Annotated in this window: 216 protein-coding genes, 2 tRNA genes and 1 pseudogene (1 of these 219 running past the window's edge); 79 read left to right on the forward strand and 140 right to left on the reverse strand. The window is 70.9% G+C overall.

Translation table 11 applies throughout. The features are described 5' to 3' along the window. Window positions 1-322: 322 nt before the first annotated feature. The 3 genes from rlmN to EDF19_RS00270 form a co-directional block, all read right to left on the reverse strand. Window positions 323-1555, reverse strand: a complete 1233-nt coding sequence (rlmN, locus tag EDF19_RS00260) for a 23S rRNA (adenine(2503)-C(2))-methyltransferase RlmN (protein WP_123678973.1) — start codon at window positions 1553-1555, stop codon at window positions 323-325. A 41-nt stretch (window positions 1556-1596) separates the two neighbouring features. Beyond that, window positions 1597-2559 carry a C40 family peptidase gene (locus EDF19_RS00265; RefSeq protein WP_123678974.1) on the reverse strand — a complete coding sequence of 321 codons (963 nt, stop codon included), beginning with the start codon at window positions 2557-2559 and terminating at the stop codon, window positions 1597-1599. Between the two features lie 173 nt (window positions 2560-2732). After that, window positions 2733-3467, reverse strand: coding sequence for a pyridoxamine 5'-phosphate oxidase family protein (locus EDF19_RS00270; protein WP_123678975.1), 735 nt, complete (start codon window positions 3465-3467; stop codon window positions 2733-2735). Between the two features lie 33 nt (window positions 3468-3500). Here EDF19_RS00270 and EDF19_RS00275 point away from each other — a divergent pair, with 33 nt between their 5' ends. Continuing rightward, a complete protein-coding gene (locus EDF19_RS00275) occupies window positions 3501-4955 on the forward strand; it encodes a PLP-dependent aminotransferase family protein (RefSeq protein ID WP_148070987.1) in 1455 nt (484 codons plus the stop codon). Between the two features lie 7 nt (window positions 4956-4962). Here the strand turns inward: EDF19_RS00275 and EDF19_RS18900 are convergent, their stop codons facing one another. Then, a complete protein-coding gene (locus EDF19_RS18900) occupies window positions 4963-5112 on the reverse strand; it encodes a hypothetical protein (RefSeq protein ID WP_185022597.1) in 150 nt (49 codons plus the stop codon). A 140-nt stretch (window positions 5113-5252) separates the two neighbouring features. Here EDF19_RS18900 and EDF19_RS00280 point away from each other — a divergent pair, with 140 nt between their 5' ends. Next, entirely contained in the window at window positions 5253-5603 is a 351-nt protein-coding gene (locus EDF19_RS00280; RefSeq protein ID WP_123678977.1) for a GntR family transcriptional regulator, read from the forward strand. Next, a complete protein-coding gene (locus EDF19_RS00285) occupies window positions 5600-6556 on the forward strand; it encodes a DUF1648 domain-containing protein (RefSeq protein ID WP_123678978.1) in 957 nt (318 codons plus the stop codon). Before EDF19_RS00280 ends, EDF19_RS00285 begins: the two co-directional genes overlap by 4 nt. 142 nt (window positions 6557-6698) lie before the next feature. Here the strand turns inward: EDF19_RS00285 and EDF19_RS00290 are convergent, their stop codons facing one another. Then, on the reverse strand, window positions 6699-7571 hold the full coding sequence (locus EDF19_RS00290; RefSeq protein WP_123678979.1) for an SDR family NAD(P)-dependent oxidoreductase: 873 nt from the start codon (window positions 7569-7571) through the stop codon (window positions 6699-6701). 81 nt (window positions 7572-7652) lie between these two features. Between EDF19_RS00290 and EDF19_RS00295 the strand changes: the two genes are divergently transcribed. After that, window positions 7653-9212 carry a hypothetical protein gene (locus EDF19_RS00295; protein WP_123678980.1) on the forward strand — a complete coding sequence of 520 codons (1560 nt, stop codon included), beginning with the start codon at window positions 7653-7655 and terminating at the stop codon, window positions 9210-9212. A 19-nt stretch (window positions 9213-9231) separates the two neighbouring features. Here the strand turns inward: EDF19_RS00295 and EDF19_RS00300 are convergent, their stop codons facing one another. Genes EDF19_RS00300 through EDF19_RS00325 form a run of 6 tightly spaced genes read right to left on the reverse strand, consistent with a single transcriptional unit; the run spans window position 9232 to window position 15396 of the window. Continuing rightward, a complete protein-coding gene (locus EDF19_RS00300; protein ID WP_123678981.1) occupies window positions 9232-10149 on the reverse strand; it encodes a phosphogluconate dehydrogenase C-terminal domain-containing protein in 918 nt (305 codons plus the stop codon). Then, window positions 10146-10991, reverse strand: coding sequence for a sugar phosphate isomerase/epimerase (locus EDF19_RS00305; RefSeq protein WP_123678982.1), 846 nt, complete (start codon window positions 10989-10991; stop codon window positions 10146-10148). Before EDF19_RS00305 ends, EDF19_RS00300 begins: the two co-directional genes overlap by 4 nt. Continuing rightward, window positions 10988-11797, reverse strand: a complete 810-nt coding sequence (locus tag EDF19_RS00310; protein ID WP_123678983.1) for a triose-phosphate isomerase family protein — start codon at window positions 11795-11797, stop codon at window positions 10988-10990. The genes EDF19_RS00305 and EDF19_RS00310 overlap by 4 nt, the downstream gene beginning before the upstream one ends. Then, window positions 11797-12282: a ribose-5-phosphate isomerase gene (locus EDF19_RS00315; RefSeq protein WP_123678984.1), complete on the reverse strand. Its 486-nt coding sequence runs from the start codon at window positions 12280-12282 to the stop codon at window positions 11797-11799. The genes EDF19_RS00310 and EDF19_RS00315 overlap by 1 nt, the downstream gene beginning before the upstream one ends. A gap of 13 nt (window positions 12283-12295) precedes the next feature. Then, complete coding sequence (locus tag EDF19_RS00320; protein ID WP_123678985.1) at window positions 12296-14017, reverse strand: dihydroxyacetone kinase family protein; 1722 nt, start codon at window positions 14015-14017, stop codon at window positions 12296-12298. Continuing rightward, complete coding sequence (locus EDF19_RS00325) at window positions 14014-15396, reverse strand: MFS transporter (RefSeq protein WP_123679849.1); 1383 nt, start codon at window positions 15394-15396, stop codon at window positions 14014-14016. Before EDF19_RS00325 ends, EDF19_RS00320 begins: the two co-directional genes overlap by 4 nt. A gap of 192 nt (window positions 15397-15588) precedes the next feature. On the opposite strand from EDF19_RS00325, the gene EDF19_RS00330 reads away from it, so the two are divergent. After that, window positions 15589-16341, forward strand: coding sequence for a FadR/GntR family transcriptional regulator (locus EDF19_RS00330; RefSeq protein ID WP_123678986.1), 753 nt, complete (start codon window positions 15589-15591; stop codon window positions 16339-16341). A gap of 134 nt (window positions 16342-16475) precedes the next feature. On the opposite strand, the gene EDF19_RS00335 is transcribed toward EDF19_RS00330, so the two are convergent. From EDF19_RS00335 to EDF19_RS00355, 5 genes are all read right to left on the reverse strand, one after another. Next, on the reverse strand, window positions 16476-20522 hold the full coding sequence (locus tag EDF19_RS00335; protein ID WP_123678987.1) for an SGNH hydrolase domain-containing protein: 4047 nt from the start codon (window positions 20520-20522) through the stop codon (window positions 16476-16478). A 940-nt stretch (window positions 20523-21462) separates the two neighbouring features. After that, a complete protein-coding gene (locus tag EDF19_RS00340; RefSeq protein WP_123678988.1) occupies window positions 21463-22368 on the reverse strand; it encodes a sugar phosphate isomerase/epimerase in 906 nt (301 codons plus the stop codon). Continuing rightward, window positions 22365-23660, reverse strand: coding sequence for a DUF993 family protein (locus EDF19_RS00345; protein WP_123678989.1), 1296 nt, complete (start codon window positions 23658-23660; stop codon window positions 22365-22367). Before EDF19_RS00345 ends, EDF19_RS00340 begins: the two co-directional genes overlap by 4 nt. After that, complete coding sequence (locus EDF19_RS00350; RefSeq protein ID WP_260216946.1) at window positions 23657-24946, reverse strand: Gfo/Idh/MocA family protein; 1290 nt, start codon at window positions 24944-24946, stop codon at window positions 23657-23659. The genes EDF19_RS00345 and EDF19_RS00350 overlap by 4 nt, the downstream gene beginning before the upstream one ends. 731 nt (window positions 24947-25677) lie before the next feature. After that, window positions 25678-26706: a LacI family DNA-binding transcriptional regulator gene (locus tag EDF19_RS00355; RefSeq protein ID WP_123678990.1), complete on the reverse strand. Its 1029-nt coding sequence runs from the start codon at window positions 26704-26706 to the stop codon at window positions 25678-25680. A 244-nt stretch (window positions 26707-26950) separates the two neighbouring features. On the opposite strand from EDF19_RS00355, the gene EDF19_RS00360 reads away from it, so the two are divergent. From EDF19_RS00360 to EDF19_RS00385, 6 genes are all read left to right on the forward strand, one after another. Next, on the forward strand, window positions 26951-28231 hold the full coding sequence (locus tag EDF19_RS00360; RefSeq protein WP_260216810.1) for an ABC transporter substrate-binding protein: 1281 nt from the start codon (window positions 26951-26953) through the stop codon (window positions 28229-28231). Between the two features lie 87 nt (window positions 28232-28318). Further along, window positions 28319-29293 carry a carbohydrate ABC transporter permease gene (locus EDF19_RS00365; RefSeq protein WP_221180591.1) on the forward strand — a complete coding sequence of 325 codons (975 nt, stop codon included), beginning with the start codon at window positions 28319-28321 and terminating at the stop codon, window positions 29291-29293. Beyond that, window positions 29290-30207: a carbohydrate ABC transporter permease gene (locus tag EDF19_RS00370; RefSeq protein WP_260216811.1), complete on the forward strand. Its 918-nt coding sequence runs from the start codon at window positions 29290-29292 to the stop codon at window positions 30205-30207. The genes EDF19_RS00365 and EDF19_RS00370 overlap by 4 nt, the downstream gene beginning before the upstream one ends. After that, window positions 30207-31994: a hypothetical protein gene (locus EDF19_RS00375; protein WP_123678992.1), complete on the forward strand. Its 1788-nt coding sequence runs from the start codon at window positions 30207-30209 to the stop codon at window positions 31992-31994. The genes EDF19_RS00370 and EDF19_RS00375 overlap by 1 nt, the downstream gene beginning before the upstream one ends. Beyond that, window positions 31991-33889 carry a DUF6807 family protein gene (locus EDF19_RS00380; RefSeq protein WP_123678993.1) on the forward strand — a complete coding sequence of 633 codons (1899 nt, stop codon included), beginning with the start codon at window positions 31991-31993 and terminating at the stop codon, window positions 33887-33889. Before EDF19_RS00375 ends, EDF19_RS00380 begins: the two co-directional genes overlap by 4 nt. 9 nt (window positions 33890-33898) lie before the next feature. Then, window positions 33899-34393: a tetratricopeptide repeat protein gene (locus EDF19_RS00385; RefSeq protein WP_123678994.1), complete on the forward strand. Its 495-nt coding sequence runs from the start codon at window positions 33899-33901 to the stop codon at window positions 34391-34393. 48 nt (window positions 34394-34441) lie between these two features. Here EDF19_RS00385 and EDF19_RS00390 read toward each other — a convergent pair whose 3' ends face one another. The 3 genes from EDF19_RS00390 to EDF19_RS00400 all read right to left on the reverse strand — a co-directional run bounded on the left by EDF19_RS00390 (window position 34442) and on the right by EDF19_RS00400 (window position 38148). Beyond that, a complete protein-coding gene (locus EDF19_RS00390) occupies window positions 34442-34666 on the reverse strand; it encodes a PLDc N-terminal domain-containing protein (protein WP_123678995.1) in 225 nt (74 codons plus the stop codon). Window positions 34667-34816: 150 nt separating this feature from the next. Further along, a complete protein-coding gene (locus EDF19_RS00395; protein WP_123678996.1) occupies window positions 34817-36655 on the reverse strand; it encodes a family 43 glycosylhydrolase in 1839 nt (612 codons plus the stop codon). Window positions 36656-36759: 104 nt separating this feature from the next. Then, window positions 36760-38148, reverse strand: a complete 1389-nt coding sequence (locus EDF19_RS00400; protein WP_123678997.1) for an aminotransferase class V-fold PLP-dependent enzyme — start codon at window positions 38146-38148, stop codon at window positions 36760-36762. Window positions 38149-38294: 146 nt separating this feature from the next. Between EDF19_RS00400 and EDF19_RS00405 the strand changes: the two genes are divergently transcribed. Then, window positions 38295-38894, forward strand: coding sequence for a dihydrofolate reductase family protein (locus EDF19_RS00405; protein ID WP_123678998.1), 600 nt, complete (start codon window positions 38295-38297; stop codon window positions 38892-38894). Here EDF19_RS00405 and EDF19_RS00410 read toward each other — a convergent pair whose 3' ends face one another. From EDF19_RS00410 to EDF19_RS00420, 3 genes are all read right to left on the reverse strand, one after another. Beyond that, window positions 38895-39380, reverse strand: a complete 486-nt coding sequence (locus EDF19_RS00410) for a hypothetical protein (protein WP_123678999.1) — start codon at window positions 39378-39380, stop codon at window positions 38895-38897. 97 nt (window positions 39381-39477) lie between these two features. Then, window positions 39478-40311 (reverse strand): ABC transporter permease, encoded by an 834-nt coding sequence (locus tag EDF19_RS00415; RefSeq protein WP_123679000.1) that lies wholly within the window; start codon window positions 40309-40311, stop codon window positions 39478-39480. Then, window positions 40308-41252, reverse strand: a complete 945-nt coding sequence (locus EDF19_RS00420) for an ABC transporter ATP-binding protein (protein WP_123679001.1) — start codon at window positions 41250-41252, stop codon at window positions 40308-40310. The genes EDF19_RS00415 and EDF19_RS00420 overlap by 4 nt, the downstream gene beginning before the upstream one ends. A 108-nt stretch (window positions 41253-41360) precedes the next feature. Here EDF19_RS00420 and arr point away from each other — a divergent pair, with 108 nt between their 5' ends. After that, on the forward strand, window positions 41361-41771 hold the full coding sequence (arr, locus tag EDF19_RS00425; RefSeq protein ID WP_123679002.1) for an NAD(+)--rifampin ADP-ribosyltransferase: 411 nt from the start codon (window positions 41361-41363) through the stop codon (window positions 41769-41771). Here arr and EDF19_RS00430 read toward each other — a convergent pair. From EDF19_RS00430 to EDF19_RS18905, 5 genes are all read right to left on the reverse strand, one after another. Then, the gene (locus EDF19_RS00430) at window positions 41764-42774 is read right to left on the reverse strand and encodes a hypothetical protein (protein WP_123679003.1); all 1011 of its coding nucleotides are present in this window, start codon (window positions 42772-42774) and stop codon (window positions 41764-41766) included. The genes arr and EDF19_RS00430 overlap by 8 nt on opposite strands. After that, window positions 42771-43118, reverse strand: coding sequence for a PadR family transcriptional regulator (locus EDF19_RS00435; protein ID WP_123679004.1), 348 nt, complete (start codon window positions 43116-43118; stop codon window positions 42771-42773). The genes EDF19_RS00430 and EDF19_RS00435 overlap by 4 nt, the downstream gene beginning before the upstream one ends. 32 nt (window positions 43119-43150) lie before the next feature. Then, window positions 43151-44011 carry a hypothetical protein gene (locus tag EDF19_RS00440; protein WP_123679005.1) on the reverse strand — a complete coding sequence of 287 codons (861 nt, stop codon included), beginning with the start codon at window positions 44009-44011 and terminating at the stop codon, window positions 43151-43153. Then, complete coding sequence (locus EDF19_RS00445) at window positions 44002-44580, reverse strand: GNAT family N-acetyltransferase (protein WP_123679006.1); 579 nt, start codon at window positions 44578-44580, stop codon at window positions 44002-44004. Before EDF19_RS00445 ends, EDF19_RS00440 begins: the two co-directional genes overlap by 10 nt. Before the next feature lie 87 nt (window positions 44581-44667). Continuing rightward, window positions 44668-44838 carry a hypothetical protein gene (locus EDF19_RS18905; RefSeq protein ID WP_185022598.1) on the reverse strand — a complete coding sequence of 57 codons (171 nt, stop codon included), beginning with the start codon at window positions 44836-44838 and terminating at the stop codon, window positions 44668-44670. Between the two features lie 308 nt (window positions 44839-45146). On the opposite strand from EDF19_RS18905, the gene EDF19_RS00450 reads away from it, so the two are divergent. Together EDF19_RS00450 and EDF19_RS00455 are read left to right on the forward strand one after the other, a co-directional pair. After that, window positions 45147-45746 carry a TetR/AcrR family transcriptional regulator gene (locus EDF19_RS00450; RefSeq protein ID WP_148070988.1) on the forward strand — a complete coding sequence of 200 codons (600 nt, stop codon included), beginning with the start codon at window positions 45147-45149 and terminating at the stop codon, window positions 45744-45746. Between the two features lie 76 nt (window positions 45747-45822). Then, a complete protein-coding gene (locus EDF19_RS00455) occupies window positions 45823-46764 on the forward strand; it encodes an AraC family transcriptional regulator (protein ID WP_148070989.1) in 942 nt (313 codons plus the stop codon). A 54-nt stretch (window positions 46765-46818) separates the two neighbouring features. On the opposite strand, the gene EDF19_RS00460 is transcribed toward EDF19_RS00455, so the two are convergent. Beyond that, window positions 46819-47577: a glycoside hydrolase family 16 protein gene (locus EDF19_RS00460; RefSeq protein ID WP_123679009.1), complete on the reverse strand. Its 759-nt coding sequence runs from the start codon at window positions 47575-47577 to the stop codon at window positions 46819-46821. Between the two features lie 470 nt (window positions 47578-48047). On the opposite strand from EDF19_RS00460, the gene EDF19_RS00465 reads away from it, so the two are divergent. From EDF19_RS00465 to EDF19_RS00475, 3 genes are read left to right on the forward strand one after another with little or no spacing between them, the layout of a single operon-like run. Continuing rightward, the gene (locus EDF19_RS00465; protein ID WP_123679010.1) at window positions 48048-48281 is read left to right on the forward strand and encodes a hypothetical protein; all 234 of its coding nucleotides are present in this window, start codon (window positions 48048-48050) and stop codon (window positions 48279-48281) included. Then, window positions 48278-48778, forward strand: a complete 501-nt coding sequence (locus tag EDF19_RS00470) for a hypothetical protein (RefSeq protein ID WP_123679011.1) — start codon at window positions 48278-48280, stop codon at window positions 48776-48778. The genes EDF19_RS00465 and EDF19_RS00470 overlap by 4 nt, the downstream gene beginning before the upstream one ends. A gap of 35 nt (window positions 48779-48813) precedes the next feature. Beyond that, complete coding sequence (locus EDF19_RS00475) at window positions 48814-49002, forward strand: hypothetical protein (protein ID WP_148070990.1); 189 nt, start codon at window positions 48814-48816, stop codon at window positions 49000-49002. Between the two features lie 108 nt (window positions 49003-49110). Here EDF19_RS00475 and EDF19_RS00480 read toward each other — a convergent pair whose 3' ends face one another. The 4 genes from EDF19_RS00480 to EDF19_RS00495 form a co-directional block, all read right to left on the reverse strand. Continuing rightward, on the reverse strand, window positions 49111-49320 hold the full coding sequence (locus tag EDF19_RS00480; RefSeq protein WP_123679852.1) for a cold-shock protein: 210 nt from the start codon (window positions 49318-49320) through the stop codon (window positions 49111-49113). Between the two features lie 16 nt (window positions 49321-49336). Further along, complete coding sequence (locus EDF19_RS00485) at window positions 49337-50446, reverse strand: acyl-CoA desaturase (protein ID WP_123679013.1); 1110 nt, start codon at window positions 50444-50446, stop codon at window positions 49337-49339. Window positions 50447-50591: 145 nt separating this feature from the next. Beyond that, a complete protein-coding gene (locus EDF19_RS00490; RefSeq protein WP_148070991.1) occupies window positions 50592-51608 on the reverse strand; it encodes a helix-turn-helix transcriptional regulator in 1017 nt (338 codons plus the stop codon). Then, the gene (locus tag EDF19_RS00495; RefSeq protein WP_123679015.1) at window positions 51602-51934 is read right to left on the reverse strand and encodes a hypothetical protein; all 333 of its coding nucleotides are present in this window, start codon (window positions 51932-51934) and stop codon (window positions 51602-51604) included. Before EDF19_RS00495 ends, EDF19_RS00490 begins: the two co-directional genes overlap by 7 nt. A gap of 212 nt (window positions 51935-52146) precedes the next feature. Between EDF19_RS00495 and EDF19_RS00500 the strand changes: the two genes are divergently transcribed. The 4 genes from EDF19_RS00500 to EDF19_RS00515 are packed head-to-tail and all read left to right on the forward strand — an operon-like array spanning window position 52147 to window position 54913. After that, window positions 52147-52422: a hypothetical protein gene (locus EDF19_RS00500; RefSeq protein ID WP_123679016.1), complete on the forward strand. Its 276-nt coding sequence runs from the start codon at window positions 52147-52149 to the stop codon at window positions 52420-52422. Continuing rightward, complete coding sequence (locus EDF19_RS00505) at window positions 52415-53125, forward strand: GAF and ANTAR domain-containing protein (protein WP_123679017.1); 711 nt, start codon at window positions 52415-52417, stop codon at window positions 53123-53125. The genes EDF19_RS00500 and EDF19_RS00505 overlap by 8 nt, the downstream gene beginning before the upstream one ends. Continuing rightward, window positions 53122-53835: a GAF and ANTAR domain-containing protein gene (locus EDF19_RS00510; RefSeq protein WP_123679018.1), complete on the forward strand. Its 714-nt coding sequence runs from the start codon at window positions 53122-53124 to the stop codon at window positions 53833-53835. The genes EDF19_RS00505 and EDF19_RS00510 overlap by 4 nt, the downstream gene beginning before the upstream one ends. A 31-nt stretch (window positions 53836-53866) precedes the next feature. Next, a complete protein-coding gene (locus EDF19_RS00515) occupies window positions 53867-54913 on the forward strand; it encodes a LacI family DNA-binding transcriptional regulator (RefSeq protein ID WP_123679019.1) in 1047 nt (348 codons plus the stop codon). Between the two features lie 77 nt (window positions 54914-54990). Here EDF19_RS00515 and EDF19_RS00520 read toward each other — a convergent pair whose 3' ends face one another. From EDF19_RS00520 to EDF19_RS00545, 6 genes are all read right to left on the reverse strand, one after another. Continuing rightward, complete coding sequence (locus EDF19_RS00520) at window positions 54991-57342, reverse strand: TIM-barrel domain-containing protein (RefSeq protein ID WP_123679020.1); 2352 nt, start codon at window positions 57340-57342, stop codon at window positions 54991-54993. A 16-nt stretch (window positions 57343-57358) separates the two neighbouring features. Then, entirely contained in the window at window positions 57359-58270 is a 912-nt protein-coding gene (locus EDF19_RS00525) for a carbohydrate ABC transporter permease (protein WP_123679021.1), read from the reverse strand. Beyond that, window positions 58267-59256, reverse strand: coding sequence for a carbohydrate ABC transporter permease (locus tag EDF19_RS00530; protein ID WP_123679022.1), 990 nt, complete (start codon window positions 59254-59256; stop codon window positions 58267-58269). The genes EDF19_RS00525 and EDF19_RS00530 overlap by 4 nt, the downstream gene beginning before the upstream one ends. 26 nt (window positions 59257-59282) lie before the next feature. Beyond that, complete coding sequence (locus EDF19_RS00535) at window positions 59283-60554, reverse strand: ABC transporter substrate-binding protein (protein WP_123679023.1); 1272 nt, start codon at window positions 60552-60554, stop codon at window positions 59283-59285. 358 nt (window positions 60555-60912) lie between these two features. Beyond that, complete coding sequence (locus EDF19_RS00540) at window positions 60913-61776, reverse strand: SMP-30/gluconolactonase/LRE family protein (protein ID WP_185022599.1); 864 nt, start codon at window positions 61774-61776, stop codon at window positions 60913-60915. A 132-nt stretch (window positions 61777-61908) separates the two neighbouring features. Beyond that, entirely contained in the window at window positions 61909-64644 is a 2736-nt protein-coding gene (locus tag EDF19_RS00545; protein WP_123679025.1) for an AAA family ATPase, read from the reverse strand. 68 nt (window positions 64645-64712) lie between these two features. Between EDF19_RS00545 and EDF19_RS00550 the strand changes: the two genes are divergently transcribed. From EDF19_RS00550 to EDF19_RS00585, 8 genes are all read left to right on the forward strand, one after another. Further along, window positions 64713-65375 (forward strand): GntR family transcriptional regulator, encoded by a 663-nt coding sequence (locus EDF19_RS00550; RefSeq protein WP_123679026.1) that lies wholly within the window; start codon window positions 64713-64715, stop codon window positions 65373-65375. Between the two features lie 125 nt (window positions 65376-65500). Continuing rightward, entirely contained in the window at window positions 65501-66460 is a 960-nt protein-coding gene (locus tag EDF19_RS00555; protein WP_123679853.1) for an alpha/beta hydrolase, read from the forward strand. Next, window positions 66460-67365 carry an NADP-dependent oxidoreductase gene (locus EDF19_RS00560; RefSeq protein WP_221180592.1) on the forward strand — a complete coding sequence of 302 codons (906 nt, stop codon included), beginning with the start codon at window positions 66460-66462 and terminating at the stop codon, window positions 67363-67365. The genes EDF19_RS00555 and EDF19_RS00560 overlap by 1 nt, the downstream gene beginning before the upstream one ends. Before the next feature lie 36 nt (window positions 67366-67401). Next, on the forward strand, window positions 67402-68151 hold the full coding sequence (locus tag EDF19_RS00565) for an SDR family oxidoreductase (protein ID WP_123679027.1): 750 nt from the start codon (window positions 67402-67404) through the stop codon (window positions 68149-68151). A gap of 136 nt (window positions 68152-68287) precedes the next feature. After that, window positions 68288-69310 (forward strand): LLM class flavin-dependent oxidoreductase, encoded by a 1023-nt coding sequence (locus tag EDF19_RS00570; RefSeq protein WP_123679028.1) that lies wholly within the window; start codon window positions 68288-68290, stop codon window positions 69308-69310. A gap of 46 nt (window positions 69311-69356) precedes the next feature. After that, complete coding sequence (locus EDF19_RS00575; RefSeq protein WP_123679029.1) at window positions 69357-70292, forward strand: hypothetical protein; 936 nt, start codon at window positions 69357-69359, stop codon at window positions 70290-70292. Beyond that, window positions 70289-70588, forward strand: coding sequence for a Dabb family protein (locus EDF19_RS00580; protein ID WP_123679030.1), 300 nt, complete (start codon window positions 70289-70291; stop codon window positions 70586-70588). Before EDF19_RS00575 ends, EDF19_RS00580 begins: the two co-directional genes overlap by 4 nt. A gap of 171 nt (window positions 70589-70759) precedes the next feature. Beyond that, window positions 70760-71260: a GyrI-like domain-containing protein gene (locus EDF19_RS00585; RefSeq protein ID WP_123679031.1), complete on the forward strand. Its 501-nt coding sequence runs from the start codon at window positions 70760-70762 to the stop codon at window positions 71258-71260. Between the two features lie 18 nt (window positions 71261-71278). Here the strand turns inward: EDF19_RS00585 and EDF19_RS00590 are convergent, their stop codons facing one another. Both EDF19_RS00590 and EDF19_RS00595 read right to left on the reverse strand, forming a co-directional pair. Next, window positions 71279-73048: a glycoside hydrolase family 3 protein gene (locus EDF19_RS00590; protein ID WP_123679032.1), complete on the reverse strand. Its 1770-nt coding sequence runs from the start codon at window positions 73046-73048 to the stop codon at window positions 71279-71281. After that, complete coding sequence (locus EDF19_RS00595) at window positions 73045-74349, reverse strand: MFS transporter (protein ID WP_185022600.1); 1305 nt, start codon at window positions 74347-74349, stop codon at window positions 73045-73047. Before EDF19_RS00595 ends, EDF19_RS00590 begins: the two co-directional genes overlap by 4 nt. Window positions 74350-74459: 110 nt before the next feature. Here EDF19_RS00595 and EDF19_RS00600 point away from each other — a divergent pair, with 110 nt between their 5' ends. Then, window positions 74460-75068, forward strand: coding sequence for a TetR/AcrR family transcriptional regulator (locus EDF19_RS00600; RefSeq protein ID WP_123679034.1), 609 nt, complete (start codon window positions 74460-74462; stop codon window positions 75066-75068). Between the two features lie 657 nt (window positions 75069-75725). On the opposite strand, the gene EDF19_RS00605 is transcribed toward EDF19_RS00600, so the two are convergent. The 4 genes from EDF19_RS00605 to EDF19_RS00620 all read right to left on the reverse strand — a co-directional run bounded on the left by EDF19_RS00605 (window position 75726) and on the right by EDF19_RS00620 (window position 78503). Then, a complete protein-coding gene (locus EDF19_RS00605; RefSeq protein WP_123679035.1) occupies window positions 75726-76193 on the reverse strand; it encodes a hypothetical protein in 468 nt (155 codons plus the stop codon). A gap of 74 nt (window positions 76194-76267) precedes the next feature. Further along, window positions 76268-77683, reverse strand: a complete 1416-nt coding sequence (locus tag EDF19_RS00610) for a hypothetical protein (RefSeq protein WP_123679036.1) — start codon at window positions 77681-77683, stop codon at window positions 76268-76270. Further along, window positions 77683-77985, reverse strand: coding sequence for a hypothetical protein (locus EDF19_RS00615; RefSeq protein ID WP_123679037.1), 303 nt, complete (start codon window positions 77983-77985; stop codon window positions 77683-77685). The genes EDF19_RS00610 and EDF19_RS00615 overlap by 1 nt, the downstream gene beginning before the upstream one ends. Window positions 77986-78245: 260 nt before the next feature. Continuing rightward, window positions 78246-78503, reverse strand: a complete 258-nt coding sequence (locus tag EDF19_RS00620) for a hypothetical protein (RefSeq protein WP_148070993.1) — start codon at window positions 78501-78503, stop codon at window positions 78246-78248. Window positions 78504-78699: 196 nt separating this feature from the next. Here EDF19_RS00620 and EDF19_RS00625 point away from each other — a divergent pair, with 196 nt between their 5' ends. After that, window positions 78700-79329, forward strand: coding sequence for a hypothetical protein (locus EDF19_RS00625; protein ID WP_123679039.1), 630 nt, complete (start codon window positions 78700-78702; stop codon window positions 79327-79329). A gap of 128 nt (window positions 79330-79457) precedes the next feature. After that, on the forward strand, window positions 79458-79970 hold the full coding sequence (locus EDF19_RS00630) for an ATP-binding protein (protein WP_123679040.1): 513 nt from the start codon (window positions 79458-79460) through the stop codon (window positions 79968-79970). 36 nt (window positions 79971-80006) lie between these two features. Here EDF19_RS00630 and EDF19_RS00635 read toward each other — a convergent pair whose 3' ends face one another. Both EDF19_RS00635 and EDF19_RS00640 read right to left on the reverse strand, forming a co-directional pair. Beyond that, window positions 80007-81353 carry a DUF1254 domain-containing protein gene (locus EDF19_RS00635; RefSeq protein WP_123679041.1) on the reverse strand — a complete coding sequence of 449 codons (1347 nt, stop codon included), beginning with the start codon at window positions 81351-81353 and terminating at the stop codon, window positions 80007-80009. Window positions 81354-81511: 158 nt separating this feature from the next. Beyond that, window positions 81512-82888: a DUF1254 domain-containing protein gene (locus EDF19_RS00640; protein ID WP_123679042.1), complete on the reverse strand. Its 1377-nt coding sequence runs from the start codon at window positions 82886-82888 to the stop codon at window positions 81512-81514. Between the two features lie 303 nt (window positions 82889-83191). On the opposite strand from EDF19_RS00640, the gene EDF19_RS19520 reads away from it, so the two are divergent. Continuing rightward, complete coding sequence (locus EDF19_RS19520; RefSeq protein ID WP_123679043.1) at window positions 83192-83722, forward strand: helicase associated domain-containing protein; 531 nt, start codon at window positions 83192-83194, stop codon at window positions 83720-83722. A 6-nt stretch (window positions 83723-83728) separates the two neighbouring features. Here the strand turns inward: EDF19_RS19520 and EDF19_RS00650 are convergent, their stop codons facing one another. The 3 genes from EDF19_RS00650 to EDF19_RS00660 all read right to left on the reverse strand — a co-directional run bounded on the left by EDF19_RS00650 (window position 83729) and on the right by EDF19_RS00660 (window position 88419). Beyond that, on the reverse strand, window positions 83729-86770 hold the full coding sequence (locus tag EDF19_RS00650) for an S-layer family protein (protein WP_123679044.1): 3042 nt from the start codon (window positions 86768-86770) through the stop codon (window positions 83729-83731). Window positions 86771-87319: 549 nt separating this feature from the next. Next, window positions 87320-87721: an NUDIX domain-containing protein gene (locus tag EDF19_RS00655; protein WP_123679045.1), complete on the reverse strand. Its 402-nt coding sequence runs from the start codon at window positions 87719-87721 to the stop codon at window positions 87320-87322. An 86-nt stretch (window positions 87722-87807) separates the two neighbouring features. Then, window positions 87808-88419, reverse strand: a complete 612-nt coding sequence (locus tag EDF19_RS00660; RefSeq protein ID WP_123679046.1) for a class I SAM-dependent methyltransferase — start codon at window positions 88417-88419, stop codon at window positions 87808-87810. Between the two features lie 309 nt (window positions 88420-88728). Between EDF19_RS00660 and EDF19_RS00665 the strand changes: the two genes are divergently transcribed. Both EDF19_RS00665 and EDF19_RS00670 read left to right on the forward strand, forming a co-directional pair. Then, window positions 88729-89517, forward strand: coding sequence for a CPBP family intramembrane glutamic endopeptidase (locus tag EDF19_RS00665; protein ID WP_123679047.1), 789 nt, complete (start codon window positions 88729-88731; stop codon window positions 89515-89517). Continuing rightward, window positions 89514-90371 carry a CPBP family intramembrane glutamic endopeptidase gene (locus EDF19_RS00670; protein ID WP_123679048.1) on the forward strand — a complete coding sequence of 286 codons (858 nt, stop codon included), beginning with the start codon at window positions 89514-89516 and terminating at the stop codon, window positions 90369-90371. Before EDF19_RS00665 ends, EDF19_RS00670 begins: the two co-directional genes overlap by 4 nt. Window positions 90372-90589: 218 nt before the next feature. On the opposite strand, the gene EDF19_RS00675 is transcribed toward EDF19_RS00670, so the two are convergent. The 5 genes from EDF19_RS00675 to EDF19_RS19270 all read right to left on the reverse strand — a co-directional run bounded on the left by EDF19_RS00675 (window position 90590) and on the right by EDF19_RS19270 (window position 94749). Beyond that, window positions 90590-91345, reverse strand: coding sequence for an MBL fold metallo-hydrolase (locus tag EDF19_RS00675; RefSeq protein WP_123679049.1), 756 nt, complete (start codon window positions 91343-91345; stop codon window positions 90590-90592). 118 nt (window positions 91346-91463) lie between these two features. Further along, window positions 91464-92216 (reverse strand): CPBP family intramembrane glutamic endopeptidase, encoded by a 753-nt coding sequence (locus EDF19_RS00680; RefSeq protein WP_123679050.1) that lies wholly within the window; start codon window positions 92214-92216, stop codon window positions 91464-91466. Window positions 92217-92251: 35 nt separating this feature from the next. Continuing rightward, complete coding sequence (locus EDF19_RS00685; RefSeq protein ID WP_123679051.1) at window positions 92252-93169, reverse strand: CPBP family intramembrane glutamic endopeptidase; 918 nt, start codon at window positions 93167-93169, stop codon at window positions 92252-92254. 221 nt (window positions 93170-93390) lie between these two features. Continuing rightward, window positions 93391-93888, reverse strand: a complete 498-nt coding sequence (locus EDF19_RS00690; protein WP_148070994.1) for a hypothetical protein — start codon at window positions 93886-93888, stop codon at window positions 93391-93393. Window positions 93889-94200: 312 nt separating this feature from the next. Beyond that, window positions 94201-94749, reverse strand: a complete 549-nt coding sequence (locus EDF19_RS19270) for an NAD(P)/FAD-dependent oxidoreductase (RefSeq protein WP_221180593.1) — start codon at window positions 94747-94749, stop codon at window positions 94201-94203. A gap of 135 nt (window positions 94750-94884) precedes the next feature. Between EDF19_RS19270 and EDF19_RS19275 the strand changes: the two genes are divergently transcribed. Then, entirely contained in the window at window positions 94885-95109 is a 225-nt protein-coding gene (locus EDF19_RS19275) for a hypothetical protein (protein WP_221180594.1), read from the forward strand. A gap of 27 nt (window positions 95110-95136) precedes the next feature. Here EDF19_RS19275 and EDF19_RS19525 read toward each other — a convergent pair. After that, window positions 95137-95355: pseudogene (locus tag EDF19_RS19525) on the reverse strand (hypothetical protein); the annotation flags it as partial. 1143 nt (window positions 95356-96498) lie between these two features. On the opposite strand from EDF19_RS19525, the gene EDF19_RS18755 reads away from it, so the two are divergent. From EDF19_RS18755 to EDF19_RS00725, 3 genes are read left to right on the forward strand one after another with little or no spacing between them, the layout of a single operon-like run. After that, entirely contained in the window at window positions 96499-97359 is an 861-nt protein-coding gene (locus EDF19_RS18755; protein WP_148070995.1) for a hypothetical protein, read from the forward strand. Window positions 97360-97399: 40 nt separating this feature from the next. Continuing rightward, window positions 97400-98467, forward strand: coding sequence for a hypothetical protein (locus EDF19_RS00720; RefSeq protein WP_148070996.1), 1068 nt, complete (start codon window positions 97400-97402; stop codon window positions 98465-98467). Next, entirely contained in the window at window positions 98464-100551 is a 2088-nt protein-coding gene (locus tag EDF19_RS00725; RefSeq protein ID WP_123679059.1) for a hypothetical protein, read from the forward strand. Before EDF19_RS00720 ends, EDF19_RS00725 begins: the two co-directional genes overlap by 4 nt. A 590-nt stretch (window positions 100552-101141) precedes the next feature. On the opposite strand, the gene EDF19_RS00730 is transcribed toward EDF19_RS00725, so the two are convergent. Continuing rightward, window positions 101142-102308 (reverse strand): site-specific integrase, encoded by a 1167-nt coding sequence (locus tag EDF19_RS00730; protein WP_123679060.1) that lies wholly within the window; start codon window positions 102306-102308, stop codon window positions 101142-101144. Window positions 102309-102432: 124 nt separating this feature from the next. Between EDF19_RS00730 and EDF19_RS00735 the strand changes: the two genes are divergently transcribed. The 5 genes from EDF19_RS00735 (at window position 102433) to EDF19_RS00750 (ending at window position 104519) form a co-directional block, all read left to right on the forward strand. After that, a complete protein-coding gene (locus tag EDF19_RS00735; RefSeq protein WP_123679061.1) occupies window positions 102433-102609 on the forward strand; it encodes a helix-turn-helix domain-containing protein in 177 nt (58 codons plus the stop codon). A gap of 215 nt (window positions 102610-102824) precedes the next feature. Continuing rightward, the gene (locus EDF19_RS18910) at window positions 102825-103004 is read left to right on the forward strand and encodes a hypothetical protein (protein ID WP_185022601.1); all 180 of its coding nucleotides are present in this window, start codon (window positions 102825-102827) and stop codon (window positions 103002-103004) included. Between the two features lie 390 nt (window positions 103005-103394). Further along, window positions 103395-103655 carry a hypothetical protein gene (locus tag EDF19_RS00740; protein ID WP_123679062.1) on the forward strand — a complete coding sequence of 87 codons (261 nt, stop codon included), beginning with the start codon at window positions 103395-103397 and terminating at the stop codon, window positions 103653-103655. Between the two features lie 46 nt (window positions 103656-103701). Next, window positions 103702-104283 carry a hypothetical protein gene (locus EDF19_RS00745; RefSeq protein ID WP_123679063.1) on the forward strand — a complete coding sequence of 194 codons (582 nt, stop codon included), beginning with the start codon at window positions 103702-103704 and terminating at the stop codon, window positions 104281-104283. Then, a complete protein-coding gene (locus tag EDF19_RS00750) occupies window positions 104280-104519 on the forward strand; it encodes a hypothetical protein (RefSeq protein WP_123679064.1) in 240 nt (79 codons plus the stop codon). Before EDF19_RS00745 ends, EDF19_RS00750 begins: the two co-directional genes overlap by 4 nt. A 47-nt stretch (window positions 104520-104566) precedes the next feature. Here the strand turns inward: EDF19_RS00750 and EDF19_RS00755 are convergent, their stop codons facing one another. Next, window positions 104567-105073 (reverse strand): hypothetical protein, encoded by a 507-nt coding sequence (locus EDF19_RS00755; protein ID WP_148070997.1) that lies wholly within the window; start codon window positions 105071-105073, stop codon window positions 104567-104569. An 826-nt stretch (window positions 105074-105899) separates the two neighbouring features. Here EDF19_RS00755 and EDF19_RS18760 point away from each other — a divergent pair. Next, on the forward strand, window positions 105900-106385 hold the full coding sequence (locus tag EDF19_RS18760; protein ID WP_148070998.1) for a hypothetical protein: 486 nt from the start codon (window positions 105900-105902) through the stop codon (window positions 106383-106385). On the opposite strand, the gene EDF19_RS00775 is transcribed toward EDF19_RS18760, so the two are convergent. After that, a complete protein-coding gene (locus EDF19_RS00775; RefSeq protein WP_123679068.1) occupies window positions 106382-107194 on the reverse strand; it encodes a hypothetical protein in 813 nt (270 codons plus the stop codon). The genes EDF19_RS18760 and EDF19_RS00775 overlap by 4 nt on opposite strands. Before the next feature lie 24 nt (window positions 107195-107218). Between EDF19_RS00775 and EDF19_RS00780 the strand changes: the two genes are divergently transcribed. After that, window positions 107219-109564, forward strand: coding sequence for a hypothetical protein (locus EDF19_RS00780; RefSeq protein WP_123679069.1), 2346 nt, complete (start codon window positions 107219-107221; stop codon window positions 109562-109564). A gap of 76 nt (window positions 109565-109640) precedes the next feature. Here the strand turns inward: EDF19_RS00780 and EDF19_RS18765 are convergent, their stop codons facing one another. Continuing rightward, window positions 109641-109829 carry a hypothetical protein gene (locus EDF19_RS18765; protein WP_148070999.1) on the reverse strand — a complete coding sequence of 63 codons (189 nt, stop codon included), beginning with the start codon at window positions 109827-109829 and terminating at the stop codon, window positions 109641-109643. Window positions 109830-109900: 71 nt separating this feature from the next. Here EDF19_RS18765 and EDF19_RS18915 point away from each other — a divergent pair, with 71 nt between their 5' ends. After that, window positions 109901-110044, forward strand: a complete 144-nt coding sequence (locus EDF19_RS18915) for a hypothetical protein (protein ID WP_185022602.1) — start codon at window positions 109901-109903, stop codon at window positions 110042-110044. A gap of 174 nt (window positions 110045-110218) precedes the next feature. Here the strand turns inward: EDF19_RS18915 and EDF19_RS00785 are convergent, their stop codons facing one another. Next, window positions 110219-110923 carry a hypothetical protein gene (locus EDF19_RS00785; protein WP_221180595.1) on the reverse strand — a complete coding sequence of 235 codons (705 nt, stop codon included), beginning with the start codon at window positions 110921-110923 and terminating at the stop codon, window positions 110219-110221. Window positions 110924-111194: 271 nt separating this feature from the next. On the opposite strand from EDF19_RS00785, the gene EDF19_RS00790 reads away from it, so the two are divergent. Then, entirely contained in the window at window positions 111195-111815 is a 621-nt protein-coding gene (locus EDF19_RS00790) for a hypothetical protein (protein WP_148071000.1), read from the forward strand. Window positions 111816-111886: 71 nt separating this feature from the next. Here the strand turns inward: EDF19_RS00790 and EDF19_RS00795 are convergent. The 3 genes from EDF19_RS00795 to EDF19_RS00805 form a co-directional block, all read right to left on the reverse strand. Continuing rightward, window positions 111887-111960, reverse strand: a tRNA-Pro gene (locus EDF19_RS00795). Between the two features lie 212 nt (window positions 111961-112172). Next, window positions 112173-112754 (reverse strand): hypothetical protein, encoded by a 582-nt coding sequence (locus tag EDF19_RS00800; RefSeq protein WP_221180596.1) that lies wholly within the window; start codon window positions 112752-112754, stop codon window positions 112173-112175. Further along, complete coding sequence (locus tag EDF19_RS00805) at window positions 112751-113581, reverse strand: endonuclease/exonuclease/phosphatase family protein (protein ID WP_123679072.1); 831 nt, start codon at window positions 113579-113581, stop codon at window positions 112751-112753. Before EDF19_RS00805 ends, EDF19_RS00800 begins: the two co-directional genes overlap by 4 nt. A 70-nt stretch (window positions 113582-113651) precedes the next feature. Between EDF19_RS00805 and EDF19_RS00810 the strand changes: the two genes are divergently transcribed. Then, the gene (locus EDF19_RS00810) at window positions 113652-115133 is read left to right on the forward strand and encodes a hypothetical protein (protein WP_123679073.1); all 1482 of its coding nucleotides are present in this window, start codon (window positions 113652-113654) and stop codon (window positions 115131-115133) included. Between the two features lie 133 nt (window positions 115134-115266). Next, window positions 115267-117423, forward strand: coding sequence for an ATP-dependent DNA helicase RecQ (locus EDF19_RS00815; protein WP_123679074.1), 2157 nt, complete (start codon window positions 115267-115269; stop codon window positions 117421-117423). Window positions 117424-117566: 143 nt separating this feature from the next. On the opposite strand, the gene EDF19_RS00820 is transcribed toward EDF19_RS00815, so the two are convergent. The 15 genes from EDF19_RS00820 to EDF19_RS00890 form a co-directional block, all read right to left on the reverse strand. Continuing rightward, on the reverse strand, window positions 117567-118088 hold the full coding sequence (locus EDF19_RS00820) for a hypothetical protein (protein ID WP_123679855.1): 522 nt from the start codon (window positions 118086-118088) through the stop codon (window positions 117567-117569). A gap of 69 nt (window positions 118089-118157) precedes the next feature. After that, the gene (locus EDF19_RS00825; RefSeq protein ID WP_148071001.1) at window positions 118158-118784 is read right to left on the reverse strand and encodes a hypothetical protein; all 627 of its coding nucleotides are present in this window, start codon (window positions 118782-118784) and stop codon (window positions 118158-118160) included. A gap of 165 nt (window positions 118785-118949) precedes the next feature. Then, window positions 118950-120470: a ribosome biogenesis GTPase Der gene (gene der / locus EDF19_RS00830; RefSeq protein ID WP_123679076.1), complete on the reverse strand. Its 1521-nt coding sequence runs from the start codon at window positions 120468-120470 to the stop codon at window positions 118950-118952. A gap of 119 nt (window positions 120471-120589) precedes the next feature. Next, entirely contained in the window at window positions 120590-121285 is a 696-nt protein-coding gene (cmk, locus tag EDF19_RS00835; protein WP_123679856.1) for a (d)CMP kinase, read from the reverse strand. A 191-nt stretch (window positions 121286-121476) separates the two neighbouring features. Then, a complete protein-coding gene (locus EDF19_RS00840) occupies window positions 121477-122589 on the reverse strand; it encodes a prephenate dehydrogenase (RefSeq protein ID WP_123679077.1) in 1113 nt (370 codons plus the stop codon). Between the two features lie 58 nt (window positions 122590-122647). Further along, complete coding sequence (locus EDF19_RS19335; protein ID WP_260216949.1) at window positions 122648-123436, reverse strand: pseudouridine synthase; 789 nt, start codon at window positions 123434-123436, stop codon at window positions 122648-122650. 1339 nt (window positions 123437-124775) lie between these two features. After that, entirely contained in the window at window positions 124776-125495 is a 720-nt protein-coding gene (gene scpB / locus EDF19_RS00850; protein WP_260216819.1) for an SMC-Scp complex subunit ScpB, read from the reverse strand. Beyond that, a complete protein-coding gene (locus EDF19_RS00855; protein WP_123679079.1) occupies window positions 125485-126288 on the reverse strand; it encodes a ScpA family protein in 804 nt (267 codons plus the stop codon). Before EDF19_RS00855 ends, scpB begins: the two co-directional genes overlap by 11 nt. Next, window positions 126272-127147 carry a ParA family protein gene (locus EDF19_RS00860; RefSeq protein WP_123679080.1) on the reverse strand — a complete coding sequence of 292 codons (876 nt, stop codon included), beginning with the start codon at window positions 127145-127147 and terminating at the stop codon, window positions 126272-126274. Before EDF19_RS00860 ends, EDF19_RS00855 begins: the two co-directional genes overlap by 17 nt. A 102-nt stretch (window positions 127148-127249) precedes the next feature. After that, window positions 127250-128065: an SseB family protein gene (locus EDF19_RS00865; RefSeq protein ID WP_185022604.1), complete on the reverse strand. Its 816-nt coding sequence runs from the start codon at window positions 128063-128065 to the stop codon at window positions 127250-127252. A 4-nt stretch (window positions 128066-128069) separates the two neighbouring features. Continuing rightward, entirely contained in the window at window positions 128070-128816 is a 747-nt protein-coding gene (priA, locus tag EDF19_RS00870; RefSeq protein ID WP_123679081.1) for a bifunctional 1-(5-phosphoribosyl)-5-((5-phosphoribosylamino)methylideneamino)imidazole-4-carboxamide isomerase/phosphoribosylanthranilate isomerase PriA, read from the reverse strand. A gap of 165 nt (window positions 128817-128981) precedes the next feature. After that, window positions 128982-129617 (reverse strand): imidazole glycerol phosphate synthase subunit HisH, encoded by a 636-nt coding sequence (gene hisH, locus EDF19_RS00875; RefSeq protein ID WP_123679082.1) that lies wholly within the window; start codon window positions 129615-129617, stop codon window positions 128982-128984. Beyond that, a complete protein-coding gene (hisB, locus tag EDF19_RS00880) occupies window positions 129614-130216 on the reverse strand; it encodes an imidazoleglycerol-phosphate dehydratase HisB (protein ID WP_123679083.1) in 603 nt (200 codons plus the stop codon). Before hisB ends, hisH begins: the two co-directional genes overlap by 4 nt. Beyond that, entirely contained in the window at window positions 130213-131319 is a 1107-nt protein-coding gene (locus EDF19_RS00885) for a histidinol-phosphate transaminase (RefSeq protein WP_123679084.1), read from the reverse strand. The genes hisB and EDF19_RS00885 overlap by 4 nt, the downstream gene beginning before the upstream one ends. A gap of 64 nt (window positions 131320-131383) precedes the next feature. Next, window positions 131384-131761, reverse strand: coding sequence for a LysM peptidoglycan-binding domain-containing protein (locus tag EDF19_RS00890; protein ID WP_123679859.1), 378 nt, complete (start codon window positions 131759-131761; stop codon window positions 131384-131386). Between the two features lie 234 nt (window positions 131762-131995). Between EDF19_RS00890 and lexA the strand changes: the two genes are divergently transcribed. Then, the gene (gene lexA / locus EDF19_RS00895; protein WP_123679085.1) at window positions 131996-132640 is read left to right on the forward strand and encodes a transcriptional repressor LexA; all 645 of its coding nucleotides are present in this window, start codon (window positions 131996-131998) and stop codon (window positions 132638-132640) included. Between the two features lie 169 nt (window positions 132641-132809). Here the strand turns inward: lexA and hflX are convergent, their stop codons facing one another. Continuing rightward, the gene (gene hflX, locus EDF19_RS00900) at window positions 132810-134348 is read right to left on the reverse strand and encodes a GTPase HflX (protein ID WP_123679086.1); all 1539 of its coding nucleotides are present in this window, start codon (window positions 134346-134348) and stop codon (window positions 132810-132812) included. Between the two features lie 61 nt (window positions 134349-134409). Between hflX and EDF19_RS00905 the strand changes: the two genes are divergently transcribed. Then, a complete protein-coding gene (locus EDF19_RS00905; protein ID WP_123679087.1) occupies window positions 134410-135021 on the forward strand; it encodes a class I SAM-dependent methyltransferase in 612 nt (203 codons plus the stop codon). Between the two features lie 162 nt (window positions 135022-135183). Here the strand turns inward: EDF19_RS00905 and dapF are convergent, their stop codons facing one another. The 14 genes from dapF to EDF19_RS00975 all read right to left on the reverse strand — a co-directional run bounded on the left by dapF (window position 135184) and on the right by EDF19_RS00975 (window position 150279). Beyond that, on the reverse strand, window positions 135184-136074 hold the full coding sequence (gene dapF / locus EDF19_RS00910) for a diaminopimelate epimerase (RefSeq protein WP_123679088.1): 891 nt from the start codon (window positions 136072-136074) through the stop codon (window positions 135184-135186). Then, on the reverse strand, window positions 136071-136982 hold the full coding sequence (miaA, locus tag EDF19_RS00915; RefSeq protein ID WP_123679860.1) for a tRNA (adenosine(37)-N6)-dimethylallyltransferase MiaA: 912 nt from the start codon (window positions 136980-136982) through the stop codon (window positions 136071-136073). Before miaA ends, dapF begins: the two co-directional genes overlap by 4 nt. A 70-nt stretch (window positions 136983-137052) precedes the next feature. Then, window positions 137053-138546 (reverse strand): tRNA (N6-isopentenyl adenosine(37)-C2)-methylthiotransferase MiaB, encoded by a 1494-nt coding sequence (gene miaB, locus EDF19_RS00920; RefSeq protein WP_123679089.1) that lies wholly within the window; start codon window positions 138544-138546, stop codon window positions 137053-137055. A gap of 26 nt (window positions 138547-138572) precedes the next feature. Continuing rightward, window positions 138573-139454 (reverse strand): regulatory protein RecX, encoded by an 882-nt coding sequence (locus EDF19_RS00925; RefSeq protein ID WP_123679090.1) that lies wholly within the window; start codon window positions 139452-139454, stop codon window positions 138573-138575. Continuing rightward, a complete protein-coding gene (gene recA / locus EDF19_RS00930; protein ID WP_123679091.1) occupies window positions 139451-140512 on the reverse strand; it encodes a recombinase RecA in 1062 nt (353 codons plus the stop codon). Before recA ends, EDF19_RS00925 begins: the two co-directional genes overlap by 4 nt. A 252-nt stretch (window positions 140513-140764) precedes the next feature. After that, window positions 140765-140989 carry a DUF3046 domain-containing protein gene (locus EDF19_RS00935; protein WP_123679092.1) on the reverse strand — a complete coding sequence of 75 codons (225 nt, stop codon included), beginning with the start codon at window positions 140987-140989 and terminating at the stop codon, window positions 140765-140767. Between the two features lie 120 nt (window positions 140990-141109). After that, entirely contained in the window at window positions 141110-141418 is a 309-nt protein-coding gene (locus EDF19_RS00940; RefSeq protein ID WP_027464765.1) for a helix-turn-helix domain-containing protein, read from the reverse strand. 154 nt (window positions 141419-141572) lie between these two features. Next, window positions 141573-142082 carry a CinA family protein gene (locus EDF19_RS00945; protein ID WP_123679093.1) on the reverse strand — a complete coding sequence of 170 codons (510 nt, stop codon included), beginning with the start codon at window positions 142080-142082 and terminating at the stop codon, window positions 141573-141575. Then, window positions 142055-142699, reverse strand: coding sequence for a CDP-diacylglycerol--glycerol-3-phosphate 3-phosphatidyltransferase (gene pgsA, locus EDF19_RS00950; RefSeq protein WP_185022605.1), 645 nt, complete (start codon window positions 142697-142699; stop codon window positions 142055-142057). Before pgsA ends, EDF19_RS00945 begins: the two co-directional genes overlap by 28 nt. Before the next feature lie 5 nt (window positions 142700-142704). Beyond that, a complete protein-coding gene (locus EDF19_RS00955) occupies window positions 142705-145620 on the reverse strand; it encodes a DNA translocase FtsK (RefSeq protein ID WP_123679095.1) in 2916 nt (971 codons plus the stop codon). 159 nt (window positions 145621-145779) lie between these two features. After that, entirely contained in the window at window positions 145780-147456 is a 1677-nt protein-coding gene (locus EDF19_RS00960; protein WP_123679096.1) for a ribonuclease J, read from the reverse strand. Window positions 147457-147505: 49 nt separating this feature from the next. Further along, a complete protein-coding gene (dapA, locus tag EDF19_RS00965; protein WP_111084638.1) occupies window positions 147506-148483 on the reverse strand; it encodes a 4-hydroxy-tetrahydrodipicolinate synthase in 978 nt (325 codons plus the stop codon). A 477-nt stretch (window positions 148484-148960) separates the two neighbouring features. Next, complete coding sequence (locus EDF19_RS00970; RefSeq protein WP_123679097.1) at window positions 148961-149449, reverse strand: dihydrofolate reductase; 489 nt, start codon at window positions 149447-149449, stop codon at window positions 148961-148963. Further along, window positions 149449-150279 carry a thymidylate synthase gene (locus EDF19_RS00975; protein ID WP_123679098.1) on the reverse strand — a complete coding sequence of 277 codons (831 nt, stop codon included), beginning with the start codon at window positions 150277-150279 and terminating at the stop codon, window positions 149449-149451. Before EDF19_RS00975 ends, EDF19_RS00970 begins: the two co-directional genes overlap by 1 nt. Before the next feature lie 38 nt (window positions 150280-150317). Between EDF19_RS00975 and EDF19_RS00980 the strand changes: the two genes are divergently transcribed. Next, window positions 150318-151238 (forward strand): TIGR01777 family oxidoreductase, encoded by a 921-nt coding sequence (locus EDF19_RS00980; protein WP_123679099.1) that lies wholly within the window; start codon window positions 150318-150320, stop codon window positions 151236-151238. A 13-nt stretch (window positions 151239-151251) separates the two neighbouring features. Here EDF19_RS00980 and EDF19_RS00985 read toward each other — a convergent pair whose 3' ends face one another. Together EDF19_RS00985 and EDF19_RS00990 are read right to left on the reverse strand one after the other, a co-directional pair. Continuing rightward, window positions 151252-151710 carry a tetratricopeptide repeat protein gene (locus tag EDF19_RS00985; protein WP_123679100.1) on the reverse strand — a complete coding sequence of 153 codons (459 nt, stop codon included), beginning with the start codon at window positions 151708-151710 and terminating at the stop codon, window positions 151252-151254. Between the two features lie 13 nt (window positions 151711-151723). Continuing rightward, window positions 151724-152470: a 4-hydroxy-tetrahydrodipicolinate reductase gene (locus tag EDF19_RS00990; RefSeq protein ID WP_123679101.1), complete on the reverse strand. Its 747-nt coding sequence runs from the start codon at window positions 152468-152470 to the stop codon at window positions 151724-151726. Between the two features lie 22 nt (window positions 152471-152492). On the opposite strand from EDF19_RS00990, the gene EDF19_RS00995 reads away from it, so the two are divergent. Beyond that, on the forward strand, window positions 152493-152972 hold the full coding sequence (locus tag EDF19_RS00995; RefSeq protein ID WP_123679102.1) for a GNAT family N-acetyltransferase: 480 nt from the start codon (window positions 152493-152495) through the stop codon (window positions 152970-152972). A 62-nt stretch (window positions 152973-153034) separates the two neighbouring features. Here the strand turns inward: EDF19_RS00995 and EDF19_RS01000 are convergent, their stop codons facing one another. Both EDF19_RS01000 and EDF19_RS01005 read right to left on the reverse strand, forming a co-directional pair. After that, complete coding sequence (locus tag EDF19_RS01000; protein ID WP_123679103.1) at window positions 153035-153637, reverse strand: histidine phosphatase family protein; 603 nt, start codon at window positions 153635-153637, stop codon at window positions 153035-153037. An 8-nt stretch (window positions 153638-153645) separates the two neighbouring features. After that, window positions 153646-154980 carry a pitrilysin family protein gene (locus EDF19_RS01005; RefSeq protein WP_123679104.1) on the reverse strand — a complete coding sequence of 445 codons (1335 nt, stop codon included), beginning with the start codon at window positions 154978-154980 and terminating at the stop codon, window positions 153646-153648. A 260-nt stretch (window positions 154981-155240) separates the two neighbouring features. On the opposite strand from EDF19_RS01005, the gene EDF19_RS01010 reads away from it, so the two are divergent. Both EDF19_RS01010 and EDF19_RS01015 read left to right on the forward strand, forming a co-directional pair. Beyond that, window positions 155241-155888: a TetR/AcrR family transcriptional regulator gene (locus EDF19_RS01010; RefSeq protein ID WP_185022606.1), complete on the forward strand. Its 648-nt coding sequence runs from the start codon at window positions 155241-155243 to the stop codon at window positions 155886-155888. A 228-nt stretch (window positions 155889-156116) separates the two neighbouring features. After that, complete coding sequence (locus EDF19_RS01015; protein WP_123679106.1) at window positions 156117-156644, forward strand: YbhB/YbcL family Raf kinase inhibitor-like protein; 528 nt, start codon at window positions 156117-156119, stop codon at window positions 156642-156644. A 240-nt stretch (window positions 156645-156884) separates the two neighbouring features. Here EDF19_RS01015 and EDF19_RS01020 read toward each other — a convergent pair whose 3' ends face one another. Then, complete coding sequence (locus tag EDF19_RS01020) at window positions 156885-159173, reverse strand: polyribonucleotide nucleotidyltransferase (protein ID WP_123679107.1); 2289 nt, start codon at window positions 159171-159173, stop codon at window positions 156885-156887. Window positions 159174-159455: 282 nt separating this feature from the next. Between EDF19_RS01020 and EDF19_RS01025 the strand changes: the two genes are divergently transcribed. Continuing rightward, entirely contained in the window at window positions 159456-160667 is a 1212-nt protein-coding gene (locus EDF19_RS01025; protein WP_123679108.1) for a hypothetical protein, read from the forward strand. A gap of 68 nt (window positions 160668-160735) precedes the next feature. On the opposite strand, the gene EDF19_RS01030 is transcribed toward EDF19_RS01025, so the two are convergent. The 4 genes from EDF19_RS01030 to EDF19_RS01045 are packed head-to-tail and all read right to left on the reverse strand — an operon-like array spanning window position 160736 to window position 163816. Then, window positions 160736-160963, reverse strand: coding sequence for a ferredoxin (locus EDF19_RS01030; protein WP_123679109.1), 228 nt, complete (start codon window positions 160961-160963; stop codon window positions 160736-160738). After that, window positions 160960-162279, reverse strand: coding sequence for an NADH-ubiquinone oxidoreductase-F iron-sulfur binding region domain-containing protein (locus EDF19_RS01035; RefSeq protein WP_123679110.1), 1320 nt, complete (start codon window positions 162277-162279; stop codon window positions 160960-160962). The genes EDF19_RS01030 and EDF19_RS01035 overlap by 4 nt, the downstream gene beginning before the upstream one ends. Then, window positions 162276-162836, reverse strand: a complete 561-nt coding sequence (locus EDF19_RS01040) for a ferric reductase-like transmembrane domain-containing protein (RefSeq protein WP_123679111.1) — start codon at window positions 162834-162836, stop codon at window positions 162276-162278. Before EDF19_RS01040 ends, EDF19_RS01035 begins: the two co-directional genes overlap by 4 nt. Next, window positions 162836-163816 (reverse strand): FAD:protein FMN transferase, encoded by a 981-nt coding sequence (locus tag EDF19_RS01045; protein ID WP_185022607.1) that lies wholly within the window; start codon window positions 163814-163816, stop codon window positions 162836-162838. The genes EDF19_RS01040 and EDF19_RS01045 overlap by 1 nt, the downstream gene beginning before the upstream one ends. A gap of 15 nt (window positions 163817-163831) precedes the next feature. On the opposite strand from EDF19_RS01045, the gene EDF19_RS18920 reads away from it, so the two are divergent. Then, complete coding sequence (locus EDF19_RS18920) at window positions 163832-164308, forward strand: hypothetical protein (protein WP_185022608.1); 477 nt, start codon at window positions 163832-163834, stop codon at window positions 164306-164308. Here EDF19_RS18920 and EDF19_RS01050 read toward each other — a convergent pair. The 3 genes from EDF19_RS01050 to EDF19_RS01065 all read right to left on the reverse strand — a co-directional run bounded on the left by EDF19_RS01050 (window position 164305) and on the right by EDF19_RS01065 (window position 166405). Further along, on the reverse strand, window positions 164305-164940 hold the full coding sequence (locus tag EDF19_RS01050) for a CE1759 family FMN reductase (RefSeq protein ID WP_123679113.1): 636 nt from the start codon (window positions 164938-164940) through the stop codon (window positions 164305-164307). The genes EDF19_RS18920 and EDF19_RS01050 overlap by 4 nt on opposite strands. A 646-nt stretch (window positions 164941-165586) precedes the next feature. Continuing rightward, window positions 165587-165856, reverse strand: coding sequence for a 30S ribosomal protein S15 (gene rpsO / locus EDF19_RS01060; protein WP_070416523.1), 270 nt, complete (start codon window positions 165854-165856; stop codon window positions 165587-165589). Between the two features lie 102 nt (window positions 165857-165958). Next, window positions 165959-166405 (reverse strand): VanZ family protein, encoded by a 447-nt coding sequence (locus tag EDF19_RS01065; protein WP_185022609.1) that lies wholly within the window; start codon window positions 166403-166405, stop codon window positions 165959-165961. 185 nt (window positions 166406-166590) lie between these two features. On the opposite strand from EDF19_RS01065, the gene EDF19_RS01070 reads away from it, so the two are divergent. Genes EDF19_RS01070 through EDF19_RS01080 form a run of 3 tightly spaced genes read left to right on the forward strand, consistent with a single transcriptional unit; the run spans window position 166591 to window position 169078 of the window. Beyond that, window positions 166591-167670 (forward strand): glycoside hydrolase family 6 protein, encoded by a 1080-nt coding sequence (locus EDF19_RS01070; RefSeq protein WP_185022610.1) that lies wholly within the window; start codon window positions 166591-166593, stop codon window positions 167668-167670. A gap of 40 nt (window positions 167671-167710) precedes the next feature. Further along, on the forward strand, window positions 167711-168760 hold the full coding sequence (locus EDF19_RS01075; RefSeq protein ID WP_123679117.1) for a M4 family metallopeptidase: 1050 nt from the start codon (window positions 167711-167713) through the stop codon (window positions 168758-168760). Between the two features lie 27 nt (window positions 168761-168787). Beyond that, window positions 168788-169078 carry a protealysin inhibitor emfourin gene (locus EDF19_RS01080; protein ID WP_123679118.1) on the forward strand — a complete coding sequence of 97 codons (291 nt, stop codon included), beginning with the start codon at window positions 168788-168790 and terminating at the stop codon, window positions 169076-169078. Between the two features lie 222 nt (window positions 169079-169300). Here EDF19_RS01080 and EDF19_RS01085 read toward each other — a convergent pair whose 3' ends face one another. From EDF19_RS01085 to EDF19_RS01095, 3 genes are read right to left on the reverse strand one after another with little or no spacing between them, the layout of a single operon-like run. Continuing rightward, the gene (locus EDF19_RS01085; protein WP_185022611.1) at window positions 169301-171544 is read right to left on the reverse strand and encodes an ATP-binding domain-containing protein; all 2244 of its coding nucleotides are present in this window, start codon (window positions 171542-171544) and stop codon (window positions 169301-169303) included. Window positions 171545-171603: 59 nt separating this feature from the next. Further along, window positions 171604-172440, reverse strand: coding sequence for an aldo/keto reductase (locus tag EDF19_RS01090; protein ID WP_123679120.1), 837 nt, complete (start codon window positions 172438-172440; stop codon window positions 171604-171606). Beyond that, complete coding sequence (locus EDF19_RS01095) at window positions 172440-172811, reverse strand: FKBP-type peptidyl-prolyl cis-trans isomerase (RefSeq protein WP_123679121.1); 372 nt, start codon at window positions 172809-172811, stop codon at window positions 172440-172442. Before EDF19_RS01095 ends, EDF19_RS01090 begins: the two co-directional genes overlap by 1 nt. 104 nt (window positions 172812-172915) lie before the next feature. Here EDF19_RS01095 and EDF19_RS01100 point away from each other — a divergent pair, with 104 nt between their 5' ends. Together EDF19_RS01100 and EDF19_RS01105 are read left to right on the forward strand one after the other, a co-directional pair. Next, a complete protein-coding gene (locus tag EDF19_RS01100; protein WP_123679122.1) occupies window positions 172916-174235 on the forward strand; it encodes an MFS transporter in 1320 nt (439 codons plus the stop codon). A 274-nt stretch (window positions 174236-174509) separates the two neighbouring features. Continuing rightward, window positions 174510-175595: a YihY/virulence factor BrkB family protein gene (locus tag EDF19_RS01105; protein WP_123679123.1), complete on the forward strand. Its 1086-nt coding sequence runs from the start codon at window positions 174510-174512 to the stop codon at window positions 175593-175595. A 60-nt stretch (window positions 175596-175655) separates the two neighbouring features. Here EDF19_RS01105 and EDF19_RS01110 read toward each other — a convergent pair whose 3' ends face one another. The 3 genes from EDF19_RS01110 to EDF19_RS01120 form a co-directional block, all read right to left on the reverse strand. Then, window positions 175656-177146 (reverse strand): aspartate ammonia-lyase, encoded by a 1491-nt coding sequence (locus tag EDF19_RS01110; RefSeq protein ID WP_123679124.1) that lies wholly within the window; start codon window positions 177144-177146, stop codon window positions 175656-175658. A 286-nt stretch (window positions 177147-177432) separates the two neighbouring features. Continuing rightward, the gene (locus EDF19_RS01115) at window positions 177433-177729 is read right to left on the reverse strand and encodes a hypothetical protein (protein ID WP_123679125.1); all 297 of its coding nucleotides are present in this window, start codon (window positions 177727-177729) and stop codon (window positions 177433-177435) included. A gap of 111 nt (window positions 177730-177840) precedes the next feature. Then, window positions 177841-179097: an inorganic phosphate transporter gene (locus tag EDF19_RS01120; RefSeq protein WP_123679126.1), complete on the reverse strand. Its 1257-nt coding sequence runs from the start codon at window positions 179095-179097 to the stop codon at window positions 177841-177843. Between the two features lie 117 nt (window positions 179098-179214). Here EDF19_RS01120 and EDF19_RS01125 point away from each other — a divergent pair, with 117 nt between their 5' ends. The 3 genes from EDF19_RS01125 to EDF19_RS01135 all read left to right on the forward strand — a co-directional run bounded on the left by EDF19_RS01125 (window position 179215) and on the right by EDF19_RS01135 (window position 183166). Then, the gene (locus EDF19_RS01125; protein WP_123679127.1) at window positions 179215-180903 is read left to right on the forward strand and encodes a sodium:proton antiporter; all 1689 of its coding nucleotides are present in this window, start codon (window positions 179215-179217) and stop codon (window positions 180901-180903) included. A gap of 52 nt (window positions 180904-180955) precedes the next feature. After that, window positions 180956-182581, forward strand: a complete 1626-nt coding sequence (locus EDF19_RS01130) for an ABC transporter permease (protein ID WP_123679128.1) — start codon at window positions 180956-180958, stop codon at window positions 182579-182581. 297 nt (window positions 182582-182878) lie between these two features. After that, the gene (locus EDF19_RS01135; RefSeq protein ID WP_123679129.1) at window positions 182879-183166 is read left to right on the forward strand and encodes a hypothetical protein; all 288 of its coding nucleotides are present in this window, start codon (window positions 182879-182881) and stop codon (window positions 183164-183166) included. Here the strand turns inward: EDF19_RS01135 and EDF19_RS01140 are convergent. After that, window positions 183163-183681: an 8-oxo-dGTP diphosphatase gene (locus EDF19_RS01140; protein ID WP_185022612.1), complete on the reverse strand. Its 519-nt coding sequence runs from the start codon at window positions 183679-183681 to the stop codon at window positions 183163-183165. The genes EDF19_RS01135 and EDF19_RS01140 overlap by 4 nt on opposite strands. A gap of 64 nt (window positions 183682-183745) precedes the next feature. Between EDF19_RS01140 and EDF19_RS01145 the strand changes: the two genes are divergently transcribed. Together EDF19_RS01145 and EDF19_RS01150 are read left to right on the forward strand one after the other, a co-directional pair. Further along, a complete protein-coding gene (locus EDF19_RS01145; RefSeq protein ID WP_123679131.1) occupies window positions 183746-184096 on the forward strand; it encodes a tryptophan synthase subunit alpha in 351 nt (116 codons plus the stop codon). A gap of 63 nt (window positions 184097-184159) precedes the next feature. Beyond that, window positions 184160-185050: an aminodeoxychorismate lyase gene (locus tag EDF19_RS01150; RefSeq protein WP_123679132.1), complete on the forward strand. Its 891-nt coding sequence runs from the start codon at window positions 184160-184162 to the stop codon at window positions 185048-185050. A 91-nt stretch (window positions 185051-185141) separates the two neighbouring features. On the opposite strand, the gene EDF19_RS01155 is transcribed toward EDF19_RS01150, so the two are convergent. Next, the gene (locus tag EDF19_RS01155) at window positions 185142-186341 is read right to left on the reverse strand and encodes an amidohydrolase (RefSeq protein WP_123679133.1); all 1200 of its coding nucleotides are present in this window, start codon (window positions 186339-186341) and stop codon (window positions 185142-185144) included. 74 nt (window positions 186342-186415) lie between these two features. Between EDF19_RS01155 and EDF19_RS01160 the strand changes: the two genes are divergently transcribed. The 3 genes from EDF19_RS01160 to EDF19_RS01170 are packed head-to-tail and all read left to right on the forward strand — an operon-like array spanning window position 186416 to window position 190434. Continuing rightward, window positions 186416-187711 carry a Fic family protein gene (locus tag EDF19_RS01160; RefSeq protein WP_221180597.1) on the forward strand — a complete coding sequence of 432 codons (1296 nt, stop codon included), beginning with the start codon at window positions 186416-186418 and terminating at the stop codon, window positions 187709-187711. 21 nt (window positions 187712-187732) lie between these two features. Continuing rightward, window positions 187733-189904, forward strand: coding sequence for a S9 family peptidase (locus tag EDF19_RS01165; protein ID WP_123679135.1), 2172 nt, complete (start codon window positions 187733-187735; stop codon window positions 189902-189904). Beyond that, window positions 189901-190434: a cysteine hydrolase family protein gene (locus EDF19_RS01170; RefSeq protein WP_123679136.1), complete on the forward strand. Its 534-nt coding sequence runs from the start codon at window positions 189901-189903 to the stop codon at window positions 190432-190434. Before EDF19_RS01165 ends, EDF19_RS01170 begins: the two co-directional genes overlap by 4 nt. Window positions 190435-190552: 118 nt before the next feature. On the opposite strand, the gene EDF19_RS01175 is transcribed toward EDF19_RS01170, so the two are convergent. Genes EDF19_RS01175 through EDF19_RS01180 form a run of 3 tightly spaced genes read right to left on the reverse strand, consistent with a single transcriptional unit; the run spans window position 190553 to window position 193214 of the window. Next, on the reverse strand, window positions 190553-192082 hold the full coding sequence (locus EDF19_RS01175) for a CYTH domain-containing protein (protein WP_185022615.1): 1530 nt from the start codon (window positions 192080-192082) through the stop codon (window positions 190553-190555). Further along, complete coding sequence (locus EDF19_RS18930) at window positions 192079-192891, reverse strand: hypothetical protein (protein ID WP_185022616.1); 813 nt, start codon at window positions 192889-192891, stop codon at window positions 192079-192081. The genes EDF19_RS01175 and EDF19_RS18930 overlap by 4 nt, the downstream gene beginning before the upstream one ends. Then, entirely contained in the window at window positions 192888-193214 is a 327-nt protein-coding gene (locus EDF19_RS01180) for a PadR family transcriptional regulator (RefSeq protein ID WP_123679138.1), read from the reverse strand. The genes EDF19_RS18930 and EDF19_RS01180 overlap by 4 nt, the downstream gene beginning before the upstream one ends. A 68-nt stretch (window positions 193215-193282) precedes the next feature. Between EDF19_RS01180 and EDF19_RS01185 the strand changes: the two genes are divergently transcribed. Beyond that, window positions 193283-193555 carry a mycoredoxin gene (locus EDF19_RS01185; RefSeq protein WP_123679139.1) on the forward strand — a complete coding sequence of 91 codons (273 nt, stop codon included), beginning with the start codon at window positions 193283-193285 and terminating at the stop codon, window positions 193553-193555. Window positions 193556-193684: 129 nt separating this feature from the next. On the opposite strand, the gene EDF19_RS01190 is transcribed toward EDF19_RS01185, so the two are convergent. Continuing rightward, window positions 193685-195811, reverse strand: coding sequence for a DEAD/DEAH box helicase (locus tag EDF19_RS01190; RefSeq protein WP_185022617.1), 2127 nt, complete (start codon window positions 195809-195811; stop codon window positions 193685-193687). 544 nt (window positions 195812-196355) lie between these two features. Continuing rightward, window positions 196356-197600 (reverse strand): phosphotransferase enzyme family protein, encoded by a 1245-nt coding sequence (locus tag EDF19_RS01195; RefSeq protein ID WP_123679141.1) that lies wholly within the window; start codon window positions 197598-197600, stop codon window positions 196356-196358. Between the two features lie 80 nt (window positions 197601-197680). Between EDF19_RS01195 and EDF19_RS01200 the strand changes: the two genes are divergently transcribed. Then, on the forward strand, window positions 197681-198775 hold the full coding sequence (locus tag EDF19_RS01200; protein ID WP_260216826.1) for an aromatic acid exporter family protein: 1095 nt from the start codon (window positions 197681-197683) through the stop codon (window positions 198773-198775). Window positions 198776-198788: 13 nt separating this feature from the next. On the opposite strand, the gene EDF19_RS01205 is transcribed toward EDF19_RS01200, so the two are convergent. Next, window positions 198789-199067 carry a hypothetical protein gene (locus EDF19_RS01205; RefSeq protein WP_148071002.1) on the reverse strand — a complete coding sequence of 93 codons (279 nt, stop codon included), beginning with the start codon at window positions 199065-199067 and terminating at the stop codon, window positions 198789-198791. 232 nt (window positions 199068-199299) lie between these two features. On the opposite strand from EDF19_RS01205, the gene EDF19_RS01210 reads away from it, so the two are divergent. Both EDF19_RS01210 and EDF19_RS01215 read left to right on the forward strand, forming a co-directional pair. After that, window positions 199300-199977: a response regulator transcription factor gene (locus EDF19_RS01210; RefSeq protein ID WP_123679144.1), complete on the forward strand. Its 678-nt coding sequence runs from the start codon at window positions 199300-199302 to the stop codon at window positions 199975-199977. Beyond that, window positions 199974-201485, forward strand: coding sequence for a cell wall metabolism sensor histidine kinase WalK (locus EDF19_RS01215; RefSeq protein ID WP_123679145.1), 1512 nt, complete (start codon window positions 199974-199976; stop codon window positions 201483-201485). Before EDF19_RS01210 ends, EDF19_RS01215 begins: the two co-directional genes overlap by 4 nt. A 103-nt stretch (window positions 201486-201588) precedes the next feature. On the opposite strand, the gene EDF19_RS01220 is transcribed toward EDF19_RS01215, so the two are convergent. The 15 genes from EDF19_RS01220 to rplU form a co-directional block, all read right to left on the reverse strand. Then, on the reverse strand, window positions 201589-205011 hold the full coding sequence (locus EDF19_RS01220) for an error-prone DNA polymerase (RefSeq protein WP_123679146.1): 3423 nt from the start codon (window positions 205009-205011) through the stop codon (window positions 201589-201591). Between the two features lie 49 nt (window positions 205012-205060). Continuing rightward, window positions 205061-206722 (reverse strand): DNA polymerase Y family protein, encoded by a 1662-nt coding sequence (locus tag EDF19_RS01225; RefSeq protein ID WP_260216828.1) that lies wholly within the window; start codon window positions 206720-206722, stop codon window positions 205061-205063. Window positions 206723-206763: 41 nt separating this feature from the next. Then, window positions 206764-207561: a hypothetical protein gene (locus EDF19_RS01230; RefSeq protein ID WP_185022618.1), complete on the reverse strand. Its 798-nt coding sequence runs from the start codon at window positions 207559-207561 to the stop codon at window positions 206764-206766. A 67-nt stretch (window positions 207562-207628) separates the two neighbouring features. Further along, the gene (locus EDF19_RS01235; protein ID WP_123679148.1) at window positions 207629-209200 is read right to left on the reverse strand and encodes an anthranilate synthase component I family protein; all 1572 of its coding nucleotides are present in this window, start codon (window positions 209198-209200) and stop codon (window positions 207629-207631) included. Further along, window positions 209179-210102 carry an aldose 1-epimerase family protein gene (locus EDF19_RS01240; protein WP_123679149.1) on the reverse strand — a complete coding sequence of 308 codons (924 nt, stop codon included), beginning with the start codon at window positions 210100-210102 and terminating at the stop codon, window positions 209179-209181. The genes EDF19_RS01235 and EDF19_RS01240 overlap by 22 nt, the downstream gene beginning before the upstream one ends. Window positions 210103-210181: 79 nt before the next feature. After that, a tRNA-Ala gene (locus EDF19_RS01245) sits at window positions 210182-210257 on the reverse strand. A gap of 107 nt (window positions 210258-210364) precedes the next feature. After that, window positions 210365-210739, reverse strand: coding sequence for a ribosome silencing factor (rsfS, locus tag EDF19_RS01250; RefSeq protein ID WP_123679150.1), 375 nt, complete (start codon window positions 210737-210739; stop codon window positions 210365-210367). Window positions 210740-210870: 131 nt separating this feature from the next. Further along, window positions 210871-212409 (reverse strand): hypothetical protein, encoded by a 1539-nt coding sequence (locus tag EDF19_RS01255; protein WP_123679151.1) that lies wholly within the window; start codon window positions 212407-212409, stop codon window positions 210871-210873. Next, window positions 212406-213005, reverse strand: a complete 600-nt coding sequence (gene nadD, locus EDF19_RS01260) for a nicotinate-nucleotide adenylyltransferase (RefSeq protein ID WP_123679152.1) — start codon at window positions 213003-213005, stop codon at window positions 212406-212408. Before nadD ends, EDF19_RS01255 begins: the two co-directional genes overlap by 4 nt. 10 nt (window positions 213006-213015) lie before the next feature. Further along, window positions 213016-213216 (reverse strand): hypothetical protein, encoded by a 201-nt coding sequence (locus EDF19_RS01265; protein ID WP_123679153.1) that lies wholly within the window; start codon window positions 213214-213216, stop codon window positions 213016-213018. A gap of 41 nt (window positions 213217-213257) precedes the next feature. Then, window positions 213258-214523: a glutamate-5-semialdehyde dehydrogenase gene (locus tag EDF19_RS01270; protein ID WP_123679154.1), complete on the reverse strand. Its 1266-nt coding sequence runs from the start codon at window positions 214521-214523 to the stop codon at window positions 213258-213260. Window positions 214524-215054: 531 nt separating this feature from the next. Further along, on the reverse strand, window positions 215055-215873 hold the full coding sequence (gene proB, locus EDF19_RS01275; protein ID WP_395859312.1) for a glutamate 5-kinase: 819 nt from the start codon (window positions 215871-215873) through the stop codon (window positions 215055-215057). Between the two features lie 7 nt (window positions 215874-215880). Then, a complete protein-coding gene (gene obgE / locus EDF19_RS01280) occupies window positions 215881-217446 on the reverse strand; it encodes a GTPase ObgE (RefSeq protein ID WP_123679155.1) in 1566 nt (521 codons plus the stop codon). A gap of 163 nt (window positions 217447-217609) precedes the next feature. Continuing rightward, window positions 217610-217861 carry a 50S ribosomal protein L27 gene (rpmA, locus tag EDF19_RS01285; protein WP_017885976.1) on the reverse strand — a complete coding sequence of 84 codons (252 nt, stop codon included), beginning with the start codon at window positions 217859-217861 and terminating at the stop codon, window positions 217610-217612. Between the two features lie 12 nt (window positions 217862-217873). After that, window positions 217874-218182 carry a 50S ribosomal protein L21 gene (gene rplU / locus EDF19_RS01290; RefSeq protein ID WP_123313479.1) on the reverse strand — a complete coding sequence of 103 codons (309 nt, stop codon included), beginning with the start codon at window positions 218180-218182 and terminating at the stop codon, window positions 217874-217876. Between the two features lie 178 nt (window positions 218183-218360). On the opposite strand from rplU, the gene EDF19_RS01295 reads away from it, so the two are divergent. Further along, window positions 218361-218633 carry a DUF4031 domain-containing protein gene (locus EDF19_RS01295; RefSeq protein WP_123679156.1) on the forward strand — a complete coding sequence of 91 codons (273 nt, stop codon included), beginning with the start codon at window positions 218361-218363 and terminating at the stop codon, window positions 218631-218633. 674 nt (window positions 218634-219307) lie between these two features. Here EDF19_RS01295 and EDF19_RS01300 read toward each other — a convergent pair. Continuing rightward, a complete protein-coding gene (locus EDF19_RS01300; protein ID WP_123679157.1) occupies window positions 219308-220147 on the reverse strand; it encodes a hypothetical protein in 840 nt (279 codons plus the stop codon). Between the two features lie 2 nt (window positions 220148-220149). Next, on the reverse strand, window positions 220150-223119 hold the full coding sequence (locus EDF19_RS01305) for an Rne/Rng family ribonuclease (RefSeq protein ID WP_123679158.1): 2970 nt from the start codon (window positions 223117-223119) through the stop codon (window positions 220150-220152). A gap of 259 nt (window positions 223120-223378) precedes the next feature. On the opposite strand from EDF19_RS01305, the gene EDF19_RS01310 reads away from it, so the two are divergent. Beyond that, on the forward strand, window positions 223379-223981 hold the full coding sequence (locus EDF19_RS01310; RefSeq protein ID WP_260216830.1) for a vitamin K epoxide reductase family protein: 603 nt from the start codon (window positions 223379-223381) through the stop codon (window positions 223979-223981). A 111-nt stretch (window positions 223982-224092) separates the two neighbouring features. Further along, window positions 224093-224944 (forward strand): thioredoxin domain-containing protein, encoded by an 852-nt coding sequence (locus EDF19_RS01315; RefSeq protein WP_123679160.1) that lies wholly within the window; start codon window positions 224093-224095, stop codon window positions 224942-224944. Between the two features lie 74 nt (window positions 224945-225018). On the opposite strand, the gene EDF19_RS01320 is transcribed toward EDF19_RS01315, so the two are convergent. The 4 genes in view from EDF19_RS01320 to EDF19_RS01335 are tightly spaced (at most 41 nt apart) and all read right to left on the reverse strand, a layout consistent with a single transcriptional unit that may run on beyond the window. Beyond that, on the reverse strand, window positions 225019-225867 hold the full coding sequence (locus tag EDF19_RS01320) for a thioredoxin domain-containing protein (RefSeq protein WP_123679161.1): 849 nt from the start codon (window positions 225865-225867) through the stop codon (window positions 225019-225021). A 14-nt stretch (window positions 225868-225881) separates the two neighbouring features. Continuing rightward, complete coding sequence (gene ndk, locus EDF19_RS01325; protein ID WP_079238588.1) at window positions 225882-226301, reverse strand: nucleoside-diphosphate kinase; 420 nt, start codon at window positions 226299-226301, stop codon at window positions 225882-225884. A gap of 41 nt (window positions 226302-226342) precedes the next feature. Further along, the gene (locus EDF19_RS01330) at window positions 226343-226759 is read right to left on the reverse strand and encodes a DUF4233 domain-containing protein (protein ID WP_123679162.1); all 417 of its coding nucleotides are present in this window, start codon (window positions 226757-226759) and stop codon (window positions 226343-226345) included. Beyond that, window positions 226756-227570, reverse strand: the 3' portion of a protein-coding gene (locus EDF19_RS01335; protein WP_185022619.1) for a folylpolyglutamate synthase/dihydrofolate synthase family protein. It continues 661 nt past the right edge of the window; the window shows 815 of its 1476 coding nt (coding positions 662-1476); its start codon lies off the right edge, out of view; its stop codon occupies window positions 226756-226758. Before EDF19_RS01335 ends, EDF19_RS01330 begins: the two co-directional genes overlap by 4 nt.

The raw sequence follows: 227570 nt of genomic DNA on the forward strand, positions 1-227570 counted from the left end.
TGACCCGGTCAGCAAGCCGACCAGGCACGAGGTCAATCAATAAATTGGCATTGACAATGTGCACGCTGTTGAGTTCTCAAGGACCAGACGCACTCCCCCACTCGGCACCTGAAGATGCTCCATCAGAGAGGCTTTGGAATCCGCTGCCCGGGGAAGAACCGTGGCGGACAAGATCCCCAGGTGTTCAACCCAGTGACCGTCTCGGCCGTTCCGTTCTCCGCCGCCGTGGCAACGAGAGGTAACACTACACAGGCTCTGGGGGCCTCGCCAACCGTGGTGCCTCCCGGGCGTGTCGGCCCGGGGATGCCGGTCGGCGGCAGGGCTACTCGGCCGCGGCGAGCTGCCCGCAGGCTCCGTCGATCTCCTTGCCGCGGGTGTCGCGGAGGGTTGTCGGGATGCCTGCGGCGTTGAGCCGGCGGACGAACTCGTCCTGCACGTGCACCTCGGACGAGGTCCACACGGAGCCCGGCGTCGGGTTGAGCGGGATCGGGTTGACGTGCACCCAGCCCTTGCCGCGCTTGTTGAGCTTCTCGGCGAGCAGGTCGGCACGCCAGGCGTGGTCGTTCATGTCCTTGATGAGCGCGTACTCGATCGAGACACGGCGGCCCGTCTTGACGTAGTAGTTGTGCGCGGCGTCGATCGCCTCGTCGGCCTTCCAGCGCGAGTTCACCGGGATGAGCTCGTCACGGAGTTCGTCGTCGGGGGCGTGCAGGGAGAGCGCGAAGGTGAGCGGGATCCCTTCGTCCGCGAGCTTGATCATCGCCGGCACGAGTCCGACGGTCGACACGGTGATGCCGCGGGCGCTCATGCCCAGGCCGTTCGGCTGTGGCGCGACCATCAGGCGGACGGCGTCCATCACCCGCTTGTAGTTCGCGAGCGGCTCCCCCATGCCCATGAACACGATGTTCGTCACACGCTCGGCGTCGACGCGGTCCAGTCCGCCCTTGCGGGGATCGCCCCCGAGCTCCCCGGCGGCGATCGCTGCGTTGGCGCGGACGATCTGCTCGATGATCTCGGCGGTGGACATGTTGCGGGTCAGCCCCGCCTGGCCGGTGGCGCAGAACGGGCAGTTCATGCCACAGCCGGCCTGCGACGAGACGCAGAGGGTGATGCGGCCCGGGTAGCGCATGAGCACCGACTCGACCAGGGCGCCGTCGTGCAGCTTCCAGAGGAACTTGATCGTGTCTCCGTTGTCCGTCGCCAGGCGCCGGGTCTCGGTGAGGAGCGGTGGCAGCATCCCGGCGACGAGCTGCTCACGCTGGGCAGCGGGCAGGTCCGTCATCTTGGCCGGGTCGGACGTGTAGTGCGTGAAGTAGTGGGTCGCGAGCTGCTTCGCGCGGAAGCCCGGCAGGCCGAGTTCCTTGACGCGGGCCTCGCGTTCCTCGGTCGTCAGGTCCGCGAGGTGGACCGGCGGCTTGCCCCGCTTCGGGGACGCGAACTGCAGCAGCGGACGACCGTCGGTGTCGGTGGCCTGCTTCCAGCCCTCGGTGCGCGGGCGCACCTGCGGACGAGCAGACTGCTGCTGTTCGAACGGGGTGCGGGTCTCGGAGGCCATCACTCCAGGATACGGGATGCGCCCAGGGACGCGGGGTGCGGTCAGCTGCCGGCGGGCAGGACGCGCGCGAAGTGGTGCGCAGCCGAGTACATCGGCACGATGTCGACGACCTCGCCCGGGTGCGGTGCCTGCAGCACGAGCCCCTGGCCGAGGTACAGCCCGACGTGGTCCTCGTCGTCGTACACGACCAGGTCGCCCGGGAGCGCCTCGGACTCCGGGATCGTCGTCGCTGCGGCGTCCTGCGTCGGCACGTAGTGCACGAGCTGGATCCCCACCGCCTGGTACGCGACCATCGTCAGTCCGGAGCAGTCGATGCCCTCGTGGCTCGCGCCGCCCTCGACGTACGGGTCCCCCATGTACTGCAGGGCGGTCTGCACGATCGTCGCGCGGTCGCCGCCCGCCGAGAGCGCCGCGGACAGTGCCGATTGCGCCTGTGCGGTCGTCACGCCGAAGCGGAGGTCGAGCGTCGGGTAGGAGACGACCGTCGTCGTGGTGGTCATGCCGTCGTTCGAGATGACGGGGACCTTGACGTCGTGCGCCACCGTGAAGGTCTGGGCCGCCTGCGCGGTCGTCGTGCCGTGCCGGGTCTCGGCCGGGGTGGCGGCGTTCGCGGGGACCGCGAGGGTCAGGCTCGAGGTGACGGCGATGACCGGGGCGAGCAGGATCGCGGCGCGCTTGGCGTTCGCGCTCCGTCGGACGTGCCTCGGGTCGGCCAGGCGCTCGGCACGGAGCACGGCGGAACGGCTGAGGACCGCGGACCCGGCGAACGAGGCCACCGGGGTCGGACGCGGGCGCACCGTGACGGTCCGTGTCGGCTTCGGGTGCTCCACGAAGGTCGACCGCGCGGCGGCGGGACCGAGGGCGGAACGGCGTCCACGGGGACGGAGCTGCTGCGGCTGCGCCTGCTGCTCGAGTGGAGCGGGAGCGGGTGCGGCGACCGGTCGTTGCTCAGCTCGCGAGGGCTGGCGGTCATCGGCTGCTGCAGGCAGGGCGTGGCGTCCCATGGTTCCTTCCGGGTCGGGACCGCGCGGCGATCCGGAAAGTAACGTATTGGTCACGAACCTGATCGCGGCTGAGCAGTTCCGGAGTGTCCCTGCGGCTCGGTACAGGAACGGGCGATCCTCGCAGCTTGCTCAGATGCGCTCGAACGGGCTGCCACGGGGTGGTGGAGGTGCCCTCAGACGGACGCGATCCGCATGGCGGCGGTGATCCGGGCCTCCCGGTCGGACGACAGGCGGTCGAGGCGAGCCGCCAGCGCCACGATCGACGCGTCGACCGGTGCGTCCCCCGAGATGTCCCCCGCGACCGGGGTACCGGCGCGCACGGCGAGCGGCAGCACGCCGGCCCAGACGGTGTGGTCCTCGCCGTCGTCCGGAGCCTCGCCGTTGCCCTGGAACCGGACCTTCACGCTCGCGCGGTCGAGGGGCAGCTGCAGGACCTGGGTGGCGCGGACCTCCTTCGGGGTCATCTCGCGGACCTCCGCGCGGCGGCCGGGCATCAGGTGGTCGGACACCTGCCAGAGCGCCTCGGTACGGAGCTCCGCGGGCACAACGGTCGCGGCCCCGGCGATCATCGCGCTGCGGTAGTTCGCGGAGCTGTCGAAGGTCGAGCGGGCGAAGACGAGACCGTCCAGGTGGGTGATCGTCGCGGCCACCTGCACCCCGGTCGTGCCGGCGTCGAGGAAGAGACCGCCGCCGGTGGAGCCGTGCAGCAGGAGCACGGGGCCGTTCCCGAGGTCGCCGAGGCCGCACAGGAAGGGCAGGACGATCGGGTGACCACCGCGGACGAAGCCGACGTGGGCGATGTGTGCCTCGGCGATGACCGAGCGGAGGACGGCGGGGTCGTCGGACTGGCGCTCACGGATCCGGCGGACGCGCAGGTTCGGGCCATCGCTGGTGTTCGGAGTGCTCATGCGGCCACGCTAGGTTCGGGAGTGGTCCGGTGCGTGGACCAGATCGAGGTGATCGCGGTGGACCAGTCGGGGAAGACCGCCGGGGTCGTGTCTCGGGTGCGGAACATGGTGCAGGACGGGACGCTCCGTGAGGGCGATGCGTTGCCGTCGACACGGGCGCTCGCGGCCGAACTCGGGGTCGCGCGGGGCACGGTGGTCGCGGCCTACGAGCAACTCGACGGCGAGGGGTGGATCCGGACGCGGCACGGTGCGGTGGCGCGCGTGACGGCACCGGTGGTGCGAGCGGTACCGGGGGCGGAACACGGACGAGCAGCCGCAGACGTGCCGGCGGCAGCACACCCGCCCCCGACTCCCGCAGCTCCCGCCGACGCCCCTCCCGTCGACTGCCGTCCGGGCATCCCCGCCGTGACGGCCATCTCACCGCGCGACTGGCGGGCCGCGTGGCGAGCAGCCGCCGCCGCACCGCTCCGGAACGCGACGTCGGACCCGCTCGGGCTGCCCGACCTCCGCGCACAGGTCGTGGCCCAGCTCGGCCTGAGCCGCGGCTTCGAGACGAGCACCGACCGGGTGCTGCTGACCGCAGGCACCTCGGAAGCGCTGTCGCTGGTCACCGAAGCGCTCCGCGTCCACCTCGGCCGCTCCCCCGTCGTCGCCGTCGAGGACCCCGGCTACCGGACCGGTCAGCGCGCGGTGGTCAGCGCCGGCGGCACCGTCGTCGGCGTCCCGGTCGGCGAGGACGGCCTCGACCTCGACGCGCTCGAGGCCATCGGACCGGTCGACGTCGTCCTGGTCGCACCGACGCACCAGTACCCGCTCGGCTCGGTGATGCCCGTCGCACGTCGGCGCCGACTGCTGGCATGGGCCGCGGCGACGGGGACGCTCGTGGTCGAGGACGACTACGACTCCGAGTTCCGGCACCGCGGCGCACCCGTCCCCGCGCTGGCCGCGCTCGACGTCGAAGGGGTCGTCCTGCACGTCGGCGGCTTCTCGAAGACACTCGACCCGCGACTGCGCTGCTCGTACGTGGTGCTGCCCGGAGTCGCCTCAGGGAGCCTCGTCGCGCCGGTGGTGGCAGCAGTCGTCTCGGCGCGTCGGGCGCGCGGCCCGGTCGTCGCGGAGCCCGTGCAGCTCGCGCTCGCGCACCTGCTCCGGACCGGCGCGATGCGTCGTCACCTCGGCCGGGTGCGGCGCGACTACGCGCACCGTCGCGCCCGGATCGCGACTCGCCTGGGCGACGTCGCCGGACTGGAGGCCCGTGCCCTGACCGGCGGACTGCACGCGGTGGTCGTGTGGTCGGGTCCGGCGACGGGCGCCGAGGTCGCTCGGACGATGGCGGACGCCGGGTTCCTGGTGTCGACGTTGGAGGAGTACGGGCTCACGCAGGGCAGCACGCGTGCCGGCGTCGTCCTCGGTTACGGCGCCCTGACGCTGCCCGAGCTCGACCGCGCGCTGGACGCCTTGATCACTGCGGTCCGCGTCGACGCCTGAGCAGACGTCAGTGACCGTCGGTGTCGATCAGGTCGGTGAGGGACGGCTCGGCGTCGTCGCTCGGCACGTCCCATCCGCGTCGTGCTGCCTTGCGGACGAGCCGGTACGTGGTGACCTGGACGGGCTCCACCCCGTCGGCAGATTCGTAGTTCGACATCTCGTGCTCCCTGTTCGCGAGTTCATCGCTGCACGTGACGGTACGCGGGGGTATCGCTGCGGTCCGGCGACTGCGTTCGCTGGCCACGAGTTCACATTCACGGCCTCGCGTTCGCGTGATTGTTCGCATACAATGCAAACATGTTGATCACCGTCGACCCGAGCGCGCGGGCCACGCTCGCCGAGCAGGTCGCGACGCAGATCCGGTTCGCGATCGCCCGGGGTGAGCTCGGCAGCGGTGATCGCCTGCCGTCGGCGCGGGACCTCGCCGCCTCGGTCGACGTCAACATGCACACGGTGCTGCGTGCGTACGCGCAGCTCCAGGACGACGGACTGATCGAACTGCGGCGGGGCCGCGGCGCGACGGTCCTGCGATCGGGGAACGCCTCGTTCGACCGGCTCCGCACGCTCGTCGACGAGCTGCGCGAGCAGGCCGACACGCTCGGGGTCCCGCTCGACGAACTGTTCACGATGATCAAGGGGGCACGATGACGACACGCACGATGGGTACCGGAGCACGGGTGGCGGTGGTGGCACCCGGGCTGGTGGTCACTGCCGCACTGGTCGTGGCCGCGGTGTCCGGGGCGCCGACACTGCCGGACCGGATGGCGATCCACTTCGGCGCGGACGGCACCGCGGACGGATGGAGCTCACCCTGGCCGGCGTTCTGGGTCACCCTCGCGGTGACGGTCGCCGCGGTGGCGCTGGCCGTCGCAGCTCTGCGGTTCCGTGACCGCCGGACCGCGGCCGTCGTGCTGCTCGTCGCGAACCTGCTGGCCGCGATCCTCGCCACCGCCTGGATCGCACTGGCCTGGACGAGTGCCGACGGGTCCGACACCTTCCCGGTCTGGTGGACCGTGGTGTTCCTGGCGGTCGGAGCCGTCGCGGCCGCGATCCCGGTGACCGCACTGTTCCGTGCGGCTCCCCCGGTGCCTGCGCACGACGTGGCCCCGCTGCAGGTCGCGCCGGACGCCCGGATCGCCTGGCGCGCGCACACCGGGAGCCGGACGTTCGGGGTGCTCGGCGTCCTCGTCGCGGCGCTCGGGATCGGGATCGGCCTCGGGACGGCGCCGAGCGGCATCGCGACGGCGGTCGTCTCCGGCGGCGTGATGGTCCTGGCCGGCATCGCGACCCTGACCCTCGCGCAGGTCGAGCTGACCGTGGACCGCCGGGGGCTGCGACTCACCTCGACGTGGACCCGCATCCCGCTCATGCGCGTGCCGCTCGAGCGGATCGAGTCCTGCGGCTGGGAGGACGTCTCGCCCGGACAGTGGGGCGGATGGGGCTACCGGTTCTCGGGGCGGGGCGTCGCCTACGTCGTCCGGTCCGGGCCGGGCCTGGTGGCACGGCTGCGCGGCGGTTCGGCACGCACCGTGACGGTGCCCGACGCGGCGGACGGGGCCGCGGCCCTGGGCGCACTGCTGGCGGCCCGCCGGCCGGCCTGACGGAGCCGCGCCGCGCCTCCCGGCCGGGGTGGTGGTGCTGCGAAGGCGACAGATCTCGTCGGCTCCGCGCCGTCACATCCGCGAAAGCGACAGTGTGGCTCGAACCGTTCGCGGCGCACTGTCGCGTTCGCGGAACGGCGCGTCAGAGGCTCGTCATGCCGCCGTCGACGCGGAACTCCGCGCCGGTCGCGTAGGACGACTCGGCGCTCGCCAGGTAGACCATGATCCCGGTGACGTCGTCGGGGGTGCCCGGCCGGCCGAGGGGCGTGCGGGAGACGATCGCGGCGCGGGCCGCGGGGTCGCCGGAGATCGTCGACACGAGTCCGGTCTCGGTGTAGCCGGGGACGACGGTGTTCACCCGGATGCCGTCCCGCGCGTACGCCATCGCGGTCGCACGGACCAGTGCGTGGATGCCACCCTTGGTCGAGGAGTACGCGGCGAAGTCGGCGCCCTCGCCGTTCAGCCCCGTGGGCGATCCAGTCGCGATGATCGACCCGCCACCGCCGCTCGCGAGCATCGCCCGGACGGCGTGCTTCACGGTGAGGAACGTGCCCGTCAGGTTGACGGCGAGGGTGCGGTTCCAGGTCTCCAGCGACACGTCGGCGACCTTCGCGTCGTGGCCGAAGAGCTGCACGCCGGCGTTCGCCACGACGACGTCCGGCGTCCAGCCCCGTGCGGCGAGGGACGCGAAGCCGGCTTCGACGCTGGCCTCGTCGGCGATGTCCACCGTGAGCGGGAGCGCCTCCCCCGATGCGGGCAGGCCAGCGGCGGCTGCGGCCGCTGCGGTGTTGGCTGCGGCCGCTGCTGCTGCGGTGCTGGCTGCGGCTGCGGCTGCGGCTGCTGCGGCGCTGGCTGCGGCTGCGGCTGCGGCTGCTGCGGCGCCAGCGGCGGTGGCGTCGCGATCCGCGTAGACCACGCGCGCTCCCTCGGCGACGAACCGGTCGGCGATCGCACGGCCGATGCCGGATCCCGCCCCCGTGACGAGTGCGGTCCTGTGGTCGAGTCGTGCGGTCATGCGGGAACTCCGTCCTCGGAGCGCCGTCGCTCCGTCAGACCCATCATTGCCCAACCGGTTGACCGGTGGTAGTCATGAGCCATGACGGTGGTGTCGATCGGTGCGTGGCGGTTCACCCTGCGCGGCGCCGAGCTCGCCGACATCGTGTACGACGACGGTGTCGCATCCACCCGCGCTCCGGTGCTGCGCGCGATCCGGTTCGTGACGCGCGACCAGGACTGGCGCACCGCGGACGACACCGAGGTCGGACGGACGCTGTCGTCCGTCACGGCCACCGGCGGGACCCTCCGACTCGAGGCCAGCAGCCGGTACGACGGCGTCGAGGTCCTGCGGTACGTCCTCGTCGTCACCGTCGACGGCCCCACCATCCACGTGGACGCGGTCGGCACCACGACGACGCCGTTCCGACGCAGCCGCATCGGCTTGGTGGTGCTGCACCCACCCACCCTGGCCGGCGTGCCGTTCACCGCCCGGCACCCGTCCGGTGACACCACCGAGACCGTGTTCCCCACGTGGATCGCCCCGCACCAGCCCGCCGCCGACCTCGCCGGCCTGCGCTGGACGACGGGCCGGACCGCGCTGTCGCTCGACCTGGCCGGTGACGTGTTCGAGATGGAGGACCAGCGCAACTGGACCGACGCCTCGTACAAGACGTACTCGACGCCGCTGTCGGAACCGTTCCCGGTCGCGCTCGACGCCGGCTCCGTCGTCCGCCAGTCGCTCACGCTGCGCGCGACGACGGACACCCGGCCGGGAGGCACGGCCTCCCCCGCCCCGGACCGCACGTTCCTGGACCGGCCGGCTCCCACCGCCGTGGTCACCCCGCCGCCGACGCTCCAGCTCCTCGCCGCCTCGGCCCCGGCCGCTGCGCGCCCGCCGGACGACGACGACGGCCCGCTCGGGGCCGTGCCGATCCTGGTCGAGCCGGTCCTGGGCGACCCGAACGTCCGGGCGGTGCTCGCCTCCGCTCGGCTGGACGCCGGCGGGGCGCCGCTCGACGTCCGGTTCGTCACCGACGACCCCGACCTGCTGCGTGCCGCGATCGACGACGTGCTCGAGCACGGACCGATCGTCCGTGTCGGCGCGGTCGACCCCGCGACCCACGTGACGACCCCGGCGCTGCAGCGAGTGCTGCGCGAGGCCGCTGACGCTGCGGGCGCCCTGGAGGTCGTCGGGGGCACGCGCGCGCACTTCACCGAACTGAACCGGACCGTCGACCTGTTCCGCGACTGGGACGGGCCCCTGACGTTCAGCGTGACGCCGCAGATGCACGACCGGTCGCCCGAACAGGTGACCGAGTCGATCCGGATGCAGCGCTGGGTGGTGAGCAGTGCCTCCCGGCTGGCCGCCGGCAGGGCGCTGCACGTCGGACCGGTGACGCTGCGGCCACGGTTCAACGCCGTGGCGACGTCTGCGCGACCGGTCGTGACCGACGCGACGACGGATGCCGGGTACGGCCCGCAGTTCGTGCCGGACGCGACGGACCCGGAGCAGCACTCGTCGGCCGCGGCGGCCTGGTTCGCCGCGTCGGTCGAGGCGCTCAGCGTGCCGGGCGTCGCCTCGATCACGCTCGCCGAGGCGTGGGGCGCACGAGGAACGCCCCGCCGGAAGGGGGTCGGCGGGGCGTTCCGGTCTGGGTGACGTCAGTCGCTGGTACCGATCAGCGGCGGACGGCGTCGATCTTCAGCATCTTGGCGATGACGCTGTCGAGCTCGCTGTCGTCGAAGACCTGCTTCCAGTCCTCCTTGATGAGCTTCTCGCGGCCGTAGCCCATCGCGATGTGGCAAGCGTCCGAGAACGGGTTCGAGCCGCGGAGGCCGTTCGTCAGCGCGATCCACGTGTGGCCGTAGAGCATGGCGCGGGCGGCCTCGCGGGGCACGCCGACACCGGTGACGGTCTCCTCGAGGGCGTCGTTGAGGAAGTCGCCGATCATGCAGGCGATGGTCTCGACCAGGGTCGGCTCGAGGACGGCGAGCTGCTTGACGGTGACCCAGTGCACCTGGATGACGGGTGCGTACATGGTGGTGATGACGGCCTCGGCGATCGCCTTGGCACGGTCCCCCTCGTCGCCGAGCGACTCGGATGCGTCGAAGGCTGCGATGACCTCCTGCGGGGCGGCGATGCCACCGAAGGTGTCGTCCCACTCGGCCTTGGTGGTGCGCTCGAGGAACACCGACGGGTGGCACGGGTGCGCCACGGCGTAGTGGATGTCCTCGCGCTTGGCGAGCAGGCCCGCGTAGGCGGCGGCCGGGTCGAGCGTCAGGATGCTGGCACCCGACTTCATGACCGGGACGAGCTGCTCCGAGATGCTGCCGAGCAGGACGTCCGGCACGGCCAGGATGACCACGTCGGCGACCTTCGCGGCGTCGAGGCTGTCGGTGAGTGACCGGCCGAGGGCCTGGATGCGCTCCTGGCCGGCGGGCGAGGCCTCGCTGTAGAGCGTCGTGTACTCGCTCTTCGCGAAGTTGTTCGAGACGCGGGTGCCCATCTTGCCGCCGGCACCGATCACGGCGACGGTGACGTCGGCCGTGCCGGATCCGGCAGCGACGGTGTGGGTGGTGGTGACGGTGTCGGTCATGATTCCTTGCTCCTGGTGTACTCGATGGTGTGTTCGGTCCACGCCGCCTCGATGCGGGTGGTGGTCTGTGCGGGTGTCTCGCCGGGCAGCGGTTCGGCACCGGCGTGCTCGTCCTGCCAGGGCAGCCAGAACTCGATCACGCGGTTGATCCCGCGGGGGTCGGGCTCGATCGCGGCGCGGATGCTGTCGTGGTCGACGACCCCGGTGCCGATCGGGACGCCGGTGTACTGGAACCCGACCCACCCCGGCGACCGGGTGAACCCGGAGTCCTTCACGTGCCAGTTGACGACGTGCGGGCCGGTCATCGCGACGACGTCGGCCGGGTGCTCGAGCCGCGCGACGGTGTTCGCCGGGTCGAGGCAGATGCCGAGGTGGTCGGAGCCGATCGCCTGCACCACGGCGACGAGGTCCGCCGTGGCGACGACCTCGTACGTCTCCAGTGCGAGGGTCACGCCGGCTGCTTCGTACGCGGGCAGCGCCTGCCGGAGACGCCGTTCGGTCTCGGCGGCGTCGGGCTGGTCGTCGCCGCTCGTCCACATGGACCGGACGAGCGTCGCGCCGAGCGCCTCGGCGATGTGCAGGTACCGAGCGAGGTGCTCCGGTGCCGTGCCACGGGTGCCGACCTCGAGGGTGAGCCCGAGGTCGTCGGCGAGGGCACGGATCGCTGCGAGCCGTTCATCCGATGCGCTGTCGAGCGGCAGGTGGTCGCAGATCTGGAACAGGTCGACGCCGTCGTGGGCCGCGGCGTCGCGCAGCGCGTCGTCGAGGGACAGCGGCGACGGGACCCGGTCGGACATCCGCCAGAAGTAGGCGTAGGTGGAGAGGCCGAGCAGGGAGGTCATGCTGCCTCCCCCTGCCCGGCCAGTTCGTGGGCTTCGTCGAGGATCGCGCGGACTGCTTCCGGGTCGTGGGCGAAGCGTCCGAGGAACAGGCCGCCGATGCGACCCTTCCCCCGGGTCAGCAGCCCCGGTCCGGCACTGCCGCCGTAGATCACGACGGATCCGGCGAGCTCCGGACGGGTCGCCAGGTGCTGCTCGATGCCGGCCAGGACCGCGACGATGTGGTCGTCGGGTGCGGGTTGCGGCGCGCCGATCGCCCACACCGGCTCGTAGGCGGCGATCACGGGGCCGGCGAGGCCGTCGGCGACTGCCGTCGCGACGAAGCGGTCGAGCTGCGCGGTGACCTCGGCGACGGCCGCGGTCGTGTCGCCGTCCGCTGCACGGTCGGTCTCACCGATGCAGATGAGGGGACGCAGGCCGTTGCGGAAGGCTGCGTGCACCTTGCCGGCGATGTCCTGGTCGGACTCGTGGAACAGGGAGCGACGCTCGGCGTGCGCGATCTCGACCAGGTCGACCCCGACCTCGCGGAGTTCGCGGCCGGACACCTCACCGGTGAAGGCACCCTCGTCGGCCCACGCCAGGTCCTGCGCACCGAGGAGCACCGGGGTGCGCTCGAGCACGGCGTGCACCGGCACGAGCGACGGGAACGTCGGGACGACGAAGAGCTCGACCTCGCCGGACTGCACCGCCGGGTGGGTCCTGGCGATGTCGGCCACGGCGGCCGCCCACTCGAGCGTCCGGGCGTGCCCGAAGTACATCTTGAGCGACACCCCGATCGTGATCGGGGCTGCCGCCGTGGTCTCCGGCATCAGGCGTCGGTCCCGACCGGGGCCGAGCCGTCGTACTCACAGATGGCCTGGACCTTCTCGGCGCTGGCGCTGGAGGTGTCGAAGGTGTACCCGAGCCACTCCTTCGCCATCCGGCGGGCGACCTCAATACCGACGACCCGCTGGCCCATGCAGAGCACCTGGGCGTCGTTCGACAGGATCGACCGCTCGACACTGAACGAGTCGTGCGCCGTGACCGCCCGGATGCCGGGGACCTTGTTCGCCGCGATCGCGACACCGAGCCCGGTGCCGCAGATCAGGATCGCCCGGTCTGCCTCTCCGTTCGCGACCAGGCGCGCGGCGTCGACGGCCACGTGCGGGTACGCGGTGTGCCCGTCCGCGTCGACACCCACGTCGGTGACGCTGACGACCCGGGGGTCGGCCTCGAGGTCGCGCTTGATGATCTCCTTGTAGTCGAACCCGGCGTCGTCCGAGCCGACGACGATGCGGAACTGCTGCTCGGTCATGGTGGTGGTCCTCTCAGGAGATCGTGCGGAGCACGGCGGTGGTGATCAGTGCGAACGAGATCGCCCCGGCGTCGGGGGTGCCGACCGCGTCCTCGCCGTGGGTGCGGGCGCGACCCATCCGGGGCAGCAGGTCGGCGGTGGCGTCCGCGGCGCTCGTGGACGCGGCGGCCGCGGCGGACCAGGCGGTGGCGAGGTCGTCGCCGGCGGCGATGCGCGCGGTCAGGACGTCGTCGAAGGGCACGAGGGCGTCGACCATCGTCTTGTCCCCGGGCACGGCGCCGAACGCGAGGATCGCGTCGGTCGCGGCGTGCACGGCCTGCGCGACGGTGGTGGCCGACGGACGCTGGTCGTCCCCGAGGACGCGACCCAGTGCCTCCAGGGCGGCTCCCCAGATCGCACCGGACGTACCGCCGGCCTTGTCGGACCAGGCGTCACCAGCGATGGCGAGGACCGACCCGGCGCCGGCGCCGCGGGAGGCGGCGTCCTGGGCGGCGCGGTCGGCGGCGGTCGAACCGCGCTGCATCCCGATGCCGTGGTCACCGTCACCGGCGACCGCGTCGATGCGGCCGAGCTCGTCGACGTGGTCGTCGATCGTGCCGCGGACGGCCGTGATCGCCTTCGCGATGCGGACGGCTGACTCCTGCGACTCGGCGCTGCCCGGGGCCACCGGGACCTCGGCGCCCGCTGCGAGCTCCTGCTCGGAGACGCGCTGCTGCGGGACGGCGCCGCCCTTGCGGTACGCGGGGGCGTCGGCGGGTGCGGCCCAGAGCTCCTCGAGCTCGTCGTCGAGCCAGAACAGCGTGAGCGAGACGCCGGCCATGTCGAAGCTCGTGACGAGCTCCCCGACCTCGGGCTGGACGACGACGACACCGGCTGCGTCGAGCTTCCGCTGGACGGCACCGAAGACGACGAAGAGCTCCTCGTACTTCACCGAGCCGAGGCCGTTGAGGACCGGGACGACGCGCTGGCCGTCCGTTCCGGCGTCCGCGACGTCGGACGGCAGCTCGGACAGGAGCTTGTCGACCAGCAGGTCCGCCAGGCCGTCGGCGGTGGGGACGTCGGCCTCGCCGATCCCCCGCTCGCCGTGGATGCCCATCCCGATCGCCATCCGGCCCTCGGGGACGGTGAAGAGCGGTTCGTCCGCACCGGGCAGGGAGCAGCCGGAGAACGCGACGCCGAAGGAGCGTGTCCGGTCGTTGGCGCGGGCGGCGATCGCGGTGACGGCGTCGAGGTCGTCCCCGCGTTCGGCGGCGGCACCGGCGACCTTGAAGACGCAGAGGTCACCGGCGATGCCGCGACGCTTGTGGGCTTCGGTGCTCGGGGCGCTCGCGACGTCGTCGGTCACGCGGACCGTCCGGACGTCGATGCCGGCTTCGGTCAGCGCGCGTGCGGCGGCGTCGAAGTTCAGGACGTCGCCGGCGTAGTTGCCGTAGCTGAGCAGGACGCCGCCACCGTGCTCCGAGGCCTTCGCGACCGCGGTGACCTGCTGGGCGCTGGGGCTGGCGAACAGGTTGCCCATCGCGGCACCGGCGGCGAGGCCGTGCCCGACGAGTCCGCCGAAGGCCGGGTAGTGGCCGGAGCCACCACCGACGACCAGAGCGACGGTCCCAGCGGGGCTGGTGGTCGAGCGAGCGACCCCACCGTGCACCCGGCGGACCCGGTCCCCGTTGGCGGCGACGAAACCGTCGACCATCTCGTCCGCGAAGTCCGCGGGGTCGTTGAACAGGCGGGTCATGCGGTGGTCTCCTGCGGGGTCGTCGGGGCGTCGGTCACCGCAGCGTCACGCTGCTCGTTTCGCTTGGTGTTCCGGGCGAGCACGAACATGAGCACGCTCGACAGGACCATGAAGAAGCCGACGATGAACATCGGGACCTGGTACCCGCCGGTCCACTCGCTGACGGCACCCGTGATGTACGGGGCGGCGAACCCGCCGAGGTTGCCGATCGTGTTGATGAGCGCGACGCCCGCGGCCGCGGCGGCACCGGTCAGGAACTGCGTCGGCACCGTCCAGAAGTTCGGCAGGGCCGCGAAGATCGAGCAGGCCGTGACCGCGATGACGGCGATCGTGGCGGCCGGGCTGTTCATGTAGAGCGCGACCGGGATGCTGAGGCCACCGACGAGCGCCGGGACCGCGATGTGCCAGACCTTCACGCCACGACGGAAGGCGTCACGCGACCAGAAGTACAGGACGACGGCGGCGGGGACGTACGGGATCGCCGTGATCAGCCCCTTCTGGAACAGGTCGAACGTGGTGCCGAACTGCTCCTGGAAGCCGTCGATGATCGTGGGGAGGAAGAAGCTCAGTGCGTAGAGGCCGTAGATGAAGCCGAAGTACACCGCGGCGAGCATCCAGACCCGGCCGGACCCGAAGGCCGCGCGCAGACCGCCCTTGCCGTGCCCGGCCTTCTCCTTGTCCTCCTTCGCCAGGGCACCCTCGAGCCAGGTCTTCTCGTCCTCGTCGAGCCACTTCGCCTGCGACGGCTTGTCCTTCAGCACGAAGAGGCACAGGACGCCGACGATGATCGCCGGGATCGAGACGCACAGGAACATGAAGCGCCAGCCGGCGAGCCCGCCGAGCAGTCCCTCGTGGGTCATCAGCCACCCGGCGAGCGGGGAGCCGATGACGCTGGTCAGGGGCTGCGCCAGGTAGAACAGCGCGAGCATCTTGCCGCGGTGGCGGGCCGGCACCCAGGTCGACAGGAACAGGATCGCGCCGGGGAAGAAGCCGGCCTCGGCGATGCCGAGCAGGAAGCGCAGGCCGACGAGCTGCGGGTAGTTCTGCACCCACGTGAAGAGCAGCGAGACGATGCCCCACGTGATCATGATGCGGGCGAGCCAGATGCGCGCGCCGAACTTGTGGAGCGCCAGGTTCGAGGGCACCTCGAGCACGAGGTAGCCGATGAAGAACACCCCGGAGGCGAAGCCGAACTGGGCGGCGGTCAGGCCGAGGTCGGCCTCCATGCCGTTCGGCGCCGCGAACGAGATCGCCGTGCGGTCGAGGAAGTTGATGAAGAACATCAGTGCCACGAACGGCACGATGCGGATCGCGATCTTGCGGATGGCCGTCTTCTCGACGACCGAGGTGGGAATGCCTCGCGTGGCGGGGATGTCCACGATGACTCCTGCTCGGTGGGGGTGGTACGTCTCCGTCCCGGGCTGCTGCGCCTGGAGGCCGGGCCGCTGCGCCCGGGTGTGGAGCGGGCGCATCGATGCGCCTGGTCCAGTGTGCGCCGCGGTCGCCAACTTGTCAACCGGTTGACCAACAGGGTCCGGCGCAACCGGTTGACCGAACGGTACGCTCACTGCATGCCCGCGTTCAGCCCGGACGATCCGCTCAACATCCGCCTCGAGCTCGAGTCGGTGCCCGCCGGCTCCCCCGCATCGGAGGTCGCACGGCAGCTCGTCTCCCTGCTCACCGCCGGGGACCTCGCGCCCGGGTCACGGCTGCCGGCGGAGCGAGTGCTGGCCGAGCGCCTCGGGGTCGGACGGTCCGCGGTCCGCGAAGCCCTCGCCGCGCTCGAGATCCTCGGCATCGTGCAGATCCGACCGGGCTCCGGCACCTACCTGCGCGGTGGCACGTCCGACCTGCTCCCCACCACGCTGTCGTGGGGACTCATGCTCGCGTCGAACCGCACCCGAGAGCTCCTGGAGATCCGGTCGTCGCTCGAGCGGACGGTCGCGATCCTCGCCGCGCAGCGCGCCACGCCCGAGCAGGTCGCCGAGCTCGGCGAGTACCTCGACCGCCAGGAGGCCACACTCGACGACCCTCCGGCCTTCATCGACGCCGACGTGCGGTTCCACGTCCTGCTCGCCCGGGCGTCGGGGAACGACGTGCTCGCCGACCTGCTGCAGAGCCTCCGGTCGATGCTGAGCGTCTGGGTCGGCCGCCGTGTCCGCACCCGCCAGGCCACCGAGGCCGCGTACGACGAGCACCGGGCGATCTACGACGCGCTCCGGGCCGGGGACGTGCTCGCCGTGCAGCGTGCGATGGACGAGCACATGGCCACGGCGAGCGCCCGGATCGAGAACGCCGAGCCGGTGCCCGTCGACGAGGGCTAGCCGAGTCTTCGGGCTGAGCGACAGTTCTCGCGCCCGGAAGCCCGCGAACTGTCGCTGAGCCCGAAAACTCGGGCCGGCGCCGGGCCCCACCGAGCCGCCGGGGCGCCGGGGCGCCGGGGCGCCGGGCCGCCCGCCTACGACGACCGCAGCAGCGGCGCCACCAGCGGCTCGAGCCAGCGGCTGTACGCCGTCGACATGTGCGTCTGGTCGCGGTACACGAGCTTGTCCTGCACCACCACCGGGCACCCGTCCGCGGTGCAGAACCAGTCCCGCGGCTCCACGGTCGGCACCCCGGCGGCGCGGACCGTCTCGGCGACGTCCTGGTGCCGGCCGGACACCGCGTAGGCGTGGTCCTCGGCCTGGTTGCACTCCCCCACGGAGTCGAGGTGCTCGGCCACGCACGACACCGCATCCCCCTCGGGCACGGGGGTGTCGAGCATGTACACGGTGCGGATCCCGGCAGCCTGCACCGTCGCGGCGGTCTCGGCGGTGCCGTCCGCCCAAGTGGTGTTCGACACTTGCTTGCCGGGGACGTTGTCCGACTGGGCCATCAGCACCAGGTCCGGGTCGAGCCGCTCGATGCGCTTCATGGAGGCGTCGCGCCAGGTCGGGCACTCGGTGTAGACCCGCTTGAGCGACGAGTTGAACAGTTCGACGTCCTGCGCGACCGGGCACGCCGACTTCGTCCACGCGACGACCTTCCAGCCCTCGGTCTTCCCGGCGGCGTCCAGTGCGGGGAGCCACTGCTGCGCGTGCGAGTCACCCCAGAGCACCACGGTCCTGGTCCCCTCCGGGTCGCCGTACACGCAGGCCTTCTGCTGGATCTGCAGGTACCCGGCGTGGCAGCCGTTGTCGGTGGAGTCGGGTTGGTCCTCGGCGGCCTCGGTGATCCCCGGGGTCAGGTTCGCGGGCACTGCCTGCTTCGCGAGCGCGGCCTGGATCGTCGCCTGGACCTCCTTCGAGTCGCCCTGGTCGAGCGTCGCGGCCTGCACGGTGCCGCCGCTGCCGACGAGGGCCGGCACCGAGAACACCACGACGACCGCGGTGGCCGTGGTGGCCGCTGCTGCGGTGGCGCCGATCGCGGCCCAACGGATCCGCTTCCAGCGCGCGCGGGCCGACGGCGACTCGATCAGGTGGTACGTGATCGTGGCGACCCACAGCGCGACGGCCATGACCTCGAGCTTCTCGACCCAGTTCAGGTCCCGGTTCACCATCACCGGCACGAGCACCACCATCGGCCAGTGCCACAGGTACCAGCCGTAGGACACCTTGCCGATGGCCTGGAACGGCTTCGCCCCGAGCACGGACTCGACCGATCCGCGGCGGTAGACCCCGCCGCCGGCGATCACGGCGCACGCCCCGAGGACCGGCAGGAGCGCCGCGGTGCCGGGGAACGGCGTCTCGTCGGAGAACAGCACGGCGCTGGCCAGGATCGCACCGAGGCCGAGCCAGGTCAGCCCGACCTGCAGGACCCCGGGCACGCGGGCCACGTACCGGGCGCCGATGGCCAGGAACGCCCCGGCCGCCAGCTCCCACGCGCGGGTCTGCATCGAGAAGTACGCGAGCGGGGAGTCCGTCGACGTGATGGTCACCGACGCCCACATCGACGCGCCGAACACGAGCGTCACGACAGCGGTCATCGCGAGCCGGCGGTGTCGCTTCCACAGCACGATCGCCAAGGTGAGCACGAGCGGCCAGGCGAGGTAGAACTGCTCCTCGACGCCGAGCGACCAGAAGTGCTCGAGCGGCGACGCGGGCCCGTCGGCGGCCTGGTAGTCGACGCCCTGCGCGGCGAGCCGGTAGTTCAGCGCGAAGAACGTCGCCGCGACCCCGTCCCACGCGACGCTCGAAGCCCGGAGGATCGAGTCGAACACCCGCGTCGCGATCACCGTGACCGCGATCACGAGGAGCGCGGTCGGCAGCAGACGCCGGATGCGACCGGCGTAGAAGGAGCCGAAGTCGATGCGGCCCTTCCGCTCGACCTCGCGGAGGAGCTGCCCGGTGATGAGGAACCCGGAGATCGCGAAGAACACGTCCACCCCGACGTACCCGCCCGTGATCACGGGCGCGCCGGTGTGGTAGATCACCACGAGCAGCACCGCGACCGCGCGGAGCCCCTGGATGTCCGGCCGGAACACGCGTGGCCCTGCGGCCTGCGGGCGCTCGGCCTGCACCGGCGCCTCGACGGGAGCTGCGGACGCCGGCAAGGTCACCGGGTCGAGTCGCTCGCCGAACGCAGGTGGTGCGGCTTCGGCACGCGCCGGCTCCGGCGCGACGACGGGTGACGTCGGCGTGGTCACGACCGGCGAGCGCGGGGGCGCAGGGAGCGCCGGGTTGGCTGCGTCGGACGCGCGCACGTCCGCCTGCACGACGTCGACCTGGAGGCCCGGATCACCTGCCGTCCGCAGGGTCGCGCCCGGCACGGGGCCGGTTCCCGACACCGGCGGGGCGGACGCGAGCAGTGCGGTACGGGCCGCCACGCGCACGGGGCGGGCCGGCCTGCGCGCGGCGAGTCGTGCCTCCCGGCGGTCTGCTCGTGCCGCCTTGCGGGCCGCACGCTTCGGCGACGGCACCGACAGGAACAGCATCGGGACCTGCACGTAGGCGTGCAGCGCCGCGAGGATCCACATCGCCCAGAGCACGTCGAAGCCGAAGCGGACCGTGGCCCACGCGAGGCCGGCCCACGTGACGAGCAACGACGTGGTGACGGTGATGCGCATCACCCGGGCGATCTGCGTGCCGAGCGGGGTCGTGACCTTCTTCGCCGCGCCGGTGGGCACCCACTCCCTCGTCTTGCCGGTGAGGACGTGCACGATCGCGACCGCGTGCGCAAACGAGTAGAGCGACTGGATCCGCAGCACGTCGATCCGCCAGCGGGACTTGTACATGATCGGGACGACCACGAGCCACATGACCATCGCGCCGAGGAGCCACACCGAGTTCTGCGGCTGGATCCACTGCGGCAGCCCGAACAGCATCACCAGGCCAGGCAGCGGCGAGAGGAACACGTTGACCGCGGTGGAGATGTAGTAGAGGAACCCGGACCAGAAGCACATCCGCTGACGCAGGGTGATGTGCGGGTTCTCGTGGAAGGTGGTGTCCGCGAGCAGCGACATCGACCCCGTGCACCAGCGGTACTGCTGGTTGAGGAACGAGGCCAGGTCGTCGGGGCACATGCCCTTCGAGACCAGGATCGGCACGTACCGGACGAGGAACCCGACGCGCATCAGGTTCACGCCGGTGTGGACGTCCTCGGAGTGGCCGATCTGGGCGAAGCCGCCGGCCTGCTCGAGCGCGGAGCGACGGTAGATCGCGCAGGTACCGACGCAGATGGCGGCGTTCGAGCGGTCGCGAGCGGGCTGGATCCAGCGGTAGAAGAGCTCCTGCGTGGCGCCGGCGGTGCGCTGCAGCCAGTGCATGCCCTTCCGGGCGTCGAAGAACTGCGGCGACTGCACGATCCCGAGGCTCTGGTCGTCGAAGTACGGCACCAGCTCGAACAGGTAGTCGGAGCGCGGCACGAAGTCGGCGTCGAACACCGCGATGAGGTCCCCGTCGGACTGCTCGTAGCCGTGGCGCAGGTTGCCGGCCTTCTTGAGGTGGCCGCGGTTCGGCCGGACCTCGTAGGTGAAGCCGTAGCGTCGGGCGAGGTCCGCGACCTCTTCGCGGTCGCCGTCGTCGAGGACGTACACCGTCAGCGCGGCCGGCCAGCTGAGCTTCGACACCCAGTGGTAGGTGTTCCGGAGGATCTCGATCGGCTCCCCCGCCGTCGGCAGGAACACGTCCACCGTCGGGTACCGGCCGGGCTGCCAGCTCGCGACCCGGGCGATGTGGTCCCGCTTGTGGAACCGCTTCTTCCGCGAACTCGTCGAGAGCGAGATGCACAGCGTCAGGCAGTACAACGTCGTCGGGATGAGGAAGAGCAGCAGGCCTGGTGCCGAGGTGGAGAACCGCCAGATGCTCGAGGCGATGAGCGCGAAGGCCGCTGCCTGCGCGAACAGCATCCAGCGGTGCTGCGGGCCCATGTACCAGTACTTCTCGCGGTCCGTCGGCGGGGTGGGGAGGTACTGGTCCTCCGTCTGGGCCGCCTGGGCCTGCTCGGTCCTGGCTCTGCGCTCTTGGTCCGTGGTGCTGTCGTTCGGTGTCTCGGCGGGCGCGCCGAGCACCGTGTCCGTTGCCGTCATGTCGGACCTTCCCTGATCAGGCGTGACGAGGCTGTGCGGGTGGTGCGCTGTCCCGGGGTCCGTCGTGCGGGGGTCCTGGGTTCCGAGGTGCGGTGGTGCAGTCGTGCGGTGGTGCCGGGTTCCGGGGTGCGGTCATGCAGCCGTCAGTCGTCAGTCGTCAGTCGTCAGTCGTGAGTCGTGAGTCGTGAGTCGTGCAGTCGTGCAGTCGTGCCGGAGTGCGGTGGTGCAGTCGTGCGGTGGTGCGCCGTTCGGTGGTGCGCGGTGCGGCCGGGTCCCTTGCCCGGTGGAGCAGCCCGGTGAGTGCTGCTGTGCCCGACGCTACGGTCGCTCGGGCCGTGGTGAGTGACCGGACGGTTACGTCGACCTGGGACTCCGCCCCTCGTTCGGGGGACAGGCGTCCCCCTTCGGTGCGGGGTGGGCGGGGTGGCGGGTCGGGCGGGCGCTCGGTGCGAGGTTGCGCGCATGGTGCGAGGCTCGCGAGCTCCCACGGTGCGCGAAACCTCGCACCGTAGGGACCGCGAGGGCGCACGGTGCGACGTCGGCGTGGAGGCGGGGTCGCACCGTGCGAGGGCGGCGGCGCGTGGGTTGCACGGTGCGAGGGCGGCGGCGCGTGGGTCGCACGGTGCGAGGGCGGCGGCGCGTGGGTCGCACGGTGCGAGGCGCCGCGCATGGTGCGAGGCCCGCGAGGTCCCACACTGCACGGAACCTCGCACCGTAGGTATCGCGGGGTCGCACGGTGCGAGGTCGGTTGCCGCGGGTCGCACGATGCGAGGGCGGCGTTGCCGCGGGTCGCACGGTGCGAGGTGGGTGCGGCGGCGGGCGCTCGGTGCGAAGTACCGCGCACGGTGCGAGGCCCGCGGGCTCCCACACTGCGCGGAACCTCGCACCGTAGGGACCGCGAGGGCGCACGGTGCGAGGGCGCGGGCGCGGCGCGCGCGGCTCAGCGCGGGAGGGGCACCGCGTCCGCGAAGGACCGGACGACGCGGGCGACGACCTCGGCGGCCGGGGTGTCCCAGATCGCCTGGTTGAAGAGCTCGACCTCGACGTCCCCGGAGTAGCCGGTCGCCGTCACCGCAGCGGTCACCGGCCCGAAGTCGACATGCCCGTCGCCCGGGTAGCCTCGCGACAGCAACGGATCGGCGGCGATGGGCGTCAGCCAGTCGCACACCTGGAACGAGGCGATCCGGCCGGCGGCCCCGGCCCGGGCGACCGACCCCGCGAGCGCCGGGTCCCACCACACGTGGAAGGTGTCGACGACGACGCCCACGGCCTCGGCGGGGAACGGTGCCGCGAGGTCGAGCGCCTGCGCCAAGGTCGACACAACGGCCCGGTCGGCGGCGTACATCGGGTGCAACGGTTCGACAGCGAGCTGCACGCCGGCGTCGAGGGCGTGCGGTACGAGGTCGGCGAGCGCGTCGGCGACCCGGTCCCGTGCGCCGACGAGGTCCCGCGACCCCTCGGGCAGGCCGCCCGCGACGAGCACGAGCACCGGCGCCGATCCGGGTGCTCCGGCTGCGGCGAGTGCTGCGGTCTCGTCGATCGCGCGACGGTTGTCGTCGAGGGCCCGTCGCCTGGCGGTACCGGGTGGCAGGGTGAAGAAGCCTCCGCGGCAGTGCGACGACACCCGGAGCCCCGAGTCGGCGACCATCCGGACAGCCTCGGACAGCCCGACCTCGGCGACGGGCTCGCGCCAGGTGCCGATCGCGCCGACCCCGGCCGCGTCGACGGTGTCGAGCGCCTCGCGCAAGGACGCGTACTTGATCGTGGCCTGGTTCACCGAGAGCCGCGGGTGCGGCGCGCGCCCACCGGACGCGACCGGCGTGACGGCGTCCGCCGCGGTCGTCACGCGACCACCTCGGCGACCGGGCGGTCGACGTGGGACGAGCCGCGCCTCCCGGCCGGGGTCGTCAGCCCGGCCAGCGCGAGCAGACCGTGCCAGCGTGCTGCGGCGAGGTCCGGGTCCTCGAGGGCGCCGCAGGCGTTCGCGAGCCGGACCGTCTCGGACAGGTGCGGGAGAGAGCGGCCGGCGTGCAGACCGCCCACCATCTGGAAGGCGGGCTGGTGACCGTTCAGCCACGCGAGGAACGCGATGCCGGTCTTGTAGTGCCAGGTCGGGGCGCTGAAGACGTGGCGGGACAGGGCCTCGGTGGGGGCGAGGAGTGCGCGGTAGGCGGCCTCGTCGGGCAGGGCTCGGACGGCGGCTGAGGCGATGGGGCCGACGGCGGCGAAGGCTCCGAGGAGGGCGTCGGAGTGGCGGTGGCGGCCGTCGGCGGACCGGCTACCGGGCCGGTCTCCGGACCGGTCTCCGGGCCGGTCGCCGGCGATGAGGTCGACGTAGTGGAAGTCGTCGCCTGTGAACATCCGGGCAGTCGCGGGCAGCTGCGAGCGGAGCGACACCTCGGCCCGGGCGTTCAGCAGGCTCATCTTGATGCCGGAGACCTGCTCGCCGGCATCGCGCATGATGTCGAGCACCGTGTCGGAGGCCTGCTGCCCGCCGAAGTACCCGGCGAGGGCGGGGTCGAACGCCTCGCCGAGCCAGTGCAGCACGACGGGGGCACTCGCCCGCTCGATGACCCGGGCGTACACGCGACGGTAGACGGCGGGCGCGTCGGGTGCGGTGCTTGCGAGCCTCGCGAGGTGACGGCTCGCCATGAGCACGACGCCGGCGCCGGCGTCCTCGGCGTGGTGGAGCTGCGCGACGTAGGCGTCGACGATCTGCTGCTCGGAGGGCTCACTGGCTGGCGCGTCGGCGGTGGCGTCCGGCGCCAGGTCGTCCGTGTTGACGCCGACGACGATGCGGCCGCCGACGGACTGGGCCTCGCGGGCGCTGCGGGTGATCAGCTCGCGGGTCGCCGCGGGGTCGAGCCCCATGTTCCGCTGCGCGGTGTCCATCGCGTCCGCCACGCCGAGGCCCCAGGACCAGAGGTGGTGGCGGAACGCCAGGGTGGCGTCCCAGTCGAGGTCGGCCGGGGCTCCCGGGGTGTTGTCCGCGGCGGCACGCGGGACGACGTGGGCTGCGGCGTAGACGACGCGCTCGGTGAGGGGCGCGGCCGGCTTGTCGGCGTCGGTGACGGCCGGGGCGCGTAGCCCGGTGGTGCTCGTGGTGCCGTCGGGGGTGAGGAGGGTGAGGTGCGTCATGCGCGTGCGCCGACGGTCTCGGTGTGCTGGACGACTTCGGGGACGTCTGGGCTGGCGCTGGCGCTGTCGCTGGCGGCGCTGGCGCTGTCGGCGTTGTCGGCGCTGGCCGCGCTGTCGCTGTCGCTGCCGCTGTCGGCCTGGAGGCGCGGTGTGGGCTGAGTGGGCAGCTGCAGCTCCGGCAGGTCGACGCGTCGACCCTCCGCGTCGGATCGCAGACCGGCCTCCGCGAGCGCCACGCCGCGGGCACCGGACAGCAGGTCGTACGGGTGCGGGCGACCGGCGACGAGGTCCTGCAGGAAGTCCTCCCACTGAGCGCGGAAGCCGTTGCCGAACACCTCGTTGTCGGGGACCTCGAGCCACTGCCCGCGGTAGTCCCGCTCGTCCTTGAGGTCCGGGTTCCACACTGGCTTCGGCGTCGCCGTCCTGGGCTGGATCCGGCACCCGAACAGCCCGACGACCGCGCTGCCGTCCGTGCCGTCGACCTGGAACTCGACGAGCTCGTCACGGTCGACGCGCACCGCCCAGCTCGAGTTGATCTGCGCCGTGATGCCCCCGGCGAGGTCGAACACGCCGTAGGCCGCGTCGTCCGCGGTCGCCGGGTACTCGGTGCCCTGCTCGTCGGTGCGGTGCTCGATGTGCGTCGCGGTCCTGGCGTACACCGACTCGACTCGGCCGAACAGCTGCTCGAGCACGTAGTTCCAGTGCGGGAACATGTCGACGACGATGCCGCCGCCGTCCTGCTTGCGGTAGTTCCAGCTCGGGCGCTGGGCACTCTGCCAGTCCCCCTCGAACACCCAGTAGCCGAACTCACCCCGCACCGACAGGATCCGGCCGAAGAACCCGGAGTCGACCAGGCGGCGGAGCTTCCGGAGGCCGGGCAGGTAGAGCTTGTCGTGCACGACGCCGTTCGGGACGCCGGCCTCGGCCGCGAGCTGGGCGAGTTCGAGGGCCTCGGCGGAGGTCTCGGCCGTCGGCTTCTCGGTGTAGATCGCCTTGCCGGCGGCGATGGCCTTGCGCAGGGCGTCGGCGCGGGCGCTCGTCACGGCGAAGTCGGCGAAGACGTCCCAGCGCGGGTCGGCCAGGGCGGCGTCGAGGTCGGTGGTCCAGTGCTCGACGCCGTGGCGTGTGGCGATCTCCTCGAGCTTCGCGGCGTTGCGGCCAACCAAGAGCGGCTCGAGCTGGACACGGGAGCCGTCCGGCAACAGGAGTCCGCCGTCGTCCCGGATCGCGAGGATCGACCGGACGAGGTGCTGCCGGTAGCCCATGCGCCCGGTGACGCCGTTCATGATGATGCCGATGGTGCGCGTGGTGGTCAACGCGTGCTCCCTTGCTCGCTGTGGCCCGCTCTCCGCCGTGTTGGAAAGCGCTTGCCGGAACCGTACACCACGAGTCGGGCGCTCCGACAGCACGCGGTCGCCACTCGAACACGTTCCGCACACGGGAGGTCGGCCCGGGCAGTCGGAGCCGTGCCGAGCGGTCACGACACCCCGCTCACGTTCGCCGAGGTGTCACGAACGGTCGCACCCGGCGACGCCGAACGACAGTTCGAGCGACCTCGACGCATCGCCGGCGGCGTGTCGCGCGACCTCACGACCTCGGGACCTCGGGGTCGAGCGACGGCGGTCGCCGGTTCGACCGCAGCCGTGCCGAGCGGTCACGACACCCCGCTCACGTTCGCCGAGGTGTCACGAACGGTCGCACCCGGCGCCGCCGAACGACAGCTCGAGCGACCTCGACGCATCGCCGGCGGCGTGTCGCGCGACCTCGGGACCTCGCAACCCCGGGACGTCACGATCGCGGGACCTCGGGGTCGAGCGACGACTACGACCACGCCTGGCCGACCGCAGCCGTGCCGAGCGGTCACGACACCCCGCTCACGTTCGCCGAGGTGTCACAAACGGTCGCACCCGGCGACGCCGAACGACAGTTCGAGCGACCTCGACGCATCGCCGCCAGCGTGTCGCGCGACCCCACCGCAGCACCCCGCCGCGCGACCCCACCGCAGCACCCCGCCGCGCTACCGCGCCGTACTCGCGCGCAGCACGACCTCACCGTCGACGACGCCCGTCACGTCCTCGCCCAGGGCCCGCCGCACCGCGAGGGCCCCGATCTCCTCGAGCGGCAACCGCACCGTGCTGAGCGCCGGCACGACGTCGGCGAGCATCTGCACGTCGTCGAACCCCGCGACCCCGACGTCCACCCCGGGCACCAGGCCACGGTCCCGGATCGCGGCGACGGCCCCGACGGCCATCAGGTCGGTGACCGCGAACACGCACCGCGGCACCGATCCGGCGTCGAGCAGGCGGGACATCGCCGCGTACCCGCCGTCCCGCGAGAACGCCGAGGGGACGATCGCCGCGTCGGGCAACCGGATGCCGTGGGCGGCGAGCCCGGCGACGAAGCCCTCCACCCGGGCGTGCGCCGTGACGAGGTCGGGGTCGCCGGCGAGCACCGCGAACGAGTCGTGGCCCTGCTCGACGAGCGCTCCCGCGAGGGCCGCCGCTCCGCCGAGGTTCCGGATCACGAGTCCGTGCACCCCCGGGGTCCCGGCAGCGATCCCGTCGACGTCGGACATGAGTGCGGCGACCCCGGCGCCCCCGGCCACGAGCGCGGCGACCCCGTTCCGCGAGGCCTCGGACGACCCGCCGAGGTGCCGGCTGACCGCGAGCACCACGGCGCGGGGACGGAGGCCGGCGATGACCGCGAGCACCGATTCCTCGCGGGCGGCGTCCCCGCCGGTGGAGGTGATCGTGACGACCAGCCCCGCGTCGTCCGCTGCCCGGATCGCTCCGGCCGCGATGGCCGCGAAGTACGGGTCGGCGATGTCCCCGACGACGAGCGCCAGGGTGGTGGTGGTCCCGCGGGCGACGGCCTGCGCCTGCACGTTGGCGGTGTACCGGAGCTCCTGGGCGGCAGAGTGCACCCGCTCGAGCGATTCCGGTCGGACCTTTCGTGCGCTGCCGTTCAACGCACGCGACGCGGTCGCGAGCGACACGCCCGCGAGCTCGGCCACGTCTGCCAAGGTGACGGTGCCCCGTTCCGGCATGTCGTGCCTCCAGTCCGATCCGCGCAGCGCGCGGTCGCCGTCAGGATAGCGATTTCCCTGGAGGCTCGGTGCCGCCCCGTCACGGATCCCACGTTCCGCAACGGTGCAGGTCGCGATGTCTTCACACTCGTCGGGAAAGCGCTTGCCAAGCACGCGCCGTTCGTGTAGACCTGGGGTCCTCGGCCGAGACACCCCGAACGCTCGCCCACGGCACCGACCGTGGTCCCGAACGAAAGCAGTGACGATGAAGTCATCCAAGAGAATGCTCGCGCTCGCCGGCGGCATCGCCGCACTGGCCCTGTTGAGTGGCTGTGCCTCCGGCAGCTCCGGCGACGGCGGCAAGGTCGATCAGCTGACCTTCTGGCTCTCCACCTCCACCGCGCAGGAGAAGGGCTACCAGGACCTCGCCACCGCGTACGAGAAGAAGACCGGCGTCACGGTCAAGATCGTGAACCTGCCGTACGACGGCCTGCAGACGAAGCTCCGCGAGTCCGCGCAGGCGAACTCGCTGCCCGACGTGGTGCGCGCCGCCGGCATCGACCCGATCTGGACGGGCAAGACCATCGACCTCGCATCGATCGTCGACGACGACGCGAACAAGATCGATCAGGACATCATCGCGAAGGACGACGACGGCAAGGTCACCTCGATCCCGTCCGACGTCACCGCTGCCGGCCTGTTCGTGAACAAGTCGCTGTTCGAGAAGGCCGGCGTGGACTACCCGACCGACCCCGCGAAGGCGTGGACCTGGGACGAGTTCCTCACGGCCGCCGACAAGGTGAAGGCGAAGACCGGCGCGAAGTACGACCTGACGTTCGACTCGTCGCCGTCGCGCCTGCGTGCCTACATGTTCACCAAGGGCACCGACTTCATGCAGCAGGAGAAGGACGGCTCCTTCCCGACCGACGCGAAGACCGTCGACGCGCTGCAGGACTTCGCGGACATGAACGACGACTCGGTCATGCCGAAGTCGGTGTGGACGAGCGGGCAGGACCCGAACGCCCTGTTCAAGAGCGGGCAGGTCGTCGCCTACTTCTCCGGCGTCTGGCAGTCCTCGGACTTCGCGTCGAACATCACCGACTTCGACTGGGCGAGCGCCGCCACCCCGGCCGACCCGACCCACGCGACCGAGATCAACTACGGCGGCAACATCGTCGGGTTCGAGAACTCGGACGCCCGCGGAGCCGCCGCGAAGAAGTTCATCGACTACATGTACGACCCGACGAACTACGCGAAGCTCGTGACCACCAACGGGTTCCTGCCGGTCGAAACCGGGCTGGACATCAAGTACCCCTTCGAGTCGCAGGCGGCGAAGGACTCCTTCGCGCTGTACCAGAAGGAGATCGACGCGGCCGACCCGATCTCGAGCTCCTACGCCAAGGAGAGCGCGAAGTGGGCGGTCGAGGGCAAGGAGCTCGGCACCGACCCGACCACCGCCGAGGTCGGCAAGCTCATCAACGGGCAGCAGACCGCCAAGAAGACCCTCGAGACGATCACGAAGTACTACGAGGACCACGTCGGCTGACGGACCGGGCCGGGTGCGGAGGCGCCCGGCCCACCCGCCTTCCCTTCCGAAGCAGCAGCAGCAGCACGACGAACGAAGAGGATCATCGTGAGCATCCCCACCGCAGCCGGTGACGTGCAGACCGCCGTCCCCACACCGGTGCCGCCCCGCCGGCCCGGAGCCGCGAGGACGACGAAGCGCCGACGCTCCGGCGTCAGCAAGCCCGTCCTCGCCCCGATCCTGTTCGTGAGCGTCAACGCCGTCCTGTTCGTCGTCTTCTTCGTCTGGCCGGCCGTCATCGGTCTCGGCTACTCGTTCACCGACTACAACGGCGTCGTCGACCCGAAGTTCATCGGGTTGCAGAACTACTTCGAGCTCTTCGCCGACAACACCTTCTACGCGGCCCTCGCGCGCACCTTCCTCTACGCGGTCGTCGCGGTGCCGCTCGGCTTCGTGCTGGCGCTGTCGATGGCCCTGATGCTCACGAGCCCCGCCGCGAAGGGCCGGAGCGTCGCCCGCATCGTGTTCTTCGTGCCGTGGCTGATCTCCCCCATCGTCACCGGTGTGATCTGGCGGTGGATGTTCGGCGAGAACTTCGGTCTGGCGAACTTCGTCATCGAGTCCCTCGGTGGCAAGGCCGTGCCGTGGCAGTCGAACGCCGACCTGTCGCTGCTCGTCGTGGTGTTCGCCACCGCGTGGGCCGGTGCCGCGTTCAACATGCTGCTGTTCGTCGCCGCGATCCGGAACGTGCCGCAGTCGTACTACGAGGCGGCTTCGCTCGACGGGGCCGGCGCCTGGCACCAGTTCCGGTACATCACGCTGCCGAGCATCGCGCCGACGTCGTTCATCGTCATCCTGCTGTCGTCGCTCGGGGCGTTCAAGGAGTTCGCCACCGTCCAGGCGCTCAACGGCGGCGGTCCCGGCACCGACAACAACCTGCTCGTGCAGTACATCTACACGAACGGGTTCCAGAACGCCCACATCGGCTACGCGAGCGCGGCGTCGATGGTCCTCATGCTCATCCTCATGGCCATCGCGCTGATCCAGCTGGCCGTGAACCGTCGGACGGAGGCCCGTCGATGACCGCCACCCTGCCCAGTGCCCCCGGCGCACCCGCAACCGACGACACGACCAAGAGCAAGAGCAAGGGCACGACCAAGACCAAGCGTCTCGACGGCCCGCCCCGTCCGAAGGCGATCGCCGCCACCGCCCTGCTCTGGGTCTTCATCATCGCCTTCGGCTTCCCGGTGCTCTGGTTCGTCCTCAGCGCCTTCAAGCCCGGCGGTGAACTGTTCTCGTACCCGCTGACCCTGCTGCCGAAGACCTGGTCGGTCAGCGGCTTCACCGAGGCCTGGGCCAGCTACGACTTCGCCCGCTACTTCGGCAACACCGTCATCGTCGCGCTGGTCACGACCGTGCTCACGGTCTTGGCGAGCGCCGCCACCGGGTACGCCCTGGCGAAGTACGACAACAAGTGGCTGAAGGTCTTCTTCGTCTGCATCCTCGCGACGACGATGCTGCCGACCGAGGTCATCCTCGCCCCGACGTTCATCGTCATCCGCGACCTCGGCATGTACGACTCACTGGCGGGCATCATCGTGCCGTCGGTGATCACCGCGACCGGCATCTTCATGTTCCGGCAGTTCTTCATCACGGTGCCCGACGACCTGGTCGAGGCCGCGCGCATCGACGGCGCGAGCGAGTTCGGGATCTTCTGGCGGATCATGCTGCCGATCTCCCGTCCGATCATGCTGACACTCGCGATCTTCTCGTTCCAGTGGCGCTGGAACGACTACATCTGGCCCCTGCTGGTCCTCAACGACCCGCACCAGTTCACGATCCAGATCGCCCTGCAGAGCATCGTGGGCGCGGAGAACGTCAACTGGACCGTCCTGCTCGGCGCCTCGGTGATCTCGATCATCCCGCTGGTCCTCATCTACCTGGTGTTCCAGAAGTACGTGAACGGCGCGGACCTCAACGCGGGTCTCAAGGACTGATGGGCTTCCTCGACGCGGTCGGGCCGGCAGCCGACGAAGCGGCTCGCCAGCTCCGACTCGCCGACGACGACCCCGCCACGCTGCAGCACCGGGAACTGATGGCGCGTGCCCTCACCTTGGTCGGGGCGTGGGTCCGTCACCTGCCTGGAGGCACGGCTCACCTCCCCGACAGCGAGCTCACGACCGCGCACGGCTGGGTCCGGCACCTCGCGGCCCGGCAGTCGCCCGGCGGCACGTTCGTCGGCGGAGACAACGTGCTCTCCCCGCCGGACTCGGCGTTCACGGTGAACGACGTCTGCGACGCCCTCGAGTTGCTCGCGCCGTACCGGGCGTCGGTGCCGGCGGCCGGTGCGCTGGCCGACGACCTCGATGCGATCGTGCACCGTGCAACCCCGGCACTGCTGACCGGCGGCGTGCACACGCCGAACCACCGCTGGGAGATCTCGTCAGCCCTCGCCCGGATCCACCGGCTGCACCCGTCGCCGCAGCTGGTCGAGCGGATCGACGAGTGGCTCGCCGAAGCGCCGGACATCGACGCCGACGGCCTGTGGTCCGAGCGCAGCCCGAACTACGCGGCCGCCGTGTCCTGCCCGTCGTTCCTCGTGCTGGCGTCGGTGCTCGACCGGCCCGAGCTGCTCGACCCGGTCCGTCGGTCGCTCGACGCCACGCTCGCGCTCCTGCTGCCGGACGACACCGTCGAGACCGTGCAGTCCCGCCGGCAGGACCAGTCGCACCCGTTCGGCATCGGCGCGTTCGCTCCCCTGCTCTGGCACGTCGCGGTGCTCGACGACCGTGCCGACCTCGCCGCGGTCGCCGCCCGAGCCGCGGTCGCCGAGATGTGGCAGCCCGGTGCGGTCGCGGCACGGGCGATGACGGACCCGGTGCTCGGCCGACCGCTGCCCGCCGTCGCGCCGCTGCCCGCCGGGAGCCCCCTGACGCCGGCCGTGCACGCGTTCGCCGACGCCCGGCTCGTGCACGTCCGCGAACCCGACCGCAGCGTCGTGCTGTTCGCCGGCTCGGACGTCCCCGCCGAGGGGCACGTCCGGTCGGGGCTGGCGAACAGCCCGACCTTCCTGCGGGTGTTCTCCGGCGCCGTCGTCCTGTCCGACGTCCGGCTGTCCCGGGAGTTCTTCGGCCTCGGCCCCTTCCGTCCGACGACACTGGAGTCGTTCGGGGTGCCCGAGTCGTTCCGGGTGCCCCAGTCGCTCGGGGTGCCCGAGTCGCCCGGGGTGCCCCAGCCGCTCGGCGTGCCCCAGCCGCTCGGTGCTGGTCGCTTCCGGCTCACCGAGACCGTGACCGCCGGCTACCACCAGCCGCTCCCCGCCGCGGACCGGCGTCGCGACGGTGCGTACGCGCTCGGTGACGAAGGTCGCTTCTCGGCATCGATGTCGTTCGGCTCCCGCGCCGTCGACACGGTGTCGCTCACCACGACGGTCGACGTCGAGGTCACCCCGGGTGCCGTCACGCTCGACGTCACCACGGCGGGTGCCGACGTGCCGTGGTCCCTCCAGTTGACGTTCCGCGCCGGGGGTACCTTCACCGGTGTGAGCACCGACCGAGCGACCGGCGAACGCGTCCTCGCCGAGGGCACCGGCACCTACCGCGTCGGGGACTCGGTCGTGTCGTTCGGTCCCGGCAACGGTGCCTGCCCCGCACAGCCCGCGTTCTACGCACCCGGTCAGGACTACGCCTTCCTCGGCGGCACGGACCGCCCCGCCGGCGAGCACGTCCACGTCACCGGGCGCTCCCCCGGCACGGTGCGCGTCGTGATCGGGACCGGTCGATGACGCTGCCCGGCGTCGTCCTCGTCGGTGCCCGCGGCTACGGCCTGCACCACCGTGCGAACATCGACCGCCTCGTGGCAGCGGGAGTGTGCACGCTCACCGCCGTCGTCGACCCCACACTCGGAACCGCCACGGACGCCGGCACCCCGGTCGCACCGGACGTCGGCGCAGCGCGGGAGTTCGGCCCGGTCGACGTCGTGGTCGTCGCGGCCCCGATCGGCGCGCACCTGCCCCTCGCCCTCGCGGCCCTCGAGGCCGGTGCTGACGTCCTGCTCGAGAAGCCGCCGGTCACCACCCGCGCCGCCCTCGCGGCCCTGCTCGAGGCCGAGCGTCGGACCGGCCGGGTCGTCCAGGTCGGGTTCCAGAGCCTCGGGTCGGACGCGCTTCCGGCCTTCCGCGACGGCTCGCTCGTGGGCGCGGTGCGGTCCGCCGCCGCCGTCGGCACCTGGACGCGGAACCAGGCGTACTGGGACCGCTCGGGCTGGGCCGGTCGTCGTCGGGTCGGCGGGGTCGACGTGCTCGACGGGGTGGTCACGAACCCCCTCGCGCACGCCGTCGCCACCGCCCTCGCCGTCGTCGGGTGTCGTCGCGCCGCCGATGTGGTCCGGGTCGAGGTCGAGCTGTACCGGGCGAACGACATCGAGGGCGACGACACCTCGGCCGTCCGGGTGACCACGGCCGCCGGGCTCGAGGCCACCGCCGCGCTCACGCTCTGCGGCCCCTCCGAGGTCCTGCCCACCGTGCGGGTCCGCGGAACCGCCGGCAGCGCCGTCCTCGGGTACACGTCCGACGAGGTCGCGGTCGGCGGCACGACCCGGACCGTCGGGCGCACGGACCTGCTCGAGAACTTGCTCGCCCACCGCGCCCGCGGCGACGCCCTGCTCGTCCCGCTCGTCTCCACCGGCGCCTTCGTCGAGGTCCTCGAGGCCGTCCGCGCCACCGAACCGGTCCGCATCGACCACCCGTGGGTCACCTGGCAGGGTGACGGCCCCGAGCGCCGGCCCCTCGTCGCAGACGTCGAGGCGATCGTCGACCGTGCTGCGGACGACCGCGCACTGTTCTCCGAGGTCGGCGCACCGTGGGCGCACACCGCCCGCGACGAGGTGCTGCAGGTCCTGCGCGTCGGCGGGACCGAGGTGGCGACCGAGCTCGACGGTGCCGGCACGATCGCCACGTCGTCCCCGCGGCCGTACCTGCACCCGATCCGGACCCTCGGCGGCACCGTCGTCACCGCGCACCACCCCGCCGACCACGACTGGCACTGCGGGCTCGGGTTCGCGATCCCCGACGTCGACGGTGTCAACTGCTGGGGTGGTCGGACCTACGTGCACGGCCACGGCTACGTCTGGCGCGACGACCACGGCAGCGTCGAGGTCGTGCACGCCGAGCAGCACGGCCCGTCGAGCACGCAGGAGCTCGTCTGGCGGGGCCCCGACCGCCGGGTCGTCCTGCACGAGGACCGCGTCCTGCGCTGGAGCGCCACCCCGACCGGGTGGGAGCTGACCTGGTCGTCGTCGTTCCGCGCACCGGGCGAGCACCCCGTGCACCTCGGCGGTCCCGGCAGCAACGGCCGGGTCGGCGCGGGCTACGGCGGGTTCTTCTGGCGCTTCCCGTCCTGCACGGACGTCACCGTCCGGACCGCCGAGGCCGAGGGCGAAGCCGCCGTCCACGGCTCGGTGTCACCCTGGGTCGAGTGGACCGCGACCTTCGACGAGGGCCCGGCCATCGTCCGCATCGAAGCACTCGACCACCGCGACCCCTGGTTCGTCCGCGCCGACGAGTACCCCGCCGTCGGATCGGCCCTGGCCTGGCGGGAGCCCGCGCTCGTCCGTCCCGGTGTCCCGCTGGTCCGCTCCTTCCGCGCCACGATCACCGACGGGCACACGCAGCCGCACTAGCCTGGTTCGATGACGACCACGGACAGCGCCGACTGGGATGCCCGCGTCGCCGCACTCTGGGCCGACGACACCGTTGACGACCAGGCTCGGATCGCGCGCATGCACGACCTCGCCGCGGTCGCTCCGCACCCCGCACTCGGCTCCTTCGAGGTCGGTGGCGCGTACGACTCCGGCGGGCACGAGGCCGAGGCGCACGTGCACTACGAAGCCGCGACCGCCTCGGGCCTCGGCGCCGTCGACCCCGACCGTGCCGCGCAGCTGGTCGTGCAGCACGCCTCGACCCTGCGCAACATCGGCCGGGTCGACGACGCCATCACGATGCTCCGCGACGCCCCGGAGCACCCCTCGACCGGTTCAGCGCCGAAGGTCTTCCTGGCACTCGCGCTGCACAGCGCCGGCCGGCACGACGAGGCACTGCGCGTCGCGATCGAGGCCGTCGAACCGACGCTTCCCCGCTACCGCCGGTCCGTCCGCGCCTACGCAGCGGCACTCACCGAGCGCTGAACGCCGGCGCGCTGATGCCCCGCGCGCTGATGGCGTCGGCGTCGGCCGTCAGGCGTTCCGTCGCTGGAGCGCGTCCGCGGCCTTGCCGAGCAGCCAGTTGACGGCCCATCCGAGCACGCCCACGACGGGCAGCGCCAGGATGACGATCGTCCACAGGACCTTGACGAGCTGGCTGCGCCGGCGGTCGCGCCAGACCTGCACGAGCGCCAGGACCTCGATCGCCAGCAGCAGCAGGAGCACGACCGAGTGCACCCCGGACACGTTCTCGATCACGTTCTCCCCTTCGCGGTGGCGACCACCGCCCCGCCACCGACCCTAGGCCACCCGGGACCACCCGCGCTCCCACGCCCCGCGCCCGCTCTGCCGGCCGCCTCCACCCGCAGACCCCCCGCCGCGCGCCCGCCGCGCCCCCGCCGCGCCGCGTCAGCGCCGGGCCACCGTGCTCACGCGCAGGTCGTCGAACGTGCTCGTGAAGCCGCTGCCCCCGAGCGAGATGAGCCCGACCCGAGGCGTGCTCCCGAGGTCCGCCGTCCATGTCCCGCCCCGGACGAAGTGCCGCCCGTCGACGCTCGTGTACGCGGTGTACCGGTGCTCCCCCGCGACGACCCGGTGCACGATCCGCAGCGTGGTCGTGTCCCCGACGGGGCCGACCACCATGTCGCCGTAGGTCGGTGCCCCGGCCGGCTGCCCGGACACCTGCTTGCCGAACTCCGTCTGCCGGGTGTTGAAGATCGAGTTCGAGGTGAGCCGGACGTAATCGCCGTCGTCCCCGTAGACGATGAGGCCGCCCTGCACGTAGTTCACCCCGTCACCGGTCGCGGGGGTGTCGACGGCGACCGTGGTCTGGAGCACGTAGTCGCCACGCGGTGCGGGCTCGGCGAGCACCGACGCGAGCGGAGTGGTCGGCGGGTGGATGTCCGCAGCCTGCGTCTGCCAGCGGAACGCGCCGCCGGACACCGAGTACGTCGAGGCGTCCGGCTGCCGGACCCAAGTGAGCGAGGACGGCAAGGCCGACCCGCCGAACGACGTCGACGCCGAGCGGATCAGCCGACCGGGCACCTCCACGGGGGCTGTCGCCGCCCGGTAGGTCGCCCGCTGGCCCGGCTGCGCGACCGGTCCGGGCTGCACGGAGTCGGACGGTCCCGCACCGCCCCGGACGACGGGCCAGCCGTGCCGCCAGTCGAGCGGGTCGATGAGCGCCGGCCGCTTCGTGTAGGTCGCCTGCCCCGCGTAGTACGGGTCCTTCCGGTCGACCGCGTGGTAGATGATCCAGTCCTGCCCGGCGAAGTCGGTCACGACGGTGTCGTGCCCGGTGCCGACCCACCGGTTGCCGTTCTGGGCGAGCAGGGGCGTGCCACCGACCCGGGTGCTCGTGATCGCGACGCCGTCCTGGTCGGTGAAGGGCCCGAGGGGGCTGCGTGACCGGGCGACGAAGACGCCGTACCCGGTGAGCGCGCCGTTGCAGCAGTTGGTGGCGGAGCCCATGAAGTACCACCAGCCGTCGTGGCGCATCAGGTACGCGCCCTCGTACCGGTTGTCGATCGCGATCTGCCGTTCGCTCGCGGGGTCCGATCGCAGTCCGTCGGCGCTGAGCTCCCGGACGCTCACGCCGCCGGAGTAGCTGCCGAAGTACAGGTAGGTGCTGCCCCGGTCGGTGATGACCTCGGGGTCGAACTGCCAGCGCCCCTGCGGAGCCACGACGGGACCACCGGAGTCGGTCCAGGGGCCGGTCGGGCTCGAGCTCGTCGCGACGCCGACGGCCGAGCCGCCGCCGGTCGGTGCCGTCGCCGTGGGCGTGTCCGACGCGGCGTAGTACAGGAACCAGCGGCCGTCACGGTGGACGACGTCGGGTGCCCAGATGCCGTTCGCCGTTCCCACCCAGTCGGGCTTCGTCGGGAACGCGTCGTTGACGTACGTCCAGTGCGTCAGGTCGGTCGACCGGTACGTCGGCACCCCGTGCTGCACCAGGGACCCGTCCGGGTTCTGCTCGGTCGCCGTCAGCGCGTCGGTCGTGCAGTACAGGTACCAGTACCGGTCGCGGCCGACCCCGTGGATCGCGGTCGGGTCCGCGCAGCTCGCCGCGGTCTCCCCGTCCGGCAGGCTGAGCGCCATCGGGTTCTGGTGCGTGGGCGCGGCCCCGGAACGTGCGGACATCGTGCCCGCGGCGAGCGCCGGCACCGCTTCGGCACCAGCCTGGAGGCACGTGGCCGCGACACACGCGAGCGTCACGATGGGGAGGAGTGCGGTGGACGATCGGCGCACGGCGGACCTGCTCTCGTCGTTGAGGAAGGTAGTCGCCGTCGACGGAGACGGCGACGATGGCGAGCGTACGCCGCCGGACGGGAACGCGATCGGAGGTGGTCCGGTCACCCGTCGACGGCCGCGACGGCCCGGCGGACGGCCTCGATCGAGAACCGCACGTCGGCGTCGTCCGTCGACCAGTTGCTGACGGAGATGCGGAGGACCGCTTGCCCGCGCCACTGCGAGCCGGACATCCACACCGCTCCGTCGTCGATGAGCCGGGCGGTGACGGCCCGGGTCCGCTCGTCGGAACCGAAGGTCAGGCACACCTGGGTGAAGGCGACGTCGTTGACGACCTGCACGTCCGGGAGCTCGCGGAGCCCGTCTGCCAGGGCCCGCGCGTTCCGGACCAGCCGGTCGACGAGGTCCTCGACGCCGGTCCGCCCGAGCTGCCGGAGGGCTGCCCAGACCGGGACGCCACGGGCCCGTCGGGACATCTCGGGCACCAGGTCGAACGGTTCGGAGACGTCGGCGGGGTCGCGGATGAGGTACGCCGTCTGCGTCCCGAGCGCGGCGCGGGTGACGGAGGGCCGCGAGACGATCGCCACCCCGCAGTCGTAGGGGACGTTGAGGGTCTTGTGCGCGTCGGTCGCCCAGGAGTCCGCGTCCTCGACCCCGGCCAGTGCCGGGCGGAGCGTCGGACTCGCCGCCGCCCACAGTCCGAAGGCGCCGTCGACGTGCACCCACGCCCTGTGCTCGTGGGCGAGGCGGATCGCGGCCCGCATCGGGTCGAAGGCTCCGGAGTGCAAGTTGCCGGCCTGCAGGCAGACGATCACCGGCCCGTCGACCCGGTCGAGGTGTGCGCGGAGATCGTCCACCAGGATCCGGCCCTGGTCGTCGGCGTCGACGAGGGTCGGTGCGCCGAAGCCGAGGTAGCGCAGGGCGAGGTCGAGTGAGGTGTGGCGTTCGGCGCCGGCGAGCACGGTGACCCGCGGCGCTCCGGTCATCCCGTCGGTGTTGACGTCCCAGTCGACGGCGTCGAGCACGAAGGCGCGGGCGGCGGCGAGACCGGTCCAGTTGGCCATCGTCGCGCCGGTCGTGAAGCCCACGTCCGACTCCGGCGGCAGCCCCAGCACGTCGAGCAGCCAGCTGCCGGCGACCTGTTCCAGGGCGGCGGTGGCCGGGGTGGGGTACCGCATCGCGGCGTTCTGGTCCCAGGCGCTGACGAGCCAGTCGGCGCCCATCGCCGCGGGCAGGGTGCCGCCGATCACCCAGCCGAAGAACCGGCCGGAGGGCATCGCCATGAGCCCGGGCTCCGCCAGGGTGGCGAGTTCGTCGACCACGGCGGCCGGGTCGGCCCCGTCGTCGGGCAGCGGACGGTCGATCGCGGCGAGCAGCCCACCGACGTCGATCTCCGGTGGGACGGACCGCTCGGGCAGGCTGGTGATCCAGTCGAGCGCGTGCTCGGACGCGCGTTCGAGTGCCTGCCGGTAGTCGTTCGGGTCGAGCTCCATGGCGGTTCCTCGTCACTGAGGATGGTGCTGAGGATGGTGCTGAGGATGGTGCTGCGGATGGTGCTGCGGATGGTGCTGATGGCGGTGCTGTCCCGCGCGAGCGTACGCTCAGCCGCACCGGTTCGGTCCGACGGAGGAGTTCGACGATGGCCGCGAGGTTCGTGTACTGGATCAACGTGTCGATCGACGGGTTCGTCGAGCGCGACGCCGGTGAGCTCGGCGACCTCGAGGGGCCCGACTGGATGCGGATCGACGAGCCGCTGCACCGTGACTTCAACGCCCGGGCGGCGGCGATGACCCTGTCCGTCGAGGGGCGGGTGGTGCGCGACATGATGGACCCGTTCTGGCCGGACGCCCGCACCGACGAGTCGATGCCGCAGTTCCTGCGCGAGTACGGCGAGATCTGGACGGCGCAGCCGAAGGTCCTCGTCTCACGGACCCGCACGAGCGCCGACCACAACACCAGGGTCATCGGCGGCGACGACGCGATCGAGCAGCTCGCCGCGCTGCGCGAGGAGTCCGAGGGGGACATCGGTGTCGGTGGCCCGAACGTCGCGAGCCAGCTCCTCGACGCCGGGCTGCTCGACGAGCTGCTGCTCTTCACGCACCCCGCGGTGCTCGGCGCCGGACGGCCCGTGTTCGATCCGCCGGCCTCGGGACGACGGCGCACCGTGCAGTTCGACCTGCTCGAGCAGCAGCGCTACGACAACGGCGTCACCTTGCACCGCTACGAGGTCCGGCGGTAGTCAGTCGCCGCTCGGTCCCGGGCCGACGATCACCAGTCGCCACGCGCTCGACCGGTCGCTGTCCGTTCCGGTGAACGCGACGCTGTCGACGGCGTCGCGTGCCGATCGGGACAGCGTGATGCGGTGCGGGCTGTCGTTGCAGGCCATCTCGTCGAGTTCCACCGACTGCGCCCCGCGCTCCGTCACGGTGCGCACCTGCCCGCGCATCTGCCCGTTGCCGTAGCAGGAGAACTCGAGGTGGTCGAGGTACTGCGAGGCGGGGAACTGCAGGGTGACGGTCGGCTCGGCGTCGGACAGGTCGTTGCCGGGGCCGATGTCGCCCTGCAGGACCCCGAGCACGTCGGCTTCGGTCTCCACCGCGGCGTCCTGGGCGGACTTCCAGTCGTGGAGGGCGTCCTCGTCGACCGGCGGCGCAGCCGACGCGCACCCCGCGAGCAGGCACACGCCGGCGAGGGCCGGCAGGAGCAGGGCAGGGACGTGACGCACGCTCGGAGCCTAGCGGGGTCGTGGACGGGACCCCCGGAACGGCCGGGAGGCGCGGTGCCAGCTGGCACCGCGCCTCCCGGATCGGGGTCTGGTGGTCTCAGACGTCGCGTCGCTTCGCGACCGTCAGGGCCAGTGCCCCCACGGCCACGACCTCGGCCGCGAGCACCCCGAAGCCAGCCCACCCGTTCAACGTGAGGCCGTCCTGGGAGGCGTCCGCACCTTCGTACGGGTACGCGAACAGCTGGCTGCCGGCCTGGTCGGGCAGGAACTTCGAGACATCGACGAGCCACTGCGCCTGCAGCAGACTCGCCACCACCGACAGGATCACCGGCAGGACCAGCAGGATCCCGAGCGTGATCGCGATGCCACCCGCGCTCGACCGGACGAGGAGCCCGATGCCGTAGGCGAGCAGCGCCAGGAGCGTCACGTAGACCGACGAACCGAGGATCGGCATGAACACCGACGGGTCACCGATCTGGGCGTGCGCACCGTCGGCGGCCTGCAGACCGGTCGACACGAGCACGCCGATCCACGTCGACACCACGCTCACGACGAAGGTCGCGAGCGCCAACACGGTCGCCTTCGCCAGCACCACGCCGGTGCGGCCGGGGTCGGCGGTGAACGTCGATCGGACCTGTCCGGTGCCGTACTCACCGGTGATGATGAGCACGCCGAGGACACCGACGACGAGCGCCGTCAGGGACACCCCGGTGGTGTTGATGCTCACCGCGGTGCCGTTCACGATGTCCTGCGGGACGGAGTCGCCGTTGTCGACCGCGGCGCCGAGGAGCACCGCCATGCCGATCGTGACGACCACGAGGATCGCGTAGCACCACACCGTGGACCGGATGCTGCGGAGCTTGATCCACTCGCTCCGGACCAGGTGCGGGAAGGTCAGGCCGATGGACTTCGGCATCGTGGTCGTGGTCATCGGGTGCCCTCCGATCGGTACTCGACGTCGTCGCGGGTGAGGGCCATGTACGCCTCTTCCAGGCTGGCGCCCACCGGGGTGAGTTCGTGCAGCGGGACGCCGGCCTGCGCGGCGATGTTGCCGACCGTCGGCGCATCGGGCCCGACGACGAGGAACGAGCCGTCGTCGCGCTGGGTCACCGAGGCGTTCGGGCCGATCGCCTGGAACAGCTGCTCCGGCGCGGGGGTGCGGACGACGACGCGACTGCCGCCGCCGTTCGGCCCACCGGCGACGCCGCCCTGCGCTCCGGCACCGGCGACGAACTCGGCGATGGGTGCGTCGGCGAGGACCTTGCCGCGGCCGAGCACGACCACGCGGTCAGCGGTCTGCGCCATCTCGCTCATGAGGTGGCTCGACAGGAACACGGTCCGGCCGTCGGCGGCCATCCGACGCGCGAGCTGGCGGACCCACACCACGCCGTCGGGGTCGAGGCCGTTCACCGGCTCGTCGAGGATCAGGGTCTTCGGGTCGCCGAGGAGCGCCGCCGCGATGCCGAGGCGCTGCCCCATGCCCAGGGAGAACCCGCCGACACGCTTCTTCGCCACGGACTCGAGGCCGGTCATGTCGATGACCTCGTGCACGCGGGCCTTCGGGATGCCGTGCGTCGCCGCCAGCGAGAGCAGGTGGTTGTACGCGCTCCGTCCGGAGTGCACCGCCTTCGCCTCGAGCAGCGCACCGACCTGCCGGAGCGGGTCGCGGAAGCTCGTGTACGGCTGCCCGTTCACGATCGCCCGGCCGGCCGTTGGTCGGTCGAGCCCCATGATCATGCGCATCGTTGTGGACTTCCCGGCGCCGTTGGGGCCGAGGAAGCCGGTCACGCTGCCGGGCCGCACGACGAACGAGACGTCGTCGACGGCGGTCTTGGGACCGTACTGCTTGGTGAGGTGTTCGACTTCGATCACGGGCGCCACGCTATTGCAGGGGTTCCCGTGGGCGCGTCCCCCGAGAGGTGGAGATGTGTCCTCGGCTGCACGGGTGTCGCCATCGCTGTCGCGGCGTAGCCTTCTGCGGTGAAGCAGGCGCAGGACGACGGACCGTTCTTCCACGGCACGAAGGCCGACCTGCGGGTCGGGGACCTGCTGACCGCGGGCTTCCACTCGAACTACCGTCCAGAGGTGGTGATGAACCACGTCTACTTCACGGCGGTCGCCGACGGAGCCGGGCTCGCAGCCGAGCTGGCCGCGGGCGACGGGAAGCCGCGCGTCTTCGCCGTCGAGCCGACCGGCCCCTACGAGGACGACCCGAACGTGACCGACCGCAAGTTCCCGGGCAACCCGACCCGCTCCTACCGCAGCACCGAGCCGGTCCGGATCGTCGGCGAGGTGACCGATTGGCCGCGGCTCTCCCCCGAGGCGCTCCGGACGTGGCGGGAGCGCCTCGCCGTGCTGCGCGAGGACGAACGCGGAGCGATCATCAACTGAGCGGTGGCCGCGACCGTTCGGTGGTCGCCCGGCCACGGTCGGTGGTCGGCCGACCACGGTCGGTAGTCGCCCGGCCACGGTCGGACAGCGCGAGTCGACCGCTGCTGTGCAGCACGAGCAGCAGCAGCCCGAGCGCCACCGGGGCGGCGACCACCGCTGCTGACCCGCTCTCGGTCAGGATGCCGCGCAGCTCGTTGGCGACGACGGTGAGCGCGTACGGCGTCAGCCCGAGCACGATGGTGAAGGCGACGCTCCAGAGTCGGGCGACCGCGAACCCGATCGCGACGACCTCGAGCAGCCCGACGCCGTACCAGGCCCACATGTTCCCGTCCCAGAGGGCACGGCTGCCGAGCCACTCGTGCGCCGGCTGGCCGACGCTCAGGTAGCTGAGGATCCCGACGAGCATCCACCCGACGCTCGCCGCGACGGTGTGCTGCCCGCGCACCGGCCGTCCGAGGAACGCCACGAACGCACACGCCGCGAACAGGAACAAGGTGGCGCGGTCGACGCTCCACACGCCCGGGTACGCGGTGAACCAGTACGGCGAGACCGCCGCGAGGACGATGCAAACGCCGAGTGCGATGCGGCCGACTGCCCACCGGCCGGTGACCGCGGCGACGAGCGCGACGAGCCAGAGGCCGGCGAAGACGAACCCGGTGTCGCGGAACGGCCCGATCTGCACGAGCCATCCCGGCCCCGGGTTGCCGACGATCCACGGCGCCCAGCTCGTCATCACGAACTCGGCGAACGCCAGACCGGTGCCCATCGTCAGCGCGATGGTGCTGCCGGCGTGCCGCACGTGCGGCACGACGACGCGGTCCAGGCGCGCGGTGACCCCGTGGCCGACGATCGCCGCACGTTCGCCGGCTGCAGGTGCGGCACGACCGGTGGCGTCCGCTGCGTCGAGGAGTGTGCCGACGAAGGCGTCCTCGTTCGCGGCACGCCAGGAGCGGGGGTACCACGCCATCAGTCGTCGGTACCGGGTCTCGAGGTCCGCGCTCATGCCGCTCCCCCCGCGGCTCCGGCCGGCCGGTGTCCGAGGCGCGCACGGAGGACACGGAGCTTCGTGTCGAGCCGCGCGGCCTCGTCGGCGAGGCGCTGCTCGCCGTCCGGCGTGATGGCGAAGTACCGACGGAGTCGGCCGCCGACGACCTCGTCGCCGTCGCCGCGGACCAGACCGTCCTGCTCCAGGCGCTCCAGCGAGGCGTACAGCGTCGTGACCGCGATCGTCGCGCGGCCGTCCGACAGTTCGGCAGCGGCCTGGATGATGGCGTAGCCGTGCTGCCGACCGCCCGCCAGGCTGGTCAGTATCCAGAAGACCGGTTCTCGGAGTTCTCCGTTGCGCATGCTCGAACCATATACCCGGTTCGGGAATATACCTACTCCAGGAAATCGTCGGGGCCGACTTCGTACGCCTCGAACCGGTCGTCGGCGAGGACGGCGTCGATGAGCGACCGTGGGCCGGCGACGACCGTCGAGTCCCAGTCGATCTCGGACGCGAGCACCCACGCACGGTCCTCCGGCCAGAGCATCTGCGGTGTGTGGCCGACGTCGAGGTACGTCCCGATGATCCGTGCGTCGTCCATCCACGACGGGTCGGCGAGCTGCGGCAGGGTCATCGAGAGCAGGAACGCCTCGCGGTCCGGCCAGGCGAACCGCGGGCCCGCCAGCGACGCCCGGAGCTCCTGCTGCTTCCGGTCGTGCTCGGCTTGCAGCCGGGCGGCGTGCGCGAGCATCTCGGACCGTTCCGCGGCGGTCGGTGCATCCGGCCCCTGCCACCCGACCGCGACGGTGTAGTTGCCCTGCACGTCGCCCCAGCCGTCCCAGATCGCACCGACCAGGTCGTCGGGGGTGGACGTCGCAGCGGCGAGGTGTTCGGTGAGTGCGGCGAGCAGCCGGGGCTCGAACCAGCCCTCCTCGGGCAACTCGATGCGCCACCCGTCGTCGAAGGAGATGTCCTCTTCGTCCGTCCGCCCGGTCAGGCTCGTCCACTGCACGAGGGGGTGCATGGTCGCGCCGGTACGCGCGGCGACCTCGGCCCACCGCCAGACCGACGACTCGAGGACGGGGTGCTCGTCGTGCTCGTCCAGCCGTGACCGGTCCTCGCGGTGGGCGTCGACGGGGTGCAGGATCCGGACGTAGGCGCCGAACCCGACGCCGGCGACACTGCCGACGGTCCCGAACTCGCCGGCCCTGGCGAGCAGCCAGTCTCCCCTGCTGACGTCCCTGATCAGTTCCACGATGCGTCCTCCGCGACGTCGATCGGGGCGAGGTCCGGCGTCGGGTCGGTCGCCAGGCGTGCGTGCGTCTCGACGTCGAACCGTTCGGTGCCGTACCGGAGCTTCTGCCGTTCGATCCCCTCGGCCGCGAACCCGGCGGCCGAGGCGACCCGGCACGACGCGGGGTTGTTCACGCGGTGGCCGAGTTCCAGCCGGTGGAGCCCAGCCGTGAACGCGCTGGTGGCGACGGTCGCGAGGGCGCGGGAGGCTGTTCCGCGGCCTCGGGCACCGTCGGCGAGCCAGTAGGACGCCCACGCGGTGCCGTGTCGGAACTCGATCGCGGCGAGTCCGACGGTGCCGACCGCGACGCCGTCCTGCACGATCGCCCAGTGCTTCGATCGGTCGTCGAAGGGCAGTGACTCCTCGATCACGGCGGCGGCGCGGTGCTCGTCGAGTGCGGCGGAGTCGACGGGGAACTGCGTGGCGAGGTCTCCGCTGGACCGGTACGCGGCCACCAACGCCGCGGCGTCGCGGGGGTCCCAGCGTCGGAGCAGCAGCGTGCTCGGGGGTCGGTCCGTCGTGCCCGTCATCCGACCGACACTAGGGCAGGCAGGCAGGCGCGGCGCGGCGCGAGCGCCAGCGGCGCCCGCGGCACCCGTGGCGGGCGCGCCAGCGCGTCAGACGGTGAAGAAGTCCGCGTACGAGGGGTCGGCCGGGATGTGCGCCGCCGTGGGTTCCTCGAGGCGCGCGGCGACCATGGCGGCGAGCTCGTGCGGCGGGGTGAGTCCGCGACGGCGCCACTCCACCGGGTGCTGGCGGAGGCGATCGAGGGCTGCGTGGTCGAGCATCGGTGCTCCTCCTCAGGGACGGGACGGGACGGGACTGGACTGGACGGGACTGGACTGGACGGGATGGGATGGCACGGGAGTGGACGGGACTGCGCGGCACGGAGACCGGTGCCGTTGTCCGCTGCAGCGACCGTACGGGCCGGCGGAACGTCACCGCGAGGGTCATCTGACGGGTTCACGCTTCGCGGACGCCCCTGCCCGCATCGGACGCGAAAACAGGACGTCGTGTCCGATCCGCGACGCCAGGCCCTATCGTCGGTGACAACGATCCCGCCCGAGGATCCGACCGAGAGTGCCGCCGAACCCCGATGACTGCTTCCACGATGCTGCTCCGCGAACCGACGACGACGGCCGCGCGGTCCGCCGTCGCCGCCGCCGACGAGCTCTTCACCCTGCACGGCGTCGGCCCGGTCCCCCTGCAGGACGTCGCCGACCTCGCCGGGCTGCACATCGACGTCGTCCGTGCGGAGTTCCCGGACGACCGCGACCTCGTGATCGCGGCCCTCGCCCGCCGACACCGTTCCTGGTTCGACGGACTCGTCGCGGCCACCGACGAACACGCGGAGCCCCGTGATCAGCTCCTGGCCGTGTTCGGGTACCTCGAGACCGGTTTCGACGACGACTCGTTCCGCGGGTGCGCCTTCATCAACGGCTTCGGTGAGTTCGGCCGCGACGACGCCGGGATCGCGCACCTCGCCGACGAGCACCTCTCGCGCACCGAGGCCCACATCGCCGGCATCTGCGTCCGTGCGGAGCTCCCCGCCCACCTGGCCGACGCCGTCACGCTCCTCGTCCAGGGCGCCCACGTCGAGGCGGCGATCCACCGCAGCAGCCGCCCGGCCAGGTCCGCACGGCAGGCCGTCGCGATGCTGATGTCGGTGTACGAGTCGCGGTCGGACCGTCGCTAGTACGCCAATCGGACAGCGGTTCGGCGGTGGCCGCCCGCCGTGTCACGATTCGTCCCGGTGACCGATGACTGACGACATGCCTCCCCGCATCCGCGAACGCGCGCAGGGGACCGACCTCGACGAGGCGCGCGACGTGTTGGCCGCCGCCTACGACGGGGTCGCCTGGACGGCGGACTCGACGACGTCCGACTTCCGGTTCCGGTACTCCGCTGCGGGCGACGCGGCGATGACGCTCCGGGCCGTGGAGTTCACCGGGCACCTCGACGGCGAGATGCCCGAGGGCGACGACTTCGTCGTGCAGTGGATCACCCGGGGTTCCGGTGTCCTCGACGACGGCCGGGATCGGCTCACCCTGCAGGCCGGACGGCCGCAGATCTGGCCGGACCAGACCTTCCGCTTCTCGTTCGACGACTACTCGCAGCGACTCATCCAGGTGAACCGTGCCGCGGTCGAGGAGATCGCGGCCGAGCGCGGGTCGGCTGCCGGCGCGGTGCGGTTCGACCACACCGCGACCCCGGACGACCGGGCGATGCGGATCTGGAAGAACAGCGTGACGCTCATCTCGCAGACGGTCCTGGACCGCGACGCCTCGCCGCTCCTCCAGGCCGAGATGAGCCGACTCGGCGCGCTCGCGCTGCTCGAGCTCTACCCGGTGACGGCAGCAGCGCTGCCCGACGAGCTCCTCCTGCCGCGGAACGCCCACCTCCGCCGCGCCGTCGAGTACGTCCACGAACACGCGCACCTGCCGATCACGAGCACCGACGTGGCACACGTCGCGGCCCTCAGCCTGCGCGCGCTCCAGCAGGCGTTCCAACGCCAGCTCGGGGTGAGCCCGAACGGCTACCTCCGGCGGGTCCGGCTGGACCGGGTCCGGGAATCGCTGCTGCGCGCCGACCCCGCGACGACGACCGTCTCGGACGTCGCGAAGCACTGGGGGTTCGCGCACGCCGGACGGTTCTCGGCCGCGTACGCGGAGCAGCACGGCGAGTACCCCAGCGAGACGCTCCGCCGCGGATGACGGAGCGGCCCCGCCGTGAGCGGGCCCGCCGTGAGCGGACCCGCTGCGGAGGCCTCAGCCCTTGTAGTCGTACGTGCTGACCCAGTCGATGTCGAGGTGCCCCGAAGCACCCCAGTTCCCGACCTGGAACATGAAACGGTGCGCGGTCTTCGGGACGTCCTTCGTGACCTTCCCGATCACCTTGCCGTCGACGAGGTAGGTCACCGACTTCCCCGGGATCCACTCGGTCGAGTACACGTGCCAGCTGCGCCACGACACCCCGGTGGAGGCGTTCGTCGAGCTGCCCTCGTTCCCCGGCGTCATCGAGTGCTGGAAGAACGACGGCTTCGACTCGAAGTTACCCTCGGGGTAGTCGATCTCGCCGTCGGCCCAGACGTTCGACGTCGGCCACAGCATGAACGCCGCCCCGTTGCCGTCGCCACCCGTGGCCTTCGCGCGGACGCTGAACTTGCCGCCCACGTGCGACCAGGCCCCGCTCGGCGTCCCGAACGTGCCGGCGGCGCCGTGCTTGCCGTCGAGCTTGACGTCCATGTACCCGTCGCGGGCACTGACCTGGGAGCCGGCGTAGTACATCCCGCCGGTGCCGTCCGGGTACGGCTGCCACGAGTTCGCGTACTGCTTCGCGAACGCGCCGTTCGACGCGGCGGCGGTGCTGAAGTTCTCGGTGAACGTCTGCTTGAACGAGCCGACGTTGCCGACGGGTGCGGTGACGCCGGCGTACGCGGCGCTCCCGGTCCCGAACGGTACGGCGACGAGTGCTGCACCGAGGAGCACGGCGGTGAGCGTTGCCCTCTTGGTTCTGCGGTTCTGCATGAGCTGTCACTCCCTGACGTGACTCTGGCGCCCTCCCCCGGGCGCCGGGCAGCCGGATCTCGACCGCCCGCGGGGCACCGTAGTTGACATCTGCAACGTCGCGTTACTCGAGAAGGGGGGTTGACAAACGGCCCCCGTTCGGGGGGGGGGCACCCCGCGCTCGTCTGAACCGTCGCGCCCGACGTGGAGTCGGGTCCAGGACGCGACCCCACGTCGGACGCGCGGCACCCCCGTGTGCGCGCCCCGCGCCTCCCGGCCGACCTGAACGTAGTCCGCGCGAGGGGCGCGGATCCGTTGGTCGCTGTGGCAGACGCGACCGACGAGCGGACGGGAGGCGCGGTGCGGTCGGGCACCGCGCCTCCAGTCCGCCCTGTGGTCGCGCCGGTCCGCTCGGTGGTCGCGCCGGTCCGCTCGGTGGTCGCGCCGCGGGGCGGCTGCTACGGTGGCCGCAGGGCGACACGGGGGTGTGCATGGGGGATCTGCAGGTCGACACGTCGACGCTGGACGCCCTGACGCACACCCTGACGCACGCCCTGACGCACGCCCTGGCGCCGGTGCCGCGAGCCGTCCGACTCGACCGCGCGTTCAGCGACCCGCGCGAGGACGCGCTCGGCTCCGCAGAGGTCGAACCCACCCTGCACCGGATCGCGGGCGACGGGCAGAGCGCCGACCGGACGGGACGCGCGAAGGAACCCATCCGATGAACAAGCGCTCGACGCTCGCATCCGCGACGGGACTCTTGGTCTCGCTCGCTCTGACCGCATGCGCTGGAGGACCTTCGATCCCGGAATCACGAACACCGAGCAGCTCACCGTCGATCTCGCGCGCCACGGCGGAAGCACGAACCGGCGAAGTCCAGCGCCGGATCACCGACGCTTTCCCGAGTGGTTCGATCGCGACCAACGACACGGGTCGCTGGACCCTGCTGGCTTGCTCCGACACGGAAGTCTCGGCGGGTGGCGGCGCCTCGATCACGCTCACCCGCGAGGTCGATGTCGATGCCACGTACGGTGCGATCACCGAAGCTCTTCGGGGCGATGACTACACGTCGGCGACCACCACCACTCGCAAGGGCGCAACCCGCCTCACGGTGACCGGACAAGACGACGACCAGTACCTCATCACCATCTACAACGACACCCGCACAGTGCAGATCTCCTCGTTCTCACCGTGCTTCCCGGGTTCGTTGACGGACGAGTGAACCCGTCCGTACGGACCGCCCTCGGCTCCGTCACGGTGTTCGGCATCCTCGCGCTGACGGCGTGTGCCGGACAGACGCCATCGTCACCCCTCACCCGCGAGGACGCCGAGTCACTGACCCGGTTGGTGCAGCAGCGCATCGTCGCGCAGTTTCCGGATGATGCGGTGGCGAGCGACCGCACGCCGGGGACGACTACACGCGCGCCGAACCGGAATTCGGGCTGAGCGACACCTCTCGCGCTGGGTGGCGCGTGAGGTGTCGGTCAGCCCGAAAGTTCGCGGCCCGGCGGCGGCCCGGCGGCGGCCCGGCGGCGGCCCGGCGGCGGCCTCGCGTCAGCGGATGATCGAGATGTTGTCGGCCTGCGGCCCCTTCTTGCCGGGACCGACGTCGTACTGCACGTGGTCGTTCGGCTCGAGGGACCGGTAGCCGGTCGTCACGACGATGCTGGAGAAGTGCGCGAACAGGTCCTCGGAGCCGTCATCGGGGGTGATGAAGCCGAAGCCCTTGCTGTGGTCGAACCACTTGACGGTGCCGGTCGGCATGAGCGACAGCACGACGTCAGTGGATGCGCAGCTGCGCGACCATCGGGCAGGCGAAGGGATCGCGGGCCGCGAGTCCGACGCGGTTGAGGTACCGGACGACGATGCCGTAGGAACGCAGCAGCGTGGTCTCGGTGTACGGCACGTCGAGGGTGTCGCAGTGGTCACGGACGAGCAGGCGGGCCTGCTTCAGCGCCGGACGCGGCATCGACGGGAACAGGTGGTGCTCGACCTGGTAGTTCAGGCCACCCATCAGGAACGAGACCCACCATCCACCACGGATGTTGCGCGACGTGCGGACCTGGCGGGAGAAGAAGTCGACCTTGGCGTCGTGGGCGATCGTCGGCATGCCCTTGTGGTTCGGGGCGAACGAGGCGCCCATCATCACGCCGAAGACCGCGAGCTGCACACCGAGGAAGGCGCAGGCCATGCCGAACGGCAGGAACCAGAACACGACGGTCAGGTAGATGCCGAACCGGGCGACGAGCAGCGCGGCCTCGAGCCAGCGGTGCTTCACGTCGGCCTTGGTGCCGTTGCCGGTGACGATGCTCTGCACCGCGTACCGGTGCAGGTTCAGGCCCTCGAGCGTCAGGAGCGGGAAGAACAGCCAGCCCTGGAACCGCATGAAGGTCGTCATGATCGGACCCTTGACCGCCGCGGCGTCCTCCGGCAGGAACCGGATGCCGTCGGGTGCGATGTCGGGGTCCTTGCCGACGGTGTTCGGGTTGCCGTGGTGGCGGGTGTGCTTGTTCATCCACCACGAGTAGCTGAGCCCGACGAGGAACGTGCCGAGCCAGCGGCCGGCGTGGTCGTTCCACTTCTGCGAGGCGAAGACCTGGCGGTGCGCGGCCTCGTGCGAGAGGAACGCGAACTGCGTGAAGACGACGCCGAGGGCGCCGGCGACGATGAGCTGGAACCACGAGTCGCCGAGGAAGGCGAACGCGACCCAGGCCAGGGCGAGTGTGCCGACGAGACTGCCGAACAGTGCCCAGTAGAACCCGGTGCGGCGGCGCAGGAGGCCGTTCTCCTTCACCTGCGCCAGGAGCGCGGAGTAGGTCGAGGTGCCCTTGCGGGCTCCCGTGGCGGGACGAGTGCGGGTGTAACCCGGAGCGAGCGGAGTGGTGGTCATCAGGGACCGACCTTCCTGACGGATCGGTCCTTCAACCGGTTCGAGGGAGTTCACGCAGCTGCGCTTGTGGCGACCCTAGGGGCCGAAGTTGCGTGTTGCCCGTACTGTCCGGAACCCGTGCGCGCTCCTCCCGGACGCCGTCGGTTCACCCGGCGCGTCGCCCTGTCGCACCGCGCAGGGTCTCGCCCGGGTACTCGCCGAACCGACGGAGGTAGTTTCCGGAGAACCGACCGAGGTGCCGGAACCCCCACTCCTGCGCGACCTCGCCGACGCTCGTGTCGTGCCGGTCCGCGGACTGCAGTGCCGCATGTGCGCGGTCGAGGCGCATCCCCTGCAGGAACGTCATCGGTGAGACGCCGTACTGCCGCATGAAGGACGTCTGCAGCGTGCGCGGACTCACCCCGACCGCGCCGCAGATGTCCGTGAGGGTGAGGACGGCGCGGCAGTGCCCGTCGAGGTAGGCCTCGGCGAGCTCCACGGTCGAGGGCATCTCGAGGCGAGGCCCGTCCGCGTCCGCGGCGTCCGGCGAGCCGAACGCGAGCAGGACCGCGTCGACGAGTGCCGTCTGGGCTGCGAACCGGGCCCGGGCCCGCGCGTCGTCGTCGGCGACCGCAGCTGCCACGACCTCGACGCTGTGACGGAGCTCCGCCAGGGCACCAGACTCCACCTCGGCGCCGTGCTGCGGGAGTCTGTGGCTGCCCGCGGGCTTCCCCGCACGTGCCTCGTCGACCAACGGACGATCGATGCTGACGAGCTGCAACGTGCCCGCCGGGGCGTCGACGGTGAACGTTCCCACCGTGGGCATCAGGACGGGCACGCCGGGCCGGGTCTCCAGCACGGTCGTCCCCTCCACGCCGATCCGGATCCCGCCGCTCGCCGACCAGCCGACGAGGACCCGGTCGATCGGCTCGAAGACACCTCGGAACCCCGAGGTGGCCGATGCGGTGACCAGGCTGACGCACCCGTCCCGGCGGGTGCGGTACCGGAACCGGAAGCGGTCGTGGTCCGTGTCGAACACGACGTGGTGTCCGTGCCCGGCCCCGGCGAGGACGCGTGCGGCGAACCCGCGCTCCGTCCCGGAGTGCTCGGTCCGGCGGCGGACGTCGTCGACGCGGACGGTGACCGTCCGCGCGTCGTCGGTGCCGTGGACCGCGGTCAGCACGGTGCCTCGTCGGCGTGCGGTCCGCACTGTTGCTCGAAGTACGCGTGCGCATCCTGCAGCGACGCGGTGCGCTGGTGCTCGTGCAGCGACGCCATCAACGTGCACTCGAAGCCCTCGACGGTCCGCTCGACGAAGCCGAGGAGCATGTCCGGGTCGCCCCAGGCGGCACCGGCGTCGACGACCCGCCAGAGTCCGGCATCGACCGGCTGGACGCGGATGTCGGTCGGGTCGGTCGCGGCCAGAGCGCGGATCCGGTCCGTGTGGACGATCTGCTGCCAGGCGGTGGCGTCGGTCACCGTGTTCTTGGTCCCCTGTCGCTGTCCCATCGCGCCTCCCGATCGATGCGTGCACCACCGCCGTCGGACGTGCACGAGACACTTTCAGTATCGTCCGGACGATTCGCGAACGTGCAGGGGTTGACTTCGGCCCGCGTGCAACCCACAGTTCGCGCTCGACGACGGCGCGACACCTCCACTCCTGAGGCGTCCTCGACTGCGAGGTCGACGTCGACGACCCGCGAGCCGTCCTCGCCGGCGCGATGCAGCGAGCGGGATCCGCCGCGTGGCAGGACTACCGCCCGGACGGTGGGACGGAGGACCTCGTGGCCTTCCTCATCGGGAACGCCGTCCGCGGCACGGTGCGCGAGGCCGACGGGCTGCGCCTGGTGGCCGTCGACGCGATGCTCCGGATCCCGGACGAGCAGGGCGCGTACCCGCCCGCCGAACTCCCTGCGTGGCGAGCAGGCCCACCCCCACGGTGCGACGTCGCCGACGGCGTAGGATCGGGAGCCGGCAGGGAAGGCGCCCATGGATGACGCATTCGAGCGTGCGCTCCGCGCGCTCCGGTCGACCGATCTGGCCGACGACGACCTCAGCCGACCGTTCGTTTCGGTCCTGCCGATCGGCGGGGTGTCCGTCTCCACCTTCGGGCCGCTCGGGGCGAGCGAGACCGTCTCAGCGAGCGACGACGTCGCCTTCCGGATCGACGAGATCCAGTTCGACCTGACCGAGGGACCGTGCTGGGCCGCCCTTGCTTCCGAGGCGCCGGTGCTCGAGCCCGACGTCGTCGCGCAACCGAACAGCGAATGGCCCGCGTTCAACGACGCCGTGCGCGACGAACCCGTCGGCGCCGTGTTCGCGTTCCCGATCGTGTTCGGCCCGTTCCCGCTCGGCGCGGTCGACGTCTACGCGCCGCGCCCGACGACCCTGCACGACGACGGGGTCCGACAGGCGATGGCGCTGGCCTCCGCCGCGAGCCGTCGGGTCCTGCGTCGGAGCCTCCGGGCGATCGCCGACGACGACGCCCTCGCCAACCGCAGCCCCTACTCGCGACGGATCGTGCACCAGGCGACCGGCGTGGTCCTCGCCCAGCTCGACGTCAGCCCGGACGACGCGTACCTGCTCATCCAGGGCCATGCCTTCGCCCGCCGCTCCTCGATGCGCCAGGTCGCCGAGGAGATCCTCGCCGGCACGGTGCGCTTCGAGCAGCACGGCGACCTGATCGAGGAGGTCCAGTGACCGTCGCAGGCCGAGAGACACGCATCGTCGAGACGTTCGCCACGTTGGCGGACACGCTCGTCGACGCGTACGACGTGGTGGAGCTCCTGCAGACCCTGGTCGAGACGTGCACCGAGGTGCTCGACATCGACGCCGCCGGCATCCTGCTCGCCAACGACGACCAGGAGCTCGAGGTCATCGCCTCGACCTCCGAGGCGAGCCGACTGGTCGAGGTGCTCCAGCTCGACGCCGAGGCCGGACCCTGCATGACGGCGTTCGCCAGCGGTCGTGCCGTGGCGTGCCCGGACATCGCGGACTCCCCGGCCGAGTGGGCGGAGTTCCGCGCCGGTGCCCTGGCGCTCGGCATCCACTCCGTGCACGCCGTGCCGCTCCGGCTGCGCTCGACCGTGATCGGCACCCTGAACCTGTTCGGCGCGGTGGCGGGCGCGCTCGACGAGTCGGACCTGCGGATCGCCCGCGCCCTGGCCGACGTCGCCACGATCGGCATCCTGCACGAACGCACCCTGCGCGAGCACGAGGTCGTCCGGCAGCAGCTGCAGCGCGCGATCGGTTCGCGCGAGGTCATCGAACAGGCCAAGGGCGTCGTCTCACACCTCCGGGGCGTCTCCATCGAGGACGCCTTCGCCGTCATCCGGAGCCACGCGACCGACCACCACGAGCCGTTGTCCGAGGTCGCCCGGGCCATCGTGGAGCGCCGCATCGTTCCCTGATCCGGCGTGGTCCGACCACTACGGTGAGCGGATGGGCAAGGTCACGCTGCAGGACGTCGCGGCGCACGCGGGTGTCTCGATGAAGACCGTGTCCAACGTCGTGCGCGGGTACGAGCACGTCAGCGCCCCGATGCGCGACCGGGTGCAGGCCGCGATCGACGAGCTCGACTACCGGCCGAACGTCTCCGGCCGATCCCTGGCGACCGGCCGCTCGAACATGCTCGCCTTCGCGTTCCCGGACCTCCGCCGGCCCTACTTCGCCGAGCTCGCCCACGTGTTCTCCCGCGTCTGCGCCGCGCGCGGCTACCAGCTCCTGCTCGAAGAGACCCTCGGCGAAGCGGACGGCGAGCGCTCGGCGGTCCGTGGTCGCGAGGCCGGCGTGGTGGACGGCGTCGTCATCCACCCGCAGGTGCTCACCCCCGAGGCGATCGACCGGATCCGCGGGGAGACCGCGGTGGTCTTCCTCGGCGAGGACGTCCGCCCGCAGCACGCCGACCAGGTCGTCATCGACAACGCCGGTGCCGCGGCCGAGGCCGTCGCCCACCTGGTCGCGCTCGGCCGTCGCCGCATCGGGTTCTTCGGTCACGAGACCGGCCCCGAGTCCCGCACGTCCGGCCTGCGACTCGACGGCTACCGCGCCGGGCTCGCCGCCGCCGGGCTCCCGGTCGACGACGCCTTCCTGGTCCCCCGTGAGGTCGGCGACGCCGCCGGCGCCGAGGTCGCGTTCGGTCGTGCCCTCGACGCGGGACTGCAGGTCGACGCGCTGCTCTGCCGCGACGACCTGGCCGCCGTCGGCGTCCTCCGGGCGATGCGACTGCGCGGGCTCGAGGCACCACGGGACATCGCGGTGATCGGCTGGGACGCCGTCGGACTCGGCTCCAGCCTGGTCCCGAGCCTCACCTCGGTCGCGCCCGACACGGTCGCCCTCGCGGACACCGCCCTCGACCTGCTGGTCGAGCGGATGGACGGCTCGGACGTGCCCGGCCGGCTGGTGACGGTCGGCCACCGACTCCTCGTGGGTGAGAGCGCGCCGTTCGCGGACGGTTCGGTCGACCGGGCGGCGCACCAGCCCGCCTGACGGCGCGCGGCGTGCCCTGGACACGTCTGACGTCGGACTGGAGGCGCGTGGCGGCGCCGCCACGGGCCTCCAGTCCGTCAGTGCTCGCCCGGGTGCACGCTCCCCAGCAACTCGACCACGACCGCCCGCAGGGCGTCTGGCAGCCCGACGGTGCCGATCTCGACGATGCGGTCCGCGCGCGGCAGGTCCTTCGACACGACCTCCCACGCCTCGGCCTTCTCGGCGTTGCCGGACTGCGCGCCCTCGAGCACACGCCGCACCGCACCGCGCGCGTCGAGCCCCACGACCGGCGGCCCGGTCAACGTGACCGCACCGCCCACCGCCGTGTCGACCGACAGGTCGACGGAGAAGCGGACCTCCGAGCGGGCCGACGGGTGTTGCCCGTCGGCGGGAGCCGCCAGGAAGGTGACGCGCCAGTCGCGCCGAGCCGGGACGACGTCGGCGGCGCCGGTGGTGGCGTACACCCGGAACTCGGCGAGCGCCGCGTCCCACGTCAGCTCGGTCCGGGCGATCCGGTCGGTGTCGCCCTCACGGTCCTCGACCAGGGTGAAGCTGCCAGAGGCTCCGGGTGCGACGAGGACCTCGAACGCCGTCGGGTTGGCCGTGGCGTCGAGTTCGTCCTCGGCAGCGAGGGGCAGCAGACCGCCCTCGCGGAGCAGGACGGGCACGGTGTCGAGGGTGCGGTGCAGGTCGACGAACCGGTCCCCGGCGTACACCGTGCCGGTGAAGACGTCGGTCCAGGTGCCCGGTGGCAGCCACGCCCGGGCGGATCCGTGCAGGGTGACCGGGTCGCGCGGCTCGACGATCGGCGCGACGAGCAGTTCGGACCCGAAGGCGTACGTGTTCGGTACCCGGTATGCCTCGTCGCGGCGCGGTTCCAGGTGGTACAGCGGTCGGACGAGCGCGGTACCGTCGGCCGTTCGGTGGTTCATCGTGTGCAGGTACGGGACGAGCCGGTGCCGGAACCGCAGGGCCTCCCCCATCGCGGCGCGCGCCTCGGCCGGGAACACCCACGGTTCCTTGCGGATGAACGGGTTGTTGGCGGAGTGCAGGCGCACGACCGGTGAGAACACGCCGAACTGGACCCACCGGGTGGCGAGTTCGTCGTCGCGGACGCCGCGGGTGTGCCCGCCGATGTCGTGGCTCCACCACGGGTAGCCGATGTTCGCGGCCGTTGCGGTGAACTCGGGCTGGAACGCCAGCGACGCCCAGGACACGACGGCGTCGCCGGAGAACCCGACGGCGTACCGGTGGCTGCCGGGTCCGGCGTACCGGGAGAACGTCATGCCCTCGCCGCCGGAGCGCGCCGAGTCGAGCAGGTGGAAGTGGTTGAGCAGCCAGAGCGGGTCGACACCTGGCAGCCCGGTCTCGCGGCCCTGCTGCCAGTCGATCCACCAGAAGTCGACGCCCTGCTCCTCGAGCGGTCGGTGCAGGAGCTCGAAGTACGCCTGCAGGAACCGCCGGTCGGTCGGGTCGAACGGCACCGGCTGCTCGGTCTCCGGGTCGATCCCCATCGCCTCGGCCACCGCGGGGTAGGCGTCCTCGAACGCCCGGACACCGTCGGCGGGGTGCAGGTTGAGGGTCGTGCGCATCCCCCGCCGGTGCAGTTCGGCCAGGAACGCCGGCGGGTCGGGGAACAGCGTGGGCTCCCACGAGTAGCCGGTCCAGCCGTTGCCGAACTGCGGTGGCACCGAGTCGACGCGGTGCCAGTCCATGTCGATGACCGCGACGGAGAACGGCACGTGCTCCCCGGCGAAGCGGTCCATCAGCTCGAGGTACGAGGTGTCGCTGTAGGGGTGGTAGCGGCTCCACCAGTTGCCGAGCGCCCACCGCGGCAGGCGCGACGGTGCGCCGGACACCTGGTGGAACGACCGGAGTGCTGCGTCGAAGTCGCGGCCGTACGCGAACACCGTGACGTCGCGGCGGCCGGGGACACGGGTGCCGATCCAGCCGTCGTCCTCGAACAGGAACGACTCGCTGTCGTCGAGCGCCGTGATGCCGTCGCGCGCCAGGATGCCGGGTTCGAGCGGCATCCGACCGTCGACGTCGTCGAGGGTGCGGCCGGTGCCGCCGAGGTCGCGCGGCTCCTGCCCCCAGCGCCAGCGGTTCGCGTCCGGGCCGGTGGTCTCGACGACCAGGCCGCTCGGGCTGAAGGGGCCACCGTCGTAGCGGAGCCGGGCGCGTTCGGTGGTGACGAGGACGCCGGATCCGATGCGTTCGGCGGTGAACGCCGGCACCGGCAGCCGCCGCCGGATAGCGAACGTCGAGGCGCGGTCCTCGAAGCCGCCGTCGTCGCTCCACTCGATGCGGAACGTGCCGGATCCCAGGACGGTGATCCGCCAGTGCTCGCCGGTGACGACGGCCGTCGGGTCGGCGACCGGGTCGGCCCCGGGGAACGGCCGGATGGTCGGGAGTGCGGTCTCGGTCATGGTCACGTCGTACCCCTCAGCTCTTGACCGCGCCTTGCGTCACACCGCTGATGACCCAGCGCTGCGCGAACAGGTAGACGATGATCGTCGGCGCCATCGCCATCAGGTACGAGGCGAAGGCGACGTTGTAGTTCGTGCCGAACTGGCTCTGGAAGATGTTCTGCACCACGGGCAGGGTCTGCAGGGTCGGGTCGGCGGTGATGAGCGACGGCATCATGAAGTCGTTCCAGGACGCCAGGAACGCGAAGATGCCGACGGTGGCGTTCATCGGGCCGAGCAGCGGCAGGATGATCCGCCAGAAGATCTGCCACGTGCTCGCGCCGTCGATCCGAGCGCTCTCCTCGAGCTCGACGGGGATCGACCGCAGGTACGCCGAGTAGAGCAGCACGCTGAACGACAGTTGGAACATGGCGTGCAGGATCCCGACGCCGATCGGGTTGTCGAGGCCGATCTCGGCGGTCAGCTTGATCTGCGGCAGTGCGACGACCGGGAACGGCAGGAACATCGCCGCGAGCAGGTACACGAACGACCACCGGAAGAACCGCTTGTGCCAGTTCCGGACGATCGCGTAGGACGCGAACGAACTGAGCAACAGGGTCGCGACGACGGTGAGTGCCGCGACGCCGAGCGAGACGGAGAACGAGACCGGGAACCGGGTGAGCTCCCAGGCCGACGCGAACGAGCCCGGGTTGAACGGGAACGGCAGCGACAGGGCGTTGCCGTCGACGGACTGCTCGCTCGTCTTGAACGCCATGGCGACGGTGACGTAGAGCGGGATGAGGACCGTCAGCGCGGCGAGCCCGAGCACGACGGTCAGGGTCCAGTTCGTGCCGCCGAGCCGCCGGCGGTGGCCGCGACCCGGTCGGCGCTGGTCACCGGTGGTGACCGCGCGGGTGTCGGTGGGTGGTCGGGTGTCGATGGCGGTCATGCGAGTCGCAGGTTCCTTCCGCGGGTCGCCGCGAGCTGCAGCACGGAGATGAGGACGGTGATGATGAAGAACACGGTCGCGTTCGCCATCTGGTAGGCGTAGTCGCCGCCGGTGAAGCCGCCGAAGATGGTCATCGCGACGCTGCTCGTCGCGCTCCCCGGGCCGCCGTTGGTCAGGCCGACGATCACGTCGTACGCACCGAGGTACCCCTTCACGCCGAGGACGGTGTTGATCACGATGAACCCGCCGAGCAGCGGGAGGGTGATCGCGCGCAGCTGCTTCCAGCCGGTCGCGCCGTCGAGCGAGCTCGCTTCGTACAGTTCCTCGGGGATCGAGGTGAGCCCCGCCGTGTAGATGAGGAGCGCACCCGGCACGGTCTGCCAGGCGGAGACGATGACGATCGCGACCCAGGCCAGGTTCGGGTCGCCGAGGATGCTCTGCTCGAGCGGGCCGAACCCGACGCTCGTCGCCAGTGCCGGCACGGTGTTCGAGAACAGGAAGTTGAACACGTAGGCGACGATGATGCCGGAGATCACCATCGGGATGACGAAGATGGACCGGAGGCCGGCGGCGAACCGGATCTTCTTCGCCAGCGCGATCGCCAGTGCCAGTGCGATGACCTGCGTCACGATGACGGTGACGACCGCGAAGCCGAGCGTGAACCCGTACGACGCGATGATGGCCGGGTCGGAGACGAGCGCCGTGTAGTTCTCGATCCCGAGGAAGTTCCACTGCCCGAACCCGAGGTAGTCGGTGAAGCTGTAGAAGATGCCGACGCACGCGGGGGCGACGACGAAGGCCGTGAACGCGATGAGGGCGGGCACGAGGAACAGGTAGTACATGCCCTCGGTCCGGCGGAGGGAACCCGGGCGACGCGAGCCGGCGGCGCGACGCGAACCGGCGGCGCGGTGCGTGCGGGCGGCCGCGGTGGCCGGGCCGGACGTCGCCGGGTCGGTGTCGCGGGAGAGCGGGGTCTGCATGGTCATGGTGGCTCCTGGAGTCCTGGTCCGGCTCAGACCGTCGCCGAACGGCCGGCGAGACGCCGCCAGTCCGAGTCGAGCCGCTGCAGCATCGAGGTGAAGTCCCCGCTCCGGATCGCCGACTGCAGGTAGTTGCCGAGCGGGATCGAGGTCGGGATGAAGGTGCCGGCGCCCTGGTAGAACGCGGCGTCGTCGACGTACTGCTGCAGGCCGGCGAGTCGCTCGTCCTGCTGCGGCGGCGCGTCCTTGGTCGGCGAGTACGCCAGGTTGTCGCGGTTGTACGCGTCGATCACCTCGGGCTGCATGAGGAACTCGACGAGCTCCCGCGCCTCGTCCGGGTGCTCGGACGCGGTCGGGATCCAGAGGCCGAGGTCGATGTTCACCCGCGCCTGCCGGTCCCCCGGGTCGTTCGACACCGGCAGCGCGAACGTGCCGACCTCGAGGTCCTTGTCCACCAACGCGATCTGCCCGAGCGCCCACGGCCCCTGCAGGTACATCGCGGCCTCGCCCTTGCCGAACGCCAGGTTGCCGTCGGCGTAGGCCCGGGTGGCGTGGTCGGGGTTGAAGAACGTCGAGATCGTCTTCGCACGCTCCATCGGCACGGCGAAGTCCTTCTCGAACGAGACCTCGGAATCGGCGCCGACGTCGGTGCCGAGGGCCTTCATCTTCCGGAAGAACGACCCGGTGTCGACGAGGCTGCCGACCGAGTAGTCGAACAGGCCCTGCCACAGCGTCCAGGTGTCGCGGTCGGTCGCGTAGATCGGGGTGACGTCGGCCTTCTGGAGCGTCCGGCACACCTCGACGAACTCGTCCCAGGTCGTCGGGACCGGCAGGTCGTGGTCGGCGAAGATCCGCTTGTTGTAGATGACCCCGGCCGCGGCGAGCGAGTACGGCAGGACGCTCGTGCGGTCCTCGAACTCCGCGTACTGGTTCGTCAGGGTGTCGATGTCCGGTCGCACGCGCGCCGCCGAGGGCAGGTCTCCGAGGTCGCTCAGGACACCGCGCGAGATGTAGCGCGCGAGCTCCAGGTTGTCGTTGAAGCACCCGACGTCCGCCGGCTCGCCACGCACGAACTGCGGCGCGATCGCCGTCGTGCTGTCGTGCACCACCGACAGCCCGGAGTGCTCCTTCTCGAACCGCCGCAGCAGCGTGTCGAAGTAGGCGATGACCTCCTGCTTCTGCTCGTAGAAGCGCAGCGTCGTGGCACCCCCTGCTGCTGCGCGCGGTGTCGCGCACCCCGCGAGTGCCATCGTGCCGAGCGCGATGCCGCCGGCTGCTCCGGCGAGGAACCCCCGCCGGCTCACGGCCGCGCTGATCGTTCCGGTCCTGCTTCCCACCATCGGGCCACTCCCTCGTGCGCGTCGTCGCGCACGTCTTGTTTACAGCGCTGTAAACCGGAAGTCAACGTTGTAATCGCACCTGACGGGGTCGGCGCACCCACAAGCGGACGGGAGGCGCGGGTCGCCCCCGCCCCGCGCCTCCCGTCCGCCGCGCCCCCGCGACCAGGGCCGCGGCCCGCTTCGTGAGCAGGGCCGCGGCCCGCTTCGTGAGCAGGAATGGTCGGGTCCGCGCGCCCGACCCGACCATTCCTGCTCACGAAGTGCGACGTCAGGTCGCGATCCGCGTGCCTGAGCGGTGCGACTCGTCGCCGCGGTCAGCCGCTCACCAACCCGGCACGGACACGCGGACCGCACTGATCCGTCCGGCGCGCGTCTGCGCCGTCGTCGCCGGGTCGTAGCTGTCGGCGGTCGCCAGGTAGAGCGTCCGCCCGTCCTCGCCGCCGAGCGCGCAGTCGATCGCGCACTGCCCGGGAGCGTCGGTGCGGTCGGTGACCTCGCCGCCCTCGACGACGCGGAGGAACTCCCCCGTGTCCACCGAGCAGACCCAGATCGCGCCGTCCCGGTCCACCGTGCTGCCGTCGGGCGTCACGCCCTCGGGCAGCGCGGCCCACTCCCGCCGGCCGGTCAGTGAGCCGTCCGGCTCGATGTCGAACGCCGTCAGTCGGCCACCCCAGGTCTCGCTGACCACCAGGGTGCGCGTGCCCGGCAGGACGTTCGCGCTGTTCGGGAACACCAGGCCCTCGGCGGCGAGGCGGAACGAGCCGTCCTGGTCGATGACGTACAACGGCCCGGGGCGGAGGTCCTCGCCGCCGTACAGGTCGTACCCGAAGGCGCCGATGTAGGTCCGGCCGGTCGCCTCGTCGACGACCAGGTCGTTGAGGAGCGAGGGCTCGACGGCGGAGAGGTCGGCGAACACCGAGCTCGTCCCGTCATCGTCGACGGCGACGACGGTGCGGGACTCCATCGAGCTGATGACCAAGCGGCCGTCCGCGAGCCACCCGAGCCCGGAGGACTGGCCGGCGACCGTGGCCTCGAGCCGCGGGGCGGTGTCCGACGTCGGGTCGATCGAGAACACCTCGCCGGTGTGCATGTCCGAGTACCAGAGTCGGCCCTCGTGCCAGCGGTTGCCCTCGGGGAAGCGGATGCCGGTGACGACGTCGGTCGCAGAGTCCAGGGAGATGTGCACCGACCCAGCCTGCCAGGGGTCGCCCGGAGGCTTCCGGAGCTGCCCGTTGCGCTGCCCCGTGTCAGAGCCGCGCGAGCTCGTCGCGACCGGTGCCCTGCACGCCATGCCGAGCACCTCCAGCGGGCGCCGGGACTACTCGTAACCGGAGGCTGCCAGGGCGGCAGGCAACTGCCGTCTGGCCGCGATCCCGAGCTTCGGGTAGACCCGGTACAGGTGGGTGCTGACCGTCCGGTGCGACAGGTACACGGCGTCGGCGATCTCGCGGTTCGTCAGGCCCTGGGCGGCGAGCCGCGCCACCTGGAGCTCCTGCGGTGTGAGCGGCTCGGTGGCGGGACGCGTCGCGGGCTGCGCTGCGTTCCGGCCGCCGGCAGCGCGGAGTTCGCTCGTGGCCCGGTCCGCGAACGCCCGGGCACCGGCTGCTTCGAACTCGTCGACGGCGAGCTCCAACTGGGCTCGGGCCTCGGTGACGTGTCGACCGCGGCGGAGCCACTCGCCGTAGAGCAGGCGGGAGCGAGCGGTCTCCAGCGGGGACTCGCTGAGCAGTCCGAGTTCGATGGCCTGCTCGAACAGCGGGCGCGCGTCGGCATCATCGGCGACGAGCGCCCGGCTCCGCGCCACGAGTGACGACAGGTAGGGCGACCGGTACTGCCGCGCGGCCACCGCCGCCTCGAGGATGTTGTCGAGGACGCTCTCGCGCCGCCCGGCCCGGACCGCTGCCTCGACCCGGTCGCCGATCGCCCACAGGGCCCTGGTCGGGTGCAGCGTCATGTGGGTGAGCTCGATGACCGCGTTGCGGTGGTCGCCGGCGACGAGGGCGGCGATCCCGGCAGCCCAGCGGGCATCGGCGCCGGTGATGGCCAACGGCGACGTCCCGCTGAGACGGATGCTGCGTTCGAGGTCCTCCTGCGCACCGGCGGAGTCGCCGAGGAGCGCGCGGGCTCGAGCCGCGGTCGCCGCGGCCACGCTCGCCATGAGCGGCTGGGACGTGTCCACCGCGAGCCGTTCGGCGTACTCGGCGTCGGCGAGTCCTTCGCGGAGGCGCCCGCTCAGCAGCAGCAGGTTGCCCCGCCCCCGGAGGGCCTGGGTGAGCTCGGCGACGAACCCCAGCTCGTGGCACCGCTCGACGCACAGTTCCCACGCGGTCCGGGCGGTCTCGAGGTCCTGCAGGGACTCCGCCGCGATCGCGAGGGAGATCAGTTCGATCGGTCGGCCGACCAACTTCGGCACGATGCCCGGGAGCTGCGCACGGAGCGGAGCGACCTCCCCCAGCGGCGCGAGCACCGCGAGCGCCACCGGCTTCATCGGGCTCGACGACGCCGTCGCCTCGACCTGCCGGGACAGCTCCTCCCAGTGGTCGCGCGGCAGGTTCCTCCCACGCGCGATCACGGCCGCGCCCCACAGGATCTTCATCCGGTCCTCGGCGTGCGCCTCGGGCGGGAGGCGGTCCAGCACCGCTGCGGTCTCGCCGCGGGAGAGCGTCAGGGCACCGGACGTCAGGCTGATGATCGTCTTCGTGAACGTCACCTCGGCCAGGGTGTGCGGGTCGATCTCGGTCAGGTCGAGGTGCTCGAGGAGTTCGACGGCCTCACTCGTCAGGCCGCCCGCCCGGGCCGTCTCGGCTGCCAGTGCGATCCTGCGGCACCGCTCGTGCGTGCCGGGTGACAGCGTGGCAGCGCGGGAGAACGCCTGGGTCGCCTCCGCGTGGGCACCGCGGTCCCGGGCGAGCTGCGCGAGCCGCTCGAGGTCGCTCGCGAGGGCTTCGTCGCGGTGCACGGCCGCGGCCGACCGGTGCCAGACCGCGCGTTGCGAGCCCGCCGTCGCAGCGGCGAGGGCGAGGTGGCACTCCACCCACTCGCTCGTGGTCGCCGCGCTCTGCACCGCGGACCGGAGCAGCGGGTGCCGGAACCGGAGGTCGTTCTCCGTCACGGCGAGCAGACCGCGCTCCTCCAGCGGACGGAGGTCCTCGATCGACAGGTCGAGTCGACGGGCTGCGTCCATCACGTCCTGCACGTCGGCGCCGTCGGCAGCCGCCGCGAGGACGAGGAACCGTCGACTGGCCGGCGGCACCGACGACAGCTGGTCGAGGAAGGCCCGCTCGAGCCGACGGGTCGCCGGCAGGCGCGAGTACATCGTCGTCCGGTCGATGCCGTGCTCGCGCAGTGCGATCGGGAGCTCCCGCAGTGCGAGCGGGTTCCCCTGGGACTCACGGAGCACCCGGGCACGCGTCGCGCCGGCCAACTCGGGGGCGTGTTCGTCGAGCAGTCGCTCGGCGGAGTCGTGGTCCAACGGCCCCAACGGGATCCGCTCCACGGTCGCCGGCGGCAGGAACTCCACGTCGCCGCCGCTCCGCAGGGTCCCGAGCACCAGCACTTGCGCGTCGGCGAGCCGGGTGACGACGAACATGAGCGCGTCCACGCTGGAGCGGTCGAGCCACTGCAGGTCCTCGACGGCGAGGAGCAGCGGGCGGTGGGCCGACGCCTCCTCGAGGAGGCTGAGGGTCGCGAGGCCGACGACGAGACGGTCGGGAGCAGGGCCGTCCTCGAGTGAGAACGCCACCCGGAGTGCGGTGCGTTGCCGCGGCGGCAACGCGTCGACGAAGGGCAGCAGGGTGTGCAGGAGTCCGTGCAGCCCGCCGTACCCGATCGGCGCCGACCCCTGGGACCCGGCCGACCGGACGACCCGGAAGCCCGAACCGGACGCACCCCGGACCACGTGCTCGAGCAGGCTCGTCTTCCCGATCCCCGCTTCGCCCTCGACGATCACGGCACGTCCGGCGGCCCGTACCTCGGCGAGCGCGGCGTCGAGCAGCGCGATCTCGTGGTGTCGGCCGACGAGCGCGGGCCGTTCCGCGTGCTCCGGCAGGTCCATGGCAGCACCGTAGCGCGACGGAGTGTCGACTGTCGACACTTCGTGACGTACCGCGTAGAGTCCGGTCGATGAGCACCGAAGCCTTCAGCGACCTCCCCCTGGCGCAGGCGTCCAGCCTCGTGCAGCAGGTCCACGCGGAGTTGAAGGCCCGGGTCCTCGACGGCCGGCTCGAAGCCGGCGCGGTCGTTCCGGACTCCGTGATCGCGAAGCAGATGGGCGTGAGCCGGAACCCGGTCCGTGACGCGTGCAACGTGCTGGTGCAGTCCGGCCTCCTCACGAAGCAGCGGAACCGTCCGTACCGGGTCCGCGAGTTCACCACCTCGGACCTCGGTGAACTCCAGCTCCTCCGGTGGGGTTACGAGTCGGCGGCCGTCCGACACATCGTGCGTCACCGTCTGCCGGTGCCGGACGTCGCTCAGCACCTGGACGCGATGACCACCGCACACCGCGCGGACGATGCTCGCGCCAGCGGGCTCGCCGACCTGGCGTTCCACCACGCCCTCGTCGGATCGGCCGGGCTGCCGGAACTGCAGCGCCGGCACCGGTCCGTGATGGAGCAGCTCAGTGTCTCGATGAGCGACTTCCCGCGTTTCGTCCTGCCGACGCAGCGACACCGCCACCAAGAGATCATCGAGGTCCTCGAGGACTCGATCGCGCAGGGTGACCCAGCAGGCATCCTGCGACTCCTCGAGGTGCACCTCCTCACCACACGCGCGGACGTCGCGCGCTGACGGGCGGCGGCGCGCGGGGTCGCGGCGCATCTACGTCACGTGACGGATGCCGTACGACGCCCGCTGGCCCGACGGTGGAGTCACGGCGGGAAGAGCTCGTCGCACCGACCGAGGAGTCCCGCACCGTGACCGGAAACCCCAAGAAGATCGCCCTCGAGCCAGCCTCGCAGGAGTTCGTCGACGCCACCTCGAACCCACCGTTCCTCTACCAGCTGCCGCCCGCAGAGGGCCGCAAGGCCGTCGATGCGGTGCAGGACGCCCCGATCTTCCTGCCCGACGTCGACGACGAGTGGGTCGAGGTCGAGAGTGGACCCACCGGGACGGTCAAGGTCCGCATCGTGAAGCCCGCCGGCACGACGGCGAACCTGCCCGTCGTCCTCTACGTGCACGGCGCCGGCTGGGTGTTCGGCGATGCGCACACCCACGACCGCCTGGTCCGCGACATCGCCATCGGGTCGAACGCCGCCGTCGTGTTCCCCGAGTACGACCGCTCCCCCGAGGTCGGCTACCCCGTCGCCATCGAGCAGTCGTACGCCGCAGCGCAGTGGGTCGTGACGAACGGCGCCGACAAGGGCCTCGACGCGTCCCGCTTCGCCGTCTCCGGCGACTCGGTCGGCGGGAACATGGCGATCGCGCTGGCGCTGCTCGCGGCCGAGCGCGGCGACGTCGAGTTCGCCGAGCTCGTCCTGTTCTACCCGGTCACGAACGCCGCCTTCGACACCGCCTCGTACGAGGAGTTCGCCGAGGGCTACTTCCTCGCCCGCGACGGCATGCGGTGGTTCTGGGACCAGTACACGACCGACGAGGCGACCCGTGCACTGCCGACGGTCTCGCCGCTCCGCGCACCACTGGAGCAGCTCGCGACCCTTCCCGAGACCCTCGTCATCACGGCGGAGGCCGACGTCCTGCGCGACGAGGGCGAAGCGTTCGCCGCACGCCTCCGCGAGGCCGGCGTGCGGGCCACGAACGCACGCTTCGGGGGCATCAACCACGACTTCGTCATGGTGAACTCCCTGCACGACACCGAGGCCGCCAAGCACGCGATCATGCTCGCGAACGCTTCGCTCCGAGCGGCGCTGGCCTGATGCGCGCCGTCGTCGTCACCGAGTACGGCACCCCGGACGTCCTCGTCTGGCAGGAGGTCCCGGACCCCGTCCCCGGTCCCGGTCAGATCCGCATCCGGGTCGCGGCGGCCGGCGTCGGCCCCACGGACCTGCACATCCGCGCCGGCCACCTGCGCGGGCCGTTCCCGCTGCCGACACCCGGCATCCTCGGTTTCGAGGCCGCCGGCACCGTCGACGCGCTCGGCGACGGTGTCGCGGGCGTCTCCATCGGCGACGAGGTCGCGGTGCTGCTCCCGCAGCTCGGCGGCTACGCCGAACTCGTCGTCGCGGACACGTGGGTCCGGAAGCCCGACAGCGTGTCCTGGGACGCGGCAGCAGCGCTGCCGGCCTCGGCCGAAGCAGCCGTCGCGGCGCTGCGGCAGCTCGAGGTCGCGCCCGGTGAGGACCTGTTGCTGTTCGGCGGCGGCGGCTCGGTCGGATCGATCGCCATCCAGCTCGCGGTGGAGCAGGGCATCCGGGTCCTCGCCGTCGGACGCGAGCACTCCCGCGCCGACGTCGAGCGGCTCGGAGCGACGTTCATCCCCACAGCGGGCTCGCTGACCGACGCCGTCGGCGAGTCGACCGACCGCGTGGACGCGGTCCTCGACGCCGTCGGCGCAGTCGACCTCACAGCCGCCGTCGGTCTCGCCGGCGGTCCGGCCCGGGTCGTGACGCTGACCGGTGCCGGAGCGAAGGACGGGGTCCAGCTGCTGCACTCCGGCCCGGACCGCGCACCGGGGGCACTCGACCAGACGATGCCCCTGCTGGCCTCGGGAATGCTGCAGCTCCGGCCGCGTGTTACGTACCCGCTGCACGACGCAGCGGGCGCTCACGCCGCACTGGAGACCCCTGGCCCCCACGACAAGATCGTCCTCCTCCACAACTGAACAACGACGCGCAAGCGTCGTACGAAAGGAACAGCCATGTCCTCCTTGCAGGGAAAGACCGCGCTCGTCACCGGCGGCACCGCCGGCATCGGCCTCGCCGTCGCACGTCGCTTCGCCGCCGAGGGTGCCCACGTCTTCGTCACCGGTCGTCGCCAGGAAGCGCTCGACGCCGTCGCAGCCGAACTCGGCGATGCGGTCACCACCGTCCGGGCCGACTCGTCGGAGCTCGCGGACCTCGACACGATCGCCGCAGCGATCACGGACCGTGGCGCCGGGCTCGACGCGCTGTTCGTCAACGCGGGTGGCGGCGAGTTCGCGGCGCTCGAGGACGTCACCTGGGAGCACTTCCAGCAGACCTTCGACCGCAACGTCGGCGGGACCGTGTTCACGGTGCAGAAGGTGCTGCCGGTCCTGAACCAGGGTTCGACGATCGTCCTGGCCAGCTCGAACATCGACGTCAAGGGCAGCCCGTCCTTCAGCGTCTACGCCGCGTCGAAGGCTGCCATCCGGTCCTTCGCCCGCAGCTGGGCGGCGGAGTTCGTCGGGCGCGGCATCCGCGTCAACTCGATCGCTCCCGGCCCCATCGCGACGCCCGGGCTGAGCGGCCTGGCCGAGGACCCGGAGGCGGAGCGCGCGCTCCTCGCCGGGCTCGCCGATGGCGTTCCGCAGAAGCGGCTCGGCACGCCGGAGGAGATCGCCGACGCCGTGCTGTTCCTGTCGACGGACCAGAGCAGCTACATCACCGGGTCGCAGCTCTACGTCGACGGCGGGGCGAGCCAGATCTGAGGCGCCAGCCGAAGCCGCGCACCGACCGGCCGCTGCTCACGTGAGCAGGTGCGGCTCGCGATCGCGAGTGACAGGCAGCCGGGAGGCGCGGTGCGGGCCCGCACCGCGCCTCCCGGTCATCTGACACGATCAACCCATGCCCACCGACGGACTTCCCCTGCAGCGTCTCGGCTTCCTGACGATCGGGTCGTTCGACCCCGCCCGACCGGCCGAGGGCCACGAGGACACGCTGCGGGTGATCGAGCGCGCCGAAGCCCTCGGGATGGACAGCGCCTGGCTGCGCCACCGGCACCTGCAGCACGGCATCTCCTCCCCCGTCGCGATCATGGCCGCCGCCTCGCAGCGCACCTCGCGCATCGCGCTCGGCACGGCCGTCACCCCGATCGGTGCGGAGAACCCGTTCCGGCTCGCCGAGGACCTCGGCACCGTCGACGTGCTGCTGGGTGGCCGCCTGCACCCGGGCTTCTCCGCCGGCGTCCCGATGAACTTCGACCTGTACCGCGACGCGATCTACCCCGACACCGCGGAGCAGGAGGACCTCGGCAACGACCGGCTCCTGCGGTTCCGGGACCTCGTGCGCGGCGACCCGGTCACCGGGACCGCGGAGCGTCGCGGCATCGAGGAGTTCGCCCGCTCCGTCCAGCCGCACAGTCCGGGGCTGGTCGACCGCCTCTGGTACGGCGCCGGCAGCACGCGGTCGGCCGTCTGGGCCGGCGAGAACGGCTTCCACCTGCTCACCTCGAGCGTCACGCGCAGTGAGGACGGGACCGACTTCGCCACGAACCAGCGCGCGCAGATCGACGCCTACCTCGACGTCCACCCCGATCCGGCCGCCGCACGGGTGTCGCAGGGGCTGGTGGTCATCCCGACCGACAGCGCGACACGCGAGCAGGAAGCGCGGTACCGCGCGTACGTCGACGGTCGTTCGGGCCGCGTCGGGGTGCCGATGGGACCGGCCGGGATGCTCTTCGCCGCCGATCTGGTGGGGACGTCGGTCGAGATCGCCGATCGGTTGCGAGCCGACGTCGGGTACCAGGCGGTCACCGAGGTCGCCTTCGCGCTGCCCTTCGCCTTCGAGCCGGACGACTCCGCGCAGATCATCACCGACATCGCGGAGCACCTCGGACCCGAACTCGGCTGGGTGCCGCATGGCGGGTAGCACCTGCGTTACGCGGGAGCCGACACTCCTGTGGAAGGGTGGTCCCATGCCCTTCGACGATGAAGCCCCCGGACGCGTGCTCGCACCGGACCAGACCTGTCGCATCCGGGTCTGGCACCGGGCCGACCGCAGCGTGACCACCGTCCACGAGTCCGCCGAGCGCCTCTACGAAGCACCGAACTGGACCACAGACGGCCGACTCGTCCTGAACGCCGACGGGGTCCTCTGGACGATGCCGGCCGACGGTGGCGCCGCTCCCGAGCGCGTCGCGATCACGGGGGTCCCGCCGCTCAACAACGACCACGTGCTCGACCCAGACGGCGTCACGGTGCACGTCAGCGCCCAGGACTTCCACATCTGGAGCGCCCCGCTCGCCGGCGGCCCCGCGACCCGGGTCAGCACCGACGACGACGCCATGCACTTCCTGCACGGCGTCAGCCCCGACGGCTCCGAACTCGCCTACGTCCGCCTCGACCCGTCCGACGCCGAGGTCTGGAGCTCCGGCACGATCCACGTCATGAGCACCGACGGCAGCGACGACCGCGCCGTGACCGCCGAGCGCGGACCCGCCGACGGCCCCGAGTGGACCCCGGACGGCGCCTGGATCCTGTTCAACGCCGAGCAGTTCGAGCAGGAACCCGGGCACGCCCAGGTCGCACGGGTCCGACCGGACGGCACCGGCATCGAGCAGCTCACCGTCGACGAGCACGTGAACTGGTTCCCGCACCCCGCGCCCACCGGCGACGCCGCCGTGTACCTGTCGTTCCCGCCCGGCACCGAGGGGCACCCGGCTGACGAGCGCGTCCGCCTGCGCCTCGTCACCGGTGACGGGCCCGTCAGCGACTGGGGACCCGAGGTCTGGCAGCGCGCCGAGACCATCGTCGAGCTCGACGGCGGGCAGGGCACCCTCAACGTCAACGGCTGGGCGCCCGACGGGTCCGCCTTCGCGTTCGTCGACTACCCGATCGGAGACCCGGGATGATCGTCCACACCGTCTGTTTCAGCCTCGTCCACGAGCCCGGCTCCACCGACGAGGCCGCCTTCCTCGAGGCCGCCCGAGCCACGCTGCCCGCGATCCCGGGCGTGCAGGAGTTCACCGTGTCACGCCAGGTGTCGACGCAGAGTGACTTCCGGTTCCAGTTCTCGATGGCGTTCGCCGACCAGGACACCTACACCGCGTACGACGAACACCCGTCGCACCAGCGCTTCGTCGCCACCCGCTGGGCGGACGAGGTCACGTCGTTCCAGGAACTCGACTTCGTGCCGCTGCCCGCCTGACCAGGCGCGGCTCGCGATCGCGACAAACGGGGGTCCGGAGGCGCGGGTCGGGCCCGCACCGCGCCTCCAGGCCGCCTGTGGTCGCGTCAGGAGCGCGCCGCGATCTGCTGGTCGGACCGGCGCGACGCGGAGTACGGTTCCGGCCAGGTCACCGGACGAGGAGGTCTGACCATGCCGACCACACCGACGCTCGAGCAGCGGACGGCGACCGCCTTCGTCGCGATCCCGTCCGTGGTGACCATGGAGTCGATGGCCGACGTCCTGCCACCGTTGACGTCGCGGCTCGCGAGCTTCCTGGCGCAGCAGGGCGTGGAACCCTCGGGGCCGCCGTTCTGGCGGTACACGGTGATCGACATGGCACGTGCCCTGCACGTCGACGTCGGGTTCCCCCTTGTCGACCCCATCGACGCGCTGGCGGACGGGATCGTGGCGGGCGAACTGCCCGCCGGCACGTACGCGACGACCGTCCACGTCGGACACCCCGACGGGCTGCTCGATGCGACGCGGTCCCTGCTGGAGTGGGGCGACGACGCCGGTGTCACGTGGGACCGGGCCGACGGGCCCGACGGGGACGTCTGGGCCTGCCGGCTCGAGGAGTACCTGTCGGACCCCGCCGAGGAACCCGATCCCACGCGCTGGCGCACGCGCCTTGCGTTCAAGCTGGCGGACTGACCGCCGGACGGACGCCCGTCAGGCGCGCAGACCGTCCCCGAAGCGGTACAGCGGGTCCGCCGTCGAGAACGGAGCGTCGCTCGGGCTCGCGACGACGGCCGCGGTCGACCGGGGCAGGTCGAAGGGCAGGGCCCCACGCGCTTCGGCGACTCCGGTCAGGACGTCCGTGATCGCGGCGTCACTCGCGCCGAACTCGACCACGACGGCGGCGGCGACCTCGTCGAGCGGTGTGAGGACCGCCGGACGGTCGAGGTAGACCACCACGACGGTCGGCACCTGCGCGGCGACCTCGCGGACGTGCGCGATCCTCTCGTCCGGGAAGTCGAGCGAGCCCGCGTGGAACATGCTCTCGAACCGGCCGGGCCGTTCGTCGTACGGGGCACGGAGGCGGATCACCGCCACGTCGGCGTCCGCGAGGTCTCCGACCACCTGGGCGCCCGTCACCGTCGAGGCGTCCAGGCCCTCGACCCAGATCCGTCGTCCGGCCAGCGGCAGGACCGCGTCGTCGTTGCGGAGCACCGTCAGCGCGGCACGCTGGGCCGCGTCGCCGGCCGCGACGAAGTCGGCACGACCGACGACCTCGGCGGCGCGGTCCACGTCGACGTACGGGTCCTCGAACAGCCCGAGGCGGAACTTCTCGCGCAGCAGACGGCGGACCGAGACGTCGATCCGCGCTTCGTCGACGCGTCCGGTGCGGACGAGTTCCACGACGAGTTCCGGTCGTGACTCACCGCCGAACTGGTCGCAGCCGGCCTCGATGATGCGCTGCACCCGGGTCAGCTCGTCGAGGTGCTCGACGCCCCACGCCCGTGCGACGGCGGGCTCGCCGAACAGCAGACCGTCGGTGATGAGCCCCCAGTCCGTGCAGACGATGCCGTCGAACCCGAGCTCCTCGCGGAGCAGGCCGGTGATCACCTGGCGGTTGAACGCGAACGCGACCTCCTCGAGCTCGGTGTCGATCGGCATGCCGTAGTACGGCATGATCTGCGACGCCCCGGCTGCCAGGGCCTTCCGGAACGGCGCCAGGTGGTACTCGAACCGTCCGGCCGGGTAGACCTGCTCGCGGCCGTAGGGGAAGTGCGGGTCCTCACCGTCCTTCTGGGGGCCGCCACCGGGGAAGTGCTTGGTCATCGTCGAGACCGACTCCGAGCCGAGCTCGGTGCCCTGGAACCCGCGGATGTACGCCGCGACGAGCTCCCCCGTCAGGTCGGCGTCCTCGCCGAAGGTGCCGCTGATCCGCGACCACCGGTACTCGGTCGACAGGTCGATCTGCGGGTGCAGCGCGGCACGCAGCCCGACGGCGAGGTACTCCTGGCGGGCGATGTCGGCGAACCGTTCGACCAGGTCGGCGTCCCGGAGCGCGGCGAGTCCGAGGGTCTCCGGCCACTGCGAGAACGACCCGGCCGCCGATGCCGTGCCGAGGTTCTCGGTGAAGTGGTGCCGCGGATCGGTCGAGAGCGTGACCGGGATCCCGAGCCGGGTGGCCGCCGCCCGCTCCTGCAGCCGGTTGTGCCACGCCGCGAGCTCCCGGGGTTCCGGCGCCGGGCCGAGCAGGTTGAAGTGCGTCATGTGCAGCGCGTCCACCGCCTCGACGGTGCCGGGGATCGTCGTGCCGGGCACGGGGCCGGCGAGCTCGCCGTCCGGTCCGACGACGATCATGTGCTGGAACATCAGCCCCGCTTTCTCCTCGACCGTCATGCGGTCGAGGAGATCCGACACGCGGTCCTCCAGCGGGACGGCGGGATCGCGGTACGGCGCGGTCTCCGTGGTGTTCTTCGAGATGGTCATCGGACGCCCTTCACGCGGTAGACGAGGAACGCTCCCACTGCTGCGATGAGCGCTCCGAGGAGGAACCAGGTGCTGTAGCCGCCGAACGGCAGCGCGGCACCTGCGGCGATCACGGCCGGGGCGATCGCGGGGGCGATCGACTGCGGCAGCGCGTTCGCGATGTTGAGGACGCCGAGGTCCTTCGCACGGTCGGCCTCGTTCGGCAGGACCGAGGTCGCCAGCGCGAGGTCGACGGCGAGGTAGGACCCGAAGCCGATGCCGACCAGGGCCTCGGCGACGTAGAGCACCCCGAGCGACGGGGCGAAGGCCAGGACCACCAGGCCGACGACCATGATGAGGCCGGCGGCGGTGACGAACGGCCGGCGCATGCCGATCCGGTCGCTCAGCGCCCCACCGACGATGCTCGCCACGACCATGCCGGCCACGCTGCACAGGTTCGCGAGCAGGATGACTCCGGCGACCTGGTCCCCCGGCACTGCGAACCGCTCCATCACGAAGAACGCCAGGTACGACCCGATGCCCGTGTAGCCGAAGAACATCAGGAACCGGTTGAGCCAGTTCCAGGCGAAGTCCGGGTTCTTGCGCGGGTTGAAGACGAACGAGCCGAAGAAGCCACGCAGGTCGAACGGCGGCCGGTCGTCCGGACGTGCTCGGCGGTCCTTGAGCACCACCGCGAACAGGACGCAGCCGGCGAGCGCGATGACACCCGGCACGGCGAACCGCAGCAGGTCACCGGGCAGCAGCGCCACCGCGGCCGACCCGACCAGGATCGCGAGCGGCGTGCCGATGCCGATGATGCTCGAGGCGCGACCGCGCTGCCGCTCCGGCACCTGGTCGGGCATCGTCGCCGTCACCGCAGCGAGGGCGGCGTTGAAGGCCGCTTGCGCCAGGCACCAGCCGATGAGCACGAGCGCCACGCTGTCCGCGACGCCGATGAGGACGAGTGCGAGCGTGCCGACCAGGGCTCCGCCGACGATCCACGGGCGGCGTCGGCCGAACCGGGAGAGCGTGCGATCGGACAGCCGTCCGGCCAGCGGGTTCACGAACAGGGCGAACAGGGCGCCGACGGCCGCGACGAGGCTGAGGGCACCGGGGGCCGCGGTCACGCCGACGAGGTCGACGAGCTTCAGCTGCAGGCCGACGAGCGCGGGGGTGAGCAGCGCCAGGAAGACCGCGAAGGTCGCGACGCCGAGCGACGGCATGTACCAGCGGGGAGCGCCGTCGACCGTCGGTGAGACGGTCGTCATCGGCACGGCTGCGGGCGCCGGAGCGGGCGAGGTGTCGGGGGCGGGGGTCGTCATCGTTGACTCCATAGACTCGGGTTCTGCCCGCGTGCTGTGCGGGCGGAGTGAGCGTAGCACCGCTTTTTACCGATCGGTCAACTTTGTGGCCGACCACGACGAGGAGTTCCATGAGCGAGGTCACCGAGCGAACCCTGAGCGCGAAGGGCCGAGCCCGCCGCGACCAGATCCTCGAGGTCGCCGGACGGCTCTTCGGACAGCGCGGGTACGCCTCGGTCTCCCTGCGGGACATCGCCGCCGAAGCCCAGATCACGCACCCGTTGCTCGTGCACTACTTCCGCACGAAGGAGGACCTGCTGCACGCCGTCATGGCCGCGTGGCGTGAGCGGGCCGCGCACCACCGGCTCATCGACCCGGACGACTTCGAGGGACTGCCGACGCGGGCGTTGGCGCTGGCCGAGGAGAACGCCCGGACCCCCGGCTACATCGCGCTCTTCGCGAGCTTGTCGTCAGAGGCGGTGAACCCCGAGCACCCGGCACACGAGATGTTCCAGGACCAGTACCGGATCGTGTTCGACGGCCTCCGACGGTACTTCGCCTGGGAGCAGGACCGCGGCGGACTCCGCGCCGGCGTGGACCCCTCGGTCGCCGCGCGGACGCTCATCGCGCTGGAGGACGGCGCGCAGGTCCAGTGGCTCTACCGACCGGAGGACGTCGACGTCCCCGCACTCATGCGCGCGTACCTGGAGCAGGTGCTGGTCGCTCCCGTTCCGCGCTGATCGCGGCGTCGGCCCCACGGCAGAGGTTTCTTCCGGTGTTGTCGTTCTCGAACCGCTCCGTGCCCCGGTAGCCGACCCTCCTGCTTCACGACTCGGTGACGAGTCGTCTGAGCAAGTGCTGGCCCAGGACGGCCGAGCCCACGGAACTGCTCGCCACGACGATCACGGTGGTCCACGGGGGGAAAGCGCAATGCGGACACGAAGAACGCGCTCGGCCAGATCGTTCCGATCGCGGCGATGATGGCCGCCGTCCAGCGGCTCGGAGTCGTTGCGGCGCCAGCATGCTGCAGGACCGCGAACACGATGAACGCGAACAAGGTGGCCATGAGCCCGACGCTGAAGCCGAGAACGAGTGCCGGCAGGCCGGTGTAGAACAACACGGCGACCGTGCTCAGGATCGCCTCTGGGAACGCAGACCAACCGTCGTCAAGCAGGACTCCGAGGATCCGCCAACACCCTCCTACGCGCCGACACCCGCACCGACGACGACAACAAAGCACTCAACGAAGTCCGCAACCGGCTCTGGTTCCTCGCCGACACCGGCTACGACCTCCGACGGAACCTGCCAAGCTGAGATCCGTGCTGACACCGGTGCGCCAGAAGTGGTGCCGCCCGGATGACGGCTTCAAGCGCACCGTGCCGCACCAGCTTCGAAAGCTAGGACAGGTCGAGGGGGCGGAGGACGTACCCGTCGGGAACGGTGCCGCGGTGCTCGTAGTAGTGGAAGAACAGTTCGGTGGCCTCGTCGGCGTCGAACACCTCGGCTGGGTGGCGTGCGTGTTCGGTGCCCGCAACGGTCACCGACTCCGTCAGCGGCTCGTCGACGTCGTGGTCGCGGCCCACGATGAAGTGACGCATCTTCCCGCCGTCGGCGATCTGCAAGTCGACACTCATTCGTTCAGCGGTGCCGCCGGCCTGAAGGTAGTTCAGGTCGTACTCGCCTGCCTCGTACTCAGGAGCATCCGGCCATCCAGCGTCGTCCGGCAGCCACCAGATGGCGTAGGCGAACCGGCCATCGCTCTGCCCGTCCAGCAAACCGAGCATCCGCCGGATTTGGTCCTTGATCGGTCGGAAGTCCGCCGTGAGCTGGGATTCTCGCTCACTGTTGGTGGTGTTGATGAACATGTGTGGCCTCCGCTGTTGTCACGTTCTGTATGCGCGGAAGTCGCGCAGCCCCGGCCGCGCTGCCCGCAACCGGGTCAGGGTACTTTCTTGAGGACGACGGATGTGATCTTCACGAGCTTTCCGTCAATAGTGGCGTATGCAGGGTTGTCGTAGCTGACCAGACCATCGAAGGATCGCTGCTCGGCATTGCGCGTCGCACCGCCACTCTTCACCTCGATCCCTGCCCAGGTCCCGTCCGGCTTCTCCATCAGCCCGTCGAAGAACCGGCCGTTCGGGGCGCCATCAACTCGCGCTTTGACCTGGTCGGTGCGGTAGGGCAGGCCGGCGTCCTCAGCGAATTCCTCGACACCCTGTCGCTCCTTGGCTTTGACGTCCGCGTGAGCTTGCTTGTTCCCCTCAGACCGGTACGTACCGTCCTTGCTCCGCCCCGGGTGTTTCTCGTTCTGCTCCTTCTTCCACGCGTCCACATGGTCGGTGCGGTTCGGCGTCAGCCGATCATCGGTCATCGCGTGCACGCCGAGCGGGATCCCGCCCGAGGCAGCCAGCCCCGCCCCTGCAGCCATCACCGCAACACCGGCAGCGTTCAACGGGACCCCAGCTACGGCGCCGACGCCGGTGAGGTCGAGGGCGACGCCGCCACCCTCGAGCGTCGCCCCACCGGCCAGCAATGCCAGACCGCCGAGGAGCTCGAGGACTTCGTCTGGATGATTCACCATCGCGTTCCCCATCGACGCGAAGATGTTCCCCGCCACTCCGGCAGCGTCCTGCACGTACGGCCAGGCAGCATCCGCTTCCGCACCGAGAACGGCGCCGCCGATGCCGACCGCTGCTTTCGTGGTGTTCCACGCGTCCTTGAACCAGTTGCCGTCGTCGTCGGATGCGTCCTTCGAGGAGGTCGTCGATGCGAGATGAACCGGATGCGCGTTCACGGTCGACGGGGTGATGCCGTCGAGCTCGGAAGCGATGCTCGCCAGCGTCGTCTCGACGTTGTCGTTGTGGGACTGCACCTGTCGGCGGAGCGCGAACTCCTGCCCGACGAGTTCTGGGACCTGCTGCCAGTTCGTGACGACTGCGCCGATGGCGCCGAGGATGTCCCCCTTCGCGGCTTCCTTGGCTGCTTCGGCGGCGACCTGCCCAGGCGCGGAAGCGTGGAACTGCTCGATCTGCTGCACGAGGACGTCGTGGTCGTGTTTGAGGTCAGCGATGCTGTTCGCAGCCCGGGAAGTGACTTGCGCGAACTCGTCCGCCGCAGCGCGAACCTGCCGCGCCTTCTCAACTGCGGGATTCATCAGCGGCGTCAGCGCAGGCTGCAGCGCCTCAGAGGTGAACACGCTCGGAAGACCAGACCAGGCACGGGAGCCATTCGTCGCTGCGTCCAATATGCCGTCGGCTGCTTCTGTGAACCGTTGCGCAGCGGATCGGAGCCCATCGGCGTCGTCCGGGACGTCGGTGACGTCCTCCGCAGTCAGCGCGCCAGCGAGGATACTCATCACTCTGATCCGCGGGCCGAGTCAGCCAGACGGCTGTCAGTGGCCGTGACGGCATGAGCGGCGGTCGTCAAGGACGCACTCAAGCTCGTCATCCGCTCACCGACATCGTCGGTGCTCCCATGGAATCGGTCGGCAAGTCGTTGCAGCGCGCCGGTGAGCGGCGATGAGACCGCAGCGCAAGCGGCGGCGTTGAGCGCCGCGTCGACCTTCGACGCATCGTCGTCGCTCGTCGCTGCATGTACTTGCAGCTCACGTATGAGCCCCGACAGCCCACCCTCGTCCAGTTTCAGCTCCCCAGCCATGACACCCCCACTCCGCAGGGCAGCATGTTGCAGAGCCAACCATAGAACGATTCGTCCACCGAGGCGAGACGCGCAGTCCGGGATCTACCTAGTTCGAGATCAACTGCGCGAACTCTGCCTCGAAGCGGCCCTTCGACCCGGATCGAATGACGCCACCTATGAGTAGCTCAAGCCGCGCCACCCCAGCGCTCGTTCACCCTCAACCCGCCGCTGAAAGAGGATGTCGGAGTCTCGAACCCTTGGTCGGAGGTCACATTCACTCACTGTTGGTGCCGCACCGAACTTCTCCAAACCCACGCCGTCAGCTTCGTCTCGCCTCGGCCCGCTTCCACCCAGACCGCGTCACGAGTCATGCTTCTCGCAACTGCATCGTCGCGGCGGATGAGCCGGTCCGGCAGCTGGAACCAGGCGTACACCAGCATCGGCTGCACCAGCTCCCGCACGTCCGCGCCGCGCGCCGATTCCCGCAGCGAGAACGGCTGCGGCGGCACCCAACGATTCGAACGACGACGACCCACGAAACGGATCGTACGAAGAGGCACCGACGCTCGAGGTGCGGCCGTATGACGCACCCGCAATGAGATTCGTTCCGGACCACCTATGTGCGACGGAGATGCTCGCCGCCGCGTACGTCGATTCGTCACAGCAACCTGAGGAAGCGACGCGACCAGTCAAGGACCGGCTATCGGGACGGGGCTCTCGTAGTGTGCGGGTATGCAGTGGCAGCAGGCGCTTCTCGATCAGCTCGGTGGTGCGAGCCCGGCAGTAAGTGAGGTGCGGCCGTATGGTTCCGTCCTCACACCCTTGGAACTCGATCGGTGGAGCGACCTCGACGCTGAGGTCGACCTCTCGGCAGACGTTGATGCCCGAACGCTCCTCGGGGCGGAACTCTGGGCGTGGCAGAGCACCCTCGACGACGGTGTGCAGCGTCTCCGCGCAGTCCTCCGCGACGGCCGCCGCTGCGACCTTGCCGTGCGCGGCGCGGCGCTCGTGCTTCCGCGCCAGCCCGTCGACAACGCTGTGCGGTTCGACCTCGCCCTCGCGGCGACACGTTTCGGCCGTGGCGCGAACATCATCGGACTGCATCTGACCCTCGGGGTCGTCCGCGAAGCCCTCGTGCACAGCATGGTTCTGGCGGATCGGCAGAGCGGCAGTGTGCATCACCGATCGGGAACGCCTACCGACGCCGCTGCTGCGCGAGCGCTGACGTTGCTGCCTGCCAACCCGGCGCCAGGCATGACGATCCGAGTCGCGGAGTTCTATGCCGAGAGTCGCGCGCTGATCGACGCCGACTACGAACCCGACTGGAGCGGGCTGACCGCGATCGTCGCCCCGACGAGCTAGGCGCGGCCGCCCGGTCACTGATCGGCATTCGGACACGTCATCGGACGCCGGGCGGCTGTATCCACTTGCCTGGTGCTGCGCGTCCCGGGCCGATAGACAGAGACTCACGTTCAACGAAGGAGTTGTCGATGCTGGTTCAGATTTGTGGTCTTCCCGGTGCAGGGAAGTCGACGTTGTCCGCCGCGATCGCGGAGTTGACGCCGTCGCTGACACTGCGCGTCGACGCGATTGAGGGTGCGATGTGGAAGTACCAGGTCCCCCGCGAGCAGTCCGGGATTGCCGCGTACTCGATCATGCATGTGATCGCGGTGCCGAATCTGCGGCGCGGCCAGGTAGTCATCGCCGACGCGGTGAGCGGCGTGGAACCCGCTCGGGCTGGGTGGGTGTCGACCGCGGACACTGCTGGGGTCCCGCTCTGCGTGATCGAGGTCGTGTGTGCGGACGTCGACGAGCACCGTCGCCGCGTGGAGCAGCGTGCGAACGACATTCCCGGGTTCACGTTGCCGACATGGGACGAGGTGCAGCGCACAGCCGACGAGTACGAGCCCCGCACCGATGATCGACTGGTCATCGACAGCACCCGCCCGCTCGAGGAGACGGTTCGACAGGCCCTCGACTACCTCGCGCTCAACGTCCGCTGAACGACCTGCTATCGAGACTCGGTGAAATCCTCTGTGTTAGGCGGTAGCGCGGAGGATTGCCGGCGCGGTCCACTCGCCGTTGAGCACGTCGTCGTCGGGTTCGTACATGCGAAGGATTGGCCGGAAGTCGCCGGGGGGACTCGGAAGCCAGTTGGCGTGCGGGTCGGCTGGCTGTTCGTGGCTGATGGTGATGGTGAGGGCGCCGTCGGGGTCGCGGGCAATACCGGGGGTCCGGTCGCCGATTGAGTAGCGGTCGATGGGGTTCGCGACGAGGTAGAAGTCGGGCATCGAGTACATGGTCAACGACCAGAATGCGCCCACGGGCGGCGTCGGGTTGAGACGGAGCGTGTACGTGTGGTCGCCATTGAGTTGCTCGCCGTGGTCGTCGAGGTAGGTCATGATGTACGCCGCCTCGTAGGCGTGGTTGCCCCACAGCCCGCCGAGTGCCGCGGCAGCGCGTTCAACGATGCGGAGTTCCGGGTCAGCGATCTTGAAGCGATCGTCGTCCATCGCGCCTACTTCGAAGAAATCGAGGTTGTAGTCGAAGGCGTGCAGGGTGAGCTTCCAGCCGTTTACCTGCGGGCTCGCACCTGAAGTGAGTGCGCGCTCCAACGCCGCTCGTCCCGCCGCGAGCCCGGCGGTGAGACGCTCGTGCGTCCTAGTGGGCAGGTCGAGGTGGGGGCTGGTCGGCGCGGTGATGCCGACGGGCGCGAATGACCGCTGCAGTTCTTCGTCGCGTGCCGCTGGTGGGAACTGCTGGGACCAGACGCGGAGCTGCTCGAGGAACACCAGGTCCTCGGGTACGGTCGCGTCTGGTCGGGCGAGACCGAACGGCCGGGCGCCATCATCTAGAGGCGTCAGCGTCGTGGCGTCCTGGAGGGCGTGCACGGCGGGCAGATCGTCGTCGCCGCTGACGGCCCACCGACCGACGATCGACGCCACCGTCGTGGGGAAGCGGATGACGGTCGTGTTCGCTGACGCGGAGTCATCCCATCCCGGCGGCACGAGAAGGAACTCCCCCGCGCCCGTGCCGGTCGCGCGGTGTCCGACGTAGGCGAAGTTGTCCGTCCACGCGGACACGAACTGCAGCACGTAGTACCGACCGGCGGTGTCGGGTACGCGCAACCTGACCGGGCCGACGCTGAGGTCGATCTGCGCCATCGAGTACAACGTGTCGTTGTTGATCGTGACGAACGTGTCGTCCGGCCCGGCAAGAGTGCGGGCGTGGCCGAACGAGTTCCACGGTGCTGCGGGAACCGCCCCGACGCCGCTCTCGACGTACCGTGCCACCTGCGCGAGGTTGAACACCAGCGGGAAGCCGTACAGGTATGCCTTCGTCAGAAGGGCCTCATCGGCCTCACTTCGCACTGCCGTATCCGTCATGGAGCGATCTCACCGCGAACCGACGCTGACGGCTTCACCTGGAACGGGTGACCGCGAGACGTTGGGCGCGGCGAACGGTGCACCGAGGGTCGAACCGGTCGACGCGAGCGCATCGGTCACGTCGTGCGCTGGGCAGAACAGCCCTTCGCTTCACCTGCTCAGCGCGTCGCTTTGGTGAAGTCACCGGGCTTCCAGGTGCGGTCGAAGTAGGGCGGGAGGGGGCCGTAGAAGCGCAGGTACGAGAACCAGTGCCGGCCCGGGATTGTCTGCACCCAATTGCTCTCGCCAGTATCCGGCGGAGTCGGGCCGAAGTGAAGGACCACCGAGCCGTCGGCTTCCGTCACGAGCTCGGGGTCGCGGCTGCCGCGGTCGCCGCGCTGCTGATGGTTGTCGATGAGGCAGCGTGTGGTGACGTCGTAGACCGTGACCGACCAGAAGAGCGCGGCCGGAACGTCCGGCGGAATGGTGAGCGTGTAGTGTGCGCCGCCGTCCAGCCATGCCCCGACGGCGTCCGTGTAACCGCCGAGGTACGCCTGGCCTTTGCCGGGCACGGTGCTCTTCATCGCCGCCGAGAAGCTCACCGCCTCGTAGAACCACGAGGCACGCTCGAGCAGTTCGTCGTACCAGGGTCCGCGTTGGGACGAGTTCGACAGGACGACCGCCGTGTCCCACTGCCGGTCCGGCCAGTACTTGGCTCCTGTGAACCGTTTCGCGAACGTGTTGGCTTGCGCCATCCGCTCACCGTCGACGGTCGCGCGTTCGAGGATCGCGCGGAGTCGGTCGTCCGGTGTGAACGGTGTGCCTCGTTCGATGCCGAGTTGGCGGAGCATGGCGAGGAAGAACCGGTCGCGTTCGTCGATCACCTCGGTTTGGTAGATCTCGTGCAGTCGTTCCCAGTACGCGATGCCGCGAGGCTGGTCACCAGACCACGGCCGGCTGCCGGGTGAGACCAGCCGAGTCGCGGGCGGGTCCTCGTGAACGCTGAGCGGGTGCACCTGGACCTTGTCGGCCAGGGCCGCGCTCCGGACGGGATCGGGATCGAGGGTGCGGAATCCGAACATGATGTTGACGCCTGTGCTGTGGACGACCGTCCAGGTCTCGTCGTGCTCTGGGACGTCCTGGCCCGGGCCGACGACCAGGGTCGTGCCGCCACGGCCCGCGTCGGCGCCCATCTCACCGAGGACAGCGACCTCGCGCTGCCAGAAGTCGGAGATCCCCCCGGCCGTCGGCCCCGGTGGCAGCTCGATGACCAGCGGACCCGTTGCGGACAGGTCGAAGAAGTTCAAGATGTAGGGGGTGGTCGCGTTCGCGGTGATGAGGCCGAGCCGGTCCTGGTAGGTGAGGTAGCGGACTAGGTCGTGGTCGGTGGCCCCGAACACGTCACGGTGCTGTGTCCGCCACTGCGCGTAGGAGACGATCGGCAGCGCCCACAGGTACGCCTGACAAGCGAGCTGGTGGTCGAGTTCGTCGAAGATGCCCGGCAGGTCTTCGCGGGGCGGGACATCGGAAGCCGTGGCGGCAGTGTCAACACTCATGTCGATGATGCTCCGCGCTCGTCCGGCCTGCGGAATCACCCGAGGCGGGTGAGCGGGTGCACCCGGGACAGGTCTGACGAGGCCCCGACGGGCGGTTCTCCTGCGGAGCCGTGAGGATGCGCATGCGTTCTTCCGGACCGATCTGGTGGTCGTTGTCGCCGACGTCGTCCCCGAGGTCGATCTGCACGCGGTCGATCGTGCCCGTGAACACGCTGCCGAGGCTGTCGTGGCCCTCGCGGACCGGTGTGCCGGTGTGCCGGTGTCGGACCCGACGTCCGTGGTCTCGTCGCCGGAGAGCCCCTCATGGTTGTTCTCGGGTTCATCTCCTGGGGTGGCGCCGACAGTGATCCGGCTCGCGGGTCCGATCAGCAGCGCCTCGATCGCGCTCGACCGTCCTCATCAAAGGTGGCTGGCGTCGCAGCGCTGACCGTACACCGGGTTCAACACGGTGATGTGGCGGTCCTGAACGCGTACACGACCTCGGACGGCTTCCCGCTCGGACGACGGGTGAACAGTCGCCGCGTTGAGTGCCGCCAGCACACCCTGCGGCACGACCGTGTCCAGCAGCTCAACGAGCTCGGCATGATCTGGCGGATGCGGCTCCCGCCGGAAGATGGTTCTCGTCGTCGCCGGGAAGCGGCGCACTTCACCGCCATGCTGCGGCGCATCGTCGTGTGGACTGACGAGCACGACGGTTGGCCTCCCAGCGCGCCGCAGCATGACGGCGACTGTGCCGGGATCGGTCGGCGGCTGGTCCGGCAGCGGCAGCTGTTTCGGTCGCAGCGACTTGACGCCGACCGGCAACAAGTTCGTCTCGAGGAAATTGAATCTTGAACAGCTTTACGGTCGATGATTCGCAGTCCGCCGACGGCGTCGCTCAATCAGTCCCGTGACCGTTCCGGCGATGAGCAAGACGACCGCTGCTGCGAACGGCGCGGCAAGTGACACACCGGTCCATGCGAGCGTTGTGGCCTCGCCGTAGGGGCCGTATCCGCCGGGGAAGCCGACGTCCGACGCATTGGTAGACGCGATTCCGCTGCCGCTGGGCACTCCATCAGCATCCCGGTCACCACCGCCACCGCCTTCGCCTCCGCCTCCGCCTCCTGGTGTCGGCTCATCGGCGGCGATCGTCCAGACGCCGTCGGCGTCGTTATCGGTCGGCGATGCGATCGCGTCGGTGTCGACGGTGGGCACGACGAGCGGGTTCGTCCGTTCGATGATCGGGTCGTCGTAGCCGTCACCGTCGACGTCCTGAGCCGCCGCGAGTGCGACGAACGCAACATCGTGCAGCGTTGCCGCAGACCTCTCTCCGATGCGGACGGTGACCGTGATCAGTGATCCATCCGCGCCGGACGGCAGCGGGCCCTCCGCCGTGCCGGTGGTGCCAGCGAACCGGTACCCGTCGCCGGTCATCGACACCACGGTAACGCCGTCCGGCAGGAGCTGCGTCACCGTCCACCCGGCTGGCGCTGCGCCCGGGCCGTCGTTGTGCGGGGTGAGCGTCCACGTCACGGTGTCACCGACGCGCACCGAGGTGCCTGTTGGCGTCGTCGGCGTCTCGGTGAGCGACAGGTCGACACAGTTCTCCGGGTAGAGCACCGGCGCGACAGTCAGCTCGTACACGGCGGCTCCGCCGCCGTCGTAGCGGAGGTCGTCGTCGAGGTAGCCAGTGGCCTTGCAGGGCGACGCCCAGTCGTTCGGGTTGCCGTGGTTCCTCGCGTCCACCGCCACGGGACCGTTGGGTACCACCACCGATGCTGCGGCTCGAGCTGCACCGGCACGGTCCACGGCTCCGGCAGTGTCTTCGCCGACGACAGCGTTGGGGAACGTCCGGATGGCAGTCGAGTCGGCTGGGAAGGTGTTACCGACGACGAGGACGGGGTCCTGCACTGTGCGGAATGCGGTGCCGACGCTGTCCGGTGGGGAGCCGACGCGGATCCACATCCCGGCTCCGACGAAGCGGTTGTCGCGGACGGTGATGCCGGAGGACGAGTACGACCCGGGCTGTTCGCCGTCTTCGTAAGTAGGGACCACGATCACGGCGGTCGCGTCATCGGCGGTCTGCGTGACGGTGTTCCCGGCGATGGTGACGTCGTGCGCGGGGGCGGCGGTGAGGACGGCCGGCTGGCCGGTGACGACGTTGTCGGTGAAGCGGACTGCACGGGTGCCGGCGGAGAGGTTCACGCCGCCACGGTTGTCGGTCATCGTGTTGTCGTGGATCCGCACGTCGTGGCTGATGCCGTTACTGGGAACGGTGACGACGATGTTCCCGACTGCACCGTTGTTCCGGAAGATGCTGGTGCCGAAGTTGAGGTCGGCGCTGCTGCGGGCGTAGATGCCGTACTCGGACACGTTCTCGACGAGGATCCCGGTGACCACCGAGTCGGTGCTGGATGAGTAGAAGACGCCGTACGAACCGCCGTTGATGCTCGACAGCGAGAGGTTCACGCGCTGCGAGTCGTAGGCACGGAGGACCGCAGCCCCGCTGGTGGAAGAGATGCCGGGCCGCCCGGTGACATCGACGCCGGTCACGGTGACATCGCTGGAGTCGTGCGTGATGACGCCAGCACCGGCGATCTCCGCGACGACGTCGCTGATGCGGGTGTTCGTCACACCCAGGAGGGTGACGGCGTTGGAGGCGTTCGGGGCGCCGACGACCGTGATGCGGCTGATGACGATGTCGGTCCGGTCACTGTCCGCGGTGAGCTGAGACGTGGTGCCGACGCCGTACAGCATCCCGGTGATCGTTCCGTCCCGGACGGTCACGCGGCCAGCGTTCATGAAGTTGATGCCCGTCCCGGAAGACGACGACCCGGTGATGGTCGAGTCGGTGATCGTCGCACCCTGCGTTGAACCGAGGGTGATGCCTCCCGTGACGGCAGTGATGGTCGGCCGGATGATCCGCGGTCCAGCTCCGGTGTCGCCGATGTCCGTGTAGATGCCGTACGCGAAGGAGCCGACAGTTGGTTCTGTGATAGTGACGCCGGTGGCGCGGTAGATGTTCACGCCGCGGGAGGAACCCGCACCGGCGCCAGTGATCGTGGCGCCAGTGATACTTGCACCGCTGGTGCTGCCGAGCGAGATGCCCTCTGAACCGGCACCGATGATGGTGGGATTCGTGATCGTCGCCCCGGCCGCGGCGCTTGTTCCCGTGGTGCCGATGCCGCGGTTGAACGAGGACACCTGAACGTCGCTGATCACAGCGGCGGAGGCGTTCTGCAGGTCGATGCCCGTACCTGCCGCTCCTGGACCGATGAGCGTCGTCCCGGTGACTCTCGGCGAAGCGGTCGCGCCGAGGGCAATGCCAGCGGTCGCGCTCGTGATGGTGCCGCCGGTGACACTGATTCCGGCCGTCGTCGCAGCCGCCGTGATGCCGATACCGGTCGCGACACCGCTGATGGTTGAGTTCGTGATCGTCGCTGCTCCGGTTGACAGGTTGATGCCGTACGAGGATGCCTGCCCGCCGCCGTCAATGGCGAAGTTCGTGATGCTGGTGCCGGTCACCCCCGCGCCGAGCTGCACGCCGGTCGGTCTCGCGACGGCGTTCGGGTTGCTCACCCGAAGGTCGGACAGCGTGACGTCGTTGCCGGTGACGGAGAACACCGGTGTCGCGGCCACACCGAACCTGACCGTCTCCGCCGCGGTCAGCCCACCGCCGCTGATGGTGAACCGCGCAAACAGGGTCGACGCAGACGCTGTCTCCAGAGTGACCTGTCGGGGCACGGTCAGTGCGGTCGTGAACGCGTAGTCGTTCGAGTCGAACGAGACTGTTCCGCCGACGGGCACGGCGTTCAACGCGGCCTGCAAGGTCAGCAGCGTGGCCGGCCGATCCGCCGCCGTTCCCACCCACGCCATCAGCGCCGTGTTCGCGTTCGGAACCAACGCCAGAACGGTCGGAGGTGCTGCAGCAGGAGTCGAAGCGGCGGCGGCCGGGGCGCTCACCTGAGGAGTGGGATCCGGAGTGACGCTCGGTGATGCGGATGCGCCAGCCGTCTGGGTCGGAGCCGGGATAGGGGACGCGGTCCGGCTTGGCGCGGCAGTCGGGACTGAGCTCGGCACCGTAGTTGGGGCTGGGCTTGACGGGTCAGCCGGCGTCGGACTGGGTGGCGTTCCCGTATCCGCTGTAGCCACTGCCGTCGGTGTCGGCGCTTCGGTCGAGGCAGTCGCAACACCTGGACTCGCGAGTACGAAGGTGATCATGAGTGGCACAACGGCTGCAAACGCGGCAACCATGCGTCTGCTGCGCGGGGGCGTTTCGCGCCTCGGACGCGACGACTTCCCCCGTTGAGACCTCATGGCTCACTATGACCGCGGACGGGCTGCACTGTACATCGCCCGTCCCGGGTGAGAGGGGTTCAAGAGCGCGCTGACGACCGCGCACTCCAGGCGGCCGGGCCGCCCCTTGTGAGATCTCGTCCGGATGACCATCCCCTACCGGCGCGCTTTGAGGACCAGCTGCACCGCTTGCCTCGCCGCTTCCGGCACCAACGGGATTTGGGTGAGCAAGGCAACTTCCACCCACCTCGGCTCGTACTGGTTCAGTTCTGATGCTCGTTCGATCTCTGGGCCACCGAGCACCAACGGACCAGGACGCACTTGGGCTGCGAAGTAGGCCGCTGGAGCGCCGCTATCCACTGGCACGTCGAGCAGATCACCGATGATCGCCTCAAGTCCAGTCTCCTCGCGCAGTTCGCGCCGGCAAGCCTCGCGGAGGCTCTCACCTTCCTCCACCCCACCACCAGGAAGCACCCAGTAGTTCCGACCATCCTTCAACCGATCGATGACGAGCAGGCTCTCGTCTCGGATGACGACGGCCGCTGATCTGACGCGCATCCGGCTAGCACACCACGAAACGCCTGTTCGTGTCCCACAGCCCGGCGTCGAGGCGTCCCGATTGACGATCCTCGACCGGACGAGCGTTAGCCGGCGGGGCGGAGTCGGGCCAGGATGGCGCCATGCGGGCGAGGGTTGGGTGCTGACGCCGTTCGGGTGTGCGTTTCCTCGACGTCGAAACCCGCAGCGATCAGCTCCTTACCTAGCACCGCGCTCGACCACTGGTAGGCGGCGACAACGGCGTGGTCGAGCGGCTTCACGTTGTCGGCAACGAAGAAGCCGACGAGCAGGCGGCCGCCTGGCCGGAGCACGCGCGCGAACTCCTCGAGAGGACGACGAATGGTTTCCGGTTCGTGGTGAATCAACGAGTACCAGGCGAGAACTCCACCGTAGCTGTCGGCCGGGTCGTCGAGTGCGTCGACGTTCCCGATCGCGAACGGCGCACTCGGGTGCGAAGCCCGGGCGTGCTCGATGAATCCGGCGACTTGGTCGACTCCCCGGGCGTCATGACCGAGCTCTCGGAGGTAAGCCGTCCAATGGCCCGGGCCGCAGCCGGCGTCCAGCAGCGGGCCTTCAACTCCCGCAGCCCACGTAGAGACGAGGTGCACATCGGATGGATGCACCGCCGTCATGGATCCCAGCCGTTCGGCGTACTCAGCGGCGCGGCGCGAATACGAGCTCGAAACCTCCGATGCCATGAGCCGACCATAACCAAGAACCTGCGAACAGGTGTTCCGAATGCCGATGGTGCATCGAGACGACCCGTAGCGCCATGCTGAGCACCACGTACCTGCGCCGTGGGCACCACGCTGCAACGTCACAGCCAAGGAGCCCACGAACCGCGGCGGTGCACGGGCGGCCAGAGTGTTCCGCGCTGACCGCTCAACTCGTAGCTCGAGGATAGGGACGACCGCGGACACCGGCAGCAAGCGTGCGCGGAGCCATCGATTCGTCGGCATACTGACATCGAGGGAACTGCCAGGTTCTCTGCGACGTCAGGGGATCGTGTGCGGGTTGCACCACGGGTATGGATTGGCTTCGCCGTCATCATTGGCGAGTCCATTCTGGTCATCGGTATCCAGGCGATGACTGGGATCAGCTACACAGCGTGGGGCGACTCGGCGCGGAACCTGTTTCTCGGTGCCGGCCTGTCGCTCATCGCCGCCGCAGTCGCCCTCACCGTGGTGACGACCACCCTTGGATGGTGGGGCCCAGCGTTCCGAGACCGGCACCGCAGCACGCACCGGTGGCCGATGATTGCGCCGATCCTCCTTGCGGTGATGGCGGTCGTCGGTCTCGCTGCCGCTGATTGGGGTGCGGTGAGCGGAGCCTTCCTTGGAGCAGCGCTCGTGCTGCTCCTGGTGGGGTTCACGGAGGAGATCACCTACCGTGGCCTGTTCCTGGTTGCGCTTCGCAGCCACGTTTCAGAGGTATGGGTGTGGTTCCTCACCACCGCACTGTTCGCGCTTTCACACCTGAGCAACTCCCTTCTGGGGCAGCCCCTCGCGGAGACGCTTCCACAGGTGCTGTTCGCGTTCGTTGTCGGCACGGTGTTCTACATCGCCCGGCGAACGACCGGGTCCTTGATTCCCGCGATGGTGCTGCACGGACTGTGGGACTTTAACCAGTTCATCCAGGGCAACGGCACCCCCGGTGATGCCGCCGGCTTCGCGCAAGCGTTCCTGTTCCCCGTCGGTGCGCTCGCGCTCGTCGGGGTCGCGTTCGTCATTCGCGGCGCCCACGAACAGCTTCCGGCCGGGAGCCGGCCGACCCTCGACGACAGGGTTCCCGCATGAGCACCGTCCTCGCGAACCCACGTATCCCACGCACCATCTGGGTCGGTCTTGCGGCGGCGGTCGTGTACCTGCTCCTGGCGGCGGTCCTCGGCAACGTCCTCGGGGACCTCGCCGGTGACAACGACACCACCGAGTTCGTTCTATCGCACTACATCCCGCTGCCGGTCGGGATCCTCCTCGGCGTCGTGTTCCTCCGCTACGCCGGCTGGGGGCGGAGCGTGTGGCGGGAAGCGCCGACGCCGACGTTGCGGCCGCGCCGCTGGTGGCTGATCAGCATCCCCGTGCTAATGCTCCTGCTTCCGCTCGCCCAGCTACCAAGCACCCCGTGGGGTGCTCGGCCCGTCAGCACGGTCCTCGTCGTCATCATCGGCACGATCCTGGTCGGTGTCGGTGAGGAGCTGTTCTTCCGCGGCATCCTCGTCGACGCTGTCCGCGGACACCACGGCGAGCTCGTGACCATGCTGGTCTCCTCTATTGCGTTCGGGCTCGCCCACGTCGTCGGCAGCATCTGGGTCGGCGTCCCGTTCGGAGCGATCCTGTTCCAGGTGACATTCCTGGCGATGAACGGCAGCCTCTACTACTGGGTCCGCCGCGTCAGCGGGCGACTCTGGGTCGCGATGGCCGTCCATGCGTTCACGGACTGCGCGCTGTACCTGGCGTCGGGCCCGTCCCGGCCGACGGAAGCGCTGACGAACCGTCAAGACGACACCAGCGCGGACCCGGTCCTCGCCACGCTGCAAACACTCCTGATCATCGCCGCAGCCGTCGGCGTCATCAGCGCCGCACGGGAAGACCACCGCACCCGTCAGAGCCAAAGACAGTCAGCAAACCCAACTGCCACAGCGGGCCCCTGACATCTGCGAGGATCTGCCGCAAGGGCGTTCCTCGGGGCGAGCGTAGTTCCGGCGACGGCAGGCAGGACGGCATCGCCTAACTTGTGCGGCTTCACGACTCGGCGAGTCCGTTGGCCGATCGGCTATCGGACGATCGCCGCATCGTGTTCGCTGAACGCCTGACGCGGCACCTGCACGTTCCGTTGCAACCGTCCGTGGCGGCTGCGGGATGGAACTCTTCAGGTCACCATCTCGCGCAGGTGCGCGAGTGCCTCCTGCATGCCCGGATCCGCGAGCCTCCTGTCGTCCGGCTCTCGCCCTCTGATGATGTCGTCGAGGACGCGCCTGTCCGCATCAACGCGTGCGAGCGCGTCAGTCCCAGGGGATCCGTGACCAGGGATGACGACGAGGGCGTGCTGTGCGTGGACGGCAAGCACATCAAGTGCCTCCAGGTAGGACGGGAGGTCATCCGGGTAGAAGGGCAAGGGCAGTTCGATATCGCTCAGCATGTCGCCGGCGATGAGCACACGCTGCTCGGAGAGCCACAGGGCCGTGTGACCGGGCGCATGTCCGTCGTGGACGATGAGTTCCGGGTGGAAGCCCGCAGGTACCGAGGCACAGGGGATCGCCTCCGTACCCTGCACGCTTCCCATGAGGTCCGCGAGTCTCGTCGGGAAGTCGGACCCAAGGTACTCGACGAGAGTCGCTCGCTCCGATCGGGCCAGTTGCGCCGTGCGCGGTGATGCCCACCGGGGTGCGTCCCCGAAGCCTGGGTGCCATAAGAGATGATCCTGATGCGCATGCGTCGAGAACCCGCCGACCACACTGAGGTTCCGCCGGTCGAGCGACGCAGCCAGGGCTTCAAGCTCATCAGGCATCCATGCCGGATCGATGAGCAGGGCCTCTCCGCCAGATGCCAACACCGTCGACGTCGTGGACATTCTGCGGCTGGTGGCGACCAAGACACCCGCGGCCACCTCCTGGAACGCTCTCATGGGCCCTCCTCAAGACCTGATCAATCTAGGTCGCATCGAATCAGACGTACGAAATCCCGGTGAGGGATCCGCGACCGAGACGTAGGTGGGCTGCAGAAATGTTCCGGTGCTTCGACGGTCAGGTGCTCACTGCGGCCCCGATGATCGCGCCGGTGAAGAGGACCCAGTCGTTGATGATGTGCGCGCCGGTGCTGACCGCGATGTTCTTCGTGCGGATGTAGGCGAGCGTGAGTACCAATCGAGCGACGCCGATGATCAGGAACGCCTGCGCGAAGTTCCACCCGTAGGTTGGCAGGTGGGCTGCGCCGAACCAGATCGCGGTCGCGAGCCAGGCGATGAGGATGCCTTGGGTGCGGGTGAGTCCGATGCGGTGGCACAGCGCCATAACCGCCAGGAACGGCAGGATCGTGAAGAGCTCTTCGCCCAACAGCTGGATCGCGGTCCCGACGTAGAACGCGACGATCTCACCCGCGCCGTGGATGCCATCGGTCGCGGTGTTCGCATTGCTCCCGAAGATCGCCTTGACGATGATCCCGACCGTGAACGTCACGATGATGTTCCCGATCGCGAAGAGCACCATTGCGCCGTAGTCGCGGGCGGTGGTGCGTTGGAAGATCCTCGCCCAGTGCCGCTTCGTGAACACAATGAAGACGGCGAGCATGATCGCTGTGAAGAGGAACCGGGGCACCAGGGACTGGATGTTGTTCGCGGCGGGATAGAAGCTCAGTACGGTGATGCCGGCAACGCACGCGACGATGATCGTCACCCACTGCCATGCGGGGATCCGGATCGGCTCTCCGTCGTAGAACGGGAAGTCCCGACCGTCTTGCCGTTCAATCGCCTTGCCATACCGTCGCGCGTCCGTGGACATGGTCTGTCTCCTTACCTTCGTGTTGCGGACTTGTCTTAGGCGATGGTTGGTTGGGTGTCCTCGTCGGCTGCGCTGACGGAGGCGCGTCGAGGGCCTTCGTGGGCTTCTGCTCGTCCTTCAGCGTGGCCTCGGGTGCAGATGACGCCGATGAGCGCGAACCCGACGTAGGCGAACGTGGCGACGACCGCGATCGTCAGCGCGGTGTTCGATGTGCCCGCAACGGTCTCGTCGATGCCGCCGCTGGCGAGGGCGGTGGTGGGGTCGGTAAAGGCGTGCAGCAGGATCGGCCAGATGAGGTTCCCGGTGACGCGGAGGGTGAGGTACATGCACACGCCGAACGGGATCGCGTAGAGGACCTCCACGACGACTGCCCTGGGGTCCTGCCCGCCGAGCACGTTGCTTGAGTGCAGGATCCCGAAGACGAGTGACGACAGCGCCATGACGGCCCACTCCTTGTACCCGTGCCTGCGGAGGAAGCCGACGACGAACCCGCGGCAGAGGACCTCTTCGGCGAATCCGATGAACAGGCCGGCGAACAGTGTCGAGACGACGACGGCCGGGGTGTAGCGGGAGTAGTCCGTGCCGATGAGGTGGAAGACGATCGGGATGAGCACGAGGAACGGGGCAATCCACATCCACCACCGGCCGCGGACTGGCTGAGCGCCGAACAGCGGACGGGGGAACCAGCCGATGCTCAGTCCGAAGAGGACCAGGACGACGCTGCCGAAGATGACCGGCAGTGCCAGGCCGAGCAGGACGTTCGTCGCGCTCGCGAACGCGTTCGAGGTGTCGAGGACGTCAGCGACGATCGGTCGGAGAAGGAGGAACGCAAACCCCTCGTAGAGTGCGATGTAGACGATGGCCGCGAGGGCGGCTTTCCAGAACCCTCCCCGATCCCAGAATCCTCGCCATCCGGTGGTGGGCGGCACTTCGTACGTCAGCTTCTGGTTCATGACTGCTTCCATTCCCTGGAGGTTGCAGTGCTCGCGCATGCGCAGCGCGGTGGATGTGGTTGGGCATCCAGCCCGAGCCGTTTCGGCCCTTGATCGCCGTTCGTGCCAGTGAGCGCAACCGGTGCCTGATCCGCATCGCCCTTGTCGCTCGTCTGCTCGGGAACCTACAGCCTTGTCGAGTGCTCAGGAAGCCCGAACTCGGCAGGACCCTGCCGAAACGGTCAGCGCCGGTCGTCGCCGGCTTCCTCCAGCGGACCGAGCAGGTCCTTCAGACCGAGGCCACCGAAGTTCATCGCCTCGAACTCAAGCGTCACGCCGGTCGAGTCGTCGGTGAGCTCGATCACGGCAACCGTTCCCCTGTGGTGTCGCCGTACCGAGAGCTGGGACCGATCGATGTGCGCGACGGGGTGGAGGTTCTTCCAGCCGCCGACGAGGGCTGTCGTGGTCCGGCCGAGGACGTAAAGCCGAGTCGCAGAGACGGCGAGGACGATCGACGGGTAGCTTCCGCGTCGCGCACTGTTCGCTCGCTGTCCGAGCAGGCCGCCTGTCACACCCCACGCGGTCGTGTTGCCGAGTGCCCCGCCGGCTTCGACACCCGCGACGGAACCCAGCACACTGGCGAACGTCGAGCCGCGCGGCATCACAACGGCGACGTCGAGAATCTCGTCGTCGGGGATGACGGATTGCGCTCCCTCGCGGGCATGTTCTTCTCGTGACATGAGCTGATCCCTCTCGTGGCTGATGACACCGCGACGACCGCCGAAGCGATGTTGCGACGGAATGTACGCGCCGAAGTCGTCCGGCGTCGGGTCCAGCTCCTGCGCGGACCGGAGTCGAGATGAAGCTCCTCCGGTTCGTCCCCACAACCCAGTGGGCTCGTGCAGACCGTGCGGTGAGCGATCGCCTACCGGGACGACGGTTCAACGCCCTTTGCGTGAGGGCCAAAGCGAGCTCATCTGGAAAACGTGATTGCTGAGGGGCGGTGCCGGCCGGCACCGCCCCTCATCGTCCGACGGGGTCGGTTCGCTTCCTCAGGTGCCGGCGAAGCTTCGGCTGAAGCCCTGCCCCGACTCGACCGTCCGCTGCACCGCTGTGAGGCGCTCCGCCTCGTAGGCGCGCAGCGCCGCAGGGACGGTGGCGCCGCTGATACTGGTGAGTGCGCTTCGGATCGACTCGGCATCCTCGACGGATTCGTCGAAGCCGGACCCGGTCATGGGCGTCGGGACGTGGGCTGCGTTCCCGACGAGCGCGAGCCGGCCGGCGGCCAGCCGCGTCGGGACGAACTCGGCGATCGGAGTGCCGGTTACTCGATGGCGGCGGAACGCTGTTCGGATGATTGCTTCCCACGGCTGCGGCCATTCGCTCAGCCCGTCCGCGACCTCGCTGACGAGATCGGCGGGGATGTCCTGCGGGCGGAGGGAGTGCTGAACGACGCTCCCCTCGACCACGCCGAGGCGACGCATGGCAGGCCCACGGTCGGCGTCGTAGAGCGCGAAGGAAGCGATTCGGCGCCCTGGCATCGAGGAGCCGTCGTCGCCAGGGAACGTGTGCGCGAAGAGGATGCCGCGGCCCCACTCCATCACGCCGTTGTCACCCGGTGGCAGCCAGAGCTCCTCTGGTAGCTCCGCTTCGCGGAGACTGCCAAGCCACAGCAGGTACCCGGCGTACCGGGCGTCGGGAGTCTCGGGTGACACGTGCCGGCGAACGACACTGCGGTGGCCGTCCGCACCGATCAGCACGTCAGCGGTGAACCGCTCGCCCGTGGTGGTCTCTGCCCACGCGGCGTTGTCATGCTGGCCAATGTCGCGCACGGCAGTGCCGTCCCGGAGGTTGATCAGCGGCTCCGCGACGGCGGCAGCATGAAGCCGACCGTGGATCCGGCTCCAAGGTTCGACGGGCTGGTCCGCCCCGCCCGACGCGATCTCGCGAAGACTCGGTGATTCGATGCCATCGAATCGGAGCATCGTCCGCTGTCGTCCGCGGGCAGCGCGAAGGAACGCGCCCTGGATGCCGTGGCGGACGGTCCGCTCCAGGACGGTGACCTTCCACCCGGCGGACGCGAGCGCGAGTGAGGTGAGGAGGCCGGCGAGGGAGCCGCCAACGACGACCGCTCTCCCGGACGACCCGTCCTGAGCCGGTGCTTGCTCGAAGTTGATATCGGGTCCTATGGAAGATGACGAGTGCATTGGTCCTTCGACGGTATGTCCGTCCTCTTCGAGGAAGACTGCAGCAGCGCCAACGCCAGCGATTCCGCCGCGCCGTCGCCTAGGACGCCGCTGCCATCTGCGTGCTGACGAGCGACGGGGTGATGAGCGGCGGAGGCTTCGCAGGACGCTGCCGGGTCATCTGTCCCGCTAGCGCTTTGCGCAACACCGCGGTCCGCTTCCTGACAGAACGCGTGGACTACTGACAACAACCCTTGTCGCTCGACACCGGGAGCCGGGAGCCGGGAGCCGGGAGCCGGGAGCCGGGAGCCGGGAGCCGGGAGCCGGGAGCCGGGAGCCGGGAGCCGGGAGCCGGGAGCCGGGACGAGCCTCATCGTGCGGTTCCCTTAAGAAGGAGCGCTCGTTCCACAGAACTGTACGAAGCCGCTATAGGACACGGTACTTGGCGCGGCGGAGTGCTCGTTCTCGCAGTGTCGGAAGCGTTCCGGTCTTCGCAAGCGCTCGTTGGTGGGCAACCCAACGTGCAATGGAAGCTTCGCCGGGGTCAGACGAACGGCGACGGGGCGGCCGTTCTTCCTCCTCCCAGAACAGCTGGTGAGCTTCGAGCCATGACTGCCAAGCCGCATCCCGCGGATCCCAGAGAAATCCGGGGAGCGTTTCGAGCCGAACGCGCTGGCACTCGGCCATACCCGCACGCGTCGACGGTCGGCGCTGGTACGCGAGCCGGTCGACCAGGCGCTGCTCTTCCGTTTTCGGTCGTGGACGGAGTGCGCTGGCGAACGGCATCCGCCCGTTCTGGGCAGCGAAATCCTCTAGCTCGTGCACCATCGTTACCCATCGCTCGACGACGGGTGTGGGCATCGGATCCGCGCCGACGTCGGCGAGGTAGAAGTCGAGGCTGCGGCGTTCGTCTCGGGTGAGCTGACTGGCGAGGGTGTTCGCGATGGTGGCCCATCGTTCGTGGAGACGAAGGAGTCGGGGGTTCGGGGTCGGCACAGCGGTCCTTTCCGAGACCGCAGGTCGGCCTCGGAATCGCTATGCGCGGATGGGTGACGAACTGCGAGCCGCGCGGTGCGTCGCGCAGGTCGAGGCCAGAAACGGGACGACTTCGGCCCGGCGGATCACTACCGTTTCGACGTCCCCACCCGTCAGAAAGGCTCATCTGTGCCCTCCGCTTCGAGCACCTCCGCCACCTACACGCCGCTGCTCGCGTTGCCTTGGTGGGACACGATCGGTCCGTTCCTCACCTCGCTCGTCGACGACGTCGCGACCGCTCTCGACGTGAACCCGCGGAGCCTGTACCCGTTCGTCACACCCTTCGTCCTCTGGTGCTGGCAGACAAAGGGACTGGACCTCGACCGCGCGAAGATCTTCCGGCGAAGCAGAATCGAGAGCTTCGTCATCAACGGCATGACCGGCATGAGCCGGGGAACGAAGAACACGCTCCGCGGGAAGCTCTTGCGAATCAGTGAGGTCGTCGCGCCCGACAGTGAGCCGGTGCCGCTCTACGGCATCGGTCGGTCAACGCCGACTCCGCCGTACGACTCCGAGCAGCGCGCAGAGTTGTACTCGTGGTCACGGACCCGCGGAACGTCCGCTGCGCGACGAGATGCTGCGGTGTTGCTTGCGCTCGGGCTCGGTGCTGGCCTTGCCACACGTGAGCTCCTCGAAGTGCACCGAAGGGATGTCAGTGTGGACGGCGCTTTCGTTCGCGTCCGTGACGCACGTCGCCGCTCCGTACCGGTCGAAGAAGGATGGCGACCAGTGCTCCGGCAGCAACTCGCCGACCTGGCTCCAGATGACTGGGCGTTCCGCCCCGGCCGCTCCGGCACGAGCTCCGGTCAGGTTGCCGATTTCGTTCGCCGTACCGCCACCGACCTCGACATCCGCCCGGCGAGGATGCGCTCGACCTGGCTGTGCTGGCGGCTCGAACGCAACACTCCCGTCGACACGCTGCTCGCCGAATCCGGGCTTCACACCTACGCGTCGCTCGACCGTTACCGCGTCTTCCTTCCGCTCCCATAACGACCCCGGGACGGGACCCAAACGCGGCCCCGTCGTCGCGTTGCCTGAGATCATGCGGCGCCGCGACACGCCGATCGATCCGCGGAACGGTGCGGATCGGGAGGATTTCGCCCGGCTGGCCGGATGCAGTCCGCATAGCCAGTGCGTGATCAACAACGGCAAGCGCCCAGGGCGCAACGAAACTGTCCGGCCCGTCCTCGCTCAGAAGATCGACGCCGCCATCGAGAAGTACATGCCCGACAAGAACCGACTTGCCTTCGAGACCGTCGGCCCGTTCGTCCGCGAGATCGTGCGGATGGCCGAGCCGACCACCTACGACAACGCCCGCCGTCTGCTCTCCATGGTTTGCGGCATCACCATCTGGCAGTGGATGCGCTCCGGATGCGAGCTCACGCCCGAACGAATTCTGAGCGACAACCTCATCGCGAAGTACGTCGACACGGTGCTGATCAACCACTCCCCGTCATACCGGTTCGATACGACCCGCATCCTGGGCACCCTTGCCACCAAACTCACGGGTGAGCGAACGCACCGTCTCACCCTGCCTGCCGCACCACCGCTCGCCCCGTACACCAGTGCTGAGTTGGCCGAACTCAACAGCTGGCGCCTGGGCCTACCCACCTCACTTGCCAAGCGCAACGCTGCGACCCTTCTCTCACTCGGCGCCGGAGCCGGCCTGACGCCGGCCGAGATCATCACTGCCCGCAGGGAAGACGTCTCCGTCGTCGGCGACGACGACCGAGTCATCGCCGTGCGCGGGGACCGCGCTCGTTCCGTCCCTGTACGCCGCGAATGGGTCCGCGTTCTCGATCTCGCCCGGACCACGGACGAGAGCCTGCTCTTCCATGGTTACGACTTCGAGGAGTACCCGGCCCGTCCCATCGCATCGTTCATCAGTGCCCACCCCGCCAAGGTGCAGCCGACCCTGACTCGACTGCGATCCGGCTGGATTGCAAACCTCATCGACGCAAACATCCCTGACGGGCTCATCGCTGAACTCGCCGGAGTCGACGTGGTCACCGTCGCCCGGTATTACCCGTACGCACGCCAAGCCACCCTCGAAGCCCATTTCGACGCCGTCACCGGCATCCAGGCGGTGACCCGATGAGCGCGTACGGCATCTCGAACGGCGCAGCAGCTGACTACGTCAAGAAGGACGGCCGCACGAAGCAGGAACCGGTCGAGCAGTGGGACCCCTACGTTCTTACGCGCGAGCGCCTTGCTGCAGGCATTGCCCTGCGCGGTAAGGAGATCGCAGACCCGCGTTCGGGCTTCCGCCGCTTCGACTTCGAGACCACGTGGATCGCTCGAGCCCGGGTCCTCGCCTCCGGTGTCCTCGATGACTACGAGGACTACGTCCGCGCCGACGGATGGCACCCAGGACGTGGGGGCGCTCCGGCAACGATCACCCCGCTGGCCCTGCTCACCGGCATGATGCTCGCCACGATGGCCAACCAGCCGCAACTCATGGTCGAGCTGGGGTCTCTGTTCTACGGCGGCCTTGACGACGATGCACGCGAGCTCCTCAACCTGCCGCATCCGTCGAGCAAGCCGTCCCTGATGAAGATCGAGAACTGGGAGCAGAACGTCGGCAATGCCTTCCGCCGCTTCTTGAAGACTTACGACCCCTACCCCACGCTCAAGGAGCCGACGACGCCCGGCGAGATCGACCGCACACCGACCGACCGGTACAAGTCGAAGAGCATCGAGATCAACAAGAAGATCTGGGACGAGCGAGACCTCGACCGCGAGCAGCTCGGCATGGAGCGCCTCGACCGCTTCACAACGCGCTTCCTCGAGATGACCTTCTACATGCAGCCCCGCCGAGTGCGTCGGGCACCGAAGCGCAAGAACATCGACGTCGCCTTCGATGGCACGCACGTCACCTCGCCCCTGAAGAAGGGCATGACCCACAACGAAAGCAAGCTCCAAGCGCGGATCGAGAAGGAACGCGCAGAAGCGGCAGCAGGGAAGCCGCGCCCGGGACCCGTCGAACCGCACGCCGGCTGGTACGTCAAGGAGACCGAGAAGCGTCTCGACGCGGCACCAGGCAAAGCACCGCGGTATGTGAAGGAGACCGAGTACTTCTGGGGTTGGAACGCAACCTTGGCTCGACGCGTCTTCCTCGAAGAATGCGACCGGAAATCCGCACCGCAGCTCATCATGGCCGCAACGCTGAGCATGCCGGGTATCGGCACGGCCGAAGCAGCCGCAGCCGTCCTTGCGTCGATCGTCGACGCCGGCCACCTGCCCGGCATCGCGGACGCCGACAAGGCGTACTGGGCCAACGCTCTTCCCGAACGGCTCTACAAGCCGGCACGCAAGCTCGGCTGGGAAGCCAGCACCGAGTACCGCATCGACAACCTCGGCCCCGCCGGCGGCCACGCTGGCTTGATCTTCGTCGAGGGCGGCATGTACTGCCCCGCGATGCCCAGCAGGTACAAGTCCGCCAGCAAGGACGTTCTGGAAGGCAAGATCGACGAGGCCACCTACAACGTTCGCAACGACGCCCGGGAAGACTACGCCGCCCGTCCGAAGGCTCGACCCGACGAGCAGGGCCGCGTTCCGATGATGTGCCCTGCGTCCGGCGACAGCCCCACCATCATCTGCCCCCTTAAGCAGATCAGTCAACGTGTCTCCGAAGCGAAGAAGCGCAAGCTCGATGAGGTGAACCCGGAAGAGGACGGATACCCGATCGGCGACGACCTCCCCGAGATCTGCCGCCAGCACTCCGTGCTGTTCACGCAGGACGACATGCCCCCGGTCCAGCAGGCGCTGCGCTACAAGTCCAAGGAATGGCGCAACTTCCACGGCTACGCCCGCAACCTCTCCGAGGGCGGGAATTCCATGGCGAAGAGCACCAAGTACGGCAGCCTGCACGACGACTCCCGCCGCCAGGTCCGAGGCTTCGCGGCCGCCCAGATCTTCATGACGTTCCTCCTCGCTGCCATGAACATCCGCATGATCTGCGACTTCGTCCGCAAACTCGAGCGGGAGGATGCCCGCAAAAACGCCGGCAAGCCACCGCGCAGCGTCCCGATCCAGAAGCGGCGAGACCGCGAGTACGCGAACACCTACACGGGGACACTCCCTGGCGGCGCACCCGACCTAGAACTCAGACAACAGAAAGCCGAAGAGAAGGCCGCTCGCAGGGCGCAACGCGCCACCCGAACGGTCAAGAAGCGGACGTGAACCAAACTTCCCTGCCCACCAGGGCAGCCTTCTCATGTTGAGCTAAACCGGTCGGCGCTGTCGTCCGGCTTGCCAGCTTCGCGTACACAGTCCGGCCCTTACGTTCTTGCGCTACCTCGGCTACGACAACGACCACAACGTGCGAGACGCGACGTCTCCAGCCGAGGCAACGACGATCGCGCTGCCATCGCCGATTCGCTCCGTGGACGCGGCGTCGAGCGGCACTCTTTGTCGCGCCAAAAGACCGGGCACGCGCTCCGCGCGGGTCAGGAATGGGCCACAAGTGCTACCTGCCCCCACACGAGCCCGGTACGAGGGCGACGCGCAATGAAGAAGCCCACCGAGATTCTCGGTGGGCTTCTTCATTGCGGACAGTTCTTAAGACGATTCCTAAGTTGCCCCCTCGGTCGGGCTGACAGGATTTGAACCTGCGACCCCTTGACCCCCAGGCATGCCGGTCCTGTACGCCAGTTTCCGCGGACGTCCACCGCTGACGCTACTTTTCCCAGATCAGAGGCCACACTGCGTCCACAAGCGTCCGTGCCTGTCCAGTGGGCTCCAGAGAAGCTTTTCGGGGCTGGTTGGCGTAGCTACTGGCGTACGGAATCGAGCGCCGCGTCGAGTGCGTCCATCGCCGCGCGCTGCACTTCGGGGGCCACATGGCCGTACACGTCGCCGGTGATCGCGATCGACGAATGGCCGAGCACGTCCGATACGGCAGTGAGCGGCACCCCGGCGTTAAGCATCCCGGAGGCGGCCGAGTGACGGAGAGTGTGGACGGTCACCCCGGCGAGACCCGCTTTCTCCGCGGCCACCGACACAGCGCGTAGCGCGTTACGCGGGTCGACTGGGCCGCCGACCTCGCTCGTGAAGACGAGTCCCGAGTCCTGCCACAGGTCAGGTAGTGCCGCGCGGTCAGCGGCCTGGAGCTCCCGTTGGCGAGTCAAGATCGCGCGCACCGGCTCGGACAGCGCAACAGCGCGACGGGATCGCTCTGTCTTCGGCTCCGTGATCACGAGCTTGTCACCGGCGCTCCGGCGATCGTCTCGCGACAGCGTTCCGCGAACCCGAATAACCCCTCCCGTGTCGTCGACGTCGCTCCAGTGGAGCGCGAGGGCCTCCCCACGGCGTAGGCCTGTTCGCGCTAGGAAGGCCACGAGCGGGGCGAAGCGTGACCCCTTCGTAGCGTCGAGCAGCGCCAGCACCTCCGCGGGGCTCAGCGATCGCGCTTCCTTCCGCTCGACGCCGGGACGCGCGACGCTCAGCGCCGGGTTTCGAGCGAGGAGGCCGTCTCGGACAGCCGCGTCCAGGAGCGCCCGCAGGATCGTGTAAACCTGCCGAACGGTGGAGGATGCCTTCCCCTCGGCGCGAAGGTGCATGGTCAGCGCGTCGATATCCGACGGTTTCACGCGATCGAGCGTGAGCGTGCCGAGCGGTCCATTCGCGATGTGCACCTTCGCGAGCGTCGCGTACGTCGCCTTCGTGGTCTGCTTGCGGTCACTCGCGGCGAGCGTCGTTGCTACCCAGCGGTCCACCCACTCGCTCAGCGGCACCGTGGCGTCTCGGACCGGCTGCCCGGCATCTACCCGCGCGCGCTTCTCGCGCATCTTCCGTCGCGCCTCGGCCTGCGTCTTGCCGTAGGACGACGCCCGCTTCTGCTCGCCTGTCTCTGGGTCCTCGTAAGTGAAACGTGCCTCCCAGAGGCCGTCCTTTCGGCGCGCGATCGCGCCCTCACCGTTGCTCCGCCGACCGGCCATGCAGCCTCCTGCCCCTCAAAATGTCAAGGGGTCATAACTTATACGACTGAGCAGCTTTCCGCTCCTGGCCCCCTTCTCTCCTGTCCCAGTCCGCCGCCGTCCGCGGCCGTCCAGAGAGAAGCCCATGCACACCGCCACTCCCCTCCTCCTCACGCCAGCGCAGGTCGCGGCCGAGCTCGGCGTCGGCCGCTCGACCGTCTACGAGCTCTTCGCGTCCGGCGAGCTGCGCTCGGTCAAGATCGGGTCCGCTCGTCGGGTGCGGAGCGCCGACCTGCGCGCGTACGTCGAAGGGCTGTCGTGATCGACGCCGGGGTGCCAAGTGGCGTCAGTGCCCCTCTCTCCTGTTCTCCCCCAAAGAGCTCTTCTCTCTCCACCACAGTTACAGAGGTAGAGGGGTCTGACGTCACTCGGCACCCCGCGCCGCCGGAGGCCCCGAGTCGAGCCGCCGAGCTCCGCGCCATCCGCGCCGAGGACCGCGCCGCCCGCATTGCGACCGCGGAGGAGTGGCTTTCGGGATTGGAGGCTGACGGCGAATTCACCGGGGCCATCCCGGCGACCGCCCTCTTCGAGCTCGCGGAAGACGACCTCGGCGACGAGATCGCGGGCCGGACAACCTTCTACGCGATCGCCGATCGCATCCTCGGCCCGCGTGTGCGCATCCGCGGCGTGCGTACCTACCGGATCGGGCCGCAGTGACTCCCGAGGACCGCGTCCGCGCCGCCGCCGCGCGCTTCGACCAGGACCCCGACGACCCGGACGCCATCGCCGCTTCCGCCCTCCGGGCTCTCGCCCGCCGCCAGGCTCGGGCCGGGAAGACGTGCGCCTCGTGCGACGAGCGGAAGCCGCTCTCGGCGTTCGGGTCTGACGCCCAGAAGGCGGACGGCCTGACGACGCGGTGCCGATCCTGCCGACGTCGCGTGTAAACGCTTTGTCTGTCACCCCCGTGGCCCCCTTCCCATATGTAGAGGGAGACGGCTCTCTCCTCTCCTGAAGTGGCTCCAGTCGCGCCCATCACGAACCTCTCCGTTCGTGGTGGGCGCTTCTCTTTGAGCCTGAACCGTTCGAACGCCTACGAAAGGAGCGCCGATGCGCGCCTGCGCTCAATGCGCGTCCCGGCTCGACTCCAGCCGCGCCGATGCCTCCTATTGCTCGTCTCGGTGCCGCAGCATCGCCTGGCGTACCCGCCGTACCGACGCGGTACACGCGCTCCTGACCCGGCAAGCCGAAATCACACGCTCGCGTCTCTCCGCTCTTCTCGCCGACGACGCCCACGCAGTCGCCGAGGCGGATCGCCTCCTCGACGAGATCGACCATCGCGCCGCCGAGCTCTTCGGCGCGCGCTCCTGACACTCCCGGCCAGCGCCGGGCCCCATCCCTGACTGGAAGGCCACCCATGCAGACCGACTACCCCGACTTCCTAATCGACGGCGTGCCCGGCGCGCGCGAGCTCGCCGACGAAATCGACAAGCTCACCGCCGACATGGCGCCGCTAACCGCTGCGGTCGGAGCCGCAATCAAGGCCCGTCTGGGCAAGGTACGGCCGGTGCGCTACGGCGCGGCGGAGAACGATGTGCGCCCGGCTCCGGCAGAGGGCGTCACGATGGCCGAATTCGACGCCCTCAACGCAGCCAAGACGACCGCCGACGCCGCGCAGGCCGCCCACGGCCGGAAGATCGCTGCCGCGCGCTCGAAGTTCGACACCCTCATGCGCGCCGTATCTCGCGAACGACGTCGAGAAGTCGCCGTCCCCGTTCACCGCGCAGCGCACGACGAGGCGGTCGAGGCGCTCGCCAAGCTCGATGCGGCTCTCCGACGCCGCCACGACGCTGCGCCCTTCACGGCAGAAGACGGAGCGACGGTCATGCACTCCAGCTTCAGCCTCCTCAGGACGGACGAGGTCGGCGCCTTCGCGAAGCCGGACCACGCGCTCCGTTCGCTCGCCGTGTTCCTCGACAGCACGGCGCCCAGCGCATGAGTTCCTCGCCCGATCGCATCGCCGAGATCGTTGCCGAGATCGCTGACGCATCGCCGCTCCCGACCACGGTCGCCGAGCTGAGCGACAGCGAGCGGAAGGCGCTCGAAGTCCAGGCGCGCTATCAGCGCCTCACGCCCGAGGCGCTCCTCGCAGTCGCGCGCGGGCAGCAGGCCAAGGAATGCGAGCTTCGCGACACGGTAGACGCGGTTCTCGCGGCGATTCGCCACCGCCCGTAGACACGAGTGGGGCCGATGCCGCGTTGGCCTCGGCCCCACTCAACGGCTCAGTCCTGCCGCACCATCTCGCCGAGCGACCAGCCCGTCACGGACGACATGATGCCGCGCCACTGCTTGACACGCATCTGAGCGCCGTTCGCGTAGACCGTGGCGTCCCCGAAGTGGATGTAGCCGCGCCCAACGGTCGGAAGGCCTTTCTCCGCACGCGCGTGACGTTCCTCAGTCATCTCATCGAATTGACGACGCCAGTTCCGCTCCAGCGCGTCTCCAAGCCCTTCGCCGTTGTCGACTGAGAAGGCTCCGTTCAGCAGTTCCGCCATGCGCACTAGCCACGCACCACGAGGAATCACGACGCCAGAAACGATCGTGCCGCCGAAGTCAACCGTGAGGCTCACACTCGCGTTCTCGGTCTCGTCATCCAGCCCGAACGTGACTGACAAGAACTGCTCCAGCACCCAGTCACGGTTCTTCAAGTCATCCCATGTGTATCCGTCCGGGTCGTCCTCCGGCGTCCACTTCGGCGCCACCGTTTCGGCTTCCGCGTTGTCCGTCAATTGACAGCTCCTCTCTTTTGCCCCGAGCCTATGGCCGCCCTCCGACAGCCCGAACACACGAAAGGCACTTCATGTCCCGCAGACCTTCGATGTACACCCGGCATCTCGCGGCGCGGCTCTCGCCGGACGCGCGAATCGTGCTCCCACGCCTCGCCACTCGGGCGGCGATGCCCTTCGTTCCAAAGCGGATCGCCGCACCGCTCGCCAGGCGAGACTTCGCTGCCCTGACGAACGCCGGCCGAATGGAACACGTTGAACGCTGGGCGATGGAGCAGATCATCGCAATCGGGACGGAGCGCGCCTCGGCGCTCGTGATCGACCTCACATCTGAGGTTGACCGTAGGCGCGCCGTCGCGTGACGCGGCCAGAGGGGGGCGTCGCTCGGTGAGCAGGCGAACACCGGGGACGGGCTGGTCGTCGAGCGACCGCCGCTCGCGCCTGCACGCTGACTAGGGCCGCCGCCGTGCCGCTGTGCTCACCCGCGCGGGGCAGCGGTGCGAGGCGGTCGACAGCCTCGGCGCCCGGTGCGACGAGCGCGCCACCGACTGCGACCACATCGAGCGCGGCGACGATCACCACACGGCGAACCTGCAAGCGCTGTGCCGCTGGCACCACAACCAGAAGACCGCACGTGAGGCGGCCGAGGCTCGGCGTGCCCGCCCGACCCGTCGGCGTGAGCCAGAGGCGCACCCGGGCCTCCTCGTGCAGTGAGGGGGTGGCGGGGGTCTCCCTCCCCGCCCCCTCCGCCAGCACCGAACCGGCATAGCACCCCTCTGTGCGCCGGGGTCACAGGTCGCAAACAAACACACGAGCCGTAGGAGGCCACATGCCCGGACGAGGCCCTCTCCCGTCCCCCGTAACTCAGCGCGAACGCACCACACGTGCCCGCCAAGCGGGAACCGCCGTCGTCGTCCACGACGGCGAGGTCCGCGGACCCGAACTGGACGGCAACTTCGGCCCGTTTACACGCGACTGGTACGACACATGGCGCCGCGCGCCGCAAGGCCAACTCTTCACCTCGACGGACTGGCTCCGCGTGCGAATGCTCGCGCCGCTCGTCGAGGCGTACTCTCGGCGGCCCTCCGCCGCGGCCTTCTCCGAGATCAGGCTCAACGAGGAGCGACTCGGCGCGACCTACGTCGACCGCATACGCGCCCGAATCCGGGTCGACGCCGCGACGGACGCGGTCGTGACGGCGCTCCCCGCAGATCGATTCGCCGAGCTCCGCGCGCGCGCAAGTCGCTCGGTGAGCAGTCGACCGCCGGAGGCGGAGCTTCCGGTGTACGAGCAGGACGACGACGCGCCATTCTAGGCCTCGGTCTCGGCGCGTAGGTCCCGCACGACGCGAAGCATCGCGAGGTGTGCCTCCGTGGCGCGCCGCTTCCACTCCTCGGTACCGGGGTCTGCCATGTAGCGACGCAGCTCCTCGTCCGTCTCCGGGTTGAGTTCGCTCGTCAGGTGCGGCAGTAGCTCCGGCCCAAGGAATCCGGTCAGGACAGCCGCCTCTGTCCCCATGCGTGCTCGCTCATCCTTGTCGGTCGACCCGCCTCGACGCTGATTCGCCGCGAGCCGAAGTGCCGCGTCGAGTTCGAACATCAGGCGCGACTGCCGGAGCGCAGCCCGCCGGTCGTCTTCTGCGATCCGCTGCGCGTGGCGGCGATCCTCGTCGGCGATCCGTTGCGCGTTTCGCCGATCACGGGCGCCGACCCAGACCGCCGCTACGGCCGCGACGAGCGCGGCGAGCACCGCGGCGACCTGCACCCAGAGTGCGAGCTCTTCCATCTTCACGCGCCCAGTCTGGCGCCCGACCACCGACAGGCCCTCTCCCGACACGGAGGGGGCCTTCGTCATTCCTGGAGCCCAATGCAGCACCTCCACTTCCGCGAGCACCGCTACGCGGTTCCCGATCCCGACCTCTGGAACGTCGCCGCTCTCCGCGCCGCTGTCGCCGAGACCCGCGCATTCTCGGCCCTCCGCATTGTCATGGCCCCAGAAGACCTCGCGCACTTCCGCGCACAGCGTCCAACCGTCGGCGACGGTATGGACCTCCTCCGCCAGCTCGGCCGCATCGCGCCGAAGGCCGCCGGTATTCGGCTCCGCCAGGGGCGCGCAAGTGCCCACCGACCTCGAAGGAGGCGATAGCCCGTGTCCAATGTCGGCTACGCAACGCTGACGATCATCCCGTCCGCGAAGGACTTCGGAAAGGCCCTCGCGGGCGAAACCACGGCGCCCCTCGCGAAGGCCGGGGCCGACGGCGGGAACGCTCTCGGCGGCGGGATCCTCGGCAGCGCCAAGGGCCTTGCAGCCGCCGCAGCCGGAGTCTTCGCGGCCGTCGGCGTCGGCTCCTTCTTCAAGGACGCCGTCTCCGGCGCCTCCGAGCTGGAGCAATCCGTCGGCGCGATCGAGACGGTCTTTAAGGGCTCCGCCGACCAGATGCTCTCGTGGTCGAAGTCCGCCGCGACCGCCGTCGGCCTGACCCAGAACGACTACAACCAGCTCGGCACCCTGATTGGCACCCAGCTGAAGAACGGCGGGACGTCGATGGACGAGCTCGCCGGGAAGACCAATGACCTGATCGGCGTCGGCGCCGACCTGTCATCGATGTTCGGCGGCTCGACTCAGGACGCCGTCGAGGCCCTGTCGTCCGCCCTGAAGGGTGAGCGCGACCCGATCGAGCGCTACGGCGTGAGCCTCACGCAAGCCGCGATCGACGCGAAGGCGGCCGAGCTCGGCTTCAAGAAGGTGGGCGGCACGCTCGACTCCTCCGCGAATCAGGCCGCGACCCTCGCGCTGATCATGGATCAGACGAAGGACGCGACCGGCAACTTCGGCCGCGAGAGCGACACCCTGGCGCACAAGCAACAGGTGCTGAACGCGATGTGGGAGAACGGCAAGACCCAGATCGGCCAGGCGTTCCTCCCCGCGGTCTCCGCCGCAGCGGGCGGGCTCGTCGCTGTCCTCGGCCCCGCGCTCACCGCGACGGTCGGCGGGATCAACCGCACGATGGGCGCCGTCTCCGACTTCGCCGACGGCTTCAGGAACGGTGTCGACGCGATCGACTCGAATCAGTCGACGTGGGCGCACATCGGCGCCGCCGCCTACGGAGCGCTCGCCCCGATCGCCTCGCAGATCGGCGGGGTCTTCTCGCAGATCGGCCAGGCGTTCGCGCCCTTCATCGGGCAGATCGGCGGCGCGCTCGCCCAGCTCGCCCCGGCGTTCGGACAGGTACTCCCGTCGATCTCGCCCCTTGGGATCATCTTCCAGGGGCTCCTGCCGATTCTCCCCCAGATCGCATCCCTCCTGGGGGCTGTCGTTGCAAGCCTCGCCGGTGCCCTCGCGGGCGCGCTGACGAGCCTCGCCCCGGTGCTCTCCGCCGTCGCCCAGGCCCTCTCCGGCGCGCTGACGACCGCGATCCCGTTCCTTCTCCCGCTGATCGGGTCCCTCGCGGGTGTGATCGTGACACTTGTCCCGGTCGTGGCCCAGGTGCTCGCCGCGATCATGCCGCTCGTCGCGACGCTGATCTCGCAGCTCGTGCCGGTCTTTACGCAGCTCGTCTCGGCGGTCCTGCCCCCGGTGATCTCGATCGTCGGGATGCTCGCCGCCGCGATCGGGCCGCTCGTCAACGTCCTGCTGGCCTACCTCGTCCCGGCGATCCAGGCGCTCATACCCGTCGTGATGACGGTCTTCACCAACGTGCTGAACATCATCCGTCCGATTCTCCAGATCGTGCAGGGCGTGATCGCTGTCGTCCTCGGCGTCATCACCGGCAACTGGTCGCAGGTCTGGAACGGGATCGTCGCGATCTTCTCCGGCGTCTGGAACCTGATCAAGGCGCTCGTGACGAACGCGATCAACACCGTGAAGGTCGTCATCACTGCTGCCCTTGGCCTGATCAAGGCCGCGTGGTCCGGCGCTTGGACGAGCGTGTCGCAGATTTTCGGGTCGATCTGGTCCGGACTGACCGGCGCCGTTTCTCGCGGTATCGACAACGTCGTCTCCTTCTTCTCCGGAATCGGCGGGAAGGTGCTCGGCGCGCTCTCCGGCGCGGGTACGTGGCTTGTCTCTGTCGGCAAGAACATCATCGAGGGCCTCCTCGGCGGCGTGCAGGCTGCCGCCGGACGGATTAAGGACGCGGTCCTCGGGCCGATCAAGAATTCCGTCGACGCCGTGAAGAACTTCCTTGGTATCCACTCACCCTCGCGGCTCTTCCGCGAGATCGGTGGCTTCACGGGCGAGGGCATGGCCCTTGGCCTGGAGGACTCGGCCCCGCTGATCGCTCAGGCGTCGCGGGCGCTGATCCCGACGACGCCGGACGAGCCCTTCGTCCCGTCCCCGTCGATCCCCGAGGGCGGCTACGGCAGCGCCGGGGCTGGCGCACGCGGAGGCAACTCCTACGCGATCACGCTCCGGTCCGGCGGCGACGTGAAGAGCGACCTCGACGAGGTCAATTTCTATCTCCGCACGAAGGACCGCGGCGGCAGGTTCGCCTGACAAACGCCAGCAATCCCACACAGCGCCCCGCGCAGCCCGAGCCTTCCCTCGGCCTGAGCGGGGCGCTTTCGTGCGTTCAGGGGCGCGTGCGCCGCGCCTTCTCCAGGGCCGCGTCCGCAATCCACCGCGAGACGTTCGCTGTGCCGTCCGCCTCGGCGGCCGACGCGATCTCCGCGAGTTCGGCGTCGGAGAGCCGGACGCTTCGCGGCTTGCGCACTTCGGCCGCCGGGAGGGCGGGCCGCCCAGGGCCGCGGTGGTTTGTCACCCGCTCAGCGTACTGGTAGCGCCAGCCGAATAAACGTAGTACGTTTAAACCACTGCACCGAAGGAGACCTCATGGCCCGCACCGCCCGCACCTACACCGTGACCCGCAACGCCGAGGGTCGCATCCTCACGACCTATTCCGACGGGTCCTACGCCCTCGACTGGGCGCCGAGCCCGCTCCTCGACGAGGCCGACGACTACCTCGTCGCCGCGTAGACCGGCGCATGGACGCCCTATCGTTGATCGTGTCTGTCGCAGCCCTTGCCGTCTCGCTCGTCGCGCTCGACACGGCGGTCCGCGGAGCTCGCCGATGGGAGCGGGAGAGATCAGCCCTCAGGCGATACAGACTGCTAGGCACCTGGGCCTCTGAATTGCAACGCGGCCGGACACTCAGAAGCGTGGCGGCTCCGTCGAGCGACGAGGGCGCCAAGTGAGAACCCGTCTAATCAGCGAGGGTCGCGTCTGCCCACTTCCCATCGCGTCCTCGTCGGCGAACCGGTTGATCACGGGCGTAGGAAAGTCGAAGAATTGCGAGAGTTCACCAGGCGGCGCGCTGGCATGCGCCCACCATTGGAAGCGCACTCCTACCGACGCTATATATGAAGCCATGACGAAGCCGCGGATGTGCTGACGCACTGGGTCCGTCGTGATGAAGTCCGGGCTGAGGACTAGACCATCCCGCGCGTAGCGATGGACGGTATCAGTCGTAATCAGCGCCATGTGCACGTCGGGCATGCTGTCCGCTCCATCGAGAAAAGCCCGAAGCGAATCTGGAATCGGCATATTGAGCTGCCGCAGTCGACAGCCGAAGTGCTTGCCGTAGTAGCGAGCGAGAGAACGACTGTCCTGGCGCCAGGTCTCTCCGTAGATCTTGGCCAGGGGCACTCCGTCGCGGCCCCTCACTCCGCCCGCCGCTAGGTAGGCTGCGAAGCGGTCGTAGGCCACGTCGAATGGCTGCGATTTGGCGTTGTTGCAGACAGCACACATAGACTTCGGAAATTTCACCACTCCATAGCGATCCCGACGAACACCGCTGGAACCTCTTATCTCGCGCGTCCCGTTGTCTCCGACCCACACCAGCGAATCCCCCTTCATCAGCCGAGTGAGATCAGTTCGCTTGTATTTGTGCTCGCCGGTTGTTGCAGGGCGTTCCCGACACCACCAGCACAGATCGTCACTCTCAACCGTGAGGTGTTCGAAACCGTGGCCCTGACCGTCGTCCGCGGCATCTCTCGGTTTAATCGGAGCCAACAGCGCCTCCCCGCGTCTGCGCGTTAATGGATTGACGCGAAGGTACCAGAGCTAGCGGCGCTTGCGGCACGCGCAGCTGGGCGCGCGATCCGGGCAACCGGTGCACTCTTCTCGGATGCGCACTCCTTCCTGCTCTTCGCTTCCACCCGTCGACGACGTGGTCGGCCGCTTCCGCTCCGGTCACCAGCTCTCCGGTCGCCCCGCATCGCTCGAAGAGTGGCGGATCACGACGGGTGACCCCGAGGTCGCCGTCAAGGTCTACGACCTCTTCGGCGCCCACGAGCCGCAGGACTGGGAGACGAAGGGCGAGGACTCGTTCGAGGTCTTCACCGCTGTTCCCGAGGTCGAGATCATCCTCGCCGACGCGAAGGCGCTCCGTCAGCGCATGGTGCTCTGGAGCCGCCCGGGCAAGCTCGTGATCGACTCCGACGGCGGCGAGGAGCTCGTAGACGACACCCCCGCACCGTTCCGAGGTCCGGAGCCGTTGATCGATCTGACCTTCGGCCTCGCAGCAGCTCCGGAGCTCGGTCGATTCGTTCTGAGGTCGCACTCGTGGAGCTGGGCCACCGATCTCGCTCGGAACGGAACCGGCGAACAGCTTGCAGCCGCTCCCACACCCGTGCGCGCAAGTCTCGCCCTGGAGAAGGTCTCCTTCATCGCGAAGAACGGCCCGCGTGCCGGGCAACTTGTGGCGTACTCGAAGCCGCGGCTCGCTCTTCGAGGCGCACTGGCGTAGAAACTGGCGTAGACGCAGGAGAGGCCGCATCCGAGGAATTCGGATGCGGCCTCTGATCTGGACTTTCTCGGTCGGGCTGACAGGATTTGAACCTGCGACCCCTTGACCCCCAGTCAAGTGCGCTACCAAGCTGCGCCACAGCCCGCGAGTTCCGGAGAACTCAGGATCCCGCAGGACCCTCGCCCACGTCCGACCGGAGCGCGAGCGACCGGTCCAGCATAGCGGACGCCAGACCGCCTCCGCGCCACGGCGAGTCGCACCGAACGAGCGACCAGAGCCACCCGGACAACCCGGACAACCCGGACCACCCGGACCACCCGGACAACCCGAACCACCCGAACCACCCGAACCAGACGCTCACCCCGGCCGCACCACCTCGCGCCGCGCCGCCAACCACGGCAACCCGAGCCCGACGAGCAACCCGCCGGCCCCGTCCGCCGCCAGATCCCCGATCGTGTCGTCGTACCCGACGAAGATCGCCGAGTCGACGAAGTTGTGCCCCAGCCACTCCCCCATCTCCCACGCCGCCCCGATCGCGAGCCCCGCACACAGCCCGAGGACCGCGACGACCACCCGGCGCTCCCCGTCCGGCGTCGGCACGGCACGGAGGTCGGCGCCGATGACGTAGAGCACCGCCGCGAGCAGCCCGGTCAGCACGACGTGCATGAACTTGTCCCACAGGAAGACCGTCGTGTACCACTCGAGCACGCTCGACCACCCGGCCAGCAGCACGAGCACGCACACCGCCATGTCGAACGCGGGCCGCAGCCCGAGCATCCGCGGCACGACGACACCGAGCAGCGACAGCGCCATCACCGGGAACGCGGTCCCGCCCCACCCGATCGTCGCGACGACCAGGCTCACGAGCGTCAGCGCACGCACCACGTCGGCCACCAGGAACCTCGGCCGCAGGAACGTCGGCCCGAGCGCCCGGATCACGACGCCCACCGCACGACGGCGTGCACGGCCGCGTGGTCCGAGGGCCAGGCCCCGCCCGGCCGCCGGTTCGAGACGGCGACGCGTTCGACGGTCGCGTCGTCGGTCACGAGCACACCGTCGATGCGCCGGCCGCCGACACGCGGACTCCCGTAGTGCGGGTACGTCCCGTACGGCTCCCCCACCTGCCTGGAGGCGCGGCTCCAGCTGTCGACGACACCGGCGTCCGCCAGTGCTCGCCAGGGTGCGGAACCGGCGGGGCTGTTCCAGTCGGCCATGACCACCGCGGGCAGCCCGCGCTGCCGGACGATCCGGCCGAGCAGTTCGGCGGACCGGAGCCGTGCCCACGGCGACGCGACGTCGAGGTGCGTCGCGATCGCCAGGAACCGGACTCCGGTGTCGCGGTCGTCGACGACGGCTCCGACGGCGTGCCGGGGGAAGGACGTGGCCCACGAGCGGCTTCCCGGACGAGCCGGCGTGCGGGACAGTGCCCACGTGCGCCGCTCCACGACGACGAGGCGGGACCGGTCGAGGAACAGGCCGACCTGTTCACCGCCGCCGCGCGCGCCGCGCCCGGCCAGGACGGGCTCCCAACCGGACCCCAGGCCGGACGTGAGGTCGTCTGCCTGCGCGGGGAGGGCCTCCTGGACGGCGAACACGGTGGGCGCTTCGGAGGTGACGAGCGCGACCACGGCGTCGCGACGGCGCTCCCAGGCGTCCGGGTGGGTCGGCGGACGCGGCACGCGGCGTCGCACGTTGAGGGTCATGCAGTGGACCTCGGGCGACCGAACGGCTCCGATGAGCGGGTGGTCGTCGGGTTGGTGGGGCATGCCTCCCTTCTACGAGACGACACCCGTCGGATTCCCAGGGACCTCTCCGCGAGGCTCGTAGGGTGGCCCGATGCGTTCTCGTCCCACCGCTCGTCTGCTCGTCGCGATCGCTGCCTCCGGGCTGCTGCTCGGAGCCGCGGGATGCACGTCGGGCGGACCGGACACGAGCCGCTCGGCCCTCGCGAAGGCCACGGCGTCGACGGTCACGGTCGCCGATGCCTCCGACGCCGCGGCGCGGTCGGTGCGGGTCAGCAAGGCCCTGTTCGCGAGTGCTCCCGGCGCGATCGTGGCGCCGGCCGGGGATGCCGACGCGATCCGCGATGCTGCGGAGGATGCGGCGAGCGCCCACGTCCCGGTGCTGCTGGCCTCGACGGCCTCGAAGGGCGGCGCTGCCGTCGCCGGCGAGCTCGATCGGCTCGGGGCCGACTGGTACCAGGCCGAGGGCGACGTGTCGCTCGACACGGACGTCGAACAGCGGCAGGCGCCGGACGGTGGTGACGCGCCGGAGTCGACCCGGGCCTCCCGGCAGGCGACCGTGGTGGTGGCGGACGCGCGTGCCGACGCTGCTGCCGTGGCGACCGCGAAGGCTGCCGGTGCCCGTGTCGTGGCCATGCCGGAGGGCGTGGCCGACCCGGCTGCCGCGCCCGACGTGGTGACGGCGCTGCACGAACGGGAGCAGCACCCGACGGTGCTGGTGGGTGCGGCGTTCGACGCGCTGCAGGACCCGGAGTGGACGGTGCGGGCGGCCGAGAGCGGCTTCCAGTTGCGGAACGGCGGCCAGCGTCCGTTCGACGGGCACCGGTACGTGGCGTTGTACGGGGCTCCCGGGGCGCCGGCGCTGGGCGTGCTCGGTGAGCAGGGGCCGGAGGCGACCGTCAAGCGTGCCGAAGCGGTCGCGAAGCCGTACCGGGCGGAGTCCGACGAGCTCGTCACGCCGGCGATGGAGGTCATCGCGACCGTCGCCGCCGGGGACGCCGGAGCGGACGGCGACTACTCGACGGAGCTGCCGGTGTCGACGCTCGAGCCCTACGTCGACGCCGCACACGACGCCGACATGCCCGTGATCATCGACCTGCAGCCCGGCCGGTCGGACTTCCTGTCGCAGGCGAAGCAGTACGAGTCGTTGTTGAAGAAGCCCGGGGTGTGGCTCGCGCTCGACCCGGAGTGGCGGTTGACGAAGGACCAGGTGCCGCTCGAGCAGATCGGCAGCGTGTCGGCGTCCGAGGTGAACGAGGTGTCCTCGTGGCTGGCGTCGCTCGTGAAGGACGAGGGGCTGCCGCCGAAGGCGCTCGTGCTCCACCAGTTCCGGCTCTCGATGATCCAGGACCGGTCGGCGCTGAAGACCCACCCGGAGCTCGACATGCTCGTGCACGTCGACGGGCAGGGGTCGCAGCCGGACAAGCAGGCGACGTGGAAGGCGCTGCACCAGGGCGCACCGGAGGGCCTGCACTGGGGCTGGAAGAACTTCTACGACGAGGACACGCCCATGCTGACGCCGTCCCAGACGATGTCCGACGTGACGCCGACGCCGTCGTTGGTCACGTACCAGTAAGGCGGTTCCGTCGCGTTGTCCACAGACTGGCGCACCCCGCTCAGCGGCGACGCGAAGCGTTGCGCGGGGCGCGCCGACCGAGCCTGCGAGGGAGGGGTCGGGTTTCGTCGGTTGCTCCTGACAGCATGGGGGCATGTCTGGTCTTGGTGTCGGGTCCCCCGCGTCGTCTTCTGTCCCGCCCTCGGCGGACATCGCCGCCGAGGCGCAGCAGGCGCTCGCTGCGCTCACTGGGCGCCCCGACGCGGTCTTCCACCCCGGCCAGCTCGAGGCGATCTCCGCCCTGGTCGAACACCGGCAGCGCGCCCTGGTCGTGCAGCGCACCGGGTGGGGCAAGTCCGCGGTGTACTTCCTCGCGACCCTGCTGCTCCGCCGCCGTGGTGGTGGCCCGACCGTCCTGGTGTCGCCGCTGCTCGCACTGATGCGCGACCAGGTGGCTGCCGCTGCCCGGGCCGGGGTCCGTGCGGTGTCGATCAACTCGGCGAACGCACACGAGTGGGGCGAGACCCAGGCCGCACTCGCCCGTGACGAGGTCGACGTGCTCCTCGTCTCCCCAGAGCGCCTGAACAACCCGAAGTTCCGCGACGAGCAGATGCCGACGCTGATCGCCCGGATGGGCATGCTCGTGGTCGACGAAGCGCACTGCATCTCGGACTGGGGCCACGACTTCCGACCGGACTACCGGCGCCTGGCAGAGCTCATCCGGTCACTGCCCCACGGCGTCCCCGTCCTGGCGACGACCGCGACGGCGAACGAGCGCGTGGTCGAGGACGTGGCCGAGCAGCTCACCGCCGGCCCGGCCGACCCGGTCTTCACGATCCGTGGGTCGCTCGCCCGAGCATCCCTGCGGCTCGGTGTCCTGTCACTCCCGGATGCCCGGCAGCGGCTCGGGTGGCTGCTCGCGCACCTCGGTGACCTTCCCGGCAGCGGCATCATCTACACGCTCACGGTGTCAGCGGCCGAGGACATCGCCCGCCTGCTGCGCGAGAACGGGTACGCCGTCCGTGCCTACACGGGGCGCACCGACACCGAGGAGCGCGAGCAGCTCGAGCAGCAGCTCAAGGGCAACGAGCTGAAGGCCCTGGTCGCCACGAGTGCGCTCGGCATGGGGTTCGACAAGCCGGACCTCGGGTTCGTCGTGCACGTCGGCGCGCCCTCATCACCCGTCGCGTACTACCAGCAGATCGGCCGTGCGGGTCGTGCCACCGACAACGCCGACGTGCTGCTGCTGCCCGGGCGCGAGGACCGTGAGATCTGGCAGTACTTCGCCAGCGCCTCGATGCCGACCTCCGCGCGTGCAACCGCTGTGCTCGATGCGCTCTCGACCGACACCGCGATGTCGACCGTCGCGCTCGAGGGCCTGGTCGACATCAAGCGCTCCACCCTCGAACTCCTGCTCAAGGTGCTCGACGTCGACGGCGCCGTCCGACGCGTCACCGGCGGCTGGGTCTCGACGGGGCAGCCGTGGGAGTACGACGCACCGCGCTACGAGCGGGTCGCCGCGGCCCGCGCTGCCGAGGCGGCGTCGATGCTCGACTACGAGTCCACCTCGGCCTGCCGCATGCAGCTGCTGCAGCAGGACCTCGACGATCCCTCCGCCGAGCCCTGCGGCCGGTGCGACAACTGTGCCGGGGCGTGGTTCCCGACCTCGGTCTCGGACTCCGACTCGTCCGGTGCCGCTGCCGCGCTCGACAAGGTCGGTGTCGAGATCGCCCCGCGGGCCCAGTGGCCCTCGGGCATGTCGTCGCTCGGCGTCTCGGTGCGGGGCAAGATCGGCGCGGACGAGCTCGTGCAGCCCGGCCGTGCGGTGGCGCGTCTGACCGACCTCGGGTGGGGCGGTCCCCTGCGGGCGCTGTTCTCGTCGACCACGCCCGATGCGCCGATCTCCCGCGAACTCGTCGACGGGTGCGTCCGGGCACTCAAGGACTGGCCGTGGGAGACCCGGCCGACCGGCGTCGTCGCGATGTCCTCTCGGTCGCGGCCGCAGCTCGTGGGGTCGCTGGCCCAGGCGCTGTCGACGATCGGGCGGCTGCAGTTCCTCGGCACCCTCGAGCGCTCCGGCGGGACCCCTCGTGGTGACGGTGCGACGAACAGCGCCTACCGGTTGTCCGGCGTGTGGGACACCTTCGTGGTGGATCCGTCGCTCGCCGCTGCCCTGCAGTCCAACGAGGGCCCGGTGCTGCTCGTCGACGATCTGGTCGACAGCCGGTGGACGATGACCGTCGCGGGGCGCGAGCTCCGGCGGGCCGGTGCCGCCGCCGTGCTGCCCTTCGCGTTGGCGACGGTGGCGTAGCGCCCGGCCTGCCGCGCCTGCCGCGCCTGCCGCGCCTGCCGCGCCCGAGGACCACGAGGTTTGCGACAACCCACGAGTCGATCGCGGCGTGTTCTGTCGCGACCCCTGTCCGCGCCGGTCCCACCGGCCACGCGCACGGTCCCTCAGCGTCGAGCGGGCTTGGGGAACGTGGCGCGCATGTGATCGGTGGTGAGCACGTCGCCGATGCCGATCATGAGCAGCGAGAACACGATCTGCTCGATGACCATCCAGAACGGGTAGAGCCCCGGGATCGCCGCGACGATGAGCGTCACGACCGGGAAGATCCTGCTGAACAACCGCACCCGCTGGTACGCCCAGTAGTACCCGAGCTGCGCCCGCCAGGCGAACACGTAGAGCGTCAGGGTGATGAGCAAGACCACCGTCGCCCGGAACCACACCGCCCACGGCACAGTCTCCCCCGCGCGGGTGAGCAGCACGGCGACCACGATGGCGGCGAGGCCGACGACGGTCTCCGCGACGAGCAGCCACCGGATCCACCGGAAGGACCGCACGGTGTCGGGGTGCTCGAGCATGTCCTGGCGGATCACGTACCCGCCCTGCCGACCTCCGGCCAGCCGATCGAGCCGCAGCCGGCACCAGAGTCGGTCGGCGAGGCCTCCGAGTCCGTCGTGCTGCTGCGTCACGAGTCCATCGTGCCGCATCTCGAGACCCCCGGCGTACCCGGCGCCTGCCGCCACCCGGTCTGCCGCCGTTCACTCGGTCGGCAGCAGCGCCGCACCACCCAGGACCTTGCCGGTCGCAGCGTCGAGCAGGACGAGGGAGCGGACCTCGTCGGGCAGGGCCCACGGGTCGCTGAGCATGACGGTCAGACCCTGTTCGACACCGTCGGCCTCGAACAGGTCGAAGGAGTCCCCGGACCGCGTCCACGTCGGCTTCGATCCCCCGGTGACGGTCCCCGCAGACAACACGACGTCGACCGGTCCATCCGTGCCGGTCTCCAGGTGGTCGATCTCCACGGCGAGGGTGTCGTCGCCCGAGATCCGCCCGATGCGCACGTGGCCCGAGGCCTTCGACCCGATGCCGACGATGTCCCCGGCGACCGGCGGCACCCGGAGCCACCACGGTTCGATCGGCGAGCTGTCGACCGGTTGTACCCCCTCGGGCTCGATGGGCGATCCGAGGCCGTTCGCCGGCTGCAGCCCCACCGCGGGTGACCGTGCCGGCTCGGGCGCGACGCGGTCATCGCGAGCGAGTGCGGCATCGTCGGACGATGCGTGCGAGACCGTCCACAGCGACACCGACCCCACGACGACGACACCGACGAGGACGCCCACCAAGGCGAGCCGACGTCGGTCCGCTGCCCACGGTCCGATGCGCACGGTCCCATGATGCCGCACCGACGCGCCGGACCGGCAGCGGGCCTCCAGGCCGAACGCGACCCGAGCGCGAACGCGAACGCGAACGCGACCCGAACACGGATGCGACCCGAACGCACCAACGCGCCCCGTGCAGACGGGACGCGTTGGGTGTTGCGAGGCTGCGGCTCAGCGCTTCCGGCGCTCGCGCACTCGCATGTTGACGTTGATCGGCGTGCCGGAGAAGCCCCAGACCTCGCGGAGTCGACGGGTGATGAACCGTCGGTACTGCGGGTCGAGGAACGCCGACGTGAAGAGCACGAACGTCGGCGGCTGGCTCGACGCCTGGGTCCCGAACAGGATGCGGGGCTGCTTGCCGCCGCGCACGGGGTGGGGGTGTTCCTGCACGAGCTCGGCGATGAAGGCGTTGACCTTGCCGGTCGGGATGCGGGTGTCCCACGACGCCAGGGCGGTCTCGAGCGCCGGCACGAGCTTCTCGAGGTGGCGGCCGGTGCGGGCGGAGATGTTCACGCGGGGGGCCCAGGCGACGTGCGCCAGGTCCTGCTCGATCTCGCGCTCGAGGTAGCGGCGGCGTTCGTCGTCGAGCAGGTCCCACTTGTTGTAGGCCAGGACGAGCGCACGGCCGGACTCGAGGACGAGGTCGATGATGCGCAGGTCCTGCACGGAGACGGGCTCGGTGACGTCGAGGACGACGACGGCGACCTCGGCCTTCTCGAGCGCCGCGGTGGTGCGGAGCGATGCGTAGAAGTCGGCGCCCTGCTGCATGTGGACGCGCTTCCGGATGCCGGCGGTGTCGACGAAGCGCCACACCTTGCCGCCGAGCTCGATCTGCTCGTCGACCGGGTCGCGGGTGGTGCCGGCGATGTCGTTCACGACGACGCGTTCTTCACCGGCGGCCTTGTTGAGCAGCGAGCTCTTGCCGACGTTCGGGCGGCCGAGGATCGCCACGCGGCGGGGGCCGCCGACCTCCTGCTTGGCGACGGCCGAGGTGTCGGGCAGCGTCTTGATGATCAGGTCGAGCAGGTCCGCGACGCCGCGGCCGTGCAGGGCGGAGACCGGGTGCGGCTCGCCGAGGCCCAGGTTCCACAGCTCGGACGCGTCGAGTTCACGGCGCTCGTCGTCAGCCTTGTTCGCGACGACGATGACCGGACGGTCGGTGCCGCGGAGCATCTTGACGACGTGCTCGTCGGTGGCAGTGATCCCGACCGTGACGTCGACGACGAACAGCACGGCGTCGGCGAGGTCGATCGCGACCTCGGCCTGCGCGGCGACCGAGGCGTTGATGCCCTCGGCGCCGGGCTCCCAGCCGCCGGTGTCGACGAGCGTGAAGCGCTTGTCGTTCCAGTCGGCCTTGTAGCTGACACGGTCACGCGTGACGCCGGGGACGTCCTGCACGACGGCCTCACGACGACCGAGGATGCGGTTCACGAGCGCGGACTTGCCGACGTTCGGTCGACCGACGATCGCGAGCACCGGGTAGGCGGGCAGGTAGTGGACGCCGTCCTCACCGACCTGACCGGCCTCGAGCAGGGCGAGGTCTTCGTCCTCGAGGTCGTACTCCTCGAGCCCGGCACGGAGCGCGGTGGCGCGCTGTTCGGCCTCGGCCTCGTCGAGTCCGGCGAGCCGCTCGCCGAGGGCGTCGTCGTAGACGGGGAAGTCGTCGTTGTCCGGGTTGTCCAGCTGAGCCATGGTGGGTTCCTCGCGAGCGGCCGGAGCCGCGGTGTCGGTGGCCGTTCCCGGCCGGGGCCGGGGGTCCGGCCGTGGTGCGTGACCGCTCGGCCGAGGCCGTCCGGTCACGCGTCAGTGCGTCAGTGCGTGGCCGCGCGGGCCAGGTCGACGACCGCCTGCACGGTCTGGTCGAAGTCGAGGTCGGTGGAGTCGAGCGTCGTGACGCCGTCCGCGGCGTTCATGAAGTCGACGACCTTCGCGTCTGCCGCGTCCCGACGGGCGAGTGCGGCGGAGGTCTCGGCGGCCGACTGGGTCGTGACCTCAGCCGAGCGCCGGGCCATTCTAACGGACTCGTCGGCCGTCAGCAGGATCCGGACTTCGGCGTCGGGTGCGACCACCGTGGTGATGTCCCGGCCCTCGGTGATGATGCCCGGTGCGTCGGTCTTCCGCATCACGTTCCGGAACAGCTGCACGAGGCGGTGCCGGACGTCCGGGAGCTTCGCGATGTGGGCCACCGCGCCGGTCACGTCCGGGGTGCGGATCGCGTCGGTGACGTCGGTGCCACCCACGCGCACGTAGTAGTCGTCGGGGTCGGTGCCGATCGCGTAGTCGAAGGTGTCCCAGCTCGCCAGGATCGCCGCCGCGTCGTCGAGGTCGACCTGCTGCTGCAGCGCGTGCCATGCGAGGGCGCGGTAAGCGGCTCCGGTGTCCTGGTAGCCGTACCCGAGGGCACGGGCTGCTGCGCGGGAGACGCTCGACTTGCCGCTGCCCGCGGGGCCGTCGACCGCGATGACGAACTTCGCGACGTAGGCGCCGTCGGTGAGACCGGCTGGCATCGGGGCACTCGTCGAACCGGGCTCGCCGCCGGGTTCGCCGAGGCCACCGGCCGGTCCGCCGAGTGCGCCGCCGTCGCCGCTGCCACTGAGCGGGCCACCGGCGCCGCCCTGGCCCGGAGTCGGGAGTCCGGTGTCGGGCCCGTCGGGTCCGCCGGTCACGCCGGAGTCGTTCGTCGCTGCGTTCGTGTCGTTCAGGCCCATGCTGCTGCGATCCTCCATCCGCGCCCCTCGAGTTCCTCGACGAGTCGCTGTTCCTGCTCGGGCACGACCGACACCTCGACGATGCCGATCTGCGCGCCCGGTGAGTGCTCGAGGCGCATGTCCTCGAGGTTGATGCCGATCTCCCCGATGAACGTCAGGAGCGCGGCGATCTGCCCGGGGGTGTCGTCGACGAGGACGACCACCTGGGCGAAGCGCTTGGTGGTGCCGTGCTTGCCGGGCAGCCGTTCGACGCCGCGGTTGCCCGCGGCGATGGTCTCGGCCAGCGTGCGTGGTGCGCCGGCGGCGGCGGGGTCGTCGAGCGCCCCGATCACGCTGCTCAGCTCGTCCCGCAGCTCGGACAGCACGTGGCGCACGTTGCTCGCGTTCGCGCCGATGATCTGCACCCACAGGCCGGGGTCGCTCGCCGCGACGCGGGTGACGTCGCGGACGCCACCGCCGGCCAGGCCGAGGGATCCGTCCGGGGCGTCCCGCAGGCGCGATGCCATGAGCGTCGACACGAGCTGCGGCACGTGCGAGACGTAGGCGACGGCCAGGTCGTGCGACTCCGGGTCCATCGGCACCACGGTCGCGCCGACGTCGAGCGCGAGGTCCTCGACCACGGCCGCGCGCTGGTAGCTGATGCCGTCGTGCCCGGCGATCACCCACGGACTGGCGACGAACAGGTCGGCACGGGCGGCGCTCGGTCCGCTGCGCTCACGACCCGCCATCGGGTGGGAGCCGATGTAGCGACTGACGTCGGCGCCGGCTGCCACGAGCTCGGCCAGCGGACCGGCCTTGACGCTCGCGACGTCGGTCACGATGGCGTCCGGGTACGCCGACAGTTCGCGGGCGACGACGGTCGCCACGACGTCCGGCGGGACCGCCACCACGACGAGTTCCGGCTGGTCGCCGGGCTCGGGTCGTCGTCCGGCCCCGTAGTCGACGGCGAGCGCCAGCGCGCCGGGCGAGACGTCGTCGAGGACGACGTCGACGCCCTTCTCACGCAGGGCGAGACCGATCGAGGTGCCGAGGAGCCCGGTGCCGACGACCCGCACCGGGCCGCGCACGCGGCGGTCGATGTCGTGCGGTGTCAGGTCGGTCACCGGGCAAGCCTACCGATCACGGTTCGGGCGTCGCCCGCGGACCGTGTGTCGGTCGCGATCAGTCGGACGACTCGTCGTCGTACTCGTCGTCGTCCTGGTCGAGGGCGACGTCGCGGTCGTCACGGCCCGAGGGCTTCGCATCCCGCACCGTGCCGAGCAGCTTCCCGACCTCGACCGTGCCCAGCTCGCGCATCTTGCCCGGCGGCAGGCTGCCGAGGTGCAGCGGCCCGAACGAGCGCCGGACGAGTTCGAGGACCGGGTGGTCGACGGCCTCGAGCATGCGTCGGACGATCCGGTTGCGGCCGGAGTGCAGCGTGATCTCGACGAGCGACTCACCGCGGGAGGACTCGAGCAACCGCACCTTGTCGGCCTTGATCGGGCCGTCCTCGAGCTCGACACCCTCGGTCAGACGCTGGACCACGGCGGGGTTCACGTTGCCGTGCACCTTCGCGATGTAGGTCTTCTGCACGCCGAACGACGGGTGTGCCAGCACGTGCGCCAGGTCGCCGTCGTTCGTCAGGACGAGCAGCCCGGAGGTCTCGGTGTCCAGTCGGCCGACGTTGAACAGGCGCTCCTCGTAGCGGTCCACGAACTCGGTCAGGTCGCGGCGCCCGCGCTCGTCCTGCAGGCTCGAGACGACACCGGTCGGCTTGTTCAGCACGATGTACCGCCGCGAGGAGTCGATCTGCACCGGCACGCCGTCGACCGAGATCGCGTCGGTCGCGGGGTCGACACGACGCCCGAGGGCGTCCACGACCTGGCCGTTGACCGTCACGCGGCCCTCGACGATCAGGTTCTCCGCGACCCGGCGAGATGCCACGCCCGCAGCGGCGATCACCTTCTGCAGGCGCTCCCCCTCTGCCTGGAGGCCCGGCTCGGCCCCGGCAGACGCCGTCCCGTCCGCCGCGTCCCAGTCTTCGATGATGGGCCGTTCGGGCGTGCCCTCCGCCGGAGCACCGTGGCTGTCGCGCTCACCGCTCGGCTTCGGCGTGGTGCGGTTGCCGGCGGTGTTGCTGCCCTTGCCGGGGCGGTCGCTGTTGCGGACGCTCGTGGTGCCGCCGACGTAGCGGCGGCCGTTGTGCCAGACGCGACTCTGCTGGCCGTCGGGGCCGCGGCGGTCGTCGCGCTGACCGGAGCCGGCACGGTCGTCGCGGTTGTCACGGGGTGCCGAGCTGCGGTCGTCGCGACCCCGGTAGCCACCACGGTCATCACGAGGCGCCGAACTGCGGTCGTCGCGGCCGCGGTAGCCTCCACGGTCGTCACGGGGTGCCGAGCCGCGGTCGTCGCGGCCGCGGTACCCGCCACGGTCATCGCGGGGCGCCGAACTGCGGTCGTCGCGACCCCGGTAGCCACCACGGTCGTCACGGGGCGCCGAGTTGCCGCGGTATCCACCACGGTCGTCACGCGGAGCCGAGCTGCGGTCGTCACGCCCCCGGTAACCGCCGCGGTCATCACGCGGGGCAGACCCCCGGTAGCCGCCACGGTCATCACGGGGCGCGGCACCGCGGTCATCGCGACCCCGGTACCCACCACGGTCGTCACGCGGCGCCGAGTTCCCGCGGTAGCCGCCACGGTCGCCGCCGCCGGCGCGGTCGTCACGGCCGCGGTACCCACCGCGGTCGTCACGCGGAGCCGAGTTGCCTCGGTACCCACCTCGATCGTCACGCGGAGCCGAACTGCGATCATCGCGACCCCGGTACCCGCCACGGTCGTCACGCGGAGCCGAGCTGCCTCGGTACCCACCACGGTCATCGCGCGGAGCCGAACTGCGGTCATCACGGCCGCGGTAGCCGCCACGATCGTCGCGCGGCGCCGAGCTGCGGTCATCGCGACCCTGGTACCCACCACGGTCATCACGCGGAGCAGAGTTGCCTCGGTACCCGCCACGGTCGTCACGCGGAGCCGAGTTGCCCCGGTACCCACCACGGTCGTCGCGCGGCGCCGAGTTGCCCCGGTACCCACCACGGTCGCCACCGCGATCGTCACGGGACTCGTACCCGCCACGACGGTCGTCGTCACGCGGCGGACGTGCTCCCCCGCGGTCGTCGCGACCGTACCCGCCGGAGCGGCCACCGGCACTGGAGCCGGCCCCGCCGCGGCCGGGAGCCGAGCGGCCGGGGCGATCCGGGCCTCCCGAGCGTCCGTTGCGGTCGTCTCTGTCTCGGGGCGCGCCGCGCCCCCGGTCGTCAAACCCGGCCATCGGGGATCCCTTCGTTCTGCTCGAAGCCGTCCGCACCGTCGTCCAGGAGGGGCGAGATGAGCGGCAGCTCGTCGAGCGAGTTGATGCCGAGCTGCTGCAGGAGCAGATCGGACGTGACGTAGTTGATGGCGCCGGTCTCGGCGTCGGTGAACGACTCCTCGATGAGGCCGCGCGCGACCAAGGTGCGGACCACGCCGTCGACGTTGACGGCGCGGATCGAGGCGATCTGCGATCGGGTGATCGGCTGCTTGTAGGCGACGACCGCGAGGGTCTCGAGGGCGGCCTGGGACAGTCGCGCGGGGCGCTCGGCCTCGACGAACTGCTCGACGACGGCGTCGAGGTCCGATCGGACGTAGAAGCGCCAGCCGCCGCCGACCTCGCGGAGTTCGAACCCGCGCCGGACCGTGCCGTCGACCCCGTCGAAGTCGGCGACCAGGCGTTCGACCGCCTGGCGGACCGCTGGGACGGGGGCGTTCACGGCGGCGCCGAGGGCGACGAGCGACTGCGGTTCGTCGGCGATCATCAGGATCGCCTCGAGCTGGCGGTCGATCGGGGTCGACGGGTGCGCCTGCGGCGTGTGCTCGTGCTCGTGCTCGTGCTCGGCCGCTGCGCGTGCGTGGATCTCGTGTTCGATCGCGCGGGCGTCGGCCATCTCGTCGGCGCCACCGGGTTCGGCACTGGACGTGTCGTGCGCGTCATCCGTCATAGTCGGCTCCCAGGTTGGCGAGGCTCTCGTCGGACCAGTCCTCGGCGGTCCATCGGAGCGTGAGTTCCCCGAGCGGCTCGAGTTGTTCGAACGAGATCGATGCGTTCCGGTACAGCTCCAGGATCGCGAGGAAGCGAGCCACCACGATACCCGTCTGGTCGACGCCCGCGACCAGTTCCCGGAACGAGACCCCCTCGCCGTCGCGCATGCGGAGGATCGAGACGACGATCGCGGCCTGCTCGCGGATGCTGATGAGCGGCGCGTGCAGGTGGTCGAGGCCGACGGTCGGGATCTCCCGCGGGGCGAACGCCAGCGTCGCGAGGGCAGCGAAGTCCTGCACCGACAGAGTCCAGACGAGCTCGGGCGTGCGGGCGCGGAAGCGTTCCTCGAGTCGGACGCTCCGGACGTGCCGGCGGGACTCCACGCCCCACCGCTCCCCGAACCAGTCGGCTGCCTGCTTGAAGGCGCGGTACTGCAGCAGTCGCGCGAAGAGCAGGTCGCGGGCCTCGAGCAGCGCGACGTCCTCGGCGTCGACGAGCTCACCCTGCGGCAGCAGCCCGACGATCTTCAGGTCGAGCAGGGTCGCTGCGACGACCAGGAACTCGCTGGCCTCGTCGAGCTCGTCCGCCGACTCGGCCTGCCGCACGTACTGGATGAACTCCCCCGTCACCGCGCCGAGCGAGACCTCGGTGATGTCGAGCTCGTGCTTCGTGATGAGCGACAGCAGGAGGTCGAACGGGCCGTCGAAGTTGGTGAGCCGGACCCGGAAGCCCGCCTCAGGCGACGGCGCCACGCTGGACGAGCTCTCGTGCGAGCTGCCGGTAGGCGTGGGCCGCGGCGTGGTCCGGCGCGGTCTGGGTGATCGGCCGGGCGGACACCGTGGCGTCCGGGAACTTCACGGTGCGCCCGATGACGGTGTCGAGCACGCGGTCGTCGAAGGTGTCGACGACGCGCTCCATGACCTCGCGGGAGTGCAGGGTCCGAGAGTCGTACATCGTCGCCAGGATGCCGTCGAGCGTCAGCGCCGGGTTGAGCCGGTCGCGTACCTTGTCGATCGTCTCGATGAGCAGCGCGACACCGCGCAGGGCGAAGAACTCGCACTCCAGCGGGATGAGCACGCCGTGCGCCGCCGTCAGGGCGTTCACGGTGAGCAGGCCGAGCGACGGCTGGCAGTCAACGAGGATCACGTCGTAGTCGTTGGCGACCTTGCGCAGCACGCTCGCCAGGATCTGCTCGCGGGCGACCTCGTTGACCAGGTGGACCTCGGCAGCGGACAGGTCGATGTTCGCGGGGATCACGTCGAGCCCCGGCGTGTTCGTCGGCTGGATGACCTGCACCGGGTCCTTGATGGAGCCCATCAGCAGGTCGTAGACGGTGTGGATGTCGTGCGTCCGGACGCCGAGGCCCGCGGACAGCGCACCCTGCGGGTCGAAGTCGACGGCGAGGACCTTGCGGCCGTACTCCGCGAGCGCCGCACCGAGGTTGATCGCCGTCGTGGTCTTGCCGACGCCGCCCTTCTGGTTGCAGAGCGCGATGATGCGGGCGGGGCCGGTGCTGTTGAGCTCCTCGGGCACGGGGAACTCCCGGACGGGACGCCCCGTCGGACCGTGGGAGGTCTCGCCGGTGGGGTTGATCGTCGGGTTCGTGCTCACCCCGTCATCGTACCGGCGACGTCGCGCCGGCCGGGGCCGCACCGCCGCGGGCGGCGCAGGCCGCTGTCGCCGATCGTGGCCGTCCGGCGGCTGTCGCCGCCGTCAGGCTGCGCGCAGTGCGACACGCATGCTGTCGACCCGCTCGGCGATCACGGCGTCCGTCGACCACCGCTGCTGCAGCCGTCCGACGAGCTCGCCGACCTGCTCGCGGTCGAGCCCGGGGTGCAACGCCAGTCCGACGGTCAGCTCCGGGCCGGCGAAGCGTCCGACCGGGTCACCGGGGGCGAGTTCGACACGGGCGACGCTGCGCTCCCCCACGACCGAGTCGGCGAACGCCTGGGCGACGTCGGGGTCCTCGAAGCACGGGGTCCACGGCAGGTCCTGGCCGAGCGCCCACACCGCGGGCCGACGGAGGACGAACTCCGTGGCTGACTTCGGGTCGAGCACGACCAGCTGGGTGTCCTCGCTCGCCGCGGCCATCGCGACCCGGCGGGACTCCACGGGCACCGGCCTTGCGTCGGGGTCCCAGGCGTGCATGGCATCGACCGACGTGAAGGCCGGCATGACGCTCCGACCGTCCGGACCGGCGACCGTCACGATGGAGAGCTCCTGGGTCTTGTCGACGAGCTTGCCGGCGTCGGTCTCACCGAGGTCACCGGCCTCCGCGATGAGCGGGATCAGCAGACGTGCGGTCCGGAGCGCCTGGACGATGGCCCCCTGCGAGGCGCCTCCCGACAGTGCGCCGATCGCCGCCACCACCGCGGGGTCGGCCAGGCCGTCGTCGTCGGCGAACGCGGTGTCGTGGTGGTCGAACGTGCGCCCCTCCCACGAGAAGCCGGCCGAGTCGCCCGCACCACCCGGGGTGTGCGCGTCGTCGGTCTCGGGTCCGGTGCCGCGGCCGTTCGAGATGCCCGCCACGCCGTTACTCCGAGGCGATGTCGAGTGCGGCCGGCAGCGTGAACGCCCCCGAGTACAGGGCCTTGCCGATGATCGCGCCTTCGAGCCCGAACGGCACGAGTTCGCGGAGCGCCCGGAGGTCGTCGAGGGTGGAGATCCCGCCGGAGGCCACGACGGGCTGGTCCGTGCGGTCGCACACCTGCCGCAGGAGCTCCACGTTCGGGCCCTGCAGCGTGCCGTCCTTCGTCACGTCGGTCACCACGTAGCGGGCGCACCCAGCCGCTTCGAGCCGGTCGAGGGCCTCCCACAGGTCGCCGGCGTCCTCGGTCCAGCCACGACTCGACAGTGTCGTGCCCCGGACGTCGAGCCCGACGGCGATCTGCTCGCCGTACTCGCCGATCACGCGGGCGGCCCAGTCCGGGTTCTCGAGCGCCGCGGTGCCGAGGTTCACGCGGGCGGCACCGGTGGCGAGGGCGGCTTCGAGCGAGGCGTCGTCGCGGATCCCGCCGGACAGCTCGACGGACACGCCCTCGACCTCGCGGATCGCGTGCGCGATGACCTTGCGGTTGTCGCCACGGCCGAAGGCGGCGTCGAGGTCCACCAGGTGGATCCACTCCGCGCCCTGGTCGCGCCAGGTGCGCGCGGCGGCGACGGGGTCGCCGTACCCGGTTTCGCTGCCCGCCTCACCCTGGGTCAGTCGCACGGCCTGCCCGTCGACGACGTCGACAGCGGGCAGCAGGACGAGGGGCGAGGTGTCGGTGAGGTCGGTCATGGTCCTGTCGGTTTCGTCGTGGTTCTGGTGCTGTCGGCCGTGGGCCGCCGGCTGGGCTGCGGGCTGGTGCTGGTGCTCTCGGCCGCCGCTGGGCTGTCGGCTGGCTGTCGGCCTGGAGGCCCGTGGTGCGTCCAGTGCGGAGGTCCCGCCCCGCGTCGGCCGGGTTCAGAGCGAGCGGACCCAGTTGGTCAGCAGGCGGATGCCCGGCTCGCCGGACTTCTCGGGGTGGAACTGGGTCGCGGTGAGCGGCCCGTTCTCGACGGCGGCGATGAACTTCTGCCCGTGCTCGGCCCAGGTGAGCCGCGGCGCGCGGAACGGCCCGTAGGCATCGAGCGGGAAGTCGGTCACCCCGTAGGAGTGCACGAAGTAGAACCGCTCGTCGTGGAGGCCGTCGAACAGCACGGAGTCCTCGGGGGCCTGGACCGTGTTCCAGCCCATGTGCGGCAGGACCTCGGCCTGGAGTTCCTCGACCGTGCCCGGCCACTGCCCGAGCCCCTCGACGTCGGCACCGCGCTCGATGCCCCGCGAGAACAGGACCTGCATGCCGACGCAGATGCCGAGCACCGGTCGGCCGCCCGCGAGACGGTGGTCGACGATCTCGCCGCCCCGCACGCCCTCGAGCTGGTCGATGACGGCGGCGAACGCCCCCACCCCCGGCACGAGCAGCCCGTCGGCACGGAGCGCAGCCTGCTTGTCGGAGGTCAACGTGACCTCGGCACCAGCACGCTCGAGTGCCTTCGCGGCGGAGTGGACGTTGCCCGACCCGTAGTCGAGGACGACGACGTTCGGCTTCGCGGTCACAGTGCTCCCTTGGTCGAGGGGATGCCGTCGACGCGCGGGTCGAGCTCGACCGCCTTGCGCATCGCACGCGCGAAGGCCTTGAACTCGGCTTCGGCGATGTGGTGGGGGTCACGGCCCTCGAGCACGCGGACGTGCACCGTGATGCCGGCGTTGAAGGTGATCGCCTCGAAGACGTGGCGGATCATCGAACCGGTGAAGTGCCCACCGATCCGGTGGAACTCGAACCCGGCCGGCTCGCCGGAGTGCACCAGGAAGGGGCGACCCGAGACGTCGACCACGGCCTGCGCCAGTGCTTCGTCGAGGGGGACGAGGGCGTCGCCGTACCGCCCGATGCCGGACCGGTCACCGAGGGCCTGCTTGATGGCCTGCCCGAGGACGATGCCGGTGTCCTCGACGGTGTGGTGCACGTCGATGTCGGTGTCGCCGGTCGACCGCACGCGCAGGTCGATGAGGGAGTGCTTGCTGAACGCCGTCAGCATGTGGTCGAAGAACGGCACACTCGTCGAGATGTCGGACGTTCCGGTGCCGTCCAGGTCGAGCTCGAGTTCGACGCTCGATTCGCTCGTGCTGCGGCTGATCGAGGCGGTGCGGGCGGTCATGCTCCAACCCTAACCGGCGGCTGCTCGGCGGCGACCTGCCGCATGGCGTCGAGGAAGGCGGTGGTCTCCTCTTCGGTTCCGGCGCTCACCCGCAGGTGGTTCGGGATGCCGAGGTCTCGGACGATGACGTCGCGCTCGAGCAGCGACTCGAACGCGGCGTGCGGGTCCGCCACCCCACCGAACAGGACGAAGTTCGACCAGGTCTCGTAGGTGCGGTAGCCCATCGCCCGGAGCTCGGTGACCATGCGGTCACGCTGCTGCTTGATGTCGTCGACCATCGCGAGCATCTCGGGTGCGTGCCGGAGTGCGGCGACCGCAGCCGCCTGGGTCAGGACGGACAGGTGGTACGGCAGACGGACGAGCCGGACGGCGTCGACCACCGCCGGGTGCGCAGCCATGTACCCGACGCGGGCACCGGCGAACGCGAACGCCTTGCTCATCGTCCGGGAGACCACCAGGCGCTCACGTCCGGGCAGCAGCGTGAGGGCACTCGGAGCGTCATCGGGCATGAACTCCGCGTAGGCCTCGTCGACCATCACGATGCCGTCCGTCGCGGCGTACGCGGCCTCGATCGTCTCGATCTGCAGCGGGGTGCCCGTGGGGTTGTTCGGCCCGCAGAGGAACACGATGTCCGGCTGGTGCTGCTCGATCGCGGCGACGACCGTCTCGGGCGAGATGCGGAACTCGTCGTCGCGCTGCGCCGGGATCCAGGTGGTCCCGGTGCCCGACGCGAGGATCGAGTGCATCGAGTAGGTGGGCGGGAAGCCGAGCACCGAACGCCCCGGACCGCCGAAGGCCTGGAGCAGCTGCTGCAGTACCTCGTTCGAACCGTTCGCGGCCCACAGCTGCTCGGCGGAGAGGTCGTGCCCGAGGTAGTCGGCGAGCGACTGTCGGAGCTCGGTGAACTCCCGGTCCGGGTAGCGGTTCACCGTCGCGAGCGCCTGTCGGATCGAGGCGACGATGTCGTCGGCCACGTCGTCCGGTACGGGATGCGTGTTCTCGTTGACGTTCAGCTGGACGCGGACGTGCTTCTGCGGAGCGCCGTAGGGGCTCTGACCGCGGAGGTCGTCTCGGATCGGGAGGTCTTCGAGCGTGAATGCCACCGATCCATCGTAGGCCGCTGGAGTCATCCGGTGACCAGCCGTCCGGACGGCGCTGTTCGACTGCCTACTGACCAGAGGTGTACTTGGTCGGGATGGCGATCTGCTCGCCGGCCTGCAGCGCGGAGCCGTCGAGGGCGTTGAGGCTCACGACGTCCTGCACGAAGTCGCGCGGATCGGCGTTCGGGGCGGTGTCCTCGGCCAGCTGCCAGAGCGTCTCGCCCGGCTGGATGGTCACGGTCTCGAAGTGGGTGCGCGCGCCGCCGGCGGAGGAGTCGCCCGCCGAGGCCTGCCCGCCGTTCAGCACGGCGAGGGCGACGACGATGAGGAGCGGGACCGCGGCGAGCGTCGTGAAGACGATCCGGCCGCGACGCGTCAGACGCAGGCGGGTACGCACGGCGGGCGCCGAGGTGCGCTGGAGGTCAGCGATGGCGATGGTGCTCATGTCGTTCTTGCCTTCCCGTTCGGTGAACCGAAGTCGTGTACCGAACATAGTTTCGAATCAGACGACGCACAAGTCCTAGGAGTGGATTTCTGCGGGGTTTTCTTGCGACACGCTCGAACAGGTGTTTGTCCGGGGTTGACCGGTCGGATACTGTTTCGATCGACTGGGACAAGTCAAACGGGGACCACCGACATTCCCGCCACGGCCGCTCAGCACCGACGAAAGCGAGACGACGTGGTGGACGAACTGCGGGGCCAGAAGCCGCTGACCGCGAAGCAGCAGACGATCCTCGACGCGATCCGTGCGTCCATCGCCTCGCGGGGCTACCCGCCGAGCATGCGTGAGATCGGGGACGCGGCCGGCCTCTCGTCGCTCTCCAGCGTCTCCCACCAGCTCGGCCAGCTCGAGCTCGGCGGGTGGATCCGCCGCGACCCGAACCGTCCGCGTGCACTCGAGGTCCTGGTCGACGAGCCCACCGCGGCCGCCGACGGACCCGACGTCGACGCGACCACGCTCGTCCCCCTGGTCGGTCGGATCGCCGCCGGTGTCCCGATCACCGCCGAGCAGCACGTCGACGAGATCGTCCCGCTCCCCCGCCAGCTCGTCGGCACCGGCGACCTCTTCATGCTCAAGGTCGTCGGCGAGTCGATGATCGACGCCGCGATCTGCGACGGCGACTGGGTCGTCGTCCGGTCGCAGCAGACAGCCGAGAACGGTGACATCGTCGCCGCGATGCTCGACGAGGAAGCCACCGTCAAGGTGTTCCGCCAGCGCGACGGTCACACGTGGCTGTTGCCGCGCAACTCCGCGTTCGAGCCGATCCTCGGCGACGCGGCCTCCGTGCTCGGCAAGGTGGTCGCGGTCCTCCGCTCCCTCTGACCCCGGGACGGCGTCAGCCGGCCCAGCGCACAATCGAAATCGGCTCGAACCACGCGATCACGTGGTTCGAGCCGATTTTTGTTGTGCAGCGGTGAGCGGAACCGCAGCCGGAGCAAAGCCGCGCGACGGACGCTGGGCGGGCCTCCCGGCCGTCAGTCGGTGTCGACCGTCAGGAACTGACGGGGGCGACCACGAACGGATCGAGCTCCGCGACCTGACGCTGGAAGACGCGCACCCGCAGGCGCGTGCCGTCCTCGACGTAGTCGACGGACTCGACCGCACCGCGCTCGTGGAGCGAGGAGACCAGGTCGCCGCGGTCGTACGGCACGACGACGGTGAGCTCGACGTCGGGGTCCGGCAGACGGTCCTCGATGGTGCGGAGGAGTTCGTCGATGCCCTCGCCCGTGCGCGCCGACACGAAGACGGCGTCCGGGGCGAGCCCGATGAGCACGAGCCGTTGGGCCTCGTCGATCAGGTCGGCCTTGTTGAACACGACGATCTCGGGGATGTCGTGGCCGCCGACGTCGCCGATGACCTCGCGGACGGTGGCGAGCTGCGCGGCGGGGTCGGGGTGGGAGCCGTCGACCACGTGCACGATGACGTCGGCCTCGCCAACCTCTTCCAAGGTGGAACGGAAGGCCTCGACCAGCTGGTGCGGCAGGTTCCGGACGAACCCGACCGTGTCGACGAACGTGAACTCGCGGCCCTTGGTGCTCTCGGTCCGGCGGACCGTCGCGTCGAGGGTCGCGAACAGCTGGTTCTGCACCAGCACGCCGGCGCTCGTCAGGCGGTTCAGCAGCGAGGACTTGCCCGCGTTCGTGTAGCCGGCGATCGCGACGCTCGGCACCTCGTTGCGGTGGCGGTCCGCCCGCTTCGCCTCGCGCGCGGGGCGGAAGCCGGCGATCTGACGCCGCAGCTTCGACATCCGGGTGTGGATGCGACGCCGGTCGAGCTCGATCTTGGTCTCACCGGGACCACGCGAACCCATGCCCGCACCGCCGGACACCTGGCCACCGGCCTGCCGGGACATCGAGTCACCCCAGCCGCGCAGTCGTGGCAGCAGGTACTGGAGCTGCGCGAGCTCGACCTGGGCCTTGCCCTCGCGGGTCTTCGCGTGCTGGCTGAAGATGTCGAGGATCACGGCGGTCCGGTCGATGACCTTCACCTTCACGACGTCCTCGAGCGCACGGCGCTGCGACGGGGCGAGCTCGGTGTCCGCGATCACCGTGTCGGCACCGGTGGCCTTGACGATCATCGCGAGTTCCTCGGCCTTGCCCTTGCCGAGGTAGGTCGCCGGGTCGGGGTTCGGCCGGCGCTGCAGGAGCCCGTCGAGCACCACCGCACCGGCGGTCTCGGCCAGGGCGGACAGCTCACGGAGGGAGTTCTCGGCATCGTGCGCGTCACCGTGCGGGTACACGCCGATCAGGACGACCTGCTCGAGCCGCAACTGGCGGTACTCGACCTCGGTGACGTCCTCGAGCTCGGTGGAGAGGCCCGCGACGCGTCGGAGCGCCGCTCGGTCCTCACGGTCGTACTGGTCGCCGTCGCCGTCCCAGCCGCGCTCGTCGACCGAGCGGGTCTGGATCGCCTGGGCGGGGGCGAAGATGGACGATGCTGCGCGTCGGTCGGCGTTGCGCAGCACCCGTTCGACGACACCTTCTGCGCTGTCGTCGGTGGTCTGGTCGTTCTGCTGATGGGTATCCGTCATCCTGTGCACAGGGTACCTCCGGCGGGCCTCGGACACACCGGGTTGCCGGTACGGTTCATCCATGGCGAACGACCACTACTTCTCCGCGAGCCCGTCGTCCGACACCCGCGAACGCCAGATCCAGGTCACGCTCTCCGATCGGCCGCTCACCCTGACCACCGCCGCGGGGGTGTTCAGCCCGGACGGCCTCGACCGCGGCACCCGCGTGCTGCTCGGATCCGTGCCGCCGCCCGCGCACGACGGGGCGCTGCTCGACGTCGGCTGCGGCTGGGGTCCGATCGCGATCACGATGGCGCTGCACTCCCCCGACGCTTCCGTGTGGGGTGTCGACGTCAACGAGCGGGTCCTCGGGCTCGCGCGGACCAACGCCGAGGCGGCCGGGGCGTCGAACGTCACCATCGCACTGCCGTCGGACGTCCCGGCCGACCTGCGGTTCCGGACGATCTGGTCCAACCCGCCGATCCGCGTGGGGAAGGACGAGCTGCACGAGATCCTGCTGACCTGGCTGCCGAGGCTCGAGGTCGAGGGGGACGCCTGGCTCGTCGTGTCGAAGGACCTCGGTGGGGACTCGTTGCAGAAGTGGCTCGTGGGCGCCCTCGGCTCCGGGTTCCACGTCACGAGGGCCACGACGGACAAGGGGTTCCGCGTCATCCGCGTGCACCGCACCGCGTAGGCGCGCGGCGCCGCGCGCGCCGCGCGCCGCGCACTTCGTGAGCAGAAATGGTCGGGTCGCCACAGCGCACCCGACCATTTCTGCTCACGAAGCGAAACGAAGCGCTCGCGCGCAGCGCGCGCGAAGCGCGCGCTGCACCCCCGCGCCGCAGCTCGCGCGGCGTCAGACCGTCAGGTCGCCGGAGAACACGAGCTCGGCGGGACCGGAGAGCGACACGTGCTCCCCGTCCTCTGCCGCGAACATCCGCACGGTGACCACGCCACCGGGGACCCGCACGCGCCAGGTGTCCGGCGCCCCGGACCCCACCCAGTACCGCGTCGCGAGCGCCGCCGCCACCGCTCCGGTGCCGCACGAGAGCGTCTCGCCGCTCCCCCGCTCGTGCACCCGCATCGTGATCTCGCCGACGCCGTCGTTGATCAGGGGGTCGCCCGGCAGCACGAACTCGACGTTGGCGCCGTGCTCGGGCACCGGGTCGAGCACGGGCACGAAGGTCAGGTCGAGGTCGGCGAGCTCGTCGTCCGTCGCGACGGCCACGACGACGTGCGGGTTGCCCACGTCGATGCCGATCCCGGGGCGGGCGCCGTCGAGGTTCTTCGCGCGCACGAGCACGTCATCGGCTCCGCCGCCTTCGATCCCCAGGCTCCACCGGCCGAGGTCGGCCGCGAACCCGTTCGTGGTGCGCTGGATGTCGACCAGGCCCTTGCGGCTGCCGACGGTCAGCGTCTCGCCGGGTGCCAGGTCGACGAGCCCGGACTCGGTCAGGTATCGCGCGAACACGCGGATGCCGTTGCCGCACATCTCCGCGACCGTGCCGTCGGCGTTGTGGTAGTCCATGAACCACGTCGCCGCGGGCTCGACGGCGACGAGCGCCCGCCCCTCGGCGATGGAGTCGGACCGCACCGCACGGATCACGCCGTCGCCACCCACGCCGAAGCGACGGTCCGCGATCGCGCGGATCCGCTCGGGGGTCAGGTCGACGGTGGCGTCGGGGTCGGCGAACAGGACGAAGTCGTTGCCGGTCCCCTGGCCCTTGGTGAAGTGCAGCTCGGTCACGGGACGATCCTACGGGCCAGCTCCGACAGGTCTGCGCGGGAGGCTCCGGTCACGTCCAGCGTCTCGGCGTCCCCGTAGCGCCGGAACCACGACACCTGGCGTCGGGCGTACTTGCGTGTCGCGATGCCGGTCGCGTCCACGGCCTCCTCGACCGTCGACGCCCCCCGCAGCACGTCGAGCGCTTGCGAGTACCCGATCGCTGCCCGCGCGGTCTTCCCCTGTTCGATGCCCTGCTCGCGCAGCGCCGCGACCTCGTCGACGAGACCGGCGTCGAACATCCGCGCTGCACGTGCGTGCAGCGCGGTGACGAGCTGCTCGCGATCGCGTCGCAGGTGCAGGATCCGGGACGCTCGCCAGGCGCGGGGCGCGGACGGGAGGCTCGGGGTCACGACCTCGGATCGGCTCGCGATCTCGAGTGCCCGGATCAACCGCCTCGGGTTGCGTGCGTCGATCGTCGCGGCGGCCGCCGGGTCGAGACCGCGGAGTCGCTCGAGCAGGATGCCCGGGCCGAGCTCGTCGTGCTCGCGCTCGAGCTGTGCCCGGAGTTCGGGGTCGGTGCCGGGGAAGGCGAGGTCGAACAGCACGGAGGACACGTAGAGCCCGCTGCCGCCGACGAGCACGGCGACCCCGCCCTCGGCCTGGATGCGGTCGACGTCTGCTCGGGCTGCCACCTGGTAGGCGGCGACGCTGGCCTCGTCGGTCACGTCGAGCACGTCGAGCTGGTGGTGCGGGATGCCCCGTCGTTCGTCGAGCGGCAGCTTCGCGGTGCCGATGTCCATGCCGCGGTACAGCTGCATGGCGTCGGCGTTGACGACCTCCGCGGTTCGACCGGCCGCCCGCAGCCGCTCGGCGATCGCGATGCCGAGGTCGGACTTGCCCGTCCCGGTGGCCCCGACGACCGCGATCAGATCAGCGTCGGAGGCGTCGCGCTCGCGGTGCTGGACCGGGTCGCGCTCGGGGTCGTCCCCGACCAGGGCGTCAGCGCCCGACACGGAGCGTGGGCAGCCCGAGCGAGACCGGGCGCGGACCGTCGCCGGGCGCTGCCGGGGTCGGCACCCCGCAGCTCTCGGCTTCCGCACGGTCCCAGGCGTCGCCGGCCCGGGTGCGTCGGATGCGCAGCGGAGCATCGTCGTCTGCGATCAGGAAGTGCGGGGCAGCCCGGGTGATCTCGACCGTCACGACGTCGCCGGGTCGCGGGACCGCGGAGCCCTCCGGCACGGCGAAGTGCACGAGCCGCGAGTCCTCGGCGCGTCCGGACAACCGGCGGGTGGCGTCGTCCTTCCGTCCCTCGCCCGTCGCGACGAGGACCTCGACGCTCCGGCCGACCTGCGCGGCGTTCTCTTCGGCGGTGATGCGTTCCTGCAGGGCGACGAGGCGCTCGTACCGCTCCTGCACGACCTGCTTGGGGAGCTGGTCGTCCATCGTGGCCGCCGGGGTGCCCGGGCGGATCGAGTACTGGAACGTGAAGGCCGAGGCGAACCGGGCCTGCTCGACGACCCGCAGGGTGTCCTCGAAGTCGGCCTCGGTCTCGCCAGGGAACCCGACGATGATGTCGGTGGAGATCGCGGCGTGCGGGATCTTCGCCCGGACCCGGTCGAGGATGCCGAGGAACCGCTCGCTGCGGTAACTCCGCCGCATCGCCTTGAGGACCCGGTCGGACCCGGACTGCAACGGCATGTGCAGCTGCGGCATGACGTTCGGGGTCTCGGCCATGGCGTCGATGACGTCGTCGGTGAAGGCGGCCGGGTGCGGGCTCGTGAAGCGGATGCGCTCGAGACCCTCGATCGTGCCGGCCGCTCGGAGCAGCTTGCCGAAGGCCTGCCGGTCGCCGAACTCGACACCGTAGGAGTTCACGTTCTGCCCGAGGAGCGTGACCTCGATCGCGCCGTCGTCGACCAGTGCCTGGATCTCGGCGAGGACGTCCCCGGGGCGGCGGTCCTTCTCCTTGCCGCGCAACGAGGGGACGATGCAGAACGTGCAGGTGTTGTTGCAGCCGACCGAGATCGACACCCATCCGCTGTGGGTCGACTCGCGCTTGGTCGGGAGGGTCGACGGGAAGACGTCGAGCGCTTCGAGGATCTCGATCTGCGCCTCGTCGTTGTGCCGCGCCCGCTCGAGCAGGGTCGGCAGCGAGCCCATGTTGTGGGTGCCGAAGACGACGTCCACCCACGGCGCCTTCTCGAGGATGACGTTCTTGTCCTTCTGCGCGAGGCAGCCGCCCACCGCGATCTGCATGCCCGGGTGGTCGCGCTTGATGCCGGCGAGCTGCCCGAGGTTGCCGTAGAGACGGTTGTCGGCGTTCTCGCGGACCGCACAGGTGTTGATGACCACCACGTCGGCCTGCTCGCCGTCCGCAGCGGTGTACCCGGCGGCCTGCAGCGACCCGCTGAGCCGCTCGGAGTCGTGCACGTTCATCTGGCACCCGTAGGTGCGGACTTCGTAGGTACGGGGGCGCGCTGCGACGGTGGCCATGGTGGTCCCAGTGTAGGTCGGGAGGACTACTCGAACCGCACGGAACCGCGGCCCGGCTGCGGGCGTCGTCCGCCGCCGTCGAGTGCCCGTTCGACCGCGATCCGGACCACGCCGGAGCTGTAGCCCTTGCGCATCAGGAACCCGGACAGCCGCCGCTCCGCGGTCGCCCGATCGAGGCCGCGCATCTGCGGTGCTCGCTTGTCGGCGAGCTCCTGCGCCCGGAGGAACTCGTCGTCCTCGTCGTCCTCGCCCTGGTCGAGCGCCGTGTCGATCGCGATCTGGTCGATGCCACGTCGGCGGAGTTCCGTCACGATGCCCTGCCGACCGAGGCCCTTGCGGCTGTGCAGCCGGTCGACCAGGTCGGTGGCGAGTGCGACGTCGTCGATCAGGCCGACCCGGGTCAACCGCTCGATCTCGTGCTCGACGACCTCTGGTTCGAAGTCCTGCTTGGTGAGCATCGTCCGCATCTCGGACTCGCTCACACCCTTCCGGCCGAGCGCACGCATGCTCAGCCGTTCGGCGTCGGCGCGCTGTTCGTCGAGCGGTCGCGGTGCGTCGGCGGGGTCGAGCTCCTCGCCCCCGGCGATGGAGAACACCGACGCCGTGGTCGCGTCAGCACCATCGTCGCCGTACCCGTCCTGCTCGGCCCGAGCACTGCGTCCGGAGCCGTCGCCGACGACCGGCGAGACCCAGTCGGCCTGTGCGCGTGCGCCGCGGATCGGCAGCGGGACCGGAGTGTCGGCATCGGCCGCGGACCGGGGCTCCTGCACGGGCTCCGGGACGATGGGGACCGTCCGCTCGGGTTCGGGGGTCGTGGGCTCCGCAGCTGCGGAGGCCCGACGACGGGACCTCGCACCGAACAGGTCGGTGACCGGTGCGAGGCCGTCGTCGTCGTGGTCGGTGCTCACGCGCCCTTGCGCTCCGCGAGCTTCGGCGCGATCGACTCGACCGCTGCCTCTTCCGCCTTCGCGCCACCGACGCCGAGCTTCGCGAGGATCTTGCCCTCGATCTCAGCGGCGATCTCGGGGTTCTGGATCAGGAACGAACGCGAGTTCTCCTTGCCCTGCCCGAGCTGGTCGCCATCGTAGGTGTACCAGGCACCGGACTTCTTGACGATGCCGTGGTCGACACCGAAGTCGAGCAACGAGCCTTCGCGCGAGATGCCCACACCGTAGAGGATGTCGAACTCGGCCTGCTTGAAGGGCGGCGCCATCTTGTTCTTAACGACCTTCACGCGGGTGCGGTTGCCCACTGCGTCGGTGCCGCTCTTCAGCGTCTCGATGCGGCGGATGTCGAGGCGGACGGACGCGTAGAACTTCAGCGCCTTACCACCGGACGTCGTCTCCGGGGAGCCGAAGAACACGCCGATCTTCTCGCGCAGCTGGTTGATGAAGATCATCGTGGTCTGGGTCTGGTTCAGCCCACCCGCGAGCTTGCGGAGTGCCTGCGACATGAGGCGGGCCTGGAGACCGACGTGCGAGTCACCCATCTCGCCCTCGATCTCGGCTCGCGGCACCAGGGCTGCGACGGAGTCGATGACGATGAGGTCGATCGAGCCGGACCGGACGAGCATGTCCGCGATCTCGAGCGCCTGCTCGGCGGTGTCCGGCTGCGACACCAGGAGGGCGTCGATGTCGACACCGAGCTTCTTGGCGTACTCGGGGTCGAGCGCGTGCTCGGCGTCGATGAAGGCCGCGATGCCACCGGCGCGCTGGGCGTTGGCGATGGCGTGGATCGTGAGGGTCGTCTTACCCGACGACTCCGGGCCGTAGATCTCGACGATGCGGCCGCGGGGCAGCCCACCGATGCCGAGCGCGACGTCCAGCGCCACCGACCCGGTCTGGATGACGTTGACGGGGGCGCGTTCGTCCGACCCGAGGCGCATGATCGCACCCTTGCCGAACTGCCTGTCGATCTGGGCGAGTGCGGTCTCCAGGGCCTTCTCGCGGTCTGCCGGTGATGGCATGGGGTGCTCCTTCGTGCTCGTGGTCGGCCGCCTGTAGGCTGTCGCGTTCACTCCGGCCGGTGGTGCAAGGCCGGTGCTGCTGCGACAAGGCTTCGGGCTGTTCCCGTTGACTCCGAACCTAGGGCGGGCCACCGACATCGCTGCCTGCGACCGCGCGATCTGTGGACGAACTCTCCGGACAGCGCCGCTGTGGAGGAAGCTACCACCGATCGAACACGCGTTCGAGCAACACGCCGAACACAGTTTCGGGTATCAGTCCCGCGGTTCCGCCAGGCCCTTGCCGTGCCGCCGCTCCATCGGGACGTCCTGCGAGTCGCAGAGCGCGTCCCACACCCGGCGGGCGTCGATACCGGCCCCGAGGGCGTCCACGGCCGAACGGCCCCCGAGCTCCTCGAGCACGACGTCCCGGGTGACCACGGACCCGTAGGCCTCGCCGAACACCTGGTCGACGGCTCGCCAGAACTCACTCACGCGCATCCGACCAGCCTAAGCGCCGCGAGCACGCCCCCGCGCGCAGACCTCCCCGCACGCAGGCCCTCCCCGCACGCAGAACGCCCCCGCCGGAGGAGACCGGCGGGGGCGTTCGGTGCAGTGCGGTCAGCGCACCGCGAGGTCGTTGTCGAACTCGGCGACGAGGTCGTCCGGGAGCGTGTCGGGGACGGGGGTGAGGCCCTCGACGATCGCGAGACGGTCACCCACCTCGCGCATGATCGTGGAGATGGGGGTGTCGAGCGCATCCGCGACGGATGCGAGGATCTCCGAGCTGGCCTCTTTCTGACCACGCTCGACCTCACTGAGGTACCCGAGGGCCACGCTGGCCTTGGACGCGACCTGACGGAGGGTCCGGCCCTTCTGCAAGCGGAAGTCCCGAAGCACATCGCCGATTTCCTGACGAACGAGAACCATGAGATCTCCTCCTCTCTGTCGTCTCCGCGCCCGCCCGGTCCAGTTGACCGAGTTCGGGTCCAGCAACATTAGCGTTGCCGGTTGGAGCATGCTAGCCACGCGGGCTGCTGTCCTGCTGGAGATTGCGTGAGATGTAACCCAGCGGTAACGAGACCTATTCCCGGCCCCGGACGGTGGACGACATCCGTGACAGGAGTTCGGAGACGGTGGCGTGGCGGATTGCCTCGCGGTCGCCGTCGAGGTGCAACTCGTACGCCTCGGCCCCGTCCGCCGATGCGATCCCGACGAACACGGTGCCAACGGCCTTGCCGTCCTGCGGGTCGGGGCCGGCGACACCGGTCGTGCTGATCCCCCACGTCGCGGGTTTGCCGTCGACCGACAGCGCATCGCGGACACCCGCGGCCATCTGCCGCGCGACCTCGGGGTCGACGGCGCCGTTCGACGCGAGCAGCGCCGCGGAGACGCCGAGCAGGGTGTGCTTCACGGGCGTGGCGTACGCCACCACACCGCCGTGGACGACCGCGCTCGCCCCGGGCACGTCGACCAGGGCCGAGACGACGAGTCCACCGGTCAACGACTCCGCCACGGCGAGCGTCTCGCCTCGCGCCGTCAGGTCCGCGATCAGCTCGCGCGCGGTCACGCTGCGGTGCGGTTGTGCTTCCATGCCTGCCACAGGTAGTCGATGCCACTGAGGATCGTTGCCAGGAACGCGGCGGTCATCAGGATCCCGTTCACCCAGTGCGCCCAGTCGCCGACGAGGTTCCACCACGGGAACAGCGCCGCCGTGAGCGCGACGGCCTGCAGCACGGTCTTGATCTTGCCGCCGCGGCTCGCCGGGATCACCCGGTCGGAGAGCACCGCGAAGCGGAACACAGTGATGCCGATCTCGCGCACCATGATGAGCACCGTCACGTACCAGGGCAGCTCGCCGAGGATCGAGAGGGCGACGAGGGCGCCGCCGATCAGGACCTTGTCGGCGATCGGGTCGACGAGCTTGCCGAAGTCGGTGACCAGGTCCTGGCGTCGGGCGATGATGCCGTCCGCGCTGTCGGTCACGATCGCGACGACGAAGACCACGGCGGCCCAGATGCGCAGTGCCCCGTCGTCGCCGCCGTCCGCCAGCAGCAGCACGAAGAACAGCGGCGCCATCAGGATGCGGATCACCGTGATGATGTTCGCGACGTTGGCGGTCGACGCCGGGCCCGGGCCCTTGCGGAGCAGCCGTCCGCGCCAGGGGAACCGAGCGCCGTGCGTGGTGTCCGTGCCGTTCGAGGCGGTCATCGCACTCACTCCCTGCCCGTCAGTCCCCACGCGTCCTCATCGGGCTCGTCGTGGACTTCATCGTACCCGCGGGTCATGTCCCCGACGGGGTCGGCACCGTACCGGTCGCCGCCGTCGCTCGGACCGGGTGCCGGTGCGGGCGCTGCGGGAGCCGCCGGTGGTTCCTCGCCCCGGAGCTTCGCGAGCACGGCCGGGAGCTGGTCGGCGGTGACGAGCACGTCACGGGCCTTCGAGCCCTCGGACGGCCCGACGATGTCGCGGGACTCCATCAGGTCCATCAGGCGACCGGCCTTGGCGAAGCCGACGCGGAGCTTCCGCTGCAGCATCGACGTCGACCCGAACTGCGTCGAGACGACCTGCTCCACGGCCGCGAGCAGCAGCTCGAGGTCGTCACCGATGTCGGCGTCGATCTCCTTGCGCTCGACCACGGCCTGCACGTCCTGCCGGTACTCGGGCTGGGCCTGCCGGGTGACGTGCTGCACGACCTCGGCGACCTCGCCCTCCTGCACCCAGGCGCCCTGCACGCGGAGCGACTTGGACGACCCCATCGGCAGGAAGAGCGCGTCACCCTGCCCGATGAGCTTGTCGGCGCCGGGCTGGTCGAGGATGACCCGCGAGTCCGTGACGCTCGTCACCGCGAACGCGATCCGCGACGGCACGTTCGCCTTGATCAGGCCGGTGATGACGTCCACCGACGGCCGCTGCGTGGCGAGCACGAGGTGGATGCCGGCCGCACGTGCGAGCTGGGTGATGCGGACGATCGACTCCTCGACGTCACGCGGCGCGACGAGCATGAGGTCGGCGAGCTCGTCGACGACCACCAGCAGGTACGGGTACGGCTTGAGCTTCCGCTCGCTGCCGGCCGGGAGCACGATCTCGTTGTTCTCGATCGCCTTGTTGAAGTCGTCGACGTGGCGGAACCCGAACGACGCGAGGTCGTCGTACCGCATGTCCATCTCCTTCACGACCCACTGCAGCGCTTCGGCTGCCTTCTTCGGGTTCGTGATGATGGGGGTGATGAGGTGCGGGACGCCGGCGTAGATCGAGAGCTCGACGCGCTTCGGGTCGACCAGGACCATGCGGACCTCGGACGGCTTCGCGCGCATCAGCAGCGACGTGATCATCGAGTTGATGAAGACCGACTTGCCGGAACCGGTCGAACCGGCGACGAGCAGGTGCGGCATCTTCGCGAGGTTCGCGACGACGAACCCGCCCTCGACGTCCTTGCCGACACCGATCGTCATCGGGTGCTTCGACTTGCGTGCCGCGTTCGACCGCAGCACGTCGCCGAGCGACACGATCTCGCGGTCGGTGTTCGGGATCTCGACGCCGATGGCGCTCTTGCCGGGGATCGGCGAGAGGATCCGGACCTCGTTGGAGGCGACGGCGTACGACAGGTTCTTCGACAGGGCCGTGACCCGCTCGACCTTCACACCGGGGCCGAGCTCGATCTCGTACCGGGTGACCGTCGGACCACGGGAGAAGCCGGTGACCTTCGCGTCGACCTTGAACTCGGTGAGCACGCCGGTGATCGCGGCGACGATGTCGTCGTTCGCCTGGCTGCGCGCGACCGAGGGCGTGCCGGAGCTGAGCGTCGTGGCGGCGGGCAGTCGGTAGGGCTTCGAGGGATCGTCGTCCGGGTCGGCGGCAGACGCGCCGACCACGGCAGAGAGGTCCTCGACCTCGTCCACCACGACCTCGGGCTCGGACAGCACCTCGGGCACCGCTGGACGGATGTCGGCCGTCGACTCAGGTCGAGCCGACACGTCCGTGCCGAAGGCCCGGAGCGCCTGTTCGGCGTCCTCGAGGTCCTGCTCGACGGAGTCGTTGAGGTTCACCGAAGCGGGCTCGGCCGGCGTCAGGTCGACGAGACCAGCGGCGGCGCCGGCGTTCGGGCTGACCGCGGGTGCTGCGGCAGCGGCGGCCGGCGCGGCCGACGGAGCGACACCGGTGGCCGGGGGCAGCACCGGGGTGTCGTACGCCGGGTCCTCTTCGCGACCGGACTTGTTGCGACGCCACCACGGGATGGTGTCGACGCCCTCGTCGTCGGTGGCCGCTGCATGCTCGTCGCCGAACCCGAGGTCGTCGAAGAGCTGGAAGTCGGTGTCGCCCTTCTTCCCGCGCTTCGACGAGCGGGCACGGGCGGCGGGCTCGGCTACTGCCGCGGCCTCGGTCTCGGGCTCGGCCGCGGGGGCCGGAGCACCGAACAGGTACGCGTACAGCTCGTGCAGGCGACGACCGACCTTGTTCGGCGGCGTCTTGGTGATGATGAAGAGCGAGAGCACGAGCAGCACGACGGCCACGGGCACGGCGACCCACGCGGTCGCGATGGTGACGAGCCAGCCGATGACGACCCAGCCGAGCACCCCGCCGGCCGCAGCCAGGGCGGGCATGCCGTCGGCCGCGCTCGGCTGCCCGCCGAAGACGTGGCAGAGCGACGCGATCGAGACGAGCAGGATGCCGAGGCCGATCCCGATCCGGGTGTTGTCGTGCACCGAGGCGGGGTGCCGGAACAGCCACCCCGCGAAGACGACCATGATGACCGGCAGCGCGAACGCCAACCGCCCGAAGAGTCCGCCGAACGTGTAGGCGTCGAGCGCGATCGAGACGTCGTTGGTGGGGTTGAGCCACTCGACGACGGCACCGGCGATGGCCAGCACGAACAGCAGGAACGGGAAGCCGTCGCGCCGCTGGTCCTTCTCGAGGGTCTCCTTGCCGAGCAGCCGGAACATCGCTCCGACGCCGTGCGCCATGGCGAGCCAGAACGTCACGAGCGGGTTCTGCTCACGGAACACCGGTGTCGGTGCCGCCTGCGGCAGCTTCTTCGTCGTGGCCTGGGTGCGCGACGATCCGCGCGTCCCGTTCCCACGGGACGACGTGGACGCGCGCGAGCGCGTGGTCGACTTGGTGCCTCCGGCCATGGGCAGAACCCTAATCCCCACTCAGGACAAACCAAGGGAGGCCCGCCGCAGCGTCCGTGACGGACGCTGGACGGGCCTCCAGGCAGAACAGACGCGAGCGCGGGCGCGACGCGAGCGCGCACGCCCACACACGCCCACGCAAGCGCGAGCGCGAGCGCGCTACGCCTCGATGACCACCGGGACGATCATCGGACGACGGCGGTGCTTCGTGTTCACCCAGCGGCCGACGGTACGTCGGACGACCTGGCTGAACGCGTGCGAGTCCCGCGTGCCGTTCGCAGCGGCCTCGGCCAGCGCCTTGGCGATCTGCGGACGGACGTCGTCGAAGACCGCGTCGGTCTCGGCGAAGCCCCGGGACTGGATCTCCGGCCCGATCACGCACTGCCCGGTGGTGAAGTCCACCGCGCAGAAGATCGAGATGAAGCCCTCTTCCGCCAGGACACGGCGGTCCTTGAGGTCGGCGTCGGTGATCTCGCCCACGGTGGAACCGTCGACGTACACGTACCCGATGTCGAGCTGCCCGGCGACGTTCACGACGCCGTCCTTGAGGTCGACGACGATGCCGTCCTGCCCGAGGATCACGTTGCGCGGCGGGACACCCGTCTGGATCGCCAGGTCGGCGTTCGCGTACAGGTGGCGCTGCTCGCCGTGGACCGGCAGCACGTTGCGGGGCCGCAGGATGTTGTAGCAGTACAGGAGCTCGCCGGCGGAGGCGTGCCCGGAGACGTGCACCTTCGCGTTGCCCTTGTGCACGACCTTCGCGCCGAGCTTCGTCAGCCCGTCGATCACGCGGTACACGGCGTTCTCGTTGCCCGGGATCAGCGACGACGCCAGGATGACGGTGTCGCCCTCGCCGATCTCGATCTGGTGCTCGAGGTTCGCCATGCGTGCGAGCACGGCCATCGGCTCACCCTGCGACCCGGTCGACATGTAGACGATCTGGTCGTCGGGGACGTTCTTCGCCTTCTTCGTGTCGATGAGGACGTTCTCGGGCACCCGGAGGTAGCCGAGGTCCGCGGCGATCGTCATGTTGCGGATCATCGAGCGACCCATGAACGCGACCTTGCGGTTCGCGGCGGCGGCAGCGTCGAGGACCTGCTGGACGCGGTGCACGTGCGACGAGAAGCTCGCCACGACGACCTTCTTGCGGGCGCGCGTGATGATGTTCTCGAGCACCGGACCGATGTCGCGCTCGGGTGCGGTGAAGCCGGGCACGTCGGCGTTCGTCGAGTCCGGCAGGAACAGGTCGACGCCGGCCTCGCCCAGACGCGCGAAGGCACGGAGGTCCGTGATCCGGTCGTCGAGCGGGAGCTGGTCCATCTTGAAGTCACCCGTGTGCAGGACACGACCGGCGGGGGTCGTGATCGCGACGGCGAGGGCGTCCGGGATGGAGTGGTTCACGGCCACGAACTCGAGGTGGAACGGGCCGAGCTGCTCGGTCTGGTCCTCGGCCACGACGAGCGTGTAGGGCTTGATCCGGTGTTCCTTGAGCTTCGCCTCGACGAGCGCCAGGGTCAGCGTGGAGCCGATCAGCGGGATGTCGTCGCGGAGCTTCAGGAGGTACGGCACGGCGCCGATGTGGTCCTCGTGGCCGTGCGTGAGCACGACACCGAGCACGTCGTCGAGGCGGTGACGGATGGGCGCGAAGTCCGGCAGGATCAGGTCGACGCCCGGCTGGTGCTCCTCGGGGAACAGGACGCCGGCGTCGACGATGAGCAGCTTGCCCTCGTACTCGTAGACGGTCATGTTGCGACCGATCTCGCCGAGGCCCCCGATGGGGACGACGCGGAGGGTGCCGGGTTCGAGCGGCTGCGGTTCGGAGATCTGTGTGGGCATTCGGTCCTACGGATTCGGGCGACGCGCGTGCTGCGCGCCGCGGTGTTCGCTATCGGGTGGTGCCTGGCACCTTTGGCAGAGCGCCGCCGGCCGCCGCGTTGCGGTCGGGGCGGAAGTTCGAGAAGTCGGCGCCGGGCACGTCGCGCACGGCTTCGAGCGAGGTCTCGATGGCGTACGCCTCGGAGTCCTCGGGGCCGACGAGCGGCAGACGGACGCGCGGGCTGCCGATGCGGCCGAGCCCGTGCAGGATGTACTTCGCCGCGACCGTGCCGGGCACGTGCGTCATCACGGCGCGGACGAGGGGCTCGACGCGCTTGTGCTCGGCGGTGGCGGTCGCCAGGTCGCCGCGGTTCACGGCGTCGATGATGGTTCGGTAGGGCGTCGACGTGATGTTCGCGGTCACGCCGATCAGCCCGGTCGCGCCGATCGACAGGTGCGGGAGCACGTTCGTGTCGTCGCCCGAGAAGTACATGAGGTCGGTGTTGTTGAGCACCCGGGAGACCTCGGCGAAGTCGCCCTTGGCGTCCTTCACGGCGAGGATGTTCGGGTGGTGCGACGCCCGCACGATCGTCTCGTACGTGATCGGGATGCCGGTGCGACCGGGGATGTCGTACAGGATCACCGGCAGGTCGGTGGCGTCGGCGATCATCCGGAAGTGGGTGAGGACACCCGACTGGGTCGGCTTGTTGTAGTACGGCGTGACGATCATCACACCGTCGGCGCCGGCCTTCTCGCTCTGCTTGTACAGGTGGATCGCGTGCGCGGTCTCGTTCGAGCCGCCACCGGTGATGATCTTCGCGCGGCCCGCGGCGACGGACTTGCCGACCTCGACCAGCCGGAGCTTCTCCGGGTCGGTGAGGGTCGACGTCTCGCCGGTGGTGCCGGTGACGACGATGCCGTCGGCGCCGGCCGTGATGCAGTCGTCGATGTGCTGCTCGACGCCCGGCCAATCCACTTCACCGTCGGCGGTGAAGGGGGTCACCAGGGCGACGAGGACCTGACCGAAGGGATTCTCACGCGGGGACACGGGCACCAGCGTACCGGGGATGCGCGCGAGGACCGCCGTCCGTGTGGACGGTGGGCCGCCTGCGGCGCGGCCGGGAGGCCCGGATCACCTCCGTCCCGCCGCTCGCGCAGCGTCGCACGGGTGCGTCCGGAACCTGGTTCCGCGCCTGCTGCGCCCCGCTGCAGTCTTCGCGCCCCGACTCTTCGGGGCGCGGCGCCTGCACGGGGGCGCGTCGCGAGCACGGCCACCGAGCCGCAAGCCGCGAGCCGCCGCTCGCGCCCGGTGGGAACCAACTTCGGGACACGGCAGCGCGGAGGTGCACGTTGCGGTGTCCGGAACCTGGTTCCGCGCCGCGCCGGATCCGATCGCGCCCGGCGGCAGGCGTCGCGCCCCGACTCTTCGGGGCGCGAGGCCCGCACGGGGGCGCGCGGCGCACACCGACGCGGCGCCGGCGCCGCACGTCCGCGGCGCGCACTCGCACGCTCGCGCTCCGCGCACTCAGGCGCGGCGCTGCCACTCCAGGAAGCGGTAGCGGGTCCCGGTGCGGGACACCTGCCAGGGGCCCTCGTCGGTGAGCGTCCAGCCGGCCGCCTCACCGAGGGACGGGGCGATGGTGTCGCCGGGGACGTCGAGGTCGATCACGGTCTCGGACACCCGGTCGGCGGCGTCGAGCGCGGCGGCGTACACCTGGCCGCCACCGATGACCCAGACGGTCTCGTCGGCCCCGTTCAGCGCCGTCGCGAGGTCGTGCACGACCTCGGCACCCTCGGCAGTCCAGGACGCGTCGCGGGTGAGCACGACGTTGCGGCGCCCGGGCAGGGGCCGGAACCGCTCCGGCAGGGACTCCCACGTGCGGCGCCCCATCACGACGGTTGCGCTCCCGGTGACCTGCCGGAAGTGCGCCAGGTCCTCGGGGACGTGCCACGGCATCGTGCCGTCGGCGCCGATGACGCCGTTCGTCGAGCGGGCCCAGACCAGGCCGACCATCAGACGGCGACCGCGGCCTTGATCGCCGGGTGGTGCTCGTAGCCGACGACCGTGAAGTCCTCGTACTCGTAGTCGTCGATCGAGTCGCGCGGGGCGAGCTCGAGCGTCGGCATCGGGTACGCCGTGCGGGACAGCTGCTCCTCGACCTGCTCGACGTGGTTGTCGTAGACGTGGCAGTCGCCGCCGGTCCACACGAAGTCCCCGACCTCGAGCCCGGTCTGCGCCGCGATCATGTGGGTCAGCAGGGCGTACGAGGCGATGTTGAACGGGACGCCGAGGAACATGTCCGCGCTCCGCTGGTAGAGCTGGCACGAGAGCTTGCCGTCGTTGACGTAGAACTGGAAGAAGGCGTGGCACGGGGCGAGCGCCATGTCCGGGATGTCGGCGACGTTCCACGCCGAGACGATCAGGCGACGGCTGTCCGGGTTCGTGCGGATCTGCTCGATGACCTGGGCGATCTGGTCGACGTGCTCGCCCGACGGGGTCGGCCAGGAGCGCCACTGCACGCCGTAGACCGGGCCGAGGTCGCCGTCCTCGTCCGCCCACTCGTTCCAGATCCGGACGCCGTGCTCCTGCAGCCAGGTCGCGTTGCCGTCGCCGCGGAGGAACCAGAGCAGCTCGTACGCGATCGACTTGAAGTGCACGCGCTTCGTGGAGACGAGCGGGAAGCCCTTCGACAGGTCGTACCGGAGCTGCGCGCCGAACAGGCTGCGGGTCCCCGTGCCGGTGCGGTCGCCCTTCGGCGTGCCCTCGGTGAGGACCTTGCGGAGCAGGTCCTCGTACGGGGTGGGAACGGAGGCGTCGGGCTGCACGGTCTCGCTGTCGGTCACACACAGAAGCCTACGTCGGTGTGAGTAGCGTTGCGGGCATGCCCGACACGACGGAACAGCCGCTCTCGATCCTCATCGCCGGCGCGTCCGGTTTCATCGGGACCCCGCTCGTCCACGCCCTGCGCGAGGCCGGGCACCACGTGACGACCCTGGTGCGCCGCGAACCGCGCACCGCGTCGGAGTTCCGCTGGGCACCCGGCCGTCGCCCCCTCGACCCGGCGATCCTCGACGGCGCCGACGTCGTCATCAACCTCGCCGGCGCGAACATCGGCAAGCTGCCCTGGACCGACACCTACCGGCAGGAGATCCGGCGCTCCCGGATCGATGCCACCGAGACCCTGGTGGAGGCCATGCGCCGTGCCGCCGCTCCCCCGACGCTGTTCCTGTCGGGCTCCGCCTCCGGCGTGTACGGCGACCGACCGGCCGACGTGCTGCAGGACGACGCGGCACCGGGGACCGGCTTCCTCGCCGAGGTCTGCACCGCGTGGGAATCCGCCGCGAACGCCGCACCCGACGGGGTCCGAGTCATCACCCTGCGCACCGGCATCGTCGTCGGGCAGGGCGGCGGCGCACTCGCCCCGCTCCTGCCGCTGACGAAGGCCGGACTCGGCGGTCGCCTCGGCACCGGCGGGCAGCACTGGCCGTGGATCGCGCTCGAGGACGAGGTCGGCGCGATCGTGCACCTCGCCACCAGTCCGTCGGCCGCCCACGTCAGCGGGCCGGTGAACCTCGCGGGACCGGAGCCGGCCGTCGCCGACCGGATCACGAAGCGTGTCGCCGAGGACCTGCACCGCCCGTACGTGTTCCGGATCCCGGAGTTCGCGCTCCGCCTGGTGCTGCGGGACGCCGCCGACGAGATGCTGCTGTCGAGTCAGCGGATGGTGCCGACGAAGCTGCTCGAGTCCGGGTACACGTTCCGGTACCCCAACGCCGACGCCGCGGTGGACGCGGTCCTCTGACGGTCGTTCCGGCTCAGGACGCCCGCGCGAGCGCCGTCCGCATCGCCGCGCGGGCACGCTTCCGGTCCCCCGCGGCGTCGTAGACGACCCCGAGGCGGTACCAGGCACGCCAGTCTGCCGGGTCCCGCTCGACGGCGTCGCGGTACTGCGGGAACAGCTCGTCGGCGGCCTCGCGCGTCGGGCGGCCGGACGGTCGCACGGGCACGACGTCCGCCGGCGCACCGCCCTCGGCCTCGAGCCGGGTGCCGAGCCGTGTGATGCGGATGCCGAAGCGGAACTCGAGCACGAGCAGCAGTGCCCCGATCGCCGCCACGACGAAGAGCGCGACGCCGATGCCGATGCCGATCGGGATGCCGGTGGCGATGAACGCCACGGCCCGCTGCCCGACGAGCCCGATGTAGAGCGCCAGCAGCGCCGTCATCAGCGCGGCGCCCCAGAACGGCGACCGGATCGTGCGACCGGCTCGCGCCATGCGTCCCACGACGTCAGCCGATGCCGAGGACGCTGCCGAGGCCCACGGTCAGTCCGCGGGCGGACCCCACGGCGCCGAGCGCCGCACGGATCCCGGCGACGTAGGCGACATCGTCGTTGGTGTCGTGCCGGATGGTCAGCGTCTCGCCGGGGCCGCTGAGCAGGACGTCCTGCACGGCCTTCGCACCCGGCAGTCGGAGCGAGTGGATCGGCACGCTGGCGACCTGCTGGCCGCGGGCGCGCTGGTCGACGTGCGGCGCCTCGACCGGGCCGACCTCGCGCCGAGCCTCGGCGATCAGCTCGGCGGTGCGGACGGCGGTGCCCGAGGGCGAGTCGATCTTGCCGGCGTGGTGGGTCTCGATGATCTCGATCGACGGGAACCAGGGCGCGGCGATGGTCGCGAGGTGGGTGCCGAGCACCGACCCGATCGAGAAGTTCGGCACGACGAGCACGCCCTGCTCCGGGCGCTCCTCGAGCCCCGAGCGGAGGGTCGCGAGCCGAGCGGCCGACCAGCCCGAGGTGCCGACGAGCACGTTGGCCCCGCTCGACAGCGCGTTCTCGACGATCGCCGGGCTGAGCGCGGGCACCGTCACGTCGACGACGAGGGCCGCGCCACCGAAGACCGACGGGGGCGCTTCGTGAGCACCGTCCCTCGACGACAGACGGGCGACGAGCTCGAACTCCGGGAGTTCCTCGACCACGGAGGCCACGAGGCCCCCGAGACGACCGGTGGCGCCGACGACGGCGACGGGAGTGACCATGGCTCCATCCTAGGATCGACGCATGTCAGTCGAGGTCAGGACCGTGCCGGCCGATCTGCCAGAGGTCGACGCCCTGCTCGACGCCTACCTGGACGAGCGGGAGGCGACGTTCCCGAGCGCCCAGGGCACGTACTCGCGGAAGCGCACCCCGGCGGCGGAGTTCACCCCGCCGGACGGCGTGTTCGCGGTGGCGTACGACGACGGCGTCCCGGTCGGCTGCGGCGGACTGCGACGCATCGCGGACGGGCCCGGTGCGACCGGCCGGTTCGAGGTGAAGCACGTCTTCGTGACACCGGCCGGGCGCGGCGGGGGCGTCGCGACGGCCGTGATGGACGTGCTCGAACGCGCCGGTGCGGACCTCGGCGCGAGGAGCATCGTCCTCGACACCAACGATTCGCTCGTCGCCGCCGGCGCGATGTACCGCAGCCGTGGCTACGAGCGCGTCGAGCCGTTCAACACGAACCCGAACGCGACCGCCTGGTACCGCAAGCCGATCGCCTGAGCCACCACGGGCCTCCAGGCCGGTCGTCGATCTGGACCGGACCCGACGTCCACGGACGGACGCTAGACGGGCTGGTCGACCGGCAGCCCCGTGCGCAGCTCGACCGGCAGGTGCGCCAGGTCGTTGAGGGTGACCACCTCGGCCGGCTTCGCGGAGCGGATCCGGATGATCGTGAGCGCCGTGTGCGCGACGTTCGTCCCCATCCAGCGCCACTCCGGGGCCTGGAAGGCCTCGCGCACGAACCAGCCGATCACCGCGTTGTGGGTGATGAGGAGGTCGTGCCGGTCCTCGCGGGCCGGGGTGAACCACTCCGAGACCGCATCGCCCATCTGGGCCTGTCCGGCGACGATCTCCTCTTCGGTGATCCCGCCGTACCAGCCCTGGTAGGCGTGCGGCATGTCCGGGGTGGGGCCGGAGGGGATGCAGTCGAAGAGCAGCGTCGACGGTTCGGGCTGGATCGAGGGCAGCCGCTGCGACAGGAACGCCGCGGTCTCGCTCGGTGCCTCGAGCGGCGAGTGGTACACGCCGTCGAAGGGCAGGCCACCGAGCCGGTCGGCGATGAGCATCGACTGGCGCTTGCCGCGTTCGGAGAGCTTGCCGTCCCGCAGGCCGTGTTCAGCGTCCTGGTGTTCACCGTGCCGGACGAGGTACAGGTAGTGCGACATGTCCGTGCTCAGCCACCGATCCCGATCGCCGCGGCGAGCTCGTCCTGCTGCACCGCACCGACGACCGAGGTGATCGTGGGGCGGGTGAGGAGGTCGCGTGCGAGTTCCAGCACGCCGTCGGTCGTGACCCGGTCGACGCGTTCGAGTGCGGTCGCGAGGTCGGTGTACTCCCCCGTGCCGAGCTCGGAGCGGCCGAGGCGGGTCATCCGCGCGTCGGAGTCCTCGAGCGAGAGGGTCAGGGCACCCTCGATCTGGCCCTTGGCACGTCGGAGTTCGTCCTCGGTGATGCCGTCGTCCACCATCCGGCGGAACTCGGCGTCGACGATGTCGATGACCCCGGGGACGTTGTCGGGCGCGCAACCGGCGTAGACACCGAAGGCACCGTTGTCGAGGTACGCCGGGGCGAACGAGGACACCGCGTAGGCCAGGCCGCGGCGCTCGCGGACCTCTTGGAACAGGCGGGAGCTCATGCCGCCGCCGAGCACCGCGTTGAGCACGCTGAGGGACGGACGCCGTTCGTCGCGGAGGTCGAGCCCCTGCGACCCGCGCAGCATGCTGACCTGCTCGGTCGGACGGTGCGCGACGGTGAGCTTCGGCTGCACGGGGTCGGCCACCGTCTGCGGGGTCCGGCGTGCAAGGGGCTCGGCACGGGGTGCGTCGTGGAAGACCTCGGCCACCAGTTCGCAGAACCGGTCGTGGTCGATCGCGCCGGCGGCGGTGACGACGATGCCGTTCGGTGCGTAGTGGTCGCGGTAGTGCGCCAGGACCTCGTCGCGCTGCACCGCGCGGATGCTGTCCGGGGTGCCGCCGATCGGTCGGCCGAGCGGGTGGTCGCCGAAGGCCGCAGCGAAGAAGGCCTCGCCCGCGACGTCCGCCGGGTCGTCGGCCGCCATCGCGAGCTCTTCGAGGATGACCCCGCGCTCCACGGCGAAGGCGTCGGGGTCGAGGACCGAGCCGGTCACCATGTCACCGATCACCCCGACGGCCATCGGGACGTCGGCGTCCCGGACCCGTGCGTAGTAGCAGGTGTACTCCTTCGCGGTCGCGGCGTTGTGTTCGCCACCGACCGAGTCGAAGGAGATCGCGATGTCCAGCGCGGAGCGTGTCGCGGTGCCCTTGAACAGCAGGTGCTCGAGGAAGTGGGTGGAGCCGAACTGGCCGTCCCGTTCGTCGCGCGACCCGACGCCGACCCAGAACCCGATGCTCGTCGACGCGGCACCCGGAACGGCCTCGGTGAGGACACGGACCCCGGAGGGCAGCACGGTGCGGCGGACGAAGGCCCCGCCGGACGTCAGGAACGACGTGTCCGGGGCCCCGAGCGGCAGTGGCACTGGCTGGTTCATCGCAGACGAGCCTACTGACCCCTCGGACGCCGTCGCCCAGTTTCACGATCCCCGCGCCGGGGCGGCGGCGCTGCCACCCGAAGTGGGGTACACAAATTGAGGACAGACCGACTCGTCTGTCTGTCCTCCTTGTGGTACTGTCGTTCTTGCCGGATCGGAAGCCCCCCTATATTTCGATCCGGTGGCTCGGGCATCAGTCCTGCGCGGCATTCGAGTCCCCCCACTCGGCCGCGGAGCCGATGAGCCCAAGGAGCCACGCTGTGACGGTCGATTCCCCCCAACCGGCCGTCCAGCGTCTCCTTGGTCCGAGCACGAACCTCGCGTCGTCGGACGGGTCGAGCGTCCCCCCGGCTCCCCGCTCCGGCGGCGCGAAGGTGCGGATCCTCGAGACCGCGACGCGGCTCTTCTACGAAGAGGGCATCCACGGCGTCGGCGTCGACCGTCTCATCTCCGAGGCGAGTGTCACGAAGGCGACGTTCTACAAGCACTACGGTTCGAAGGACAACCTGATCCTCGCCTACATCCGCACGCAGCACGAGCGCGTGCAGGCCCGCATGGCGCAGGTCGTCGCGTCGGCCGACGCCCCGGGCACCGCCGTGCGCGAGTGGGTCGCCGCGCTGGCCGACGAGGTCAACGACCCCGACTTCCGCGGCTGCGCGTTCCTCAACGCCGCCGCCGAGTACCACGACCCCCGCGACCCCGTGCGCGAGGTCGTCGCGATGCACCGCGACTGGTACACCGAGCAGCTCGCGACGCTGTTGCAGGAAGCCGGGCACCCGCTGCCGGGCGACGGCGCCGACGAGCTCATGCTCGCGCGGGACGGTGCGATGGCGGGCGCCTACGCCGGTGACGCCATCGCGGCGACGGCGGCGCTCGGCCGCGTCGCGGACCGGGTGCTCGCGGGCTGACGCGCGTCGGCGCAAGCCCGGCGCGACCACCCGCCGGCCTGGAGGCCCGTGGCGGCCCCGCCCCGCGCCTCCCGGCCGGTGCGCGCCTCGTCACGCACGCCGCTTCCGACAGTCCACGCGTCGAACGACTCGTGGATCGTCGCAACCGACGTGGAACGACGTCGCCGGTGTCGTGTCGCGACGGGGCGCTGCGGGTTCGTCCAGAGGCGGCGGGTGTTGGCTGGAGGCATGGCCAACGATCCGAACTGGAACCTCCCCGAGGTGCCCTCCTTCACCCTGACCAGCCCCGACTTCTCCGACGGTGACGCACTGCCGACGTGGGCACGCGGCACCGACGCCGGCGGCGAGGACCGTTCCCCCGCACTCGAGTGGTCCGGAGCCCCCGAGGGCACGAAGAGCTTCGTGCTCACCGTGTACGACCCCGACGCTCCGACCGGCTCCGGCTTCTGGCACTGGGCGCTGACCGACATCCCGGGGTCGGCGACCTCGCTGCCCGCTGGTGCCGGGACCGACGACGCACTACTGCCGGCCGAGGCACTCCGCCGCCGCAACGAGTTCGGCACCGACACGTTCCTCGGCGCTGCGCCCCCGGCCGGACACGGGGTGCACCGCTACTTCTTCACGCTGGGCGCGCTCGACGTGCCGCTGCTCGAGGCCCCTGCCGACGCCACCCCCGCGGTCGTCGGCTTCGTGCTGCGCGAGCACCTGCTCGGGCGCGCGCAGCTCGTCGGTACCCAGGAGACGCCGGCAGCGTAGCGCCGCGGCCGCGCGGCTGCGGCTGCGGGCCGCGGCGGCGGCGGACTTTCGCGCTCAGCGACAGTTCACGCGGCCCCGAGGCCGTGAGGTGTCGCTGAGCGCGAAACGGCGAACGACCAGCACGCCCGGCACCCGCGCCAGCAGGCCCGGCACGCGCCCGCCACCGGCCCCCGAAACGGCGAACGGCCGCCGCCCCGGAAAGGGGACGGCGGCCGTTCGTGCGTCGGGACGCGGGGAGGATCAGCCCTCGGCCGGAGCCTCGGCGTGGTCCGCGTGGCCCTTGCCACCCTCGGTGTCCACCTCGTCGGCGACGACCGGCGCGAGCGACAGCTTGCCGCGGTCGTCCACCTTGGTGACCTCGACCAGGACCTTCTGGCCGACGCCGAGGACGTCCTCGACGTTCTCCACACGCTTGCCACCGGCGAGCTTGCGCACCTCGGAGACGTGGAGCAGACCGTCACGGCCCGGGAGCAGCGACACGAAGGCGCCGAACGTGGCGATCTTCACGACGGTGCCGAGGAACTGGTCCCCGATCTCCGGGTTGGTCGGGTTCGCGATCGCGTTGACCTGGGCACGAGCGGCCTCGGCCGACGGACCGTCGACGGCGCCGATGTACACGGTGCCGTTGTCCTCGATCGAGATGTCGGCACCGGTCTCGTCCTGGATGCCGTTGATCGTCTTGCCCTTCGGGCCGATCAGCTCGCCGATCTTGTCGACGGGGATCTGCACCGAGATGACACGAGGAGCGGTGTCCGCCATCTCGTCGGGGGCGTCGATCGCCTCGTTGAGCACACCGAGGATGGCCGAGCGGGCCTCCTTGGCCTGCTTCAGCGCCGCGTCGAGCACCGTCGACGGGATGCCGTCGAGCTTGGTGTCGAGCTGGATCGCGGTGACGAACTCCGAGGTACCGGCGACCTTGAAGTCCATGTCGCCGAGGGCGTCCTCGGCACCGAGGATGTCGGTCAGCGCCGCGTAGCGGGTCTGGCCGTCGACGGTGTCGGAGACCAGGCCCATCGCGATGCCGGCGACCGGGGCCTTGAGGGGCACACCGGCGTTGAGCAGCGAGAGGGTCGAGGCGCAGACGGAACCCATCGAGGTCGAGCCGTTGGAGCTGAGCGCCTCGGAGACCTGACGGATGGCGTACGGGAACTCTTCACGCGACGGCAGCACCGGCACGAGGGCGCGCTCGGCGAGGAAGCCGTGCCCGATCTCGCGACGCTTCGGCGAACCCACGCGGCCGGTCTCACCGGTCGAGTAGGGCGGGAAGTTGTAGTGGTGCAGGTAGCGCTTCTTCGTGATGGGCGACAGCGAGTCGATCTGCTGCTCCATCTTGAGCATGTTCAGCGTGGTGACGCCGAGGATCTGCGTCTCGCCACGCTGGAAGATCGCCGAACCGTGGACGCGCGGGATCACGGCGACCTCGGCGTCGAGCGGACGGATGTCGGCCAGGCCGCGGCCGTCCATGCGAATCTGCTCGGTCAGGATGCGGCCGCGGACGACCTTCTTCGTGACCGACTTGTAGGCGGCGCTGACCTGGGAGTTGGCGACCTCGGGCAGCGTGCCCGCGGCGACCTGCTCCGCGATGGCGTCCTTGACGCGCGACTTGAGCGCGTCGTCGGCGTCCTGACGCTCGGTCTTGGCGGCGATCTTGTAGACGTCGCCGAGCTCGGAGAGCGCGAGGGCCTCGACGGCCGAGTACACCTCCGGGGCGTACGGCGGGAAGACCGGGTAGTCCTGGATCTCCTTGGCGGACTGCGCAGCGAGCTTCGCCTGCGCGTCGACGAGGGACTTGAGGAACGGCTTGGCCGCCTCGAGACCCTGCGCGACGATCGCCTCGTCGGGCTTGGTGGCGCCGCCCTGGATGAGGTCCCAGGCGTGCTCGGTCGCCTCGGCCTCGACCATCATGATGGCGACGTCCTCGTTGCCCGCCTCGTCGGTGACGACACGGCCGGCGACGGTGAGGTCGAAGACGGCGTCAGCGAGCTGCGATGCCTTCGGGAACGCGACCCACTGGTCGGTGCCGTTCGAACCCGGGATGAGCGCGAGGCGCACACCGGCGATCGGGCCGGAGAACGGCAGACCGGAGATCTGCGTCGACGCGGACGCGGCGTTGATCGCCAGGGCGTCGTAGAACTCGTCCGGAGCGATGCTCAGGACGGTGATGACGATCTGGACCTCGTTGCGGAGGCCGTCGACGAACGACGGGCGCAGCGGCCGGTCGATCAGACGGCAGACCAGGATGGCCTCGGTCGACGGACGGCCTTCGCGGCGGAAGAACGAACCAGGGATCTTGCCGGCGGCGTACGAGCGCTCCTCGACGTCGACGGTCAGCGGGAAGAAGTCGAATCCTTCACGCGGGTGCTTGCCGGCGCTGGTGGCCGAGAGGAGCATCGTTTCCTCGTCGAGGTACGCGGCGACCGCGCCCTGCGCCTGCTGTGCGAGCCGACCGGTCTCGAACCGGACGGTGCGCTTGCCGTACTTGCCGTTGTCGATTTCGGCTTCGGCGAACTTGATCTCGGGACCCTCCAAAAGGGTGCCTCCTTGATGTGTGTTCGGCAGGCCGTGGCGACGGCACTCGATGGTGCGTGCGCGCCGATCGTTCCGGACGCATGTCTGGCCAGCAGTAGAAGCACTCGGGAAACCGTTCCGGCCCGCGAGCCACCACCGATGACCAGCTCCGTGCCCGGCCTGCGCAGTGTTTTGTCGTGACGTCCGAGGAAACGGTCCTCGGACACGATGGACTTTACCAGTCCACAGGGAATCGGCGGCGCGGCTCGCAGGAGCCCGGGCGATCCTCGGTAGCCTCGCCCCATGCGTCTCACCCCCTCGCGGGGCGTCCTCGTCGCGGCCGCTGTGGTCGTCGGCGCGCTCGTCGCCCCGGTCCTCACCGCTGTCCCGGCGAACGCGACGGAGTACCCGACGTGGCAGGACGTCCAGCAGGCCAAGGGGAACGAGACCGCGAAGCGCGCCGAGGTGCAGAAGGTGCAGGCCGCGCTGCAGTCGGCACAGGACGAAGCAGCGGCGAAGTCGCAGGCCGCCCTCGTGGCCTCGTCGAAGGCGGACGCGGCCGAGGCGGAGCTGGCGACCGCCACCCAGGCCGCCACGAGCCTCCAGGCCCAGGCGCAGCACGCGGCGGAGACCGCCGATCGTGCGCAGCAGCGCGCCGGCCAGCTCGCTGCGAACCTGTACCGCGACGGCAGCACGAACCAGATGACCACCCGGATCGCGACCGCGAAGGACCCGAACCAGCTGCTGTACCAACTCGGGGCACTCGACCAGCTGTCGTCCACGTGGGCCGGCGTGATGGACGACGCGTCCGTCGCGGCGGGCACCGCGTCGTCGCTGCACGACCAGGCGCAGCGCGCCGAGGACGAGCGGGCGACGCTCGCGCAGGCCGCCGAGGACCGCTCGGCTGCCGCGAAGACGGCCGAGGCGACCGCGAACGCCGCCGTCGAGTCGACCGAGGAGCACAGCGACGAGCTCTACGCGCAGCTGGCGTCGCTCAAGGACAGCACCGCGAAGCAGGAGGCCGGCTACGAACTCGGCCAGCGGGTCGCCGCGCAGAAGGCCGAGCAGCAGCGGAAGCGCGCAGCGGCCGCCGCTGCCGAGGCAGCAGCCGCCGCAGCCGCATCGACCGGCTCGGCGAGCAGCAGCAGCGCGACGAGCGGCGGCACGGGTACCTCGTACCCGAGCACCGGCGGCGTCGTCGTCGACCCCGCTGCCGCGCAGGCCTACGCACGGAGCGCGATCGGCTCGTACGGCTGGGGCTCCGACCAGTTCTCCTGCCTGGTGTCGCTGTGGACGCAGGAGTCCGGCTGGCGGGCGAACGCGCTGAACGCCTCGAGTGGGGCCTACGGGATCCCGCAGTCGCTGCCGGCCGAGAAGATGTCGGCGGCCGGGGCGGACTGGCGGACGAACGCGGACACCCAGATCGATTGGGGCCTCGCCTACATCAAGAGCGCGTACGGGTCGCCGTGCGGAGCGTGGGGGCACGAGATGAGCGTCAACCCGCACTGGTACTGAGCGGACGCGCGCGACCGCGGGCACCCGCGCACCCGCGCACCCGCGCACCCGCGCACCCGCGCCGCTCGCTACCGCTCCACCAGCCGCAACGCCTGCAGCGGGCACATCGCCACCGCGTCCGCCGCAGCGTCCCGCTCGCCCGGCAGCACCGGCACGTCCCGCGTCCCGGAGCCGTCACGCGCGATCGGGTAGCCCCACTCGTCCCGCGCCAACCGCTCGGCGAACAGCTCGGTGCAGAGCCCTCGGCCACGGCAGCGCGTCCAGTCGACGTGCAGCGCGGTGCCGCCGGCGCTCATCGCCGACCTCCGAGCAGGCAGCCGCCACCGAGGTGCGCCTGCACGTCGTCGCGGAACACGTCGAGCGCGCTCCGCACCATGCGTGCGACGCCGTCCGGGTGGTGGCACGCCCCGCGTCCGTCGACGAGCGCGGCGACCCGGCGGACCTCGCCCGCGAGGTCCCCCGCCCGACGCCCGGACGCCAGGTCAGCGACCACGTCGGCGATGCGCGGCAGGCCGTTCACGCAGGGTCCGCAGCGACCGGCCGATGCCCCGGCGAGCGCCGCGGCGATCCGTGCGGTCACCCCGATCGGGCAGGTCCGGTCGTCGAGCACGGCCAGCACGCCGGCGCCGGGAGCAGCGCCCCACGGCGCGAGTCCGTCGACGTCGAACGTCGCGTCGAGCGCTGCAGCCCGCACCCAGGTGCCGCCCCACCCGCCGACCAGGACGGCTCGCGTCCGCGCCGGGTGTGCCGAGGGCAGCCGGGAGGCCACCAGCAGTCCGCCGAGCGGCGCACCTCCGGCGGTCTCCAGCACCACGGCCCCGGTCGGGTCGGTCACGTCGCTCACGGTCACGAGACGGGTGCCGGGAGCGCTCGGTGTCCCGGCGCTCCGCGCCCAGCCGGCACCGAAGCGGGCGACGAGGGCTGCCTGCGCGAGGGTCTCCACGTTCGACACCAGGGTCGGTCGGCCGCTCGGGCCCCGCTCGGACAGCCGGACGACGCGGTCCTCGGGCAGGCCCCGTCCGCCGGTGACGGCGGAGGCGAGGGCGCTTGCCTCACCGGAGACGAACGCGGCGTGCGGCAGGGCGCGGACCTCGATGGCGACGGGGTGGGTTCGGGTGCGCGCGGCTCGTTCGTCGAGTGCCCGTCGGACCCGTTCGGCGAGCCGTTCGCTCGTCGCCAGGACGGCCTCGGTCGCGCCGACGGCGGTGGCCGCGACGACGATGCCGTCGAGCACCAGGTGCGGCGCCCGCTCCAGGAGCACGGCGTCCTTGTGGCTGGCGGGTTCGCCCTCGGCGGCGTTCGCGATGACGAGTGGGGCGCCGCGGCTGTTCGTCATCGATCTCGCGTTCGCGTTCGCTCTTGCGTTCGCGTTCCCCTTCGCTCTCGCGTTCGCGTTCGCGTTCGCGACGGCCTCGAGCTTGCGGGCGAGGGGGAAGCCCGCTCCGCCGCGGCCGTCGATGCCGGCCAGGCCGACCTCGCCGATGATCCCGGCGCCGACGTGCGGCAGGGGGCCGAAGGTGCGCTCGTGCACGTCGAGCCCGGGCCCGGGTGCGGCGAGGAGCCGCTGCGTCCCGGTGGGCGGGACGAGGGTGAGCGGGTGGGTCGTGGTCATCGGAGTGCTCCCGTCGGTCGGAGGGACCGGTACTCGGTGACGCGGGCGGTGCAGCGCCAGACGACGGCACCGACGACCGCGGCGGTGCAGACCCCCGCGATGACGAGGAACCACGCGGACGTGCCGTCGGTCCCGGTGCCGATCGCGTGCGCGAGCGCGATCGGCCACATCGCGTAGGCCGCCCAGTGCACGGCCCGGAACACCCGCGGGCCGAGCACCCGTCGCAGCAGTGCGGTCACGACGAGCACCACGAGCAAGTCGACCGCGAGGGTCCCGAGGCCGAGCCAGAACCACCGGTAGGCGCCGACGAACGGCACGACGGTGTCGACGAGCCGGAGTTCGGCCTCGGTGTCGAGCAGCAGCGTCACCACGTGCACGACGACGAGCACGGTCGAGGCCAGGGCCACGTCCCGGTGCACGAGTTGCACGGCGAACCGCGGCAGGCCCGGGAGCGGTCGGGCACCGCGCGTCACGATGCCGAGCAGGACCGTGAGGGTGAGGAGCAGGACCGCCGCGACGCCCATGCCGCGGCCGATCACCCAGAGCGCGGTGTCCATCAGGCGGCCCGCTCGTCGTTCGTCTGTTCGTCGGCCGACTGCGCGTCGTCCGCCTGTTCGTCGGCCGGCTGTTCCGGCCACCCGCCGAGCCGGACCACCGATCCGTCGGCGCCCACGAGCCGCGCCGCGCGTCCGCTCTGGCGGAGCCACGCGAGGGCGCCGTGCCCGCGGACGACCGCTGCCGTGGTCATCGTGTTCGCGGTGACGCACGACGGCGCGACGACCGTCACCGACCGCCAGACCGGGTCGGCCGGCAGCCCCCAGCGCGGGTCCAGGATGTGGTGCCGCGCGGTGCCGTCCTGCTCCCAGCGGCGCTTCTGCGTGCTCGAGGTCGCGACGGACCACCCGGAGGCGATCCGCACGTGGTCGACGGGGTCGCCGTCGAGGTCCTGCACACGCACCTGCCAGCCGCCGGTCGGATCCGGGCCGGCGGTCGCGACGTCACCACCGAGCGAGACGAGCGCGCCGATGCCGAGCCGTGCCGTGATGCTCGTCGCGGCCATGTCGGCGGCGGCGGCCTTCGCGACGGCGCCGAGGTCGAGGACGACTCCCTCCGGCACGCGGAGGAAGGTGCCGGAGAGCAGGATCCGCTGCCACGCCGGGCGGTCGTCGAGCGACCGGGCGAGGGCCTCCGGGGTCGGCACCGGCGGGGCGTCGGCGAACGCGGCGTCGTACCCGAGGGACACCATCCGGCGACCGAGGGTCGGGTCGACGTCCCCGTCGGTGAGCCGCGCGGCGTCGATCGCCTGGTGCACGAGCGCCGCGAGGAGCGGGGAGACCTCGGTGCCCCGGACGAGGTCGTCGGCCAGCACCGTGAGCTCGGAGTCGCTGCGGAACCGGCTGCACGCTGCGTCGACGGCGGCGGTGACCTCGCGGACGCACGACTCGGCGGCGGCGAGGTGGCGGCGGTCCCGGTGGTCGAGGACGACGCGGGCGGTGGTGGTCCAGAGCTCCCACTCGGCGGCGGCACGCACGGTCACGATCCCGTCGTCGTGGTGTCGGACGAGCCGCCGGTGGTGCCCTGCGAGACGCCGGTGTCGCTGCTGCTGGTGCTGCCGCTGTCGCTGCCGGTGTCGCTCTCGGTCGAGCTGCTGCTGTCGCTGCCCGTGTCGCTCTCGGTCGCGGTACTGCTGCTGCCGCCACTGTCGGTGTCCGTCGAGGTGCTCGTCGACGAGTCCGTGGTCGTGTCCGTGGTCGAGCTGCTGGACTGCTCGTGCCCGAACCACAGCCCCGCGCCCGTGACCATCGCCACCACGAGCCCGCCCACGCTGACGAGCGCACTCGTGATCCTGGCGGATCGTCTGCCGTTGCCCCTGGTGTCCATCGGTCCTCCTCGTCGTCGTGACGAGGTTCGCGAGCGGACCGGTGAACGAGCCGCGGACCAGCCGCACTCCAGCCCCACGAACCCTGTGCTGCTCCTAAGAGCCGCGACAGGGCGGCGACAGGGCCGCGACGCGTCGGCTGAGGGCTAGTGGCCGAGTCCGCCGAGCATGGACGCGAAATCGGGGGTCGCGGGGAGCGCGTCGGCTTCCTGCGGGGTCCGCCTGGAGGCCCGGATCGCCCACGCCAGGTCGGCTCCGGCCCGGCGGATGCGGCCGTCCAGAGCCGCGGAGTCGCCCTCGCTCCCCCAGTCGTCCGTCGCGGCGAAGACGCCGGTCGGCACCACGGCTGCGCGGAGGTACGCGAAGACCGGGCGCAGGGCGTGGTCGATCGCGAGCGAGTGCCGCGAGGTCCCGCCGGTCGCGCCGAGCAGGACGGGCATGTCGGCCATCGAGTCCTTGTCGAGGACGTCCAGGAACGACTTCGCGAGCCCGCTCACACCAGCGGTGAAGATCGGCGTGACGAACACGAGCGCGTCGGCCTCCACCACCGCGGCCATCGCGGCGGAGAGCGCCGGCGCCGCGAACCCGGTGAGCATGGCGTCCGTGATCTCGTGCGCCAGCGGACGGAGGTCGACGTGCAGGACGCGGGGCGCGCCTCCAGGCAGGCCCGAGGCGTCCGGAGCTGCCAGCGATGCGGCGGCGGCCTCGGCGAGCCGGTCGGCGAGCAGGCGGGTGGAGCTGGGCTCGGAGAGTCCGGCGGAGACGACGGCGATGGTGGTCATGATGCTTCCCGACTTTCGATGCGTTTGCATGAACATAGCATCCAACCGGGCACCCTGCGCAAGCATTCCCAGCGTCCGGCACGCCGCCCGGTGCGAGGTCCCGCGCACCGTGCGACCCGCGCAGGCTCGCACACTGCAAGGAACCTCGCACCGTGCGCCGCGGCCACACGCGCACCTCGCACCGTGCGACCCCGGGGACCCCGGGGACCCCGGGGACCCCGGGGCACGCCGCACGCCGCCGGCGCCTCACGGTCCGCGCCGTGCGAGGTCCCGCGCACCGTGCGACCCGCGCAGGCTCGCACACTGCAAGGACCCTCGCACCGTGCGCCGCACCCCCACGCGCACCTCGCACCGTGCGACCCGGAGCCCCGTCGCCCGCCGCCCGCCGCACGCCGCCCGCGCCGCACGGTCCGCACCGTGCGAGGTCCCGCGCACCGTGCGACCCGCGCACGCCCGCACACCGCAAGGAACCTCGCACCGTGCGCCGCACCCCCCACACGCGCACCTCGCACCGTGCGCCCCGGAGCCCCAGGCGCACGCCGCCCCGGGAAGGCAGAACGCCCGGGGAACGGAGAACGCCCCGGTCCTCGTGGAGAGAACCGGGGCGTTCAGTCAAGCCGTGAGGCGTCGACGAGCGGCGCGTACCTTATCGGCGCAGGCCGAGGCGCTCGATGAGCGCACGGTAGCGAGCGATGTCGACGTCGGAGAGGTAACCGAGGAGACGGCGACGCTGACCGACCATGAGCAGCAGACCACGACGCGAGTGGTGGTCGTGCTTGTGCTCCTTGAGGTGCTCGTTCAGGTCGTTGATACGACGCGTCAGAACGGCGACCTGGACCTCGGGGGAACCGGTGTCGCCCGGGTGGGTCGCGTACTCTTCGATGATCTCCTGCTTGACCTTCGCGTCAAGTGCCATGCGTAGATCCCCTTTCAGTCCGTTGCGCGGTGCCCGTACCTGATGCACGAGCGCTCTTTGTCCGCGGCCGTTCGACGGCAACCGCGCAAGACTACCAGAGTTCTAGGCGGTCCTGGCGCGCAGACGGCGACGACGAGGCGCCGGCAACAGGCTGCGCACGAGCCCGACGAGCGTTGCGCCGAGCAGTCCGCCGAGGCCGTTCGAGAGCACGTCCCGGGGGTCGGCGACGCGGTACGGCAGGTAGGTCGCCTGGGCGAACTCGATGCCGGTGGACAGGACGACCGCGACGACGGCACCGAGGATCCACCACCGACGCGGCAGCCACAGCGCGGCGAGCACGCCGACCGGCACGAACATCGCGATGTTCGCCAGGAACTCGGTGCGCTCGTAGGTGAACCACATGCCGTGCGGCAGCTGCTGCACCCAGGCGATCGCGTGCAGCACGAGGGAGTTCTGCGCGGACGTGAACACCTGCGGGGTCAGCGTCATCCGCCAGATCACCCAGGCGTACGCCGCCGTGAGGGCGAGGAGGAGGAGTCGTCGGAACATCGGTCCATTCTGGGGCATCCGGCTGCGCGCCCGCTGGAGCGCTCCTGGCAGAAGGCGGCACCGCACCTGAACGAACGCCCCGGGAGCCTGGGCAGGACCCGCCGACACCTGTCAGCATGGACCCGCGGGCGTGGCAGGCGCCGGCTCCACCGACACAGCACGGTCAGACCAGGGAGGACCGCCGGATGCCGGAACACGAGGGAACCCCCACGCCACGTCGGAACGGTACGGGCGGCCGCCGCCAGTGGGTTTGGATCGCTGCGGCCGCGATCGTCGTCGCCGCGGTGGTCACGACGCTCGTGGTCGTCGCGCCGCGGAGCGGGAAGCCCGACGGCAGCGGGACCGCGACACCGGGCGGCCGGGACGTCGCCGATCGGGAATCCGCCGCCGAGGCGTTCCCCGGCGGCCTCGCACACCAGCCGGCCGACGAGAACCAGCCGGGCATCCGCGAACGCCAGGCCCGCGCCGAGGGGCGCATCGACACCGCCGACCAGATCAGCCGGATCGCCGACCAGCCGATCGCGACGTGGTTGACGAACACGTCCCGCTCCGAGACCCGTGCCACGATCCGAGCCGTCGTCCGGAACGCCGAACAGCAGGGTGCCACCCCGGTGTTCGTCCTCTACAACGTGCCGGACCGCGACTGCGGCAGCTACTCGAAGGGCGGCACGAGCGACGACGAGTACCTGCCATGGGTCCGCTCCGCCGTGCGGGCGATGGCGGGATCCGGTGCCGTCGTGCTCGTCGAACCCGATGCCATCGCGCAGATCCAGGTGTGCAAGCGGCTCGAGGACTCCCGGCTCCCCCTGATCCGGAAGACCGTCGACGCGCTGACAGGGCACGGGCTGACGGTGTACCTCGACGGCGGGAACGAGAACCGGGTGCCGACGGCGACGATGGCCGACTGGCTCCGGCAGGCCGGGGTCGACCAGGTGCAGGGCTTCTTCACGAACGTGTCGAACTTCTACCGCGTCGACCAGGAGCGTGCGTACGCCGACGAGCTCGCCGACCGGATCGGCGGGGACCCCCACTTCGTCATCGACGTCTCCCGGAACGGGCAGGGGTGGCGCGGCACGTGGTGCAACCCCGACGGAGCCGGCCTCGGCCAGGAACCGCACGTCACCGGCGGTACGACCCGCCTCGACGCCCTGCTCTGGGTGAAGACCCCCGGACTGAGCGACGGCACCTGCAACGGCGGTCCGGCGGCCGGGCAGTGGTGGGAGTCCTACGCGCTCGGGCTGGTCGAGAACCGCAAGCGCGACTGAGCCCGGTCGGGATGTCGGCGCCCGGTGCCAGCATGGGCGCATGACCCCGACCGACAGCCGACGCTCCGTCGTCCCGCCGTACCTGCTCCGCGCCGTCGCTGCCGCGTCCGGGTTCCCGCGTGCGGCCGAGGCGGCGCGCACGGCCCTGGCGTCCCTCGCGCTCGTGCAGACCCCGAAGCACGAACACCTGGTCGCACCGCGCGGGGTCAGTGGCACCGTCGACCGGTCACCGCAGCGCACGATCTCGGATGCCCGAGGCACCACGACCCTGCCCGGCACGGTCGTCCGGCGCGAGGGCGAGGCGGACACCGGAGACGTCGCGGTGGACGAGGCGTACGCCGGCCTCGGCGCCACCCATGCCTTCTGGCTCGACGTGTTCGGGCGGGTGTCGATCGACGGCGCGGGGCTCCCCCTCGACGCCACGGTGCACTACGGGCAGGACTACGACAACGCCTACTGGGACGGCAGCCGGATGGTGTTCGGCGACGGTGACGACGAGGTGTTCCGGCGCTTCACGATCGCGCTCGACGTCATCGGGCACGAGCTCGCGCACGGCGTGACGCAGTACACCGCCGACCTGACGTACCAGGGGCAGTCCGGTGCGCTCAACGAGTCGGTCAGCGACGTCTTCGGCTCGCTGGTCGCCCAGTACGCCGCCGGCCAGACGGCCGAGCAGGCGAGCTGGCTCATCGGCGAGGGGCTCTTCACGGACGCCGTGCACGGCGTAGCACTGCGGTCGATGCGCGCGCCGGGCACGGCGTACGACGACCCGGTGCTCGGCAAGGACCCGCAGCCCGCGACGATGGCCGACTACCTCGAGACCACCGACGACCAGGGCGGGGTGCACACGAACTCCGGCATCCCGAACCACGCCTTCTTCCTGGCGGCGACGGCCATCGGCGGGTACGCGTGGCAGGGCGCAGGGGCGGTCTGGTGGGACGCACTCACCTCGGACACGGTGACCGCCTCGATCGACTTCGCCGGGTTCGCCGCCGTCACGGTCGACGTCGCCGGGTCCCGCTTCGGTGCGGGTTCGGCGCAGCAGAGCGCCGTGCAGGACGCCTGGCGGACGGTCGGTGTCCTCGACTGAGCGCACGACCCGGCGTACGGTCGGGGCATGCACATCGACGTCCGCCGTTCCGGGGGCTTCGCCGGCACCACGCGGCGCTGGGAGGTCGACACCGATGCGTCCGACGACCCCGGCGAGTGGTCCGAGGTGCTCGATGCCCTGCCGCAGCAGGAGCCAGGTGCCCCGACGCCCGAGGCCGTCCCGGCGCGGCCGGTTCCCGACGACTTCACGTGGACCATCACGGTGGCGCGCACGACGGTGACGATCCCGGGCAGCCGCCTCGACGGTCCGTGGGCCGACCTGGTCGCGCGCGTGCGGTCCGCGGGCCACCAGTCCTGAGACGGGAGGCCCGTGGCGGGCCCGCCACGAGCCTCCCGTCCGCCCCGCGCCGACGCCACCACCTGCGGATCGTGAGCAGGAATGGTCGCGACCACGCTGGCGACCCGACCGTTCCTGCTCACGAAGTGGCGCGGGGGCGCGAGCGACGCGGCGCACGCGGCGCACGCGGCGCACGCGGCGCACGCGGCGCACGCGCGGGGACGGTCACGCCCCGAGCGCGCGTCAGACGACGTCGATGACCGTCAGGCGACGAGTGGGGCGCGTCATCGCGACGTAGACCGCCGCGGCGGGGCGTGCAGCGTCGGCACCGACCCCGTCCGGGTCGACGAGCAGCACGCCGTCGAACTCGAGCCCCTTCGCGTCCGCCCCGGTCAGCACCGTCAGTGAACCGGCGTGCGGGGACGCGAGCCCACGGACGTCCGCCTCGGTGCGGGTCAGTCGCTGCCGGACGGTCTCGACCGCTGACTCGGGCACGATGACGCCGATGGTGCCGCTGCCGATCCGCTCGCGTTCGGCGTCGGCGACCCGCACGACGGTGTCGAGCAGGTCGGCTCGGGCGACCCGCACGCGCTCGACGGGGTCACCGTCGCGGACGGCCTCGTTCCGGGTGACGGTGAGGCCGGCGGCGTCGGCGAAGGCCCCCGCTTCCTCGACGATGGAGCGCGGGGTGCGGTAGTTCACGGTGAGCTGCTCGATGCGGTGCTCGATCGGCACGAGGGGTGCGCGGCCACGACGGCGACGGGCGAGTGCGCCGACGACGTCGTCCCAGGTGCGCGCGGCACCGGGCGAAGAGCCCTGCGCCATGTCGCCGACGATCGTGAACGACCGGAGCGGGTTGCGGCGGGCGAGGACACGCCACTGCATCGGTGAGAGCTCCTGGGCCTCGTCGACGACGATGTGCCCGTAGGTCCACTCGCGGTCCTCCGCTGCACGCTCGGCGGTGGAGCGCGGATCGCCGCCCTCGGCGAAGGAGCCGGCCACCTGCTCGGCGGTCACGATGCCCTCGACGCCCATGTTCTCGATCGCCTGGCGGGCGTTCTCGATGTCACGGTTCCGGCTGGCCTTGGCCGCACGCTTGGCCGCACCGCCGGTCGGGTCGAACGGGCCGAGCAGTTCGGCGGCCTCGTCGAGCAGCGGGACGTCCTCCACCGTCCAGGCAGCCCCACGGGCACGCAGCAGCAGGGCGCGGCGCTCCGGGGTCCAGTCCGGGGTGAGCGAGGCGAGCCAGTTCGGCCGCGCGTAGAGGTCTTCGAGGAACTTCTCGGGCGGGAGCGGCAGCCACGCGGTGTTGAGCAGGACGCGGGCGTCGTACGAGCTCCGGATGTCCTCGCGCAGGACCTTCTCGTCGGCCTCGTCCACCGTCGTCCCGCGCTCCCGCAGCTGCTCGGCGAGCAGACGGGTCATCGAGTCGAGGGCGATCTTGTTGAACGTGACGCGGGCGGCGTTGTGCGGCTTGCCGCGGTCCTGCGCACGCTTCAGCGCGTCGGCGACGAGCTGCGGCGGGACCACGAGCCGTTCGCCCTCGACGTCGAGCGTCACCGAGTCCGTCGGCACCACCTGCCGCGAGCGCACGGCCCGGCGCAGGAGCGAGGCCATCTGCGCGCCGCCCTTCACGGCGGCGACGTCACGGGTGTCGTGCGTCGTGGCGTGCACGCCGGGGTAGAGCGAGCCGAGGGACGCCATCACGACGCCGGTCTCGCCGAGCGACGGGAGGACCTGCTCGATGTACGTCAGGAACGCGGGCGACGGGCCGACCATCAGCACGCCCGAGCCGCGGAGCCGCTCGCGGTACGAGTACAGCAGGTACGCGGCGCGGTGCAGTGCGACGGCGGTCTTGCCGGTGCCAGGACCGCCCTGCACGATGAGCACGCCCTCGAGCGGGGAGCGGATGATCCGGTCCTGCTCACCCTGGATGGTGGCGACGATGTCCGTCATCCGGCCGGTTCGCTCGGCGGTCACCGCGGCGAGCAGCGCGCCTTCGCCCTGCAGGTGGGTGCGCTCGTCGTCGTAGAGCGTGGCGTCGAAGACCTCGTCCTCGACCCCGACGACCCGACGGCCCTCGAGCGACAGGTGCCGGCGGGCTCGCATGCCCATCGGGTGCGCCGCGGTGGCCTGGTAGAAGGCGCTCGCCCCGGGCACGCGCCAGTCGAGCAGCAGCGGTCGGTGGTCGGCGTCACGCAGCCCGACGCGGCCGATGTAACGGAACGAGTCCTCGTCGCTGTCGGGCTCGGAGACCTCGAGCCGGCCGAAGACCAGCCGGTCCCCGACGCGGTCGAGCGTCGCGATGGTGTCCTCGTAGAGCCGTGCGTACGCGTCGCGCTCGCTGCGGCTCTGGTGGTTCCCGCCGACCGTCTGACGACGGGTCTCGGCGAGACGCTGCTCGGCCTCGGTGGTCAGCTCGTCGAGACGGCCGAAGAGGCCGTCCACGTAGCCGCGCTCGCGGTCGATCTCGGTCGGTTCGGACACACACAACCCTTCGGGACAGGGGAACTCAGTGTAGTCCCCCTGTCCCGAAGTGAGCGTTCCTACATCTCTTCGTGCGTGTCCGGGTCGGCGTCCCACAGGCGGCCGCGCTCGAGGCCGGAGATCGCCCGGACCTCGTCGTCGGTCAGCTCGAAGCCGAAGACGTCGAGGTTCTCCTTCTGGCGGGTGGCGTCGGCCGACTTCGGCACCGGCACGGCACCGAGCTGGACGTGCCAGCGCAGCACGACCTGGCCCGGGGTCACCCCGTGGGCCGCGGCGGCGTCGGTGATCGGCTGCTCGGTGAGGAGCTCGGAGCGGACCGCGAGCGGGCTCCAGCTCTCCGTCACGATGCCGAGCTCCTGGTGCACCTTCCGCAGTTCTGCCTGCGGGAAGTACGGGTGCAGCTCGACCTGGTTGACCGCCGGTGCGACACCCGTGGCGTCGATGATGCGGTGCAGGTGCTCCGGCGTGAAGTTCGAGACGCCGATCGAGCGGACCTTGCCGCTGTCACGGAGGTCGACGAACGCCTTCCAGGTGTCGACGAACTTGTCCACCGACGGGTTCGGCCAGTGGATCAGGTACAGGTCGACGTGGTCGAGCCCGAGGTTGCCGAGCGTCTCGTCGATCGACCGGTGCGCCTCGTCGTAGCCGTGGTGGCGTCCGGGGAGCTTCGACGTGACGACGAGGTCCTCGCGCGCAACGTCGGACTCGCGGACGGCCTTGCCGACGGCGTCCTCGTTGCCGTAGTTCAGCGCCGTGTCGAGCAGGCGGTACCCGGTGGCGATCGCGGTGCCGACCGCTGCCGCACCCTCGTCGCCGTTCAGACCGTAGGTGCCGAGGCCGAGCTCCGGGAACCGGTGGCCGTCGTTCAGCTCGATCGTCGGGGCGCCGACCTGCATCAGCGGACCCCGAGCAGGTCGATGACGAAGATCAGGGTCTTGCCGGACAGGAAGTGTCCGCCACCGGCCGGACCGTAGGCGAGCTCCGGCGGGACGACGAGCTTGCGGCGTCCGCCGACCTTCATGCCGGGGATGCCCTCCTGCCAGCCGCGCACGAGCGCCGCGAGCGGGAAGTCGATCGGCTCGCCACGGTTCCACGAGCTGTCGAACTCGTCGCCGGTGTCGTACTCGACGCCGGCGTAGTGCACCTTGACGGTCGAACCGGCGGACGCTTCGTCGCCGGAGCCTTCGACGATGTCGGTGATGACCAGCTCGGTGGGCGCGGGGCCCTCGGGTGCGTCGAACTCGGGCTTGCTGTTGAGGTCAGTCATGCGAGCCAGTCAACCAGAGCACGGCAACGGCAGGCGCACGGAGCACGGAGCACGGCACGGCACGGCAGGCGCACGGACCCGCGAGGCCGCAGAATGGTTCCACCGTGACACGACCCACTCCCGCACCGCCGCGCCGCCGCCTGCTCGCCGACCTCACCCCGCTCCGCCGATCCCCCGCCTTCGCACGCCTCTGGGCCGGTACCGCGATCGCCGGCATCGGCACCCAGATGACCACGGTCGCCGTCGGCCTCGAGGTGTACGAGATCACGCACTCCACCTTCGCGGTGGCGCTCGTCGGCGTGATCGCGCTCCTGCCGATGGTCGTCGCGGGGTTGTACGGCGGGATGCTCGCCGACGCGTTCGACCGGCGACTCGTCGCCCTGGTGTCGTCGATCATCGCCTGGGTCGCCGTCGCGTTGATCGCCACGCACGCCTGGCTCGGGCTGCACAGCGTCGTCCTGCTCTACGTGCTCGCGACCGTGAACGCCGTCGCCGCGACCGTCAGCAACGCCTCACGCTCGGCGATCGTGCCGCGGCTGGTCGGCACCGACCTGCTCCCCGCGGCGAGCGCCCTGGGCGGCATCGCGTCCGGGTTCCAGGTCACCGTCGGTCCGGCCGTCGCCGGTGTCCTGATCGCGAGCGTCGGCTTCGCCCCGACGTACACGATCGACGTCGTCCTGTTCACCTTCGCGTTCCTCGGGGTGTTCACGCTGCCGCGGATGGCCGCCGACCACGGCGCACTCCGTCCCGGCCTCGGCTCCCTGATCGAGGGCGCGAAGTTCCTGCGGCGGTCGCGGAACATCACCATGACGTTCGTGCTCGACATCGTCGCCATGACCTTCGGGCAGCCGCGGGTGCTCTTCCCCGCGATCGGGGCGCTCGTCATCGGTGGCGGGTCCATCACGGTCGGCACGCTGACGGCGGCGTACGCGATCGGCGCGCTCTTGTCGAGCGTGTTCTCCGGGCCGCTCGGGCACGTCCGACGGCAGGGTGAGGCCGTCGGCTGGGCCATCACGGCCTACGGCGGTGCGATCGCGGCGTTCGGCGTCGTCATCGCACTCGCGCACGTGCTCGGCGGCCGCCCCGGCGAGGCGTTCGGCGTCGAGATCCTGCCGGCACTCGGACTCGCTGCGTTGTTCCTGGCGATGGCGGGCGGCGCCGACAACGTCAGCTCGGTGTTCCGGAACACGATCCTGCAGGCAGCCTCCCCCGACGGCATGCGCGGACGGCTGCAGGGCATCTTCATCGTCGTGGTCACCGGCGGCCCGCGGCTCGGTGACCTGTACGCGGGCCTGGTCGTCGCGGCCGGCATCGCGTACCCGCCGATCATCGGCGGCGTGCTCATCGTCGCCCTCGTCGCGCTGCTCCTCCGGCTCGTCCCGTCGTTCCGCCGCTACGACGCCCTGCACCCGCACGCCAACTGACCGGCGGGCGGTCGCAGCACCGCCCCCTTCCGCGAAAGCGACAGATCTGCGCGAACCTTCCGCGGACGTCTGTCGCTTTCGCGAGACGGACCGCGGACCGCGGACCGCGGACCGCGGACCACGGACCACGGCGGCATCGTGTCGCTCTGACGGGGTCGACGCGCGACCAACAGGCGGACGGGAGGCGCGGGGCGGGGCCGCCACGGGCCTCCCGGCCGCATCACGGCGCGTCCAGGGCACGGCGCGACGTCACGTGTCGGGTACCGTACATCCCATGCCGGACAGCGCATCGCGCGACCTCCAGCGGACGGGAGTCCGCGCCGTCGTCCGGCGCACCTACCACTCGGTCATCCGGCACCGCGTCGTGGACGCGGCGGCGTCCCTGACGTTCTTCGCGCTGCTGACGGTGTTCCCCACGGCGCTCACCGTGGTGTCCGCGGTGTCGATCGTCGACCGGCGCGGTGACGGGCTGTCGGACATCATCGGCGTCCTCGGGTTCATCCTGCGACCCGAGACCGCCGAACACCTCGAGACCCCGCTGCGGCAGCTGCTCACCCTCGACAACCCGGGGCTCGGCTTCGCGATCGGCGTCGTCCTGACGCTGTGGTCGCTGTCCGGGTACGCGACGGCGTTCGGCCGGGCGATGAACACCGCGTACGAGGTCGAGGAGGGCCGCCGGATCTGGAAGTTCCGCAGCATGATGCTCCTCGTCACGCTGCTCGTGATGGTCGGTGGCGCGATCGCGATCGTCATCCTGCTCGGCACCCCCACGATCTCCGAGGCCGTGATCCGGTCGTTCGGGTGGGCGCCGTGGATCGACGACCTGTGGAACATCGTGAAGTGGCCGGTCCTGGCGGTGGACCTCGTCGTGATGGTCGCCGTGCTCTACTACGCCACCCCGAACGTGAAGACGCCGCAGCTCCGGTGGGTCTCCGCCGGCGCCGGGTTCGCGATCGTGACCTGGGCGCTGGCGACGCTCGGCTTCGCGATCTACGTCGAGACGCTCGGCGGCACCAACCGCGCGTACGGCTGGCTCGGCGGCGGGATCCTGCTGCTCGTGTACCTGTACATCTCGAACTTCGTGCTCGTCGTCGGCGGCGAGCTCGACTCCGAGGTGATCCGGATGCGGCAGCTGCTCGCCGGCATCGAGGCCGACGAGTCGATCCGGCTGCCGCTCCGTGACGTCACCAGGAACTTCACGCTCGCACGGTGGCGGGACGCGGACATCGCGGCGGCGCACCACGTCCGGACCGTGGCCGCACGCGTGGCCGCGGAAGAGGACGCTGCGCCGAGCCCCGCCGAGGAGCACCTCCGCGACGTGGCGAAGCAGGTGCGGGTCGGCGAAGCGCCGATGCCCTAACGCGCGCTGCCAGCGCTGCCAGCGCTGCCAGCGCCGCCAGCGCCGCCAGCGCCGCCAGCGTCAGTGCTTGCGCGCCTCGGCGTCGAGCATCTCCTCGGTGACCACCGGGATCGCACCGGTCGCGAGCTCGATGCCGGACAGCCGTGCCGGGCTCAGCACGCGCTGCACCTGGTCCTCGTCCATCAGCCCCGCCGCGACCACGAGCGTCGAGATCGGCGTCGACGTCGTCAGGGCCGTGTGCGCGATCGACGCCGCCGCCGCGTACCCGATGTACGGCGTCAGGGCCGTCACGACGCCGACGTTCGTGTCCACCTGGGCGGCGAGCTTGGCCTCGTTCGCCTCGATGCCCGCGATGCAGTGCTCGCGGAGCGTCGCGCAGCCGCGGGACATCCACTGCAGCGACTGCAGGATCGAGTGGGCGATGATCGGCTCGAACGCGTTGAGCTGGAGCTGCCCGCCCTCTGCCGCCATCGTCACAGTGGTGTCCGCCCCGGCGACCGCGAACGCGATCTGGTTGACGACCTCGGGGATGACCGGGTTGACCTTGCCCGGCATGATCGACGACCCCGCCTGGCGTGCCGGCAGGGTGATCTCGCCGAGGCCCGCCTGCGGCCCCGATGCCAGGAGCCGCAGGTCGTTGCAGATCTTCGAGAGCTTCGCGGCGCTGCGCTTCACCGTGCCGGACAGGGTCATGAACGCCCCGGCGTCGCTCGTCGCCTCGATCAGGTCCGGAGCGGTGACCACGTCGATGCCGCTGGCCTCCTGCAGCTGCCGGCGGACCTCGTCGCGGTAGAGCGGGTCGGCCGTGATGCCGGTGCCGATCGCGGTGGCGCCGAGGTTCATCTCCGCCAGCAGCGGCAGGACCTTGCGGAGCAGGTCGGCGTCCTCCTGGATGGTGTGCGAGAACCCGGTGAACTCCTGCCCGAGGGTCATCGGCACCGCGTCCTGCAGCTGCGTCCGCCCGACCTTCAGCACGTCGGCGAAGGCGGTCCCCCGCTCGGCGAACGCGGCCGAGAGCTGCTCGAGCTGGTCGATGAGCCGCCGGGCGGAGAAGATCATCGCGATCTTGATGCTCGTCGGGTACGTGTCGTTCGTGGACTGGCTGCGGTTCACGTGGTCGATCGGGTGCAGGTACGCGTAGTCGCCGCGCTCCCGTCCGAGCAGTTCGAGGGCCCGGTTCGCCAGCACCTCGTTCGTGTTCATGTTCGTGCTCGTGCCCGCGCCGCCCTGCACGACGTCGACGACGAACTGCTCGCGGAGGGCGCCGTCCCGGACCTCCTGCGCCGCACGGTCGATGGCGTCGGCGCGTTCCTCGTCGAGCACCCCGATCGCACGGTTCGCCCGGGCCGCCGCCTGCTTCACCGTGACGAGCGCCTCGACGAGGTCCGGGTAGACCGCGATCGGCACCGACGTGATCGGGAAGTTCTCGAGCGCGCGCAGGGTGTTGATGCCCCAGTACGCCTCGGTCGGGACCTCGCGCGAGCCGAGGGAGTCGCTCTCGGTGCGGGTCGTTGCGCGTTCAGGGGCTTGTGCTGCTTCGTTGCCGGTCACGCCCCGAGGCTAGTCCAGTCCGTCCGGCCGGTCCGGAAGCCGACGCGGGGTCGTCGGCGCGCGTCGCGCGAGCGCCGCCCACGCCCAGAACCGGCCGGGAGGCGCGGTGCCAGGCCGCCACGGGCCTCCCGTCCGGTGGGCGCGAACGGCCAGGGCGCGCCCATGGTGAGCAGGAATGGTCGGGTCCCCTGTCGGCACTCGACCATTTCTGCTCACGAAGCGTGGGGGCGCGACGCGCTCGGGGGGCGCGGGGCGCGGGGGTGCGCGCGTGCGCGTCGCGCCCGCGTCAGTGGAACTGCGGGACGATGAGGTAGATGCCGTACAGGACCACGGCGCCGCAGATCACGAAGCACGCGATCGCGAGCGCGCGGAACCCGCGCACCGCGGCCGACGCGCCTGCGGGGTTCGGGAAGCCGGCGGTCGCCGGGCCGATCGTCCCGTCGTCCTTCACGGTGAACTTGCCGGCGCGGGTGTCAGCGGCACTCCAGAGACGGAGGCCGACCGAGTACACGGCGACGACGAAGCACGAGGAGACCACGGCGACGAGCGCCACGGTGACGAACGCGAACCAGTCGATACCCATCAGCGATCTCCCCCCGTGAGGAACGCGAAACGGCGCCCGTCAAGCGCGATGCCCATCAGCGGTCTCCCCCCGTGAGGAACGCGAAACGGCGTCCGTCAAGTGCGATGCCCATCAGCGACGGCCTCCCTTGCGTGCGGCCATGCGGCGCAGGGTGCGCTCACGGCTCAGCTCGGCGCGACGTGCGGCGACGGCGTCTGCACGCTTCTTGCGCTGCAGGTCGCGGAGCTCCTTGCGGGTGTAGACGGCGTTCGCGGCGACGTCGACCTCGATCGCCGAGGCCTGCTCGTGCGGCTTCCGGAGCGACCAGAGGTACAGACCGAGGATGACCGCGGCGCCGACCAGGGCGTCGATGACGAGACCGATGACGCCGAAGCGTGCGATCCCCGAGGCCACGGCACCCACGGCGGCCGATGCCGGCAGGGTGATGAACCAGGCGATGACGATCTTGCCGGCCGTCGACCACTGGATCTTCGAGCCACGGCGACCGAGGCCGGCACCGATGATCGAGCCGGACGACACCTGCGTGGTGGACAGCGCGAACCCGAGGTGGCTGGAGGCGAGGATCGTCGCGGCCGTGGAGGCCTCGGCGGCGAAGCCCTGCGTCGCGCGGATCTCGGTGATGCCCGAGCCGAGCGTGCGGATGATGCGCCAGCCGCCGGTGTAGGTGCCGAGGGCGATCGCGAGCGCACAGGCGACGACGACCCAGAACTGCACGCCCTGGTTAGACGGCTGCGCGCCGGAGGCGATCAGGGTGAGCGTGATGACACCCATCGTCTTCTGGGCGTCGTTCGTGCCGTGCGCGAGCGACACCATCGACGAGGTGAAGATCTGCCCGATGCGGAAGCCACCGCGCTCGTTCGGGAACACCGGCCGCTTCGTGATCCGGTACGCGATGCGCGTGGACAGGAACGACACGAAGGCGGCGATGACCGGCGACAGGAACGCGGGGATGATCACCACCGTCAGCAGCGCCAGGTAGTTGACCGACTGGAACCCCGCCCCGACGATCGCCGCGCCGATGAGCCCGCCGAACAGCGCGTGCGACGACGACGACGGCAGCCCGCGGAGCCACGTGATCATGTTCCACACGACCGCCCCGATGAGCCCCGCGAAGATCATCTCCGGTGAGATCGCGACGCCGCCCGGGCCCTCGTTGATGAGGCCGTGCGAGATCGAGGTCGCCACCGCGGTGCTGAGGAACGCACCGACGAGGTTGAGCACCGCGGCGACGGTGACCGCGACCTTGGGCTTCATGGCCCCGGTCGCGATCGGGGTCGCCATCGCGTTGGCGGTGTCGTGAAAACCGTTTGTGAAGTCGAAGAAGAGGGCCAACGCGATGACCAGGACGACTATGAGTGTGATGTCCACCGCGGGCCAGTGTTCCGCATCGATGGGCTTCTGAGCAAACCTGATCGGTAACCCGTTGTTCACCACGCCTGCAGACTCGTTCAGTTTCGGAACCATGCCTCTGGGAGAATGAGTCCCATGGACACCGTCGAGCTCCTCATCCTGCTGATCGGATCGCTCGCGGTGACCGGGTTCGCACGGGCGAAGGGGCTCCCCGCTCCACTGCTCGTCACGGCGGTCGCGCTCGCTGCGTCGTTCCTGCCGGGGCTCCCGCCGATGGAGATCGACTCCGAGGTGATCCTGACGGTGATCCTGCCGCCGCTGCTCTACTCGGCGGCGCTCGACGTGTCGTGGCAGAGCTTCCGGACGTCGATCAAGCAGATCCGTCGTCTCGGCATCTTCCTGGTCATCGTGACGGCACTCGTGGTCGGGGCGGTGGCCTACTTCCTCATCCCCGACATGACGCTGCCGGCCGCGATCCTCCTCGGCGCGATCGTCGCCCCGCCGGACGCCGTGTCCGCTGCCGCGATCGGCCGCAAGCTCGGGCTCCCCCGTCGCGTGATGACGGTGCTCTCCGGCGAGAGCCTGATCAACGACGCCGCCTCGCTGACCCTGGTGCGCGTCTTCACGCTCATCATCGCGGGCACGTCGCTGACGATCTGGCAGGACCTCGGGATATTCGGGCTCGCGATCGGCGTCGGCCTGGTGGTCGGGATCGTGCTCGGCGTCGTCGTGCACTGGATCCGGATGCGCATCAACGATCCGGTGGTCGAGACGATCATGAGCATCCTGCTGCCGTTCGTCGCGTACATCCTGGCCGAGGACCTCTCCGGCTCCGGCGTCATCGCGGTCGTCACGGCCGGCCTGTACATCGGCTACAACTCGCCGAAGGAGGGCTACGCGACCCGCCTGCAGGAACGACCGCTGTGGACCAGCATCGACGTCATCCTCGAGGGCTTCGTGTTCGCCCTGATCGGCCTGCAGCTCAACACCGTCGTGCAGGACCTGGTGGAGAGCGAGCGGAGCCTCGGGCAGACCCTCACCGCGGCGGCGGTGGTGCTCGTCGTCGTGATCCTCGTGCGACCGCTCTTCATCTTCGAGTCGTACGTGCGCAACCGGATCAACGGGCGATGGCTCCGGCCCCTGCGGATCAAGCTGTCCCGCGGCCATCCGTCGCTGCGGTGGATGCGTGGCACGGCCGAGCCGAAGCTCAACTGGCGCGAGCTCACCGTGATCTCGTGGACCGGCATGCGCGGCGTGGTGACCCTCGCCGCCGCCGTGTCCGTGGTCGCGAGTCCGACGCAGATCCCGGCCCAGGACACCATCTTCATCATCGCGTTCTTCGTCACCGTCGGGACCCTCCTGCTGCAGGGTCTGACGCTGCCGTTCGTGATCCGCGCACTGAAGGTCCAGGACCCCACCGAGGACGACGAGGACATCCGGAGCGAGATGCGCCTCAACCAGCGCACCACCGAGGCCGCCATCGAGCTGCTCGAGAAGCGGCGCCCGGACTGGTCGAAGCAGTACGGGGCCGTCGCCGTCGACTCCGTGGTGAACCGGCTGAAGGCCCGGCTCGAACGGCAGGTCGAGACGTTCCGGAAGGACGCCGAGGAAGAAGAGGACGAGGAGCGCAACGCCCCCGCACGCCTCCGCGGCTCGCAGATCCAGGACATCCGGCGCGAACTGCTCGACCGGCGACGGGAGATCGTGCTCGAGGAGCGCGAGCGGGGCAACCTCGACGAGGAGGTCATGCGCCGCGTGCTCGTGACCCTCGACGCCGAGGAACTCGCGATGGACTCGGCGCAGGCGTCCCGCAGTCGCTCCTGAGGCAGCCCGGCGTATCGTGGGCGCTCCAGAGGGAACAGGAGCACAGCGCCGAGTGAGCACGCCGCGGAACGACGTCCCCAGGAACGACGACACCCCGGACCGCCCCGGAGCGTCGCGGCCGACGTCCGCCCCGAAGCCGCGGAGCACCCGCCCGTCGGCACGTGGCACGAAGCCCCGTCGCGGAGCCCGTGTCGCCGGGTCCAGCCGCCCCGCTCCGCGTCGCCAGGCCCCGGTACCCGAGCCGCAGAAGCTGAGCGCGTACCGCCGCTGGTTCGCCACCCTGCACCCCTCGCTGCAGCTGATCGGCCTGCAGCTCTGGATGCCGCTGTTCTTCATCGTCGGCTTTTGCCTCTGCTACGTCTTCGCGTTCCACTCCCCGCACCCGCACGACGTGCCGATCGCCCTGGTCGGCAGCGACCCCGCGTTCGTCGCCGCGGTGCAGAAGGCGCTCCCGGGTGAGTTCGTGTTCCACACCTACGACTCGCTCGCAGCGGCCAAGCGCGACGTCCTGGCCGGGTCGATGGCGGTCGCCTACGACCCGTCGACCAACGAGTTCTTCAAGGCGAGCGCGCACCAGTTCCAGGTGGCGAGCCTGGTGCCGGCGACGCTCACCGCGGTGCTCACCGCCATGGGGGTGGCGAGTCCGAAGGTCACCGAGCTCGCTCCGCTGCCCGCGTGGGACGAGTACGGCACCGTGGCGATGTACGTGATGCTCGCCTGGTGCATCGGCGGCTACATGGTCGCGATGTTCATCGGGATCATGGGCGGCCCGCTCCGGCACCGCACCCGCATGACCGTGATCGTCGTCGGTGGCCTCGTGATCTCCCTCATCACGAACACGCTCGCAGGTCCCGTCGTCGGGGCGATCCACGGCCACTGGATCCAGCTCGTGCTCATCGCCTGGGGCTGGATCGTCGCGATCGGCCTGGCCGTCAACGGGCTGAGCTACTTCGTCGGCCGGTTCATCGCCGCGCCCGCGATGATCTGCTTCGTCTTCCTGTCGATGCCGTCCTCCGGTGGCGCGTACCCGAAGTGGTTCATGCCGGAGCCCTTCGCCTGGCTGAACAACGTCGTCGTCGGCTCGAGCATGGTCGACATGATCAAGCACCAGATCTACGGCGTCGGCCCCGGTCCCGCCCGCGGGCTCATCACCATGGCCTGCTACGCCGCCGCCGGGCTCGTCCTCATGTACTTCGGCAAGCGCCACTGGGAGCGCCGCCGCATCCGCGCGATCGTCACCGGCCGGACCACGATGTTCCAGGACGCCCAGACCGCGAACCGCGAGTTCCTCGGCAAGCAGCGGGACGCCGAGCTCGAGCGGCACGGCCTCGAGTCGACCGAGACCGGCACCCTGAGCGTCCTGAGCGACGACGACTGGGAGGACGCCCGCGTCGGCGGCGACGTCTTCACCGGTGGCCGCGACGGCCTCGAGACCGAGACCACCCCCACCGGCCGCATCCCCGTCCAGCGTCCTGGGCCCACGCGGGCCGGTTCCGGTGCGTCGCGGAGCCCGCGGAGCGACGTGACGGCAGAGCCCGTGGGGAGAGGGGCGGGGACCGGCCCACGCACCCGACCCGTCCCGCGGGCCGACGGTTCCAGGGCACCTGCTCGGTCAGACGCACCGGCTCGGGTCGACACGTCGGACGAGCCCTCGCACGGGCGGCACGCGGACCGCTAGGTCGCAGCCGCGTCCCGCAGCGCGTCACCGCAGGTACCGCCTGCGTGTGCATGTTCCGACGATGCACCAGTCGAACGACGCGTGCACTGTCGCAACATGCACACGCATCGAGTACGTGTGCATGCTCCGACGAAACACCTGTCGAACGACGCGTGCACTGTCGCACGATGCACACGCATCATCCGGACCAGCCCGGCCCTGCACGACCCGGCCCGGCCCAGTCCGGCGCGGCACGGCCCAGCCCGACCCGACCGATCACGGACCGGTGGGCCGCAGCCGACGCGTATCCTGGGCACCATGAACCCGCGCATCACCTGGCACCGCGTCCTCGTCACCGTCGTCGTCGTGTTCCTCGTGCTGACGGTCGGCTTCTACGTCGCGAGCGTCGTGCTCGCCCCGGCTGACGGCCGGAACACCGCCGGACTCTTCGTCGGCTGGGCCATGTTCGCGATGGTCGGCGCGATCGTCGTCGGGATCATCGACTTCTTCGTCCGCCCGCTCGGCGGCCGGAGCGGTGACGCCGAGGTCATCGCCGCCGCCGAGGAAGCACGGACCGGCAGCACCAGGACGCAGCAGACCCGCTAGTCGGGTGAGCCCACCCCGGTGCCGGTGAACCCGGCGACCGTCGCGTCGTCCTCGGCGAAGGTGAAGCGCGCCCGGACGGTCCCACCGGCGAGCACCCCCGGAAGCCAGTAGCGCGCGTCGTCCCACATCGCGTCGTACGGCACGTCGTCGACCGGGATCCACCGGGGTTCGAGTTCGTCCGACGCCGACGGGTCTCCCTGCCAGCGGCGGCAGACGAAGACGTCCGAGACCTGGGACCAGGACGGCCGGAACGGGAACCGGTAGTCCAACGTGCCACGGGCCTCCAGGTCGGCGGTCTCGAGACGCAGGCCGACCTCTTCACGCACCTCGCGGACGGCGGTCTCGACCGCCGTCTCACCGGGCTCGCGCTTGCCGCCGGGACCGACCAGCCGGCCGGTGCCGAGGCCGCGACGTTTCTCGCCGAGGAGGACCTCCGGACCGGCCGCGCCCTCGCGCAGCAGGTAGACGACCACCACTCGTGGGTGCTGGGACTTGCGCTCGTCGCGAGGGGTCACGCGTCCAGTGTGGCCGAAGAAGTGCCGTACGCTTTCTCCATGGCAGGCGTGCTGCGGGGGCACCATGGCTGAGCCCCGCAGGACCGGGCGCAGCCTCGAAGTGCTGCGTGCGGAAGCCGCCGAGGAGATCTCGATGCTCGTCGAGCACCGGAGCCGTCAGGGCGAGGACCCGTGGGAGTTCATGCCGACGCTCCCCACCGTCGACGAGCAGGTCGTGCTGATCCTGCGGGCCGATGCCGTCGACCTCGACGACGCGATCGGCAAGCGGCACGCGCAGTGGTCGATGCACCCGGCGTCCGGACACGGCACCGCCCTCGGCGAGGAGTACCACCGGCTGCGCCGGATCGCGTTGCAGCACCCGGAGCTCACCCAGGCGGTGTGGAAGCTCATGGGCGCCCTGCCCGACGCGAGCTGACGCCCACGCACGAAGCGCGCCCACGCACAACGTGCACGGACGCGCGTGCGGTTGGATGGGCGCATGACCGAAACCGTGCTCGCCGTCCTCAACCAGCCCTCCCGCGACGCCGCGCCGCACGACCCCTCGGCGGACGCCTTCACCTGGGCGAAGCCGCTCGAGGAGCACCTGCAGGTGCAGGACCTCGGCATCATCCGCGGCGACGGGGTCTTCGAGACGATCACGGTCATCGACGGTCGGCCGCAGGCCCTCGAGGCGCACCTCGAGCGGTTCGCCCGCTCCGCCGCGATGCTCGACCTGCCGACGCCCGACCTCGACGCGTGGCGGCAGGCGATCGAAGCGGTGTGCGCCCGCCTCGACCCCGTGCGGGAGGCCTTCGCGAAGACCGTCCTCACCCGGGGCGTCGAGGGCACCGACCGTCCGACCGGCTGGGTCTACGCCGCACCGTCTGGCGACTCCACGGCCGCACGGACCGAGGGCATCTCCGTCGTCGTCCTCGACCGCGGGTACCGGCACGACGTCGAGCGCACCTCGCCGTGGCTGCTGCAGGGCGCGAAGACGCTGTCGTACGCGGTCAACATGGCGGCCCTGCGTGAGGCCGCCCGCCGCGGAGCCGACGACGCCCTGTTCGTCTCGACCGACGGCTACGTGCTCGAGGGCACGCGTGCGAACCTGATCCTGAAGGTGGGCGACCGGCTCGTCACGCCCCGGACGGACATCGGGATCCTGGCCGGCACCACGCAGGCCGACGTGTTCCGGTTCGCCGAGCAGGAGGGCATCGAGACCGCCTACGAGCTCGTCACGCTGGCCGACCTGCAGGCAGCCGATGCGCTCTGGCTGGTGTCGAGCGTCCGGCAGGCGGCACCGATCCGCTCCGTGAACGGCGACGTCCGGCCGATCGACGCCGAGCTCACGACGCGCATCAACGACTTCCTGCTGGCACGCGAGGTCTGAGCGCGCTCGCGCGGCGTGCAGAACGTGCGTCCACGACGGACTGGAGGCGCGGTGCCAGCTGGCACCGCGCCTCCAGTCCGTGCTGTGGTCGCTACCAGCGCGGGGTGGTGACGCCGGTCCCGTCGGCCCACTCGAAGACGGACTTGCCGTCGATCCAGACGCGCGTCGCGCGGGTGGTCGCGTCGAGCGGGTCACCGTCCCAGAGGACGAGGTCGGCGTCGTAGCCCTCGGCGAGGCGACCGACACGGTCGCCGAAGCCGAGGAACTCGGCCGGGTTGACCGTCAGTGCCTCGAGCGCGGTCTGTGCGGGCAAGCCCTCCTTGACCGCGGCGGTCGCCTGGTCGACGAGCATGTTGATCGGCACGACCGGCGCGTCGGTGGTGATCGCGACGCGGACGCCGGCGGCGGCGATGGTCGCGAGGTTCGGGATCCCACGGTCGCGGAGCTCGACCTTGGAGCGGCTCGTGAAGAGCGGGCCGTAGATCACCGGGATGTCCTTCTCGGCGAGCACGTCGGCGATCTTGTGCGCCTCGGTGCCGTGGTTCACGACGAGCCGGTACCCGAACTCCTCGGACAGGCGGATCGCGGTCGCGATGTCGTCGTGGCGGTGGGTGTGCTGGTCCCAGACGAGCTCCCCGTCGAGGACGCGCACCAGGGTCTCCTTCGTGAGGTCCCGCGCGAACGGCTCGCCCTTCGCGGCTGCGGCATCGCGGGCGGCCTTGTAGTTCTGCGCCTCGACGAAGGCGTCACGGATGATCTTCGCGACGCCGAGGCGGGTCGACGGGGTCTGTCCCTTGCCGCCGTAGACGCGCTTCGGGTTCTCGCCGAGCGCGCTCTTGATGCTCACCGCGTCGGAGATGAGCTGCTCGTCGATCGTGCGGCCGCCCCACGTCTTGATGGCGACGCTCTGGCCGCCGATCGGGTTGCCGGAGCCGGGCTTGACGACGATGCTCGTTATGCCACCCGCGAGGGCGTCGCGGAAGCCCTCGTCGTCGATGTCGATCGCGTCGATGGCACGGACGCCGGCCATGTTCGGGCCGGTCATCTCGTTGGTGTCGTTGCCGGCTTCGCCGTTCGCCTCCTCGTGGATACCGACGTGGCCGTGCGCCTCGACGAAGCCGGGGACGAGCCACGACCCGGCGGCATCGATGACCGTGATGCCCTCCGGCGGCGTGACGTCCGGGCCGATCGCGGTGATGCGGCCGTCCTCGACGACGACGGCACCGCCGTCGAAGGCGGGAGCGGAGACGGGGACGACGTGGGCACCGGTGATCGCGAAGGAGTTGCTCATGACACCACGGTAACGCGTGCATGCGGAATACCGATTCCTCGCGTCGGGGGCGCTGGGGGTCCTACGGTCGGCGGATGGCATCGCTCGTTCGTCCCACGTCGTCCGGTTCGTGGCCGGCTTCGTCGTCCGCGTCGTGGCCGGCTTCGTCGTCCGCGTCGTCCGGTTCGTGGCCGGTCCACGGGTCCGTCGAGGTCCCGTGGCGGAGTGCGCGCCGGGGCAACCGGACCACCCGGATGACGACGAGCATCCGGGCGTCCGTGCCACCGCGGATCGCCCACCGGCGCTGGGCAGCCGACCCGGGCACCCAGGCGCTCCTCGACCGCAGCACCGCAGCGCTGCGTTCACTCGACGCCCACCACGGCACCGGCCTCGCGCCGCTCGCCCTCGTGCTCGGCCGCACCGACGCGGTGGCGTCGTCCCGGATCGAGGACGAGTCCGCCTCCGTCGACGACGTCGCGCGGGCGCTCGTGGGCAGCCGGGCGAACACCGGTGCCATCGCCGTCGTGCGAGCGGCCGACGCGATCGAGCGGCTGGTCTCGGCAGCCGACTCCGGCGTCGTCACCGAGGGGGCGGTGCTCGACGCACACCGGCTGCTCATGCGCGACGACCCCCTCGACGGGCCGTCGGCGGGCCGGTACCGCGACGTGCAGAACTGGATCGGCGGCGGGGACTCCCCCGCGACCGCACTGTACGTCCCACCGCCGCCCGCACTGGTCGGGCCGCTGATGGCGGACCTGTTCGCGTTCCTCGACCGCACCGACCTCGACCCGATCGCGCAGGCAGCCATCGGGCACGCGCAGTTCGAGTCGATCCACCCCTTCACCGACGGCAACGGACGGATCGGGCGTGCGTTGATCGGAGCGGTCCTCCGCCGCCGGTGCGTGACCACGACGGTGACCGCGCCCGTCGCGGTGGCGCTGGCCGCCGAGCGTTCCCGGTACTTTGGGCACCTCGAGGCCTTCCGGGACGGCCATGTGGACGCGTTCGTGGTGGACCTCGCGCTCGCCGTCGGCACGGTGTGCGACGAGACGACGGTCACGGCGCTGCTGCTCGACGAGTGCGCGGCGGGGATGGACGCGGTGGCTGCGCCGCACCTGGCGGTCGGTCGGGCGCTCGTCGCCGATCCGCTCCTGACCGAGGACCGCCTCGAGGCGCTGGTCGGTGCCGACCAGGTGGACGCGGTGGCCACCGACCTGGTGCGCACCGGAGTGCTCCGCGCCGTCACCGAGCGCCGACGCGACCGGGCCTGGGTCGCCCCGGCGGTCATCGCGGAGCTCGAGGCGTTCGAGGAGCGCGTCCGGGCAGTGGTCGGCGCGCGGGCACGGGACCACGGGGTGGTGCGCGGGCGCGGACTGCGGGTGGGTTCGTAGGCGGACGAATAGGGTGGGCAGGTGAGCAACGAGCACACCCAGGCCACCCCGCCCACCGCCGCCAAGCGGCCCGTGACGCGGACCCACCACGGCATCGACTTCGTCGACGACTACGAGTGGCTGCGGGACAAGGAGTCACCCGACACCCTCGCCTACCTCGAGGCCGAGAACGCGTACACCGACGCCGCGACCGAGCACCTCGGAGCGCTCCGCGACCGCGTCTTCGCCGAGGTGAAGGGCCGCGTGCAGGAGACCGACCTCTCCGTCCCCGTCCGCATGGGGTCGTGGTGGTACTTCACCCGCACCGCCGAGGGCAGCCAGTACGGCGTGCACTGCCGCGTTCCGATCACCGGCCCCGACGACTGGACCCCTCCGGCCGTCGTCGAGGGCGAGGCCACGCTCCCCGGTGAGCAGGTCGTCCTCGACGGCAACGCACTCGCGGACGGCCACGAGTTCTTCTCCCTCGGCACGTACGACATCAGCGACGACGGCACCCGACTGGTGTACGGCATCGACGTCGAGGGCGACGAGCGGTACACCCTGCACGTGCGGGACCTGACGACCGGTTCCGACCTGGGCGACGCGATCCCGAACACCGGCGCCGGCGCCACGTTCGACCCGGCCGGCCGCTTCGTCTTCTACCCGACGGTCGACGAGTCGTGGCGGCCGGACAAGATCTGGCGCCACACCGTCGGCAGCGCGGCTTCCGACGACGTCCTGGTGTTCGAGGAGCCCGACGACCGCTACTGGGTCGGCGTGGGCGTCACCCGTTCGTCGCAGTACATCGTCATCGAGCTCGGCTCGAAGATCACCTCCGAGGCCCTGGTCCTCGACGCCGCCGACCCGACCGGCGAGTTCCAGGTCGTGTGGCCCCGGCGCGACGGCGTCGAGTACGAGATCGAGCACGCCATCGTCGGCGGCAGCGACCGCTTCCTGGTGCTGCACAACGACGGTGCCGAGAACTTCGAGCTCGTCGACGTGCCGGCCGACGACCCGACCTCGGAGCGCGACCGCCGCGTCGTCGTCGCGCACCACACCGAGCGCCGCATCGAGTCCGTCGACGCCTTCGCCGGCCACCTCGCGCTCGAGTACCGGTCCGAGGCGCTCCCCCGCATCGCGATCATCCCGATCGAGGGCGACGGCTACGGCGACGCGCACGAGGTCCCGTTCGACGAGACCCTCTTCTCCGCGGGGCTCGGCGGCAACCCCGAGTGGGACCAGCCGACCCTCCGCATCGGGTTCACGTCCTTCGTGACCCCGTCCGAGGTGAGCGACCTCGACCTGGCGACGGGCGAGGTCACCGTCCTGAAGCGCCAGCCCGTGCTCGGCGGCTACGACCCGGACGACTACGTGCAGGAGCGCGACTGGGCCACCGCGGACGACGGCACCCGCGTGCCGATCTCGTTGGTCTGGCGCCGCGACGCGGTCGACGCGGACATCCCTGCCCCGCTGCACCTGTACGGCTACGGCTCGTACGAGCACTCGATCGACCCCGGCTTCAGCGTCATGCGCCTGTCGATGCTCGACCGTGGCGTGGTCTTCGCGGTCGCCCACGTCCGCGGCGGCGGTGAGCTCGGCCGGCACTGGTACGAGAACGGCAAGACCCTGACGAAGAAGAACACCTTCACCGACTTCGTCGCGGTCGCCGACCACCTCATCGCCTCAGGTCGCACCACCGCCGAACGCCTCGTCGCCGAGGGCGGCAGCGCGGGCGGGCTGCTCATGGGTGCGGTGGCGAACCTCGCGCCGGACCGCTTCGCCGGGATCCTCGCGGCCGTGCCGTTCGTCGACGCCCTGACGAGCATCCTCGACCCCGACCTGCCGCTGACGGTCATCGAGTGGGACGAGTGGGGCGACCCGCTGCACGACGCCGCGGTCTACCGCTACATGAGCGAGTACACCCCGTACGAGAACGTGCGCTCCGACGTGCAGTACCCGCAGATCCTCGCGGTGACCTCCATCAACGACACCCGCGTGCTCTACGTCGAGCCGGCGAAGTGGACCGCGAAACTGCGCGAGGTCGGCGCACCGGTGCTCCTCAAGACCGAGATGTCCGCCGGGCACGGTGGCGTCAGCGGTCGGTACGCCTCGTGGAAGGAGCGGGCGTTCGAGCTCGCATGGCTCCTCGACGTCCTGGGCCTCGCCGACGTGAACCCCGCGGCCGCGAGCGCGGCACCGATCGCCGCCGGATGAGCACCGCACTCCTGGTGATCGACGTCCAGGCCGGGGTGGTCCGCCCCTGTCTGGACGCCGACGCCGTGGTCGCACGCATCCACACACTCGTGTCGCGGGCTCGGTCCGCGGGCGTCCCCGTGGTCTGGGTGCAGGACGAGCAGGACTTCCCGTTCGGCACCGACGACTGGCAGCTCGCGGCACCGCTGATCCGGGATGCCGGCGAACCGCTGGTGCGCAAGACCTACCGGGACTCGTTCGTCGACACGGACCTGCGCGCGGTGCTCGACGGGCTCGACGTCACGCACCTCGTCGTCACCGGCGCGCAGACGGACTACTGCGTCCGGACCACCGCCGGGCGAGCGGCGGCCGAGGGGTACGACGTCTCACTCGTCGCCGACGCCCACACGACCACGGATGCGCACCACGACGGCGTCACGGTGCCGGCGGCGCACGTCATCGCCCACACGAACATGTACTGGTCAGGGCTGCGCTACCCCGGGCGGCGGTTCCGGGTGCCGGAAGCGGCGGCGGTCGACTTCAGCGGCTGAGCGCCAGGCGCTTCGTGAGCAGAGATGGTCGGGTGCCTGCGGGCGACCCGACCATTTCTGCTCACGAAGCGAGCGCGGCGCAGCGGGGCGCCCGCGGCGACCGCCACGCGCCCCCAGCTCACACGCGGTTGAGCGCGTGCACCGCCTCGTCGTAGGACTCCTCCGCCAACCGCACCCGGTCGCCCGCGAGCACGCCGTACCCGAACGTGCCCTCGCCCCCGCGCTCCGCGATCGCCGCGTTCGTGCGCAACGTGTCGAGGGCGTGCAGGGACCGCACCCGTTCGGTCAGGACGTCGGCCGCGGTTCCGATGCGCTGCCACAGTGCGTGCGGGAACGCGTCGTCACCGAGGACGTCCATCGCCATGCGCGCCCGCATCGTCGCCTGCCAGGCGGCCTCGGTCGTCGCCCGGTCAGCGGCCTCGCGCTCGGACGCGGTGTCCGAGGTGTCGTCGGCGACCGCGGCGCGCACGAGTTCACGGACGTGCGGCTTCACCACGGCACCGACGTCCTGCGCGACCTTCTTCGGCGATCGCAGTGCCCACTCGGTCGGTGCCGGACGCTCCACGGCGTCGTCGAGGGCGTCGAGGAGCTCGAGGAACGGCTCGCCGTGCAGGAACGCCACGACGTCGCGCACGGACTGGTCACGTCGTTCACGGGTGGCCGCGAGGATGCGCTCGCGCGTCATCGCGTCGACGAGGTCGTCCTGCGCCGGCGTCGATGCCCGCGGCAGTCGGTCGATGAGGTACTCCGCCAGCGCGGCACGTGCCGTGACGGCGGCGAGCCCGTCGGCTGCCTCCGCAGCACGGTCGACGGCGTCGCCCGCGGCGAACGCCGGCCGGTACGCCCCGAGGATCGCGGCGATCTCGAGCGTGGTCTCGGCTGCCTGTCGCAGGTCGGCGGTGTCGCCGGAGCGGAGTCGGGATTCCTGGCCGAGCAGCGCGGCGCGCAGCTTCCGCAGCCGCTTCACGAGCACGCGTGCGGTCGTGCCCTTGGCGGGCTTCTCCTCGGTCTGGAGGCGCGGTGCGGCTGCTCCTGCCAGCCCGCGTGCCAGCTTGGACGCGACGGCGGCGGGGCCGGCCCCGACCGCTGCGAAGCGGCCGTCGAGTGCGGCGAAGAGCTCGTGGGCGATCTGGGCGTCGACCCCGTTGACGGTCTCGACCTCGACCTCGCGCCAGGTGCGCGGGGTCTCCGGAGCGTCGTCGTCCAGGCGCTGCGCGGTGACCTGGTCGTCGGCGAGTTCGGCGACCTGGTCGCCGTCCTCGTCCAGCAGCCGGGTGACGGTGCGGGTGGTGGCGATCCGGACGACGGGGCGCAGGCCACGTCCCCGTCGCTCGGTGAACAGCGACGCGAGGACCTCGGTCGGCACCGTGTCCGCGTCGTCGGTGAGCGGGAAGTGCTCTTCGTGCCGGACGGTGTCCGACTCGGCCCGCTTGATGTGCCAGCCGGCATCGGGGCCACCGGTGCGTCGGCGGACCGTCACCCGCGCGGCCACGAGGTCGTACCGGGCGGTGTCCCAGTACGTCGCGTCGAGGTCGAACGGTTCCTGGTGCTCGGTTCGGAGGATGCCGCCCACGCCGACCAGGTCGGGCAGGGCACCACCCTCGGGCAGGTCGTAGGTGCGCTCGATCTCGAGGTGGGTGTCGCTCACACGCTCTTGTCTACCAGGGCTCGGGTGCGCGGTTCGACCACGACCGGTGCTGCTGTGGAGAACCGGCTCGCGATGACGCCGGCGAGGACCACGGCCAGGGTCGGCACCGCGACGACGAACGGGTTCCACCGCACCGGCACCACCGTGAACAGGAACCCGCTCCACTCCAGCCCGAACGCGACGACCGGCAGCGCCAGGAGCGCCCACGTCCAGCGCGGCGAGTGCACCGCGACGAGCCAGCCGGCGAGGGCGAGCACGAGCGGGAGCACACCGACGGGCAGGTCCGTCGGAGGGGTGAGGAGCGGCTGCACCGCTCCCCCGACGGCAGCGGCGACGATCATGCTCGCGCCGAGACGCCGGCGCAGTGCCCCGGTGCGCAGGGCCAGCGCCGCGATGGCGACGGCGGCTCCCGGGATGAACAGCACCAGGGTCCAGGTCCCGACCGTGCCGAGCCACACGTCGAGCGTGCTCGCGTACCCGTAGTTGGGCTGCAGGACGAGCCAGGCGCCCGACGCGATCAGCGACACGACGGCGACGGCGACGAGCACCGGGACCGTCCGGATCGTGTGCGGCGGTGTCGGGCCGTGGAGCGGTGCTGCGGTCATGGGTTCCCCCCAGGTGGAACGGTGGCCGGCGCGTCGGTGGAAGAGCGCCGTGGTCAGTGCGCCGAAGGCGAGTGCCGTCGGCGAGAGGTCGAGTTCCTGTGCGTCGCGGACGTCGGCGAGCCACTGCTCCCGACGGGCGGCTCGGTGCGCGGCCGGCGACACCGCGACGGCTGCCCCGACGAGGATCTGGTCGAGCGCGCTCACGAGGTCACCGGCCGGTGGCTCGAGCGGGCCGGGCGAGCCGGGGTCGCGGCGGACGGACGCGCAGCGACGAGGTCCTGCGCGGCCGAGACGCCGTCGGGGGTGAACTCGTAGAGCCGACGGCGCGGCCCGGGGCGGTCGGTCTCGTCGTCCCACGACGACGTGATCCACCCCTGCCGCTCGAGTCGTTCGAGGATCGGGTAGACGGTGCCGGCCTGGCGCCCGGTGGCCTTGATGACGAGCAGCCCCCATGCCGGGCCGTCGACGGTCAGCAGTGCGTCGAGCACGTCGAGCGTCGGAGCGGTGATGCGTTGGATCGGATCCATACGGCTTAACCTAGCTATATCGGATAAGCACGTCAAGGGCGTCCAGAAAGCGGGGTTAGCCTGGCGCCATGAGCGACACGATCACCCGCGAGCAGTTCACCCCCGAGGCCGGCGGCGTCACGATGTTCACGACCACGTGGTGCGGCTACTGCGCCCGCCTGAAGAACCAGATGTCGAAGGCCGGCGTGCCCTTCACCGAGGTCGACATCGAGCAGATCCCGGGGACGGCCGAACTCGTCGCCCAGGTCAACGGCGGCAACCAGACGGTCCCGACGCTCGTGTTCCCCGACGGCACGACGGCGACGAACCCGTCCCTGGCCGAGGTGCAGTCCCGCATCTGAGCGGCGCACCCTGGCGCGCAGCCCGCACGACCGGAGTCCGTCCGAGCCACGTGATCGCGTGGTTCGGACGGACTTCGGTCGTGCGAGGCGGATGCGCGCCGGCGCCAGCGCCGGACGCAGCCCGGAGGCCTAGCCCCCGAGCGCCTCGGTCAGCAGTGCGACCATCGCGTCGAGCTGGATGTCGCCCGAGTCGGCGATCTCCTCGTCGGAGCCGTCCAGCGCGCGTGCGGCCAGGGACGCCTTCGAGTCGATGAGTTCGGCGATCTTGGTGTCGATCGTCTGCGCGGCGATGATCCGCCACGCGGTCACGGGCTCTTCCTGCCCGATGCGGTGCACACGGTCGATCGCCTGCGTCTGCTCGGCGCTCGTCCACGACAGCTCGGCGAGCACGACGTTGGACGCCACCTGCAGGTTCAGGCCCACGCCGGCCGCGGTGAGCGAGCAGACGATCACGGCGACGTCGGGGTCGTTCACGAACGAGTCGATCTCGGCAGTGCGCTGCGCGGCGGTCTGGTCGCCACGGATGGTGGCGGTGCGCAGGCCCCGGCGGGCGAAGACCTCTTCCGCCTGGTCCATCACGTCGAGGTGCTTCGCGAAGAACACGACCTTGCCGACGTTCGACGCGAGCTGCGCTGCGTAGTCCGCCGCGAGCTGGGCCTTGGCGCGGCCGATGCGACGCACCATCGAGAACACGTTCTCGCCGGTGGACGAGGCGTCCTGGTCCTCGAGCTCCCAGCGGGCGACCTGCCGGACCAGCTTGTGGTCGATGCCGACGACCGGGTCCTGCCCGGTGCGTGCGTCGAGCGCCTGGTGGTAGCGGCGGACGAGCTTCGCGGTGAGCTCGCGCTCGGCGTCGCGGATGGAACGACCCTCGTCGCCGTCGAGCTCGACGGGGATGTCGGCGATCCGGCGGGCCGGGATGTCCGCGGCGACGTCGACCTTGCGGCGTCGGACGATGCCCTGGTCGATGACGGCACGACGGGCCTCGACGAAGAAGCCCTGGTCGGCCGGCGTCAGGCCGATCTCCTCGAGCTCGTTCATGAGCTTCGCGCGCGGCTTCTTGTCGTCGATCCAGCCGAGGTACTCCCAGATGGTGCGGAAGTCCTCGACCGAGTTGATGAGCGGGGTGCCGGTGAGCGCCATCAGGAGCGGCGCCGCGGTGCGCTGCCGGATCCGGTCGGCGATCTGCAGCACGAACCGCGCACGCTGCGAGTCCTTGTTCTTGATGAAGTGCGCCTCGTCGACGACCATGCCCTTGAACCCGAAGTTCCCGAGCCAGCCAGCGTGCCGGTCGAGGATCTCGTAGTTCACGATGATGATGTCCGCGAACCCGTCGAGGTCGTTGCCGTCCCCGTGGATCACGGTGGCGCGGTGGTTCGGCACCCAGCGCTCGGCCTCGCGCGCCCAGTTCGTCTTGACGACGTTCGGCACGACCACGAGCAGCGGGAACGCGTTGGCGGCGTCGGCGGCGAGCAGTGACTGCGCCGTCTTGCCGAGGCCCGGCTCGTCGGCGAGCAGGAAGGTCCGGTGCCCCTGCGAGGCCGCGGCGACCAGTTCGGCCTGGTGCTTCATCAGCGTGGTGCCCGAGCGGGAGTGCAGCGTCGCGGGCTCCGGCAGCGGCATCGTCGCCGCTCCCCCGCCTGCGCCGTACTCGAACGACTTGAACAGCGGGCCGAAGAGCTCCCAGTTCGCCAGGCGACGCGGGTGCGCGACGGGCTGGTCGGCGAGCGCGAAGTCCGGCGGCAGGAACGGGTTGGCGAGCTGTCGCTGCACGACGGCCTGCGGCACCACGGCGCGGACCGGGCTCTCGACGACGGGTGCGGGCTCCGACGCGATGACGAGGTCTTCGGGCTGGAGTTCCATCCCGCCGGCGATCATCATGTCGCGCTTGACCGCACGGGTCGCCTCGGGGACCTGCACCTCTTCCGCGAGGAGCTGGATCACGCTGGTGTCGCGCGCCGCCGTCTTCGCGAGGATGGTCGCGACGCCGTCGAGCCGCTTCAGCTGCTCCGCGCGCTGCGAGTCGGTGAGTTCGGTGTCGCCCTTCACCCGCGCGCGTTCCTCGCGCATGAGCAGTGCGACCGCCTGGAACTTCGTGCGGTTCGACGCCTTGAGCGGTCCACGCTGCGCTGCTGCCTCGACCTCGCGCACCGCGCGGGCGAGGACGGGGATGACGCCGTCGTTGTCCAGCGGCCTGGTCCGACGTGACGCGGTCCGCGTCCCGCCGGCAGCTCGCCGGGTGCCTGATCGAGCCAACGCTCCTCCTGTTCCGCCCACGCATCGGGGCGAGCCGCCCGTCAGGGCGGAAGTCCTGCACCGGGGCCTGACACGGCTCCGGTTCGGCTGCGGGCCACCGTGGCCCACCGCATCGCCGGTCCCCGCTTCGGGACGTCCGGTGGAGTCCCGCGGACCGTTCCACCGCGAGCGCCTGCTCGGCGCCGGGTGCGACGGTCCGCGCCGGGATCCGGCGTCGTCACACGCACGTGACGCCCCCGCGGGGCGGTCACGGCCCGGTTCCCGCGTCGATCAAGTGATCGACGGCTGCGTCCGGAATCGACGCGGCACGCGGGAACGCGGTGCGTGCGCACTCAGTTTACTCCCCGACCCCCGACAGAGGCGACTCCACGTCGCCCGCGCGCGTCGCGCCTCCTGGAACGCCCCGCGTGACGGCCGGGAGGCACGGTGCGGGCCCGCCACGCGCCTCCCGTCCGACGCCGGGCGCGACCACCCCGCGAACGCGACAGATCGCCGCGAACCTTCCGCGCAGATCTGTCGCTTTCGCGACGGGGACTGGGAGCCGTCAGACGCGGGGCGCGGACCGCGGACGGACCAGGCCGGCCGCCGGCGGGACCGGAGCAGCCTCGGCCAACGCGGCCCGCGTCGCGGCGAGGAGCTGCTCCGCCGTCTGGATGCCGTTCGCGGACCCGGTGGTCGCCTGACCGCCGGCGTGCGCCAGCAGCTGGGCGCCGATGGCGGGACCGATGCGGTCCGTCTCACGCGGGTTCCTGGCGACCCAGTCCCGCGCGATCGCATCGGCGAGTCGCTCTGCTGCGGCGCCACGCTCGGCGTCGCCACGGGATCGGTGCCACAGCCCGGTCACCACGAGGTGGGCGACGACCGCTCCGATGTCGCGCACCGGGAAGCCCCACCCGGCGGTGTCGATGTCGAGGAGCCCGGAGATGCGCCACGGCTCGTCCTCGTCGACGAAGACCTGTTCGAGGTGCAGGTCGCCGTGGACCACCTGCTTCGTCGCGGTGCCCCACCCGATCGACCGGCGGCCGATCGCGTCGTACAGGCGGTCGATCTCCTCGGCGTCCTGCGGCAGCGCGGCGACGAGGGTACGGCGGTGCCAGTCCGCGTGGTCCATCGCGTCCGCGCGGGCCTGCTGCGTCATCGGCACGGTCGCGACCCGACCACTCAGCGCCGCGAGGGACGCCACGAACCGCGGGTCGTCGGCGATGTCGAGGATGCGGCTGCCGGCGGGCACGCCCCGGATCCGTTCGAGCACGAGGAGGCCGTCGCCGCGACTCGAGAGCACCCGCGGCACCGGCAGCCCGGCCGCGATGAACTGCTCGTGGGACCGGACGATGGGCGCGACCCGGTGCGGCCGGACGATCTTCAGGAAGACGGTGCGTTCCGGTGCGTCGACGCGGACCACCGCACGCTTGCCGGGGCGGTACGCCGCGACGGTCAGCACCGGGTCCGTCACGGGCATGCCGAGCGTGGTCAGGAGCTCGGCCACGGCGTCGCGGTAGGTCACCTGCGGCAACACCGGCAGACCGGGGTCGTTCGGGTACGCCCACACCGAGACGGGTTCGCCGGTCGCCGGGTCGGTGACGATCGCGCTGTTCTGGTCGTGGGTCCCGCCGGTGTCGACGTAGGTCAGGACGGTGGCACGCTGGCCGTTCCGGTCGACCGTGTCGACCTCGTAGCCGTACAGGTAGCCGTTGCCCGAGGGCTCGACCGAGTGCGCCCGCGCGGCCACCACGGAGGTCCCGGAGCCGGCGAAGGCCTGCGGGATGACGCGCTCATGGTTGGGCCACACGCCATCAGTCAACCGTGTCCGGGCGGTTTCGTCGCGTTCGTGACCGGCTCGGCGTGCGGGCGATGGCTACCGTGGTCCGCGTGAACCCGGTCGCGCGTCTCCGCAGCTCCAGTCGCACGCCGTTCCTGCAGGTCGTGAAGACCGCGGTGGCGGTCGTGGCGGCCGTGCTCCTCTGTCGACTCGTCATCCAGGGGCCGTTCCCGACCTTCGCCGCCATCGCCGCCCTGCTCGTCGTGCAGCCGAGCATCAACCAGTCGTTCGTGAAGGGGTTGGAGCGGAGCGCCGGGGTCGTGCTCGGTGTCGTGCTCGCCACCGGCTTCCACCTGCTGCTCGGTGACGGCGTCTGGGTCGTGCTGCTCGTCATCGTGCTCGCGATCCTCATCGCCTGGGCGCTCCGGCTCACCCCCACCTCGGCGACCCAGGTCGGCATCAGCGGGATGCTCGTGCTCACTGCCGGGGTCGTGACGCCGAACTACTCGGCGGACCGCATCCTCGAGACCGTGATCGGTGCGGTCGTCGCCCTGGTCGTGAACGCGCTGATCATCCCGCCGGTCCTGCTCGAGCCCGCGCACCTGGCCGTCGCCCGGCTGGCCCGGGACACCGCCGTGGCGTTCGAGCGCGTGGCGATCGGACTGACCGAAGGGTGGGACCACGACCGGTGGCACGAGGCACTCGTGCGGGCGCGGGCGCTCCGGCAGCAGCACGCGAAGACCGAGGCCTCGTTGAACGCCGCCCGCGAGTCCCTCACGATGAACCCCCGCGGCGGTCGGCACCGCGCGATCCTCGACCGCGACGTCGCCATCACCGAGCACCTGCGGGTCCTCGTCACGCGGGTCACCGGCATGACGCGGGCGATCCAGGACAACACGGCTCCAGACCTGCGCGCCGACCCGGTCGTCGGGGGCATCGCCACCGAGGTCGCCCGGATCGGTGCGGACGTGCGGGCGCTCAGCGCTCGGGTGGAGGCGACGCGGCTCGACCCGGCGGGAGCAGACGCCGACGACGACGACAGCTTCGCGGCTGGGGCGTCGTCGGGCTCGGGTGTCGGGGACGGCTCCGCGCTCACGGCGCCGATGGCGGTCATCCGGCCGAACTCGCGGCACTGGGTGCTCATCGGGGCGCTGCTCGAGGACATCCGGCGTGTGCGCGAGGAGCTGCTCGGCGAGGACGACTGAGACGTCCGCCTGCTCAGCAGGTCGCGCGCGCCGCTTCCGCTGCCGTCCGCACGACGTCGTCCCAGATCACCGCGGTCGGGAAGGCCGGGTCGGACCCTGGCACCCCGACGCCGGCGAACCGGCTGATCTCGGCGACGGCAGCCTCGGTCCCGACCTCACGAGCGGCCAGGCTCGCCACGTCCGGCACGGCCGTCCGGAGTTCGGCGACCACGCGGTCGCGTCGCCCGTCGTCCATCTGCGCGAGCGCGCCGATGCCCTTCCACGCGGCGTCCAGCTCAGCGCGCAGACGCACGATGGCAGGGTGATCGGTCGAGTCGTTCATGGTGCCCCCAGGTGCAACGGACAACCCTTCGGGTAAGCGCTGTCCGCTGCCGGAGCCTACCAATGACGCAAGAAGTCCTCATGTCCCTAGAACGTGGGACAGACCGTTCTGCCCCTGTCCTGTGACGAGATTCAGCGAGTTCGGCACGGGCAGCGCCCCTCGCGAGGGGTTCGATGCCACGATGGGGTCGAGGAGGTCGAACATGCGGCTGTTGGTGGTCGAGGACGACGACGAGATGCGTGCCCTGATGGAGCGCGGTCTCGCTGCCGAGGGGTACCGCGTGACGGCGGTCGAGAACGGTGTCGAGGCGCTCATCGCCCTCGGCGAGCAGGCGTTCGACCTCGCCGTCGTGGACGTGATGATGCCCGGCATGTCCGGGTTCGAGCTCGCCCGGCGCATCCGCGAGCGTGAGGACCCGGTGCGGATCCTGCTCGTCACCGCGCGCGACGCCGTCGACGACCGGGTCTTCGGACTCGACGCCGGTGCCGACGACTACCTCACCAAGCCCTTCGCGTTCGCCGAGCTCACCGCCCGCCTGCGTGCCCTCGGCCGTCGCGAGTCCGCCGGCGCCCCGCGCACCATCGAGGTCGGTGACGTCTCGATCGACTCCGAGGCACGTCGCATCTCGATCAAGGGCCAGCGTGTCGCCGTGAGCCCGACCGAGTTCGCCCTGCTCCGCCTGCTCGCCCGATCCGCCGGCACCGTCGTCGACCGCCCGAAGATCCTCGAAGAGGTCTGGGACGGCTCGCAGCACGTCGACCCGAACGTCGTCGAGCAGTACATCTCGTACCTCCGGAAGAAGCTCACCGCCCACGAGGCCACCGTCGCGATCGCCACCGTCCGTGGCCGCGGGTACCGCCTGGATCTGCTCGGGGCGTGAACGGGGCCTCCGGCGTCCCCGGTCCGGACCGCGGACGGCGCGGGCTGATCCGGCCACTGCGGCTGCTGTCGCTGCGGGCGCGGATCACGATCGGTTCGACGGCGATCGCCGCGATCGTCATCGTCCTGCTCGTCCTGGTGATGCGGTTCCAGGTGGTCAGCGTCGTCGCGAGCGCCACCCGCACCCTGCTCGACGCCGACGCCGACCCGTACGTCGCGACGCTCGAGGTCGACAGCGACCCCGACCTGTCGCCACCCGGCAACGCGCAGCTCGTCGCGGTGGTCTCCCCCGCCGGCGACATCGTGCTCTCCACCATGCCGACCCGGGTCGAGCACGCCCTCGGCAGCCTGACCACGACCGATGCCGGCACCTCGGTGATCCGGGTGTCCGGCTCCGAGTACCGTGTCGTCGTCGAGCACCCGGTCAACCAGGCCGGCCGGTGGACGGTGGTGGCCGCCCGCAACTCGCAGGCCGAGGCCATCGTCGTCGACGACCTGACCTCCACCCTGTCGCTGACCGGGGTCGCCATCCTCATCGCCTTCGGCATCGCGTCCTGGGCACTGGCGACCGCGGCCCTCCGCCCCGTGAACCGGATGCGCCGCGAGGCCGAACGGCTCTCCGTCGCCCCGGAACGCGCCGAGTTGCCCGTCGGCCCCGCCCAGGACGAACTGGCGTCCCTCGCCACGACCCTGAACGCGTTCCTCGCCCGGACCCGGCAGGCCACCGAGCGCGAACGCCAGATGGTCTCGGACGCCAGCCACGAACTCCGGACCCCCCTCGCGATCCTGACCACGCAGCTCGACCTGGCGTCGCTCGACGGCGACGACGCCGCAGCGCTGGCCGCCCACATCGAGCGCGCGAAGCACAGCGTCGCGCGGTTGTCGCGGCTGGCGAACGACCTGCTCGCGTTGTCCCGGATCGAGGAGTCGGAGCGCCGCGAACAGGACGGTGACCGGCAGCCCGAGACCGGCTGGTCCGACCTCGGCGACGAGGTGATGGCCGCCGTCGACCGCGTCCGGCTGATCGCATCGGCGAAGGACATCACCGTCGACTTCGACCTCGAGGCGCCCGTCGCCGTGGGGGGCTCCGGTCCGGGCATCGGCGGCGGCACCGTCGAACCGCGGTACCGGATCGACACCGGTGGCATGGCCCAGCTCGTGACGAACATCGCCGGCAACGCCGTGGCTGCGCTCCCCCGCGGTGGCGGCATCTTCGTTTCATGGCGCAGCACCGGCGGCGAGGGCGTGCTGCAGGTCACCGACGACGGACCCGGTGTGCCGGAGTCGTTCATCCCGGTGGCGTTCGACCGGTTCACCCGCCCCGACGAGGCCCGGAAGTCGCGGCCGAACCCCGACCCGGCGACCGGTGCGATCGCCCTGCCCGGAGGCTCCGGCCTGGGGCTCGCGATCGTCCGCGCCGTCGCGGAGCGGGCCGGTGGCACGGCGTCGCTCCGGAACGTGCGGTCCGGTGGGCTCGAGGTCACCGTGCGGCTGCCGGAGGTCGGGTAGCCACGACCGGCACGGCACTCCCGGCACCGGCACCGGCACTGGCCACCGGCACGGCACTGGCCGGGCGCCGGCACGCCCGGGCCACGCCCAGCGCCGTCGTCGCTCACTGGAAGTCCCGCGACCGCGTCCGCACGGACAGCGACAGGTGCTCGATGCGGTCGGCCACCAGGTTCACCACGCCGTCCGGTGACCGCTCGAGGATCCCGCGGATGACCACCGCCGGCGCCTCACGTGCGACCCGTCGGTAGCGCCCCCACACCCCGACGCTGCAGATCACGTTGACCAGCCCGGTCTCGTCCTCGACGTTCATGAACGTGATCCCCGACGCCGTCGCCGGGCGCTGCCGGTGCGTGACGATCCCACCGACCTCGACCCGTCGACCGGTCTCGGCCGTCGCGGTGTCCTGCACGCTCAGCACACCGCGGGCGACCAACCCGTCTCGCACGTGCCGCACCGGGTGGTCGTCGGTCGTCATCCCCGTCGACCACATGTCGGCGATCAGGACGTCACCGCTCGTCATCTGTCCGAACAACGGCGGCTGCACGACGACCTGGGTGTCCGGCAGCTGGTCCGGGCGCTCCGCGGCGGCCTGGGCGGCGGACCACATGCCGCCGCGGCGGTCGACCCCCATCGAGGCGAACGCGTCGGAGGCGGCGAGCGCCTCGAGCTGCGCGGTCGTCAGGCCGACCCGACGGGCCAGGTCGGACATGTCGGTGAAGGGTCCGTTGGCATCGCGCTCGGCGACGATCTTCTCGGCGCTCTTCCGGCTGAGCGAGGAGACCTCGGCGAGTCCGAGCCGCACCGCGAACCCGCCGTCACGGCGGTGCTCGGCGGTGTCGTCGGGTGTCTGACGGTCGAACGGCAGCACCGGCGGCTGCTCGGTCTCGAGGCAGGAGTCCTGCCCGCGGCCCTGCCCCGCCGCGTCGTCCGGCAGTGGCTCCAGTGTCGCGTCGACCCCGGACCGCAGGATGTCCGGCCGGAGCACCTGCACCCCGTGCCGTCGGGCGTCGGCCACCAGGGTCTGCGGCGAGTAGAAGCCCATCGGCTGGGCGCGGAGCAGTGCCGCCAGGAACGCCCCGGGGTAGTGCAGCCGCATCCACGCGCTGGCGTAGACGATGAGCGCGAAGCTGATCGAGTGGCTCTCCGCGAAGCCGAAGTTCGCGAACGCCTGGATCTTGGCGTAGATCGCGTCGGCGTCCTCGCCGTGGATGTCGTTCGCCGCCATCCCCTCGTAGAGCTTGGTGCGCAGCCGGTCGATCTTCTCGAGTCCGCGCTTCGACCCCATCGCCCGTCGGAGCAGGTCGGCGTCGTCCCCGCTGCAGCCGCCGACCGCGATGGCCATCTGCATGAGCTGTTCCTGGAACAGCGGCACCCCGAGCGTCCGTTCGAGCACCGGTTCGAGCGACGGGTGGATGTAGGTGATCGGTTCCTCTCCGGTGCGTCGCCGGATGTACGGGTGCACGGCGCCGCCCTGGATCGGCCCGGGGCGCACCAGCGCGACCTCGATCACCAGGTCGTAGAAGCGCCGCGGCAGCAGCCGGGGCAGCGTGCCCATCTGCGCGCGGGACTCGACCTGGAACACCCCGATCGTGTCCGCGCGGCAGAGCTGGTCGTACACGCCCTGTTCTTCCTTCGGGATGGAGTGCATGTCCCACCGTTCGCCGCAGTGCTCGTCAGCGAGGTCGAACGAGTACTGCAGCGCCGCGAGCATCCCGAGGCCGAGCATGTCGAACTTCACGAGCCCCATGTAGGCGCAGTCGTCCTTGTCCCACTGCAGCACGGTGCGGCCGTCCATCCGGGCGTGCTCGATCGGCACGACCTCGCCCACCGGACGGTCGGTGAGCACCATCCCGCCGGAGTGGATGCCGAGGTGCCGGGGGAACCCGAGCACCTGCTGCGCCATGTCCACCACGCCGTCGGGGATGTCGTGGTCCTCGCTCTCGGTGACCGAGCCCCACCGTTCGACCTGCTTCGACCAGGCGTCCTGCTGACCGGGGCTGTGCCCGAGCGCCTTCGCCATGTCGCGCACCGCGCCCTTCGGCCGGTAGGTGATGACGTTCGCCACCTGTGCGGCGTTGAACCGTCCGTACCGCTCGTAGACGTACTGGATCACTTCTTCGCGGCGGTCCGAGTCGAAGTCGACGTCGATGTCGGGCTCCTCGTCGCGCATCGCCGACAGGAACCGTTCGAACGGCAACCCGTACCGGATCGAGTCCACCGCGGTGATCTCGAGCAGGTAGCAGACCGCGGAGTTCGCCGCCGACCCGCGCCCCTGGCAGAGGATGCCGCGGTCGCGGGCGAACTGCACCATGTCGCGGACGATGAGGAAGTAGCCGGGGAAGTCCTTGTCCTGGATCACCGACAGCTCGCGCTCGATCCGTTCGCGCTTGTGCGGGTCGACGCCGTCGGCGCTGCCCGGGTAGAACCGGCGGGCCCCGCGCCAGGTGAGCTCGCGCAGCCAGGACATCGTGGTGTGCCCCTCGGGGACCTCGATGTCGGGCAGACCGGGCTTGACGGTCTTCAGCCGGAACCCGAGCTCGTCGGCCATGGTCACGCTGTGCTCGACCGCTCCGGGGTACCGCGCGAACCGACGGGCCATCTCGGCCCCGGAGCGCAGGTGCGCCGTGGGTGCCGCGGGCAGCCAGCCGTCGATCTCGTCGAGGCTCCGGCGTGCCCGGACGGCTGCGAGCGCCGTCGCCACCGGGAACCGGTCGGGGGTGGCGTAGTGCACGTTCCCCGTCGCGACCACGGGCAGCGCGTGCCGCTCGGCCAGGGCGGCGAGCACGTCGTTCCGCACGGTGTCGGTGGGGTCGCCGTGGTCGGTGAGCTCGACGACCACCCCGGCGGTGCCGAACCGGTCGAGGAGGGCTCGCAGGGCAGCGTCCGCGGCGGACTCCCCGCCGTGCTCGAGCGCCTGCCGGACCGTGCCCTTGCGGCAGCCGGTCAGCACCCGCCAGTGCCCGTCGGCGCGCGCGGCGAGGTCGTCGAGGTCGTACTGCGGACGGCCCTTCTCGGCCCCGGCGGCGAGGTGGGCGCTCGTCACCGCCCCGGCGAGCCGGTGGTAGCCGTCCTGGCCGTCGGCGAGCAGCAGCAGGTGGGTGCCCTCGGGGTCGGGGACGCCGTTCTGCGGTTCGGTGAGCCCGAGGGACAGTTCGGTGCCGTACACGGTCGTCACGTCGGGGTACGCCTCGGCCACCTCGGCCATCCGCGCGGCGCCGTAGAACCCGTCGTGGTCGGTCAGCGCCAGGCCGTGCAGGTGCAGCCGTGCGGCTTCCTCGAGGAGGTGCTCGGGCTGGCTGGCGCCGTCGAGGAAGCTGAAGGTCGAGTGCGCGTGCAGCTCGGCGTACGGCACGACGGGCGCACGGTCGTCGTCGACCACCGGGGTCGTCGGTTCGTACGGCGAGCGCTTCCGGGACCACGCCGGGCTGTCGCCGCCGTCGCCCTCGTGCGTGCTCCCGGGGCTCCGCTTGTCGGACAGGGCGCGCTCGAACTGCGACCACGGGATGGGTGGGTTGCTGTAGCCCATCAGGTCTCCTCGTCACGGGTCACGTCGTCACGGGTCACGTCGGCACGGGTCACGTCGCCACCGCCTCGGCCCACCACCGGTGGTCGGCGAGCACCAGGTACCAGGCGCGACCGTCGGCGTCGACGAGCTGCAGCCGGTGCAGCCGTCGGCCGCCCGACTCCCACCACCGCACGACGAGCGGCCAGGGTCCCGCCCACGCGGTGACGGCGGCGAACCGGCCGCCGCGGTCGCCGTCGGCGCGGAACCGCTCGGGTTCACCGACCAGGGTGCCGCGGTCGTCCACGTCGACCGTCCCGCCGTCGGCGGACACGACGTCCACCGGGCGCGGACGCTCGAGCACGGTCCCCGGCGGCGGCCCGGGCAGCCGGCCGGGCCACGGGCGGTCGCGGACGGTCGCCAGGGCACGCTCGCCACCGGCCGGGGCGTCGCCCCACGGCACGAGCACGATCCGCTCGGCCAGGGTGCGTCCGCCACCGATGCGCGGCGTGACGACACCGTCGTGCCCGACGAGCCCCTGCACCCGGGCGAGACCGTGGTGCACGCGTTCGTCCGGGCCCGAACCCCACAGCCCGCGTTCGTGGTTGGCCATGTCGTCGACCGCGACCGGTTCGAGCACGACCGAGACCACGGGTGCCTCGAGCCCCGTCGGGTCGACGCCGCCGGCGAGCTGCCACCGCACGCGGTCGACGACGTCGGCTGCGTCGAACCAGCGCGGGTGTGCCCAGGTGCGTTCGAGCAGGATGTCCCGCTCGTCGACGATGCCGACGCGGATGGTCGTCGCGACGAGTCCGGCGGCACGGAGCCGTGCGGCGAAGTCGTCGGCGGACCGCCGGAACGCGAACGCGATCTGGTCGGCACGGTCGAGCGGGGGTTCGAACGCCGCCTCGACCCGGAGCTCGGGTGGGACGTCACGCGCCGAGACCTCGCGCGGGTCACGGCCGCCGGCGAGTCGGTGCAGGAACGCCCCGGGCACGCCGAACCGGTCGCGCACCTGTTCGTCGCTGAGCGCCGCGAACCCGCCGAGCGTGGTGACGCCGAGCCGGCCGAGCAGCATCGCGAGGTCGGAGTCGCCGAGCACCCCGAGCGGCAGCCCGGACAGGAACGCCCCGGAGCCGTCGACCGGCACGATCCGGACGCGCTCCCCCGGCCGCTGTGGTCGTGCACGTGCCGCCTGTTCGGCCGCGAACGGGGTGTCGGCCACGCCGGCACGGACACCCGGCGCACCGTGGTCGGCGGCGATCCCGGCGAGGGTGGCCGCCGCCGCACGCTCGCCGCCGTAGTACCGGGCTGGCCCGCGGGAGCGCAGCGCGACGGTGCCGGGCCGCAGGACCTCGACCCCCGGCACGGCGGACTCGATCGCACGGATGACGGGTTCGAACGCCCGGTGGTCGAGAGCGTCGTCGTAGGGCTGCACGACCAGGTCGGGGCAGCGCGCCTGGGCCTCGCGCACCCGGATGCCACGCACCACACCCTGCTGTCGTGCGCTCTCGGAGCTGGCGTAGACCTGCCCCTTCGCCACCAGGGCGAACGGGTGCTCGGGCGGGGAGCCGGCGGCACGGGCCGCGGCGATGACCGGCCAGTCCGGGCACCACAGCACGATCGTCCGGGTGGGTGGGGGTTCCGGCAGGGCACCGCCGCGGGCGACCGCGTCGGCCCGGATCGTCCCGGCGTCGGGCACCCCGGCTCCGGCGCTCCCCCGGCTCGTGGCCACGGCAGGCCCCGCGACACGACCCCGTGCCCGACCGCGCGGACTCACGACGCCACCGCCACGGGCCGCAGGACGGCGGGTGCCGCCCCGGAACCGGTCGTCCCGGCACCCGACGCCGCCGCCGGTGCCACGGCCCGCACGGAGCCGTCAGCCGCCGGCAGGAGCAGTTCGGCGGTGACCGGACGCACCGCTCCGGCACGCCCCGACGCCGTCACGGTTGCCCGACGCTCGGTCAGGTACCCGTGGCCACGGCCGATGCCGCTCCACTCGGAAGCGGTCACCCGCAGCGACACGTCGGCCCCGGGCCAGGCGCCGAGGGCGACGAGGGCCCCGCCGCGCTGGCGCAACCGTGCGGAGAGCCGGGAGACGTCGCCGGGGGTCACCCGGCCGAGCGGGCGGGTGAGGACGATCTGGGCGACGTCGGCGAGCGCGGCCGTCACGGTGAGCCACTGGTCGCCCGGGTCCGGCACGAGCACGAGCCGTTCGAGGTCGATGCCGGCGGCCGCCGCGGCTTCGACCCCGAAGGACGGCACCCCGACGACGGCACACCAGGCCCCGGCAGCCGAGGCCGCCTGCAGCATGGTGATCGCGAGCAGCACGGACTCCTGCACCGCGTACGCGCCGCCGACCCGGATCGATCCGCCGGGCAGCAGGGGCGCCAGGGCGTCGGCCGTCGGCAACCCGACCGTGTCGACGCGGGTGGACTCCATCTCGGTCACCCGCGACCGGAGCGCGGTGATCCGTTCGAGTGCGGCCTGGGCGTCCCCCAGGTGGTCGACACGACGCACTGGTCGCGTGGACCGGGGTGCCGTGGCCGTCTGCATGCCCTCATATTCGAACATGTGTTCGATGATGTCAATCGGGACCGACATCCTGTGGACAGTTGCCTCGAACACCCGTTCGATCAGGTCACCAGTGTGCCACCGCCCCCACAGCGCCGAGGACCGACCTGGTCTTCGTCTCGACCTCGTCCGCTTCGTCCGCCGCGACCGAGGACCACGTCACCGCGCCGCCCGCACCGAGCGTCCGGCGCACCACCGGCGGGCCGGACGCGCCGGACGAGCCGGACGAGCCGGATGGGTCGACCACCGTCACCAGTGTGCGGATCGCCACCGACAAGTCCACCGCCCCGCTGGCGGAGAAGTACCCGATCGCGCCCGAGTAGACCCCACGAGGAGCGTCCTCGAGCCGGTCGGCGATCGCCATCGCGCTGATCTTCGGCGCACCGGTCATCGACCCCGGCGGGAAGGCCGCCCGCACCACGTCCGCCCGCGAGGTCCCCTCCGGCAGCACCGCACCGATCGTGGAGACCATCTGGTGCACGCTCGCGTAGGTCTCGACGTCGCACAACCGGTCGACGTGCACCGACCCCGGCAGCGCCGTCCGCAGCAGGTCGTTCCGCAGCAGGTCGACGATCATCACGTTCTCGGCACGGTCCTTCGCGCTCGCCGCGAGCGCGGCACGCACCACCTGGTCGGCCACCGGGTCCCCGACCCGTCGCCGCGTGCCCTTGATCGGCTCCGCGAGCACGCCGCCGTCGGCGTCGACCCGGAGGAACCGCTCCGGCGACCGGCTCGCGACGCGCAGCGGGCCGAGTCGCAGGTACGCACCGAACGGGACGGGGTCCGCCGCGCGCATCCGCACGTAGTCGGCCAGGTGCGGGTCGTCCAGGTGCGGGTCCCCACCGGAGCCGACCCGCGCCTCCCGGCCACCGCCAGGCACGGAGAAGGCGGTCGTGAGGCACACCTGGAACGCGTTGCCCTCGCGGATCTCGGCGCGGCACGCGTCGACCGCGTGTTCGTACGCGGCGCGCGACACGCGCCCGGTCGCTGCTGCAACCCCGGCCGGGAGGCCCGTGGCCGCGTCCCCGACGCAGCCGGGCGTCACGGGGGCGGTCACCGATTCGAGCCACGCCCGGTTCGCCGCGTCGGCCGCCGGTTCCGCGTCGTCGAGCAGGGCCAGTGCCCACGCACCTCCGGCGTGGTCGACGACCACCGCGCGGTCGACGAACCGCAGGTCGGCGTCCGCGTGGCCCTCCGCGGTGCGGTCCGGTCCGCCTGATTCCCGTCCGAGTTCGTAGCCGAGGAACCCGACCCACCCGAGCGCGAAGCCGCACCCGGCGACCGGCTCCGGCAGCCGAGGGGTCCGCGCGAGCAGGTCCGCCAGCACCGTGAAGGCCGGTCGGTCGTCCGACCAGGACCGCCCGAACCAGCGTTCGGCCGGCGCGGCGACCTGGAGGTGTGCACGCCGGTCCTGGTGCCGGAACCGGGTCGCGAACGGGCCGTCGGTCCACGCCAGCACCGACCAGCGGGCCCGCGGTCGTGCCGTGGCCGGTGCGCCGTCCGGCAGCGCGGAGTCGAACCACACCAGGTCACCGTCGACCGCGACCGCCAGGGCCGCGAGGTCGGGCACCGGATCGAGCCGGCGGACCTCGGTACGGGCGCCGGCTGGCTGCCCGGTCAGATCGCGGAGATCGTCCATGCGGCGACGTGGGACGCACCGGGGGCGAGCACCACGAGGCCACGGTCGACCCCGTCGTTGAACGCGTCCGGGGCGCAGGTCATCGGCTCGACCGCGAGCCCGGCACGGTGGTACTCGGGGACCACGTGGTCGGCGGTGTGCACCTGGACCCACGCGCACTCGGTGCCGAACGCGGCGCGGACACCGTGTCCGTCCGCGGCCGTGAGCTCGATCGTCGCGATCCCGTCGGCGTCGCGGTCGAAGCCCGTGAAGGCGTGGTCGATGAACCGGTCGCCGATGACCGTCGGGGTCCGCAGGTCGAACTCGTCGTGCACGGGCACCAGGTCGGTCGGGATCAACCGGTCCGGCGTGACCTCGAGCACCTCGGCCGCCGGCAGCGTGAGCGTCCAGTCGTCGACCGTGCCCGCGCCCGCCACGAGGTACGGGTGCGGACCGGTCCCCCACGGCGCGTCCTCGGCACCGGTGTTCGTGCCGGTCACGCTCTGGTGCAGCCCGTCGGCGTCGAGGCGGTACTCCACGGTCACCGTGACGCGGTACGGGTAGCCCGCCTGCGCCTGGACGGTCGTGCTGAGCACCACCCGGTCGTCCGCCTGCTCCTCGACCCGGAAGTCCGTCCACGCGACGAGCCCGTGCAGGGCGTGCTGCCGGGTCGGCTCCGTGAGCGCGAGCTCGTGGTCGGTGCCACCGAAGGAGTAGTGCCCGTCGACGACACGGTTCGGCCAGGGCGCGAGGACGGCCCCACGGAAGGCCGGACGGACCTCGTCCGCGTCGAACGGCACGACCAGGTCACGGCCCTCGTACCGGAGCGTCCGCAGGGTCGCACCCACCGAGGCGATGTCGGCCGTGTAGCCGGCGGAGGCGATCGTCAGCGGGGACCCGGACAGCGGCGCATCGTTGCTCATGCGCTCAGCGTATCGGGGCGACGGGCGCCTTCGCACCGACGAGAAAACCCCCGCCGTTCCGCGGAACGACGGGGGTTCTTGGTGGATCTGAGGGGACTCGAACCCCTGACCCCCTGCATGCCATGCAGGTGCGCTACCAGCTGCGCCACAGACCCAGATGCCTTGCTTCGGTACCAGCCGGTTCCCCGGAGGCACCATGAAAGCGTACACCATGCGAACGCCGGGTGACGAAATCGAAGCCGTCACCCGGGCGAGTCGCACGCTAGGCGGTGTGGTCCACCGGGAGCTCGAGCGGGATGGTCGGGCAGTCGGCCCAGAGTCGCTCGAGCGAGTAGTACTGACGGTCCTCGTCGTGGAACACGTGCACGACGATGTCACCGAAGTCGATGAGGACCCAACGGCCCTCGCTCCGGCCTTCGCGGCGGAGGGTCTTGGCGCCGAGCTCGAGGAGGCGTTCCTCGACGGCGTCGGCGATGGACTGCACGTTGCGCTCGTTCCGACCGGTTGCGAGCAGGAACACGTCCGTGAGCTGCAACGGCCCGGTCACATCGAGCGCGACGAGGTCCTCGGCCTGCTTGGCGTCCGCCGCGAGAGCGGCGGCCTGCACGAGTTCCAGTGCGCGAGTGGAGGCGGTCACGGATTCCTTCCGGTCGTCGAGCCGGCCGAGAGCCGGATCGTTTGATGGGTCACGATCATAAGCCACCCCGCCGACGCACGGCCAGGCCGCGGCCGACGGGGCGTCGGGATCGGTCGTTCGGGACGACGGCGTCAGCCGCCGAACGTGTGGGTGGTCACGAGCGCGACGATGATCACGGCTGCTGCCGCGACACCGACCGCGCCGACCGTGACGCCGAGGATGAGCGGCGTGCGCGATTCCTTCGGCTTGGCGGCGGCGAGCACGACCTGACGGGTCGAGGTGTGGCTCGACACCGCACGGCTGGCACGCACCGGGCTGGCGTCGGTGTCCGGCTGCTCGTCGTGCTGCTCGAGCAGGCGGTCGACCTCGGCGCCGTCGATCGGCCGGTGCGACCCGGTCGACGACAACGACGCCGGCAGGTCGATCGAGCCGGTGAGGATGACCTCACCGGTCGCGTTGAGCGCACCGGTCGGGTCGGCGAGGGCCGAGTTCGGCAGGATGATCGCGTTCGTGTTCGTCACGGCGACACGGCGCGTGCCGGTCTCGGCGTCGTGGACCTCGGAGTCGTTCGAGTCGTGGGCCTGCTGGGACCAGTGCCCCACCGGCGGCTCGAAGGCCGTCGTCAGGGGCTTCGGCTCGGAGGGCCGCTGGAAGGCTGCTGGGACCTTCGGGGCGTCCGTCGCGGGCTCGGGGATCGGGACCTCGTTGGTGTCGTCGTCCTCGGCGTCGAGCGAGAGCGGGAACACCCCGGGCGTCGAGGCGGCACTGGCCGGGATGACCGGTGCCGGCTGCGGCGCCGCGGCGGCGTCCGGCGCGGATCCGGGTCGCTCGGCTGCGGCCCGGGAAGCGGTGGTGCCGGCGACGCCGGAGTCAGCCGGACCAGCGGCTGCGGGCGCGGTCGGGTCCGCGGCGTCGGCCTGGTCCGTGGTGGCGGTCGGGTCCGCGGCGGAGGCCGGGTCCGTAGCGGCGTCGGCCTGGTCCGCGACGGCGTCCTCGGACTCTGCGTCGTCCTCGAACTCCGCGTCGCTCTCGGACGGCGGCGACCAGGTCGAGCGGTGGCGGCGGGGCTCCTCGGCGTGCGCCGCAGCCTCGTCCAGGGGCTCGAGCGCGTCGGGCGAGCCGTCCGCCTCGGTCGCCTGGGCGACGGCGGCCTGGTCGAGCACGGCGTCGCGCTCGGACTCGTGCGCGACCGGTGCGCTCGTCGGCTCGGGGGCGCTGCGCGAGGGGACGACGGGGTCGATCGTGTCGACCGAGCCGAGCACGTCCTCCACGGTGCGGTCCGAGGACTGCGGCGTCGGGTTCTGCAGCGGCACCGGTAGCCCGGTCTGGCGCTCGGCGGCACGCAGCTCGCGGATCTGCCGACGGGTCAGGCCACCGCTGCCGGGGACGATCTCGGTCGCCGACGCAGGCGGGAACGGCGGCACACCGGCCGCGGACTCAGGAGCCGACGGCACGGACGGCCGGGCCGCCGAGGCGGGGACGGACGACTGCGCGGCACCGGCCGGCGCGGGGGCGACGTGCGACCCCGGACGACGGCGCGACTCCGCGGACTCGACGGGGGCAGCGACGGTGGGCGGCGGCGTGGCGGGCTGCGAACCGGCCGCGGCGGCACGCTCCCGCTCGCGCGCCTGGCGCCGCGACAGGGGCGGCTGCGCGTCGGACGAACTCATGCAACGCTCCGATACAGATGGTGCTTGGAGATGTACTGGACGACACCGTCGGGGACCAAGTACCAGACGGGCGATCCGCGTCTCACCCGGTCACGGCAATCAGTCGAGGAGATGGCCAGTGCGGGGACTTCGAGCAAGCTTACGTCGCGTTCGGGCAGTCCGGTGATGCTGAGCGCGTGTCCCGGACGTGTCACGGCGACGAAGTGCGCGAGGTCCCAGAGCCCATCATGGTCTTTCCAGTCGACAATCTGCTGAACGGCGTCTGCGCCCGAGATGAAGACGAGCTGCGCGTCCGGGCGCTGTTCGTGCAGGTCGCGGAGCGTGTCGACCGTGTACGTCGGGCCCGGCCGGTCGATGTCGACCCGGCTCACCGTGAACATCGGGTTCGACGCGGTCGCGATGACGGTCATCAGGTACCGGTGTTCGGCGTCGGTGACGCCGGACTTCATGTACGGCTGACCGGTGGGGACGAACACCACCTCGTCCAGATCGAACGCGCGCGCGACCTCGGATGCCGCGACGAGGTGACCGTGGTGGATGGGATCGAACGTGCCGCCCATCACCCCGATGCGCGGTCGTCCGGTGCTCTCGAGCATCGAGTGCGGGTCAGATCTTGGTGTGACCGAACTCGTCGACACCCGTCTCGTTGTGGCGGGTGGCCTCGAACTTCTGGGAGTGGCGGTACGCCACGTCACGGAAGCTCCAGGTGACGAAGCCCAGGAAGATGAAGAACAGCGCACCGACGAGGGGGAACACGAACGCCGGGGCCCCGGACGCGTGCTCAGCAGCTTCTGCGAGGAAGGTCATCGTTCGGTGCTCCGTTCGGTCGGGGAAAGACGGCGTTCAGTCTAGCCGCGGATCTGGCCGGTCCCGCGCACGATCCACTTGGTGCTGGTGAGTTCCGGCAGGCCCATCGGTCCGCGAGCGTGCAGCTTCTGCGTCGAGATGCCCACCTCGGCGCCGAACCCGAACTCGCCACCGTCGGTGAACCGCGTCGAGGCATTGACCATCACGACCGCCGAGTCGACGGTCGCGAGGAAGCGTTCGGCGGTGTCGACGTCGTTCGTCACGATCGACTCGGTGTGGTGCGTGGACCACCGCGCGATGTGCGCCATCGCGGCGTCGACGTCCGGCACGACCCGGATCGACAGGTCCAGGTCCATCGACTCGGTCGCCCAGTCGTCGTCGGTGGCGCGGAGGACGCCCGGCACGATCGCCCGCGTGGCGTCGTCACCGCGGAGCGTCACACCAGAGGCCCGGAGGCGGTCCGCCAGCACCGGCAGGAGGCGTTCGGCCGCCTGCTCGTGCACGAGCAGCGTCTCGAGGGCGTTGCACACGCTCGGGCGCTGGACCTTGCTGTTCAGGACGATGTCGACGGCACGCTGCTCGGGTGCGGACGCGTCGAGGAACACGTGCACCACACCGGCGCCGGTCTCGATGACGGGCACCTGCGACTCGGTGACGACGGTCTGGATCAGTGAGGCGCTCCCCCGCGGGATGAGCACGTCGACGAGTCCTCGCGCCCGCATCAGCTCGGTCGCACCGGCACGACCGAACTCGTCGATGGTCTGGACGAGCTCGTGTGGCAGCCCGACCGACTCGACGGCGTCCTGGATGGTCGCGACCAGCACGGCGTTGGTCCGCTCCGCCGCCGATCCGCCACGGAGCACGACGGCGTTGCCGGACTTCAGCGCGAGCGAGGCGATGTCGACGGTGACGTTCGGCCGGGCCTCGTAGATGGCACCGACGACGCCGAAGGGCACCCGGACCTGCGCCAGCTGGATCCCGTTCGGCAGCAGCGAGCCGCGGACGTGCTCGCCGACGGGGTCCTGCAGACCGACGACGTGCTCGACGGCGGCGGCCAGGGCGTCGATCCGCGCAGGGTCGAGACGCAGACGGTCGACGAGTCCGGAGGACAGCCCGCTCTCCTCACCGGCGACGAGGTCCCCGTGGTTCGCGGCGATGACCTCGTCGGTCGCGGCCCGCACCGCGGCGGCGATGGCCGTCAGCGCGGCGTCCTTGACCGCCGTCGTCGCGGTCGCGAGCACCGACGATGCGGCACGGGCGGCGACGAGCTTGTCCGTCAGGGTCGGGGCGGGGGCGGTCAGCGACATGGACCGATTGTAGGTCCGCCGTGCGCCCGTGTGACGGACCCGCCCACGGACCCCTCCGGCGGGTCAGGACACGTCGCACCACGAACGCCGAGTGGTCGCGCCGCGTCGCTCCGCGCCGACCCCGTCGACTGATCCCGACCGTCCGACGGCGTCCCGTCGGTGAGCCGTGACCGCCTGGAGGCCCGGCACCGGTCCCTGGGACCCGCGCCGGGCCTCCAGGCGGTCGCGTTCACTCCGCCGACCGGTCACGACACGTCGTCCCGCGCCACGCGAGCGGTCGCAGACCGATCCACCGGTCACGACACGTCGTCCCGCGCCACGCGAGCGGTCGCAGACCGTTCGACCGGTCACGACACGTCGTCCCGCGCCACGCGAGCGGTCGCAGACCGTTCGACCGGTCACGACACGTCGTCCCGCGCCACGCGAGCGGTCGCAGACCGTCGCTCCGCGACGTCTGCGCCGACGGTCCCCGACCAGTCGGCGCCGTCCCGACGGCGAGCCGTGACCGCTCCGGGGGCGGTGCGGGCTGCGTCAGCGACGCGGCGCGGCGTGGAACCAGGTACCGACGTGCTCGCCCGCGAGGGCACGGTCCACCAGCGCCGTGGCGGTGACGAGCACGGAGGTGCCCGCTTCGGCGGCGAGCCGTGCGGCGGCGACCTTCGTCCCCGCTCCCCCGGTGCCCACGCCTGCCTTGCCGATCGACCCGAAGGTGACCCCGGCGAGCTCGTCGCCGAACGGGACCTCGTCGATGCGCTCGGCACCGGGCTGCTCGGGCGGGCGGGTGTACAACGCCTCGACGTCGGAGAGCAGCACGAGGGCATCGGCCCCGAGGAGCCGCGCGACGAGCGCCGCCAGCCGGTCGTTGTCGCCGAAGCGGATCTCGTGCGTGGCGACCGTGTCGTTCTCGTTGACGATCGGCAGCACCCGCAGGGCGAGCAGCCGGTCGATCGCTCGCTGCGCGTTCACCCGGTGCGTCGGGTTCTGCAGGTCCCCCGCGGTCAGCAGGATCTGCGCGGCGACGATCCCGTGCCGGTCGAGCTCCTTCTGGTACCGGAACATCAGCACGTTCTGGCCGGTGGCCGCCGCCGCCTGCTGGGTCGCGAGGTCGTCCGGTCGGCCCTCGAGCCCGAGGAACGGGAACCCGGTGGCGATCGCCCCGGAGGACACCAGGACGACCTCGGTGCCGCGACCGTACGCGGCCGACAGGGCGTCGACCAACGGACCGATCTGCCCGGCGGCGTCACCGCTGACCGACGACGACCCGACCTTGACCACGATCCGCCGCGCACGCGGGATGTCCCCGCGCTTGGTGACGGGGCCCAGGTCGGTGCGAGCGGTCGTGTCGGTCATGCCGCGGTCAGTCCTTGTCGTCCGTCGTGCCGGCGCCGTCCGCCGCGCCCGCGTCCATCGTGCCGACCACGTCGTCGTCGTCCGCCCAGAGCCCGGAGACGCGCTCCTGCTCGAGCTCGGCGCGGGCGGCCGCCTTGGCGTCCATCCGCTCGAAGTACTCCTCGCGGCGCTCGTTGCGGGTCGGACGCGAGGTCGCCCCGATGCGGGCGTCGGTGCCACGGGCACTCGTGATGAGCTCCGCGGTCGAGGTGAGCGTCGGCTCCCAGTCGAAGACCATGCCGCCGTCGCCACCGATGACCACGGTCGAGCCGGCCACCGCACCGGCCTTGAACAGGCCGTCCTCGACGCCGAGCTTCGCGAGCCGGTCCGCGAGGAAGCCGATCGCCTCTTCGTTGGTGAAGTCGGTCTGCTGGATCCAACGCTCCGGCTTCGCGCCGCGGACGCGGTAGAAGCGGTGCTCCTCGCCGCCCTCGGCGCGGACCGTGAAGCCCTGGTCGTTGACGGCCTTCGGGCGGATGACGATGCGCTCCTGGACCGGCTCGGCGGCACGGGCCGCACGGGCCTGCTCGACGATGTCGGCCAGCGCGAACGTCAGCTCGCGGAGCCCCTTGTGCGACGCGGTCGAGATCGGGAACACGCGGTAGCCGCGGCTCTCCAGCTCGGCGGTCACGAACTCGGCGAGCTCGGCGGCGTCCGGCACGTCGATCTTGTTGAGCGCGATGAGCTGCGGGCGCTCGAGCAGCGGGACCTGGCCCTCCGGCACGGGGTAGCGCTCGAGTTCGCCGAGGATCACGTCGAGGTCGCTGATCGGGTCGCGACCCGGATCCATCGTGGCGCAGTCGATGACGTGCAGGAGCGCCTCGCAGCGCTCGACGTGCCGCAGGAACTCGAGCCCGAGGCCCTTGCCCTCCGAAGCGCCCTCGATCAGACCGGGGACGTCGGCCACGGTGAAGCGGGTCTCCCCGGACTCGACGACGCCGAGGTTCGGCGTGAGCGTCGTGAACGGGTAGTCGGCGATCTTCGGCTTGGCCGCGGAGATCGCCGCGATGAGCGAGGACTTGCCGGCGCTCGGGAACCCGACGAGGGCGACGTCGGCGATGGTCTTCAGCTCGAGGCTGATGTCACCAGCCCAGCCCTCGGTGCCGAGGAGCGCGAAGCCCGGGGCCTTGCGCTTGGTGGTGGAGAGCGCCGCGTTGCCGAGACCGCCCTGGCCACCAGGGGCCACGACGACGCGCATGCCGGGCTCGGTGAGGTCGGCGATGACCTCGCCGGACTCGTCGTACACCACGGTGCCGATGGGGAGCGGGAGCTCGAGGACCTCGCCGCTGACGCCACTGCGGTGGTCGCCCATGCCGGGCTGCCCGTTCTTCGAGGAACGGTGCGGCGAGCGGTGGTAGCCGAGCAGCGTGGTGACCTGCGGGTCGGCCACGAGCACGATGTCGCCGCCGTCACCGCCGTTGCCGCCGTCGGGCCCGGCGAGGGGCTTGAACTTCTCACGGCGGACCGACACGCAGCCGTTGCCGCCGTGCCCCGCGCTGAGGTGCAGGGTCACGCGGTCGACGAAGGTCGCCATGGGTCCACTCCAGGTGTTTCGATGTGCCGACGGGGGTGTCGGCAGGGCCGACGGGTGTCGGCAGGGCCGACGGGTGTCGGCAGGGCCGACGGGATCGTCGGCGGGAAAAGCGAAGGAGGGGCGGGCACTCGGCCCGCCCCTCCCGCTGCAGTCGTTCGAACGACTACGCGTTGACGATGTTGATGACCTTGCGGCCACCCTTGGTGCCGAACTCGACCGAACCGGACGAGAGGGCGAACAGCGTGTCGTCGCCACCGCGGCCGACGTTGGCGCCCGGGTGGAAGTGGGTCCCACGCTGGCGGACGATGATCTCGCCGGCGTTCACGACCTCGCCACCGAAGCGCTTCACGCCGAGGCGCTGTGCGTTCGAGTCACGACCGTTGCGAGTCGAACTCGCACCCTTCTTGTGTGCCATGAGTTGACTCCCTTACGCGATCTTGGTGATCTTGACGCGGGTCAGCTCAGCGCGGAAACCCTGGCGCTTCTTGTACCCGGTCTTGTTCTTGAACTTCTGGATGATGACCTTCGGACCGCGCAGGTCGTCGAGCACCTCGGCGGTGACCGTCACGTTGGCGAGCTCGGAAGCCGCCGACGTGATCTTGTCACCGTCCACGAGGAGCACGGGGGCGAGGTCGATGTTGCCCTTGTCGTCCGCCTTGACACGGTCGACGGTCAGGATGGTGCCGACCTCGACCTTTTCCTGACGGCCGCCGGCGCGCACTACTGCGTAAACCACGTGGAAATCCTTACGTAACTCTGCTTGAGGGAAGTCTCGGGTGCCCACTTCTGCACGAGCGGCTCCCGGAGGCCGGGCCCGATCGGCGACGCAGGCAGAACGGCCCGCTGACACCAGGGATCGAGAATACTCGATCCCCCTGGGTCCGGTCAAACGGCGACACACGTACGATTGCACGGTGACCGTGTTGATCGACCCACCGACGTGGCCCGCTCACGACACTCTGTGGTCGCACCTCGTCAGTGATGAATCCTACGCGGAACTCCACGCGTTCGCTGCACGTGCCGGTGTGCCGCGTCGTGCGTTCGACCATGACCACTACGACGTGCCCCTCTCGCGGTACGACGAACTCGTGGCCGCGGGGGCGTCTGCGGTGACCGGCCGGGAGCTCGTCCTGCGCCTGATCGCGAGCGGACTGCGGGTCGCGCAGCGGGACAAGCGCGCGCTCTGACGCGGGGTCGGGCGCGGGCGCACCGTGCGAGGGTCCGCACGGCGCACGTCCGCACCGCACGGCAGCTCGCACGGTGCGACGCGAGCTCACGAGCGCGGCCGCACCGTGCGAGGGTCCGCACAGTGTGCGAGGCGAAACGCGCCGCACCCTGCGACGCCGGCTCACGGGCGCGGGCGCACCGTGCGAGGGTCCGCACAGTGTGCGAGGCGAAACGCGTCGCACCGTGCACGCAACCTCGCACACTGCGGGGCGCGGCACACGGTCCGGCGGCCCGGCACGCGGTCCGGCAGCGCCAGCACCCGGAGCTCGGCCTGGAGGCACGGCGCACGTCCGCAGCGCACGGCACCTCGCACGGTGCGACGCGGCCCACCGTGCGCGGGCGCACCGTGCGAGGTTCCGCACAGTGTGCGAGGCGAAACGCGTCGCACCATGCACGGAACCTCGCACACTGCGTTCGCGGCACAGCGCCAGCGCACCGCGCGAGGCCTGGAGGCACGGCGCACGTCCGCACCGCACGGAACCTCGCACGGTGCGACGCCGGCTCACGGGCGCGGGCGCACCGTGCGAGGGTCCGCACAGTGTGCGAGGCGAAACGCGCCGCACCGTGCGCGGAACCTCGCACACTGCGGTCGCAGCACGGCACAGCGCCGGCGCGGCACACGGTCCAGCGGCGCTCAGCGCGGCGCTGGGCCGCCCCACGGGGCCGCGGGCGGCTGCTGGCCGCCGGACTGCCCGTACGGGTGCTGCTGCGGCGGCTGCGGGGCCTCCGCGGGTCGCACGGTCGCCGGCGGGACCGCATCGGCGGGTCGCACGGTGCCGGGTCGGCCGGACGTCGGCGCCGGAGCACCTCCTCGACGCGGACGACCGAGCCAGAGCCACGCGGCCGTCGCGGTCGCCAGGAGCATCACCGTGAACGGGACCCCGTTCCGGAGCGGCGTCGTGACGACGTCGATGACGAGACGCGAGCCTCCGGAGCTGATCGCCCCGAACGACCCGGTGAACACCCCGACGAGGGCGAGTGCGATCGTGCCGGCAGCGCCGGCCAGCACGGCACGGAGCAGCACGGTCGGCAGCGGGCTGCGACGGTTGATGGGCGTCAGGAACGCCAGCGCCAGGAACGCCCCGGCGTAGAACGGGAACGGCGCGAGGAACACCCCGGTGACGAAGCTGCTGACGAGGCTCGCCCCGGCGCCGTAGTGCGAGAACGGGCTGACCACGAGCGAGGTGCCGATCAGCCCGATCAGGCCGGACACGAACTCGACGAGCACGAGCGACACCACGGCGATGAGCGCCCCGGCGGTGTTCGTGACCGAGGCTCCCGGCGCGAACGCCCGGCGCGGGTCGGCCGGCACCCGTGGGGGTCGCGGCGGAGCGTAGGGGACCCCGGCGGCCGGCTGTCCACCGTACGGCGGCACCTGCGCCGGCCCCTGCGAGGACGGCGGGGGCGGTGCGGGCTGGTTCCAGCCCGCACCGTAGTACCCACGATCGTGCTGCGGGTCGCCGGGGTTCGACACCGTCAGCTCCCCAGGATCACGGAGCCGTCGGCGTCGTCGCCATCGGACGTCGCCGGAGCGCTGATGCTCGGCGCCGAGACCCGGCGCGACCGCGAACGGCCCTGCCCCGGCTGCTTCGGCTCCGGCAGTGCCTGGAGCACCGAGTCGAGGAGCGACTCGGCGTCCGGGGCGACCGTGCGCGGCTCGCGCTTGGGTGCCGCCGTGATCGGGATGTCGAGGATCGCGACCGAGTTCTCGGTCGGCGTCACCGTGGCGCTCGAGCTGACCCGACGACGGGCCGGGGCCTTGGCCTTCGGCTCGGCAGCGGCGGGCTCGACGACGGCCTTCGGCTCGGCACGCTTCGGCGCGTCGGCGGCAGGCGCGACGACGGCAGGCGCGACGACGGCGGTGTCGACCGCGGCCGGCTCGACAGCAGGGCGCTCGGCGGCGGCGGACCCGACGGACCCGACGGACTCGACGGACGACGAACCCGACGTCGAGGAGTCAGCCGGAGCCGACGTGGTCTCAGCGGCCTGCTGCTCACCACCACGTCCACCTCGGCCGCGACGACGGCGCTTCGACCCGGTCGGCTGCTCGCCTGCACCGTCCGTGCTCGTCGACGAACCAGCCGAGGCCGGGGCCGGAGCCGACGCGGGCGTCGCCGGCGAACCAGCGGCGTCGTGCTCGTCGTGCGGGATCGTCGACGCGGCGATCCGCGACAACGCGTTCTTCACGTCGTCGGTGATCTGGTGCGCCTGGCTCGACGCCCCGTTCGACGAACTCGAGGAACCGCCGTTGCCGTTCCCGCCGCCGCCGTTGCCGTTGCCGCCACCAGCGTTGCCGCCGTTGCCGGCACCGTTGCCACCGTTGCCGGAGCGGCCGTTCTCGTTGCCGCCACGACCCTTGCGGCGCCCCTTCGAGGGCCCGGGGTCGGCGTTGTTGTCGTTCACCTTGGCGTTGACCTCGTCGAGGGACTCACGGAGCCCCACGCCGATCTTCTTGCGGGTCATCTGCACGAGGCCGAGCGAGGTGACCTCGGCGACCTGGTGCTTCGTGCGGTCACGGCTCAGGCACTCGATGAGGCGACGGAGCACGAGGTCGCGGTTGTCCTCGAGGACCATGTCGATGAAGTCGACGACGATGATGCCGCCGATGTCGCGCAGGCGGAGCTGGCGGACGAGCTCCTCGGCGGCCTCGAGGTTGTTCTTCGTGACCGTCTCTTCGAGGTTGCCGCCGGACCCGACGAACTTGCCGGTGTTGACGTCGACGACCGTCATGGCCTCGGTGCGGTCGATGACGAGCGAGCCACCGGACGGCAGCCAGACCTTGCGGTCGAGCGCCTTGTCGATCTGCTCGTTGAGGCGGTACTCCTCGAACGAGTCCGGGCCCTCGTAGCGCACGACGCGGTCCTTGAGGTCCGGTGCGACGGCCGACAGGTACTCGTCGATCGTGGCGCCGGCGGTCTCGCCGTCGATGATGAGCTTCGTGAAGTCCTCGTTGAAGACGTCACGGACGATCTTGATGAGCAGGTCGGGCTCGGAGTGCAGCATGACCGGGGCGTGGCCACCGGCGACCTTCTTCTGGATGGCCTCCCACTGGCTGGTGAGGCGCTGCACGTCGCGGGTGAGCTGCTCCTCGGTCGCGCCCTCCGCAGCGGTGCGGACGATGACGCCCGCGTGCTCCGGCAGGACCTCCTTGAGGATCTTCTTGAGGCGCGCGCGCTCGGTGTCCGGCAGCTTGCGCGAGATGCCGTTCATCGAGCCGTTCGGCACGTACACCAGGTAGCGGCCCGGCAGCGAGATCTGGCTCGTGAGACGGGCACCCTTGTGGCCGACCGGGTCCTTCGTGACCTGCACGAGCACCTTGTCGCCGGGCTTCAGGGCAGCCTCGATGCGACGGCCGTGGTTGCCGGTCTCGACGGAGTTCCAGTCGACCTCGCCGGCGTAGAGCACGGCGTTGCGGCCGCGGCCGATGTCGACGAAGGCAGCCTCCATCGAGGGCAGGACGTTCTGCACCTTGCCGAGGTAGACGTTGCCGATGAGGGACACGTTCTCGGACTTGGTGATGTAGTGCTCGGCGAGGATGCCGTCCTCGAGCACGCCGATCTCGATGGTCGAGGAGCTCGACCGCACGATCATCTGGCGGTCGACGCTCTCGCGGCGGGCGAGGAACTCGTCCTCGCTCACGACCTGGCGGCGGCGTCCGGCGTCACGGCCGTCGCGGCGGCGCTGCTTCTTGGCCTCGAGCCGGGTCGAGCCCTTGATGCGCTGCGGCTCGGTGATGAGCTCGGGCTCGCGGCGGCGCGGCTCCTGGTGGTCGCGGGGCTCACGCGGTTCGCGCGGCTCGCGGGCCTCGCGGTCGGCGCTCGACCCACGGCGACGCGAACGGCGGCGGGACCCACCCTGCTCGTCGCGGTCCTCGCGCTCGTCCCGGTCGTAGCCGTCCTGGCGGTCGTAGCGGTCGTCCTCGTCGCGGTCGTACCGGGCGGCACGCTGCGGCAGCTCCGGCAGGACCGGCGCGTGGAAGATCAGGCTGAGCGTGCTCGTCGCCTTCGGCACGTACGGCTCCGCGGGTGTACTGGTCGGCTCGGTCGCGTCCGTCGTCGGCTCGGCATCGACCGGCCGGGAGGCGTTGCTCGCGTCGGGCGCGTCGGCGGCGGTGTCCGTCGCCTCGGCCGTCACCACCGGCAGGTCACCGGTCAGCGTGCTCACGTCGTCCGGCTCGGCGCTCTGCGCGGAGACGGCCTCGACCGCGACGGAGACCGCCCCGGTGTCGGTCGGCTCGGCAGCCGCTGCCACGTCGGCCGCCGGGGCCGCCGTCGGCTCCGTCGTGCCGTCCGTGATCGCGACGGTCTCGTCGACGGGAGGTGCCTGCACGGCGCCCCCGCGCGGTTCCTGGCCGGACGACCGGGCGCGGCGCCCGCCGAAGAGGCGGGTCCGACGCTTCGGCGCGTTCTCGTCGTTGGTCGTGTTGTCGTTGTTCTGCTCCACCATGGACTGGTGCACTCCTCGGCCCCACTCGCACCCGTGAGGGCGGCGGGAATTCTTTGGTTGTGGCGGTGGCGTCGACGCCCCGCGCTCGCTGTCTTCGTGACCGGTCTGCGTCAACTTCGCGTTGCGCCCGCGGCCGTTCCGCCCGGACACCCGGCCCGGGACGAAAGCTCTCTTCGGTGTGCGGTTGCCCGCACGACCTCCGGCCAGTATCGCATGCCGGACACGGAAAGGACCGGAACCCGCGTGCGATGATGACGGCGTGAGACCGTCTGCGCCTGCCCCCCGTCGTCCGATCGCGATGGCCGTCTTCCTGCTGGTCACCGGGCTCGTCGGCCTGTACGGGTCCTTCTCGCTCGTGCTCGACGAGTTCAAGAAGTACGCGGACCCCGACACCGTGCTCTCGTGCGACGTGAACCCGTTCATCAGCTGCTCGGACGTGATGGCCAGCTGGCAGGGTCACCTGTTCGGCTTCCCGAACCCGCTGCTCGGCGTGATGGGCTTCGTGGCACCGATCGCCGTCGGGGTCATCATGCTCGCCGGCTTCCGGAACGGCTCCCGCTGGTTCTGGATCACGTTCAACGCCGGCGTCTTCCTCGCCTGGGTGTTCGTGACGTGGCTCTTCACGCAGACCGTCTGGTTCATCGGCGCGCTCTGCCCCTGGTGCATGCTCGTCTGGTCGATGACGATCCCGCTGTTCTGGGTGTTCACGATCTGGAACGCCGCACAGGGTCGCTTCGGCGCCGGGACCCAGCGCGTCGGCAAGGCCCTGCTCCCGTTCTGCTGGGCGTTCCCGCTGGCGAACTACCTCTTCATCATCGTGACGATCATCATCAAGTTCCCGACGATCCTGACGGTCTTCTGATCCGTCGCTGGACGTTGCCCAAGACGCTTCGATGACGCGTCACCGAATTGGTGGGTGCTTCTCAGCCAGGACGACCGATCGGCTTCGCGGCAGCACATACGCTCGGATTCGATGAGCGAGAACGAGAGCAAGAAGGTCCGTCGGGACGCCGCGCGGGAACGCGCCCGCGAAGCCCGTGAGAAGCAGCAGGCGCGTCGTCGCCGCAACCGTACACTGGGCATCAGCGGCATCATCGTCGGCAGCCTCGCGGTGATCGCGGTCGTCGTCGTGGTGATCGCCGGGTCGGTGCAACCGGCGGGCCCCGGGCCGAAGAACATGGCGAGCGACGGGGTCCTGCTGACCGGGCAGGACGGGAAGATCGTGCCCGTGGCGACGAAGGCGACACCCGACGGCGGCACCCCGACGCCGACGAAGCAGGACGACTCGGTGGCGAACATCACCGTGTACTCGGACTACATGTGCCCGTACTGCAACCAGTTCGAGACCAGCCAGATGTCCCAGATCGAGCAGTGGGTGGAGGACGGCTCGGCGACGCTCGAGCTGCATCCGTTCAACCTGCTCGACCGGGTGTCGCTCGGCTCGAAGTACTCGACCCGCTCCGCCGCCGCGGCCGCCTGCGTCGCGAACTACGACCCCGACGCGTTCCTGGCGTACAACACCTCGCTCTACGAGAACCAGCCGTCCGAGAGCACCCGCGGCCTCACGAACGACAAGCTCGCATCCCTGGCGGAGGCAGCCGGTGCGACGAACAGCAAGGTCGCGTCCTGCATCACCGACCAGACGTTCGCCGGGTGGGTCGCCGACGCCACGAACCGCGTGATGAACGACCCGATCCCGAACTCGTCGCTCGACAAGGTCACCGGCACCCCGACGGTGATCGTGAACGGGAAGCAGTACAGCGGCTCACTGACCGACACCGACGCGTTCGCCACCTTCGTCGAGGCGAACGGCGGCACCGCGTAGGCGCCCGGCAACGCAACGGAGAAGGCCCCCGCTTCCGGATGGAAGCGGGGGCCTTCTGTCGCCCGGGTGGCGGGCTACTTCGCCGCGGCGTCGATCGCGGTGATGACGGTGCTGAGGTCGTCCAGGCGCTTGCCGTCGACGACGACCGTCGGCGTACCGAAGCCCTGCGTGCCCTGCAGCGCCTCGTCCGCGGTCACGAGGTTCGTGGACTTGGTCACCCAGCCCTTGAACTGCTCGCTCGAGAGGCACTCCGAGACGTTCGACCCGGTCGCACCGCCCGCCTTGACGAGCTTCGCGATCTCGGCGTTCGTCAGACCCGACGTGCCCTCGGTGGGCTGGTTGTCGAAGAACTGCGTCTGCACGTCCAAGAACTTGTCCGGCGCGTAGTTCGCGACGCACATGGCGGCGTTCGCGGCACGGCTGGCGTACCGCGAGCTCTGGTAGCTGCGGTCGAGGATCGACACCGGCTGGATGGCCAGCGTCGCCTCGCCGGACTTCACCTTGTCGAGGATCTGGTCGGCGTAGGTGGCCTCGAACTGCTTGCAGACCGGGCATGCCCAGTCGACGTACTCGGTCACCGCGACCGCGCCGTCCGAGTTCGACGTCGGGACGGCCGACGGGGTCCCCTTCGCGGAGACGGCCTTCGTGGTCACCGGGGTGACGTCGCCGCTCTCACCGGTGAACTGGATCGCGCCGGTGGCCATGTTCTTCGGCCCGGCCGCGGAGACCGCCGGCTGGTTGTTCACGTTCACCACGACGATGGCGATGATCGCGGCGATGGCCACGATGCCGAGGCCGATGCCGCCCTGCAGGAACCACTTGTTGCGACGCTTGCGTCGTCGCTCGGCGTCGGCGCGGGCCCGGGCGACGTCACGCGCGTGCGCGCGCCGCTCGTTCTTGGTCGGTCGGTCGTTGTTCGTCACGCTGTCCCCGTCGCTCAGGCGAACCAGAGCGCGAGCTCGCGCGCCGACGACTCGGTACTGTCCGAGCCGTGCACCAGGTTCTGCTGCACCTTGAGGCCCCAGTCACGACCGAGGTCGCCACGGATGGTGCCCGGTGCGGCCGAGGTCGGGTCGGTGGTGCCGGCGAGCGAACGGAAGCCCGCGATGACACCGTTGCCGGCGACGCGCACCGCGACGACGGGACCGGACTGCATGAACTCGACGAGCGGTTCGAAGAACGGCTTGCCCTGGTGCTCCTCGTAGTGCGCGTCCAGCAGGTCGCGCGGCGCGGTGAGCATCTTCAGGTCGACGATCTCGTAGCCCTTCGCCTCGATCCGGCGCAGGATCTCACCGGTGAGCTGGCGGGCGACGCCGTCGGGCTTGACGAGGACGAGGGTCTCTTCGAGGTCGGACACGCAGTACTCCTAGTGTGTTCGCGGGATCGGAGGGGGGAAGGTCAGTCCTCGCCCATGGCGGCCCGGCGCGCGGCGTTCTGACGGTCGAGCTGACCGCCCTTGGCGAAGCAGAAGACCCACAGCGCCAGGAACACCACGGCGACCGCGAACATGAACGGTTCGATGAACCCGGTGGCGAGGATGGCCGCCTGCAGCAGCCACCCGAACCATACACCGGCGCGGTTGCCGGTCAGGCGAGAGGCCAGGGCGAGCACGATCATCGCGCCGATGCCGCCGCCGAACGCGGCAGCCGGCGGCAGGGTCCCCTTGCCGAAGACGACGAGCATCGGGAAGAAGAACATGATCGCCTCGAGGATGAGCGTGATCGAGAGCAGGCTCTCCTGTGCCCCGCGGTCACGTCGCGGCTTGCGGGTGCGCGGCGCGCGACCCGGCCGGGAGGCACGTGGTGCGTCCGTCACTTCGTCTCGCCTTCCCGGTGGACCAGGTCCATGACGGCGCCCACCATCACGATGGAGCCCGCGACGAGCACGAGGGCGTCCTCGGCGTCCGCCTCGTCCGCGAGGTCACGGGCTTCCTGCAGCGCGGCGGCGAGCGACGGCTCGACGACGACGCGGTCCTCGCCGACCTCGTCGACGACGATCCGGGCGAACTCGTCCGCGTCGAGCGCACGCTCCCCCGGCGGCTGCGTGACGACGAAGGTCGCGACGGTCTCCTTGAGCGCACGGACGAAGCCGCGTGCGTCCTTGTCGCCGAGGATCCCGACGACACCGACGACGTGCTCCGACGGGAACGCCACGGGCAGCGCGTCCGCCAGGGCCTTCGCGCCGTGCGGGTTGTGCGCGGCGTCGACGACGACGGTCGGTTCGGTGGCGATCGGCTGGAGGCGGCCCGGGCTGGTCGCGCCCGCGAGGCCCTCCGACAGGACGTCCTCGTCGAGGGCCTGCGTGCCCCGGCCGAGGAACGACTCCACCGCGGCGATCGCGACGGCGGCGTTGTGCGCCTGGTGCTGGCCGAAGAGCGGCAGGAAGAGGTCGTCGTAGCGGCCGGCGATGCCCTGCACGGTGATGAGCTGTCCGCCCACTGCCGGCGTCACGTCCACGACGCTGAAGCCGGTGCCCTCGACCGCGAGGGTCGACTCGGTGAGCTCGGCCGCGCGCTCGAGTTCGACGAGTGCCTCGGGGACCTGCGCGCTGGACACCACGGCGGAGGACGGCTTGACGATGCCGGACTTGGTGCGGGCGATCTCGGCGACCGTGGCGCCGAGCTGCT

It is taken from the genome of Curtobacterium sp. PhB115 (assembly GCF_003752025.1).
In the GTDB taxonomy this organism is placed as follows: Bacteria; Actinomycetota; Actinomycetes; order Actinomycetales; family Microbacteriaceae; genus Curtobacterium.

Excerpts from the sequence above, each read along its gene's own strand:
- rlmN (WP_123678973.1), bottom strand. The coding sequence starts at position 1,555 with ATGGCCTCCGAGACCCGCACCCCGTTCGAACAGCAGCAGTCTGCTCGT.
- EDF19_RS00265 (WP_123678974.1), bottom strand. The coding sequence starts at position 2,559 with ATGGGACGCCACGCCCTGCCTGCAGCAGCCGATGACCGCCAGCCCTCG.
- EDF19_RS00270 (WP_123678975.1), bottom strand. The coding sequence starts at position 3,467 with ATGAGCACTCCGAACACCAGCGATGGCCCGAACCTGCGCGTCCGCCGG.
- EDF19_RS18900 (WP_185022597.1), bottom strand. The coding sequence starts at position 5,112 with ATGTCGAACTACGAATCTGCCGACGGGGTGGAGCCCGTCCAGGTCACC.
- EDF19_RS00280 (WP_123678977.1), top strand. The coding sequence starts at position 5,253 with ATGTTGATCACCGTCGACCCGAGCGCGCGGGCCACGCTCGCCGAGCAG.
- EDF19_RS00285 (WP_123678978.1), top strand. The coding sequence starts at position 5,600 with ATGACGACACGCACGATGGGTACCGGAGCACGGGTGGCGGTGGTGGCA.
- EDF19_RS00290 (WP_123678979.1), bottom strand. The coding sequence starts at position 7,571 with ATGACCGCACGACTCGACCACAGGACCGCACTCGTCACGGGGGCGGGA.
- EDF19_RS00295 (WP_123678980.1), top strand. The coding sequence starts at position 7,653 with ATGACGGTGGTGTCGATCGGTGCGTGGCGGTTCACCCTGCGCGGCGCC.
- EDF19_RS00300 (WP_123678981.1), bottom strand. The coding sequence starts at position 10,149 with ATGACCGACACCGTCACCACCACCCACACCGTCGCTGCCGGATCCGGC.
- EDF19_RS00305 (WP_123678982.1), bottom strand. The coding sequence starts at position 10,991 with ATGACCTCCCTGCTCGGCCTCTCCACCTACGCCTACTTCTGGCGGATG.
- EDF19_RS00310 (WP_123678983.1), bottom strand. The coding sequence starts at position 11,797 with ATGCCGGAGACCACGGCGGCAGCCCCGATCACGATCGGGGTGTCGCTC.
- EDF19_RS00315 (WP_123678984.1), bottom strand. The coding sequence starts at position 12,282 with ATGACCGAGCAGCAGTTCCGCATCGTCGTCGGCTCGGACGACGCCGGG.
- EDF19_RS00320 (WP_123678985.1), bottom strand. The coding sequence starts at position 14,017 with ATGACCCGCCTGTTCAACGACCCCGCGGACTTCGCGGACGAGATGGTC.
- EDF19_RS00330 (WP_123678986.1), top strand. The coding sequence starts at position 15,589 with ATGCCCGCGTTCAGCCCGGACGATCCGCTCAACATCCGCCTCGAGCTC.
- EDF19_RS00335 (WP_123678987.1), bottom strand. The coding sequence starts at position 20,522 with ATGACGGCAACGGACACGGTGCTCGGCGCGCCCGCCGAGACACCGAAC.
- EDF19_RS00345 (WP_123678989.1), bottom strand. The coding sequence starts at position 23,660 with ATGACGCACCTCACCCTCCTCACCCCCGACGGCACCACGAGCACCACC.
- EDF19_RS00350 (WP_260216946.1), bottom strand. The coding sequence starts at position 24,946 with ATGAACGGCGTCACCGGGCGCATGGGCTACCGGCAGCACCTCGTCCGG.
- EDF19_RS00355 (WP_123678990.1), bottom strand. The coding sequence starts at position 26,706 with ATGCCGGAACGGGGCACCGTCACCTTGGCAGACGTGGCCGAGCTCGCG.
- EDF19_RS00360 (WP_260216810.1), top strand. The coding sequence starts at position 26,951 with ATGAAGTCATCCAAGAGAATGCTCGCGCTCGCCGGCGGCATCGCCGCA.
- EDF19_RS00370 (WP_260216811.1), top strand. The coding sequence starts at position 29,290 with ATGACCGCCACCCTGCCCAGTGCCCCCGGCGCACCCGCAACCGACGAC.
- EDF19_RS00375 (WP_123678992.1), top strand. The coding sequence starts at position 30,207 with ATGGGCTTCCTCGACGCGGTCGGGCCGGCAGCCGACGAAGCGGCTCGC.
- EDF19_RS00380 (WP_123678993.1), top strand. The coding sequence starts at position 31,991 with ATGACGCTGCCCGGCGTCGTCCTCGTCGGTGCCCGCGGCTACGGCCTG.
- EDF19_RS00385 (WP_123678994.1), top strand. The coding sequence starts at position 33,899 with ATGACGACCACGGACAGCGCCGACTGGGATGCCCGCGTCGCCGCACTC.
- EDF19_RS00400 (WP_123678997.1), bottom strand. The coding sequence starts at position 38,148 with ATGGAGCTCGACCCGAACGACTACCGGCAGGCACTCGAACGCGCGTCC.
- EDF19_RS00405 (WP_123678998.1), top strand. The coding sequence starts at position 38,295 with ATGGCCGCGAGGTTCGTGTACTGGATCAACGTGTCGATCGACGGGTTC.
- EDF19_RS00415 (WP_123679000.1), bottom strand. The coding sequence starts at position 40,311 with ATGACCACGACCACGATGCCGAAGTCCATCGGCCTGACCTTCCCGCAC.
- EDF19_RS00430 (WP_123679003.1), bottom strand. The coding sequence starts at position 42,774 with ATGAGCGCGGACCTCGAGACCCGGTACCGACGACTGATGGCGTGGTAC.
- EDF19_RS00435 (WP_123679004.1), bottom strand. The coding sequence starts at position 43,118 with ATGCGCAACGGAGAACTCCGAGAACCGGTCTTCTGGATACTGACCAGC.
- EDF19_RS00445 (WP_123679006.1), bottom strand. The coding sequence starts at position 44,580 with ATGACGGGCACGACGGACCGACCCCCGAGCACGCTGCTGCTCCGACGC.
- EDF19_RS18905 (WP_185022598.1), bottom strand. The coding sequence starts at position 44,838 with ATGCTCGACCACGCAGCCCTCGATCGCCTCCGCCAGCACCCGGTGGAG.
- EDF19_RS00450 (WP_148070988.1), top strand. The coding sequence starts at position 45,147 with ATGACTGCTTCCACGATGCTGCTCCGCGAACCGACGACGACGGCCGCG.
- EDF19_RS00455 (WP_148070989.1), top strand. The coding sequence starts at position 45,823 with ATGCCTCCCCGCATCCGCGAACGCGCGCAGGGGACCGACCTCGACGAG.
- EDF19_RS00460 (WP_123679009.1), bottom strand. The coding sequence starts at position 47,577 with ATGCAGAACCGCAGAACCAAGAGGGCAACGCTCACCGCCGTGCTCCTC.
- EDF19_RS00465 (WP_123679010.1), top strand. The coding sequence starts at position 48,048 with ATGGGGGATCTGCAGGTCGACACGTCGACGCTGGACGCCCTGACGCAC.
- EDF19_RS00470 (WP_123679011.1), top strand. The coding sequence starts at position 48,278 with ATGAACAAGCGCTCGACGCTCGCATCCGCGACGGGACTCTTGGTCTCG.
- EDF19_RS00480 (WP_123679852.1), bottom strand. The coding sequence starts at position 49,320 with ATGCCGACCGGCACCGTCAAGTGGTTCGACCACAGCAAGGGCTTCGGC.
- EDF19_RS00485 (WP_123679013.1), bottom strand. The coding sequence starts at position 50,446 with ATGACCACCACTCCGCTCGCTCCGGGTTACACCCGCACTCGTCCCGCC.
- EDF19_RS00495 (WP_123679015.1), bottom strand. The coding sequence starts at position 51,934 with ATGGGACAGCGACAGGGGACCAAGAACACGGTGACCGACGCCACCGCC.
- EDF19_RS00500 (WP_123679016.1), top strand. The coding sequence starts at position 52,147 with ATGCAGCGAGCGGGATCCGCCGCGTGGCAGGACTACCGCCCGGACGGT.
- EDF19_RS00505 (WP_123679017.1), top strand. The coding sequence starts at position 52,415 with ATGGATGACGCATTCGAGCGTGCGCTCCGCGCGCTCCGGTCGACCGAT.
- EDF19_RS00515 (WP_123679019.1), top strand. The coding sequence starts at position 53,867 with ATGGGCAAGGTCACGCTGCAGGACGTCGCGGCGCACGCGGGTGTCTCG.
- EDF19_RS00520 (WP_123679020.1), bottom strand. The coding sequence starts at position 57,342 with ATGACCGAGACCGCACTCCCGACCATCCGGCCGTTCCCCGGGGCCGAC.
- EDF19_RS00525 (WP_123679021.1), bottom strand. The coding sequence starts at position 58,270 with ATGACCGCCATCGACACCCGACCACCCACCGACACCCGCGCGGTCACC.
- EDF19_RS00530 (WP_123679022.1), bottom strand. The coding sequence starts at position 59,256 with ATGACCATGCAGACCCCGCTCTCCCGCGACACCGACCCGGCGACGTCC.
- EDF19_RS00545 (WP_123679025.1), bottom strand. The coding sequence starts at position 64,644 with ATGGACCTGCCGGAGCACGCGGAACGGCCCGCGCTCGTCGGCCGACAC.
- EDF19_RS00550 (WP_123679026.1), top strand. The coding sequence starts at position 64,713 with ATGAGCACCGAAGCCTTCAGCGACCTCCCCCTGGCGCAGGCGTCCAGC.
- EDF19_RS00560 (WP_221180592.1), top strand. The coding sequence starts at position 66,460 with ATGCGCGCCGTCGTCGTCACCGAGTACGGCACCCCGGACGTCCTCGTC.
- EDF19_RS00565 (WP_123679027.1), top strand. The coding sequence starts at position 67,402 with ATGTCCTCCTTGCAGGGAAAGACCGCGCTCGTCACCGGCGGCACCGCC.
- EDF19_RS00570 (WP_123679028.1), top strand. The coding sequence starts at position 68,288 with ATGCCCACCGACGGACTTCCCCTGCAGCGTCTCGGCTTCCTGACGATC.
- EDF19_RS00575 (WP_123679029.1), top strand. The coding sequence starts at position 69,357 with ATGCCCTTCGACGATGAAGCCCCCGGACGCGTGCTCGCACCGGACCAG.
- EDF19_RS00580 (WP_123679030.1), top strand. The coding sequence starts at position 70,289 with ATGATCGTCCACACCGTCTGTTTCAGCCTCGTCCACGAGCCCGGCTCC.
- EDF19_RS00585 (WP_123679031.1), top strand. The coding sequence starts at position 70,760 with ATGCCGACCACACCGACGCTCGAGCAGCGGACGGCGACCGCCTTCGTC.
- EDF19_RS00590 (WP_123679032.1), bottom strand. The coding sequence starts at position 73,048 with ATGACCATCTCGAAGAACACCACGGAGACCGCGCCGTACCGCGATCCC.
- EDF19_RS00595 (WP_185022600.1), bottom strand. The coding sequence starts at position 74,349 with ATGACGACCCCCGCCCCCGACACCTCGCCCGCTCCGGCGCCCGCAGCC.
- EDF19_RS00600 (WP_123679034.1), top strand. The coding sequence starts at position 74,460 with ATGAGCGAGGTCACCGAGCGAACCCTGAGCGCGAAGGGCCGAGCCCGC.
- EDF19_RS00605 (WP_123679035.1), bottom strand. The coding sequence starts at position 76,193 with ATGTTCATCAACACCACCAACAGTGAGCGAGAATCCCAGCTCACGGCG.
- EDF19_RS00610 (WP_123679036.1), bottom strand. The coding sequence starts at position 77,683 with ATGAGTATCCTCGCTGGCGCGCTGACTGCGGAGGACGTCACCGACGTC.
- EDF19_RS00615 (WP_123679037.1), bottom strand. The coding sequence starts at position 77,985 with ATGGCTGGGGAGCTGAAACTGGACGAGGGTGGGCTGTCGGGGCTCATA.
- EDF19_RS00625 (WP_123679039.1), top strand. The coding sequence starts at position 78,700 with ATGCAGTGGCAGCAGGCGCTTCTCGATCAGCTCGGTGGTGCGAGCCCG.
- EDF19_RS00630 (WP_123679040.1), top strand. The coding sequence starts at position 79,458 with ATGCTGGTTCAGATTTGTGGTCTTCCCGGTGCAGGGAAGTCGACGTTG.
- EDF19_RS00635 (WP_123679041.1), bottom strand. The coding sequence starts at position 81,353 with ATGACGGATACGGCAGTGCGAAGTGAGGCCGATGAGGCCCTTCTGACG.
- EDF19_RS00640 (WP_123679042.1), bottom strand. The coding sequence starts at position 82,888 with ATGAGTGTTGACACTGCCGCCACGGCTTCCGATGTCCCGCCCCGCGAA.
- EDF19_RS19520 (WP_123679043.1), top strand. The coding sequence starts at position 83,192 with ATGGTTGTTCTCGGGTTCATCTCCTGGGGTGGCGCCGACAGTGATCCG.
- EDF19_RS00655 (WP_123679045.1), bottom strand. The coding sequence starts at position 87,721 with ATGCGCGTCAGATCAGCGGCCGTCGTCATCCGAGACGAGAGCCTGCTC.
- EDF19_RS00660 (WP_123679046.1), bottom strand. The coding sequence starts at position 88,419 with ATGGCATCGGAGGTTTCGAGCTCGTATTCGCGCCGCGCCGCTGAGTAC.
- EDF19_RS00670 (WP_123679048.1), top strand. The coding sequence starts at position 89,514 with ATGAGCACCGTCCTCGCGAACCCACGTATCCCACGCACCATCTGGGTC.
- EDF19_RS00675 (WP_123679049.1), bottom strand. The coding sequence starts at position 91,345 with ATGAGAGCGTTCCAGGAGGTGGCCGCGGGTGTCTTGGTCGCCACCAGC.
- EDF19_RS00680 (WP_123679050.1), bottom strand. The coding sequence starts at position 92,216 with ATGTCCACGGACGCGCGACGGTATGGCAAGGCGATTGAACGGCAAGAC.
- EDF19_RS00685 (WP_123679051.1), bottom strand. The coding sequence starts at position 93,169 with ATGAACCAGAAGCTGACGTACGAAGTGCCGCCCACCACCGGATGGCGA.
- EDF19_RS00690 (WP_148070994.1), bottom strand. The coding sequence starts at position 93,888 with ATGTCACGAGAAGAACATGCCCGCGAGGGAGCGCAATCCGTCATCCCC.
- EDF19_RS19270 (WP_221180593.1), bottom strand. The coding sequence starts at position 94,749 with ATGGAGTGGGGCCGCGGCATCCTCTTCGCGCACACGTTCCCTGGCGAC.
- EDF19_RS00725 (WP_123679059.1), top strand. The coding sequence starts at position 98,464 with ATGAGCGCGTACGGCATCTCGAACGGCGCAGCAGCTGACTACGTCAAG.
- EDF19_RS00730 (WP_123679060.1), bottom strand. The coding sequence starts at position 102,308 with ATGGCCGGTCGGCGGAGCAACGGTGAGGGCGCGATCGCGCGCCGAAAG.
- EDF19_RS00735 (WP_123679061.1), top strand. The coding sequence starts at position 102,433 with ATGCACACCGCCACTCCCCTCCTCCTCACGCCAGCGCAGGTCGCGGCC.
- EDF19_RS00740 (WP_123679062.1), top strand. The coding sequence starts at position 103,395 with ATGCGCGCCTGCGCTCAATGCGCGTCCCGGCTCGACTCCAGCCGCGCC.
- EDF19_RS00745 (WP_123679063.1), top strand. The coding sequence starts at position 103,702 with ATGCAGACCGACTACCCCGACTTCCTAATCGACGGCGTGCCCGGCGCG.
- EDF19_RS00750 (WP_123679064.1), top strand. The coding sequence starts at position 104,280 with ATGAGTTCCTCGCCCGATCGCATCGCCGAGATCGTTGCCGAGATCGCT.
- EDF19_RS18760 (WP_148070998.1), top strand. The coding sequence starts at position 105,900 with ATGCCCGGACGAGGCCCTCTCCCGTCCCCCGTAACTCAGCGCGAACGC.
- EDF19_RS18915 (WP_185022602.1), top strand. The coding sequence starts at position 109,901 with ATGGCCCGCACCGCCCGCACCTACACCGTGACCCGCAACGCCGAGGGT.
- EDF19_RS00785 (WP_221180595.1), bottom strand. The coding sequence starts at position 110,923 with ATGAAGGGGGATTCGCTGGTGTGGGTCGGAGACAACGGGACGCGCGAG.
- EDF19_RS00790 (WP_148071000.1), top strand. The coding sequence starts at position 111,195 with ATGCGCACTCCTTCCTGCTCTTCGCTTCCACCCGTCGACGACGTGGTC.
- EDF19_RS00805 (WP_123679072.1), bottom strand. The coding sequence starts at position 113,581 with ATGCCCCACCAACCCGACGACCACCCGCTCATCGGAGCCGTTCGGTCG.
- EDF19_RS00810 (WP_123679073.1), top strand. The coding sequence starts at position 113,652 with ATGCGTTCTCGTCCCACCGCTCGTCTGCTCGTCGCGATCGCTGCCTCC.
- EDF19_RS00815 (WP_123679074.1), top strand. The coding sequence starts at position 115,267 with ATGTCTGGTCTTGGTGTCGGGTCCCCCGCGTCGTCTTCTGTCCCGCCC.
- der (WP_123679076.1), bottom strand. The coding sequence starts at position 120,470 with ATGGCTCAGCTGGACAACCCGGACAACGACGACTTCCCCGTCTACGAC.
- cmk (WP_123679856.1), bottom strand. The coding sequence starts at position 121,285 with ATGCCAGCCGGTCTCACCGACGGCGCCTACGTCGCGAAGTTCGTCATC.
- scpB (WP_260216819.1), bottom strand. The coding sequence starts at position 125,495 with ATGACGGATGACGCGCACGACACGTCCAGTGCCGAACCCGGTGGCGCC.
- priA (WP_123679081.1), bottom strand. The coding sequence starts at position 128,816 with ATGACCGACCTCACCGACACCTCGCCCCTCGTCCTGCTGCCCGCTGTC.
- hisB (WP_123679083.1), bottom strand. The coding sequence starts at position 130,216 with ATGACCGCCCGCACCGCCTCGATCAGCCGCAGCACGAGCGAATCGAGC.
- EDF19_RS00890 (WP_123679859.1), bottom strand. The coding sequence starts at position 131,761 with ATGAGCACCATCGCCATCGCTGACCTCCAGCGCACCTCGGCGCCCGCC.
- hflX (WP_123679086.1), bottom strand. The coding sequence starts at position 134,348 with ATGACGGATACCCATCAGCAGAACGACCAGACCACCGACGACAGCGCA.
- EDF19_RS00905 (WP_123679087.1), top strand. The coding sequence starts at position 134,410 with ATGGCGAACGACCACTACTTCTCCGCGAGCCCGTCGTCCGACACCCGC.
- miaB (WP_123679089.1), bottom strand. The coding sequence starts at position 138,546 with ATGGCCACCGTCGCAGCGCGCCCCCGTACCTACGAAGTCCGCACCTAC.
- recA (WP_123679091.1), bottom strand. The coding sequence starts at position 140,512 with ATGCCATCACCGGCAGACCGCGAGAAGGCCCTGGAGACCGCACTCGCC.
- EDF19_RS00935 (WP_123679092.1), bottom strand. The coding sequence starts at position 140,989 with ATGCGCGTGAGTGAGTTCTGGCGAGCCGTCGACCAGGTGTTCGGCGAG.
- EDF19_RS00940 (WP_027464765.1), bottom strand. The coding sequence starts at position 141,418 with ATGGTTCTCGTTCGTCAGGAAATCGGCGATGTGCTTCGGGACTTCCGC.
- EDF19_RS00945 (WP_123679093.1), bottom strand. The coding sequence starts at position 142,082 with ATGGAAGCACAACCGCACCGCAGCGTGACCGCGCGCGAGCTGATCGCG.
- pgsA (WP_185022605.1), bottom strand. The coding sequence starts at position 142,699 with ATGACCGCCTCGAACGGCACGGACACCACGCACGGCGCTCGGTTCCCC.
- EDF19_RS00955 (WP_123679095.1), bottom strand. The coding sequence starts at position 145,620 with ATGGCCGGAGGCACCAAGTCGACCACGCGCTCGCGCGCGTCCACGTCG.
- EDF19_RS00960 (WP_123679096.1), bottom strand. The coding sequence starts at position 147,456 with ATGCCCACACAGATCTCCGAACCGCAGCCGCTCGAACCCGGCACCCTC.
- EDF19_RS00970 (WP_123679097.1), bottom strand. The coding sequence starts at position 149,449 with ATGGTCGGCCTGGTCTGGGCCCGCTCGACGAACGGCGTCATCGGCGCC.
- EDF19_RS00980 (WP_123679099.1), top strand. The coding sequence starts at position 150,318 with ATGCCCGACACGACGGAACAGCCGCTCTCGATCCTCATCGCCGGCGCG.
- EDF19_RS00985 (WP_123679100.1), bottom strand. The coding sequence starts at position 151,710 with ATGGCGCGAGCCGGTCGCACGATCCGGTCGCCGTTCTGGGGCGCCGCG.
- EDF19_RS00990 (WP_123679101.1), bottom strand. The coding sequence starts at position 152,470 with ATGGTCACTCCCGTCGCCGTCGTCGGCGCCACCGGTCGTCTCGGGGGC.
- EDF19_RS00995 (WP_123679102.1), top strand. The coding sequence starts at position 152,493 with ATGTCAGTCGAGGTCAGGACCGTGCCGGCCGATCTGCCAGAGGTCGAC.
- EDF19_RS01000 (WP_123679103.1), bottom strand. The coding sequence starts at position 153,637 with ATGTCGCACTACCTGTACCTCGTCCGGCACGGTGAACACCAGGACGCT.
- EDF19_RS01005 (WP_123679104.1), bottom strand. The coding sequence starts at position 154,980 with ATGAACCAGCCAGTGCCACTGCCGCTCGGGGCCCCGGACACGTCGTTC.
- EDF19_RS01015 (WP_123679106.1), top strand. The coding sequence starts at position 156,117 with ATGGCCAACGATCCGAACTGGAACCTCCCCGAGGTGCCCTCCTTCACC.
- EDF19_RS01025 (WP_123679108.1), top strand. The coding sequence starts at position 159,456 with ATGCGTCTCACCCCCTCGCGGGGCGTCCTCGTCGCGGCCGCTGTGGTC.
- EDF19_RS01030 (WP_123679109.1), bottom strand. The coding sequence starts at position 160,963 with ATGAGCGCCGGCGGCACCGCGCTGCACGTCGACTGGACGCGCTGCCGT.
- EDF19_RS01035 (WP_123679110.1), bottom strand. The coding sequence starts at position 162,279 with ATGACCACGACCCACCCGCTCACCCTCGTCCCGCCCACCGGGACGCAG.
- EDF19_RS01040 (WP_123679111.1), bottom strand. The coding sequence starts at position 162,836 with ATGGACACCGCGCTCTGGGTGATCGGCCGCGGCATGGGCGTCGCGGCG.
- EDF19_RS01050 (WP_123679113.1), bottom strand. The coding sequence starts at position 164,940 with ATGACCACCATCGCCGTCGTCTCCGCCGGACTCTCCGAGCCCAGCTCC.
- rpsO (WP_070416523.1), bottom strand. The coding sequence starts at position 165,856 with ATGGCACTTGACGCGAAGGTCAAGCAGGAGATCATCGAAGAGTACGCG.
- EDF19_RS01065 (WP_185022609.1), bottom strand. The coding sequence starts at position 166,405 with ATGTTCCGACGACTCCTCCTCCTCGCCCTCACGGCGGCGTACGCCTGG.
- EDF19_RS01070 (WP_185022610.1), top strand. The coding sequence starts at position 166,591 with ATGCCGGAACACGAGGGAACCCCCACGCCACGTCGGAACGGTACGGGC.
- EDF19_RS01075 (WP_123679117.1), top strand. The coding sequence starts at position 167,711 with ATGACCCCGACCGACAGCCGACGCTCCGTCGTCCCGCCGTACCTGCTC.
- EDF19_RS01080 (WP_123679118.1), top strand. The coding sequence starts at position 168,788 with ATGCACATCGACGTCCGCCGTTCCGGGGGCTTCGCCGGCACCACGCGG.
- EDF19_RS01090 (WP_123679120.1), bottom strand. The coding sequence starts at position 172,440 with ATGCAGGTCGGCGCCCCGACGATCGAGCTGAACGACGGCCACCGGTTC.
- EDF19_RS01095 (WP_123679121.1), bottom strand. The coding sequence starts at position 172,811 with ATGACTGACCTCAACAGCAAGCCCGAGTTCGACGCACCCGAGGGCCCC.
- EDF19_RS01105 (WP_123679123.1), top strand. The coding sequence starts at position 174,510 with ATGCCGGACAGCGCATCGCGCGACCTCCAGCGGACGGGAGTCCGCGCC.
- EDF19_RS01115 (WP_123679125.1), bottom strand. The coding sequence starts at position 177,729 with ATGGGTATCGACTGGTTCGCGTTCGTCACCGTGGCGCTCGTCGCCGTG.
- EDF19_RS01125 (WP_123679127.1), top strand. The coding sequence starts at position 179,215 with ATGGACACCGTCGAGCTCCTCATCCTGCTGATCGGATCGCTCGCGGTG.
- EDF19_RS01135 (WP_123679129.1), top strand. The coding sequence starts at position 182,879 with ATGAACCCGCGCATCACCTGGCACCGCGTCCTCGTCACCGTCGTCGTC.
- EDF19_RS01145 (WP_123679131.1), top strand. The coding sequence starts at position 183,746 with ATGGCTGAGCCCCGCAGGACCGGGCGCAGCCTCGAAGTGCTGCGTGCG.
- EDF19_RS01150 (WP_123679132.1), top strand. The coding sequence starts at position 184,160 with ATGACCGAAACCGTGCTCGCCGTCCTCAACCAGCCCTCCCGCGACGCC.
- EDF19_RS01155 (WP_123679133.1), bottom strand. The coding sequence starts at position 186,341 with ATGAGCAACTCCTTCGCGATCACCGGTGCCCACGTCGTCCCCGTCTCC.
- EDF19_RS01160 (WP_221180597.1), top strand. The coding sequence starts at position 186,416 with ATGGCATCGCTCGTTCGTCCCACGTCGTCCGGTTCGTGGCCGGCTTCG.
- EDF19_RS01170 (WP_123679136.1), top strand. The coding sequence starts at position 189,901 with ATGAGCACCGCACTCCTGGTGATCGACGTCCAGGCCGGGGTGGTCCGC.
- EDF19_RS01180 (WP_123679138.1), bottom strand. The coding sequence starts at position 193,214 with ATGGATCCGATCCAACGCATCACCGCTCCGACGCTCGACGTGCTCGAC.
- EDF19_RS01185 (WP_123679139.1), top strand. The coding sequence starts at position 193,283 with ATGAGCGACACGATCACCCGCGAGCAGTTCACCCCCGAGGCCGGCGGC.
- EDF19_RS01210 (WP_123679144.1), top strand. The coding sequence starts at position 199,300 with ATGCGGCTGTTGGTGGTCGAGGACGACGACGAGATGCGTGCCCTGATG.
- EDF19_RS01220 (WP_123679146.1), bottom strand. The coding sequence starts at position 205,011 with ATGGGCTACAGCAACCCACCCATCCCGTGGTCGCAGTTCGAGCGCGCC.
- EDF19_RS01230 (WP_185022618.1), bottom strand. The coding sequence starts at position 207,561 with ATGTTCGAATATGAGGGCATGCAGACGGCCACGGCACCCCGGTCCACG.
- EDF19_RS01235 (WP_123679148.1), bottom strand. The coding sequence starts at position 209,200 with ATGGACGATCTCCGCGATCTGACCGGGCAGCCAGCCGGCGCCCGTACC.
- EDF19_RS01240 (WP_123679149.1), bottom strand. The coding sequence starts at position 210,102 with ATGAGCAACGATGCGCCGCTGTCCGGGTCCCCGCTGACGATCGCCTCC.
- EDF19_RS01255 (WP_123679151.1), bottom strand. The coding sequence starts at position 212,409 with ATGAGTTCGTCCGACGCGCAGCCGCCCCTGTCGCGGCGCCAGGCGCGC.
- nadD (WP_123679152.1), bottom strand. The coding sequence starts at position 213,005 with ATGCTCGAGAGCACCGGACGACCGCGCATCGGGGTGATGGGCGGCACG.
- EDF19_RS01265 (WP_123679153.1), bottom strand. The coding sequence starts at position 213,216 with ATGACCTTCCTCGCAGAAGCTGCTGAGCACGCGTCCGGGGCCCCGGCG.
- EDF19_RS01270 (WP_123679154.1), bottom strand. The coding sequence starts at position 214,523 with ATGTCGCTGACCGCCCCCGCCCCGACCCTGACGGACAAGCTCGTCGCC.
- proB (WP_395859312.1), bottom strand. The coding sequence starts at position 215,873 with ATGACCGACACGACCGCTCGCACCGACCTGGGCCCCGTCACCAAGCGC.
- obgE (WP_123679155.1), bottom strand. The coding sequence starts at position 217,446 with ATGGCGACCTTCGTCGACCGCGTGACCCTGCACCTCAGCGCGGGGCAC.
- rpmA (WP_017885976.1), bottom strand. The coding sequence starts at position 217,861 with ATGGCACACAAGAAGGGTGCGAGTTCGACTCGCAACGGTCGTGACTCG.
- EDF19_RS01305 (WP_123679158.1), bottom strand. The coding sequence starts at position 223,119 with ATGGTGGAGCAGAACAACGACAACACGACCAACGACGAGAACGCGCCG.
- EDF19_RS01315 (WP_123679160.1), top strand. The coding sequence starts at position 224,093 with ATGAGCGAGAACGAGAGCAAGAAGGTCCGTCGGGACGCCGCGCGGGAA.